Here is a 229,664-nt window from a genome sequence, read left to right as displayed (position 1 = left end):
CAAACGAACCGCCACCATCAACCGCATGGCCACCGCCATCGGCCGGGTAGCGGCACGCCCCAACCTCCAGGTTGAGGCCCTGTCCACCTGCAAGCTCAGCAGCGGCGGCGCCACTGCCACCGCCGCCCCCGAGTCCCCCACTTCCCCTCCGTCCGATGACGGAACCACCGCACCTCCCAGCACCGGCAGCAAGACGATCACCTGCCCGAGCGTCGCGGACAAACTTCCGGAGGTCCCCGCAGCGGCCAAGGCCGAAATCGACCGCAACCTCGCCCTGCTCGACACTCAGATCGCCGAAGCCAACAAACGCCTGGTCACCTCAGCCGGTGAAGGCGGCCCCAACTTCATCCAGAACGCCATCCTCGGCCCCCTGGCCGACAAACGAACCGCCACCATCAACCGCATGGCCACCGCCATCGGCCGGGTAGCGGCACGCCCCAACCTCCAGGTTGAGGCCCTGTCCACCTGCAAGCTGAGCTCCGCCGCCGCCAAGTCTTCGGCCGCCGCCAAGAGCGCCGGTCCGTCGGCCGACGACTTCATCGACATCCAGGCGGTCTCCCCCGTACAGCAGCCGAAGCTGACCGCGTCCAGCGGCACCTTCGTCTCCAGGTGCGGTACGGGCCAGGAGGGCCACACCAACTCCGACAACGTCATCATCGCTCCGGGCGTGTCCAACGGCGCCCAGCACGTGAACAACTACGTGGGTAACGAGTCCACCGACGCCTTCTCCACCAACGAGAGCCTGGCCGCCGCGGACACCACCTGCCGCTTCAGCGCCGACCAGTCGAGCTACTTCTGGCCGGCCCTGCAGGTGCTCACGGGAGGCAAGAGCACATCCGTGCTGCCCACCGCGGTGCAGTTGCAGTTCCGCGGCAATGCCACGTCGCGGGTCACGGCGGCGCCCCGCTTCCTCAGGCTGGTCACCGGCGACGCGATGGCAGTGACCAACAGCGCGGCCGACGCCCCGGCCGACACCTCGACGGACGCCCCCACTGACGTCCCGACCGACGCCCCGAGCGATCTCCCGACGGACGTTCCGAGCGACCTGCCGACCGACGTTCCGACCGACCTCCCGACTGACGTCGCAACCGACGTCCCGGCCGATACCTCGACTGACGCCCCGACCGATGCCCCAGCCGATGCCCCAGCCGATGCCCCGGCCGCCAGCGCGGACAACGCCCGGCCGACGTTCAGCTGCACCGGCTTCACCGACAGGCTGACCGACAAGTATCCGATCTGCCCGGACGGCAGCGCTGTCGTCCGCATCCTCGACATGCCCAGTTGCTGGGACGGCCAGAACCTCGACAGCGCCGACCACCGTACCCACGTCGTCTTCCCCGACGAGAACGGTGCCTGCCCGAGCGGGACCAAGGCCGTACCGCAGCTACGCATGACGCTGGTCTACGGCAACGTGCCCAACACCCAGCCCGAAGGTACGAACGTCCCGTTCGCACTGGACGGGGTCGCCAGCGAGCAGCAGAGCCCGAACACCGACCACGCCGGCGCCATCGAGGTGATGTCCAAGCAGCTCATGAAGACCGTCGTCCGTTGCATCAACACCGGCAGGAGGTGCTGACAGCCGGAAGACAAACAGAAAGGGCCACCCGAGTGATTCGGGTGGCCCTTTCTGTCAGCCGATCAGCGTCCGCTGCTGACCGCGTGATACTGCAGGTCCTGCACCACGGGTGCGGCCACCACGGTCCAGGGCGAGGTGACGGTGACCGTCGTCGTCCCGGACCGGACCACGGAGACCTTGTTGGTGCCGTTGGCCAGCGGGTAGAGCTGGGCCTGCAGGCCCGCCTTGGCCGAGTAGGTCTTGGCCGTGCCGCCGATGGTGGCGTTCACCGTCGCGGCGCCCGTGAGGAACGACAGGATCTCGACATCGTCCCTGGGCGTGCTGGTGCCCGAGCGCGGCGCCATCAGCTTCGTCTGGCCGCCCGTGGGCTTGGCCGCGGCGAGCTGGGTGCGGTGCGTCAGGTAGACCGTGTCCCGGACGATCGCCGGGGCCTTGCCGGTCTTCAGCCACGTCAGGTAGTAGGACGAGATGTCCAGGTAGGCCGAGTCGTTGTGCGGGGACGGGGTGAACTGGGTGCCTTCGGAGAAGTCGTTCCAGGTGGTGAGCTGGACCCAGTCCGCGCTGTTGTTGATCGAGCCTTCCCACGTGGTCCTGAGGTTCTGGGTGTTCAGGGCCTCGTCGTAGATGCTCTGGTTCGGGCGCTCGTCCTGGACGGAGACCGGCTGCATCCAGATCTTGCCGAGGTCGTGCGCCTTCTTGATGTTGCTCGCGATGCCCGTCTGCCCGGCCGGGCTGCGGTTGCCCCAGTTGGAGAAGCCGTAGCTGATGGAGGCGAAGGCCGAGGCGTTGGCGGAGAAGTTCAGGAACGTCGGCACGAGGGCGACCTTGATGCCGTACTTGGTGTTCATGATGTCGATGAGGTCCGCCCACCAGGCCGCGGTCTTGGCCTCGGCCTTGAACGGCGACACGACGACGCGCCCGTCGGGCAGGCGGTAGCTCGACTTCGAGGCGGCCAGCTCGGCGAGGGAGGCGGCGAGCGTCGCAGCGTCGGCCGACAGCGAGGTCATGTCGGGCATCGGGACGATGGTGAAGCCGCTGTCGACCGCCTCGGCCGCCTTCACGAGCAGCTTGAGCCGGGTCCAGTTGGCGCTGCTCAGCGAGAGCATGTCCACGATGAAGCCGTCGATGCCCGCCGCGGCGGCCGTCTTGACCTCGGTCTCCATGTCCTGAAGCTGGTAGTCGCCGGAGAGCGCCGCGCGCGGCTTCGGGCGGTCGCGCAGCAGCCCGCCGTAGGCGGCGTGCTTACCGCTCTCGCCGGCCGGGTTGAGGTAGTTCTTGGCGTAGTAGTCGACGCTGCCCTCCTTGTTGTCCAAGGAGATGGGGTACGGCGTGAAGTAGTGCGCGAACACCTTCTTGGCGGAGGCGCGCAGCGTGCTCTTGGCCGGCAGATCGAACGGCAGGGGGCCGGTCGCCGTGGGAGTCGGGGTGGGGGCCGTCGTGTACGTCACCACCAGCCGGGGGCCCTTGCCCGTGGTCGAGTGGGACGAGTGCAGCACGCCCTGCGCGCCGGCCGTCGACGAGAGCCCGAAGGCGTAGGTGCCGTTACCCGTGTAGGCGGAGGTGACGTCGAGCTTCTTGGTCTCGTCCTTGACCAGGCCCTTCGCGGTGGCGATGGCCGTGCCGAAGACCGGCTTGTTGGCCCAGTTCGCCGTGGCCGCGGCCCAGCTTCCGGTGACCTTGCTCGCGGCGATCGTCGTGTCGGTGGTACGGGTGGCGGTCACCTCCAGCGAGAGTTTGACGTTCTTGGCCCCTGAGGGCACGCCGCTGACGGTGAACGAAGCCAGCGCGCGGCGCTCCGCATCGGCTTTGCCGTCACACGTCGCCGCACAGACCGAGAGCCAGGTGTAGCTCTCGTGCGTACGGGTGGGGGCGTCCTGGCTGAGATAGGTGTCCTTGGCCGTCTCGACGGTGATGGGCGACGCGACGGCGGCCGTCCCGGTCACGGCCCCGGCGGCGGTGGCACCCGACATGGCCAGAAGCAGGACGCCTACCGATAAGGCGACCCCTCTTCCCAGCCTGACCTGCGAAATCATGCTTGTTGCCCTCGATTGTCTCTTGTCCTACGCAATCGGGGATCATCCTGTCAGCCGGAAGTACAGATAAAGCACATGTCCTAACCTCGCAACCTGCATAGTTCGACCGCATAGTGGCAGAAAACGGATATGACCGCTGGACCAGGCGACTACCCCGAGGACTCCCGGTATCTGCCGATCGGAGAGCACGGGTTGATCGGTGACCTGCGCACGGTCGCGCTCGTGGGCACCAACGGCACGATCGACTGGTACTGCTGCCCGAGCTTCGACGCCCCCAGCGTGTTCGCCTCGATCCTGGACGCCGACAAGGGCGGCTCGTTCGAGCTGTTCGCCGACACCCCGGCGAAGACCAAGCAGTTCTACTTCCCGGACACCACTGTCCTGATCACCCGCTTCTTCGCCGTCGACGGGGTGGGTGAGATCCAGGACTTCATGCCGATCGTGGGCGACTCCGGCGAGGCCGATCGGCACCGGCTGATCCGCCGGGTCGCCTGCGTCCGCGGCACTCTGCCGTTCCGCGCCCGGGTGGCCCCCCGTTTCGACTACGCCCGGCAATCTCACACGGTCCGCCAGCAGGGCGGCTCGACGATTTTCGAGTCGGCGTGCCTCTCACTCAACCTGTCCGCCAGCGTGCCCATCGACACCGACGGGCGCGACGCCTGGGCACGGTTCGAGCTCCAGGAGGGCGAGAGCGCGGTGTTCTCCCTCGACCGGATCGGCGACGGGGTCCCGCCACGGGGCTGCCCGATGGCGGAGGCGGAGGCGCAGTTCGCCGAGACGGTACGGTTCTGGCGGAACTGGCTGTCCGCCTCCCGCTACCGGGGCCGGTGGCGGGAGGTCGTCCACCGTTCGGCCCTCACGCTGAAGTTGCTCACCTACGCGCCGACCGGCGGGATCGTCGCCGCGGCCACGACCAGCCTTCCCGAGCGGTTGAAGGGCAGCCGTAATTGGGACTACCGCTACGTGTGGGTCCGCGACGCGGCCTTCTGCGTGTACGCCCTGCTCAGGCTCGGCTTCACCGAGGAGGCCGAGGCCTTCATGGGCTTCCTGTCCACGCACGTCCGCTCCGACGGCGACCGCCGCACCGGCCCGCTGCAGATCATGTACGGCATCGACGGCCGCAGCGACCTGCCGGAGAGCGAGCTGAGTCACCTGGAGGGCTACCGGGCATCGGCCCCGGTACGCGTGGGGAACGCCGCCGTCAGCCAGCTCCAGCTGGACATCTACGGAGCGCTCCTCGACTCCATCTACCTCTACAACAAGTGGGGCACCCCGATCTCCAGCGACCGCTGGGAGCAGGTGTGCACGCTGGTGGAATGGGTCTGCGAGAACTGGGACCAACCCGACGAAGGCATCTGGGAGACCCGCGGCGGGCGCAAGAACTTCGTCTACTCACGGCTGATGTGCTGGGTGGCCATCGAACGCGCCATGCGCATGGCCTCCCATCGGGGGCTGCCCGCCGACATACGGCGCTGGCGGCAGGCCCGCGACGCGATCTACCACGACATCATGAAACGCGGCTGGTCGACCACGCTGCAGGCGTTCGTCCAGCACTTCGACGAGGACGTCCTGGACGCGTCGATCCTGATGATGCCGCTGGCCAAGTTCGTCTCGCCCACCGACCCCAAGTGGCTGTCCACCCTCGACGCCCTCAGCCGCGAGCTGGTCTCCGACTCGCTGGTCTATCGCTACGATCCCGAGGCCAGCCCGGACGGGCTGGAAGGCCAGGAAGGCACGTTCTCGATCTGCTCGTTCTGGTACGTCGAAGCCCTGGCCCGCGCCGGTCGCCTCGACGAGGCCCGCCTGGCCTTCGAGAAAATGCTCACCTACGCCAACCACCTGGGGCTGTACGCCGAGGAGATCGACCACACCGGCGAGCAACTCGGCAACTTCCCGCAGGCCTTCACCCACCTCGCCCTCATCAGCGCCGCCTTCAACCTCGACCACGCGCTCGGCTAGGCCACCTCGTCGTACTCGACCGCGTAGTCGTGCTGTGAGCGATCCTTCAGCGCGAGCGCGGCGACGAGGCTGATCAGCGCGCAGATCGCCATGTAGACGGCGATGGCGAACGAGCTCTTGTAGGTGGTGTACAGCCAGACGGCGATCAGGGGCGCGGGCCCGCCCGCCGTCACCGAGGCCAGCTGGTAGCCGAGCGAGGCGCCGCTGTAGCGCAGCCGGCCGGTGAAGCTCTCGGCGATGAAGGTGGCCTGGGGGCCGTACTGGATGTCGTGGATGGGCGCGGCCAGCACGATGGCCAGGAAGACCAGCGCGGGGACGCGGGTGTCCAGCAGGGGCCAGTAGATGAAGGACCAGACCACCATGGCCGCGGCGCCCACGATGTACAGCCGTCTGCGGTTCACGAGGTCGGAGATGTACCCCCAGAACGGCACGGTGAACAGGGAGACGATCCCCGCCACGATGACGTACAGGTAGACGTCACTCGCCGCGAAGCCCAGCGTCTTGGTGGCGTAGGTCAGGATGAAGACGGTGAAGATGTAGAACGGCGCCTGCTGCCCGGTGCGGAGCAACGCGCTCAGCACGATCTCCCGCCAGTTCCTGACGATGACCTCGCGTACAGGGACGCGCTCGACCTTGTTCTCCGCCAGGAGCTTGGCGAAGACGGGCGTCTCCAGGATGCCGAGCCTGATGTAGAGGCCGACGGCGGCCATCACGATGCTGAGCAGGAACGGAATGCGCCAGCCCCAGTAGGGGTCGAGCGGCTGGAACACCTGCAGGGCCGTGTAGCCGAGCACGAGGCCGACGGGGACGCCGAACTGCGGCCAGCTGCCGAGGAAGCCGCGCCGGCCGCCGCGCGACTTGCCCCACTCGGTGGCGAGCAGGACTGACCCGCCCCATTCGCCGCCGACGCTGATGCCCTGGAGCAGGCGCAGGACGGTCAGCAGGATGCCGCCCCAGATCCCGATCTGGGCGTAGGTGGGCACCAGGCCCACGAGCGCGGTGGAGATGCCCATGGTCAGCAGGGTGATGATCAGGGTGGCCTTACGGCCGATGCGGTCGCCGTAGTGGCCGAAGATCGCCGCACCGATCGGGCGGGCGGCGAAGCCGCCGAAGTAGGTGCCGAGGGCGAGCAGGAGTCCCGTCGTCGGTTCGCTTGTCGGGAAGTACAGCTTCGCGAAGATGGTGCTGGCGGCGAAGCCGTACAGGAAGAAGTCGTACCATTCGATCGAGGTCCCCACAGCGGAGGCGATCACCGCCCGGACCAGTTGCCTTCTGTCGTGCTCGCCTGTCGCGTCGGGTCGCCGCTCCTCAACCATCTACCGCACCTCCGGTAGCGTCGCACGTTTCCCGTGACGCTACATGATCCGTCACCGAAGGTCACCAGGCTGCAGTTTCGGGGCCTTCGATGGGGTAGGTGGGTGCTCGCCGACCTGTCTGTAGTCGAGGAGCACGGTGATGGCGAGCCGCGTGGAAATCGAATGCAAGTACGACGTCGACGGGGACGTCGAGATCGGAGACCTCACCGGCCCGGACGGCGAGATGACGGCGGACGAGCCGGAGACGTGGCGGCTGGTTGCGGAGTACGTCGACACTGCGGCCCTGACCCTCGCCACCCACGGCATCACCCTGCGCCGTCGCCAGGGCGGCGAGGACGCCGGGTGGCATCTCAAGCTGCCGATGGCCAAGGGGGCCAGGCGGGAGGTCCACGCGCCGCTCGGCGCCGACGTCCATCACGTGCCCGTCCAGCTGGCCGAACTCGTCGCGGCCCACGTACGCGGACACGAACTCGTCCCGGTCGTCACCTTGGAGACCACCCGCACGGTGCGGCGGCTGCACGACGACGGCGGCAAGGTCGCGGCCGAGGTGGCCGACGACCAGGTGGTGGGCCGCCGCCTGGACCGGGACCGCCGGCCGGCGTCGTGGCGCGAGATCGAGGTCGAGCTGGTCGAGGGGTCCACCGGCGTACTGGACGCCGTCGAGCGCAGACTGCGTGCGGCCGGGGCGACGCCGTCCCCGTCGGTGTCCAAGCTGGCGCGCGTGCTGGGCGACGACCTGCCTCCGGCCGCGGACCGGGGTTCGGGGCGGAGCGCCGGCGCCGCCCTGGCCGCGTACCTGCGGCGGCAGCGCGAGCGCATGCTCGGCTACGATCCGCTGGTCCGGCTGGCCGATCACGACGACGACTCGGTGCACAAGATGCGCGTGGCGGTACGGCGCATGCGCAGTGTGCTGCGTACCCACTCCCGGCTGTTGGACGGCGACCGGGTCGCCCCGCTGGAGGCGGAGCTGAGATGGCTGGCCGGTGAGCTGGGCACGGTGCGCGATCTCGAAGTGCTCACCGCCCGGTTCGACCAGCGACTGGCCGGGCAGCCCCAGGACGGCGGCCTCGGGAACGCGCGCTGGCCCGGCCTGCTGGCCACGCGAGAACGCAAGGCCCGGCAGACGCTCAGGCAGACGCTGAGTGCGCCGCGTTACTTCACCCTGCTGGCCGCCGTCGACGACTTCATCGCCGACCCGCCCTTCCAGGACCGGGCCGGGCGCAAGGCGAGCCGCCAGACGCCCCGCCTGGTGGCCAGGAGCTGGCGCAAGGTGCTCACCAGGTACACCGAGGCCCAGAGACTGCCCGAGGGCGCCGAGCGCGACAGGGCCCTGCATTCCACCCGCAAGGCCGCCAAACGCGCCCGCTACACCGCCGAGGCCGCGACCCCGGTGCTCGGCAAGCCCGCCAAGAAGCTCGCCAAGCAGGCCGAACGGCTGCAGGAGACCCTCGGCCGCCGCCAGGACGCGCTGGTCGCCCAGCAGGAGCTCACCCAGCTCGCCACCCGTCCGGGCCTGCGGGTGGCCGACGCCTTCACCCTCGGCCTGCTGCTCGCCGACGAACGCCACGCGGCCGACGCGGCACTACGCGACCTCGCGCCGGTCTGGAAGAAGGCCGCCAAGCCCCGGCTCCTGAACGCGCTCAACGCCTGATCCGGGCGGCCGTCGCGGTCAGGCGGGGTCGGTGTTGGCCTTGATCGCGAGGCTGACCAGCGCCACCAGGAGATCGAGGTCGGCGCGCGTGTCGAGCCGGAGGGCGATCCATCCGTCCTGTGCGGCGAGGTGAACGTGCGCGGAGGAGGCGAGCGCCTCGTGCAGGCGTTCGACGACGGGCCGGGTCAAGTGGAGGCGGGCGGTGTCGCGGCCGGTCAGCCGGAGGATCTCGATGTCGCCCACGGTGAAGACGACGGCGTCGGGAGCGTGTGCCATGGCCAGGACGGACCAGGTGGCGAACTCGGTTTTGGCTCGTTCCATGTAGGACGTCGGGCCGCCACCGGGTGCGCTCAAGGGGACCGCCATGCGACCCATACTGAGTGCCCGTTACCCATGTGACGCCTGCCGTTCTTTAACCGTTATGGTGCTCTGACACTCCCGCGACCCTTCTGACCGTTATATGATCAAAGGTCCTTTTATAAGGATATTGGAGCGTACCAGCCACCGCGACGGCGGGAGGGGGCGGGCCGGGCCCGCCCCCTCGTCGTCATCGAGCGTGCAGGCGGAAGGGCAGGCGGACGGTGATGAACTCGTCGTTGTCCGGCTGACCCGCCGTCCGTCCGGACGAGAACGGGAAGTTGTTGTCGTTGAGGATGCCGAGCGTGCGGTCGTCGAGGATCACGACGTCCTCGATGGTCTGGAACGGGAAGCGGAAGGTCTCCCCGAACCCGCCCAGCCCCTTGGGGTTGGCCAGGTCCAGTAGGTCGGCGGCGAGGGTCTTGTCCAGCGCGCCGTCGTGGTCGCGGTCGCGCTTGTCAGCCAGGTAGACGCGCTTGAGCGCGGCGGCGTCGCCCTGGTTGTTGTCCCGCTCGATGATCAGGAACCGGTTCTCGTCCACCGCGATGGCATCGCCGATCGCGTTAGCGGGGCTGTCCAGCTTGTACGTCCAGCGCTTGCCGGTGTACGCCCGCCCGCGGACGTCGAACTCGTTCAGCCGCAGCGTTCCCGCCGGGTCTCCGCTGACCGTGCCCTCCAGCAGCGGGTAGAGCCACCGCCCGTCGGCCGAGCGGGCCATGCCCTCGAAGCCCTTGCTGCCGGCCAGGTTCGGCGTCGCGCCGTTGAGCGTCGGGTTCTCCGGCGCCTTGACGCCGGGCAGCTCGATCGGCGCCTCCAGCAGCGTCCCGGTGGCGGAGAAGTGCAGCAGGAACGGGCCGAACTCATCGCCGATCCAGTACGTGCCGTCCGCCGACCTGACGATCGACTCCACGTCGAAGTCGGCACCGGTGAGCTTCCGGTCCGCCCTGGTCAGCGGCCAGGACACCCGGCCGCGCGGGTCGGACAGGTGGAACCCGCCCAGCACCTGGACGGTGCCCGCCTTGAAGTCCGGCTTGATCCGGTGCACCCGCAGCAGGAAGTCGGCGCTGTTGTTCTTGGCTCCGTACCCGTTGTCGGACAGCACGTCGAAGCTGCCGTCGCGGCGCCGGACGATGCCGCTGAAGCCCTGGACCGGCTGGCCGGCGAAGGGCGGGGTGACGCCGTTGATCGGGGTCGTGCCGAGCTGGGCGCCGGAGGGCTCGCTGCCGGGCACGAAGGTCTGCGCCGGGAGCGCGGCGAATCCGGTCAGCGTGGCGCGGCCCGTACCGTCCTGCGCGGCGGCATAGGACGCGGGACCGGTCGAGGGGGCGAGACTCACGGCCAGCGCGACGGCGCCCACCGCCAGGGAGATGCGTTTCATGCCCGGCACGCTAGGAGTGTCACATGTCGTGTTTCCAAACGCAGCGCGTACGAGTCGTTCATCTTCGGACGATCTTCCCAGGTCGGGTCTGCCGCTTTCTTCATCCAGCGTTCACCATAGGTGCGGAGTGCGGGGTGCCGGCCTTTCCCCTGAGGCAGTTGGGTCGGCTCCTGCAGACGTTCGACGCTGGAGGAGATGTCCCATGTCCGCACCTGTTTCCCGCCGTTCCTTCATCAGCCGCGGCACCGCCGGCGGCCTCGGCATCGCGTTCGCCGGCAGCATTGAGGCGATCGCCGGGCCCCCCGCGTTCGCGGCCACGCGGCCCCCGCTCGGCTACGGCCCGCTGGTCGCCGATCCGGCCGGGATACTGGCCCTGCCCGCCGGGTTCTCGTACCGGATCGTCGCGGAGGCGGGGGTGACGCTGCTGGAGAGCGGCGAGCCCACGCCGAGTGACGCGGACGGGACCGCGAGCTTCTCCCATGGCCGGGGCGCCACGCTGGTCAACAACCATGAGATCGGCGGCAGCGAGCCGTACCGGGTGCCCGCCCTGCCCGGTCTCACCTACGACCCGGGCGCGGGCGGCGGCACCACGAACATCGACGTGGACGCGCACGGCGAGCGGATCCGCGAGTACGTCAGCCTGGCCGGCACGCACAACAACTGCGCGGGCGGCAAGACGCCCTGGAGCACCTGGCTGACCTGCGAGGAGACCGAGCAGCGGGCCGGTGGCGCCTTCCAGAAGGACCACGGGTACGTCTTCGAGGTCGACCCGTTCGACCGCAAGGCCAACCAGGACCCGGTGCCGCTGAAGTTCCTCGGCCGCTACTCGCACGAGGCCGTCGCCGTCGACCCGCGCACGTCGGCGATCTACCTGACCGAGGACGCCGGCGGCCCGAGCGGGCTGTACTACCGCTGGACGCCGCCGAGCGGCTTCCGCGGCGGCAGGGGCGCCCTGCGGAAGCTGGCGCTGTCCGACGGCGGCGACACCGCGGGCAAGCTGGAGGCGATGAGCTGCTCCCACGACGGCACGCACGTCGCCGACCTGTCGGAGGCCACCACTCCCGGCACCCGCTACCGGGTCCGGTGGGTGGAGGTGCCCGACCGTGACGCGCGCACCCAGTCGGTCCGCGTGCAGCTCACCAACGACCAGGTCACCCGCAGCCGCAAACTGGAGGGCGCCTGGTGGGCGGACGGCGGCGCGTACTTCGTCGCCAGCTTCGCCCGCCACACCGACGGCAGCGTCAACGAGCACGACGGCCAGGTGTGGTTCTACGACCCGCGCCACGAGACGGTCACGCTGAAGACCCTGTTCGGCGTCAACTCCGACCCCACCCAGGACACGAACTACGACGGGCCGGACAACATCACCGTCTCCCCGTACGGCGGAGTGATCCTCGCGGAGGACGGAGAGGGCATCCAGCACCTGGTCGGCGTCACCGACAAGGGCAAGGCGTACCCGATGGCGCGCAACGACCACAACGACAGCGAGTTCACCGGCCCCAACTTCAGCGCGGACGGCCGGATCCTGTTCGCCAACACCCAGACCCCCGGGCACGTCTTCGCGATCACCGGCCCCTGGCGCCGCCCCGCCAACACCGACAGCTGATATTCACGGCGCCGTATCGGATAACGGTTGAGGAACACAGGATGGCGGTGCGGTGTGCCGTGGAGCAGCATTAGGGGGTATGGCAGGAATTTCCGTCAGGCGACAGTCGAGCCTTCATCACGGGCCTTTTGTGGCCCGGGCGATGGCCGAATTGCGTTCCTGGCCGGCGCTGGCGCTGAGCGACACACGGCGAGGCGTCGCCTTCACGGTCGGACGGACGAAAATCGTCCGCCTGACCGGCGAGGACGAGGTATGCCTACGCCTGACCGCTCCGGCGATCAGCCGGTTGCAGCCGCATCTGCGTGACTGTGACCAGGTACAGAGCTGCTCCGACCGCGCCTGGGTGGCCGTGCACGTCGACGCCGAGCTCGACCTGGACCTGCTGCTCGCCCTGACCAGCGTGGCCATCAAGGCGCACACACCATAAAGCCACCAAAAATGACCGAGAGGTTAACCGCGGGGAAACGGCGGGCAACCCCTGGTGTCATTTATCCGGTTTCCGCTGGGAGTTCACTGCCGGTTCATTCTGTGCGCCTAACGTGCTGAAAACGTCGAAACGATGAGGACAGCGACATGGAGCACGTGACGTTCCTGGTCGTCGTGATGATCATCGTGGACACAAGCTGGTGACCCCGCCGATGGTGTTCGCCGGGCTGATCGGCGCGATCCTGTGGAACCTGCTCACCTGGCTGTTCGGGCTGCCGTCCAGTTCCTCGCACGCGCTGTTCGGCGGTTTGATCGGCGCGGTCTGGGTCGGGGCCGGGATGCGGGGCGTGCACTTCGACACGGTGCTGCAGAAGATCCTCATCCCGGCGCTGGCCCACGGCACCAACGACGCGCAGAAGACCATGGGCGTCATCACCCTCACGCTGATCTCGACCGGCGCGCTCGCCTCCGGCTCCGGTCCGCCGCTCTGGGTGATCGCCGCCGCCGGGGTGACCATCGGCCTGGGCACGTACCTGGGCGGCTGGCGGATCATCCGCACCATGGGCAAGGGCATCACCGAGATCGAGTCGCCGCAGGGCTTCGCCGCCGAGGCGAGCGCGACCACCGTCATCCTCGCCTCCTCCCATCCGCCGGTCTCAGGCTGTGACAACGGCGAGCGGTGCATACAGGCAGGTCAGGAGTTTGAAGCGGGTGGAGTTGGCCATGTTGAGCGTAGGGGGGCCGGTGAGGGGGACCGATGGCTGTGACGACACTGACGCAGGAGACACTGACCGGTCTTTCCGAGCAGGTGGCGGTCCCCTCCTATGACCGGTCGCTGCTCACGGCGGGCATCGTCCACTTCGGGGTAGGGGGATTCCACCGCGCGCACCAGGCGATGTACCTCGACCGGCTGATGAACGAGGGCAAAGCGTTGGACTGGGCGGTCTGCGGGGTCGGGGTCCTGCCCGGCGACGCGCGGATGCGCGACGTGCTGACCGCGCAGGACGGCCTCTACACGCTCGTGCTGAAGCACCCTGACGGGACCCGCGAGGCCCGTGTCATCGGGTCGATCATCGACTATCTCTTCGCCCCCGACGATCCCGAGGCGGTCATCGAGAAGATGGCCGAGCCCGCCGTACGCATCGTGTCGCTCACCGTCACCGAGGGGGGCTACAACATCCACCCCGTCACCGGTGAGTTCGACGCGGAGACACCGGCCATCCGCGCGGATCTGGCACCCGGAGCGCGCCCGGCCACGGTGTTCGGCCTGGTCACCGAGGCGCTGCGGCGCCGGCGGGATCGGGGGGTGCCGCCGTTCACGGTCATGTCGTGCGACAACATCCAGGGCAACGGCGACGTCGCCCGCCGCACCTTCACGGCCTTCGCCCGGCTCGCCGACCCCGAGCTGGCCGCCTGGATGGAGCGCGAGGTCGCCTTCCCCAACTCCATGGTCGACCGCATCACCCCGGCCACCACCGACGAGGACCGCGAGGCCGTGGCCCGGCGGTTCGGGGTGCGGGACGAGTGGCCGGTCGTCTGTGAGCCGTTCACGCAGTGGGTGCTGGAGGAGCACTTCCCCGGTGGGCGGCCGCCGTTCGAAGAGGTGGGGGTCCAGGTCGTCGCGGATGTCGAGCCGTACGAGCTGATGAAGCTGCGCCTGCTCAACGCCGGGCACCAGGCGCTGGCCTACTTCGGTTTCCTCAGCGGATACCGCTACGTCCACGAGGCGGCCGCCGACCCGGCGATCGCGGCGTTCGTGCTCGCCTACATGGACGCCGAGGCCACTCCCACGCTGCGCCCGGTGCCCGGCGTCGATCTGGACGTCTACAAGCGGACCCTGATCGAGCGCTTCTCCAATCCCGAGGTACGCGACACGGTCGCGCGGTTGTGCGCCGAGTCGTCGGACCGGATCCCGAAGTGGCTGCTTCCGGTCGTACGCGAGCAGCTTGCCCGGGGCGGGGAGGTCGGCCGCTCGGCCGCCGTGGTGGCGAGCTGGGCGCGTTATGCCGAGGGCGTCGACGAATCGGGGGCGCCCATCGCGATCGTCGACCGGCTGAAGGACCGGTTGACGGCCATCGCGGGCACGCAGCGCCGGGAGCCCACGGCGTTCATCGCGAATCGGGAGCTCTTCGGCGATCTGGTCGACGACGAGCGGTTCGTGGAGCCGTACCTGAACGCGCTGGAGTCGCTGCACACCAAGGGCGCCCGCGCCACGGTGCGGGAGCTCGCGGAGCACCGCACTTGACCATTTTACTTAACCCACGAAAAGCCAAAATACTCTATAATCCCGGCGAAAATCTCACATACACCATTTAAAGCAATATCGATTAGGGATAAACATGGTCTTATCGCCCTTTTCTAATGCAGTACCGGGGGTGAAGTGGCCGTGAACTGTCCAGCCCAGCCGAGCCGACGCGACATTCTTCGCGGAGCCTTGGCCGCCGGGGCAGCGGTGACCGTCGGCGGAAGTCTGAGTTCGTGTGGATCTCGCGGTGATGTGACCCGAGCCGCCACCAGCGACCAGTGGCGCCAGTTCCAGGGCGCCACCCTGAACTTCATCTCCGAGAACACCGCCCCGACCGCCGCCATCGCCGCGAACACCAAGCCGTTCACCGATCTGACGGGGATCGACGTCAGGATCGTGACACTCGAGCTGACCGCCCTGGTCCAGCGGGTCGCCCTGGACCTGGCCTCGGGCCGGGCCCAGTACCAGGTGATCTACGCCGACCCCTACCAGGTGCTCGCGCCGTACCAGCGGGGGCTGGTGGACCTGCGCACGTTGGAGGCGGATCCGAACCTGCCCAAGCTGCCCGGCGGGGTCGGGGACTTCATCCCCGTCCAGATGGACGCCGCGGGACGGTTCGTCGATCCCACGGCGTACTACGCCCTGCCGTACGACGCGCCGACGATGATCTGGCAGTACCGGCAGGACCTGTTCGCCAAGTACCACGACCGCATGGCCAACGACCTGGGGTTCGACCCCACTCCCGGCGGCGACCGGACCTGGGAGGAGTACTTCCGGATCGCCCAGTGGTTCAACAAGAACGCGACCTCGGACGTCAAGTACGGCACCGGCCACCAGGCCAGGCAGCACGACTCCCTGATGAACGACTTCAGCAACGTGCTGTGGTCCTACGGCGGCGCCTACTTCGACAACGGCAAGGAAGTGGGCCGTCTGGGCGCGCGGGATCCCGGACCGTGCCGGCTCGACTCCGACGCCGCCATCGCCGGCGCGGAGTTCTACAACCGGCTGCTCTCCATCGCCGACCCCGCCTCCAAGACGTGGGACTGGGACGGCGTCGGCGCCGCCTTCCGCTCGGGCCGGCTGGCGATGTGCCCGAACTGGCATGAGTTCGCGGCCAGCAACGAGCTGGTGATGCCCGGCAAGGCCGGCTACGCGGTGCTGCCCAAGGGCCCGGTCGCCACGGCCAACATGTACGGGGGCACGGGGGTCGGCATCAGCGCGAACACGATGCCCAACGAGCGCGGCGCCGCCTGGCTGTTCCTCGTGTGGGCCACCTCCCCCGAGACGCAACTGGCCAACCTCAAGAGCAAGGCCGGTGGCGGCACCCCCACGCGTACTTCCGTGTACGAGATGCCGGAAGTGCGGGCGGCCGAGAAGCGGCCGTCGCCGATGCCCAACATGCTCACGGCCGCCGCGGTACGGGAGGCCTGGACGCCCGAGCGGATCGGCCTGCGGCCCAAGATCCCGATGTGGAACGAGTGCAACACCGCGATCTTCACCCAGCTGTCCACGATGCTCAGCGGGGCCGAGACACCCGCGAACGCGATGCGTTCGATCAAGTCGCGGGTGGACCAGATCGTGGCGCGAGGGTGGGTGGCCTAGATGACGCACGCGGCGCAGACCTCGGCGGTACGCGGAACGGCCACGCCCAAGAGCAGCCCTCGCAAGGAGCCGCGGATCGGCTTCGAAGGCATGATGATGGCTCCCGGCCTGCTGCTGCTGGCCGCGCTGTCGATCGTGCCGTTCATCGCCCTGATCGCGATGAGCTTCTCCCGCGTCCGGCTGCTGGGCGGAGTACGGCTCGACCTGGTGGGCCTGAGCAACTGGGCGCGCTTCTTCACCGACGCGGACATGTGGATGTCCTGGCTGCGGACGATCATCTTCTTCGTGCTCACCGTCGGGCTGGAGATGGTCCTGGGCATAGGCATCGCGCTGTGCCTGTTCCGGGTGCTGCGCGGCCGCAACATCCTGCTCGCCCTGCTGCTGCTGCCGATGTTCGCCGCACCGTCGATCGTCGGCCTGCTGGGCCGCTACCTCACCGACTCCACCTTCGGGCTCTACGCCTGGGTGCTGCGCGGGTTCGGCTACAGCGGCGACATCCTCGGCGCCCCGCTCAGCGCCTTCGCCGCCGTCGTCCTCATGGACGTGTGGGAGTGGACCCCGCTCATCGCCCTGATCACCCTCGCCGGGCTGTCCAGCGTGCCGCAGTCGGTACGGGAGGCCGCCGCCGTCGACGGCGCCCGGGGATGGATGACGCTGCGCTACATCCTCTTCCCGGCGATCTCCAACGTGCTGCTGGTCGCGCTGCTCATCCGCTCGATGGACGCCATCCGCTACTTCGACATCATCTGGGTCACCACCAACGGCGGCCCGGCGGACGCGACCAAGATCGTACCCATCCGGCTGTACGAGACCGCGTTCCGCTTCTTCGACCTGGGCTACGCCGCCGCCATCGGCCTGGCGATGCTGGCCTTCTCGATCTTCATCGCCCGCACGTTCGTGCGGCTGCTGGATGTGCGGGGGTTGACCCGATGAGCACCTCGATGACGCCTCCGTCGTCCCCACCTCTGCAAACCGTTCCCGGTGGGGCCGCGCCGCGGGAGCCGGTCACCGCCGCCCCGCGCGGAGAGGCGCAGTCGCCGCTGGAGGCGAGCAGCCGTCGTTCGCGGTGGATGGTGACGCTGCTCATCGTGGTGGCGCTGCTCTGGACGCTGGTCCCCCTGGTGTGGATGCTGATGTCGTCGTTCAAGAGCGCCCGGGACGTGACCGCGGCCACGCCGCAGTTCTTCTTCGCGCCGACTCTGGACAACTACCGCAACCTGTTCAGCGGGGCCAACAACCTCGGGCCGTACATCGTGCACAGCGTGCTCGCCGCCGGCATCTCCGCGCTGCTCGCGGTCGGCCTGGGCGCGCTGGCCGGGTACGGGCTGGCGCGCACCCACATGCGCGGGAAGAAGCACCTGGCGTTCTGGATCATCTCCACGCGTATGGCGCCCATCGCGGCGGTCGTGGTGCCGCTGTTCCTCATCTTCCGCGGGCTCGGCCTGATCGACTCGATTCCGGGGCTGATCCTGGCCTACCTGACCTTCAACCTGCCCTTCGCGATCTGGCTGATGAGCGCGTTCTTCGCCGAGGTGCCATCCTCGCTGGAGGAGTCGGCGCTGGTCGCCGGCTGCTCCCGCTGGCAGGCCTTCTGGATGGTGATCCTGCCGCTGACCAAGTCGGGGCTGGTCACCACGTTCATCCTGTGCCTGGTCTTCGCCTGGAACGACTACGCGTTCGCCGTCGTCTTCTCCGGGCCGAACTCCCAGACGCTGCCCATCGCCGCCTCCCAGCTGGTCACCCAGACGGGCATCGACTGGGGCCAGCTCACCGCGATCGGCACGATCGTGGTCGTGCCGATGATGCTCGCCGGGCTCGCCGTGCGCCGCTGGCTGGTCACCGGACTCACCCTCGGCGCCATCACCGGGGAGTAGGTGGGCCATGCGCGCGGCCGTACTGCAGGGTGTCGGCAAGATCCAGCTGGAGGAGCGGCCACGGCCCGAGCCCGGCCCCCGGGAGGTGCTGGTGCGGGTCGCCTCGGTCGGGACGTGCGGCTCGGACGTGCACTACTACGAACACGGCCGCATTGGCGACTTCGTGGTGGACTCGCCGCTGGTGCTGGGCCACGAGCCGTCGGGCACCGTGGTCGTCACCGGGCCCGGGGTCAGCCGTCATCGGGTGGGCCAGCGCGTCTCCGTGGAGCCCGGGGTGCCCGACTTCACCTGCCGGCAGTGCCGGGCCGGCCGCTACAACCTCTGCCCGAGCATGCGCTTCTTCGGCACCCCGCCGATCGACGGCGCCTTCTGCGAGTACGTCGTCACCCACGAGGAGTTCGCCCACCCCGTCCCCGACACGCTGTCCGATGATGCCGCCGCCCTGATCGAGCCGCTCTCGGTGGGCGTGTGGGCCTGCCGGAAGGCCCGGGTCGAGCCGGGCACCCGGGTGCTGGTCACCGGCGCCGGCCCGGTCGGGCTGCTGTGCATGCAGACCGCCCTCGCCTTCGGCGCGACCGACGTGCTGATCACCGACGTGAACTCCGTCCGGCTCGGGGTCGCCCGCGACCTGGGCGCGAGCGAGACCCTCGACGTAGGCGAGACCCGCCTGTCCGAAGCCGGGTTCGAACCCGATGTGCTGCTCGAATGCTCCGGTCATCCGGCCGCGATCGGGGAGGCCATCCGCGCGGTGGGACGGGCCGGGCGCGTCGTCCTCATCGGCATGGGCGGGGACGAGATCCCGCTGCCGCTCTCCCACGTACAGACCCGCGAGCTCGAGGTGACGGGCACGTTCCGCTATGCCGGCACCTGGCCGGCGGCCATCGCCCTGGCCGCCGCCGGCCGCGTCCAGCTGGACGCGCTGGTGACCGGCCACTTCGGCCTGGCCGACGTCGAACAGGCACTCACCGCCGGCACCCGTGATCCCAAGCTGGTCAAGGCCGTCGTCCGGCCGCAGGAGTGAGGGTGCGTCCTAAGGAGAGATCATGTCCAGAGTCCTGTACGAAGAGGCGACCCGCGTCTATCCCGGATCCGACCGGCCCGCGGTCGACGCGCTCGACCTCGACATCCATGACGGTGAGTTCCTGGTCCTCGTCGGCCCGTCGGGCTGCGGGAAGTCCACCTCCCTGCGCATGCTCGCGGGGCTGGAAAGGGTGGACGGCGGGCGCATCGCCATCGGTGAGCGCGACGTCACCCACCTGGCGCCGCGTGATCGGGACATCGCCATGGTGTTCCAGAACTATGCCCTGTATCCGCACATGTCGGTGGCCGACAACATGGGCTTCGCCCTTCGGGTGATGAAGACGCCCAAGAACGAGATCGACCGCCGGGTCCGTGAGGCCGCCCACCTGCTGGACCTGGACGAGTTCCTGGACCGCAAACCGAAGGCGCTCTCCGGCGGGCAGCGGCAACGCGTGGCCATGGGCCGGGCGATCGTCCGCGAGCCGAAGGTGTTCCTCATGGACGAGCCCTTGTCCAACCTGGACGCCAAACTCCGCGTACAGACCCGCACGCAGATCGCCGCCCTGCAGCGCAGGCTCGGCGTGACGACGGTCTACGTGACCCACGACCAGGTCGAGGCCATGACCATGGGCGACCGGGTGGCCGTGCTCAAGGACGGGGTGCTCCAGCAGGTCGACACGCCGCTCCGGCTCTACCAGCACCCGGCCAACGTCTTCGTCGCCGGCTTCATCGGCTCCCCGTCGATGAACCTCTCGGAGTACCCGGTCGAAGGCGGCGAAGCGGTCCTCAACGACACGCGGGTGCCGCTGAGCCGCGAGACGCTCAACGCGCTCAAGGACGAAGGCGCGGACCGCGTCATCCTGGGCTTCCGGCCCGAGAGCGTCGAGGTGGTGGGCGAGGGCACGCAGGGGAGCTTCCCGGTCACCGTCACCGTCGTGGAGGAACTCGGCTCCGACGCCTTCCTCTACGGCCAGTACGCCGACACGACCGATCCGGCCCGCCTCGAACAGACCGTCATCGCCCGCGTCGACCCCAACCGGCCGCCGGCCAAGGGCGAACGAGTCCGGCTGCGCATCCTGCCGGGCAAGGAGCGGCTCTTCTCGGCGGTCACCGGCCAGCGGCTGCCCGCCTGACAAGATCTCATTTCCTTCCGGACCGCTGATCGGGAGCGCCCGGCACCGGGGCGGCCGGGTCCGATCCGAGGGCGACGATCCGATTGCGCCCGTCGACGTGGACGACGGACGGGACGTACGACTTGACCTCGCTCTCGTCCACCTGCCGGTAGGACATGATGATGACCAGGTCATCCGGTGACACGAGGTGCGCGGCCGCGCCGTTGATCCCGATCACGCCCGAACCCGCCGGCCCTTCGATGACATAGGTCGTCAGCCGGGACCCGTTGGTGATGTCGACGACGTCGACCCGCTCGCCCTCGACGAGGTCGGCCGCGTCCATGAGGACTCTGTCGATCGTGATCGAGCCGACGTAGTGCAGGTCGGCCTGGGTCACGGTGGCCCTGTGGATCTTTCCGCCGAGCAGGGTGCGCTGCATGTCCATGCCCTCCAAGGGGTGGGTAAAAGTTAGGTAATGCTATCCTAAGTTCACCCGTCGACTCCCGCCTGTGCGACCCCCCGGCCAGCGGCCACCGAGACGCCGGAGGGCACAGAGACAAGGAACTCAGATGACTCCTCCCGGCACCGTCCGTCCCTCGCGCGTCGCGGCGATCGCCGTGGCCTGCGCCCTCGTGGTGGGTGCGCTGGTCTCGTGTTCGAGCCCCGCGCAGGCCCCGAAGACCACGGCGGCGGCCGATCCGGCCTTCCCCGTCGCCATCGACCACAAGTTCGGGTCCACCACGATCAAGTCGAGGCCCACCCGGGTGGTCACCGTCGGGTGGAACGACCAGGACTTCGCCCTCGCCCTCGGCGTGGTGCCGGTGAGCACGCGGCAGTGGTTCGACGAGTACCTCACCTACCCGTGGGTCAAGACGGCGCTGGGCGGTAAGCCGCTGCCCACGTTCTCGGCGGAGATCAACTTCGAGGCCATCATCAAGCAGCGGCCCGACCTGATCATCGCGATCTACGAGACGATCAACAAGCAGACGTACGACAAGCTCTCGCAGATCGCCCCGACGGTCGTCCAGTCCAGTAAGTACCCGGACGAGCAGACCCCGTGGGACGTCCAGACGCTCACCACGGGCAAGGCGCTGGGCCGGTCCGCGCAGGCGCAGGCGCTCGTCGACAAGGTCAACGGCAAGATCGCCGAGGCGAAGCAGGCGCATCCCGAGTTCGCCGGGAAGGTCCTCGTGGTGGACTACGGCCCCGAGAACGGACAGCACTACCTGATCCCCGGCCGCGACCCGCGCCGCGCGCTGTTCGACGCGCTCGGCTTCGCCGCCCAGAGCCAGAACGGCGACATCAGCGAGGAGCGGCTGGACCTGCTCGACCGGGACGTGCTGTTCGTCAACGGCTCGACCAAGGCGAAGATGGCCTCGTCGCCGGTCTTCTCCCGCCTGAAGGTGGTCAAGACCGACCGAACCATTTACACGGACTTCTCCACCCCGCTCGGTGGCGCGCTGTCGTACAGCGGCCCGGACGCCCTGCTGTACGCGCTCGACGTACTCGTGCCTCAACTGGCGAACGCGGCCGACATGAAGCCGTCGACCCCGGTCACCGACCTGTCCTGATCTTTCTGTTTTCACCGGGCAAGGTGCTGGCCGACAAGCGGGCCGAGGATCTCCAGAGTGCGGGTGTCCAGTAGTTCGGAATGCCCGCACTCGATGGCGAACGTCCGCAGCTCGCCCCCGACGTACCGGCTCCACTGGTCGGAGGCCGTCCCGGTGAACCCCTGCTCGGGCACGGTCGCGTCGACGAAGATCACGTCTCCGGGGAAGACGCCGTACTCGGCCCGCGCCATCATGCGGTCGCTGGCCAGGTAGTTCTCGACTACCTTCGCGATCTGCGCGTCCTCCAGCGCGGCGACGCCGCCGCCCAGCTCGCGGACGAACCCGACCGCGTCGGCGATGGACAACGTGTCGCGCCGCTCCTCCGGCACCTGGCAGCCCATCTCGATCAGCAGATCGGCGATCGCCGCGGGCCGGTCCCACGCTCCGGCGGGCCTCTCGGTGAGATCCCTTCGCGTGTCGAGCATGCCGAGGAACGTGACCTCACGTCCGTCGGCTATCAGCCGAATCGCCACCTGATGCGCCACCGCGCCCCCGAACGACCAGCCGAGCAGTCCGACCGGCCCTTCGGGGGCGGTCCGGCCGATCAGGTCGGCGTACTCGCCGGCCAGCGCGCTGATCGTGACGGGCAGGTCGGTGGTACGGCTCAGCAGGGGCGATTGCAGGCCGTAGAGCGGGACGTCCTGCGGCAGGTAGCGCTTGAGCCCGGCGAACTGCCAGCTCAGGCCGCTGGCCGGCGGCAGACAGAAGAGCGGCGTGCCCTCGCCGCCTGCCCCCAGGACCAGCAAGGGGGCCATCGCATCCTTGGCGGACGCGGCATCGCCGAGCCGGTGGGCGAGGGCGGCGGCCGTGGGGGCTGTGAACAGGTCCGCGATCGGGAGGGCGACGCCGAGGTCCCGGCGCAGGGCCGCGGCGAGCCGTACCAGCAGCAGCGAATGCCCGCCGAGGACGAAGAAGTCGTCGTCCACGCCGACCGAGTCGAGCCCCAGCACCTCCGCGATGACGGCGCAGACGGCCGCCTCGGTACGCGACCGCGGCTCTGTACGGGTGGCCAACCGGGCGAAGTCGACGTCCGGCAGTGCCGAGCGATCCACCTTGCCGTTCGGTGTGAGCGGCAACTCGTCGAGGACCGTCACGACCGCGGGCACCATGTACGCCGGCAGACGCTGGGCAAGGTAGTCCCGGAACTGGAGCGACGACACGACGTCACCGTCCCGCATCGGGGATGCGGTGTTGTCCGGGGTGACGTACGCCAGGATGTGGGTCTCGCCGCGCGAGTCCTGTCGCGCGACCACCGCGACCTGCCGGGCAGCGGGATGCTGGGCCGCGACCGACTCGATCTCGCCCAGCTCGATGCGGAAGCCGCGCACCTTGACCTGGTGGTCCGAGCGGCCGAGGAACTCCAGCGAGCCGTCAGAGGTCCAGCGAGCGAGGTCCCCGGTGCGATAGAGCCGGGCGCCATCGCCGAACGGATCGGCGACGAACCGGGCTGCGGTGAGGCCGTGACGTCCCAGGTAGCCGCGGGTGACCTGCGCCCCGCCGAGATAAAGCTCGCCGATGGCACCGGGAGGAACCGGGCACAGCTCCGCGTCCAGGAGGTGAGCCGTGGTGCCGGGCAGGGGGCGGCCGATCGTGGGACGGTCGCGCCAGCCGTCGTTCACAGGGGCGGCTGTGGCCCAGACCGTCGCCTCCGTGGGACCGTACAGGTTCGTTACGCTCTGAGCCCTTTCCGCCAGCTCCCCCGCGAGCGTGGTCGGCAGCGCTTCGCCACCGACCAACGCCCGCACGCCGCTGAGGTCGGTGTCCGGCGACTGTGCCAGCGCCGACCACAGCGACGGGGTCGCCTGCATGACTGTGACGCGTTCGGCCGCCGCCAGCGCGGCGAGGAGCCTCGGGTCGCGTACCTGCTCCTCCGTGGCCATCACCACGCACCCACCGGCGCGTAGTGGCGCCATCAGTTCGAGTACGGAGATGTCGAAGGAAAGGGTGGTGACGGCGAGCAGCCGGTCGGACTCGCCGATCGGGACGGCTGCGGCCACGGCGGCGAGGAAGGTCTCCAGGTCGCGATGGGTGACCACGACGCCCTTGGGCCTGCCGGTGGATCCCGAGGTGTAGATGACGTACGCCGCGGAGTCCGGGTCACGCGGAGCTCTGCGGAAGGCGTGCGTGGGTGTGCCGCCGACGTCAATCGGGTCCGGAACGCTCGGAGCCCCGTGGCGGGGACGGGCAGGTGTGCCGTCGATGTCCGTGCGGTTCGGATCGCTCGGAGCCGCGTGCCGGAGGTGTCCGAGCGAGCTGTCGAAGTTGATGAGTGTCGTGCCGTGGGGTATCGCGGGGAACAGTTGCCGCGATCGCTCGTCGGCGACCACAACGGCGGGCCGGGCGTCGTCGATCATGAATCGCAGCCGCTCGGCCGGGAACGCGGGATCGAGCGGCAGGTACGCCGCTCCCGCCTTGGCGACGCCCAGTACCGCCACCAGCAGGTCGGCCGAGCGCGGCAGGGCGAGCCCGACCAGGCTCTCCGGACCGGCGCCGAGGTCGGCGAGCCTGGCGGCGAACGCGTTGGAGGCCGCGTCGAGCTCGGCGTAGCTCATCGTCCGGCCGCCGGACACGCAGGCGTCCACGTCGGGTGCCGCCTTCGCCCGCGCGGAGAACCGCACGTCCCAGGGCAGGCCATCGGATGCCACCGGCCCGCCGGACCGCCACCGGGAGAGGTCGTCGAGGTCGCCCGCGGCGAGTACCGGGACCGTGCCGGTCGGCTGTTCCGGCCGGACCGCGAGCTCGCCAAGCAGCACGATGAGGCGGTCGAGCAGGCGCCGCGCGGTGCCGTCGTGGAAGCGTGCGGCGTCGTACTCCAGGATGATGTCGACCGGCTGTCGCGGGCCGGCGTCGACGAAGGTGAAGTTCAGGTCGACTTTCGGGTCGGAGAGGTACGCGGGCGTGTCGCCCGTGGGCAGGCCCAGGGCGGTGTCGTGGCCGGTCTGCCGGTGCAGGAAACCGATCATCACCTGGAACAGCGGGTTGCGTCCGTGTTCGCGTACCGGATTGACCACCTCGACGACCTGCTGGAAGGGCACGTTGGCGTGCTCGAACGCGGCCAGGTCGGTCTCGCGTACCCGGCGCAACAGCTCGGTGAAGGACGGCGAGCCGGAAAGGTCGGCGCGCAGGACGACGGTGTTGACGAAGAAGCCGACCAGGTCGTTCAGCACCGCGTCGGCGCGGCCCGAGGTCGGGCTGCCGATCGGGACGTCAGTGCCAGCGCCGAGGCGGTGCAGCAAGGTGGCGAGTGCGGCGTGCAGCACCATGAACAGGCTCGCCGACTCGGCCCTGCCCAGCTCCCGCAGCGGGTCGATCAGCTCCGGCGAGAGCGGCACGGACACTTGACCGGCCCGGCGGACGTCACGAGTCTGATCGGCTCGACGAGCGTCACGAGTCTGATCGGCTCGACGAGCGTCACGAGTCTGATCGGCTCGACGAGCGTCACGAGCCTGGTCGGCTCGGCGGGCGTCGCGGGCCTGCCGGGGCCGGTCGGCCGGGAGGGGGATCTCGTCCGGTAGGCCGCGCAGGTGCTCCTGCCAGTAGGTCCGTTCGGTGGCGTGCCTGCTGGCCGGGTTGGCGGGGTCGCCGAGCAGTTCGCGCTGCCAGAGGGTGTAGTCCGCATACTGCACCGGCAGCGGCTCCCAGCGTGGGGCGTGACCGGCCTGCCGGGCGGCGTAGGCGGTGTCAAGGTCGCGCAGCAGCGGCCGGTCGGACCACTCGTCCATCGCGATGTGGTGCAGGATCAGGGCCAGCACGCTGTCCCCGGTGTCCTGCTCTTGGATCAGGGTGACCCGCAACGGCGGGTCCGCGGCCAGGTCGAAGGGGCGGGCCACCGCCGCCGACACCGCGTTCCCGGTCTCGGCGGCCGGGCGGTCCACGACCGTGACGGAGATCGGGGACGGGTCGAGTACGTCCTGGACCGGCTGGTCGTCGATGACCGTGACCAGCGTCCGCAGCACCTCGTGCCGCGCCACCACGTCGCCGAGCGCGGCCCGGAGGGCGTCGTGGTCGACGGAGCCGCGGAGGCGGACGAGCAGCGGGTAGTTGTACGCCGTCGAGGTGGGGTCCAGTTGCTGGAGCAGCCAGAGCCGTTCCTGCGCCGCCGACAGGGGCGGGCGCTCGATCCGCGGGCGGGAGACGAGCTCGGGAGGTGTGGTCCCGGCTCGGTCGGCGAGACGGGCGGCCAGGCGCGCGGGCGTGCGCGTGTCGAACAGGTCGCGCAACGACAGCTCGACGCCCAAACCCGCCCGCACCAGCCCGAACAGCTGGATGGCGAGCAGAGAGTGCCCACCCCGATCGAAGAAGTCGTCCTCGGCCCCAAAACCGCCGAGACCACCCGGTTCTCCGACGCCGAGTACCTCGCCGAACAGCTCGCACAGCCGCCGTTCCAGCTCCCCCGCCGGCGCCCTCGAACTCGACGGCAGCGACCGCGGCGCCGGCAGCGCGGCGGTGTCCAGCTTGCCGTTGATGGTCAGCGGCAGCGCCTCCACGACCGCGAAGGCCGACGGCACCATGTATCCGGGCAGCAGCGACTTCAACTCGCGATGGACGGCCACCAGCAGCGAGTCCTCATCACCGGGCTCCTCAGGAACGACATAGGCCACCAACCATTTGCCGCCCGACGGACCAGGAACGGCGAGCACCGCGCTCTGGTGCACGCCCGGCCGGGCCGTCACGACAGCCTCGACCTCCGCCGGCTCCACCCGATAACCGCGGATCTTGACCTGATCGTCAGTGCGGCCCAGGAAGTCGAGGTTCCCGTCGGCACCGGCTCGCACCAGGTCGCCGGTACGGTACATCCGCCCACCGGACACGTACGGATCCGCCACGAACCGCGAGGCGGTCAACCCGAACCGGTCGAGATATCCACGCGCCAGCCCCGCCCCGCTGATGTAGAGCTCGCCGGGCACGCCCGCGGGCACCGGCCGGAGGGCGGCGTCCAGTACGTAGCCGCGGGTGTTCCAGATGGGCCGCCCGACCGTGGTGCCCGCGCTGTCCTCGGTGCCCGCTCCGAGGGTGTTGATCGTGTACTCGGTCGGACCGTACAGGTTGTAGCCATCCACCCCCTCGGCCTCGCGCAGCGCGGTCCACAGCGTCTGCGGCACCGCCTCGCCGCCGAGGAGCACCAGAGCCGGACGGTACGAACCGGGCGGCCCCCCGAACCGCGCGCCGTCGAGCAGCCCCTGGTCGAGCAGGTGCTGGGCGTAGGTCGGTGTCACATTCACGACGTCGACGCGGTGCCGGTCGCAGTAGGCGACGAGCGCGCGGGCGTCACGGCGCAGCTCCTCGTCGCAGATGTGTACGTGATGGCCTTCGACCAACCACAGCAGTTCCTCCCACGACATGTCGAAGGAGAACGAGACCGTGTGGGCGATCGTGAGGATCCGGTTCCTGGCGGCGGCGATCGTGGGGGCGAAGATGGCCTCGCGATGGTTGAGCTGCATGTTGGTCAGCCCCCGGTACGGCGTGACCACGCCCTTGGGCCGTCCCGTGGAGCCGGAGGTGTAGATGACGTACGCCGGGTGGTCGAGCCGTCCCGGCCTGCCGGGGGCGAATTCGCCCAGTTCGCGGTCCTCGATCGGCTCCGACGATCCGGTACGCGCGGCGGCGCCGTCCAGGCAGAGCACCGGCACCGGGTGAGAGGCGAGCCGAGGGGCCACCGCCTCGGTGGTGACCAGCAGGACCGGCCCCGCGTCGGCCAGCATCGCCAGCAGGCGGTCGTCGGGATGGTCCAGTTCGAGGGGGAGGTAGGCGGCTCCGGTACGGAGGACCGCGAACAGCGCGGCCACCATGTCGATGGATCGGGGCACGGCCAGCGCGATGATCCGCTCGGGGCCCGCGCCCCGGTCGAGCAGCAGGCGGGCGAGCTGGTTCACGCGCGCGTCGAGTTCGGCGTAGGTCAGTGTCCGCGTGCCGGAGGTGAGGGCCGCGGCGTCCGGTGTCCGCCGGGCCTGGGCGCCCATCAGCTCCGCGATCGTCTCGGCGCCGATGGGATGGGTGACCGTGTCCCATCCGGCCTCAAGCTCCGCGAGCTCGTACGGGAGCAGGACGGGAACATCGGCGACCGTCGAGGCGGGCTGCTCCGAGAGGTGGAGCAGCACCTGCTCCAGCCGGGACAGCAGCGCCCGCGCCTGTTCCGGCGCGACCACGTCGGCACGGAACTCCAGCCGCACCGCCAGCCGCGCCCCCGGCGTGGCCACCCAGGTGAGCGGGTAGTGCGTCGCGTCCACGCTCTCCACGCCGACGATGCCGTGTTCCTCCTCCAGATCGGTGAAGGTGTCGTCGTCGAGGAAGTTCTGCAGGACGTACAGGCTGTCGAAGAGCTGGTCGCGGCCCGCCGCGCGCTGGATGTCGCCCAGGCCGAGGTACTCGTGCGGCATCATCTCCACGCGGTCGGCCTGCACGCGCCGCATGACCTCCAGCACGGGTTCGGCCGGGGTCAGGCGTACGTGGACGGGAACGGTGTTGAGGAAGACCCCGATCACCGCGTCGATGCCGTCCAGCTCGGTCGGCCGTCCGGCGACGGTCGTACCGAACACGGCCTCCTGCCGTCCCGAGGCATGGCTCAGCACCATCGCCAGCGCCGTGCTGAGCATCGCGTTGAGTGTCACCCCAGCGCGACGCGCCTGCTCGGCGACGCGACCGGTCTGCTCCCGGCTCAGCCGGAACGACAGGCTGGTCGCCAGCACCGGCGCGGTCCCCGCGGCCGCCGGGAACAGGATGGTCGGCTCCTCCAGCCCGGCGAGCGCCCGCCCCCAGGCCCGCGCCGACGCGTCCGCGTCCTGCCGGGCCAGCCAGGCAAGATAGTCGGTGAACGTCGCCGCCTCCGCACCGGGCGACGGCCGTCCCGCCTCGCGACCTGCCGCTGTCTCCGCGTCAGACGAGGACGGTCCGACCGTGCGGCCTGTTGCTGTCTCCGCGTCAGACGAGGACGGTCCGACCGTGCGGCCTGTTGCCGTCTCCGCGTCTGGCCGCTGGGCGGGGTGGCCGTCGCGGGCAAGGGCGTACTCGCCGAACAGCTCGCGCAGGACCAGCTCCCGCGACCACCCGTCCCACAGCAGCAGGTGGTACGTGAGCAGCAGCCGATCGCGCCCGCCGGGCAGGCGGACCACGCTCAGGCGGCACAGCGGCGGCCGGGCCAGCTCGAACGGCCGGCGACGGTCCTCCTCCATCAGCGCCCGGAGCCGATGGTCGTCCTTCTCGTCTGACAGGTCCACCACGTCGACCGAGCTGTCCAGGCCGGTGCCGACCAGGGCTACGGGCCGGGTCGTGCCCTCGGCGGTGAAGCCGAGCCGCATGGCCGCGTGACGATCGAGCACGGCGGCGTACGCGTGGCGGAGGGCTTCGACATCAAGCCGTCCGGCGAAGTCGAACGCGTTCTGCGCCACGTACACGTCGGCGTCGCCCGCGTAGCCCGCCTGGAAGTACAGGCCCTCCTGGAGCGGCGACAAGGGCCAGATGTCCTGTACGGCGACCGGGGCCGCGGCGAGCACCCGGTCGACCTCATCGGGGGTGAGGGTGGGGTGGTTCAGCGCGGTGGAGCCGCTCAGCGCAGTGGGGTCGCTCAGCGCAGTGGGGTCGCTCAGCGAGCCGGGCCGGGCCGAGTGGTCCGCTCCACGTTCGCGGCCATGGCCAGGCGACGCGGCGGCCAGCTCGCGCGCGGCCGCGGCCCAGGCGTCGGCGAGCGCGTCCACGTCGTTCGCGCCGAGGCCGCCGTCCGCATAGGTGAACACGGCGTGCAGCTCGGGCCCCGCCGCCATGTCGTGGCAGGCGACGTTGATCTCCAGCAGGTACGGCGTGCCCAGGTCCGGGTCCGGGTGCACCCGCAGCGCCTCCGCCTCGGGCGCCGTGTCCCAGTCGCCGGATCGCCCGGCGGGGAATCGGCCGAGGTAGTTGAACAGCAGCTGGGGTGTTCCCAGCCGGGCGAGCGCGGGGGCGGTGCGCGCGTTGCAGTAACGCAACTGCCCGTACCCGAGCCCACCGTCCGGAACGGCCCGCAGCACTTGGCACACGTCGCCGAGCACGGCGGTGACCGCACCGGAGACGGCGGGCAGCCGCACGGGGGCGATGGCGGTGAACCACCCCACGGTCCTGGACAGGTCCTCACCGTCCGCGACCTCTTCGCGCCCGTGCCGTTCCAGGTCGATCACCAGCGGCGCCGCAGGGTCACCGCCACGCGCCACCCGCCAGCGCGAGACCGCGACATGCAACGCGGCAACGAGCACATCGGTCACGTCGGCCACTGGAGCGGCTGGCCCAGCCGACGCGGTCGCCGACACAGCCGTCCCAGCCGACGCGGTCATCGGCACGGCTGTGAGCAGCGGGCCGGTCACCTCGGCGGGCAGGCGTACGACGTGGTCGCGGGTTCGGCCTGCGGTCAGGCCGATGGTCGGGGTCACCGGGTCGAGTTCGGCGCCCGGAGCCAGGGTGGTCGTCCAATGGTCGAACTCGGCGAGCCTGGCCGCCTGGGTGGCGTTCTCGGTGATGGACCGGGCGAAGGCGCGCAGGGACGTGCCGACCGGTTCGAGCCGCACCTGTTGCCCGGTGCTCACGGCTTCCCACGCCTGTCGCAGGTCGTCGACCAGGATCCGCCACGAGACCCCGTCGACCACCAGGTGATGCGCGACGAGCAGCAGCCTGCCCTGCTGCTCGGGCCCCCGGTCGAACCACACCGCCTGCAACACATCGCCGTTGTCGGGATCCAGCCGGTCGGCGGCGGCGTCGGACTCGGCGGCGATCAAGGCGCGCAGGGCGTCCTCGTCGAGACCCACCGCATCGACCGAGGTCACGGCGGGATCGGGAACGTCGGCGGCCGGACGGGCCTCCAGGGACCACAGCAACGGAGACGGCCGGTTCAGCCGCAGCCGGAGCGCGTCGTGCCGCCCGACCAGCGCGCGGATCAGCATGACGACCTGCTCGTGGGTGGCGCCCTGCGGGGTGGGCAGCAGCTCGGACTGGTTCAGCCGGGAGATCCGCCCGCCCAGCTCGGCCAACCGGTGCACGATCGGCATCAGCATGACCTCGCCGACCCCATCGGACACGGCCTCATCCGGCTCCCGGTCAGGTCCGGCGGCCGACTCCCGGCCAGTTCCGGTGTCCGCGTCGGAGGGCCCGATCGCGTCGGCGAGCGCGGCCGGCGTGCGGTGGATGAACACGTCCCTCGGGGACAGTCGCAATGACCGGCGCCGGGCCAGGTTGACGAGCTGGATCGCGATGATGCTGTCGCCGCCGAGCACGAAGAAGTCGTCCTCAGGCCCGACGTCGTCCAGACGCAGCACCTCCGCGTACAGCGCCCGCAGAACGACCACAGGCGACGCTCCCCCAGCAGAGACCTCGACCTGGGCGACCGGGAGTCGGCCGGCAACCACCGCCCGCGTGGTCTGCGGAACGGGCAGGGCCTCGCGGTCAAGCTCACCGGTATCCAAGGTCGCCGATACGGGCAGGGTGGGCTCGCCGACAACCACCGCCCGAGCGGTCGCCGGAGCGGGCAAGGCGTCGCAGTCGAGTTTGCCGTTGACCGTCAGTGGCAGCGCGGAGAGTGACACGAACGTCGCCGGAATCATGTAGAAAGGCAGCCTCTCAGCCAGCTGGGCATGAGCCTCGGCGGCACCGACGCGCCCCCCGTCCCGCGCGACCAGGTACGCCACGAGCCGCCGCCGGCCGGGCTCGTCCTCGCGCACGATGACGGCGGCGTTCACGACTCCGTCCAGTGTCAGCAGCGCGGACTCGATCTCGCCGAGTTCGATGCGGTACCCCCGTACCTTCACCTGCTGGTCGGACCGGCCCAGGTAGACCAGGTCGCCGTCGGGAGTCCACCGCGCGAGGTCGCCGGTGCGGTAGAGCCGCCCGCCGGAGGCGTCGGCGACGAACCGTTCGGCGGTCAGGCCGGGGCGGTCGAGGTACCCGCGGGCCAGCTGGTCACCCGCGACGTAGATCTCGCCGGTGACGCCCGGCGGGACCGGCTGGAGACGGCGGTCGAGCACGTGTACGCCGAGGCCGGGCAGCGGCCCGCCGATGACGCTGTCGCCGTTCGCGTCGTCCGAGGTCAGAGCCCGGAACGACACGTGCACGCAGGTCTCGGTGATGCCGTACATGTTCACCAGCAGCGGTGCTTGGCGGTCGTACCACGGGGCCAGGCGGGCGAGGTCCAGCGCCTCGCCGCCGAAGATCACGTACCGGAGGGCGAGCTCGCCCGGCCGCCCGCGTTCGGCCTCGATCAGCGGGTAGAACGCGGACGGGGTCTGGTTCAGCACGGTCACGCGCTCGCGTTCCAGCAGGTCCAGGAAGCGTCGCGGGTCGCGCGCCACATCGTGGGCGACGACCACCAGGCGCCCGCCGTACAGCAGCGCGCCCCACAGCTCCCACACCGAGAAGTCGAACGCGTACGAGTGGAACATGGTCCACACATCGTCCGGACCGAACTCGAAAAGCTCCTCAGCCGCCGCGAACAGCGACAGCACATTGCGATGGGTCACCGTCACGCCCTTGGGCCGCCCCGTCGAACCCGAGGTGTAGATGACATACGCCGCGTTGTCCGCGCTCAGCGGTACCGGCCGCGGCGGGGCGGTGGAGTGGCCCGCGATGACCTCCGGGTCGTCCAGCAGCATGACCGGCACCGTGGCAGGGGGCAGCGAGCCCAGCGTCGCGCTGTCGGTCAGCAGGCGTACGGGGTTCGAGTCGGCGAGGATGTATGCGAGCCGTGCGGCCGGGGCGCCGATGTCCAGCGGTACGTAGCAGCCGCCCGCCTTGACGATCGCGAGCAGCGCCACGACGAGGTCGGCCGAGCGCGGCAACGCGACGGCGACCCGCGACTCCGGCCGTACTCCTCCGGCGATCAGCGCGCGGGCCATCCGGTTGGCGGCCGCGTCCAGTTCGGCGTGCGTGAGCGAAACATCGCCCGAGGTGACGGCGATGGAGTCCGGCCGGACCGGGGCGGCGGCGTACGCGCCCGCGAGCGTCGCACCGTCCTCCACCCGTGCCACAGCCGCCCCGGACGACACCACTGAAGCGACCGGCAGGTCAGGGGCCGTGGCCAGTTGGTCGAGCACGCGCGCCACCTGGTCCAGCAGCCGCCGGGCCGCCCGCTCCCCGACCAGCTCGACGTCGTACTTGATCTCCAGCGTCAGCCGCTCACCGGGAAAGGCCACCAGCGACACCGGATAGTGCGGCGAATCCGTCCCGGTGAAGCCCCGCACGCTCAGCCCATCCCGGCTACCGTCCCGCACAGCGGGGAAGTTCTCCACCACGACCATCGTGTCGAAGAACTCCCGGACACCAGCGACGGCGGCGAGCTCGCCGAGCCCCACCTGCTGCACGTCGAGCAGGTCCGTCTGCTGCTCCTGCAGCTGCGCGAGCACCTCGTGCAGCGAGTCCCCGGGACTCCAGGACATGGGCACCGGAATGGTGTTGATCAACAGACCGACGATCGACTCGACGCCGGGCAGCTCCCCGCCCCGTCCCGACACCGTGGAGCCGAAGACCACCCGCTCCTGCCCGAGCAGGCCGCCGAGCAGCAGACCCCAGGCGCCGTGCACGAACGTACTGAGGGTCACCCCCTGCTCGCGAGCGGCCTCGACCAGGGCGGCCGTGCGCTCGGCGGGCAGCGCGACGTGGACGCTGTCATGCCGGGAGACCTTCTCGACAGCGCTGCCGAACAGGCGGGTGGCCGAGCCGATGCCGGACAGCGCGCGGGCCCACACGCCGCGAGCGTGTGCCCGGTCCAGGCCGGCCACCGCCTCGACGTGGTCGCGGAACGTCACCGCCGGAGCGGGCAGCTCGTACCCGGCTCCGGACCGGCCCCGCTCGTAGGACTCGATCACGTCCCCGAACATCAGCGGGTACGACCACCCGTCGGCGAGGATGTGGTGCATGGTCTCCACCAGCCGGTGGTCGGTCCGGCTGAGCGAGACCAGGGCATACCGCAGCAGGGGCGCGGTTGCCAGGTCGAAGGGCTCGGCCAGCTCGGCGGCCGTGACCTCGGCCAGCCGTTCGCGCGCCGCCTCATCGCCGAGACCGGTCAGGTCCACCTCGTGCCACGGTACGTCCACCCCGTCGGCGATCACCTGGACCACCCGGCCGTCGGCCAGCTCACGGAAGCAGGCGCGCAGGGCGTCGTGACGGTGGACCACCGCCTCCACGGCGCGGCGGAGCGCCGCCGGATCGACCGGGCCGGACAGCTCGGCCACCTGCTGCACCACGTACGTGTCGGTGTGGTCCTCGGCGAAGGACGCGTGGAAGTACATGCCCTGCTGCAACGGCAGCAGCGGGAGCACGTCCCGCACCCCGGACGGCGCGAGCCGGTCCACGTCCCCCTGGGTCAGCTCGACCAGCGGGAAGTCGGAAGGGGTACGCCCGGCGAGCTCGGCACAGCGGGTCAGCGCGGTCAGCGCGGCCATCCACAGCTCGGCCAGCCGACCCACCTCATCGGCCGTCATGACGCCGGACGGCCAGGACAGCGTGGCCGAGAACACCGTGCCCGCCCGCCCGTCCCGGGCCAGCGCGTTGATCTCCAGCCCCATCGCGGGGTTGCTCGGGTGGACGCCTTCGCGCAGCGCGCCCGCCGCCGCCCAGTCCCCGCCCTCGTCGGCGGCGAACCGCCCCAGGTAGTTGAACAGGATCTGCGGCGGCTCGCCCCGCAGGTCCGCCTCGCCGTCGAGGTAGCGCAGGATCCCGTACCCAAGCCCTTGCCGGGGCACGGCGCGGAGCTGCTCCTTGACCCGCTTGGCCGCCGCCGCGAGGGCGGCGCCCGCCTCGGTGACCTCGGCCCAGCGCAGCGGTCCCGGGTCGAGGCATACGGGGTAGATGGCGGTGAACCAGCCGACCGTGCGGGAAAGGTCCACGTTGTCGAGAGCGTCACGGCCGTGGCTCTCCAGGCTGAGGACCACGGCGCTCGCGCCGCGCCGCCACTCGGCGAGTGCGGTGGCGAAGCCGGTCAGCAGGACGTCGTTGACGCCGCCGTGCATCGCGGCGGGCACGGCCGACAACAGGGCCGTGCTCACCTCGGCGGGCAGCGAGACCGTCAGCGATTCCACGGTGGCGGCCGTGTCGATCACCGGGTCGAGCGGGCGCGTGCCCAACCAGGGGTCCTCGGTGGCGAGGACGGCCCGCCAGTGGTCGAGCTCGTCGCGGAACGTACCCCGCTCGGTCGCCTCCTCGACCAGCTTCGACCAGGTACGGAAGGAGGTCGGCACCTCGTCGGGCACCGGCTCGCGGCCCGCCCGTACCTCCGCCCAGGCCCGCGCGAGGTCGTCGGCGAGCACCCGCCAGGAGACGCCGTCGATCACCAGGTGGTGGATGATCAGCAGCAGCCGGCCGGGCCCGGACTCGCCGGCGAACCACACCGCCCGCAGCATGACCCCGCGCTCGGGGTCGAGGCCGTCGGCAGCCCGCCCGGTGACCTCCTCCACGTCGGCCGAGCCGTCCACCCTGGTGAGCGCGTCCGCCGCGCGGAACGCCGCCGGCGGCGGCACCGACAGCGCCCATGCGGCGCCGTCGCGATCGAGCCGGGCCCGCAGCAGATCGTGGCGTTCGCCGACGGCCTGGAGCACCCGCTCCAGTTGCTCGTGGGTCATGCCGGCCGGGGTGCGGAGGATCATCGACTGGTAGAAGCGCTCCAGCGGCGTACCCGCCCGCATCGTCTCGGCCAGCATCGGGGTGAGCGCGACCGTACCCTCGCCGCTGTCCCGCGGTCCGCTCAGGCGGGCCTGGGGCGCGGCGGCGGCCAGCGCCCGCACGGTGCGGCGGCGGAAGACGTCGCGCGGGGTGAGGTGCAGGCCCGCCTTGCGTGCGCGGCCGGTCACGGCGATCGAGGAGATGCTGTCGCCGCCGAGGGCGAAGAAGTCGTCGTCGATGCCGACCCCGGCGAGGCCGAGCACCTCCGCGTAGATGGCGCACAGGGTTCGCTCGCGGTCGTCGCGCGGACCGTCGCCGCCGCTGACGGGTGCCACGGGCTCGGGCAGCGCGGCGACGTCGAGCTTGCCGTTGACCGTCAGCGGCAGCTCGCCGACGATGCCGTACAGCGCGGGGACCATGTAGCCGGGCAGCCGCTCGGCCAGCGCGGCCCTCAGGTCCGCGACGAGGGCGCTCTGGTCGGCCCCCTCCGCCGGCACCACGTACGCGACCAGCTTCTTCAGCCCGGTCACCGCCGAGTCGGTACGGGCGATGACCGCGGCCTGCCGGACCTGCGGCAACGCGGTCAGGGCCGACTCCACCTCGCCGAGCTCGACCCGGTAGCCGCGGATCTTCACCTGGTCGTCGACGCGGCCGAGGAAGTCGAGGTTGCCGTCGCGGCGCTGCCGTACGAGGTCCCCGGTCCGGTACATGCGCCCGCCGGGCACGAACGGGTCCGCCACGAACCGCGACGCGGTCAGGTCCGGCGCGTGCAGATAGCCGTGCGCGAGCCCCGCGCCCGCCACGTAGAGCTCGCCGAGCACTCCCGGATGGACAGGGCGCAGCCAGGCGTCGAGCACGTACGCGCGGGTGTTCCAGATCGGGCGGCCCACGGTCGGCGTGGCGCTGTCGCCGGTGCCCGCGCCCAGCGTGTTGATCGTGTACTCGGTCGGGCCGTACAGGTTGTAACCCTCGGCGCCGCCGGGCTCGCTCAGCCGGTACCAGACGGCTTCGCTGACCGCCTCGCCGCCGAGCAGCACCAGGCGGGGCGGGTGGCCGTCCCGGTCGAGCAGCCCCTCCTCGAACAGGTGGTGGGCGTACGTCGGGGTCACGTTGATCACGTCGATGCGGTTCGCGCGGCAGTAGGCGGCCAGGGCGGCGGCGTCCCGGCGCAGCTCCTCGTCGCAGATGTGCACCTCGTGGCCCTCGACGAGCCACAGCAGCTCCTCCCACGACATGTCGAAGGAGAACGACACCGTGTGCGCGATGCGCAGCCGGTCCCGCCCGGTGCTCCGGGCGCGGGCGACGACCGGATCGAAGATCTCGGCCCGGTGGTTGAGCTGCATGTTGGTCAGGCCGCGGTACGGCGTGACCACGCCCTTGGGGCGGCCGGTGGAGCCGGAGGTGTAGATGACGTACGCCGGATGCTCCAGCCTGCCTGGCACCGTGGCGGCGAACGCCCCCAGCTCCGCGTCACTCAGCGGATGCGCGGGCAGCGTGTCGTCGGGCACCAGGCATTCCCCGCCCAGCCGCCGCTGCGCCTCGGCCAGCGGTGTGGCCGTGTCGGCGCAGACCAGCAGCACCGGCCGCGCGTCGTCGAGCATGTCGGCGAGCCGGTTCACGGGGTGGTCGAGGTCGAGCGGCAGGTAGGCGGCGCCGGTACGCAGGACGGCGAAGAGCGCGACCACCATCTCGACGCCGCGGGGCAGGCCGAGCGCCACGATCCGGCCCGGTCCCGCGCCCTTGGCCAGCAGCAGCCGGGCGCAGCCGTTGATCCGGCCGTCCAGCTCGGCGTAGGTCAGCGACAGCTCCCCGAACACCAGGGCGATCTCGTCCGGACAGCCCTTGGCCCGCTCGGCCAGGAGGTCGGCGATGGTGGCCGAGCCGATCGGATGCTCCGTGGCCGCCCACTGCCCGGCCAGTTCGGCGTGCTCCTCGTCGAGCAGCGGGTCGAGCGCGCCCGCCTGGACCGACAGGCCGCCGGCGAGCGACTCCAGCAGCCGCCTGAAGCGCCGGACCAGCCGCCGCGCGTCCTGCTCCGCCACCACGTCCGGCCGGTATTCGAGCTTGATCCGCAGGTTGGCGCCGGGGGTCAGCACCCAGGTGAACGGGTAGTGGGTGGTGTCGACGTACTCCACTCCGACGATGCCCTGCTCGCGTTCCAGCTCGGTGAAGGTCGTGTCGGACAGGAAGTTCTGCAGGACGTACAGCGTGTCGAAGAGCTGCTCGTGTCCGGCGGCCCGCTGGATGTCGCCGAGTCCCAGGTACTCGTGCGGCGCGAGCCCGATGCGGTCCTCCTGCGCCCGGCGCGCCAGCTCGATCACCGTCATGTCGGGCGAGGCGGCCACCCGGGCCGGGACGGTGTTGAGGAACAGGCCGATCACGTCCTCGATCCCCGGCAACTGGGTGGGCCGGCCCGCGACCGTCGTACCGAACACGACGTCGGTCCGCCCGGTCTCATAGCCGAGGAGCAGGCCGAGCGCGGCGGTCAGCAGCGAGTTGAGCGTGACCCCGTCGCGCCTGGCCTGCTCCCCCAGCCGGGTGGTCACCTCGGCCGGGAGTGCAGCCAGGACGCGTTCCGACGGGATCGGCTCCCGGCCGGCCGCCTCCGGGACCAGGATGGTCGGCTCGGAGACGTCGGCGAGCGCGGCGGCCCAGGCGGCGGTGGAGGCGTCGCGGTCGCGGGCGGCGATCCAGGCGAGGTGGTCGGTGAACGCCGCCCGCGCCAGCGGCAACGCGCCGCGTTCCCCCCGGGAGTCGTAGAGCGCGAACAGCTCGCGCAGCACCAGCTCGCGCGACCAGCCGTCCCAGAGCAGGAAGTGCGCGGTCAGCAGCAGCCGGTCCCGGCCGCCGGGAAGGCGTACGACGGTCAGCCGGGCCAGGGGCGGCCGGGTGAGATCGAACGGCTCCTCCCGGTCGGAGCGCATCAGCTCCGCGAGCGCGTCCCCGGAGCCGGTGGACAGGTCCACGACCGCGACCTCGGCCGGGACCTCGGCGCCGATGTACTGCACGACGCCGGGGACGCCGTCACCGGTGAACCCGGCGCGCAGCGTGGGATGGCGTCGCAGCAGCGCCGCGAACGCCGTGGTCATGGCCTCGGCGTCGAGACGGCGGTCGAAGTCGAACACGTTCTGCGCGATGTAGGTGCCGGCGCCCTCGGAGAAGGCCGCCTGGTAGTAGACGCCCTCCTGGAGGGGGGACACCGCCCAGATGTCGGCCACCGGAACCGGGCTGACCGCCACGACGTGGTCGATCTCCGCCTGGGTCAGCGACACGGTCGTCAGCTCGGCGGGTCGCAGCCGGGGCGCCGGCTCGGCGACTCGCAGCGGTGCCGTCGGCTCGCCGCCTGCCAGGTGGGCCTCGATGGCGGAGGGGGTACGCATGCGGAAGATGTCCTCGGTGGTCAGTTCGATCCCGTCCTTGGCGAGCAGGCTGACGACGCGGATGGCCTGGATGCTGTCGCCTCCGGCCGTGAAGAAGTCGTCGTGGACACCGATGCCGTCGTGACCGTCGCGGCTGTCGCGGCCGAGCACCGTGCCGAAGTGGGCGCAGATCAGCGCCTCCCTTGGGGTGCGCGGGCGTCCGCCCCTGGCGGTCGGCTCGGGGGCGGGAAGCGCCCGGCGGTCTCGTTTGCCGTTGGGGAGCATTGGCAGGTGGTCCAGGATGGTTATCGTGGCGGGGACCAGGTACGGGGGTAGTTCGGCGCGTAGCGTCGCGCGGAGGGCGTTGGGGTCGATCTCCTCGCCGGGGGCGGCCACCACATAGGCGTGCAGAGAACGCGTGCCGCCGGTGTCTCCGCCCGTTGCGCGTACGGCGACCACGGCGTCCCTCACACCCGCGCGGCGCATCAGGGCGGCCTCCAGTTCGCCCGGCTCCACGCGGTGACCGTTGATCTTCACCTGGTCGTCGGCCCGGCCGAGGAACTCGACCCTCCCGTCCGCCGTCCACCGGCCGAGGTCGCCGGTGCGGTAGAGCCGGGCGCCCTCGGTGTACGGGTCGGCCACGAATCGGGTGGCCGTCGCACCGCCCTGGCCCAGGTAGCCGAGGGCGAGCTGGGCGCCACCGACGTAGATCTCCCCGACCGCGCCGGGCGGGACGAGGTCAAGGGCGGCATCCAGCAGATGGATCCGCGCCCCGGGCACCGGCGTCCCCAACGTCACCGGCCCCGCCGTGTCCACCTCACCCTGCAACACGTCACCCGCCACCTCCGACGATCCGTAGGAGTTGACGATCCGGGCACCGGGGGACGCCTGCCGGAGCGCGGTCACGCAGGCCTGGTCCAGCGGTTCCCCGCTGCAGATCCAGCGGCTGAGCGTCGCGAGCCGTTCCGGTTCCGTGTCCGCCAGCGCGCCGGCCAGACTGGGCACGGCGAGCAACTGGGTCGCCCCGGACCGCTCGACGAGCCCGGCCAGCGCGGCGCCGTCGGTGGCCTCCGTGGCGTCGGCGATGACCGTCGTCGCCCCCGCGACCAGACCCCCGAGCAGCTCCGTGGTGCCGTCGACAAAGCTCAGCGAGCTCTTCGCCACCCGAACATCGGCCACCCACTCCCGCGCGGCCCAGCCCAGCCGATTGGCAAGCGCCTCCTGCGTCCCGACGACCGCCTTCGGCCGCCCCGTCGAGCCGGAGGTGTAAACAACGGACACCGCATCCAGGGGGCCTGTTCTCGTTCCGTCGCCGGTGGTGTCCGTGTCGGCCGCCGCCCGTACAGTGAGCGTCGGCAGGTCGTGCGGCGGCAGCGACCTGGCGCTCGCGTCGTCGGTCAGCACGCACACCGGCCGCGCGTCCCCGAGCATGAACTCGATCCGGGCCGCCGGATAGCCGGGATCGACCGGCAGGTAGGCGGCCCCAGCACGCATGACGGCGAGCAGGGCCACGGCCATGTCCGCCGAGCGGCTCGTCGCCACCGCGACGATGTCGCCACGGCGCACACCCGCCCGGGTCAGTGCCATGCCCACCCGTCCGGCGCGATCGTCCAGCTCAGCGTAGGTGAGCGCGAGGTCGCCGCAGACGACGGCCGTACGCGCCGGGTGCCGGGCCACCTGCCCCGCGAACAGGTCCACAACCGTGGCGCCGGGCCGCCGCGCCGGGGCACCGGAACCGGCGGCCATCAGCCACTCGCGCTCCTCCCCGGTCACCAACTCGACCAGGTCGCAGGCCTGTTCGGCGTCCTCGGCGATGGCGGCAAGCACCATCTCGTACTGGCGGGCCAGCCGGGCCGCGACACTCGTACCGACTACCCGCCGATCGTGGGTCAGCGTGACGGCGATCCGCGCGCCCGGCTTGGCCATCAGCGTCACCGGGTAGTGAGGCGCCTCAACCGTGTGCACGGCGGCGATCTGGATCTCCCCTGCCGGGGTGGGCGGCGCCGGGTAGTTCTCGATGACCACGAGCGTGTCGAACAGCTCAGGCACACCCAGCCGCCGCTGCAGCCGGGCCAGCGAGACGTGCTCGTGCTCCACCACCTCGCGCCGGTCGCGGGCGAAGCGCCGTACCACGGTGGCTAGCGACTCGGCGGGACTCCACCGTACCCGCGCGGGAACCGTGTTGATCAGCAGACCGACCATGGAGTCGATACCCGCGACGTCGGCAGCCCCACGCCCGGAGACGGTCGAACCGAACGTCACGTCGGACCGACCTGCCAGCCGTCCGACGAGAATGCCCCAAGCGGCGCCGATGACCGCCCCGACCGTCAGCCCGTGCTCCCGCGCCCACGCGCTCACCCGGTCGCTGACCTCCTCGGACAGCTCCCGATCGACGCGCCCGAACCCACCGACCGCCTGCCCGGCAACCTGCCCGGCGACCTCTTCGGGAATGCCGAGTGCATCAGCGAGCCCGGTCTCGTCCGGAACGCCGAGCGCATCAGCGAGCCTGGTCGGCTCGTGCACGTCCGCCAGGGCGTCCGCCCACGCCTCGGTCGCCACGTCGGGGTCCTGTGCCGCCAGCATCCGCAGGAACTCCCGGTAATGGGGCGGCGCGGGCAGCGCCTCGGCCCGTCCCCCGGCCTCATAGAGCGCCAGCAGGTCGCGTAGGAGCAGCGGCACCGACCAGCCGTCGGCGAGGATGTGGTGCACGGTGTGGATCAGCACATGCCGCCGCTCACCCAGCCTGAGCAGCGCGTACCTCATGGACGGAGGCCGAGCCAGATCGAACGGCAAGGACCGCTCCGCCTCCGCGACGGCGGCCACCCGCGAGGCGGCACCCTCCGCGCCGAACCCGCCGAGATCCTCCACCCGCCACGGCACCGGCGGACGGCCTGCGATCACGGACACGACCTGCCCGTCGCCGACGGTGCGGAACGCCGCGCCCAGGTTGGGGTACCTGTCGATCAGCCGGTCCGCGGCCAGCCGTAACCGGTCGCCGTCCAGCGGGCCGGTGAGCTCGATGATCTGCTGGACGACGTACGGGTCAGTGTCGCGGGCGAAGGTGGCATGGAAGTAGAGGCCGGTCTGCAGCGGTGACAGGGGAAGCACCTCCCGGAGTTCCGGCGCCGCGGCCTCGATGGCGGCCACGTCGCTCGGCTCCAGGGCGACAAGGGGGAAGTCCGACGGGGTGTGTCCGGCGACCGTCTCGCTCGTGGCGATGCCGGTGAGCACCTGGGTCCACAGCTCGGCCAGCGCCCGCACCCGGCCGCCGTCGAGCACACCGCCAGGCCAGCTGAACCTCGTCTCCAGCACCGGTCCGTCGGCCGTGTCCACGGCGACCGAGTTGATCTCCAGCACACGCGGCAGCGGCATGCGCGGGTCACGCCGCTCGACGACGATCTCACCGCTACCGCCGCCACCATCACCGCCGTCGCCATCCGCACCGCCGTCGCCAACGGCCGTCCACTCCTCGGTAGAACCGGCCGCGAACCGCCCGAGGTAGTGGAACAGCACCTGCGGCGCGACGGCCAGGTCAGGACGGGGCTCGCCACCGAGGTAACGCAAGGCACCGTAGCTCAACCCCCGCCGGGGCACCGCCCGGAGTTGCTCCTTGACCGCCTTCACCGCGTCTCCGAGGGCGGCGTCGCCCGGCCCCGGATCGAGTACGGCCGGGAAGAGCGTGGTGAACCAGCCGAAGGTACGGGAGAGGTCGACGTCGCCGACCGCGTCTTCCTCCCGGCCGTGTCCCTCCAGTTCCAGCAGCACCTCGGACCCCGCGTCGGGGCAGTGGCCGGCCCGCCACCGGCCCAGGGCGATCGCCGCCGCCGCGACCAGGACATCGTTCACACCGCCGTGAATGGACGCGGGCACCGCGCCGAGCAGGCGGGCGGCACCGGGCGACGGGAGCGCGACCGTCAGCGACTCCTCGGCCGCCACCACGTCGCGGCCTGGGTCCAGAGGCCGCTCCCCCAACATCGGGTCGGGGGTGGCCGCCGCCCGCAGCCAGTACGCCTCGTCGGCGGCGAACGCGCCCGCGCGGGTACGGTCGCGCAGCAGTGTCGCCCACTGCCTGAACGAAGTGGGTACGCCGGGCAGCGACACCGCCCGCCCGCCACGAACCGCCGCCCATGCCTGTCCGAGATCCTCCAGGAGCACCCGGAGCGACACCCCGTCCACGATCACGTGATGGATCACCACCACGAGCCGGCCCTGCGCGTGCGCCCCGGCGTCCAGCCACACCAGCTCGACCATCCGTCCACCGGCCGGGTCAAGCCGTCGCGCCGCCGCCGTGACCTCCCTGGCGGCGACCGCCTCCACCGCCGCGGCGTCGCTGGTGGTCACGTCTACGCGAGTGATCACCTGGGCCGCTCGTGGCGAGCCCACCGGCTGGATCGACAGGGTCCAGGGAGCCGCGCCGTCGATCCGTGCCCGCAGCAGGTCGTGGGTGGCGAGTACGGCGTCGACGACGTGTTCGAGCTGGTCGGCGGTCATACCGGCAGGCGTGTGGACTGTCATCGACTGGATGAACCCGTCCATCGACGGGCCGGTGGCCTGGAGCCACTCGGTGATCGGGGTCGGGGGCACCTCGCCGACCGCGCCGGTGGCGGGGCCGGCGGTCGTGGTGACCTCGGTTACCGTGGCGGCCAGCGCGGCGGGGGTGGGATGGGCGAACAGGTCGCGCGCCCGCACCACGAGTCCCGCGTGCCGCGCCTGCCGGACCACGCCGATCGCGACGATGCTGTCACCGCCCAAAGCGAAGAAGTCCTCCTCCGCCCCCACCTCCTCGATGCCGAGCACCCGCGCGAAGATCTCGCACAGGGCACGTTCCCGGGCAGTCCGCGCCTCAAGCGCCGGTCCCTGCCCGGCCGATTCCAGCAAGCCGCGGCCGTCCACCGTCCGCGCCGACAGAGCCCGGCCATCCGCCCCCGGCTCCAGCAGGGCACCACCCGGCAGAGCGCGGCCGTCCGTCTTGGACGCCGGCACAGGGCGGCGGTGCGCTTGGGGTTCTGGGAGTGCACGGCGGTCCACCTTGCCGTTGGCCGTGAGCGGGAAGCGGTCCAGGACGACGAAGGCGCTCGGCACCATGTACTCGGGCAGCCGGTCGGCGCACCAGCGCCGTAGTTCCACGGCCGGGAGGTCGTCGTGGGAGGTCACGTAGCCGATGAGGTGTCGCGCGCCCGCCGAGTTCGTGCCCACGGTGACGGTCGCCTGGCGGACCCGCGGGTGCGTGGCGAGCGCCGCTTCCACTTCCTCCGGCTCCAGCCGCATGCCGCGGATCTTCACCTGGTTGTCCGCCCGCCCCACGAACTCCAGCGAGCCGTCGGCGTTCCAGCGCGCGAGGTCGCCGGTGCGGTACATCCGGGACCCGCCGTCACCGAACGGGTTGGCCACGAAACGGGAGCCCGTCAGCGCGGGGGCGTTGATGTATCCGCGCCCGAGCAGGAACCCCGCGGCGTACAGCTCGCCGGCCTCGCCCACAGGCAGCGGCTCCAGCCGGTCGTCGAGGACGTAGAGCTGGGTGTGCGGGTTCGGGCGGCCGATCGACGTCGCGATGCGTTCGGCGGTGTCGCGGTAGATGACGTGTGAGACGCCGATGGTCGCCTCGGCCGGGCCGTACCCGTGGTAGAGGGTCGTGGACAGCCGGCTCCGGAACCGGTCGAACAGCTCGGGGGTGAGCACCTCGCCACCGCACCAGACGTGCTTCAGTCCGGACAGCAGCGAGGTTCCTTGGGCCATCTCCAGAAGCGTGTCGAGCATCGACGACACCAAGTAGACGAACGTCACCCGCTCCCGCGCGATCAGGTCGAGCAGGTACTGGGGATCGCGTTCGCCGCCGGGCTCGGCGACCACCACGTAGCCGCCGGAGACGAGCGGAAGCAGGATCTCGTTGACCGAGATGTCGAACGACAGCGGCGCCTTGAACAGCGACGCGTCACCGGCCCCGAACCCGAGGATCTCCTCGACCTGCCACAGCAGCCGGGTGCTGATCGCCTCGTGCCGGATCATCGCGCCCTTGGGCTTGCCCGTGGAGCCGGAGGTGAACATCACGTACGCGAGCCGTCCCCCGCTGATGGGCGGCAGCGACGGCGGCTCGGCCGGCTCGTGACCGTAGTGCCAGGTGCCGAGGTCCACCTCAACGACGCAGTCACCGGTCTCCGCGCCGGGGGCGGCGATGACCAGGCCCGCGCCCGCCTCGGCCCGTACCTGGGCTCGGCGGTCCGCCGGCCAGGACGGCTCGACCGGCACGAAGGCGCCGCCCGCGACCATGACCGCCAGCACGGCGACGACCAGTTCGGCGGAGCGGGGAGTGGAGACGGCGACGACGTCTTCCGCCCGCAGGCCGCGTCCGCGCAGGTGGCGCGCGAGCTGGAAGACGTGCGTGCCCAGCTCGGCGTACGTCAGGCGGGCGCCGGGTGCCACGACCGCGAGAGCCTGCGGGGTCCGGCGTACCTGCGCGATGAACAGGTCGGCGACCGTGGTGATCGTCTCAGGTGTGGTCGCGTTGTTCCACCTGCGCAATGCCTCAAGTCGCTCCGCGATGCCGTCCTGACGTCCTGGGTTCACGGTATTCGCCACGCAACTTAGGTTAGCCTAGCCTTACTTGATGGGGAAGTGGGGGTACGCGTCTCCCAGGCCCGCCACAGTTCGGCGTACCGGCCGCCGGCGGCGACCAGCTCGTGATGCGGCCCTTCCTCGAGGACCCGGCCGTGTTCGAGGACGATCACCCGGTCGGCCGAGGCCGCCTGGGTGAGCCGGTGGGCGACGATCAGGGTGGTCCGTCCCCGGGTCGCCGCGGCGGCGGATTCCTCGATGTCACGGGCGCCCAGGCTGCCCGCCTCCGCCGTGGCCTCGTCGAGGACGGCGATCGCGGGGTCCACGAGGACCAGCCGGGCGAGCGCGAGCTGCTGGGCCTGGGCCGCGGTGAGCTCGTGACCGCCTTCGCCGACCACCGTGTCGAGGCCGTCCGGGAGGCCCTGGGCCCAGTCGAGGGCGCCGACGGTGGCCAGCGCCCGGGTGGCCTCGTCCGGGGAGGCTCCCGGCCGGGCCAGGCGCAGGTCCTCGATCAGCGGCCCGGCGAAGACGTGTGTCTCCTGGGTGACGATCGCCACCCGCTCGCGCAGGTCGGCCGGAGCGAGCTCCGCCAGCGGCACGCCGCCGACCCGCGCCTCGCCGTGACCGGGGCGCAGGATCCCGGCTGCGATCGCCGCGAGGGTGGACTTGCCCGCCCCCGTCGATCCGACCAGCGCCACCCGCGCGCCCGCCGCGACCCGGACGCTCACACCATCGAGCACATCGACCTGACCGTCATAGCTGAAGCGCACGCCGGACAACTCCAACGAACCGTCCTCCGGCAGACGCGGCTCACCGGACAATTCCGGCGAGCCGTCCGCCGGCACGTGCGGCTCTCCGTCCGGGTCGTCGCCGGTGGCCGGGCGCGGTGTCGGGGTGAGCTCGACCACCCCGACGAGGCGGGCCAGGCTCGCGCCCGCCGCCTGTACCTCGTCGAAGGTGAACAGCAGCATCCCGATCGGGTTGAACAGGCGGTGGAAGAGGACCGCCGCCGCCGCGCTCTCGCCGACCGTGACCGACCCGCCACGCACCAGCAGGAACCCCGCTATCAGGATCGCGGCCAGGCCGAAGAACTCCGCCCGGTTGACCCGCCCGACAAAGCGGGTGAACAGCCTGAAGACCGACACCGAGATGTCCCGAGCCCGCCCGGAGGCGATCCCGATGTCGTGCAGGCGGGCCTGTTCCAAGCGGTAGGCGTGCACCGTACGGACGCCCTGCATATTCTCGACCAAAAGCTGCGAGGAGTCCGCCACCGCCCGCCGCTCCCTGGCGTACTGGGGCGCCGCCTTCGGCAGGTACCACCGCAGAGCCATCGCGTACAACGGCACCGCGACCGCGCCGGCCAGCCCCAGCCGCCAGTCGATCCCGGCCATCGCGGCGACGCTCAGGACGCCCAGCAGGAACGCCGAGATCATCGTGGGGATCACGTCGGAGGCGGCCTTGCCGATCGACGCGGCGTCCGTGCCCACCCGCGAGAGCAGGTCGCCCTTGCCGGTACGTTCGAGCGTCGTGGCCGGCAAGGTCAGTGCCCGGGCCACGGTCGCCTCCCGCAGCACCGCGAGGATCTGCCCGCACAACCGGCCGATCAGGTACGTGGCCAGGCCGGTGGTCACGCCCCCGACCACGGCGGCGACAGTGATCACGATCGTGATGGGCACGATCGCGGAGCCAGGGGCGTGCTCCCGCACCCGGTCCACGAGCGCGCCCAGCGCGTAGGCCGGGACCACGGAGGCGACCGCCCCCACCAGGCCCACCAGCAGCGCGAAGGTGAGGTTCAGCCACCGGCCGCGCAGCTCCCGCCACAGCCACGACCACGTCAGTCGCGCGCCCGCGATCGGCAGCAGCTCACGGTCAGACGCTTCGGCGATCGACGGCGCCTCGCGGTCGAGCGAGCCGGCTGTCGGGAGCGGCCCACGGTCAGGCGCTCCGGTGATCGGCTCGCGGTCGAGTTCCGCGGCCGGGTTGTCGCCGTCTGGTCCGGTCATCTCAGTACCGCCCGGTTGTAGTTCCTGTCTGTCGCGGCCAGTTCGGCGTGGGCTCCTTCGGCGACCACCCGGCCGTCGTCGATGACGACGACCCGGTCCGTGACGGCCAGCATCGCGGGGCTGCTCGTGATCACGACGGTGGTGAACGGCCCTGTCTCGTCCAGTGGGTGCCGCAGCGCCCGTACGCCTTGGGCGATCGCGTGTTCGGTGACGGCGTCGACGGCCGTCGTCGGGTCGTGCAGGACGAGGATCGGTGGCCGGGCCATCAGCGCCCGGGCGAGGGCGACCCGTTGCCGCTGCCCGCCCGACAGGCTGGCACCCCGCTCGGTGACGAGGTGCTCCAGACCGTCGGGATGCGCGGAGAGCACCTGATCGGCCGCCGACGCGGCCAGGACCCCGGCCAGCACTTCCGCCGGACTTCCCGCCTGGCGCTCCGGCGGGTCCTCGGTCAGGTCCATCGGCGGTGCGCCGGCGGTGACGTTGTCTCTGATCGTGCCCGTGAACAGGTCCGTGTGGTGGGGTTCGACCAGCATCGTCCGGCGGAGCTGCGCCAGCCGGACGCGGGCCAGTTGCCGGTCGCCGACCAGGATCTGGCCGTCGTACTCCGCCGGTGCCACCCGCCCCGAGAGGATCTTGACCAGCGCCTCCCCGTCGGCGGCGCGGTGTGCCGCCACGCCCACGAACTCGCCGGGACGCACGATCAGGTCCACCCCGTCGAGCGTGCCGTATTTGAGCGCGCGCACCTCCAGCTCGGGCGCTCCGTCGGGGGCGAGTTCCTCGACGCCCTCGGGCACCAGCGGGTCCGCGTCCAGGACGACGGCCACCCGATCGGCCGACGCCCGCGCCTCGGCGACCCAGCTCGGGACGATGGCCAGCAGCCCTATCGGCTCCATCAGGAACTGGGCGAGTCCGATGACGGTGATGAGCTCCCCGGCGCTGATCCGCCCGTTCAGCGCGAACCAGCCGGCCAGGATCGCGATGCCGCAGGCCAGCAGCGCGCCGCAGACCGTCGAGGCGGCCACGTACACACCCTGGGTGCGGGCCGCCCGGACGATGGCCCGCAGCGAACGCCCGCTGACCTCCCGGTAACGCTGGGCGGCCGCCTCCTCGGCGCCGATGCCGCGCAGCGGGCGCAGGCCGCTGACCAGGTCGGTCGCCAGTGACGTGGCCTCGGCCGCGCGTTCCTGCTGCTCGGCCACCCGCTTGGTGATCAGCGGCGTACCCGCCTGCAGCGCGAGGAGCACCACGGGCGTTCCGACGAGGACGGCCAGCCCGAGCCGGACGTCGATCACGAGCAGCGCGACGGCGCTCACCACGGTGGCCGTCACCGCACCGGCGACGCGTGGTACATAGTCCAGCAGGTACGAGGTGTTGTCCGTGTCGGTGGTCGAGACGGTGAGCAGGTCGCCGGCCCGCTGGTCGGTACGGATGCCACGCGGATGCATGATCTTCGTGGCGACCTCGACCCGGAGCGTGTGGGCCTCCACCGCGATGGCGAGCATGAGCTGCCGGGCACCGAACCGGTACACCGTCGTCAGCACGCCGAACAGCACCCCCAGCGCCGCCACCCAGAGCACCAGGGCGCCGCCGTCGCCGGGGCCGATGGCCCGGTCGACGATGACGCCGATGAAGATCGGCACGAGTGACTCGCACACCTGGTGGAGGCTGATGAGACCGGTTCCCAGGCCCAGCCGCCGCCGGTTGCGGGTCACCGTACGCAGAAGGATGCGCCACCCCGTCCAGGGCCGCGCTGCCGCTGACGCGCTCAGCTGTCGTTCACCTGCACCGAAGCGGGGCCCGAAGCACGGGCCGAAGCATGGGCCATGCTTTCGCGCAGGCTCTTGGGACGCAGGTCCGTCCAGTTCTGGTCGACGTAGTCGAGGCACTCCTGCCGCTTGCCCTGCCCGCCTTCACCGAAGACGATCCGCCAGCCGGCGGGCACCTCCTTGAAGGTCGGCCACAGGGAGTGCTGCTCCTCGTCGTTCACCAGGACGTAGAAGGTGCCGCTCTCGTCGTCGAAGGGGTTGTCGGACACTGTGCCTCCTCGGCATCGGGGATGGGTTGGGATCGCGGGATGACCAGGGGTGTGTGCGTCTCCGGGTCGTCGATGATCCGGCAGGGCAGGCCGAACACGTCCTCGATCAGCTCGGCGGTGATGATCGTCTTGGGGTCGCCCCGCGCCACGATCGAGCCCGCCTTCATGGCGATGATGTGGTCGGCGTACCGGCAGGCCTGGTTGAGGTCGTGCAGGACGGCGACGGTGGTGTTGCGGCGTTCGCGGTTCAGGCGCCGGCACAGTTCGAGCAGCTCGATCTGGTGGCCGATGTCGAGGAATGTGGTGGGCTCGTCGAGCAGCACGATCGGAGTCTGCTGGGCGAGCACCATCGCGACCCAGACCCGCTGGCGCTGCCCGCCGGACAGCGTGTCCACCAGCCGGCCCGACAGGTCGAGCACGCCGGTCGCCGTCATCGCGGCCACCACGGCGGCCTCGTCCTCGGCCGACCACTGCCTGATCAGCTTCTGGTAGGGGTACCGGCCGCGGGCCACCAGGTCGGCCGCGGTGATGCCGTCGGGCGCGATCGACGACTGCGGCAGCAGACCGAGCCGCCGGGCGACCTCCTTGGCCGGATAGGCGTGGATGTCCTTGCCGTCCAGCACCACCTGCCCGGCGTCCGGCTTGAGCAGCCGTGACAGCGCCCTGAGCAGCGTGGACTTGCCGCACGCGTTCGGCCCGACGATCACGGTGAACCGCCCGTCGGGCACGTCCACGCTCAGGTGTTCGCTGATCGGCCGCCGGCCGTACCCCACGGTGATGTCCCGGGCGCTCAAGCGCGCCTCTGTGCTCGGCATAAGCGCCGGTGTGCTCGGCGTGAGCGGTGTGCTCGGCATGACTCGCCTCCTCATCGGCTGCGCGCGTGCCTGGCCAGCAGCCACGCGAAGTAGACGCCACCCAGCGACACCGTGACGATGCCGACCGGGAGCTGGATGGGGGCGAAGGCCCGCTGCGCGAGCCAGTCGCTCGTGGCCAGCAGCAGCGCGCCCGTGACCGCGGACGGCACCAGCGCGATGCCGGCCGTACGCGTCAGCAGGCGGGCGAGCTGCGGGACGGCCAGCGCGACGAACGAGATCGGCCCGGCGGCCGCGGTCGCCACCGCCGTCAGCGCCACCCCGATGACGAGGTACGCCAGGCGGGACCGCTCCGCGCGGACGCCGAGCGCCGCGGCGGCGTCGTCCCCCATCGCCAGCAGGGACAGGCGCGGCCCGAGTGCCATCAGGAGCGCGGTCAGCACCGCGACCGAGACGGCCACGGGCAGGACCTGGTCCCAGCCCAGGGTGTTCAGGCTGCCCTGTCCCCAGATCGCGGCCGCGACGGCGGTCTGCAGGTTCACCTTGATGACGAACCACTGGTTGGCCGCGCCGAGGACCGCGCCGACCGCGATCCCCACGATGATCAGCCGGAACCCCTGCACACCCTTCCGGTACGCCAGCAGGTAGACCACCGCGGCGGCGAGCAGGCCGCCTGCCAGCGCGCCCGCGGCCGTCTGGTAGTAGTCGCGGCCCACGAACATCATCGTGACGAGCACCCCGGTGTACGCCCCGGTGTTGAACCCGATCACGTCGGGGCTGCCCAGCGGATTACGCATCAACGACTGGAACACGGCACCGCTGAGCCCCAGGGCCGTCCCGATGATCAGGGACAGCAGCACCCGTGGCAGCCGCCACTCCACGACCACCAGCCGGGCGGGGCCCTGTTCACCGCCCAGCAGGACGCGGACCACCTCCCCCACGGGCACCTCGAACTCACCGGTGCCAAGTGCCAGCACGCCCACCGCGAGGGCGGCCACGCCCAGCACCGCGCAGATGATCCCGGTACGCACGCCGAGCCGCAGGGACAGCGCCGCGCCGCGCACGACCACGACCCGCCTGCCGAAGTCCAACCCGGTCATGGCCCGCTCACCGTTCTGCGGCGGATCAGCCAGATCAGCACCGGGGCGCCCACGAACGCGGTCACGATCCCCACCTGCAGCTCGGCCGGCCGGATCACCACCCGGCCGACGACGTCGGCGGCGAGCAGCAGAATCGGCGCGCAGACCACCGTGTAGGCGAAGATCCAGCGCTGGTCCGGCCCGACGATCCAGCGAGCGGCATGCGGCACCATCAGTCCCACGAACCCGATCGGCCCGACCGCCGCGGTCGCCGCGCCCGCCAGCAGGGTCACCGAGAGCATGGACAGGGCCCGTGCCCGGCCGATGTTCGTGCCCAGCGACCGGGCGAGATCGTCCCCCAGAGCGATGGCGTTGAGCGAACGCGCGACAACCAGTGCCAGGACCAGCCCCGCCACGACGAACGGCGCCACGGCTCCCGCGATCGACAGCGGCCGGCCCGTCAGGGTGCCGACGTCCCAGAACCGCAGGTAGTCGAACGCCCGCGGCTTCAGCAGCCGGATCCCGGCCGAGACGCCCTCCATGACCGCGCCGAGCGCCACCCCGGCGAGCGTCAGCTGGACCGGCGTCGCGCCCCTGCGCCCCGCCGAGCCCAGGGCGTACACCAGGACCATCGCCACGGCGCTCCCGAGGAAGGCGAACCACACGTACGACCAGATGCCGCTGAGCCCCAGCACCCCGATCGCGAAGACCACGAACAGGCCCGCGCCCGCGTTGATGCCGAGGATCTGGGTGTCGGCCAGCGGGTTCCGGGTCACGGCCTGGAGGACCGCGCCCGAGATGCCCAGCGCCGCGCCGACGAGCAGGCCCAGCGCGGTCCTGGGGACGCGCAGCTCGCGTACGAGTGCCTGGTCGTCGGTGTTGGTGAAGTGGGCGAAGGCGTTCCAGACCGTGGCTGGCGCGATGTTCTTGGTGCCGATCACGATGCTCAGGACGCAGGCGGCGGCCAGCAGCGCCACGCACACCGCCAGCCACGCGCTCCGGCCCGTGTTGGTCGCGGCGACGCCGCCGGTCACCGCCTGCTCCGCCTGTCCCGGACGTAAGCGCAGGGCTACCACTAGCTCGTGGCTCGTGCGCGGCCGGCGAGCAGGGAGTCGCGGATCTCGCCGGCGCGGACGGCCGTCGTGGACAGCAGCGTGGAGGTGATGCCGTGGGTGTGCTCGCTGGCCCCCTGTACGTAGATGCCCGCGGACACGTGCCAGGGCACCTCGACCCGGTAGTCGCGGCCGATCCGTACCTCGTCCTCCTCGTCCCGCAGGCAGAGCTTGGCCGTCTCGCCGAGCACGGTGCCGAGGTCCTGGGGGCGGTAGCCGGTGGCGTGCACCAGGATGTCCGTGGCCAGCACCTCCCGCTCGCCGGTGGGCAGGTACTCCACCGTGACGTCCAGGCGGTCGCCGGCGACGCTGACGTCCCTGATGCGGGAGACCTTGAGGATGCGCAGGCGTTCGTTGCCCTGGACCTTCTCGCGGTACATGGTCGCGTACAGGGACTCGATGAGGTCCATGTCGACCACCGAGTAGTTGGTGCCGCGGTGGTATTCGTAGAGCGCCTGCTTGACCGGGGCCGGGGCCTGGAAGAAGGTGTCGACGGCTTCGGGGTCGAAGATCCGGTTCGCGAAGGGGCTGTCGTCGGCGGGGGTGTAGCCGTACTTGGCGAACACCGCGCACACCTCGGCCCCGGTGAAGGTCCGGTGGAGATAGTCGGCCGTCTCGGCCGCGCTCTGCCCGGCCCCGAGCACCAGGATCCGGCGCACCGGGACACCGGCCTCGGTGAGGGCGGCCACCCGCGGGATCAGCTCGCTGTTGTGCCACACCCGGTCCGACAGGGCGGCGCCCGGCGGCAGGTGCGGTTCGAGGCCGGTGGCGACGCAGATGTTGCGGGTGCGGCGGACGATGACGCGATCCGGGTCGGCGGGGTCGCGGCTGATCACGTCGAACAGGCGGACCTCGCCGTCCTCGGTGACGACCGGCTCGATGGACACGACCTCGGCGGAGTACTCGACCACGTCCCGCATCCGGGCCGCGGCCCACTCGAAGTAGCCGTGGAAGTCGATTCTTAACGGGAACAGCGTCTTGTGGTTGAGAAAGTCCACCAGCCTGCCGCGCTCCTTCAGGTAGCACAGGAAGCTGAAGTCGCTCGCCGGGTCACGCATGGTGACCAGGTCCTTCAGGAACGACACCTGCATGGTGGCGTCGTCGAGCAGCATCCCCCGGTGCCAGCCGAAGGCGGGCTGCTTCTCCAGGAACCCGGCGCGGAGCCGCTCCGCTTCCGGAACCCGTGCGTTGTGCTCGTCGACGGCTATGGCCAGCGCCAGGTTCGACGGCCCGAAACCTACGCCCAGGATGTCGTAGATGCTGTCCGGTCCACTCGGCAGTGTGTCCACCGCGGCATCGCCTCCCTCATCGTGGTCATAGTAGATAAGGTTAGGCTAACCTTTCAATAATCATGAAGGAGAGGGTGCGATCATGCGAGTGGTCATGTTCGGGTACCAGACCTGGGGTCATCGGACGCTGCGTGCCCTGCTCGACTCCGGGCATGACGTGATCCTCGCCGTCACCCATCCCAAGAGTGAGCACGCGTACGAGAAGATCTGGGACGACTCGGTCGCGGAGCTCGCGGCCGAGCATGACGTACCGGTGCTGCTGCGCAACCGGCCCGACGACGCCGGGCTCCTTCAGACGCTCAAGGACGCCGCGCCGGACATCATCGTCGCCAACAACTGGCGGACCTGGCTGCCGCCGGAGATCTTCGACCTGCCGCCGCACGGCACGCTCAACGTCCACGATTCGCTGCTTCCGGCGTACGCGGGCTTCTCCCCGCTGATCTGGGCGTTGATCAACGGAGAGAAGGAGGTCGGCGTCACCGCGCACCGCATGAACGCCGAGCTGGACGCGGGCGACATCCTGCTGCAGCGGGCCGTACCCGTGCAGGACGGCGACACCGCGACCGACCTCTTCCACCGGACGGTGGACCTGATCGAGCCGATCGTGCGGGAGTCGCTGGACCTGATCGCCTCCGGTCAGGCGCGGTGGGTCCCCCAGGACCGCGCCGAAGCCAGCTTCTTCCACAAACGGTCGGTCGAAGACGGCCGGATCGACTGGAACTGGCCGGCCGAGGACCTGGAGCGGCTGATCCGCGCCCAGTCGGACCCGTACCCGCACGCCTTCACCCACCATCGCGGTGAGCGGATCGAGATCCTGTCGGCCGCGGTGTCGCGGGCCCGCTACGGCGGCACCCCTGGACGGATCTTCATCCGGGAGGGGGACGGCGTGGCCATCGTCTCCGGCTCGGACGCCCGCAAGGGACAGCGGCGCGGGCTGCTGGTGAGACGGCTGCGGACGCCGGACGGCGTCGAGCACGCGGCCACCGACTACTTCCGCACCATGGGTGGCTATCTCGGGTAGTCGCTCAGGCGAGAACGACTGGGCCGGGGTCCTCCCAGGGGACCGGGTCGGCCGCCTGGTATCGGGCCCGGGACACGGCCAGGCGGTCCCAGTTGTTCATCACCCCGTCGCGGATGGCCAGGAAGTCCCCGTACAGGTCGTCATACAGAGCGGACCGCCGCGCGTCGGGCTCGAAGACGTCGCGCGGCACCACGTGCCGTTCCACCGCGGCCCGCACGGAGGGCACGGCGCCGGAGGCGACGAGCGCGGTGACGAACGCCCCCTTGGCCCCGATCTCGGAGTCGGCGGACCGCATCGTGGGCACGCCGGTGATGTCGGCGAGCAACTGGCACCAGAAGTCACTGTTCGCCCCGCCACCCGTGATCCGCAGCTCCGTGGCGCGGGTGCCCGAGAACTCCAGGCATTCGCGCACGACATAGCTCATCCCTTCCAGCATGGCGCGGGCGATATGGGACCTGGTGTGCTCGAAGGAGAGCCCGCTCATCGAGCCGCGGGCCCGGGTGTCCCGGAACGGGGCGCGCTCGCCCGCGGGACTGAGGTACGGGTGGAAGAAGATGCCGCCCGCGCCGGGATCGGTGGTCTGCGCGAGGTCGGAGATCCAGTTGGGCTTGTCCAGGCCGATGAGCTTCATCCCCCAGCCGATGGCCTCCACCCCGGCCATGGCGGCGAGGGAGCGCAGGTATCCGCCCGGCGCTCCGGAGGGCAGGGTCATCCCGGCCGGCGTGCCAGAGGTGTCGACCGCGGCGACGGGTGTCCCGGTGGACAGGGTGGTCCCGAGGATCGTGCAGGTCTGTCCCGGTGTGACGGCCCCGATGCCGAGCGCCGTGGCCGGGATGTCGAACGGCGCCATGACCACCGGCAGCCCGGCCGGGAGCCGCAGCTCCGCCGCCGCCTGGGCCTGCAGCTCGCCGATCCGGTCGCCGTCGCCGCGGACGCCGGGCAGGAGGCGTTCGGCCCAAGGCATGCCGAGGAGGTCGAGAACCTCGGGCGAGTAGGTACGCCCGCGGATGTCGAGGAACGGCGAGGCGGCGTCGGACTCCTCGACCGCGTACTCGCCGGTGAGCCGCAGGAACAGCCAGCCGCCGCAGTACAGCGCCTTGTGAGACCCGTCGAGCCGCTGCCGGTCGTTGGCCCGCAACCACTTCAGGATGGCACCGGACGTGCCGGCGAAGCCGTAGTTGCCGTTGATCCGGAAGGCGTCGTCGAGCACCCCGCCGGCCTCCCAGCGGTCGATGATGTCACCGGCCCGCCCGTCGTTCCACAGAATGGCCGGCCCCGTGGGGCGGCCGTCGGGTCCCACCAGCCAGCATCCGTCCCCCTGCCCGGTGAACGCGAGCATCCGCACCGGCTCGCGGCAACCGTGGACGACGGACCGGACGGTGTACACGACCGCGTCCCAGACGCCGTACATGTCCTGCTCGCTGAAGCCCGGGGAAGGTCGCCGGACCTGCGTCGCCTGGCGGGCGACCTGCAGCTCGCGGCCCTCGTCGTCGAACATCACGGCCTTGACCATGGTGGTGCCCGCGTCGACGCACAGGATGGCCATGCTTCTCGCTCCTTCGTGACCGCGCCAATCTCCGGGGAGGGATCCCTAGCTCGCGGTGCGTTCCTCGTAGCGGGTGATGACCACGACCTTCTCATTCGACGGGGAGGAGCTGTCGAACTCGTAGCCGAGCCACTCCTTGACCAGGCGGCGGGCCAGCTCGGGCCCGATCACGCGCTGGCCGAGCGTGAGCACCTGGCAGTCGTTGGACAGGATCGACCGCTCGGCGCTGAAGGAGTCGTGAGCGACCGTGGCGCGCACGCCGGGCACCTTGTTGGCGCTGATGGCCATGCCGATGCCGGTGCCGCAGATCAGCACACCCCTGTCGATCTCCCCCGCCGCGACGAGCTCGGCGAGCCTGATCCCGACCTCGCCGTAGGACTCGCTCTCCGGATCCGACGCGGGGACACCGAGGTCGCGGACCGACTCCACGCGGTCGTCGGCCCGCAGGTCCGCGAGGATCATCTCCTTGTAGGCGAGCCCGGCGACGTCACAACCGATCGCCATCCGCCAGCGCTTGGAAACCATGGACAGTCGTCTCCTTCGTACGTTCCTTCAGTCGGGCCTTCGGGCGGCGTCAGCCGCGGTGCCGGGCGAGTACGTCGCCGACGGCTGTGAGGATGAGGCCCATAGAGGTCGCGCCGGCGTCCGGGGACCCGACACTGCGTTTGGCCAGGGGCCGGGCCCGGCCGATCCTGGGCACGAGCCGCGAGGTGGCGGCGGCCGCCTCGACCGCGGACCGGGCCGCGGCGGCCCAGGCGTCGGCGAGCGCGGCGCCCGCGGCGAGGTTGGCGTCGAGGGCGTCGACGAACGGGAAGAGCGCGTCGAGCATGGTCTTGTCGCCGAGTTCGGCGCCGCCGAAATCCTTCATCGCCGCCGCGCCCCGCCGCACGGCCCGCGCGAGCCGGGCCGGGTCGACGGGCTCGACGTCGCCGAGGGACTCCCCGATCGTGCGCAGGAACAGGCTCCACAGCACCCCGGAGGTGCCACCTGCCCGGTCACCGAAGGCGCTCGCGGCGGCGGCGAGCACGGTCTCGACGCCTCCCCTGGCCGCCTCGGCGGCTGACTGGGCGGCGCGCGACCCGCGAACCATGCCGGAGCCATGGTCGCCGTCGCCGGCGACCGCGTCGATCCGCGCCAGTTCGTCCTCGTGCTCGACCACGACGGCGGTCATCGCGCGGAGCGCGTCCCGGACGACGGCGGCGGCGCACTCCGACTCGGGGCCGGCCTGCTCGGCGGCGCCCGCCACGGCGGCCTGTCCCGGGGGCACGTAGCGTTCGAAGGTCTCGCTGCGTTCCAAGACCTCGGCGCGTTCGAAGGCGTGGACACCGCCCCGGCGGAAGGCGGGTGTCTGTGCCGGGGCCCGCCAGAGCTCGTCCAGCTCGTCGTCCAGCCAGGTGATCGAGAGCGAGCAGCCCGCCATGTCCAGGCTCGTGACCAGCTCGCCGACCTCCGGCATGACCGGCTCGACGCCGGCGTCGGCGAGCAGCGGCCACACGTTGCTCCAGAGCAGGAACAGCTCCTCGTACTTGGTGGCCCCGAGGCCGTTGAGGAGCACGGCGGCGCGACGGGCGCCCGCCGGACGTTCGGCGAGGAGCGGCTCCACCAGCGCGGCGGCGATCTTCGACGCGGGCATCCAGGCATCGGATCGGACGCCGGGCTCGCCGTGGATGCCCAGCCCGAAGTCCATCGTCCGCTCGGCCACGGCGAACAGCGGGCCGGACTGCCCCGGGAACGTACAGCCGGCGAAGGCGACACCGAACGAGAACGTACGGGCGTTGGCCGCGCGCATGATCCGCTCCACCGTGTCGAGATCGTCGCCGCGCTCCGCGGCGGCACCTCCGGCCTTGTAGACGGTGAACGTGCCGGCGATGCCGCGCCGCTTGTCCATCTCGGCGGCGGTGGCGGAGGCGATGTCGTCGGTCACGTACACGATGCGGACGTCGACGCCCTCCGCGCGCAGGCGATCGGCGGCGGCGGCGAAGTTCAGCCGGTCACCGGCGTAGTTGCCGAAGGCCAGAACCAGTCCGGCGCCGCCGTGCGCGGCGCGCGCGACCCGGTAGACCTGCTCGGCCGAGGGCGAGGTGAAGACGTCACCGAGCACGGCTCCGTCGGCGAACCCGACGCCGGTCACCCCCGAGTAGGACGGATAATGACCCGATCCACCGCCGACGATCAGGCTGACCTTGCCCGCGCGCGGGCCGCCGGACCGGATGAAACCGGAGGCTCCGGGCACCTGGCGGACGTAGTCCGGGTAGGCGAGGGCGAACCCGTTGATGACCTCGTTCTTGAAGTCGGCGGGATCGTTGAAGATCTTGGTCACGGGCGTACTCCCTCCGGCAGCTGCGCGAGGATGAACTCACGCGCATCGACGTGATCGGCGGCAAGGTGGTCCGCCAGCGCCGCCGCATCCGGTTTGGGCGGGTAGGTGGCGTTCGGAATCCCGACGACGAGCAGGCCGGCGGCGTACGCGGCCCGGATGCCGTTGCTGGAGTCCTCCACGGCGAGGCCGTTGCCGGGGCTGATCCCGAGCAGGGCGACGGCCTCGAGGTAGACGTCGGGGCTCGGCTTGCCGCGAGGCACCTCCTCACTCGACACGGTGGCGGTGAACAGGCCGGCCAGGTCGTGATGGTGGAGCACCGCGTCGATGGCCCGGCGGGCGGCCGACGAGGCCAGCGCGATGGGGACGCGGGCGCTCACGCTGGTGACCAGCTCTTTCGCGCCGGGGAGAAGTGCGGCCTCACCGCGCCGGATGCGGCTGACCAGCCCGTCCACGCAGTAGTCGCGGGCCACGTCCGCGTCGCCGGGGGCGCCGACGTGGTGGGCGAGGTAGCCGGCCCACTCGATCGAGCTCATGCCCTGGACGGCCAGAGTGTCGGACAGCTCCCACGGGCGCCCTCGAGATTCGGAGAAGTCGCGCCAGACCTCCTCCCAGAGGTGCTCGCTCTCGATGATCACACCATCCAGATCGAAGACGACCCCCTCGATGGTCTGGGCGTGGGTCATGAGGCCACCTCCACGGTCGCTCCGGCCGCCTCAAGGGCTTCGAGCGCCTGCGGGCTCGCCTCGGAGTCGGTGATCACTAGATCGAAGACGGACAGGGGAGCCAGCCCGTGCAGCGCGGTCTTGTCCAGCTTGCTGCTGTCCACCAGCAGGTAGCGCACGGAGGCGGACCCGATCATCGCCCGCTTGAACGCCACGATGCGCTCCTCCTGGTGGTAGGCGTGACCGGCCGCGACGGCCGAGGTGGACATGAACAGCACGTCGGCGTGAATGGCCTTGATGACCTCGATGGCGTGCATGCCCTGGAAGGAGTCGTGCAGTGGGTCATAGTCGCCGCCGATCCCGATGACGCGGATGTCCGGCAGGGCGGTCAGCTCCTTGAGCGCGGCCATGAAGTTCGTGGCGACGTGCAGCGGCGCGTACTCCGCGAGGCCGGGCACCATGTGCAGGACAGTCGTCGAGTCGTCGAGCATCACGGACATGCCGGGTTCGACGTGGCGCAGCGCCGCCTGGGCGATCCGGCGCTTGTGCTCGATGGCGGTCGCGTGCCGGAACGCCACGCGGGCCTCGAACACCCCGCTCGGCAGGGCGGTCGCGACGCCGCGCGCCTTGCGCAGGACGCCCTGCCGCTCGAGCTCGTCGAGGTCACGGTGAATCGTCATGACGCTGACGCCGAACATCTCCGCGAGTTCCTGCGCCGTCATCGACCCCTCCCCCAGGATGAGGTCGGCGATCTGGTTCTGACGAGCCTTGTTCTTTCGCACGGGGGCTCTTTCGGCGTCGGGGACAGTTTCAAGATTCGTCATAGTCGATCACCGTCGGCCACGCGAAGCCGGGGGTCTCTGACGATCTCGCGGGCGGCCACGGCCGACTCGTCGTCGGGGAGCCGCTGGGCGGCCAGTTCCGCCTCGAGCCGGGCGAGGTAGAAGCCGAGCTCCTTCCGCACCCGCTCGGCATCCCAGCCGAGCGCCGTGCCGATCACCGGGGCGACCGCGCGCGCGGCGGCGGCACCCCGATCGTGCGTCTCGATCGCGATGTGGGTACGGCGGGTCAGAACGTCGTCGAGGTGGAGCGCGCCCTCGTGCGTCACGGCGTAGACCGCCTCGGCGAGCAGGTAGTCCGGCGCGCCGTCGATGGGCCGCCCGAGTTCGGGCCGTTCGACGATCATGGCGATCAGGTCCTCGGTCAGCGAGCCGTAGCGACCGAGGAGGTGATCGGTCTGCTCCGGGGTGAGACCCACGGACGCGGCGAGGCCGGCCGCGCGCGCCCTGGTCTCGGCGTAGCCGAGGGCGCCGATCAGGGGGACGCTCTGGGTCCGCGACGAGGGCGTCTCGCGGCCGAGTCCCTTCACCGCCTCGTCGATCGCGTCCTTGGCCATGATCCGGTAAGTGGTGTACTTGCCGCCCGCGATCGTGGTGAACCCCGGGACGGAGGTCTCCACCGCGTGCTCCCGGCTGAGCCTGCTGGTCGTGCCGGCCTCGCCGTGGATGAGGGGGCGGAGCCCGGCGAAGACGCCGTCGACGTCGTCCCGGCCGAGCTCGGTCTCCAGCACGGCGTTCACGTTGCGCAGCAGGTAGTCGATGTCGGTCGAGGTCGCCGCCGGATGGTCGAGCCCGGCCGTCCACGCCGTGTCCGTGGTGCCGATCAGCCAATGGCGGCCCCAGCTCCGTACGAACAGGACGCTGTCCTCGGCGCGGACGAAGAGCGAGACGTCGCTGCGGATCCGCTCCCGCGGCACCATGATGTGGACGCCCTTGGACGCTTTCACGCTGAAGCCGGGCCTGCCTCCCGCGAGCCTGGCCAGCCCGTCCGTCCAGACGCCTGCGGCGTTGACCACGTGCCTGGCGCGGATGGTGAAGGTCTCTCCGGTCTCCAGGTCCTGTGCCTCCGCGCCGTGGACGGCGCCACCGGACCTGGTCAGCCCGACGACCTTGACGGCGGAGGCGACCTCCGCGCCGTGAGCCGCCGCGGTGCGGACGAGTTCCAGGGTGTGGCGCGAGTCGTCGACCTGGGTGTCGTAGAACGTGATCGCGCCGATCAGCCCGCTCTGCTTGACACCGGGCGCGAGGCGCCGCACCGCGCCGCGGGACAGGTGCCGGTGGCGGGGAACGGCGCCCGCGCCGCCCAGGGTGTCGTAGAGCAGGAGGCCCGCGCCCACGTAGGCGCGCTCCCAGAGCCGCCGGCGGAGCGGGTAGAGGAAGCGGATGGGCTTCACGAGGTGCGGCGCGATGTCCTTCAGGAGCAGCCTGCGCTCGCGCAGCGACTCGCGGACGAGGCCGACGTCGAACCGCTCGAGGTAGCGGAGGCCGCCGTGAATGAGCTTGCCCGATCGGCTGGACGTGCCGGCCGCGTAGTCACGCATCTCGACGAGGGCGACGGCCAGCCCGCGGGTGGCCGCGTCCAGGGCGGCCCCGGCTCCGGTGACGCCGCCGCCTATGACGAGGACGTCGTACTCCGTGCGGGCGAGTCGGGCCAGCGCTTCCGCGCGCCCCGCCGGGCTGAGCTGGCCGTTCGGCATGCGCTATCGGGCCCTTTCTGGCAGATGGTAGGGATGCTGGGTTCCAGGCTCGTCATACGCCCGGGGAGCGGGTGCCCGCTCCCCGGCCGGGATTACCCCCGCTCACTTGTCCATGACGAACGGCGCCTGGTACTTGTCGACGTTGTCCTTGGTGATGAGCACGCAGTCGATGCTCTGCTTCTCGTCGGCGACGCCGGTCTTGCCGCTCTTGAGGTACTCGACGGCCTGGGCGACGGCGTTCGTCGTCCCCTGGACGATGGGCTGGAGCACCGTGGCCACCATGGTCCCGGAGCGCACCGCCTCGACCGCGTCGGCGTTCCCGTCGAAGCCGAGCACCTTCACCTTGTTGATCTTCTTGGCGTCGGTGAGGGCCTCGATCGCGCCGAGGGCCATCTCGTCGTTGCCGGCGATGACGCCGGTGATGTCCGGGTGGGCGGCCAGGAGGCCCTCCATCTTGTCCTTGCCCTGGGCGCGGTCCCAGTTCGCGGTCTCCTGGCCGACCTTCTTGAGGTCGGGGTAGGCGGAGATGACGGCCGCGTAACCGTCGGAGCGCACCTTGGCGTTGTTGTCGGTCGGGTTGCCGAACAGCTCGACGTACTTGCCCTTGCCGTCCATCGCCTTCACCCAGGCCTCGGCTCCGATCGTGGCGCCCTGGGCGTTGTTGGAGATGATCTGCGACTTGGCGATCCCCTGCTTGGAGATCTCGGCGTTCACCAGCAGCACCGGGATGCCGGCGTCGGTCGCCTTCTGGACGGCGGCCACGGACTCGTCGGCACCGGCCGGGTCGAGGATGATGGCCTTGACCTTGTTGCTGATGGCGGTGTCGATCAGCTGGTTCTGCTTGTCGGGATCGGCCCCGTGGGCGTTGACCGTGGCCTGGAAGCCGGCCTTCTCGATCTCGGCCTTGGCGGTGTTCGCCTCCGCCTGCCAGTAGGAGTTGGCCAGGTCCACCGTGATGACGGCGATGGTGCCGCCCTGGGCTGCGGCGGCCGAGGCGGGTGCGGCGCTCTTGGCGGAGCTCGAGGCGGAATCGGAGCCTGAGGAGCCGCAGGCGGCGAGGCCGAGTGCCATCACACCCGTCGCTGCCATGGCGGCGATCTTTCGGAACATGTGGAGCCTTTCGCGAACACTGGTAGTGCAGACGGCGCGCAGCGGGCCGTCCGGGGTACGTCGGGTCACACCGGGGCGGTCATGCGCTCCGACGGCTTGGGGGGTGACAGCGCGGCCTTGGCGGACCGGCGCTTCTGGAGGGTCTGCTGGAGCTGGTCCAGCGCGACCGCGATGATGATCACGGCGCCCTTGATGATCTGCTGCCAGAACTGGGAGACCCCGACGAGGACGAGGCCGTCCACGAGGAAGCCGATGACGAAGGCGCCGATGAGGGTCCCGCGGATCGTGCCGCGGCCGCCCGAGAGCGCGGCGCCGCCGATCACCACGGCGGCGATGGCGTTGAGCTCGAAGAACTCGCCTGCCGCCGGGGTGGCCGAGGACAGATCGGCCGTCAGGAGCAGGCCGACGGCCGCCGCGCACAGCCCGGACAGGAGGTAGATGCGGGTCTTCACCTTTTTGACCGGGACGCCGGACAGCTCGGCCGCGCGCTCGTTCCCGCCGGTCGCGTAGAGCCAGCGGCCGAACGGGCTCTTGCTGAGCACCACCGCGAACACCGCGGCGAACAGGATCATCGCCCAGACCGGCATGGGCAGTCCGAGAGGCGAGCTCTTGAGGAAGGTGAGGAAGCCGGTGTTACCCAGGCCCGCCTGCCCGCCGAGCTTGGAGAACGGGGTGCCGTTCGTGATCAGGAGCGCGACGCCGCGGGCGACGTACAGCATGCCGAGCGTCGCGATGAACGGCGCGACCTTGAGCCTGGTCACCACCAGCCCGTTGACCCACCCGGCGAGGGTCCCGACGCCGAGGGAGACGACGATCACGACCCAGACGGCGGGGTAGACGAAGAGGTCGAGGCTGTTGAGCTTGAGTCCTTCGAGCAGCATGCCGGCGATGACGCCGGACAGGCCGACGATCGAGCCGACCGACAGGTCGATGCCGCCGTTGAGGATCACCAGGAGCATCCCGATCGCCAGGATCGCGTTCATCGCGACGTGCCGGGTCATGACGATGAGGTTGTCGGCGCTGAGGAAGTTGGGCGACAGCAGCGAGAAGACGACCACGATGAGGAGCAGCGCGAGCAGCGCCCGCCCCTCGATCATCAGGGCCCTGGTGTTGATCTTGCGGAGGGCGCGCGGCGCCGTCGCGTTCACGGCGGCCTGGCTCAACTCACTCACTGGCGGTTCCCATCGGCTGGATGCCGACCTCGGATTCTCCGGAGGCGGCCATGATCTCTTCACGTGAGGCTGTGCGCGGGTCGAACTCCCGGACGACGCGGCCCTTGGACATCACGACGATGCGATGCGACGCGGTGATCGCCTCGCCGATCTCACTGGTCACGTAGAGGACCGCGAGGCCCTTGCGCGCCTCGCGGAAGAGCAGGGAGAAGATCTCGCCCTTGGCGCCGACGTCGATGCCGCGGGTCGGCTCGTCGAGAAGGAGCACCTTCGGGCCGGTGAGCAGCATCTTGCCGATCACCACCTTCTGCTGGTTCCCACCGCTCAGCGACGTGATCGGCGCGGCGGGACCGGCGGTCTTCACCCGGACCTCGGAGATCCCGTCCCGGATCCGGGCGGCCTCGCGTCCACGGGAGATGAAGCTGGAGACGACGAAGGATCGTGTCATCTCCAGCAGGCTCGACAGGGACAGGTTCTGGCCGACGGACATCGACTGGACCAGCCCGTCACGCTGCCGGTCCTCGGGGACGAGGCCGATACCGAGGTCGATCCGCTCCGCGATGGACGTGCCGGAGAGGTCCCGGCCACCGAGCTCCACCCGGCCGGAGGCGATCCCCCCACGGCCGGCCAGAGCCTCGACCAGCTCGGTCCGGCCGGCGCCCATGAGCCCGTACAGGCAGACGATCTCGCCGTACCTGACGTCCAGCGAGACGTCGTTGACGGCGAGGCGGCCCTCCCCGGTGGCGTCGACGACCTTGAGGTTGCGGATGCTCAGCGCGACGTCACCGCGGTCCCGCTCCGCGTCGCGGAAGTCGTACTCGGCGGCTCGCCCGACCATCTTGCCGACCACCCAGGACAGGTCGATATTGGCCGCGTCCTCGGTGGCCACCAGCTCGCCGTCGCGGAACACGACCGCGTGATCGGAGATCTCGATCGCCTCCTCCAGGTGGTGGGAGATGTAGACGATCGCGACCCCGTTGCCGGTGAGGTCCTTAATGACCTTGAAGAGGACCTCGGCCTCCGGGGCGCTGAGCGCGGAGGTGGGCTCGTCCATGATCAGGATGCGGGCGTCGAGCGCCAGGGCGCGGGCGATCTCGACGATCTGCTGCTGCCCGATGCGGAGGTCGGCGACGAGGGTGTTGGGGTCGATGTCCTCCTCGAGCCGCTCCATGAGCCGCTGCACGACCTTGCGCTCACCGCGGTAGTCCACCGTGCCGAACAGGCCCCTGTGCTCCCGGCCGATGAAGATGTTGTCGCGCACGCTCATGTTCGGGCAGAGGTTGAGCTCCTGATGGATGATCGAGATGCCCTGCTCGACCGCCTGGTTGGGCGAGCTCAGCTCGATCCGCTTCCCATCGAGTTCGAGGTGTCCCGAGGTCGGGGATTCGACGCCGGCGATGATCTTCATCAGCGTCGACTTGCCAGCCCCGTTCTCGCCGAACAGGACGGTGACCTTGCCCCGGTGCACCTCGAAGTTGACCCCCTTGAGGGCCTGCGTCGCGCCGTAGTGCTTGGTGATGTCCACTGCCCGCAGGACGACGTCGGACCGGTCGGGGCTCGCGGCTTCGCGGAACATCAGCCCGCCACCTCGATCTTGACCGGAGTGACGAGGTAACTGCCCTCCGGGCCGGTGTTGGTGACGTAGACGGCGACCACCGACGCCTTCGCGCCCCGCGCCGCGGCGACGTCGACCTTGCCGGCGACGTCCGCGAGCATCCTGGTCTTCAGCTCGTTGGCGACCTGCTGATAGTCGGTCTGGTTCTGGAAGTCCTTGAACTTGAGGGTGCCGGGGACGTCGCGCAGGGCCGTGCCATTGGCGGCCTGGCCCACCGCGATGCGGACCACGCTGCCTTTGGGCAGCCCCGCCACGTCGACGGTGAGAAGACCCGCTTCGGCTTCGGTGATCTTGCCGGTGAAGCGCACCGGGATCGCGTACTTGTCGGTGCCCGCGATGTTGCCGTACTTCTTGCCGGCGGCCTCGGGGTCGGCGGCGACCGCGGTGGCGACCTCCTTGAGGTCCACGGCCTTCGCCTCAACGGCGCTCACGATCTTGGGGTACTGGGCGGCGGCGAAGTCCTTGGCGTTGAACTCCGCGGGGTTGAGCGCGGTGACCTCTTTCCCGGACAGGAACCTGGTGTCCATGGCCATGGCGACCAGGACGGCCACGATCACGACAGGCCAGACGAGGCGCGCGAGCAGGCGAGGCGGGCGGGCGGCGGCTGCGGTGCTCATCGGACTCGGGGACTCCTTTCCGGGAACGCACAGGTGAGAGGCGACACGGGGGGCGAGATGCGGGGTGCCTGTCACGCGTTCATGGGAACGTAACAGAACATAACGTTATCTATCAAGATTTTTTTGTTATGTACGCCAACGGATCTCTAGAAACTGTGACTCAGGTCACATCATGCTAGATTTATCACGCGGCTCGCGATAGTGTCCTCGCGATTTCATGTTAGAAATAACGCCGCGTATCTCATACAGACATGAGATGATCCCTCAGGAATGTGATGAGCAGCTCCCGACACCGCTCCCTCCAGCGCCTTCAGCACGAGTTCGACCTGCTCGTCATCGGTGGCGGTGTGAACGGGCTGGGCATAGCGTGGGACGCGGCCGAGCGCGGCCTGTCGGTGCTGGTGATCGACAAGGGAGACTGGGGAAGCGGCACGTCGTCGTGGTCGTCGCGCATGATCCACGGCGGGCTCAAATACCTGGACAAGCTCGAGGTGGGACTCGTCCGCGAGTCACTGCGGGACCGGGAGTGGCTGCTGCGCCGCGCGCCACACCTCGTCGCGCCGCTCCGGTTCGCGCTTCCGTTCTATCGGAACAACGCGCACCACCGCTTCGCGTTGCGCGCGGGGATGGTGCTCTACGACGCCCTCTCCTTCGACAAGTCGCTGCCGATCCACCGCACCTACGGGCGCAGGAAGACCACGGCCCTGCTGCCCGGCCTGTCACGGGACGGCCTCCAGGGCTCGGCGGTCTACTACGACGCGCAGGTGGAGTACGCCGAGCGGCTCTCCGTCGAGATCATGCTCGCCGCGCGGGCGGCCGGGGCCACCACGCTCAACTACGCCGCGTCCACCCGGTTGCGGGTCGAGCACGGCCGCGTGGTCGGGGCGTCGGTTCGCGACGTGATCACCGGCACGGTGCACGAGGTGGCGGCGCGTTTCACCGTCAACGTGGCGGGGCCGTGGGCCGACTCCGTCCTGTCCGGTTCGCTACCCGCGCCCGAGCGGCTGATCGGCGGCACCAAGGGCACGCATCTTGTCGTGGAGCCGTTCCCCGGCTCGCCCGGCTGCGCGATGTACTACGAGGCGCTCAGCGACGGCCGCCCCCTCATGGTGATCCCCTGGCTCGGCAGATACCTCATCGGGAGCACGGACGAGCGGTTCGAGGGCGACCCCGGCACGGTCGGGGCCGACCAGGGGGAGATCGACTACATCCTCGCCGAGACCAACCGCCTCTTCCCCGCCGCGAACCTGAGCGAGGACAGCATCCTGTACACCTACACAGGAGTCAGGCCCCTTCCCTTCGCGGCGAGCGGCGACCCCGGAGACATCACGCGCAAGCACATCCTGCACGACCACAGGCCGGGGCTCGACGGGCTGCTCTCGATCGTCGGCGGCAAGCTGACCACCTTCCGTACGCTCGCCGAGCACGCCGTGGACGAGGTGAGCGGCCGTCTGAGCAGGAGGACGGCGTCGCGGACCCGCGGGCTCGACCTCCCCGGCAGCCCACCCGAGGGATCAGAAGAGTTCGGGCGCGCGTTCGAGCGGGAGAGTGAGCTCCCGGCCGCCGAGGCACGCCGGCTGGCGCGCGTGTACGGCGCCCGCGCCCGCCGGGTCGCCGCCCTGATCGCCTCGTCCGATGCCCTCTCCCAGACCGTCGTCCCCTCGATCGGGCTGCGGGCCGGCGAGGTCGTCTTCACGATCAGGGAAGAGGAGGCCGTCAGCCTCGCCGACGTGCTCGCCCGCCGAACCATGATCGGCCTGGAGCCCGACCTCGGCCAGGGAGCCATGGACGCGGTGGCCACCGTCTGCGCCGCCGAACTCGGCTGGGACGACGCGGAGACCGCCCGGCAGAAGGCCACCTACCTGGCCTACCTCCGGAGGTTCCGCGAACTCGAGCCGCGGTCCGTGGTCTAGATGGGACCCTGCCTCCTCGGCGTCGACGCCGGATCCACCGTCACCAAGGCCGTGCTCTTCGACGAGACCGGCCGTGAGATCGGCCAGGCCGCGCAGCGGGTGCCGCACAGCTACCCGCGCCCCCACCACGTCGAGCGCGACCAGGACGAACTGTGGGAGGTGACCTGCTCGGTCATCCGGGAGGTCGTCGACACGACCGGCGTCCGGCCCTCGGAGGTCGCGGGCGTCGCGGTCACCTCCCACGGGGACGGGATCTACCTGGTCGACGAGCGAGGCAGGCCGACCCGGCCGGGCATCCTCTCCCTCGACACCCGCGCGGCGGGCCTGGTCGCGGACTGGGAGCGCACCGGCCACTGTGCCGCGGTCCTCCCGCTCAGCGGGCAGAAGCCCTGGCCGGGCTCACCGGTCTCGGTGCTCGCCTGGCTGCTGCGCAACGAACCGGACGTCATGGCCCGGACGGCCTACGCGCTGCCGGGCAAGGACGTCATCAAACAGCGACTCACCGGCGTCTTCTCCACCGACCCGACGGAGTCGAGCCTGTCCTTCACCAACGTGTACTCGCAGGAGTACGACCGCGAGACGCTGCGCGTCTTCGGGGTCGAGGAGCTGTTCCGACTGCTGCCGCAGGTGATCCCCTCCCATGAGGTCGCGGGTGAGGTCACCGGCGCGGCGGCGGAGCGGTGCGGCCTCCTCCCGGGCACGCCGGTCGCCTCGGGGGCGCACGACGTCGACTGCGGGGCCATCGGCATGGGTACGGTGCTCCCCGGCCAGCTCGCGATGATCGCGGGCACTTTCAGCATCAACGAGGTCATCTCCGACGCGGCCCGGGTGGACGAGCGGTGGAACGCCCGCGCGTTCGTCGTACCGGGCCAGTGGATGAACATGTCGCTCTCCCCGTCGAGCGCGGCCAATCTCGAGTGGTTCGCCACCCGGCTCGCCGCCACCGACATGCGGGCGGGAAGCGCCGTCGGCCGGCCGTTCGGCTTCGTGGAGGAGGATCTCCGCGCGATCGAGTCGACCCCCAGCGACCTGGTCTACCTCCCCTTCCTCTACGGCTCCCCCTACCCGGTGGACGCGAGTGCGGCCTTCGTCGGACTGCGCGGGTGGCACGAGCGCGGCCACCTGCTCCGCGCGGTGATGGAAGGGGTGGTCTTCAACCACCGCCACCACGTCGACGCGCTGCGGGACGGGTTCGACGTCACCGACATCCGGCTCACCGGCGGGGCCGCCAACAGCGCGCGGTGGGTGCGGATGTTCGCCGACACCTTGGCCGCGCCGGTGGGCGTGAGCACCGTGCGGGAGGCGGGCGCGCTCGGCTCGGCCATGCTCGCCGGCATCGCGGCCGGCCTCTACGCCGACCTGCCGCAGGCCGCCGCGGCGGTCGGCACGGAGCCCGTGATCTGCGAGCCAACTCCCGGCGGTGTGGCGCGGCAGGAGGAGAACTACCGGCGCCACCAGCGCGTCGTGAAGAAGATGACGGCCGTCTGGGCCGAGCTCGAGGAGAACCGATGACGTGGATCGGCACCAGCTGGAAGATGAACAAGACGCTGGCCGAGGCACGCGCGTTCGTCGACGGTCTCGTCGCCGCCCGGAGCGCGCTCGACGGGGTCCGGGCCTTCGTCATCCCGCCGCACACCGCCATCGCCGCCGTACGCGAGCGCCTGCCGTCCGACGTCCCCCTCCTCATCGGCGCCCAGAACGCGCATTGGGCACCCGCCGGGGCCTACACCGGCGAGGTGTCGATGGGGATGATCGCCGACGCGGGCGCGACGCTCGTCGAGATCGGCCACTCCGAACGCAGGGAGTGCTTCGGCGAGACCGACGAGACCGTGGCGCTCAAGGTCGAGGCCGCCGTCACGGCGGGTCTCACGCCACTGCTGTGCGTCGGCGAACCGGCCGGGGTACGCGCCGCCGGAGGGGAGAACGACTGGGTCGCCGGGCAGGTGAGCCGGGGGCTCTCCCGAATCGCCACGCATGACCGGCACCGGGTCGTCGTCGCCTATGAGCCCGTCTGGGCGATCGGCGACCTCGGCCGGGAGGCACTGCCGCACGAGATCGCCCCCGTCATGGCGATGCTGTCGGCCCGCTTCGGGCCCGATGGGGAGGCGCCCAGCGGGGTCGCGGCCGTTCTCTATGGGGGAAGCGTCAACCGGCTCAACGCGGCGGCGTTGCTCGGCGTACCCGGAACCGACGGCCTGTTCGTCGGCCGCGCCGCGTGGGACGTCGCGGAGTTCGTGGAGTTGGTGCGCATCGGGGCTCGGGCCGGTGCCGCGGGACGGCTGGATACGAGATAGTCGGAGGCGGGATATCCCGATCCGGCAGGAGGTGCGATGAAGGAACTGCCCGCGGAGGGCCGCCTGGATCGGCAGCGAGCGCGCCAGCGCGCGATCGCCGCGGACGTGATGGCGGATGGCTCGGTCCGCATCGAGGCACTCGTGGAGAAGCACGGGATCAGCCTGATGACCGCCCACCGCGACCTCGACGCGCTCGTCGCCCGGGGGATCGTCCGCAAGAGCCGGGGCGTGGTCACCGCCCTGCCGTCCAGCCTCGTCGAGGCCAGCGACCTGTTCCGGCGCGGCCGTCAGCAGGCCGAGAAGGCGGCACTCGCCCGAGCCGCCTGCGCGTGGATCGAGCCGGGACACTCCGTCATCCTCGACGACTCCACCACCACCTTGACCCTCGTCCCGCTGCTCCGCGACAAGGCGCCCCTGACGGTGATCACGAACTTCGTGCCCGTCATCGAGGACCTCACCGGCGAACCGGACCTCACGCTCATCGCGCTCGGCGGCCGCTTCCATCCCTGGGCCAACTCGTTCATGGGGCACATGACCGTCGCGGCGATCCGCCAGGTGCGCGCCGACATCGTCATCATGTCCACCTCTGCCATCACCGACGACATCTGCTTCCACCAGACCGAGGAGACGGTCGACACCAAGCGTGCCATGTTCGACTCGGCGGCCACCCGGCTGCTGATCGTCGACCACACGAAGTTCGACCGCCGGGCCCTGCACGCGCTCGCCCCGCTGACCGACTTCGACCAGGTCATCGTGGACTGGCGGACGCCGGCGGAGCACGTGGAGCGACTGCGGCGCAAGGGCGTGGACGTCACCGTGGCACCCGCGTCACGCGGTCATTGACGTCCTGGTTGTTGGTAAAGACATGCCTGAGTAGGCAGATATCCGTTTTTCAGATGGTCGGCTCTTAGAATGACGTGATCATCTGCCTGGCGGTCGCCAGGTTCTTCCCGGCTGATGGTGTCCGGATCGCACTACACCCATGCCAGTTGGAGGAGCCCTATGCGTACCGGTGTCTACCGTGCCCTCGCCGTGGTCACGGCACTCACCCTCGCCCCGGTCGCCGCCCACGCCGACCCCGCCCCCTCCGAGCGGGAGCTGATCGACTCCGTCTCCGTCCCGATGGTCAAGCAGCACCTGGGGGCGTTGCAGGCCATCGCCGAGGCCAACCACGGCACGCGCGCGGCGGGCACCGGCGGCCACGACGCGTCGCGCGACTACGTGGCCGCCAGGCTCAAGAAGGCCGGCTACAAGGTGACCATCCAGCCGTTCGACTTCCCCTACTACGAGGAGAAGTCCACCGCGCTGATGGAGCAGATCTCCCCCGACCCCGAGCTGTACGCCCCGACCCCGCCCGGCGGCTCCCCCCTCGGCGACTTCGCCACGATGAACTACTCCGGAGCCGGTGAAGTCACCGCGACCCTGCAGAACGTCGACCTGATCCTGCCGCCCGGCCCGACAGCGAACACCTCCACCTCCGGCTGCGAGGCCGCCGACTTCGCCGGGTTCACGCCGGGCAACATCGCGCTGTTGCAGCGCGGCACCTGCACCTTCCTGGTCAAGGCGCAGAACGCCCAGGCGGCCGGCGCCGTGGCCGCGATCATCTTCAACGAGGGTCAACCGGGCCGGACCGCGACTCCGCAGGGCAACCTCAGCACACCCGTCTCCATCCCGGTCGTCGGCGCGAGCTTCGCGGTCGGCGAGGAACTGTCGTCCCCCGCGGGCACGGTGGTCCACCTCAGGACCGACACGATCAGCGAACTCCGCACCACCGACAACGTGCTCGCCGAGTCCACGTGGGGCGAGTCGAAGAAGGTCGTCATGTCCGGAGCGCATCTGGACTCCGTGCCGGCCGGACCGGGCATCAACGACAACGGCTCGGGCAGCGCCGCGCTCCTGGCCGTCGCCGAGGCGCTCGGCAAGGTCCCCACCAGGAACAAGCTCCGCTTCGCCTGGTGGAGCGCCGAAGAGCTGGGCCTGCTCGGCTCGACGTTCTACGTGCGCAGCCTGAGCGCCGCCGCCCGGAACAAGATCAAGCTGTACCTCAACTACGACATGATCGCCTCACCGAACTACGTCTTCAACATCTATGACGGCGACGACTCGGACGCCACGGGCGCTCCGGCCGGCCCGCCCGGGTCGGACGAGATCGAGAAGCTCTTCGAGAAGTACTTCGACACGCTGAGGCAGAGCCACAGCGGCACCGACTTCGACGGCCGCTCCGACTACGGCCCGTTCATCGAGGCGGGCATCCCGTCCGGCGGCCTGTTCACCGGCGGCGAGGGCATCAAGACGGCCGGGGAGGCGGCCCTGTTCGGTGGTACGGCGGGCCAGCCCTATGACGCGTGCTACCACAAGGCCTGCGACACCGTGGCCAACATCAACGACCGGGCCCTCGCGTTGAACACCGGCGCCATCGCCACCGCCACCGTGGTCTACGCCTACAGCCGCGACCTTCCCGGCCCGGCCGCCGCCGCGAAAGCCGCGGTCGCCGCTGATGATGCTGAGCTTGTTGGCAGAGTCGCGCGATAAATCTGGGTCGAACCTCGATAAGGGCGCGGACGTAACCGTCCATAGGGGACGCTTGCCCAACTGAGGGATGCTCCCGACAAAGGAGGACGCGGTGCTGTTACCCGGGCGTCGGGCTCTCTTGTACGGAGGCCTGGCCATCGCGGTCGGCCTCCTGGCGCTGGCCGTCGCCCTGTGGATCGGCGGAGGCGGACCGCCGCCGCCGATCAAGGGGCTGCCGACTCCCGGCCCGTTGACCGTCTGGGGACTGTCGGTGACGCGACTGGCGCTGGACCTTTGCTCCATCGCCACGGTGGGAGCACTGGTCGCCGGAGTTGTCCTCGCCCCCCGCGACGCGCCGGAGGCGAACGCCTGCGTACGCGCGGCCGGCTGGTGGGCGCTGGCCTGGGCGGTCTGCGCGCTGATGACCTACCTGCTGACGCTGTCGAACATCCTCAGCATGCCGGCGAACGAGGTGCTCGGCGACTTCACCCTGTTGAACTTCGGCACCACCCTCCCCCAGACGCAGGCCATGCTCGTCGTGACGTGCACGGCCACGGTCGTGGTGCTCGCCTCCTCCCGGATGAAGGAGGCCGGCCTGCCCCGGTGGACGGGGGTCGCCTTGCTGGTGACCGCCGGGTTCGGCCTGCTTCCTCCGGTCTACGTCGGCCACGCCGCGTCGGCCGGAGATCACGACATCGCGGTCTCCGCGCTCATGACGCATCTGCTCGCGGCGGCCGTCTGGGTCGGCGGGCTGGCGGCCGTGCTGGTCCACTTCCGGAATTCGGACCGGCTCGCGAGCGTCGTGGCCAGGTTCAGCACGCTGGCCCTGTGCTGCTTCGTCGCGGTGACGGTGTCCGGCGTGGCCGGCGCCTGGGTCCGGATGGACTCGGTGCCGCAACTGTGGACGACCCGGTACGGTCTGCTCGTCCTGGGCAAGGTGACGGCGCTGGTCGCCCTGGGCGTGTTCGGGATGATCCACCGCCGCCGCACCATCGCCGCGATCGCCGAACGTACGACACGAGGCACCTTCACCCGGCTGGCCACCGGCGAGTTGATGGTGATGGCCGCGGCCACGGGACTGGCCGCCGGCCTGTCGCGCTCCGCGCCACCCGCCAGCGGCGGCCACAACGACCTGCTGGGCTACGACCTGGCGCCATACTCGATCGGCGCGCTGATCACCGAGATCCGGCTCAACCCGCTGGTCCTGCTCGCCCTGGCGCTTCCGGCCGCCGGTTATCTGGCCGGGGTGCGCAGGCTGGCCCGTACCGGCGACCCGTGGCCGGTGGGCCGTACGCTCGCCTGGTTCGCCGGGCTGGCGGTGCTGGCGGCGGTGCTCGTGGGCGGCGTGAGCGGCTACGCGCGGGCGATGCCGTCGGCGCACGCCCTGCAGTACACGGTGCTCAACGTCATCGGGCCGCTGCTGCTGGCCTTCGGGGCGCCGCTGACCCTGACCGCGCGGGCCATCACCCCCGGATCGCAGTACGGCGACCTCGCCTCGGCGCTCCTGCGCAGCCGCCTGGCCGCGCGGCTCACTCATCCGATCGCCGCCCTGGCCCTTTACGTGCTGCCGGTCGTCGTCCTGTACGGCACCGGCTGGCTGGCCTGGTCGGCCGCCAACCAGGCGGTCCACCTGCTCACCCAGGTGCTGTTCTTCGGCACCGGGCTGCTGTGCTGCTGGCTGCTGGCCGGGGTCGATCCCCTGCCGCGGCCGATCACGCGGCGGGATCGCGCGTGGGTGCTCGCGGCTGTCGTCGCGGTACAGGTGGTGGTCGGCCTGTTCCTGCTGGCCGGGCCGGTGCTGGGCCAGGAGTGGTTCTCGCAGGTGGCTCCGCGCGGCGTGGCGAGTGTGGCGGCCGACCAGGGGCTGGCCGGCCTGGTGTACCTGGTCCTGCCCGTGCCTGCTCTCGCCGCGCTGGCCGTACGGCTGACCCGGTCGCGGAAGACCGCACTCAAGCTTGTCGCCCGCGTGGACGTGCCGGTGTGAGCTCTGTGAGCTGCGCGTTCATGGTGTGCGTGTTGACGCGAACGGGATGAAGGGATACGTTCCGGTAGATTTCACGATTGGCCAAGGGAAATCCGGTGAGAAGCCGGTGCGGACGCGCCACTGTATCCGGGACGTAGATCCCGGGAGCCAGGTCGCTTGGCCACCGTGACCTCGTTTGTTGGGACGCGTCATCCCTGAGGAGGCACTATGAGTGGCCTGACCACTCCCACGTCCGTTCCCTTCCCCCGCCTGCGCCCATGGCTGCTGGCCGTACCCCTGCTCCTGTTGGTGGCCTATCTGGTCCTGATGGACAACGGAGCGATCTCACAGACCGGCAACTACCTCCACGAACTCATGCACGACGGGCGGCACCTGCTCGGCGTGCCGTGCCACTAGGGGTCGGCGTGGTGCGCACCCTGCTGGTCAGGGGGCTGCTTCTGGGCCTGCTGGCCGGGCTGATCGCCGGTGGTTTCGCGTTCGCCTTCGGCGAGCCGAGTGTGGACAGCGCGATCGCCCTGGAGGAAGCCGCCCAGCCGCCCGCGGCCGAGGCGGCCGGTCACGATCATGGAGAGGAGGCGGTGGTCAGCAGACCCGGCCAGAAAGCCGGGCTGTTCCTGGCCACCGGGTTGTACGGGCTGGCCGTGGGCGGAGTGTTCGCCCTGGTGTTCGCGGGGTTGCGGGGGCGGGTCGGCCCTCGCTCCGAGGGCGGGCTCGCGCTGGCCGCCGCGGCCACCGCTTTCGTGGCCATCATTCTCCTTCCATTCCTGAAATATCCCGCCAACCCACCAGCGGTCGGCGATCCGGAGACGATCAACAGCCGCACCCTGCTCTACGTGATCATGATCGGGGTCGGGCTGGCCTCGACCGCGATCGCGGTGGCGAGTGGGCGGCGGACGCAGGGCGGGCCGTGGGCACGCTGGCTCGTCACGGTGGTGACGTTCCTGGTGCCGGTGATCGCCGCCTGGGCGCTGCTGCCCGCGGTCAACGAGGTACCCGCGAACTTCCCCGCGACCTTGCTGTGGGAGTTCAGGCTCGCGTCGCTGGGTACGCAACTGGTCTTCTGGACCGCTTTCGGCGTGCTCTTCGGCTGGGCCTGCGATCGAGCGGCCCGCCGCCCGGCCGCGGTTCCCGTCGCGGTGCCCACACCGAGCTGAGAGAGGTGCTGTTCGTACGGCAGGCCGGCACGCCGGGAACGCGGTCGGCCTGCTTCCCCATGGACGAGAACGCCGACCCGTCGAGCCTGGCCAGAGCCGCCGCCCTGGCCAGGGCCAGATCCTGGACGGGTCTCGCGCTGGTGGCCCCGGCCAGGGCCGCCGATCAGACCGCCACCGCCATGGGACTGCGGCCGTCGGTGGTCCAGGCTCTCGCGGAGGCCGATCACGGCAGTTGGCGCGGCCTGCCGTACGCGAAGGTCGCGGAGGCCGAGCCGGACGCCCTGGCGAGCTGGCTCGCCGACCCGCACGCCACGCCCCACGGCGGGGAGAGCCTGGCCGCGCTGGCGGCCCGCGTCGCGGCCTGGCTCGACGCGGAACGCCGGTCCCCCGCCGTCGTGATCTGCGACGTGGGGGTGATCAGGGCCGCCCTCGGTCACGCGTTAGGGCTGAACCCCCTGGTCACCACCCGCTTCGACCTGGCGCCGCTGTCCACCACCGAACTGTCCAGCACACGCGGCGGCTGGCGCGTCGCGCATGTCAACCGGAAGGCCACCCTTTGATCGTCACCTACCCGTTCAGCGCCGTCGTCGGGCTCGCGGACCTGAAGCTGGCGCTGGTGCTCAACGCCGTCTCGCCGCGCGTGGGCGGCGTGCTCGTACGCGGCGAGAAGGGCACCGCCAAGTCCACCATCGTCCGCGCGCTGGCCGCCCAGCTCCCGCCCGTGGACGTCGTGGCGGGCTGCCGCTTCGCCTGCGATCCCGCCGCACCGGGCGACGAGTGCCCCGACGGGCCGCACGAGCCGGGCGAGCAGTGGCTACGCCGCCCCGCCTCGCTGGTGGAGCTGCCCGTCGGCGCCTCCGAGGACCGCCTGGCCGGCTCGCTCGACGTGGAGCGGGCGCTGACCGAGGGCGTGAAGGCGTTCGAGCCCGGCCTGCTGGCCGCCGCGCACCGCGGCGTGCTCTACGTGGACGAGGTGAACCTGCTCCACGACCATCTGGTGGACCTGCTGCTGGACGCGGCCGCCCTCGGGATCTGCTACGTCGAACGCGAGTCGGTGTCGGTACGGCACGCGGCCCGCTTCCTCCTGGTCGGCACCATGAACCCGGAGGAGGGCGAACTACGGCCGCAACTCCTCGACCGCTTCGGCCTGACGGTGGAGGTGAAGGCGTCCCGCGACCCCGCCGAACGGGCCGAGGTGGTACGGCGGCGCCTGGCCTTCGACGCCGATCCCGGCGCCTTCGCCGCCCGGTGGACGGCGGAGGAGTCTGCCCTGGCCGAACGGATCGCCCAGGCCAGGGCCAGGGTGCCCGGGGTGCGGCTGCCCGATGTCCGGCTCACGCAGATCGCCACGGTGTGCGCCGCGTTCGAGGTGGACGGCCTCCGCGCCGACCTGGTCACGGCCAACGCCGCCATCGCGCACGCCGCCTGGCAGGGCAGAGACGTCGTGACGACCGAGGACGTACGTGCCGCCGCCCGTTTGTCGCTGCCGCACCGGCGGCGGCGTGACCCGTTCGACGCGCCTGGTCTGGACGAGTCGCTGCTGGAGGACCTGCTGGCCCGGACGGGAGGAGACGACCCTCCCGACGGCTCCGACGATCCCGGAGGCGCCGACGGCCCTGGCGATCTTGGGGGTCCCGACGATCCCGGTGGTGCCGGAAGTCCTGGAGGTGCCGGTGGAGCCGACGATCGCGCGGCCTCCGGCGATCCTGCGGCCTCCGGCCCTGGCCGCCCGGACGGCGGGCCCGGAGACGCCGTGCCCGGCGGCCCGGCGGATGCGCACCTCCAGGACCCGGCGGGCTCGGCCGAGGAGCGACCCGGAGGCCCCAGCCGGGGCGCGTCCGGGGGCTCGGGTCAGGACGGGTCCGAGGATCCGGCGTCCTCAGCGGCGACGCCCGGAGGCGGCCAGGTGGCGGTGGTCGCGGAGCCGTACCGGGTGCCGCTGTTGAAGGTGCCGGGACTGGGCGAAGGCGTGGCGGGGCGGCGCTCGCGGGCACGGACGTCGCACGGCCGCGCCACCGGCTCGCGGTCGCCCGCCGGACGGGTCCGCGACCTCCACCTGCCGGCGACCATGCTGGCCGCGGCGCCGTACCAGAAAGAACGCGGACGCACCGGACCCGGCCTGCTGCTCCGCGAGGGCGACCTGCGCGAGGTCGTGCGCGAGGGCAGGGAGGGCAACCTCGTGCTGTTCGTGGTGGACGCGAGCGGCTCGATGGCCGCCCGCAAGCGGATGACCGCGGTCAAGACCGCCGTGCTGAGCCTGCTGCTCGACACCTACCAGCGGCGGGACAAGATCGGCCTGGTCACCTTCAGGGGCGCCACCGCCGAGCTGGCGCTGCCGCCGACCTCGTCGGTCGAGGCGGGCGCCGCCAGGCTCCGCTCACTGCCCACCGGGGGCCGCACCCCGCTGGCGGCCGGGCTGGTACGCGCCGCGGAGGTGCTGCGGGTCGAGCGGTTGCGCGACCCCGCGCGGCGCCCGCTGCTGGTGGTGGTGACCGACGGCCGCGCCACCTCGGGCGGAGACGTGGACAGGGCCGCGGCCCTGCTCGGCGGTACGGCGAGCGTGGTCGTCGACTGCGAGAGCGGCCCGGTCCGGCTCGGCCTGGCCGTCAGGCTGGCGCGCCGACTCCGGGCGCCGGCCATCTCGCTCGACTCGCTGTCCGACCTCGGCTCGGTCGTACGTGACTACAGGAAGGCGGTCTGACATGCCGCAGGGCAGGCCCGAGGTCGTCCCGGACGACGGACTCACCACGCGGCAACGCCGCACCAGGCCGTTGCTCATGGTCCATACCGGCCCCGGCAAGGGGAAGTCGACGGCGGCCTTCGGGATGGCGTTGCGGGCCTGGAACCAGGGCTGGCCGATCGGCGTGTTCCAGTTCGTGAAGTCGGCCAAGTGGCGCATCGGCGAGGAACGGGCTCTCACCGTACTCGGCGCCACCGGCGAGGGCGGTCCGGTGACCTGGCACAAGATGGGCGAGGGCTGGTCGTGGATCCAGCGGCCCGGGACGGAGGAGGACCACGCCGCCGACGCGCGCGAGGGCTGGGCGCAGATCAAGCGCGATCTGGCCGCCGAGACGTACCGCTTCTACGTGCTGGACGAGTTCACTTACCCGCTGAAGTGGGGGTGGCTCGACCTGGACGACGTACTGAAGACGCTCACCACCAGACCGGGCAGCCAGCATGTGGTGATCACCGGCAGGGACGCGCCCGGACGGTTGCTGGAGACGGCCGATCTGGTGACCGAGATGGGCAAGATCCGCCATCCCATGGACGCCGGACAGAAGGGGCAGAAAGGCATCGAGTGGTAGTCCCGCGCCTGGTCATCGCGGCGCCCTCGTCGGGCAGCGGCAAGACGACGGTGGCGACCGGCCTGATGGCCGCGCTGCGGGCTCGTGGACTGGCGGTCTCGCCGCACAAGGTGGGGCCCGACTACATCGACCCCGGCTACCACGCGCTCGCCACCGGCCGTCCGGGGCGCAACCTCGACCCGTTTCTGGTCGGTGAGGAACGCGTGGTGCCGCTGTTCGCGCACGGTGCCGCGGGGTGCGACATCGCGGTGGTCGAGGGTGTGATGGGCCTGTTCGACGGCAAGGGAGAGACGGACTTCGCCTCGACCGCGCACGTCGCCCGCCTCCTGGGCGCACCGGTGGTGCTGGTCGTGGACGCGGCCAGGCAGAGCCGGTCCGTGGCCGCCGTCGTGCATGGTTTCGCCACGTTCGATCCGCGGGTGCGTGTGGGCGGGGTGGTGCTCAACCGCGTCGGGTCCGACAGGCACGAGGAGCTGTGCCGGGCCGCACTGGCCGAGGCGGGAGTACGGGTGCTGGGCGCGATCCGCCGCGACGACGCCGTCGCCACGCCCTCCCGGCACCTCGGCCTGGTGCCCGCGGCGGAACGAACGGCCGAGGCGGTGTCCACGGTGGACCGGCTCGGCACGCTGGTGACCCGCTCGTGCGACCTCGAAGCCCTGGTGCATCTGGCCCGCTCAGCACCTCCACTGACCGACACTCCCTGGGACCCGGCCGCGGCGATCGGGGAGCTGACCAACGAGGTAGCGGGCGGGATGACCCGCGAGGCGACCGGCGGGATGACCGCCGGGGTGACCGGCGAGGTGACCGCCGGGGCGACGGGCGAGGTGACCGCGGGGATGACCGCCGGGGCGACGGGCGGGGTGACCCGGCAGGCGGGCCGTGGTCCGGATCGGGCTGTGGTGGCGGTGGCGGGTGGGGCGGCGTTCACGTTCGGCTATGCCGAGCACGTGGAGCTGTTGCGGGCGGCAGGGGCCGAGGTGGCCGTGTTCGACCCGCTGCGCGATGAGGCCCTGCCCGCCGGGACGGGCGCGGTGGTGATCGGCGGCGGGTTCCCCGAGATGTACGCCGTGGAGCTGTCCGCCAACGAACCGTTGCGCGCGCAGGTGGCGGCCTTCGACGGCCCCATCGCGGCGGAGTGCGCCGGACTGCTGTACCTGTGCCGGGAACTGGACGGGCAGCCGATGTGCGGACGCGTGCCCGGCGTCGCCCGGATGAGCGACCGGCTCACGCTGGGCTACCGGGACGCGGTGGCCGTCCGCCGATCGCTGCTCACCGAGCCGGGCGAGCGGTTCAGCGGACACGAGTTCCACCGGACCGTGGTCGACTGGGCCGTGGCCGAACGGGCCACGGTCGAACGAGCCGCAGTCGAACAGGCCGGCGAGCCGCTCTTCCGCTGGGCGGGCGGCGCCGACGGGTTCGGCGATCCGCTGCTCACCGCGTCCTACCTGCACCTGCACTGGGCCGGCAGCCCGGCGTCGGCTCAGCGGCTGGTGTCGTCCTCCAGGTCACCCTCGGTCTTGAGGTAGACCTCCCGCAGCCCGTCCATGACCTCCGGGTCGGGATGCGCCCACATGCCCCGCTCGGCGGCCTCCAGCAGGCGTTCCGCGATGCCGTGCAGCGCCCACGGGTTCGACTTCGCCATGAACGCCTGGTTCTCCGGATCGAGCACGTAGGTTTCCGTCAGCTTGTCGTACATCCAGTCGGCCAGCACCCCCGTCGTGGCGTCGTAGCCGAACAGGTAGTCCACGGTCGCGGCCAGCTCGAACGCGCCCTTGTAGCCGTGCCGCCGCATCGCGGCCAGCCACTGCGGGTTGACCACCCTGGCGCGGAAGATCCGCGAGGTCTCCTCGGACAGCGTCCGGGTGCGTACGGCGTCGGGGCGGGTGCTGTCGCCGACGTAGGCGGCCGGTGCCTTTCCGGTGAGCGCGCGGACCGTGGCGACCATGCCGCCGTGGTACTGGAAGTAGTCGTCGGAGTCGGCTATGTCGTGCTCGCGGGTGTCGACGTTCTTGGCCGCCACGGCGATCCTGCGATAGGCGCTCTCCATGTCGGGCCGGGCAGCGACGCCGTCGAGGTCACGGCCGTAGGCGAAGCCGCCCCAGACCGCGTACACCTCGGCCAGGTCCGCGTCGTCGCGCCAGTTGCCGCTGTCGATCAGCGGCAGCAGACCGGCCCCGTAGGCGCCGGGTGCGGAGCCGAAGATCCGCATCGTGGCCCTGCGCTCGTCGCCGTGCGCCTCGGTGTCGGCGGCGACGTGGGCGCGCACGTAGTTGTCCTCGGCGGGTTCGTCCAGCCCGGCGGCCAGCCGTACGGCGTCGTCGAGCATGCTCACCACGTGCGGGAAGGCGTCTCGGAAGAAGCCGCTGATGCGGACGGTCACGTCGATCCTGGGACGGCCCAGTTCGGCGAGCGGGATCGGCTCCAGTGTGGTCACCCGGCGGGACGCCTCATCCCATTCGGGGCGGATGCCGAGCAGGGCCAGCACCTCGGCCACGTCGTCGCCGGCCGTACGCATGGCGCTGGTGCCCCAGACGGACAGGCCGACCGAGCGCGGCCAGTCGCCGGTGTCGGCACGGTAGCGCTCCAGCAGCGAATCGGCCATGGCCTGGCCCGTCTCCCAGGCGAGCCTGCTGGGCACCGCGCGCGGATCGACGGAGTAGAAGTTGCGCCCCGTCGGCAGAACGTTGATGAGCCCGCGCAGCGGGGAGCCGCTCGGCCCGGCCGGGACGTATCCGCCGTCCAGCGCGTGCAGGAGGTGGTCGAGCTCATCGGTGGTACGGGCCAGCCGGGGGACCACCTCGGTGGCGGCGAAGGTGAGGATACGCGTCACGAGCTCCAGCCGCCCCATGGGGTGGTCAGCCTCAGCCGTCGTGAGGATCGTGCGGGCGATCTCCGGCGCCGCGTCCGGTGCCCAATCCCGTGCCTCCATCGCCTCCACCAGGGCGCGGGCGGTCGACTCGGCGGTTTCCACGCTGGTCAGGCTCGCCGTGCCGTCCTCGGCCAGGCCGAGCGCCTCCCGCAACCCGGGCAAGGTCTCCCTGCCCGCCCACATCTGCCTGGCCCGCAGCATCGCGAGCACCAGGTCCACCCGGACCTGTCCCTCGGGCGCCTGGCCGAGCACGTGCAGGCCGTCACGGATCTGCGCGTCCTTCACCTCGCACAGCCAGCCGTCCACGTGCAGGATGAAGTCGTCGAACTCGGTGTCGTGCGGCCGATCGGCCAACCCCAGATCGTGGTCCAGCCGGGCGGCCTGGATGAGCGTCCAGATCTGCGCCCTGATCGCGGGCAGCTTGGCCGGGTCCATCGCCGCGATCGAGGCGTGTTCGTCGAGGAGCTGTTCCAGCCGGGCGATGTCGCCGTACGTCTCGGCGCGGGCCATCGGCGGCACCATGTGGTCCACCAGCACCGCGTGCGCCCGCCGCTTGGCCTGCGTACCCTCGCCCGGGTCGTTCACCAGGAACGGGTACACGAGCGGCAGATCACCCAGCGCCGCGTCCGTGCCGCACGAGGCGGACATGCCGGCCGACTTGCCCGGCAGCCACTCCAGGTTGCCGTGCTTGCCCACGTGCACCATCGCGTGCGCGCCGAACTCCTTCGACAGCCAGCGGTACGCGGCCAGGTAGTGGTGGCTGGGCGGCAGGTCGGGGTCGTGGTAGATGGCGATCGGGTTCTCGCCGAATCCGCGCGGCGGTTGCACCATCACCACCACGTTGCCCGCCCGCAGCGCGGCCAGCACGATGTCGCCCTCGTGCACGAACAGCTCGCCCGGTGGCGGGCCCCAATGGCGTTCCATGTCCGCGCGCAGGTCGCCGGGCAGCGTGCGGTACCACTGCCCGTAGGACTCCGCGGAGATGCGCACGGGGTTGCCCGCGAGATGCTCCTCGGTCAGCCAGTCCTGGTCCTGGCCGCCCGCGGCGATCAGCGCGTGGATCAGCGCGTCGCCGTCCTGCTCGGCCACGCCGGGAAAGCCGTCCCCCAGGTCGTAGCCCGCCTCGGCGAGTCTGGCGAGCAGTCGCACCGTGCTGGCGGGGGTGTCCAGGCCGACCGCGTTGCCGACCCTGGAGTGCTTGGTCGGGTACGCCGACAGCATCACGACCAGGCGGCGCCCGGCGGGCGGGGTGTGCCTGAGCAGACCGTGCCGTACGGCGAGACCGGCGACCCGGGCGGCCCGCTCGGCGTCGGCGACGTAGACCGTCAGCCCGTCCTCGTCGATCTCCTTGAACGAGAACGGCACCGTGATGATCCGCCCGTCGAACTCCGGGATCGCCACCTGGGAGGCGGCGTCGAGCGGAGACAGACCGTCGTCGTTCTCCTCCCACGCCTGCCTGCTGGTCGTCAGGCAGAGCCCCTGCAGGATCGGCACGTCCAGCTCGGCCAGCGCGCCCACGTCCCACGCCTCGTCGTCGCCGCCGGCGCCCGCGGTGGCCGGGCGGGAGCCGCCCGCGGCCAGTACGGTCACCACCAGCGCGTCGGCGGTACGCAGGAGGTCGAGCAGACCGGCCTCCGCGGTGCGGAGTGAGGAGCAGAAGATGGGCAGCGCCCGGCCGCCCTTGTCCTCGACCGCCTGGCAGAGGGTCTCGACGAACGCGGTGTTGCCCGCCACGTGATGCGCCCGGTAGTAGAGCACGCCGACCACCGGCCCGCTCTCGCTCCGCGCGGTGCGCTCCAGGCGGCCCCAGGTGGGCGTGGGCTCGGGCCGGGCGAACCCGCGGCCGGTCAGCAGAACGGTGTCGGACAGGAAGGCGTGCAGTTCGGTGAGGTTGGCGGGCCCGCCGTGCGCCAGGTACGCGTGCGCCTCCGCGCAGACGCCACCGCTGACCGTGGACAGCTCCATCAGCTCGGCGTCTGGGGCCTGCTCGCCACCGAGCACCACCACCGGGCGCGGTCCCGCCAGCAGGTGGTCCAGCCCTTCCTCCCAGGCCCGGCGCCCGCCCAGCAGTCGTACCACGACCAGGTCGACACCCTCCAGCAGGGCGGGCAGGTCCTCGGCCGCCAGCCTGGCGGGGTTGCCCAGGCGGTAGGCGGCGCCGCCGGCACGAGCGCTCAGCAGGTCGGTGTCGGAAGTCGAGAGCAGCAGGACGGTATGGCTGTCGCCGAGCACGGCGTAGTCCTCCCTCGGGGTCCTCGCCCCAGTAGCGGGTGTCACGACGGCAGGAGTCTCCTGGCTCCCGGATCAGCGCTCGCCCCGGCCTTCCCATCCGTCGCCGGACAGTGGCCTTCGTGGGGTTCGCTCCCCGGTCACAGTGGCGGGACCGCGCCGGTTTCGCACCGGCTTCCTCCCTTTGCCATCGCCTCCCGATCAGACCACGGCAGGGGCGACCACCGCAAGAAACTGGCGTTACCATCCTCTTCGTGTCCATAGCCGACTTTTCCGGACGTGTGCGCCCCGACGCCTGTCCGGGGGCGCTACAGGTGCACGAGGCCGCCGACGGCCCGCTTGCTCGGGTCCGCCTGCCCGGCGGCGCGGTGTCGGCCGCCCAGCTTCGCGAGCTGGCCGCCTGCGCCACCGACCTGGGCTCCGGGGTGATCGAGCTGACGTCCCGGGCGAACGTCCAGGTGCGCGGCCTGCGCTCGGCCACCGCCTTCGCCGAGCGGATGGCCTTTGTTGGGTTGCTGCCGTCGGCCGCGCACGAGCGGGTACGCAACATCGTCGCCTCGCCCCTGAGCGGACGCGGACCCGCGGGCCTGCTCGACACGCAGCCGCTGGTGGAGGCGCTGGACCAGGCGCTGTGCGCGTGTCTCCGGCTGGCCGGGCTGCCGGGACGGTTCCTGCTCGCGCTGGACGACGGGAGTGGCGACGTGGTGGGGCTCGGCGCGGACGTCACGTTCGTTGGGGGCACCGGCCGGCTGCTTCTGGCGGGGAGGGACTCCGGGCTCTCCTTGCGTGGGGAGGCGGCCGTGTCCTACATGATCGCCGCAGCCGAGGCGTTCCTCGACGAACGGGAGAGCGCCTCCGCGCTTGATACCGAGGTCCGGCAGGAGAGCGCCTCCGTGCGCGATGGTGAAGCCCAGCGTGACCGCACCGCGTGGCGGATCGGGGAGCTGGAAGACGGCGCCGCCAGGATCGCCGCCCGGCTGGGCGGCGTCGCGGTCGACAGCCCGCCGTTCGCTCCGGAGACACGGGGTGCGGGGCTCACCGAGCAGCGGGACGGGCGCGTGGCGCTGGAGGCGGTGGTTCCGCTCGGCCGGTTGACCGCCGCCCAGGCCCGCGCGATCGCCGCCGCCGCCGAATCCGGCGTCGCCGTGCGGCTGACGCCGTGGCGGACCGTGGTGCTCCTCGATCTGCCGCCATCCCACGCCGACCACGTGGCGCGGGCACTCGACGCCGCCGGGCTGGTGACCGATCCGGCGTCGCCCTGGGTGGGCGTGACCGCCTGTACCGGCCGCCCCGGCTGTGCGAAGGCGCTGGCCGACGTACGGGAGGACGCGCGGCGCTGGGTGGCGGACCGCGATGGCCCCACGGCCATGCCCGTGCACTGGGCCGGTTGTGAGCGGCGTTGCGGGCTGCCCCGGGGGCCGGTCATCCAAATGGTCGCCACAGCCGACGGATACGTCGCCGCAACCGACGGGCACGTCACCACAACCGACTGATACGCCGCCACAACCGACGGAGACCAGGAAAGGCAGCAGTGACCGACTACATCCGTGACGGCGCCGAGATCTACCGGCGGTCGTTCGCCACCATCCGTGCCGAGACGGACCTCAGCGGGATCCCGCCCGAGGTGGCCCAGGTGGTGGTGCGGATGATCCACGCCTGCGGCATGACCGACCTGGTGAACGACGTGGACTGGTCACCCTCGGTCGTCACGCGGGCCCGTGCGGCGCTGCGCGGCGGCGCTCCCGTGCTCTGTGACGCCATGATGGTCGCCTCCGGCGTGACCAGGCGCAGGCTGCCCGCGGGCAACGAGGTGCTGTGCACCCTCGGCGCTCCGGGGGTGGCCGAGCTGGCCGAGCGGCTCGGCACCACCCGCAGCGCCGCGGCGCTCGAACTCTGGCGCGACCGGCTCGACGGCGCCGTGGTGGCCATCGGTAACGCGCCGACGGCCCTGTTCCGGCTGCTCGAACTGGTCGCGGAAGGGGCGGGCAGGCCCGCGGCGGTGCTCGGCATCCCCGTGGGGTTCATCGGCGCGGCCGAGTCCAAGCGGGCGCTGGCCGAGAGCGGCCTCGAATACCTGGTGGTGCACGGCCGTCGCGGCGGCAGTGCGATGACGGCGGCGGCGGTCAACGCCATCGCGAGCGAAGCGGAGTGATCACGATGACCGGACGGCTGTACGGGGTGGGCCTCGGTCCCGGCGACCCTGAACTGGTCACGGTGAAGACGGCCAGGCTCATCGGCGAGGCCGAGGTGATCGCCTACCACGCCGCCAGGCACGGCCGCAGCATCGCCCGCTCCATCGCGCTGCCGTACATGAAGGAAGGGCAGATCGAGGAACTGCTGCTCTACCCGCTGACCACGGAGACCACCGACCATCCGGGCGGGTACCAGGGCGCGCTCGACGACTTCTACGCCGACTGCGCCGCCAGGCTGGCCGCGCATCTGGACGCGGGCAGGACCGTGGTCGTGCTGGCCGAGGGCGACCCGCTGTTCTACGGCTCCTACATGCACCTGCACAAGCGGCTCGCGCACCGCTACCCGACGGAGGTGGTGCCCGGCGTCACCTCGGTCAGCGCCGCCTCCGCCGTACTGGGCCGTCCGCTGGTGGAACGCGACGAGGTGCTCACCGTGCTGCCCGGCACGCTGCCCGCCGAGGCGCTGGCGGAGCGGTTGCGCGCCACCGACTCGGCCGCGGTGCTGAAGCTGGGCAGGACGTTCTCCAAGGTACGCGACGCGCTGGCCGAGGCCGGGCGGCTGGACGACGCCTGGTACGTCGAGCGCGCCACCATGGGAGCCGAACGAGTGGCGCCGCTCAAGGACGTGGACCCGGGCGACGTACCGTACTTCTCGCTGGCCCTGCTCACCAGCCCGGCCGAACGGACCTTCGTCCCCTCCCCCGCGCCGGCCGAGGTCACCGGCGAGGTCACCGTGGTGGGGCTCGGCCCCGCCGGACGGCCGTGGTTGACGCCGGAGGCGCAGGAGGCGCTGGCGGCGGCCACCGACCTGGTCGGGTACGGCCCGTACGTGGACCGGGTGGCGCCGAACCCGCGCCAGCGCCGCCACCGTACCGACAACCGGGTCGAGGCCGAGCGGGCCAGGCACGCGCTGGATCTGGCGCGCGAAGGCGCGCGGGTGGCGGTGGTCTCCTCCGGCGATCCCGGTGTGTTCGCGATGGCCAGCGCCGTGCTGGAGGCGGCGGTGGACTTCCCGGACGTGCCCGTGCGCGTGGTGCCCGGGCTGACGGCCGCGCAGGCGGTGGCGAGCCGGGTGGGCGCGCCGCTGGGCCACGACTATTGCGTGCTGTCGCTGTCCGACCTGCTCAAGCCGTGGGAGGTGGTGGCCGACCGGCTGGCCGCCGCGGCCCGGGCCGATCTGGTGCTGGCGCTGTACAACCCGGCCTCGCGCAGCCGTACCTGGCAGCTCGCCGCCGCCCGCGACGTGCTGCTGGAGCACTGTGACGCGGCCACCCCCGTGGTGATCGGCCGCGACGTCGGCGGCGCGCACGAGAGCGTCACCGTCACCACGCTCGGCGAACTGGATCCCGCGCGCGTGGACATGCGCTGCCTGCTGATCGTCGGCTCCTCGACCACCCGCGTGGCGAAGAACGGAACCGTCTACACCCCGCGCCGCTATCCGTGAACCCACTCCACGGCCGCCGCCACGGTGTCCACCAGCCGGACACCCTCGGGCAGCGGCGGCCGGTTCACCATGATCACGGGTAGCCCGAGCCGCCGGGCCGCGGTGAGCTTCGCGGTGGTCAGCTGACCGCCGCTGTCCTTGGTGACCAGCACGTCGAGGCGGTGCTCGCGGATGAGCGCGAGTTCGCCTTCGACGGTGTACGGCCCGCGGTCGAGCAGCACGTGCACGTTGGCGGGGACGGGCGGCTCGGGCGGATCGACCGACCTGGCCAGCAGCCACACCCCGGCGAGCCCGCTGAAGACCGGCAGGCTCCGGCGCCCGGTGGTGAGGAACACCCGCACAGACCCGGTCAAGGCGCCCGTAGCGGACGAGCCGGTGGTCGGCGGGGTGCCCGCGGACGGCAGGCCGGTGGGCCGCGCGACGCTCTCGGTCAGGAGGGCGGCGGCGGCCTCCAGGGAGTCGACCCGCTGCCAGGCGTCGCCCGGCTCCTCCTGCCAGCCCGGTCGCCGCAGCACCAGCAGCGGCACACCCGTGCTCGCCGACGCGACGGCCGCCGAAGCGGTCATCCGCGCCGCGAACGGATGGGTGGCGTCCACCACCGCGTCGACTCCCTCGGCGACCAGCCAGGCGGCCAGCCCCTCAGGGCCGCCGAACCCGCCCTCGCGCACCTCGCCGACCGGCAGCCGCGGGTTGGTGACCCGCCCGGCCAGGGACGACACGACGCGCACACCCGGGTCGGCGGCCAGCTCCGCGGCCAGCGCCCTGGCCTCGGCCGTGCCACCGAGGATCAGGATCCGTCTCACGTCCTCGTCCCGGCCGACGCTGGCGAGGGTCACGTCCTCGTCCCGGCCGGCGCTGGAGGGAGTCATGTCCTCGTCCGGTCGGCGCTGTAGAGGTGGCTGTCGGGGAACTCCGACGCCGACAGCACCCGGCCCACGACGATGACCGCCGTACGCCGGATCCCGGCCGCTTTGACCTGGTCGGCGATGTCGGCCAGCGTCCCGCGCAGGATCACCTCGTCCGCCCTGCTGGCCCGCGCCACCACCGCGACCGGGCAGCCCAGCCCGTAGGACGGCTGCAACTCCGCCACCACCGCGTCGATCCGCTGTACGGCCAGGTGCAGCACCAGCGTCGCGCCACTCGCCCCGAGCGTCGCCAGGTCCTCGCCGTCGGGCATCGGCGTGGCGCGCCCCGAGACGCGCGTCAGGATGACCGTCTGGCCGACCCCGGGCACGGTCAGCTCCCTGCCGAGCGAGGCCGCGGCCGCCGCGAACGCCGGCACTCCCGGGACCACCTCGTACGGCACCCCGAGCGCGTCCAGTCGCCGCATCTGCTCGGCCACGGCGCTGAAGACGGACGGGTCGCCGGAGTGCAGCCGCGCCACGTCCAGCCCGGCCCGGTGCGCGGTCACCAGCTCTGTGACGATCTCGTCGAGCGTCAGGTTCGCGGTGTCGACCAGCCTGGCCGACGGCGGGCAGGACTCCAGGAGCTCGCGGGGCACCAGCGAACCGGCGTACAGGCACACCGGCGCGGACTCCAGCCGCCGCACCCCGCGTAACGTGATCAGGTCGGCGGCTCCGGGGCCGGCCCCGATGAAGTACACGGTCATGGCACGTCCCTCCTGGTCACCGACCAGATGGTCACCGGCATCGCGGGCCGCCATCCGGTGAAGGCCCCGACGGGCGAGGCCCGCTGTACGGCCAGGCGCACCAGATCGCCGCCGAGCCGGCCGTACCACTGCCCGACGACGGCCTCGGACTCCAGGGTGACGGCGTTCACCACGAGCCTGCCGCCGGGGCGCAGCGCCGCCCAGCAGCGCTCCAGCAGTCCCGGCACGGTGGCGCCGCCACCGACGAACACCGCGTCCGGCGCGGGCAGCCTCTCAAGCGCCGCCGGAGCCCGGCCTTCGACGACCCGCAGCGCGGGCACCCCGAGGGCGTCGGCGTTGCGCCGGATCGCGGCGGCCCGGTCGGCCCGGCTCTCGATCGCCACTGCCGCGCATGACGGGTGGCCGCGCAGCCACTCGACGGCGATACTGCCCGCCCCCGCTCCCACGTCCCACAGCAGCTCCCCGGGCAGCGGCGCGAGCCGCGACAGGCTGACCGCGCGGACCTCGCGCTTGGTGAGCTGGCCGTCGTGCTCGTACGCCGTGTCGGGCAGCCCGGGGACCAGCGCGAGCGGTTCGGCGTCCGGCCCCGCCACGCACTCGACGGCGATCACGTGCAGGCCGGACCGGGCGGCGGCCGTCCAGCTCTCGGCCGTTCCCGCCTGCGCGCTCTCCGCCGCCGAGCCCAGGTCCGACAGCACGGTCATCGGGCTCGGGCCGTACCCCCGCTCCACGAGCAGCCCGGCCACCCGCGCCGGGGCGTCGAGACCGGAGCCCAGCACGACGACCCGCTGCCCGGGCAGCACGGCGGCGTTCAGCGTCGCCAGGGAGCGGCCCACCAGGCTGACCACCGTCACCTGCTCGACCGGCCAGCCGAGCCGGGCGCACGCCAGTGACAGCGACGACAGATGCGGGAGCACCCGCACGCGGGCCGTGCCGAGCAGGCGCACCAGCGTGGAGCCGACGCCGTAGAACATGGGGTCGCCGCTGGCCAGCACGCACACCTCCCGGTCCGCGTGGCCGTCCATCAGCGCGGGCAGCGCGGGGAGCATCGGCGACGGCCACGCGACCCGTTCGGCCGCTGAGGCAGGGATGAGGTCGAGCTGTCTGGGACCGCCCATGAGCACCTCGGCCGCCTCCAGCGCCCGCCGCGCATCGGGGGCCAGCCCGGCCCAGCCGTCCGCGCCGACACCCACCACGGTGATCACACGTTGCCCAGCACGCGCACCACCCGGATCTCCACGACGACCCGGGACGGGTTCGGCCGGGGCGGCTTGTAGCGGGCGGCGTAACGGCGCTCGGCGTCCGCGACCTGCTCCGGCTCGGTGCGCAGCACGGCCCGGCCCTCCAGCGTCGACCAATGGCGGCCGTCGACCTGGCAGAGCGCCACCCGCGCGCCGTCCGGCACGCACTCCGCGATGAGCCGGGCCTTGTACGAGGTCCCGGAGGTGATCACCCGGGCGGTGCCGGTGGCAAGGTCCAGCGTCGCGCCGACGGGCACCACGTGCGGCGTGCCGTCGGGACGGACGGTGGCGAGCGTGCACAGGTGCCGCTCCTGCCAGAACTCGGCGAACGGTTCGCCCTGCTCGACCAGGTTCACGAGGCTCCTTGGGTGATATGCGATGGCCAGCCTATATCCGCCGTTCTGGCACACTCTTACGGATCAACTACCTCCGGCTGAAGCCGGTGGTTTGCTCTCACGGTCCCGTCTGGCTGAAGGGAGGCCGGTAGCGTGTGGCTGGTTGATGACAGCCCAGCCCGTAATGCCGCGTGTGGCGATGTTGCGGGCCGCGATGTGGTCGGCGTGCCCAGCGAGGCCACACCGGGTGCAGACGAACCAGCCCCGCGCCGGCCGATTCGCCCTGGCCACCCACCCGCACTCCGGACAGCCCTGCGAGGTATACGCAGGGTCGACCAGCAGGAAGTCGACTCCGGCGCGGGCGGCCTTGTAGCGGGTGAACGCGATCTGCTGGGCGAACGCCCAGCCGTGCAGGGTGCGCCGCTGGAACCGATGAGCCCTGACCCGCCCGCGGATACCCCGAAGATCCTCCAAGGCGACACCACGACCGGTGCGTTCGGCTTCACGCACCACAAACTTGCTGATTTGATGGTTGAGGTCGGTCATCATCCGATGCTCACGCCCCGACAGGCGGCGCAACACCCGCCGCGCCGCAGAAGTGCCCTTCTTCTGCAACCGGCGGCGTTGGCGGTGCCGCCGGTCCCGCAGCGTACGCACGTGGCCATTACCGCCGATCGGGCCGGGGAGGGCCGGGCCGGGCAGCACCACCCGGTCGGAGGTGACCGCCAGGTTCGCCACCCCTTGATCCACCCCAAGAAAGCCGCCGACCGGCTTGCGTACCACCGGTTGGGGCAGGGTGAGGGCGACCTGCAGCAGCCACACCCCGCGCCGGCAGACCAGGTCGGCCTCCCCCCTCGGCAACGTATCCACGGCCTTGAGATCTTCCGGCCGGCCGCTGTAAGGGACGATGACGCGGCTGGTTGGGGTCCACAGCGACACGGTGCGGGCGTCACGGTTGAAGCTGAGCAGCCGGGCGTTGTAGGGGACGGCGCCGTGCGGTCGGAAGATATGAGCCCGTTTCTTGGTGGAGCGCCGGTTGGCGTACGCGCCGGTGACCCGGGCGATCGCCCGCACCGCCGCCTGCGCGCCGAGCCCGGCCACCCGCGCCCGCACCTCGTAATAGGCCAGCCGATGCAACTCCACTACCGCAAAGACGCGATGCTGCCAGGCCAGCCGGGACACGACGGTGGCCGCCTCATTGCACAAAAGCACCGCTGCCGCCAGCGCCTCAGCCTGGACCGGCGTCGGCGTGAGCCGCAGCTGCACGACCGTGGGCAAGCCGTGCCGTTTGGCGGCGGAGCGACTGATCGCCATCACGCACCTCCTGTCACAGCATCCTCACCCACCGCACACATTACCGAACGTGACCGAGTCTTTCCATACTGTTTTCGAAAGGAGAGGTGGTGCTTCCTCCCAGCCCTGAAGGACCGGGTCTCCGCGCCGCCATTCAGATGAAGCGGCTAATCATCATCGGCATCGGGGCCGGCGACCCCGACCACCTCACGCTTCAGGCGGTCAAGGCCATCGCCGCCGCCGACGTCTTCTTCATCGTGGACAAGGGCGAGGTCAAGCACGACCTCGTCCAGCTCCGGCAGGATCTGATCCAGGAGCACGGCCGCGCCCCGTACCGGATCGCCGAGGCCCGCGACCCCGAGCGCGACCGGACTACCCCCGCCTACGCCGCCGCCGTCGAGGACTGGCGCGCGCGCCGCGCGCTGGCGTGCGAGACCCTCATCCGCGACGAGCTGGCCGACGGCGAGACCGGGGCGTTCCTCGTGTGGGGGGATCCCGGTGTGTACGACAGCACGCTGGCCATCGTCGAGCAGATCCTGGAGCGCGGGCACGTCGTCTTCGACTATGAGGTGATCCCCGGCATCAGCAGCGTCGCCGCGCTGACCGCACGCCACCGCACCAGCCTCACCCAGGTCGCGCGGCCCGTGCATCTCACCACCGGCCGCCGCCTGGCCCAGGAGGGCGCCACCGCCGACGACGTGGTCGTCATGCTGGACGCCCACTGCTCCTTCGCCGGCCTCGACGACTTCACCATCTACTGGGGCGCCTACCTGGGCACGCCCGACGAGATCCTGGTGTCCGGGCCGGTGGCCGAGGTCGGCGACCGCATCCGCGCCCTGCGCGCCGAGGCGCGGGAGCGCAAGGGCTGGATCATGGACACTTACCTGCTGCGGCGCACGTGAGCGAAGCCGCTCACTCCCACGGCTGCCGGTACGACGGCTGGTAGGCCCGCAGCCGCAGCCGCAGGGTCAGCGTGACGGTCGTGCCCGCCGGTAGCTCCACCGTGAGGTGCGGTCCGTTCACCGCGAGTTCGGTGCTCGACGGGACCGGCTCGTGGTGGATGTACTCGGTGTCCCGGCCGGTCCAGCCGGGCTCGGCGCCGGTCGCGGTGGCGGTGACGATCTCGTGCTCGCCGAACGCGCCGGCCTGGACGACGATCACGCGGTCGTCGGTGGCCGAGAGGTTGACCAGCGTGAGCACGGTCGCCTCCGGCTCGATGGCGCTGACCAGGGCGGCGACCTGGTCCGGCACGCCGGGACGGCGGCGTGTCGCGTCGAAGTAGCGGACCCTCGCCTGCTGGAGGCCGCCGTTGTAGATGACCTGCGGGCCGCCCCACATGAGCTGGGCCAACGCCTCGGTCACGACCGGGTTGACGTTCTGCCACAGGTGGATCGCCTCCTCCGGCAGGTCCCGGTCGGCGTTGGCGAGCAGCAGGGCGATGCGGCGGCGGGCCTGGGCGTGCGCGGCGGCGAGGATCTGCTGGGGGTAGTCCGGATTGTCGCCGCACAGGTAGGCGTACCAGGGCTCCTCGTGCCCGGCCTCCTCCTTGTCGCGGAACGGCCGTACCGTCGCCCAGTCATAACCGGTCGCGGCGCGCAGCGCGTCCAGGCGGGCTCGGTCCTCGGCCGCGCCGGTGTGGTGCCACAGGGCGAACGGGACCGAGGTCTGGACCGGGTTGTAGTCGAACCAGCCCTTGTCGCTGTGCCGGTACGGCACGAGAAGGGTGGGAGTGTCCACGTCAGAGCCGAGATGGGCGCGCCAGCGGCCCTGGTTGGCCGAGTCGCTCTGGCTGAACGGCAGCTTGACGCCGAGGCCGATGACGGCGTCCAGCAGGGAGCGGACCAGGTCCAGGTAGCCGTCGTCCCGCGTGGCCAGCGCGGCGCTGAGCGCGCCGACGGCGGTCGCCTGGCCGACGCTGTACATGCCGTGCGGCCAGGTCCAGCCGTAGTGCCCGCCGTACCAGCGCCCGTCCAACTGGCTGCCGACCACACCGTCCAGGCCGACGTTGTCCGGGATGACGCCGCCGTTGTCCTGGGCCCGGCGCTGCCAGGCTCCGACGTACTCGCGCAGCCAGGCGGCGTACCGCTCGTCGCCGGAGACCAGGAAGGCGTTGCAGACCAGGCCGGCCACGCTCAGGTTGCCGGCCGCGTCGCCCCGGCCCAGGCGCTCGCGCATCTCCGCGCCCAGTCGCGGATCGTCGGCGAGTGCCGGAACGGGCGCGTCTGCCAGGACCAGCCAGTCCAGCGGATAGCCGTACTGCGCGGCCTCCGCCTCGGTCCAGGGATAGGCGGGGGTGTCGGACACCCCTTCCCGGGCTCCCCCGCTGCCGTTGTGCGGGGCCTTGATGATGCGGTGCGCCGGGTCGTAGTTGGCCGGGCCGAGATAGAGATCGGCGAACCGGGTCGCCCGGTCCGCCCAGGCCGCCGGGTCGGCGGCGGTGAGGAAGTAGGTGAAGAGCAGGCTCTCCCCCTGATGGAACCAGTCGTAGCCGATCTCGAACTCGTCGGCGAACATGCCGAGCTCGGTCATCTGGGCGACCACGCCGTGCCAGTGGTGGGCGCACGCCGGCAGCAGGTCGTCCGCGCCGCCCAGCAGGTAGAGCTGGGGCCAGTTGAAGAACGGTTCGAAGAAGTCGTCCGCGCCGTCACGGGTGGACAGCCGGCCGGTGTAGCGCAGCGAACCGTCAGGCCGGGTGTACCGGTCGGCGAACAGCCGCCACCCACTGTCCAGCAGGTCCAGCAGCGCGCGCTGGGACAGCGCCCACGCCGGCGGGTCGATGACGGGGACGCTCGCCGTGACAACCGGCGGGCGCCGGGCGGAGCTGGTCATACGATGTGTACTCCTCATCCCTTGGTCGCGCCGGCGGTCAACCCGGCGACCAGGAAGCGCTGTGAGAACAGGAACACGAGCAACACCGGGGCGATGGAGACCAGGGTGGCCAGCACCAGTTCGGGCGGCTGCACCTCGGCGTTGGCCCCGACGACGGGATTGAAGGTGGGGGTCGCGGCCAGCATCTGCGTCAGGCCGACCTGCATGGGGTAGTTGCCGCTGTTCGGCAGCATCACGTACGGCAGGAAGAAGTTGTTCCAGTTGTTGACGAAGCTGAAGAAGGCGACCAGCGCGACCACCGGCTTGGCCAGCGGGAGCGCCACCCGGAAGAAGGTCGCGGACTCGCTGCAACCGTCCAGCCGGGCCGCGTCCAGCAGCTCGCCGGGGACGCTGGTGGAGAAGTAGATGTAGGTCAGGTACACGCCGAACGGGAAGAACGACATCGGCAGCACGACCGAGGCCGTCTTGTTGACCAGCCCGAGATAGCTGAGCTCCAGGAAGATCGGCAGCACCAGGGCGGTCGCCGGCATCAGCATCACGACCAGGGTGACGATGAGCAGCAGGCGCCGGCCCGTGAAGCGCATGAGCGCCATCGCGTACCCGGCCGGGATGCCGACCAGCAGGGTCAGCGCCACCGAGAGCGCGGAGTAGACGACGGAGTTCGTCATCCAGGTCAGCACCGCCCCGTCCTGGAAGGACATGAGGTGCTGCCAGTTCGTGACGAGCGAGCCGATCGAGCCCGGGGACAGCGGGTTGCCGTGGATCAGGTCGGCCGGGCTCTTGGTCGAGGCGAGCAGCAGCCACACCATGGGCAGGACGAAGAACAGCGCGAAGGCCAGCAGCAGGACGGTGACGAGTCCCCGGCCCACCACACGGGCGACGCCCGCGGTCGGATCAGTCCGCATCGAACAGACCTCCCTTCGCGACGAACAGGCCGGCGCAGCACAGCGCCACGATGAGCAGGTCCATCGCGATCGCCGCCGAGCCGTTGAAGTCGTTCTGGTCGAAGGCGTACAGGTAGGCGAGCTGGTTGAGCGAGTAGTCGGTGCCGACCACGCCGAAGCTGGCCTGCGAGACGAGCTGCGGCTCGACGAAGAGCTGGGTGCCCGCGGCGAGGGACAGGATCAGCATGTAGACGATCCACTTGCGCAGCATCGGCAACTGCACCCGCCACGCCGTCTTCACCGGCCCGGCGCCGTCCACCTTGGCCGCCTCGATCACCGTGTTCGGGATGCTGTTCAACGCGCCGTACATGACCACGATCCAGCCGCCCGCGCCGGTCCAGAAGGCGATGACGGTGAAGATCCACGGCAGGTGCCCTGGCGCGATCACCTGCACGAGCGTGCTCCCCCACAGCGAGCGGACGAGACCGTCCACCGGGCTCACGGACGGGTCCAGCATGAACAGCCACAGCAGCACGCTCGACGCGCCGGCCAGCGCGCCCGGCACGTAGTAGACGAACCGCAGCGCGGCCCGGGACCAGCGCGAGGTGAGCCGGTGCACCACGAGCGCGAGCACCAGGACCAGCACGGTCAGGGTGACCAGCCATAACACCAGGTAGGTCGCCACATGCCCGACCGCGGACAGGAACCGGTAGTCCTGGGCGGTACGGACGAAGTTGGCGATGCCGGCGAAGCGCCCGTCTCCGTCGGTGAAGGCGAGGTAGAGCGCGTACACCGTGGGCGCGACCCCGAACGCGATCAGGAGCACCACGTACCCGGAGACGAAGACGTGCCCGGCGGCCGGCCGCCAGGGACCGGAGCGGCCCCTGGCGTGGGTGGCGACGACGCTCACTTGGTGACCTGGTATCCGGACACCTGAGCCTGCTGCTCGATCGCCGTCTGCCAGTCCGGGAGCAGGGACTCGATCGTCTTGCCCGCGGTCTGGCCGGGGATGACGGTCTTGGCCCACACCGCCTCCGCGCTGAACTCGGGCGAGCCCCAGCCGGACCAGACCTGACCGGCCGCGGCGGTGATCGGCGCGGCGATGTCACCGGCGTAGTAGCCGCTGTCCTGCTGCTTCTTGATCCACTTCGTCGCCGCGGCGGAGAAGGCGGGGTAGCCCGGCGAGAGGGCGACCTGGTACTCGTCGGCGGTGGCGACCCAGCTGATGAAGTCCTTGGCCGCCTGCAGATGCGCGGTGTGCCGTGACAGCCACCAGGTGCCGCCGCCGACGTTGCCGGTCACCGGCGGGTTCTGGTCCGCCCAGTGCAGCGCGGGGCCGACCGCGAGCTCGCCCTTCGGGGTCTTGAGCGTCCCCTGGAACACCGCCCCGCCGTACCAGGCCGGGCCGGGCAGCATGAGCACCTTGTCGCCCTGGTTCTTGGCGAAGTCGGGGCCGAACAGCGGCAGCATGGACATCGTCTTGTTCGCGACCAGCTTGTCCAGCATCCGCGCGGTCCGTACGCACTTGGCGTCGGTCACCTTGACGGTGATCGCCTTGGCGCCGGTGACCTGATTCGCCGGGCACTCGCCGCCCCACATGTAGATCTCCGGCGCCCACGCGTCACCGGCCGTGCCGACGATGTATCCCGGGTGCTCGGCGGCCACCTTCTCGCCCAGCGCCTGGTAGTCCTCCCAGGTGGCGGGCAGCGTGTAGCCGAACTTGTCGAGCAGCTTCTTGTTGTACCAGAGCACCACCTGGGCCAGGTCGTTGCGCAGGCAGTAGACGGTGCCGTCGACGGAGCACACGTCGAGCGCGCCCTTGGCGAAGCCGCCGAGCGTGGCCTCGTCGAGCAGACCCTTGTTGAGCGGGGCGACGAAGGCGTCGTCCCCCTGCGAGGCCCAGGAGGCGGTGTTGTTGTCGGTGGTGAACACGACATCGGGCCAGCCCTCGCCGGCTCGATTGAACAGTTGCACCTTGGTCTTGAGGGTGTTGGAGCCGTTCGCGTTGCCGTCGTAGGTGACGATGTCCAGCGGTACGCCGGCGTGCGCGGCCTGGTAGGCCTTCGCGGCGTCGAGCCGGGTGGAGTCCACCCAGACCACGAGCTTGCCGTCCTTCTTCTGCTCGGCGGTGGTGAACCCGTACGGGGAGCCGGTGCCGGTCGGCTTCGACGAACCCGCGGGGTTCGGGGGACCGCAGGCCGCGACGGCGAGAAGAACCGCGGCTGCGGTCACCACCGACAGGCTTCGTCGTCTCATTGGGGCCTCCGTTAACGCCATGTTTCGAGATATGACATCATACCTATGACGTCTTCACAATGGTCTATACTCAGAAGCTGTCGCAACCAGCGGAGGGCATGTTGACTCAGCACGCGGAAGGTCCCTGGACGGACGACCCGGTGCGACCACACCCACCCGCGAAACGGCCACGCCGCGTCCGGGCTCCCAAGCTGGGCACCACCGTGGTCGAGCAGCTGGTCGACGACATAGTCCGCGGTGCGCTGAGACCCGGTTCGACGCTGCCGCCCGAGGCCGAGCTGTGCGAGGAGTTCGGCGTCAGCCGCACGGTGATCCGCGAGTCCGTCAAGGTGATCCAGGAGAAGGGCCTCGTCCGGATCGAGCACGGCCGCGGCACCCAGGTCACCGACCCGCGGCAGTGGAACCTCCTCGACGACGTCGTGCTCACCTCAGTGATCGCGCACGACGAGAACGTCACCTTCCTCGACGAACTGGTCACGGTACGCACCGCGCTGGAGGCCGAGATGGCCGCCGCCGCGGCCCTGGCCCACACCCCCGACGACGATCAGCACATCGCCGAGGCGCTGGGCGTCATGCGGTCCAACCTGGCCTCCGCCCCCGATTTCGGCGCCGCGGACGTCCGCTTCCACGACGCGATCATGGCGGCCTCCCGTAACCGGCTCGGGCGGGCCGTCGTCAACAGCATCCATGACAAGGCCCGCACCAGCATGCGCTACCACGGCGAGTACAACGAGGTGGTCATGCGCCAGACGCTGGACGAGCACCAGGCGATCAGCGACGCGATCTCGGCCGGCGATCCGGAGGCCGCGGCGGCGGCGATGCGCACGCACATCCTCGACTCCTGGAACCGCCGGCGTCCCGCACAGTGAAACAGCGATGGCCCCGAAGCGAGTCGCGCTTCGGGGCCATCGCTGTTGGCTGCGGCTACCCGCAGTGTTCGAGTGGGCTGTCGTAGGTGGAGGTACCGGCCTTACCGCCCCACCTGACGCACTTGTCGGCCGCGCTGGCCCGCACCGGGCCCGCGTAGTAGCTGAAGTTGCCGCTGTCGGTGATGCGGGTCTGGCCCTCGACCTCCAGGTAGGCGCTGGTGGCCGTGGCCGTGCCGAGGTTGGTCTGCTTGATCGTGGCCACGCAGTTGACACCGGTGCTCGTGTTGTAGGTCAGGTAGACCGTGCCCGCCGTCCCCAGAGCCGCCGAGTCGATCACCGTGAAGCCGCTGCCGCACACCGACTCGGGAGTGTTGGGGTTGGTGCCCCCGCCGGTGCCTGTGACGTACTGCATGTACTTGGTCCAGTTCCAGTTCGGACCGGGGTCGGTGTGGTCGGCGCCGGGGACCTCGCTGTGGCCGAGGATGTGGGTACGGTCCTTGGGGATGCCGTAACGGTCGGCGATGTTGCGGACCAGCGCGGCCGAGGAGCGGTACATCGTGTCGGTGAACCACGAGGCCTGGTCGACCCATCCCTCGTGCTCGATGCCGACCGATCGCCTGTTGTAGTCGCCCGCGTGGAAGGCCCGGTCCTTCTCCCTGACCGTCTGCGTGATGGCGCCGTCCGACGAACGCACCACGTAGTGCGCCGAGGTGGGTTTCGGCCTGGGCCCGGTCTGGAACCAGTCGATCGTCCCGGCGTACGTGCCCTGGGCCACGTGGATGACGATGCGGTCGATCGCGTCGCTGGTCGGACGGTTGGAGACGGCGTAGTTGGTGCTGTGCGCCGGTGCCCACGCCGCCGACGGGTAGTCCACCGACGCCGCGAGCGTGTTGGTCTTGCCCAGCTCCTGCGCCTTGGCGTAGTCGCCACGGTCGGGCTGGACGGTCCGCGGCGTCGCCGTGAGGGTCTCGCCGGCCGGCGTGGTCGCGCGAATTCCTTGGGACAGCTGGTCGTAGACGGTGTCGGCGTACAACCGGGCGACGTCCGCCGAGGAGGCGTGGCCGTACTTGGCCACCGCCTGGTACCACTTGCCGGCGTCCTTGCGGGCCGCGCCGTCCAGGCCGAGCTCGTCGGCGTAGGCCCGCAGCACGGCGGCGCCGCCCGTGATGTTGGCCGCGTCGTCCGCCTTCAGGGCCGAGACGGGCTGCTTCGTCAGCGTGGCCGCCCGCTCGAGCGTGTGCGTGACGGGGTTGCTGACCAGGTGCATCACCCCGTAACCGCCGCTCGCGCTGGGCTGGCCGCGGTGCCCGTCCAGGTGGGTTTCGGCGTAGGCGAGCGAGACCAGCAGGTCGCGAGGCACGTCGTACGTGCTGGCCGCGCGCGCGAACGCGTCGGTCATGGGATCGGCGGACACGGCTCCGGCCGGTTGCCCGGTGAGCATCGAGAGGGGGATGAGCGCGCCGACGAGCAGCGCGGCTGAGCGGCGGAGTCGGACCAACGGAATCTCCTCGGGGGGCAGCGAAAGGAGTGGAGGCCGCGTGCGGCATCCGCTGTTGATCAAGCGTGCGACTTCGGCGTACAGAATTCGTACAAGGACCGGCCGGTCGCGATCTCAGCTGCTCGGCTTGTGCGTGCTCCAGTACTCGTCGGCGGCGCGCTGGATGTCCTCAAGGACCTTCTGGTAGCCGTCCGGCTTGACGACGAAGGCACTGAAACCGTCCAGCGCGGCGGTGAGCACGGGCGGCGGGGTGGCCTCGAAGTAGCGGTTGACCAGGCGGTACTGTCCGCTGCCCGCCGCCTTGCTGACCTCCGCGATGGCCGCGTCGCTGATGGTGACCTTGGGGTTGGCCGAGACGTCTCCCCTCGTGGTGGCCCACTTCTCCTGCGCGGCCGGGGTCACCCACCACTTGAGGTACTTCGTACTGGCCGCTGGATCGGGCGCCTTGGCCAGCGAGCACAGCGGGCCGCTCTCGAAGATCATCGAGGTCTTGGGCAGCGTGGGGGTGACGTTCGGGATCGTGAAGAAGCCGTAGTCGGTGCCGGCCTTCATCTCACGCTGCGTCATGCTCGTGTTGAACCACGTGCCGAACGACACCATCGCGGTCTTGCCGGTCTTGAGGACGTCACCCGGGTCGGTCTTGTCGCCGGGGTTGTTGAAGTAGCCGGCGTCGATCATCGACTTCCACCGCTTCATCACCTCGACCACGCCCGGATCGGTGTACTTCGCCTGGCCGGTGGAGAGGCGGTCGTACAGGTCGGGGTCGGTGCCGGCGAGGAGCTGCTCGAACCAGACGAAGGAGAACAGCACCGAGGTGTGGTAGAACGCGGGCACGCCGTTCTTCTTCAACGTGTCGGCGATCTTGATCAGCTCGTCCCACGTGGTGGGGGGCTTGAGGCCGTACTTGTCGAAGACCTTCTTGTTGTAGAACATCCCCCAGTAGGCGGCGTTCAGCGGCACGCAGTACTGCTTCCCGCCCACTGTGTAGTACTTCGCCAGGTCCGCCGAGAGGTCGCCGTTCTTGATGGCCTCCTGCCAGAGCGCGGTCGTCTCCGCGAGCTGCTTCTGGGCGACGACCTCGGCCAGGCTGCCGCCCGTCGTCCAGGTGAACAGGTCGGGCTTCACGTTGGTGCGGAAGGACGCCTTGATGAACGCCTGGTACGTCGGCTCGTCGGTATAGCCGACCGGCTTCATCGACAGGCCGATCTGCTGCTTGGACAGGGCGCCCATCTCGTCGAAGTACTTGCTCCAGGCGCCTTTGTCGTTGTACAGCTTCAGCTCGGTCTTGGCGGCCCCCTTCGGCGTGTCGCCGGAGGAGCAGCCCGTGAGGGCGAGAGGGGTGACGGTGGCGCAGATGGCGGCCATACGCAGAAGACGCGACCGGATCATGCCCGGCCTCCTGTTCGATCTTGGGGGGTGACTTACCTGAACGTCTGTGGGGAGCGCATGATCGCGTCCGCTGGGGTGGAGCGAACCGCCGCACTGTGCGTCCTTCGCCCAAGTGAAGTCATCTAATCACTTGATGTGTGGGGTGTCCAGGGTCGCCGCGGGAACCACCGCACGCCGGGTGGCCTCCCGATAGTCGCGGGGCGCCATGCCGTACTTGTCGTGGAAGAGCCGGCCGAAGTACGACTGGCCGGAGAAACCGCAGCGCTGGGCGATCGGGCCGATGCCCTCCGTCGTCGTGGTCAGCAGCAGGGCGGCGTGCTCCAGCCTGCGCCGGGCGACGAAGGCGATCGGGGTGCAGCCGTAGTGCGTACGCATGGAGCGGGCCAGATGCCCCGGACTGACCGCGGCCATCGCCAGCAGCCGGGGCAGCCCCTCGCGCAGGTTCTCCTCGCGGCTCATCGCGACGCAGGCCGCCACCAGCCAGCCCGGCCGCTGGTCCACGGCCGTGCCATCGGCCCGTTCCAGGAGCGGGACCACCGCCGTCCACAGTCCGACCAGGTCGAGCACGCGGGGCACGCCGGAATAGGCGGCCAGCACACGGACGAACTCCGCCGCGATCGGCCCCTCCGGATCCGTGCCCGCCATCAGGGGAAGGTCGCGCCGATCCCAGTCCGCCGTGCCCGCCAGCCCGGCGAGATCGGCGAAGGCGCGCCAGCGCCCACTGGGGAAGGCGATGTTGATGAAGCGCATCCCGTCGGCCGCCTCCCCTGCGAACTCGTGCCGGTCATGCGGCCGGACCAGCACCACATCACCCGCCCGCAGCTTCTGCTCCGTCTCGCCGACGCGCTGCACGCCGGCCCCGGCGGTCACGAAGACGAACTCGTGGAAATCGGCGTGACTGTGCGGCTCGGGCCGGTCGCGACGGCCGCCGCTCACCGGCACCAGCGCCGCGTGGTACGGCAGTCCGTACGCGAAATCCACCCAGCGCAGCACAGTCGCCATGTCAGGAAATTAATAGTTATAGAGCGGCGAGTGCTAGTAAGTCGTGGCACACAGGCCGAAGAATCCAGATCGATGTCCGTTTTGTTGTCACAGGAGCACATCGTGATCAAGGAAGTCGGCCAGACCCTTCAGGACTACGACCGCGACGGCTACACCATCTTCCGGAACGTCCTCGACCCCGGACTGATCGCCGAGGCGAGCGACCACGTCGCCTGGCTCCAGGCCAAGCACCCCGACCTCAACGGCGAGGACCTGGGCACCGAGCTGGTCGCCGGCGACCCGTTCTGGGTGCGGCTGGTCGGCGACGATCGGCTGCTGGACATCGCCGAGCTCTTTCTCGGCCCGGATCTCGCGCTGTTCGCCTCGCACTACATCAGCAAGCCGCCCTTTTCCGGCAAGGCGGTCCTGTGGCACCAGGACGGCGCCTACTGGCCGCTGGAGCCGATGCGGGTGATCACGCTCTGGCTGGCCGTCGACGAGTCCACCCCGGAGAACGGCTGCATGCGGGTGATCCCCGGTTCACACCGGGAAGCCCTGCACGAGTTGCGGCAGCGCGACGACATCGAGAACGTGCTCGGCTCGGAGAGCGCGGTGACCGTGGACGAGTCCAAGGCCGTGGACCTGGTGCTGTCGCCCGGCGATGTGGAGGTGCACCACCCGAACATCCTGCACAGCTCCAACGCCAACACCTCCCCCAAGCGCCGCTGTGGGCTGACCATCCGCTACATCCCGACCTCGACCCGGATCACCAGCGACGAGCAGCCGTTCGTCTCCGCGCTGCTGCTCCGCGGCCGCCCCGGCGCGAACGTCTACCAGCCGTTCCCGCAGTACGTCGAAGACGAGCACATGCCCTTCTCCGGCGCGGGCGTTTCACGCGTGGGCTCATTGGGAGGATAAGGAGCGATATGCAGGCCCCGGTGCGGTTGGCCGGGGCCTGCAAGATACTACTTGACCAGAAGGATTCACCGGTGGCACCGAAGGTGCCGCGCGACTTGGAGGTTCACTGATGGCGCCGATCGTGGCGGTCACCCGACCGACCCTGCCGGGCACCGGCCTCGAACGGCTCGGCCAGTTCGCCGAGGTACGCCGCTGGACCGAGGACGTGAACCCGACGCCTGACCAACTACGCGACCTCCTCACCGGCGCGGACGCGCTGCTGTGCCAGAACTCCGACCGCGTCGACGCGGCGGTGCTCGAAGCGGGCGAGCGGCTGCGCGTACTGGCGCTGCCGAGCGCCGGCTACGACGGCACCGACGTCGCCACCGCGCGGTCCCGCGGCATCATCGTCACCAACACCCCGGGCGTCCTGCACGAGACCACCGCCGACCTCGCCTTCGCCCTCATCCTGATGGCACGGCGGGGCCTGCTCGCCGCGGCGGACAGGCTCAGAACCGGCAGATGGACCGAGAGCCGGCTGGACGCCTACCTCGGTCTCGACGTGACGGGAGCGAGCCTGGGCCTCATCGGTTACGGCGAGATCGGGCAGGCCGTGGCCCGCCGGGCGGTCGGGTTCGGCATGACCGTCCAGCACACCTTGTCCCGCAAACCCGACGACGCGCTCTCCCGGGCGGTGTCCCTGGACAAGCTCCTGAGCACCAGCGATGTGGTGTCGCTACACGTACCGCTCACCGAGCAGACCCGCCACCTGATCGGCGCGGCCGAACTCGCGTCGATGAAACCCACCGCCACCCTCGTCAACACCGCCCGCGGCGGCGTCCTCGACGAATCGGCCCTCCTCGCCGCCCTGCGGGCCGGCCGCCTCCACTCGGCGGGCCTGGACGTGTTCGACCGCGAACCACGCAACGGCGTCGGCGACCCTCTGCTGGAACACGAACGGGTGGTGGCGCTCCCGCACGTAGGCTCGGCCACGGAGGCCACCCGAGCCCGCATGATCGACCTCGCCGTGGACAACATCATCGCCGTCCTGAACGACAAGCCACCCCTCACCCCGGTTCCCTGACCGAGAGCCGCTGGTCGCTCCTGGTTCGCGCTGATCCCCGCTTCGTCGGTACGGCCTGATCGGCAGGCCGGAGGTCGTCGCCATCGGTACGGGCGTAACGACAGATCGGCGCCGGTGTGCTCAGGCACACCGGCGCCGATCTTGACACTCGCGGAGGCGACCAGCCGCCCTGCCGCGCCTTACAGCGGGCTGAGTTCAGCAGGCCTGGTCATCCCGCGCATCGCACTGAAACGGAATCGTCAGCCGGCCACAGGCAGATCCGTGTCGACCGGGACCGGGACGGGCGCCGGTTCGAACCTGCAGTGGTGACGGTGGCCGCAGTGGTGATGATGGTGGTGATGATGGTGACCAGGGTCCAGTTCGATCCTGGTCGCCGACGACGCGGGTGTCAGAGTCACCGTCGGCGTCGGCGTCGGTGTGCGGGTCACCATCGGCGTCGGTGTCGGTGTGCGGGTCACCGTCGACGTCGGCCTCGGTGTGTGGGTCACCGTTGGCCTGACAGTCGGCGCCAGCGCCGGACCCACCACGGGCGGCGACGGGCGAGCCACCTTCGGGGTCACCACCGGCGTCACCTTCGGCGTGACCACCGGCGTCATCTTCGGGATGACCAGGGGCGTCGCCATGGGAGCCGCCTTCGGGGTCGCCTTGGGCGTCGCCATCGGGGTCGCCTTGGGCGTCACCTTCGGGGTCACTTTGGGCGTCGCCATCGGCGTCAGCGTGCGGATCACCGGCGGCGTACCAGCCGGTGCGACCGCCAGCCCCCCATCGGGACACGCCGGCGGGGCCACCGATGGACACGCCTTCGAGGAAGCAGCCGTGGAAGCGGTCGGAGTGACCGTCGGCCCCACCGTCGGCTTGCCCGCCATCACCGCCGTCGAACTCCCAGTCGGCGTCACCATCGGACACCCCGCCGGAACCGCCTCGGGACACGCCGGAGACGACACCACCGGACACCCCGACGAAGCCACCATCGAACACGCCGGAGACGGTGCCATCGGGCATCCCGCCGGAACCGCCTCGGGACACGCCGGAGACGGTGCCATCGGGCATCCCGCCGGAACCGCCTCGGGACACGCCGGAGACGGTGCCATGGGACACCCCGACGAAACCGCCATCGGGCACGCCGGAGACGGCACCACCGGACATCCCGACGAAACCGCCCTCGGACACGCCGACGATGGCGCCATCGGTGTCACCGTGGGTGCGGGAGCGCAGCCGTGTTTGATGATCGCGGTCGGGCTCACCTGCTCGTTACAAGCCAGCACCCGGCCATCGACCGTCGTCCCGCTTGTCACCGAGATCGATGAGAGCGCAAGGACGGTGCCCATGAAGGTGGAGTTCGCGCCCAGCGTCACCGAGCTGCCCACCTGCCAGAACACGTTACAGGCCTGAGCACCGCCGGTAAGGATGACCTCGCTGGCTGAGGCGGTCACGAACGTGGAGGCGATCTGGAAGATGAAGACGGCGTCGGGATCGCCCTCGGCGTCGAGAGTGACCGTGCCGTTCAGTTCGAGCGAGGACGTGGACTTGTAGATGCCCGGGACCAGCGTCCTGTCATCGAGGTCGCCTGAGACGCGCTTTACCGGGGTTCGACGGGCTTTCTTGTAGGCGGCGGCCAGGTCGGCCTGTGCTTTGAGTGCCACGGCGTCGGCCGCGTGCCGCGCCCCGACCAGCCGGCCCGGCGCGAGTCCGGTCACCGCGCTGCCCGGACTCACGCCCAGATCACCGGCGATGATGCTTGAACCGGTGTTCGTGACCGTGGCCCCGGCCAGGACCGCGAATTTCCCGGCGGTTGCGAGACCCGCCTGCGATTCGGCGGCCTTCGCACTGGATTGCAATGCGGCTAGCAAAGCCCCGGCGAGGATGAGTACGAAAGCCCCCGCGAGCAGAGAGACCCGTCGCGAACGACCACAGACTACTTCCATTTAGCGAATCTTTCCTATAGGAGGGCACGCCGGATACAGCCGACTGCCACAAGTGCAGTGGCCAAACCGTCCGAGCCATGGGAACCTCAACCAGCCGAAGATCCCTGCCTCGCAATTCGGCATGCTATCCATAGAGATCAACGATCTCAGAGTCCCGACCGGCAAAAGAAAAGCAAAGCTTCTATCAGTTTTCAGCCAAAGTCACAAGCCACCCGATAAACAGACTTTTTCCAAAGAGACCCCGAAAGCGGAACGACGGCCCGCGCTAAGGAAGGATCGCGTCGACGTAGCCGCCGTCGACGCGAATCGCGCCACCAGTGGTGGCCGAGGCGTACGGCGAGCTGAGGTAGACGACCATGTTGGCGATCTCCTCGGGCTCGATGAGGCGCTGAAGCAGCGACTGCGGACGGTGCCGCCGCATGAACTCGCGCTGCGCCTGCGGCCAGGGCAGATCCCGGTCGACGAGCGAGTACACGAAATCCTCGACCCCACCGGTGTGGGTCGGACCGGCGATGACGGAATTGACCGTGACGCCGCTGCCGGCCGCCTCCTTCGCGAACCCCCGCGCCACCGCCAGCAGGGCCGTCTTCGACATGCCGTAATGCATCATCTCGACCGGCGTGACGATCGCGGAGTCGCTGGCGACGTACTGCACGCGCCCCCACGAACGCGCCTTCATCCCAGGCAGGTAAGCGCGGGTGAGACGGACGGCGGCCAGCACGTTCACCTCGAAGTAGCGCCGCCACTCCGCATCGGTGATCTCCAGCGGGGGCCGGGATTCGTAGATGCCCAGATTGTTGATGAGGATGTCCACATCGGGAATGATTTCGGCCGCGTACGCAGCGCCGTCTTCGGTGGCGACATCGGCGGCCAGCGGGATCACGTCCGCCTCCGGCACCTCGCTCCGGATCCGGTTGGCGGCCTCCTCGACAGTGGCGGACGTACGACCGTTGACAGCGACACGAGCACCTGCCCGGGCCAGACCGCCCGCGATGGCCGCCCCGATGCCCTGCGTGGATCCCGTGACCAGCGCAGTCTTTCCAGTGAGATCGATGATCATACGACTCTCCTTCCCTCCGCCCAAGGGAGCACCCATGCCAGCCAGGCTCACCCGAATGGCAACGCGCCGACGGGGATCATCGCGCGCCGGGTGGCGCTGACTCCTCGCTTCATCTGTACGGCGCCCGGCCGACCAGCCGGAGATCCTCGCTCCCGCTGCGACCATCGAAGCGAGCCCGGCGCGGCGACAGATCATCGCCGACGCGCTCGGCACCCCAGCGGCGACCTCGACGCTCAGGGAGGTGGCCAGCTGCGGCGTACAGCGGGATGCCCTCAGCAGGCAGGGCCATCCCGCGCATCGCCCTGAAACAGAGTCGTCAGCCGGTCAGACGCAGATCCGTGTTCACCGGGACCGGAACAGGAGCCGGTTCAAGCCCACAGTGGTGGCCAGGGTGACCGCAGTGGTGATGGTGATGGTGGTGGTGGTGAGGATGACGGCCGCCGAGATGAGGCCTGGTCGTCACCTTGAATGCCGGGGTCACAGTCGGCGTCACCGTCGGGGTCACCGTCGGGGTCACCGTCGGGGTCACCGTGGGTCTAACGGTCGGCGTGACCGTGGGCGTCACCGTCGGGGTCACCGTGGGTGTACCGGTTGGCGTAACGGTCGGGCACGCCGTAGGAGTCACGGTCGGGGTCACCGTCGGAGCGACAGTTGGCGTAACCGTGGGCGTCACAGTCGGCGTCACAGTCGGCGTCACAGTCGGCGTCACAGTCGGCGTCACAGTCGGCGTCACAGTCGGGGTCACCGTGGGTCTAACGGTCGGCGTGACCGTGGGCGTCACCGTCGGAGCGACAGTCGGCGTCACCGTCGGCGTCACCGTCGGCGTCACCGTCGGCGTCACCGTCGGCGTCACCGTCGGCGTCACCGTGGGTCTAACGGTCGGCGTGACCGTGGGCGTCACCGTCGGCGTCACCGTCGGCGTCACCGTCGGCGTCACCGTCGGAGCGACGGTCGGCGTGACCGTGGGCGTCACCGTCGGAGCGACGGTCGGCGTGACCGTGGGCGTCACCGTCGGCGTCACCGTCGGCGTCACCGTCGGAGCGACGGTCGGCGTGACCGTGGGCGTCACCGTCGGCGTCACCGTCGGAGCGACGGTCGGCGTGACCGTGGGCGTCACCGTCGGCGTCACCGTCGGCGTGACCGTCGGCGTGACCGTCGGGGTCACGGTCGGCGTCGCTGTGGGCGTGGGAGCACAATCGTTGTTACCGATCGTGTTGGTATCCAAGCTCACCTGCCCATTACGAGCCAACACCCGGCCGTCCACCGTCGTACCAGTTGTCACCGAGATCGACGCCAAAGCCAGAATGGTGCCCACGAAGGTGGAGTTCGTGCCCAGCGTGGCCGAGCTACCCACCTGCCAGAAGACGTTACATGCCTGAGCGCCCCCGATAAGGGCGACCCTGCTGGCCGAGCCGGTGATGAGCGTAGAGCCGATCTGGAAGATGAAGACGGCGTCGGGATCGCCCTGGGCGTCGAGGGTGACCGTGCCGGTCAGCCCGAGCGAGGACCTGGACTTGTAGATGCCGGGCGCGAGGGTCCGGCCAACGAGGTCACCCGAGACAATGGTGGCCGGGGTCCGGCCGGCGGCGTCGTTGTAAGCCGTGGTCAAGTCGGACTTCGCCTGAATCGCCACGGCGTCGGCTACGTGCTGCGCCCCGATCACCAGGCCGGGCGGGAACCCTGTCACCGCGCTGCCCGGACTCACGCCCAGATCACCGGTGATCACGCTCGGACCGGTGTTGGTGACCGTAGCCCCGGCCAAGACCGCGAAGTTCCCGGCGGTTCCGAGACCTACCTGCGGTTCAGCGGCCGTCGCGCTGGATTGCAATCCGGCCAGCAGCGCCCCGGCGACGATGAGTACGAAAGCCCCCGCCAGCAGAGAGACCCATCGCGATCTGAAGGAAGAGCGACCACAGATTACTTCCATTTAGCGAATCTTTCCTATAGGAGAGCACGCCGGATAACAGCCGACCATCACAAGTGCAGAAAGGCGAGACCGCCAGGCCCACGGGAGTCACCAACCAGCCGAATATCCGCACCTCGCAATTCGGCATGCTATCCGGAGAGATCGACAATCACTGACAGTCGACCAGGAAAAGGAAAACAAAGCCTCTATCACTTATTAGCTAAGACCCAAGTAGTCAAATAAACAGACTTGTCCTAGTCTGCGGATACCTGACCCCCAGGAAGCTCCAGGAGCGCAATGACTTCATGAACGAAAGTCGCCAGTGCCATACGTAGACTGCTCTTGCGAGCCACGGATCACGGCTCAACCGCAAGACATGTCAAACGGAAAACATTGGTCTCCTATTGGAGGTTTCCTTGCCCGATCGATTTAGCGCCAACAAGCCGATCGCCTGGAGTACGGCCCTGGCCGCCACGATGACCTTGGCCACGGCCTGCGGAACAACCACGCCACTCCCACCGCAAGCACCACCGGCCGCCACGCCTCGCCAACAGGTCCTCCCGGCGCCGGTGTCGGCCGAACAACTGACGCAATTGCCGCATGCCACGACCTACGCGAAATTGCGCGGGGCACCGAAAGATGCCACGCCCTTCAAGCCGGGAAATGGGCGTGTGACGCACCCCGAACAGCCACAGGTGGTTTACGCCCACCCCGGCGGACCGCCGGTGGCGATATTGCCGACCAAGGCGCTGGGCGGCCCGATGTGGGTGCCCGTGGTGGAAAAGCAAGCAGGGTGGGTACGCGTTCTGCTGCCGAGCCGGCCGAACCGGTCGACAGGCTGGATCTATGAAGCAGGCGGCGGATTGCGGAATGCCTACAGCGCCTACGACGTGCGCATCGACTTGTCCGCTCACCGGCTCACGGTGTTCCAGTCCGCTCGCGAGCTGGGACGGTGGAAGGTCGCCGTAGGCGCCCCGTCAACGCCCACGCCATTGGGCCGGACGTTCTTGCTCGCCTCACTGATTCCCAAGCATGCGACGTACAGCCCACGCATGCTGCCACTGGGCACGCACTCGAGAGTTCTCCGCACCTTCAGCGGCGGACCCGGCACGATCGCCGTGCACGGCTGGCCGGACAGATCCGTGTTCGGCCGAGAGATCAGTCACGGCTGCGTGCGCGTCCCAGCCCCCGCCCTGCGCATCCTGTCCCGTATCCCGCTGGGCAGCTCCGTCATCATCAAACGATGAAAAGCTGCAAACATCTGCAATTCATGAATGCCGCATTCCGCTCCGGACCACGGCCAGGGGGCACGGGGAGTGGTGCAGCATGGCCTGGCTGACCGAGCCCATGACCAGCCCGGCGAAGGCGCCGTACCCGTGCGACCCGACCACGAGCAGGTCGGCACCCTCGGCGCCCTGACGCAGCACCTCGACGGGGTGGCCACGCACGGCCTCCTCGATCACGTCGACCTCTGGATGCTCTTCGCGATATGCCGCCAGCACGTCGCGCAGTACGAGCCGCCCGCCCCGCTCAGCCCTGTCCGAGAGCTCCGCGGGCTCCGCGGCCTCGAACCCCCGCCAAGCATGTACGACCCGCAGGCTCGCACCACGCAGCCCCGCCTCGGCGAAGGCGAAGTCCAGCACCCGGCTGCGGGACTCCGGCGAGCCGTCCACCGCCGCCACCAGCTCGCCACGGGACTGGGCCGGCAGTTGCCGTACGACGACCACGTCGCATGGGGCATGCCCGGCCACCCCGTACGCCACGGACCCCACCAACAGCCCGCGCACTCCCCCGAGTCCGTGGCTGCCGATGACCAGCAGCTCGGCCTCGTTCGCCGCCTTGATCAGGGCGACTCGGGGATCGCCGGGCAGGAGCACCGTCGTAATGCTGATCTTCGGCTGTTCGCGGTGGGCCCGCTCCTCGGCCGCGGCCAGCACCATCGCGCCACCGTCGCGCATCCACTTGGCCACCGCCGCGTAACGGCCCGACTGGGCCTCGCAGACCCATCCCGGCATGGCGTGCGCCACGGTCAGTGGCGCTTCTCGCAGCGCGGCCTCCATGGCAGCCCATCCGGCGGCCTCGAGCCCCGCTCGAGAGCCGTCCACCCCGACGATGATCACGCTTCGCCCCCTTCACCGCCCCCTTCCCATGACATCGCCCTCCAATCAGCTGGCCTAGCGCCAAACATCCTCCCAGGTCAGGACCTTGGCCCATTGCGCGGGGCAAGCGCGACGCCCACCCTGCGGGCGAGGGTGGGCGTGGCGCGGCCGGGAGCTACCGCAGGTACGGGTTGCGCTGGATGATCGGCGACCGGCCGAGTCCGAGGGTGGTTCCGGCGTTCGCGAGCGCCAGGCCGATCAGCACGATGGAGTAGATGATGTGCTCGTCCATGAACGGGTTGTTGGCCAGGGGCAGCTCGGCCGCCCACATCAGGACCAGCATGAGAGTGCCGGTGACGGCGGCGATCCGGAGGCCGACGCCCAGGATGAGCGCGGCGCCGATGCCCAGCAGGCCGAGCATGAACAGCCAGTCCACCCACGGCTGCCCGGCCAGGCCGGAGAAGAAGCCGCCGAGCGCGTTCTCGCCGGTGCCCTTGAGGAACCCGGTCGTCGGGCTTCCGCCCGAGAGCCAGGCGTTCTTGGCGGGGGTTGCGAAGCCCCAGCCGAAGGTCTTGTCCAGGAACGCCCACAGGAAGATCCAGCCGATCGAGATCCGGGCGACCGCCCAGACGTAGTCGACCGGGCGGCGCGCCGTCTCGCTGAGTTCGGTGTTCATGACGGGGTTGGCGGCGCTGGTCATGACGGTCCCCTTTCTTTCCCTGGTTTTTCTTATGGCTTGAGCACACTCCTTTCGCGGTCTCGGAGACAGTGCCGTACGGCCCGCCGTACCGGGACCTTCGGCCCTGAAGCGACCACCCGCCCGGGACTTACGGCCCTACCGGACACCCGGCCCCGGAGCTGTGATGAAGGCACCGAAACCCCTCAGACACCCGAGGTGATCGCCATGACCATGACCGTCGCCGACGTGATGACCTCCGCCGCCCACGTCACCACGCCTGACTCCCCCATCGTGCTCGCCGCCCGGCTGATGGACCGTCACGGTGTCAAGCGGCTGCCCGTCGTGGACGCCGACGGCGGACTCGTCGGCATCGTCAGCCGCCGCGACCTGTCGTCAGCAAGCACACCGAGGCCATCGCCGCCGTCCGGATGGCCGAGGGCGTCGACGGCGTGGTGGCCGTACGTGACGAGCTGAGCTGGAAACACGACGACGTCATCGACATCCCGGTCTGGGGCGGCGCCTGACTCGACTTTCCCAGGCTCTTACAGCAGTGGCGGGGTGACGATGAGGTCCTCCGTGTCGTAGGTCAGCTCGGAGACGACGTCCACCACCCCCTCGACCTCGCGGATCCTCGCCACCAGCGCCACGGTCTGCGACTTGCGCCGCACCTTCCCGCCGATCGTCACGACGGCCTTGTCGACCTCGATCGAGAACGCCTCGCGGTCCGGGAGCAGCGCGGCTATGTCGGCGAGCACGTCGGCGGCCGGGCGGACGAAGACCCGCAGCACGTCCCTCTGGTGCAGGGTGCCGCAGATGTGCCCGGTGGCCGGGTCGACCACCGGCACCTGCCTGATGTGCTTGTCGTGCATCAACCGCGCCGCGTCACGGACGGACGTGTCGGGGGTGACGGTGATCGCCGGCGTGGTCATCAGCTCGGCCGCCTTCACGCCGGCCGCCTTCTGATGCTCCTGCCGCCGCGTGCGCGACTCGAACATCGAGACGCTGTGCCGCACCGGGTCCGTCTCCTTGAGCAGCAGGTCGTCCTCGGAGACCACGCCCACGGGCCGCCTCTCGGCGTCGATCACGGTGACCGCCCCGACCGCGTAGCGCTCCATGGCCGCGACGATGTCGAGGAACGACGAGTCTTCGAGGACGGCGATGGCCACGCGGCCCATGACGTCCTTGACCAGGATTGTCATTGTTCGTACCTCGCTTTCCCATCTCACGTTCCTCCGCGGCGGCCGGTCTCGGCAGCGCCGAAAGTCCCTAATTCGCCGGCCAAGGGACTCTAAGCCACCTTTGACCTGCTAAAAGGCCACGATCCGGGAAGGAAGAAGGACACCACAGGACTAGGAGACGATCATGGCAGCCACCGGCGACCTCGGGCGTCGCATCGCCCATCATCGCGAGCGGCTCGGTCTGACCCTCGAACAGGTCGCCGACCGCGCTGACATGTCACCCGGCTACCTCCAGTACCTGGAGGAACACCCCGGCACCCCCACCGCGGAAGCCATGTACCGGCTGGCCGGAGCTTTGGAGACCAGTGTCGAAGATCTCCTCGGCGGCGGCGTCGACCGGCCACCGGGTCGTGGCCGGGCCAGGATGGCTCCGACGCTGAAGAGCCTGGACCGCGAGGAATGCCTCAAGCTGATCGAGCCCGGCGGCATCGGCCGAGTGGCCTTCAACGGCTCCCATGGCCCGACCGTGCTGCCCGTCAACTACCAGGTGCACGAGGGCTCCATCGTCTTCCGCACCGCCTCGGGCGGCCCCATGGACCAGGACCTGCGTACCGGCCTGGAAGGCGTGGAGATCAAGGTCGGCTTCGAGGTGGACCAGATCGACGAGGCCCAGCGCGAGGGCTGGAGCGTGCTCGTCCAGGGCCCCGCCCACCACATACCTCCCGACGAACTGCCGGAGGTCACCGTCACCCCCTGGGCGGGCGGCGAACGCCACCTGTACATCCGCATCAGCCCGCAGCAGGTCACCGGCCGCCGCATCGACAACCTCTGATCCATCGAACCAGAACCCCGGCCGGGCCGTATCTGACGATGTGAGCGCCGATCAGATCGGACCCGCCGGCCGCGTCGTGCGCGCCGCGGTGTTCGCGGTCGTCTGCGTGTACGCCGCGCTCGGCATGCACGTGCTGGCCGGTGGCCCGCGCGCCGGGCTGGGAATCGTCGCCGCCGCCACCGCCATGACAGGCGCGGGGGCGTACGTCCTCGCGCGCCGGCGGCGGAGTATGGGGACGCTGCTGGCCGCCTCCTTCGCCGCGCAGTACGGCATGCACCATCTTTTCGGCTCGGGCGTCCCGTTGACGGGACACCACGAAGGCGGGCTGTCCGCCGGGCTCGGGATGCTGACGGCGCACGTGCTGGTCGCGACGCTGTCGGCCTGGTGGCTGGAGCGCGGCGAGACGGCGCTGGCCACCCTCCTGTTCCTGCTGGCCTGCTCGCTCCGCGACCTGTGGCGGCCGCTCACCGACGTGCTCGCGCCACCCGCGACGACGCGCCGCGTGGCGCCGGTCGTGGCGGTCGCGCCCGCCATCCGCGCGTCCCAGGTGCTGGCCTGGGCGCTGTGCCGCCGGGGGCCGCCTCAGTAGGCAGGCGACGCTGTCGCGCTGCTCCGCTGATCATTACCGGCTCCGTGTGTCGCCGGGTATGACCGCGTGGATCGCCGTCGTACCCGGGAAACCGCACGTCCGGTCCGTCATGACCGTACGGCGCCTTACCGCGAACACGACCGTACGACGACCGCGGCCCTCGCCATGCTCGTCACCGTACGACGACCGCGGTATCCGCCGTGATCGTGAGTCTTCGCCGCGTGAGCGTGCGTCCGGTCATGACCGTCCCCGCTGTTCGCGCGCCTTCGGCGTGCGCGTCTCCGGAACGGAGAAGTTCATGACCTCTGTAGAGGTACGGCCGGAAACCAACCAGCCCACCCCGGTCCTCTCGTCCCAGCGCTACCGCGTCGTCTGGCGCTGGCATTTCTACGCCGGGCTGTTCGTCGCCCCCGTCCTGCTCGTCCTCGCCGTGACCGGATCGATCTACCTGTTCAAGGAGCCGTTCGAGGCGTGGCACTACGCCGACGTCCGTACGCTCGCCGCACCCGTGACCACGGCCCGGCCCCTGTCGGAGCAGGTCGCGGCCGCCCGCCAGGCCCGGCCCGGCGCGGCCGTCATGTCGGTCATTCCGCCCACCGCCCCGGACCGGACCACCCGGGTGATCCTTCAGGGCGCCGACACCGGGCCGTGGGCCCAGGGCATCTCGGTCTACGTCGACCCGTCCACGTCCCGGGTGGTCGGGCAGATCGACGACGCCACCACCTTCATGCGTGTCGTACGCACCATCCACGGCGAGCTGATGTCGGGCACCATCGGCGACCGGGTCGTCGAGATCGCCGCGTGCTGGGCGCTGATCCTCATCGCCACCGGCACGTACCTGTGGTGGAGCGGCCGCCGTACCCACAAGCGGGCCAAGCGGTCGGGCCGCGGCCGGCTGCGCCGCCTGCACACCCTCACCGGAGTCGGCGCCGGGGCGGCGGTCGTCTTCCTCGTCCTCTCCGGCCTGCCCTGGTCGGGCGTGTGGGGTGACGGCCTGCAGCGCATCCAGGACAGCACCGGTTCGACCTATCCCAGCGCGGACGCCTTCCCGCACACCTCGACGCTCTCCGGAGACCTGTCCATCAACCCCGACGCCAAGGTGCCCTGGTCGGCCGAACGGCTCCCCGTACCGCAGTCCGACGGCCACGCCGCGCACGAGAGCGCCGGCGGCGTGCTGCAACGGGGCGCCCTGCCCATCGAGCGGGCCCTGGCCGCCGCCCGCCCGGTCCTGCGCGACTGCCGGCCCGCCGAATGCGACATCAAGATCCTCCTCCCCGCTGACGCGAAGGGCGTCTACACCATCGTGACCGACAACCGCCGCGACCCGGCCGCGGCCCAGACGCTCCACATCGACCAGTACAGCGGCCGGGTGCTGGTCTCCTACGGCTGGGCCGAGTACGGCATCATGGCCAAAGCCGTCGAACAGGGCATCGCCCTGCACGAGGGCCGCCGTTACGGCACCGCCAACCTGCTCGTCATGCTCGCCGCCTGCCTGGCCCTCATCACGCTCGTGGTCACCGGCGCGTGGATGTGGTGGAAGCGCCGCCCGCGCGGGCGCGCCGGGGCGCCGGCCCGCGCCACCAACAGGCGGACCACGTACGGAGTGATCGCCATCATGGCGGCGCTCGGCCTGCTGTTCCCGCTCGCGGGCATCACCATGGCGGTCGTGCTGCTGCTCGACTGGCTGGTGCTCCGGCGGATTCCGGCGGTGGCGCGGGTGATCGGCTGACAACGGTCAGGGTTCTCGATAGTCGGCGGCGACCCCGATCAGCGAAATGAGGCCGGAGGCGAACTCCATCGCCTCCGCGTGCCCCTCGCTGAACGGCGGCTGGAAGCCCACTCCCTCCCACTTGCGGGTGGTGGGGTTCCACAGGTCGCTGCCGACCTCGAAGTCCCACCCGAAGATGCCGTGGTCGTACCAGAGCTCGTCCGCGGAGTTGCCCGCCGCCGAATACAGCACGTCGGTCACCGGCCCGGTCTGCTGGGGCCAGGTGACCGTGCCGCGTTCGGCGGCGATGGCCTGCTCGATGGTGCGGGCCGAGCGCAGGAAGTACGCCTCCTGCCGGGCCGTGGGCCGGGGCAGGGTGACCCGGCCGTCGAGTTTGTAGGCGCCGGGCGGCCACATGAAGTACCCGCCGTAGCTGTGGACGTTCATCGCGAACTTGATGTTGCGGTACGTCCGCGCCAGCCAGACGACGTTGCGGCTCTCAGGCTCGGAATGTTCGGCGGGCCCGGCGAACGTACCGCTCTGGCAGTTGGCCGAGGCGCCGAAGTACCCGTCGGACAGCGATCCCACGGCGTAGTTGCGATTGACGTCCACGCCCCAGGTGTCGCGGAGCGCCGGGTCGGACTGCTGCGCGGGGCAGTGGTTGGTCATGTTCTTACGCTGGGAGTTGAAGTCGTAGAAGCTGTAGTTGGCGCCGTCGGGGTTGACCGTGGGGACGATGAAGATGTCGGTGCGGTTCAGCAGTTCGCGCGTCGCCGCGTCGCGCGGGTAGTTGCGCAGCAGCCGCTCGGCCGCCTCGATGGTGACCAGCGGCCCCACCCATTCCCGGGCGTGTTCCTGGGCGTAGGCGAGCACCCCGGTACGCGAGCCGTCACGATGGACGCCGACGCGCAGCGCCAGCACCCGCCACGGCGCGCGGGAGACGCCGGCCGGCGCCTTGAGGAAGTCGCTCAGCTGGGTGAGCGGCACTGGCGCCATGACGCCCAGCCCCGCGTCCGTGCGGTAGGTCGCGGCCTTGACGGCGCTGCCCGGTGTCGCGTTGATCGCCGCCACCACCTGTGCCGCGGTGCTGGCAGGCGTGCCGGAGCCGTCGGTCGCCAGGCTGACCGTGAGCTGCTTGCCGTTCACCGTCACCTGTAACGGCCGGTCGGCGGCGCCGGGGTTGACGAGCTCGATGGCCAGGTCGTTGCCGCCCTCGGAGCCGTAGGCGTTCGAGGTGACCACGACGGCGGCGCCGGGCACGGTACCGATCAGGGCTTGGGCGTGCCGCCGGTAGCCGTTGGTCGGGTTCGGCAGCGTGATGATGTCGGTGAGCTTGGGGAAGCGCTGGTGCAATGCCTTGACCCGCTCGTTGAGCTGCGTCGGCGGCATGTACTGGCTGACGAAGTCCTTCTGGTAGCCGGGACCCGTGCGATCGGGCCGCTCGCCGTCGGGCCACTCTTTGACCCGCGCCTCCGCCTTGCCACCGGCCGCCGACGTGACGGTGATCCACTGCGGCTGGTTCTCGGCCGGCACCGGAGTGCTGAGCTGGTGACCCAGGTACGCGCCCGCGTCGACGTACGGCACCAGCGCCGCCTGCCCGCTGGAGCCGCGTCTGCCCGTCCAGCTCGCGCTGAGCACGGCCGCCGCCCCGGCGTTGCTGGACGCCTCGACCGACAGGAAGTACCCGTCGCGGGACTTGAACCAGACCGCCCGCTCGATGACCAGTTGGTCCTGCGCGGCGCCGCTCTTCGGCGTCTTCTGGGCCGGTGTGCCGGACGCCAACGTGGCGCCGAGCGAACCGAGCCCTGCCAGCTGGGTCGGTGTGACGACGGCGTCGATCTGGATGCTGCCGTCCGCCTGCGGCCGTACCCGCTCGGTCAGGTCGGCCCCTGAGGCCACCAGCCGCTCCATCGTGGCCTGGTCCGGCACCGAGAGCGTGACCAGCGAGGCCGGCTCCGGATCGGACGGCCCGGCGACCGCGGGGACGGACGTCCCCGAGGTCAGGGATGTCGTAAGAAGAACGATCGCCACAACGACTGCGGACGCCCGTAAGCCACGCATCGGCTCCTCCTGGATCACCGGTATGGAGATCAGTGAAGGCCGACTTGACGAAACAGGCAAGACCCACTCAAAAGAGGTGTAACGGTTGAACTACCGCGGGAGTTGTATCCCGGAGCGGTCTTGCGGATAAAAGGTTGACCTCTATCTCAAACCGGCGGTTGACGCGCAAAACGACGTCGCTTCGTAGCTTGAGGCGCGGTTTCCCCTGAGGGCCCGCTTTGGAGGAGAAGTGATGCGACGTTCCCCACGCTGGTTGGCGCGTGCGCTGGCCGGATTACTGCTGATCGCCGGAGTGGTCGTGGTCCCGGCAGCCGCGGCCCAGGCTGAGACGTGTTCGACGACCCTGCCCCTTGCCGACGGCTACGGCATCGCCTGCGTACGCGTGGACCGGCACCCGCAGGCCGACGGGTCCGAGCTGCGGGACGTCACGATGACCTCCACGGCGATCTTCCAGGCGTCCGGCGGCACTCCGGCGATCAGCCCGCTGGCCCAGCCGATCACCGTACGGATCTACCTGCCCGACGACTACGACCCGGACAGGAGCACCCGCTACCACTCGCTCTATCTGATCAACGGCGGCGGGGACAACTACGACGAGTGGACGACGAAGGCCGATCTGGTGTCCCTCATGGCCTCCGTGCCCGCCTATGACGGCATCGTGGTGATGCCGACCGGCGGGATGACCGGCTGGTACAGCGACTGGGCCGGCCGCACGGACGGATATTTCTCGCCCAAGTGGGAGACGTACCACATCTCGCAGCTCATCCCGTGGATCGACGCCAACTTCAACACCATCGCCGACCGATCCGGGCGCGGGCTGGCCGGGATCTCGATGGGCGGCTTCGGCACGCTCAAGTACGCCGCCGCGCACCCCGACGTGTTCTCGGTCATCGGCGCCATCTCCCCCGGCACCGACCTGCGGGCCCCGGCCGCCCAGCGGACGATCTCCAACTCCATGTGGCTGTCCGGCGCGGCGATCAACCTGTTGGATCGGGGGGTGTACCGCGTCAACAAGTACGAGAACGGCATTCTGGTGCTCGACCAGGACCAGCAGCGGCGCTACCGGCTGGACACCCTGTTCGGGCCGCACACCACCGCCGTCGTGAACGGCACGACGGTCGACGACTGGCCGTCCGCCAACCCGGCCGAACTGGTGACGGAAGGCAAGTACGCACCGTACAGCGGCAAGTTCGGCCTGTACGCGGGCGGCTGCGCGGACCTTCCGGGCCCGCCCAACCGGCCTGAGTACGCCAACGGCCACCAGCCGGCTCCGGCCGAGTGCGCCTACGACACCAACGCCGATGCCGACGCCCCGATGGCCAGTGAGGCCATGCTCGGCGCGTACGCGAGCGTCTTCGACACCACGCTGACCAGCCTGGGGGTCGACCACCGGTACTGCTACGGCACCGGCGGCCACGACTGGAACTCCTGGCCCGCCAACCTGGTGGACTTCCTCCAGTACGCGTACGGCACGGCCCCGGCGTACTGCCCCAACGCGTAACCGAACGGGCACGCGGCGCAGGGTGGGGAGGCGGCTCGCCTCCCCACCCTGCGCCGCGTAAACCTACGGCGTGCCTACGCCGTTCTTCTTGGCGTGTTTCGCGGCCTCGCGCCCGGCCCAGTGGAGCACGTGGTCGGCGACTCTCTCCCACTGGGGAGCACCGAGGACGAAGTGCGGCATGCGCGCGAACTCGTGGTATCCGGTGACCGCACGGGACTTGCGGTAGCGCTGGTAGGTCTGGCGGACCAGTGAGGCGGGCACGGTATGGTCGGCGCCGCCGGCGATCAGGAGCAGCGGGGCACGGGTGTCGTTCTGGACGTTCACCCTGGTGGCTGAGTGGAGCCGCAGGTTGGCGGTGGCGGCCTGGAACAACGGCCGGCCGGGGGCGGGCACGTGGTAGCGCTGGTAAATCACCGCCGACTCGGGTTCGCTCAGCGTGTTGGTGAACGCGTAGTGAAACTGCTTGGCGGTCAGCGCCACCGTCCGGGAGCGGTTGACCGGGTTGGACAGGACGGGAAAGGCCGCGCGCAGGCTGCTGATCGGCAACCGCAGCACGCCCTGGATGGGGGCCGTGTGGATGGCCACGCCGGCGGCGCCCAAGCCACGGTCCAGCAGGATCTGGGTGACCAGGCCGCCGAAGGAGTGGCCGATGATGATGGGTGGCCGGGTCTGCTCGCGGATGATCGCCTCGTAGTGGTCGGCGACCTCCGTGACGCCCAGACCGTTCATGACCTCCGGGGACTTGCGCAGGGCTTCGACCTCGATCTCCATGCCCGGCCAGGCCGGGGCGATCACTTCGTGGCCGAGTCGGGTGTAGTGCTCGATCCACTGCTCCCAGGCGCGCGGTGTCAGCCACAGCCCGTGGATGAGGATGATGGCTGGTTTTGTCGGGGTGTTATGGGGTTCGTTCATGGGGGTTCTCCTGCGTCGGGGTAGCCGACATCCGTGGAAGTTGCAGGGCACGCGCCGCGGCAGCCGGAGGAAACGGGCAGTTCACGCCCAACTCATCTCGCCAGCTGATAACCCGGAGCCGGTTCCCCTCATTGAGGGGCGTTCTTGTGGATCTCCGGTGTCGGGGGCTGGGCAGGCTCGGCGGGCGGCGCCAGCGACCGGCCCGCCACCTCCTGCTGAGCCGCTCGGCGTAGCTGCAGGATCCGGCCGGTGCCGGGGATGGCCACCGCGACGATCCCGCCGATGGCCGCCAGCAGCATAGCCACCCCCAAAGGGAGAACTCCGCTCAAGCCGAGGAAGGAGATCTGGACCTGCTGACCGTTCTGCAGGACGAAGATCAGGAGAAGCAGGAGCACGAGCGTCCCGGCCACCAATGCCACCCACCACCCCGTGACGGTCGCGGGGCGCGGCCCGCGACGTCAGAGTGTGGCCATCCTCGAGTCTCTCGGCTCAGTGGCGCTCAGTTGTCCGTTGCCTCGGCGAGGCCGCCGTGCGTGCCCCCGTCGAGGAGGTGTGCCCCGGCGTCGTGCAGAGTGATGCCAAAGCGCGCGCTGCCGGCGGGCATCCAGTCGCTGTCCGCGTTGATCGCTTTGAAGCGGGTCTCGCGGGTCGGGCCGTCGCCGACGAGGTGGCCGCGGAGGTGGCCGGCGCTGTTGTACACGGCCCAGCGGCCCGCGGCCACCTGCGGCATCGAAGCCGGGTTGTCCTTGAGCCACTGCGCGTTGGCCGCGTGCTCGGCCCGCTCGTCGACCTCGGTGGGCGGGGCGGACTCCATCGTGGCCGGGGCTTCGGTTTTGCGAGGACTACTCATATTGCGTCCCGCTCTCAGGATTGTGGCTGGCGTCCCCCGATACATCGGAGGAACACTCGGTGCCTGGGGACCATGCTATCGGCGTACACCACCTGTCACCGACCTGGAACTTCAGGAGCTTCCGCACCTTGCTCCCGATCACGATCGCGGCGGCGCCCGGCGGCCTGGTCGTCGCGGTAGCCGAGTCGTCCACGCCCACGATGATGGTTTGGGTCATGTTTTCTCCTTGTTGCGCCAATTGTCGCGCGTATAGCAAGGGAGGGAAACAAGCAATAACCGATCCGGTTATCACCGCGATTGATGTGCATTCGCTGGCGTATGGATGGATGTGGCCTCGAGGTAAGGGAAGTCGGATGGTAATGCGTAGTTATGACCGGCTTTTATCGGGCATGCGTCGAACGAGCCGATCAGGGCTGCCCCGGACCTCGGCGGTCATCATCTCTTCTCGCATATTCGCGGACCAACGATGAGGACCGTCATGTCCGGGACGCACCCATCCCCTGCCGACCTCCCGCCTGACGACGTGCATGCCGACGCCCCCGCGGCCGATACGCGTCCGGCCCTTCTCCTCGATCGCCCGCACCTGGTCACCAGCGATCCGCCGGTGCGACACGGTCAACGAGGTATCCGGTGACGTGGTGGGCGACCGGCACCGGTTGATGGCACGGATGTTCACCGGGCACGACATCGCCGACATACGCCACACGCTTGCCCGCCACGCCACAGATCAGGGCCTTTCGGGGATGCGGCACCACGACTTCGTGCTGGCCGTGCACGAAGTCGTCGTCAACGTGATCGGCCATGGCGGCGGGTCCGGCCTGATGCGTCTGTGGCAGGCCGACGGGATGTTGTGCTGCGAGATCAGCGACGACGGGCCGGGCATACCGGCGCGGCGGCTGCATCGATCCCAGGTGCCGAGCCACGACGGCGAGGATGGGCGGGGCCTCTGGCTGATCTGGCAGCTCGGCGACGCGGTCACCTTCTCCAGCGGCACGGGCGGAACCACCGTCCGGATTTCCGTCCGCCTACCGGGCTGACGCCTCGCCGGGTGTCACAGCGGCGGGTCAGCGTCTACGGCCGAGGGGGCGGGAGGGAGGGGCGATAGGCCGGGGTGGGCGGCGCGGGCGACCACCTCCCGTGCGAGTTCGGTCAGCTGCCGGCTGTGGTCGCGAGCGTGCTGGCGCAGCACGGCGAAGGACTGCTCCATCGGCAGCGTGTAACGCTCGCTGAGCATGCCCTTGGCCTGTTCGATCACCACCCGGCTGTTGAGCGCGTGCTGCAACTGTTCGGACAGGATTTGGCCTTCCCGGATGGCCCGCTCCTGCAGCAGCCCGATGGTGGCGATGTCGGCCAGGGCCTGGGCGAGCGCGACGGTGGGGGCCGCCAGTTCGCCTGGCTCGTGGCGGAACAGGTTCATCGCGCCGATCACCTGGTTGCGCAGCCGCATGGGCAGCGCGTCGACTGCGCGAAACCCGTTGACGCGGGCCTGCTCGGCGAAGCGGGGCCAGCGCCGCATGGTCTCCGTCGTGGCCAGGTCGGCGCAGTGCACGGACTGGCCGGTCGCGAAACAGTCCAGACAGGGACCCTGGTCGGTTTGGAGCTGGAACAGCTCCAGCAGCCGGCTCTGCTCACTGGAGGCGCCCACCAACCGCAACTTCTCACCGGGGGCGGCGAACAGCAGCCCGGCGGCGTCGACGTCGAGGAGTCGCACGCACTGCTCGGCCAGGCCGTGCATGAAGTCGATGACGTCGAACCCGGTGACCAGCGTGTCGGCCAAGGTGATGAACGCCTGGGCGACCTGCAACGTCGGGCCGTTGGACGGGGAGAGGTCCACGCCCAGCAGCCTACGCCGCCGACCCGGCGATCCGGTGGGAACTCCTGGCTACCCGATCGCGGGACCGGCCCCCTGGTCGGTGATGTGCCCGCCCTCGTTCTCCCGCTCGTCCGAGACTTCCTGGCCCGCCCGACGGGCACTGCGTGTGGCGGGCAGACGGGCGATGGTGAGGAGGTCGACCGGCCACAGTCCGGTCGTGTCCTGAGCGCCGAGCTTGAGCGCGGCCTCAGCGGGCCCGCTCGCGGTGTCCGGTGGGATGACCAGCAGGACGATCGGCTCGGCACCCGCGAGGATCAACGTGATCACGTGAGGGTCGGTGTTGCGGAACCAGCCGACCTTGATCTGGCGCCCCGGTGCCGGGATACGACGCGGGATGTGGTCCCACGTGTCCTTGCGCACGCCGACCCGCAACGTGGTCTGGTCGAGCCGCTGATCGACGGCGGCAATGAGCCCGGGCAGCTCTGCGGCCGCGTCGCGGGAGTGGGGCCACCACGCCCCGTCCACCACGGATCGCCGGCTCAGGACGGGATTCAGACTGAGCCGCATTTCGGAGTCGATGGCGGGAACCGCGGAAGCGACAGCGCTCAGCGGCTTGAGATGAGTAAGAACGGACGCCTTCATGGTCGCCTGACCTGTCTGGCCCACTACGAGGAGGCCGACAATCGCGGATCGCCGCGGGCGACGCCGACCTGAGTGCCAACGCACGAAATGTCCTCGGTACTCGAACTCTACCTCACCAGGGAAGAGCGTCCCGGACGACAGGAGGTTGATCCGATCAGGAGGGCGGGAGTAGGGTCGGGTGATGTTAATCGTTTAACGTTGACGCGAGGGAGCCCGGGATGACCATCCACGCGCCGATCATCATGCCACGTCAAGACGCTCGAAAAACCGATTTCCCCTATAGGGAATACCATGTTATTCGACTAACATGAGACCCACGGCACGACAGGTCGCCGAGCTGGCGCAGGTGTCGGTGGCGACCGTGTCCTATGTGCTCAGCGGCCGGGACCGTCCCGTCGCCGCCGAGACGAGGCAGCGGGTACTCGACGCGGCCAGGCAGCTCGGCTACACGCCCAACCAGGCGGCCAGGAGCCTGCGCAAGCGCCGGACCCAGCGGGTCTGCCTGGTTCAGGCCTCGCTCGGCGGAAATCCCAGCGACGAGCGACTGGCCAGGGACCTGCACGAGATGGCCGACGTACACGGCTACTCCGTGATCACGCTTGCCGTCTACTCCGAGGGCCGCGCGCGAGCTGCGGCCGACGTGCTGCGGAGCGGGATCGCCGACGGCGCGCTGGTCAATCAGACCGGTGACCACCTCACCCACGACCTGCTGGCCGAGATCGTCGCCACCGGGCTGCCGATGGTGGTGGTCCGCAACGAGAGCGTGCCGGACGGCTGCGACGTCGTACGGACACCGGAGACCCAGGTCAGCACAGAGGCGGTCGAGCACCTGCTGGCCGAGGGCCGGACTCGCATCGCCTTCATGGCCCACCGCGAGGAGCTCTACCGAGACCGTCCCACCGGCAGGCTGCTGGGCTACACGACGGCCCTCGACCGGCACGGCGTGGACCGGCGGATCATCGTCTCCGGCGCGGACGACCGCGTGGCGGCCTATCAGTCCGCCACCGAGCTCCTGCGTGCTCCCGACCGGCCGGACGCCATCTTCGCGGCGTCCGACCGGGCGGCGATCAGCGTGATCAATGCCGCCAGAGACGCCGGGCTGGGCGTGCCCGGCGACGTCGCGGTGATAGGCGTCGGCAACATCGACGAGGGCCTCATCAGCAACCCGCAGCTCAGCACCGTCGGCCCGCTCAGACACGACTACACCGACGTCGTGCGCCTGCTCTTCGACCGCCTCCAGGCCGAGGAGCCCCTGCCCGCCCGGGAGATCGTCCGCCCTTGGACGTTCCTGCGGCGGGGCTCTTCCTGAAGGCGTTTGACAGAAGGGAAACCCGAGATGTCCCCCGATCTCTCCCGCCGCGACCTGCTCCGCCTGGCTGGGGCGGCCGCCGCCGTACCGGTCCTGTCGTCCTGCGCCGGAGCCCCGACCGCGCGGACCGCCGCCCCCGGAACGTTCACCGTCTACTGGAACGCCGGGCACGACTACCAGGCCTATCGCAAGGTGGTCACCGAGTTCGAGCAGGCCAACAAGGTCAAGGTCAACCTCCAGAAGTATCAGTGGCCCGACCTGCGCACCCGGCTGCTCGCCGACTTCGCCTCCGGAACCGCCCCCGACGTGGTGGAGGAACCCGGCGGGTGGGTGCAGGAGTTCGCCATCTCCGGCAACGCCCGCTCTCTCCAGGACTACGTCGACCGCGACGGCGCCGCGATGGGTTTCCCCGCCGACTGGCGCCCGGCCACCGTCGAACGCAACTCCTACCAGGGCAAGGTGTACGGGGTCCAGCTCCACCTGACCTGCAACACGCTCTTCTACAACAAGGCCATGCTCCGGGACGCCGGGCTGGAACCACCCACCACCTGGCCGGAATTCCTGGCCGCCGCCCAGAAGTTGACCAAGGAGGGCGTGTACGGCGTGGCGCTCAACCAGGACTATGCCTACGGCTGGCCCTGGCTGCTCCAGGCTGGAGTCAGCGCGTACGACCCCAAGACCGGAAAAGTCATGACTCCGGTGGCGGATGCGGTGACCGCCATGCAGTTCCAGGCGGACCTGATCCACAAGCACAAGGTCGCCCCCGTACCGGTGTCGAGCACCGACTACTCGGGCCCGCAGAAGCTGTTCTCGGCCGGACGCGCCGCGATGATCCTCACCGGCCCGTGGGACCTCGGCCCGATCAGGACGGCGAGCCCCGACCTGGAGCTGGGCGTGGCCCCACCGCTGAAGGGCGAGCGGCAGGCCACCCTCGCGGCGGGGGTCAGCATGTTCGTCCCGGCCAAGGCGGCCAGGCCCGACCTGTCGTGGGACTTCATCAAGCGCGTCACCACCCTCCAGACCGAGCAGGCCGCCACCAAGGAGGTCGGCATGCTGATGCCCCGCACCTCCTGGGCCGGCCTGCCCGAGGTGCGGGCGGACCCGGTCATCAAGGTCTTCGCCGACGCGCTCGGTTCCGCCGTCGACGCCTCGCAGGAGGTACGCCTCACCGGTCAGTTCGGCAAGTTCGAGGAGCAACTCAAGGTCATGTACCAGGAGGTGCTCATCCAGAACCAACCGGCCGAGTCGGCGCTGAAGAAGTTCAGCGAAGCGGCCGAGGGCTTCCTGCGATGATCCGCCGCAAGACCCTGGCGGGCCGGTACGCCCGGACCGCCTACCTGTTCCTGACCCCGGCGATCCTGTTCTTCGCGGCCTTCTTCTACCTGCCGATCGGCAACGTGGTCGCCACCAGCCTGCGTACCGGGCCACAGGCCGACCAGTTCGCCGGCCTGGCCAACTACGGTCAGGCACTGGCCGACCCGGCCGTGCGCCACTCGTTCCTGGTCACGATCGTCTTCGCGGTGGCCGTGGTGGTCGGCTCGATCGTCCTCGGGCTGATCCTGGCCATGGCGCTCGACCAGCCGCTCAAAGGGCGGGTGGCGTTCCGCGTGCTGCTGCTCGTGCCGTACCTCACCTCGGTGGCGATCGTCGGCCTGCTCTGGCGCAACATCCTGGATCCGGAGCTCGGCGTGCTGAACCGGCTGCTGGCCGCCGCGGGCCTGCCGGAGCAGCAGTGGCTCAACAGCGCTCCGCTGCTCACGATCGCCGCCGTCACGCTCTGGCAGAGCGTCGGCTACACGATGGTGCTGTTCCTGGCCGGGCTGCAGGGCATACCCGAGACCTTCCACGAGGCGGCGAAGATCGACGGCGCCGACGCCTGGCGCCGGTTCTGGCGGATCACGCTGCCGCTGCTCGCCCCCACCACGCTGTTCGTCTCGGTGATGGCGGTCATCTCCGGGCTGCAGGCGTTCGGCCAGGCGTACATCATCACCAACGGCGGGCCGGGCGACGCCACCGACCTGTCGGTCTTCCACATCTTCAACGTCGCCTTCCGCACCAGGGACTTCGGCTACTCCTCGGCGCAGTCGGTGCTGCTCCTGGTCGTGATCGTGGCGTTCACACTGATCCAGCTCCGGGCCGGGCGGCGCGGGGAGGTCCAGTACTGATGCGCCGCGCCCTGCTTCACACCCTGCTCGGGCTCGCCTCACTGGTGACAGTCCTGCCACTGCTCTACATGCTGTCGCTGTCGCTGCAGACCGAGGCGGAGACGCTGTCGGCGCACGCGGTGCTCTGGCCGGACTCGCCCCAGTGGGGCAACTACGCCGAACTGTTCGCCCGCGCGCCCTTCGGCGACTTCATCGTCAACAGCCTCGTCGTGGCGGGCGTCATCACGCTGGCGCACCTGCTGTTCGACCCGCTCGTCGGCTACGTGTTCGCCAAGTTCCGCTTCCCGCTGCGCAACACGTTGTTCGTGGCGCTGCTGGCCACGCTGATGGTGCCGTTCTTCGTGCGCATGATCCCGCTGTACGTGCTGATGGCCAACCTCGGCTGGCTCAGCACCTATCAAGGGCTGGTCACGCCGTTCCTCATGGACGCGTTCGGCATCTTCCTCATGCGGCAGTTCATCCAGCCCATCCCGGACGACCTGATCAGCGCGGCCCGCATCGACGGCGCGTCCGAGCTGGGCATCTACCGGCGCATCATCCTGCCGCAGACCAGGCCGGCGCTGGCCGTGCTCGGGCTGTTCACCTTCGTCTTCCAGTGGAACGAGTTCCTGTGGCCGCTGGTCGCCACCACGACGCCCGAGATGCGCACCATCCCGGTGGGGCTCACCCTGTTCAACCAGGAGTACTTCACCCTGTGGCACCTCACGGCCGCGGGCTCGGTGATCCTGTTCGTCCCCACCGCCGTCCTGTTCATCCTCACCCAGCGCTACTTCGTGCGCGGCATCACCCTGACCGGCCTTCGATAGGAGTACCTTCTTGCGTCCGAACGTGATCGTCGTCTTCACCGACCAGCAGCGCTGGGACACCGTGGGCCCCTTCACCCCGAACCTCGACCGGATGGCCAGGCACGGCACGCAGGCCACGGTCGCGCTGACCCCGCAGCCGGTGTGCGCGCCCGCCCGCGCGGCCCTGCAGACGGGCCGCTATCCGACCACCACCGGGGTGTACCGCAACGGCCGCGTCCTGCCCGCCGAGGAGCGCACGCTGGCGCATCACTTCGACGCGGCCGGATACGCCACCGGCTACATCGGCAAGTGGCACCTGGCCGCCACCGAGCCGGTGCCCGAGGAGCTGCGCGGCGGCTACCGCTCGTGGCTGGGGGCCAACGCGCTCGAGCACACCTCCGACGCCTACCGCACGATCGTGTACGACGAGGCGAACGACCCCGTCTTCCTGCCCGGTTACCGCTCCGACGCGCTGGTCGACGCGGCCGTCCGGTTCGTCGCCGACCACCACGACGAGCCGTTCTTCCTCTTCCTGTCCTTCATCGAACCGCACCACCAGAACGAGGTGGACAACTACCCGGCCCCCGACGGCTACGAGGAGCGCTACCAGGGCCGCTGGACGCCGCCGGACCTGGCCGCGCTCGGCGGCACGGCCGCCCGGCACCTGGGCGGATATCTGGGCCAGGTCAAGCGGCTGGACGAAGGGCTGGGGCGGCTGCTCGACGCGCTGAAGAGCATGGAGCTGCTCGACGACACGATCGTCGCCTACACCTCCGACCACGGCAACCACTTCAAGACCCGCAACGGCGAGTACAAGCGGTCCTGCCACGACGCTTCGCTGCGGGTACCGCTGGCCGTGCGCGGACCCGGGTTCGACGGTGGCGGCGCGATCGCCCGGCCGGTCAGCGTCATCGACCTGCCGCCCACGCTGCTGGAGGCCGCCGGACTGCCCGTACCGGAGAACATGCAGGGCCGGTCGTTCCTGCCGCTGCTGGGCGATGCCCGCGCGCCCTGGCCGGACGAGGTGTTCTTCCAGGTGAGCGAGTCGGAGGTGGGGCGGGGCATCCGTACCTCGCGATGGAAGTACTACGCCGTCGCCGAGGACGCCGACCCGCTGACCGCGCCCGCCTCCGCCCGCTACCGCGAGCAGGCCCTGTACGACCTGGACAACGACCCGCACGAACTGGTCAATCTGGCCGGGCACCGGTCCCACCTGGAGGTGGCGGCCGAGCTGCGGGTGCGGCTGCTGGGCAGGATCGTGGCGGCGGGCGAGGCCGAGCCGGTCATCGAACCGGCCGCCGAGGTTGACGGCCGCGAGCAGGCGCTACCCGACCCTGCCGTCCGGCTGCGCGGCCCGAAACCGACCAGGTTCGGCCACCAGCCACGCGCCTCATAGCGACACGGTCCGGAATCCGGCGTTGGCCATCGACGAGTCCGGTGTGTTCGAGGAGCGTGCCGAGTTGCGGTAGCGGTTGCAGTAGGAGTCGTGGCACAGGAACGAGCCGCCGCGCAGCACCCGGACCGTGCCGCGGGCCGGACCGCGCGGATCGGCGGCCGGGGAGTAGGCGTAGTAGTCAGGGGCGTACCAGTCCGAACACCACTCCCACACGTTGCCGACCGTCTGCCAGAGCCCGTACGCGTTGGGCGCGAACGTACGCACCGGGGCCGTGGTCAGGTAGCCGTCGGCCAGCGTGTTCTCGGTGGGGAACACGCCCTGCCAGATGTTCACCGGCCACGCGTCCTCAGGCAGGTCATCACCCCACGGGTAGCGCGCGCCGACGAGGCCGCCCCGGGAGGCGTACTCCCATTCGGCCTCGGTCGGGAGGCGCCGCCCGGCCCACGAGCAGTAGGCGACCGCGTCGTTCCAGCTCACGTGGACCACCGGGTGGTCGGCCTCCGCCGCGGACAGGGCGCCGCCCGGGTGCCGCCAGTCGGCGCCGCGGACACCGACCCACCAGGGGGTGCCCGCGGCGGGGCCCATCACGTCCTCCGGGCCGGCCGCCAAAGCCAGGTGGAAGACGGCGGAGAAGCCGTACTCCTCGGCCTCGGTCCGGTAGCCGGTCGCGTCGGCGAAGGCGGCGAAGGCGGCCGTCGTCACGCTGGTCGCGTCGATGGAGAACGGCGACAGGACGACCGGGTGGACGGGCCCCTCACCGTCGCCCCAGTTACCATCCCCGGTGGCGTCTCCCATCTGGAACTCGCCGCCGGACAGGTCCACCTGCTCGATCGGGTGCGTCCCCCGCGCGGCGAACCGTACGGGCTCCATCGGGGACGCCGGCGTCGCAGGCGTGCAGCAGCTGTCCGACATCATGGTCACGATACTGGGGTGCCCTGACCAGCCGACGCGCGCCTCATCGGTAGGTCGCCTCGTCGAGCCCGCTCATCGTCGGGTCGTAGGAGACGTCGCCGACGTCGTACATCGACGTCATCCAGTGGTAGAAGTTGTCACCCCGATCCCGCAGCACCTGGTACAGCCGCCGCATCAGCCGTCCGCGCACCGCCTCCATCTCGGGATGCGGGTAGACGTTGAGCAGTTCGTCCGGGTCGGTGAACAGGTCGTACAGCTCGTTCGTCGAGTCCGGGTTGACGACCAGCTTGTAGCGGTCGGTCCGGATCATCCGCTGCGGGTACGGGAAGTGGTGGCCGTGGAACTCGCAGACGATGTCCTGCTCCCACGCCACGTCGTCAGTGGACGCGAGCGGCACGAGGCTGCGCGAGTCGACGGCGGGAGCAGGGTCGAGGCCGGCCAGTTCGAGGATGGTCGCCGTGCAGTCCAGCAGGCTGACGAACTCCGACCGGACGACCCCGGGCCGCTGCCCCGGGACGCGGAGCAGGCCGGGCGTGCGGTAGATGTCCTCGTACATCGCCGGGCCCTTGTCGTGCAGCCGGTGCGCGCCGGTGAACTCGCCGTGGTCGCAGGTGAAGAAGACGGCCGTGTCGTCGACCAGCCCGAGGCGCCGCATGGCGTCCATGACCCGGCCGATCTGGGCGTCGATGAGCGCGACGTACCCCCAGTAGACGGCGATGAGCTTGCGCGTCACCTCCAGCGGCATGGTGTCGAACGTCCAGTGCGCGCTGTAGTTGGCCTGCACCTGCGGCTTGCCGGCGAAGGTCTCCGCGATCGACTTGGGCAGCTCGACCAGCTCGGGGTCGAACAGGTCGAAGAACTCGTCCGGCACGATGTACGGCAGGTGCGGCCCGAAGAAGTTGAGCTGAAGGAAGAACGGCCGCTGCTCGGCCGCGTACCGTTCCAGCAGCTCGATCGTCCGGGTCGCCAGGTAATGCTCGAACGTCGCCTCGACCGGCTGGCTCAGCCGCGCGGCCAGCAGGTTGCCGGGCCCGCCGTTGGGCAGCGTCCCGCGGATGTGGTCGTGGATCTCGTACGGCGGCAGGTCGTTGGCGGCCAGGTAGTCCAGATAGTCGGGATGATCCACGGGGTTGTGCCACCCAGGCAGGTCCGGCCCGTCGAACCCGAAGTCGGCCGCCCGCCGGTGGTGCCCGACGTGCCACTTGCCGATGAGCCCGCAGTTGTACCCGGCCTCCCGCAGCGCCTGGGAGAAGGCGAACTGCCCGTCGGGCAGGTCCTCGATGTAGCCGACGTTCCGCTCGTGGTTGGCGAGCAGCTTGTGCCGGAACGGGGCCTGCCCGGTGAGCAGGCTGGCCCGCGCCGGCGTGCAGATGGCGGTCGGGGTGTACCAGCGGTCGAACCGGGTCCCGGTCCTGGCCAGCTCGTCGAGGACCGGGGTGGCTGCCAACTGGTTCCCGTACGCGCCGAGGGTGTCGACGCGGTGCTGGTCGGTCATCAGGAACAGGATGTTCACTTGGCGGCGCCCACGAACAGGTCGGCCGTGTAATAGGTCTTGGGTGCGACGGGGCCGGTGAGCTTGCCCGCGCCGACGAAGTAGTCGTTCATGCCGGTCAGCCACTTGTCGATCGTGCCGTCCTTGGTGTAGCCGTCCAGGTCGGACAGCGACAGCACCTTGGAGTTGGCCGCGTCGGCCTTCACCTGGTCGGCCGGCTGGTTGAGCATCTTGGCGGTCGAGGCGACGGTCTCGTCGAGGTGGTCGCTGCGGTACTGGATCGCGTCACGGAGCACGGCGATGACCTTCTGGGCCTTGCCCTGGTCCTTGGCGACGACGTCGTTGCCGGCCACGAACGCGGTCGGGAACGACACCGTGTCGGCGAAGTCCTCGTTCTTGGCCAGCTCGACCAGGTCCGGAACGGCCTTCTTGATCGTGGCGATCGCCGGATACCAGAACCCGGCCGCGTCGATCTGCTTGGACGTGAACGCCGACACGATCGTCGCCGCGTCCATCGGGACGATCTTGACGTCGTTCTTCGTCAGACCGGCCTTCTTCAGGGCGAGCGTGAGGATCATGTCGCCGGAGGTGCCCTCGGGCACGCCGATCGTCTTGCCCTTCAGGTCGGCCATCGTGGCCGTGCCGGCCTGCGCGATGACGCGGTCGGCGTTGCCGAGCGTGTTCATCGCGACGACCTTGGCCTTGCCGGTGGCGGGCAGCCACATGGCGCCCGGGCCGATGTAGCCGAAGTCGAGGTCACCGGTGCCCAGCGCCTGGATCTGCAGCGGGCCGTTGGTGAAGACGCTGGTCTTCACATCGATGCCGTGCTTCTTCCACAGGCCCTGCTCGTTGGCGACGGCGAGCAGGCTGGCGCCGTTGAAGTCGCCGATGTAGCCGAAGTTGACGTGGGTGGCGGCGTCGCCCGACGAGCAGGCGGCCGTGCCGAGCGCCAGGAGGATGGCGGCAGCGGCTAGGGGTGTCTTCCTCATTGTGCGGGCTCCTTGACTTGCCGCTGGTGGTAAACCGAATGCCAGACGCGGTTGCGCAGGTTCCCGAACTCGGGACTCAGCCGCATGTCCTCGTCGCGTGGATAGGGCAGGCCGACATCGATGACGTCGGCGATGCGGCCGGGCCGCGCGGCCATGACGATGACCCGGTTGGCGAGGAACACCGCCTCGTCCACGTCGTGGGTGATGAACATGACCGTCCGCCGCTCCTGGCTCCACGTCTCCAGGAGCTGCTCCTGGAGACGCACCCGGGTCAGCGCGTCCAGCGCGCCGAAGGGCTCGTCCATGAGCAGGATCGACGGGTTCACCGCGTACGCGCGGGCGATGGCGCAGCGCTGCTTCATGCCGCCCGAGAGGGTCTTGGGCAGCGCGTCCGCGAACCGTTCCAGGCCCACCAGCCGGATGAAGTGCCCGGCCCGCTCCCGCCGCTCGTCCTTGGGGACCTTGGCGGTACGCAGGCCGAACTCGACGTTCTCGCGGACGGTCAGCCACGGGAACAGCGCGTACTGCTGGAAGATCACCCCGCGTTCCGGGCCGGGGCCGGAGACCGGCTTCCCGTCGACGAGCGCGATGCCTCCCGTCGGCTCTTCCAGCCCGGCGAGGATGTTGAGCAGCGTGCTCTTCCCGCAGCCGGAGGGCCCGACGACGGTCACGAACTCGTTGTCGGCGATGTCGAGCGAGACGCCGCCGAGGGCGACGAAGTCCTCCTTCCCGACCGGGAAGACCTTCTCGATGTCGCGTACGGAGATCTTGGGGGTGGTCATCGGCTCTCCTGCCAGGCCGTCAGCTTGTTGCCGGCCAGCATGAGCAGCCGGTCCATGATCAGGCCGAGGATGCCGATCGTGATGATGCCGACGAAGATCGTCGGCAGGTCGTAGTAGAGCTGCGCGCTCTGCATCCGGTGCCCGAGCCCGGCCTGCGCGGCCAGCAGCTCGGCGGCCACGAGTGTCCCCCAGGCCGAGCCGAGCCCGACCCGCATCCCGACGAGGATGAACGGCGTCGAGGCGGGGACCACGACCCGCGCGAAGATCGTGCCATCGTCCGCGCCGAGGACCCGCGCGGCGTTGATGAGGGTCCTGTCCACGTTCACCACGCCCTGGTACGTCGAGATGACACAGGCCAGGAACGCCGCCAGGAAGATGACGAAGATCTTCGGACTCTCGCCGATGCCCATCAGGACCAGCACCAGCGGCAGCATCGCCAGCGGCGGGATGGTCCTGAAGAACTGGATCCACGGCTCGAACAGGCCGCGCGCGATCGTGTACCACCCCATGAGGAAGCCGGCCAGGACCGCCGCGACCGAGCCGAGGGCGAACCCGGCCAGCACCCGCCCGAGCGAGGCGCCGATGTCGGTGACGAGCGTGCCGTCCAGGCTCATCGACCAGGCGGCCGACACCACCTCGACCGGGGTCGGGAACTGGAGCCCGGCCAGCGACAGCCCCCACCAGATCGTCAGCCCGGCCACGACCGAGACGACGTTGAGGATCAACAGGGTCCGGCTCTTGCGGGGCCGGACTCTCGTGGCTCCTGCGACTTCCGTACTGACTATGGCCACCTTCGGCCTCCGTCCGCTGTGATGTCCGCTTCATATCCGGCAAGCAGCGGAGATTCGTGGAACAGGGCCGCGATGGCCCCGAGCGCTCCGCCGTCGTCCGACAGCAGGGCCGGGCGGATCACCGGCGCCGCGTCGGTCAGCCACGACAGTTCGTACGTGACCGTGGCCGCTACTTGCTGCACCAGCGCGGGTGCGATCTTGACGATGTCGCCGGCGAGCACGATCTCGCTGGGGTTGAGCGTCATCGCGGCGGCGCCGAGCACCCGGCCGATGGCCGCGCCGGCCGCGCGCAGCACCTGATCGGCGACCGGGTGCGCGATCTCCACGGCCGCTTTGAGATCGTCGAGCGTGTCTGTCCGCAAGCCGAGCTCGCGGCACCGCCCGAGGATCGCCGGGACGGACGCGACGGTCTCCACACAGCCGCGCTTGCCACACCGGCACTGCGCGCCGCCTGGGACGACGGTCACGTGGCCGAGCTCTCCGGCGTACCCCTTGAAGCCTCGTACGAGCTGTCCGCCCACCACGAGACCACCACCGACGCCGTCGGAAAGGCGCAGGTAGATGAGGTCGCGCACGGAGTCGGACTGGGCGTGCAGCGCCTCGGCCAGCCCCGCGAACCTTACGTGGTTGTCGACGATCACGGCGGCGTGGAAACGCTCCGCGAACAACTCCGCCACCCCGTCGGCCCGCGACCGATCACCCCAGCCCGGCACACCGATCCCGATCGCCTGGAGCGCGCCGTAGTGGACACCGGTATCGGCACTCAACCTGTCGATCAGCACCATCCCGGCCTGAACACGCTCAGGCCATTCGGCCGACTCGTCATAGCGGGATGTACCGGACGCGATGATGTCGTGCGCCGCATCGGCCACCAGGACGTTCACCCGCCGGTGACCGAAGTCGACCCCCATGTACTGCCCGGACCCCGGATCCAGCGCGAGCCGCTCAGCCGGCCGGCCGCTACCGACGCGCTCGACGGCGTCGGTGTCGACAACCCGGATCGCGCCCCGCCCGAGCAGGTCGCTGGTGATCTCGGAAACCGTGGTACGCGACAGGCCGACCCGCGTCGCGATCTCGTTTCGGCTCTGCGCGCCATGCCGGCGCAGCAAGCGCAGCACTCGCTCCTCGTGGGACCGGCGGACGAGCGCATGCGCTCCATTGGGCGTTGACACGCTGGAAACCTATGGTTTGTCCATTTTTTCCGTCAACCTTCCGGCAAAAAGAATCCGGAAATCTGCCACGGGCCCGACGAAAACCTCTGACCAGCGGGGAGATCCGGGGTGCCGCCGGCCATCCCAAGGTTTGGGCTGATCCGGGTGATGTCTTGTCAGCCAAGCGGCACGCCGCCACCGCACCGGGCCGACGCGGGGACTACAAGATCACTATCCGCAACTTTGTCCATGAGCGAGGAACGTATGAAAAGACTTGTCCCGGCTATCCTGCGACGCGCCACGGGTTCGGCCTTGGCACCGGCGCCGGCCACCAGGGTGGCCGGCCCCGCGAAGATCGGCTTGCCCGGCTCTTCTCGACTGGCGGCCGGTTTCGCGTTCATTCCCGTCATGACCATGCTCCTCACCGCGCAGTCCAGCGCGTGCACCCCGGAAGAGCCGGTGGGGCTCGGCAGGGCCGCGAGCTTCGCGGTTCTGGGTGCCAGCACCGTCACTAACACCGGCGAGACCGTCATCACCGGCGACCTCGGACTGAGCCCGGGCACGTCGGTCACCGGTTTCCCGCCCGGCACCGTGGTCGGCGGCTCCATCCATGTGGCCGACACCGCCGCCGCCCACGCCCAGGTCGATCTGACCGCCGCCTACAACGACGCCGCCTCTCGTACTCCCGCCACCACCATCGGGACAGAACTCGGCGGGACCACCGTGAAACCAGGTGTCTACAACTCCGCCGCGGGCACCTTCGGGATCACCGGAAACCTGACCCTCGACGCGCAGGGAGACCCGGACGCGGTCTTCATCTTCCAGGCGGCCTCCACCCTCATCACCGCGTCCTCCAGCGCGGTGATCCTCACCGGCGGCGCCAGGGCCGCCAACGTCATCTGGCAGGTCGGCAGCTCGGCCACGCTGGGTACCGACTCCAGCCTGGCCGGAAACGTCCTCGCGCTGACCTCGATCACCGTGACCACCGGCGTGAACGTGAACGGTCGCGTCCTGGCCCGCAACGGCGCCGTCACCCTGGACACCAACGCCATCAGCCGGTCCACCGGCGCCCTGTCCATCAACGTGCCCGGCAGGGCGGACCTGGGTTCCGCCGCAGCCGGTGCCGCCAACGTGTCGGACCGGCTCGGTGAGATCACCGTGAGCGACACCCGCGGGTGACCCGAACGCCGTCTGGACCGCGACCGTCAACTCCACGGACTTCACCACTGGCGGCGCCACCGCCCCCGAGACCATCGCGAAGAGGTTCGTCGACTACTCCCCGGGCCCGGCCACGAACACGACCGGTAGCGCGACGTTCACTCCCGGAACGGCTGGCGACCTCGGCTCCGCGCGTATTGCCTTCTCCGCCGCCGACGGCGCGGGGAACAACTCCGTCACCTGGAACGACGATCACCGTGGCCTTGCCGGCCGATGTCGTCGCTGGGACCTACACCGGCGCCATCACCCACTCGGCCGCTTAGTGCCTTCGTCACAGCTTGATGGGGCGAACGGCGAGCCGTACGCCCCAGGTGATCGCCTTCCCCTATGTATCACCTCCCCCGCCCACGGACCCGTCAAGATCGGCCCTCGTCTCAGCGGGTGCGGCGGCGCCGTTCGACTACGTACGGACGGATCAGCCGAGGAACCCGGCGGGAGGCGGCGTTCAGGCGGGCCGTAAATCGTAGGTGCGCGTGACCGCGATCAGGTCGCCGTCCTCGCGGGTGGACGCCACCAGGCCTGGCGGCCTGGGCGTGAAGCCGGGCACCGCGGATAGGCCGTCGGTCTCAGCGATCGCCGTGAGGCGCACGGGGTCCGTACCCGGCACGCGCAGGGTGATGTCGACGCCCCTGGCGGGGATGCCACGGAAGCGGATCTCGCCGGGCCAGGTGTTGGCCCGGATGCCGCTGACGGGCACGGTCACCGGGGTGAGCCCGGTGGCGCCCGCCGTGACCTGGGTGATCGGCCGCTCGACGCGCAGTGTCACCGAGCGTGCGCCCTTCCCCGCCCGCACCCGCAACCTGATCGTGTCCCCGGCGCGGGAGAGTATGGCCACGCGGGGCCCTTCGGTCTCGATCACCGGCGCGTCGCCGGTCCACAGCGTGCGCCGTGCGTAGCCCGCCGGCAGCGATCCGGTGTCCCGGCTGGAGATGTATCGCCTGGTCCAGGCAGTGGGATCGGCGTCGCCGCTGACCCAGTGGGCCACCCGGGTGTCGGCGTTGAGGACGTACGCGAGGTGCGAGCGCTGAGGGTTTGCCGCATCGAAGGCGTCCGTCGCCAGCCCGACGCCGGTCAGCGCCACCGCGAGCACGGCGACGACCACGACACCAAGGACGCTGCCACGGTGAGTGCCACTTCCACGGCCACCGCCACCTTCGCGGCCGGGAACGGGGCTGCGGCGAGGCTCGGGGAGTGCCAGTTCTGCGAGTGGCAGCAGTGTCAGCCCGAACAGGGTGAGGACCAGGGCGCTCACACCGCCGAGCGCGAGCCCCATCCCGTCGAACGCCGTCCCCGCCAGCGCGGGCAGCAGCATCGCGGCCATGGACGCGCCAAGCGTGAGCGCGACGACTCGCCACACCGCTCCTGGCAGCAGCAGCGCGGCCAGGCCACCCAGCGCGCACAGCAGGGCGGGAAGGGTCAGGACGAAGGCCGCCCCGGGCGCGAACCACGCGGCCAGCACACCCAGCCCGGCAGGCCATACCAGCGCGCCGATGGCCAGCGCGGCGGGCCCGAGGCGGCCTCGCAAGGGCAGGTACCAGGTCAGCAGCGCCAGCGCGGCCAGCAGCATGACCGCCGCCTGGTAGGCCGACGGGCGATGCAGCAGGCCACCCATCCCGTCGTACGCGGGCCGCAGGGCGACCAGCACCTCCCACAGCCCTTGCGCGAGGATTACCGCCAGGACCAGGGGCACTGCGGCGGACGCCGCCGCGACGATGATCCGGGGGATGCTCGCCAGCCGCGCCCTGCGCGCCAACAGCGCCAGCCCCGCGACCGCGAGTACGGCCAGCACCGCGAGCGGCCAGACCAGCCAGCCGGGGTACGTCACCATGACACCAAGAATCCGGAAGTACGTGACGTCATGGTCCGCCGCCAGCGCGGGCAGGTCCGCGTCCCCCAAGGTGCGGGCCAGAGCCAGCATGGTGGAGCCATGGTGTTGCAGGCTGCCGTGGTCGAGGTTGGCGATGGAGTCGTCGGCGGTGTGATAGCGCGAGGAGCGCTCGATATAGGCGAAGTTCATGCCGGTGAAGCCCGCTTTGGCCAGCGGAGTGAAGTCGGTGTTGTTCGGTAGCAGCCGGTACAGCTCGGTCATCACGGAGTCGCCTCGTGGATGCGGCGCGGCGGCGGCGAACGTACTCACCAGTCCCGCGTTGTTCCTTGAGGTCTCGAACATCAGGGACGGCCCGCTGACTCCGCGCGCCTCCCAGTTGAGCAGCACTCCGCCCTTGCGTCCCAGGGGGTGTTCGCGGACGAACGCCTCCGCGCCGAGCACGCCGTCCTCCTCGCCGTCCGTCATCAGCAGCACCAGGTCGTTGCGGAGGGGGGCGGTGCCCAGCGCTCGTACGGTCTCCAGCATGGCGGCCACCGCCGCTCCGTCATCGGAGGCGCCGGGCCCGACCGCCGCGGAGTCGTAGTGGGCGGCGATCAGTAACGTGCCCGTCGCGTCGCTGCCTCGCCTGGTGGCCACCACATTGTCCACCTGCCCGAACGACGCCAGCCCCGACGAGGAGTTCGCACCGATCGCCCGCTGGACCTCCACGTCGAGCCCCGCCGCCCGCAGTTGTCCGACCAGATAGGTTCTGGCCCGGTCGCCCGCCGGGCTGCCGAGCGGCCGCGGCTCAGCGGCGAACCGTTCGAGGTGGCGCAGGGCGCGTTCGGCACTGAACTCCCGGCCCGGCGCCGAGGCGGGGAGGGGCTGCATCGTGCTTTGCCCCATCGCCGTCAGCATGATCGCTCCGGCCAGGGTGAGCAGTGCCAGCAGTCCCGCCAGCGTGCGGCGCGGGACGTCGATCAACTTTCCCATCATGACGAGAAACGCTAGGTCCGGGGGTCCGAGCGCCGGAATGAAGCGCGTACCCGGATCTGGCTGCGGTTTTCCACAGCTCACTCTGCCAGCATGTAGTCGCGCGGTGGATTCACAGTCGTGGCCGGCTGCTGGCACGGCCCGGGTGATGTGGCCATGTCGACTCGAGATAGACCGAAAGGCAGATGTAGCCCTGCCCGGACCCCTGCCAGCCTGTGATCATGCACAAGCTCGGGAAGGTCGCCACCGCTCTGATGACGGTCCTGGCGGCGGTTCACATACCCGCGGCGGCGAGCGCCGACTCGGCCTTGACCTGGCAGGACTGCGGCAACGGGCTGCGCTGCGGCCAGGTGGACGTACCCGCTGACTGGGCTCGCCCAGGCCGTGGCGAGCGGATCACGCTCGGCCTGGCCATGCTGCCCGCCGTGGACCAGGCGCACAAGAAGGGAACCCTCCTGGTCAACCTCGGCGGTCCCGCCCCGCAGCTCGAGCCCTTCCCCGCCGCCCCCTCCGATTTCTCCCGTATCGCGCTATGCGCTGACTTCCCCTATCCCAGTCACAGCTTGGTGGGGCGGGCGGCGAGGCGTACGCCCAGGTGGGCGTGTGTGCCGAGGAGCCACGCAGCGCTGACGTACACCGACGCGGTGGAGCCGGCGAAGGCCTGAGCCACCATGGCCACCGGGAACCACATCCCCGTGAGCAGCGGCAGCCAGCGGAACGCGCCCTGGTAGCGGCCCTTGACCGCGATGGTGATGCCCAGGGCCAGCATGCCGAGCTGGCTGAGCGGCCAGCAGGCGTCCAGGATCATCAGCGGCAGCGGGAAGTCGTCGTAGCCGACGTAGCCGAAGGACAGCGCGTTGAGCAGGAACGCGCCAGGCAGCAGCACGAGCAATCCCGCCGGGATCACCCGGGTCCACCCGTCACCGGCACCGCGCGTGGACAGCACCGTCCAGACATAGGCGAAGACCCCCGCGACGAACAGCATTCCGGTGATGGTGTCGAGCGTCTGGGGGCCCTCCTGGATCTTGTCTCCCACGATGAGGGTGCCGGCCGCCCAGGCCGTGGCCCCGACGGCCAGGAACAGCCCGGAGAGCTGGATGCGAGCCGGGTTCACGGTGCGCCGGTCGGCCACGGGCTCGTTGGGGTTGACGTTGCTGGGCACCACGTGACTGGACATCGTTCGTTCCTCCGTTGTGTGTCGGTGGGCCTACGATCGCGGCCGTGTGTCCCGGGCGCCCAGGGAGCAGGGCCACGCGGGACAGTCCCGGCTTCGCCCTCCGTGACCGGGCCAAATGTCCCGATCGGGAAGGGACAGCGCCCCCGTGAAGGCGGGACGCGCGGTGTGGCACGCTGGCGGCGTGTCCGATCCCTCTCCCACCGACCCCGCCCCACCCGCGCGGGAGCGCGCCTCCGCCGCGGACGACGACACCACGCGCAACGCTGCGGACGGCGCCACGCCCAACACCGCGAACAGCACCGCAGACGACGCCGCGCCCAACACCGCGGACCGGCGGATCGCGGCGGCGACGACGGCGCTGGCCGCGCTGTGTGTTGTGGCCTGTGGTGCCGCCACCTGGGTCGATGTGGTGACGGGGACGGTGAGCCGGCCGGGGCCGCTGGACTGGGCCGTGTGGTCCTCGATCGTGCCCGGCGCGGCCCTCGCGATCGCCGGAGCCGTGCTCGGGGTACGGCTGCCGCGCCACCTCATGACCTGGCTGCTGCTCGGCGGCGGGGCCGTGGCCGCCCTCAACGGCCTGGCCAGCGCGTACGCGGTGCTGTCGCTGACCCGCCACGACGGCACGCTGCCCCTCACCGCGGGCGCGTTCTACGCCGGGGCGCGGCTGGGCCCGCTGCTGAACCTGCTCCCCCTGCTCATCCTGCTGTTCTTCCCCGACGGGCGGCTGCCGTCGCCGCGCTGGCGGTGGGCCGCGTGGCTCTCGCTCGGGGCCACGGGGCTGGCCGTCCTGACGTTCTTGGCCGTCCCATGGCGGATCGAGTTGGGGGACGGCGAGTGGCCGGGGCTCGATCTGCCGCTGCCGCCGATTCCGGATGAGTTCTGGCGCTCCGCGCTGGCCTTGGCGCCGGTTCTGCTGGTGGTGAGCCTCCTGGTGCCGGTGGCGGCCTTCGCCTGGCGGTTCAGGGGCTCCACCGGCGTGCGGCGGGCGCAGCTTCGCTGGATGCTGCTGGCAGCGGTGCTGAACATGATCCTGATCCTGGTCCCCGCCGTCGTGGACGGAGTGCCGCAGGACCTGTCCTTCGTCGTTTCGCTGCTGTCGCTCGCCGCGGCCGTCCTGATCGCGGTGAGCCGGTACCGGCTCTACGACATCGATCCGGTGCTCGGCTGGACCATGCTGTACGGCGGGCTCGCGGTGGCCGTCGTCGCGATCGACGTACCCGTCTTCGTGGGCATGGGGGCGCTCATCGACGAGCCGATCGCCGCGGTCCTGGCGGCGGTCGTGGTGGGGGTGGTCTACGCGCCGCTGCGGGAGCGGGTCCGGCAGTGGGTGAACCGGGTACTGGCAGGGCGGGCGGAGCCGTACGACGTGGTCTCGGTCCTGGCCCGGCGGCTTGAGGAATCCGTGCGGCCCGAGGAGTTGCTGCTGGAGGCCGCCACAGCCGTGGCGGCGGCGTTCCGCTCGCCGTACGTGCGAGTCGAGCTGGACCGCGCGGACGGCCGGACCGTCGTGGTGGAGCACGGCACGCCCAGGGAGGACGTCGTCGTGCTGCCGTTCTCCTACCGCGAGGCGCTGATCGGGCGGTTCGCCCTGGTGCCGCGCGCGGGCGCGCGGCCGACCGAGTCCGACCAGCGGTTGCTGGCCGACGTGGTACGCCAGGCGGCCGCCGCCGTACGGGCGACCGCTCTGACCGAGGAGCTCCAGCACAGCCGCGAACGCCTGGTCACCGGCGTGGCCGAAGAACGCCGCAGGTTGCGCAGGGACCTGCACGACGGGCTGGGACCCACGCTGGCCGCCGCCGCGCTGAAGGTGGAGGCGGCGCACAATCTGGCGGTCCGCGACACCGACGCCGCCCGGGAGGCGCTGGACCAGGTCAGGACGGACCTGGCCACGATGCTCGGCGACGTACGGCGGCTGGTGCACGACCTGCATCCGCCGGCCCTGGACCAGTTCGGCCTGGCCGGCGCGCTGCGGCAGGCGGCCGACCGGTTCCGGGACGGCGGGCTCGCGGTGCGGGTGGACGCGGAGGGGAACTTCGCGGGCCTGCCGGCCGCGACCGAGGTGGCGGCGTACCGGATCGTCTGCGAGGCTCTGACGAACGTCGCCCGGCACTCCGGCGCGGCCAACTGCCACGTGCGCGTCGCCGTGGCCGGCAGCACGCTGGAGGTCGAGGTGACGGACGACGGGCGCGGCGTCCGCCAGGGCGCCCTCGTCGGGGTGGGCCTGGTCGGCATGCGCGAGCGCGCGGAGGAACTGGGCGGCCGGTGCGCGGTCGGGGCCCGGCGCGGCGGCGGGACCCGGGTCCACGCGGTTCTGCCCGCCGGGGCGGCGACCGCTTCATGACGCCACGCGTACTGCTCGCCGACGACCATCCGGTGTATCGGAACGGCCTGCGCATGATGCTCGACTCCACGGGCCAGGCCGAAGTGGTGGATACCGCCGCAGACGGGGAGGAGGCGGTCGCGAAGGCCATCGAGCTCCGCCCGCAGGTCGTCGTGATGGACCTGCGGATGCCCCGGCTGGACGGCGTGCGGGCCACCGAACGGATCGTCGCCGCCTGCCCGCAGACGCACGTGCTGGTGCTGACGATGCACGAGGACGACGAGAGCGTGTTCGCCGCCATGCTCGCGGGTGCCCGGGGCTACCTGCTCAAGGGCGCCGACCAGGCCGAGATCCTGCGGGCGATCACGGCCGTGGCCAGCGGGGAAGTGATCTTCGGGCCGGCGCTCGCGGGCCGGGTGACGCGCTACTTCGCCAGGCTGGCCGCGGCCCGGCCGGTACGCGAGGAGCCGTTTCCTCAGCTCACGGCGCGGGAGCGGGAGATACTCGAGCTCATCGCGGCCGGCCTGTCCAACCGGGTGATCGCTGAGCGCCTGTCGCTGTCGCCGAAGACGGTGCGCAACAACGTGTCCAATGTCTTCACCAAGTTGCAGGTCGCCGACCGCGCCCAAGCCATCATCCGGGCCCGCGAGGCCGGCCTCGGCCAGTGACCGGCATCCCTCATGTGAGGGACGGCGGGTCCCCCGAGTCAGCGATGGTGAAGATGGCTCGTCGGCGTGACGACCTGTGGCGTACCGCTGCCTAGTGTGCCGTGCATGGAAGCAACGATCGAGGTCGTCGGGTTGCGTAAGCGGTTCGGTCAGACCATGGCATTGGACGGGATGTCCTTCACCGTGGAGCCGGGGCAGGTGACCGGTTTCGTCGGCCCGAACGGGGCGGGGAAGTCCACCACGATGCGGGTGATCCTCGGCCTGGACGCGGCCGACGAGGGCAGCGCGCTGGTGGGCGGGCGGCCGTACACCGGCCTGCGCAACCCGTTGCATCACGTCGGCGCGCTGCTGGACGCCGCCGCTCTCCAGCCGAGCCGTACCGCCCGCAACCATCTGCTGTGGCTGGCCCACTCCCAGGGGTTGGGTGCCAGGCGGGTCGATGAGGTGATCGAGCAGGTCGGGCTGGGCTCGGCAGCCCGGCGGCGGGCGGGTGGCTTCTCTTTGGGGATGCGGCAGCGGCTCGGCATCGCCGCGGCGCTGCTCGGTGACCCGCCGGTGCTGATGTTGGACGAACCGGTCAACGGCCTGGATCCCGAGGGCATCGTGTGGATGCGCGGGCTGCTTCGGTCGCTGGCCGCCGAGGGGCGCGCCGTGCTGGTCTCCAGCCATCTGATGAGCGAGCTCGAGGACACCGCCGGCCATCTCGTGGTGGTGGGCCGCGGCCGGGTGATCGCCGACACCAGCGTGGCCGAGTTGATCGCCACCGCCTCCACCGGCCGGGTCAGCCTGCGTACCACCGCCCGCTCGGAGGCGATGAGCGCGCTGGCCCACGCCGGCGCCACCGTGGCCGCGACCGACCGCGACACCCTGACCGTGACCGGCCTGGCGGCCGAACACATCGTGGCCCTGCTCACCCGGGACGCGGTGCCCTTCTCCGAGGTCGCCGCGCACCGCGCCACGCTGGAGGAGGCGTACATGGATCTGACCCGGGACACGGTCGACTTCCGCGCCGCAGAGCAGGAGGTCACGCGATGACCAGCACCATCACCCCGTACCGGTCCGATCTGCGGGCCGGCCGGGACGGGTTCGCGCAACTTCTGCGCGCCGAATGGACCAAGTTCCGGACGGTCCGCGGCTGGGTGCTCACCATGACGGCCGCGGCACTGGCCACCGTACTGCTCGGCCTGGGATTCTCGGCGGCCAGCCATTCCTCGTGCAGCGAGGGTCCGATCGAGGTCGCCTGCCCCATCCCGCCGCTGGGACCTGGCGGCGAAGCGGTGCGGGACCGGCTCTATTTCGTCAATCGGCCACTGACCGGCGACGGCAGCATCACCGCCCGCCTGACCTCCATGTCCGGCATCATCACCTATCCTCCGCCCAACCACGACCAGATCGTCCCCGGGCTCGTGCCGTGGGCGAAGGCCGGACTGATCATCAAGCAGAGCACCAAGCAGGGGTCGGTGTACGCCGCCGTGATGGTCACCGGCAGCCATGGGGTGCGGATGCAGCACAACTTCACGCACGACACGGGTGGGGGCCCGACGACGTTCCCGCGCTGGCTGCGATTGACCCGCTCCGGCGACATCCTCACCGGCTACGAGTCGGCCGACGGCAAGCAGTGGACCAAGGTCGGCACCGCTGACCTGACCGGGCTGCCGGACACCGTACGCATCGGGCTCTTCGCCAACTCGCCGGGCGACCTGACGGTGGAGCAGGGCTCGCTCGGCGGGAGCAACACCCAACTGCGCTTCACCCAGACCACCGCCGTCTTCGACCAGGTCAGCGTGCAGGGCGACGTACCCCGTGGCGCGTGGAGCCGCGACGATGTGGGAGTCGACGGAAAGACCGACTGGGAGCGTTACCGTCAGGCGAACGGGCTCGTCGAGTCCGGCGGCACGCTCACCGTGAGCGGGACCGGCGACATCGCGCCCATCAGCGACGGCCAGTCCATCGAGCGCACCCTCATCGGCGCGCTGGTCGGGCTGATCGCGGTGATGGTGGTGGCGGTGCTGTTCATCACCGCCGAATACCGGCGGGGCCTGATCCGCACCAGCCTGCTCGCCAGCCCGCGGCGCGGCCGGGTGCTGGCGGCCAAGGCCACCGTGATCGGCCTGGTCACCTTCACCGCCGGCCTGGTCAGCGCCGCCGTGACGGTGCCGATCTGCACGCGGATCCTGCGCGCCAACGGCACCTACCCCCTGCCGGTGAGTCCGCTCACCGAACTGCGGGTGATCGTCGGCACCGCGGCGCTGCTCGCCGCCGCCGCCGTGTTCGCCTTGGGGCTGGGCGCGTTGTTCCGGCGCAGCGCCGTGGCGATCACCGTCGCCGTCGCGACCGTCCTGCTGCCGTACCTCCTGGCCACCGTCTCCAGTCTGCCTCTGGGCGTGTCGCAGTGGCTGCTGCGGCTCACTCCGGCGGCCGGGTTCGCCATCCAGCAGAGCATGCAGGAGTATCCGCAGGTGCTCGCGTACTACGCGCCGCAGATGGGCTACTTCCCGCTGGCGCCGTGGGCCGGACTCGCCGTGCTGGGCGGGTACGCGGCGCTCGCCCTGGGCCTGGCCATATTCCGGGTACGCCAGAAAGACGCTTGACCTGCTCCGGCGGGGCGGGTGGCCTGGGTTCCGCCATTACCTCAGCCGCTTATGGAGGTCCCCGTTCGGCGCGGAATCGATCCTTCCGGAATCCGTTCGCGAAGTGCCCGGCCTACCTCACAGGTCGCCGAGCACTTCGCCCGGAAACCTTCGCTGGGCTGGGGGCACGCTGCTCGGCTTCACCAGTCGAGAGTGACGAGCCGCTCGTGCCGGACTCCTTGGAGCAGATCTCTCAGCAGTACGGCCAGCCCGGGCGGAAAGACCCGCTCCATGGTCGAGTCGAGCTCGGCCGCGGTCCACCATCGATGCCCGAATCCGTCATCTCCAGATCCGGAAACTTCCCCCGATGGGATCCGGGCGAAGAAGTACGTATGCACGGTGTAGTAGCGGCTCCCCCGGATGGACCACTCTCCCGCGTTGGCTGCCACCGGTTCGCCCAGGTCGTGGGGCGTGAGAATGAAGCCGGTCTCTTCGTGAACCTCTCGACACGCCGCTTCCACCGCTGATTCGCCGGGTTCGATCCCGCCGCCGGGAAGGTGCCATCCGAGCTCGCGGGGCCAGGGGTCGGGCGGGACGAAGCGGAACATCAGCGCGCGGTCGGCGGGATCGACGAGGATGACGCGCGCCGTGGGGCGGTTCGTGATCATTTGTCTGAGGGTACTCGCAGCGGCATCATGTGCTTCTTCACGTCTTCGCCGATTTATCACATCACGGGAGGTCGAACTCCCCGTTCTTGGCTCCTCTGATGAACGCCTGCCATTCACCGGGGTTGAAGCCCACTAAAGTTCTTACCGTCCCCGACGGGGATATGATCGCCAACAAGGGAAATCACCACACACTGTCCATTGGTCTGTATATCGAGACACTTCGGCTTTCCGTTCCGCAAAGAGATCTCCCGCTGCGGACATCTCCGCGTCGTCGGATCGGGAAAGCGATGTCACTCAGTTTCGGCGCCACTGCCGCCCTGCTCGGTGGCGAGCTGCCGGACCGTCGACCCCTCCAGTCCCACACCTGTTCCTCAGCCCAGGTTTGCGGGGATTCGCAGGTAGTCGTCGGGCAAACCGGTGATCGCCCGGCCGCTGGTCATGCGCAGGCCCGCGGCGGCGCAGCAGTACGCCACGGCCTGGTGGTGATAGAGGTAGGTGGTGAGGATGTCCTCGGCGGAGGCGTCAGGGGAGACGATGCCGCTGCCAGGGTGGGTGTCCCATTGCTCGACGACGCCGTCGCGGGCAATGCTCCCCTGGTCGCCGCTGCTCGGGTTGGCGTAGAGCGCGTAGCAGACGGTGCCGGCCGACAGGCGCTCGAGGACGCGGTGGCTGCACGGGAGGGCGCCCCATTGCTGGCTGACGACGCATCCGCCGGGCACTTCGGTGATGCCGACGGTGGTGCGAAAGTCCATGCTGGACGACAGGTACTCGTCGTCATCCTCATAGGCCTGTTCGGCCTCCAGCCGTCGTACGGCTTCGGCCATGCCGATCCCGGCGACGCAGACCAGGCCCAGCCCCTCGTACTCGAGTTCGCCCAGCGCGTCGATCAGGCGTCTGGCCTCCGCGACGGCCGCGGTCTCGGCGGCGGACAAGCTGGGCCGTCCTGGCGGGAGGGGGAACAGGTCGGGTGTGGGACTGGCCAGGCTGAGCCTTCCGGGCGTCCAGCCGGACATCATCGGCCGCCACGGGTCGGCACCGGCGGCGAGCAGGGCGAGGGCGTTGTCGGGGCGGTTGGCGAAGACGGCTCGCCAGAGTGCGGTGTGGCCCTGGTGCTCGGCGTCGACGTCGTCAACGCGAGCGGCCAACTCCGCTATCACCTCGGGTGAGCCGAGCTCGGCTGCGGCATGTAACGGCCGCCCGTGGTAGTGCACACCCGCGTTGGGATCCGCGCCGGCGTCGAGGCGCGCGCGAATCAGGTGGGCATCCGCCCAGTCGTCCCAGCTGGTGCCGGACCAGTCTGCGCCGCCGGTGGCCATCATGCTCACTCCTTGGGTTCGTACGGAATGGACGTCCGCCATGATGGCGTGCGCGACAGACAAATCCCCTTAGAGCCCGCGCAGCAGGGTCCAGAAGCAGCGCGGGCACGGAGCCTCAAGATCACGTGGGTGCCTGCTCCCTGTGATCGAAAACGAGGATGTCCGTGCCCGCTGCCACCTTGACTTCAAACTGAAGGACCTGGGGTGTCAGAATCCGATGGCTTCGCGGAGCAGCAGAACGGTGCCGCGTCCGGGGTGGGGCTCCGCGTTGAGGACGAGAAGGCGGTTGAGGGCACTGGGCACCCCGTACGCCTTCATGGCGCGCTCGTTCTCCAGCGGGAGGCAGTGGTCTTCGATGCGGCGCAGCGCGGCGCTCAGGTCAGGGACCACCTTCTGCGCTCCGACGATCCAGATCACGCGGCCCGCGGCGCCCGAGTAGCCGGCCAGCTGGCTTCCGCTGGCCGAGGCGGCCACAAGGGAGCCGGTCTCGGTGACCGCGGCGACGCTGCCCACAATGACGTCGGGGCAGGCGATCATCCGCCAGATCTCGGCCATTTGGGTGGCGCGGTCCATGGTCACGCTGCGTGCCTTGACGGACTTGTATCGCCCGCTTTGGTTGATGTCCTCATCGATGCCGGACAGGCGGAGGGTCTCGCTGGCCCCGGTGAACACGCTGGCGCCCTCGGGAATCAGGTCTTTGACGCGGGTACGCGCGGCCGCGGCGTCATCGAGGATTTCGACGGCGAAATTGTTCGCCCTCAACGCGGCGGCCACCCTCTCCAGGGCCTGCGCGGGCGCCGAGTCAGTGAACGAAGTCGTCATGGTGTCTCCTGGCTGGTGTGTTCGTCTCTTCGGGTACGACAAGACCGCCCGCCGGAATGTGAGGCGTGCGCCGACCTCACATTCCGGCGGGGTGTCTTGTCGAAGTGGTGAGAGCAGATGAGACCGAGAAGGGCCGGCAACACCCATGACCAACGAATCCAGGCCAGGACCAGGCCGGTCCGATCCAGCTCTGAGCATGATCATCAGCGAGCAGCGGCAGCTGATCAATCTTGCCTACCGGCTGCTCGGCTCGCTGGCCGAGGCCGAGGATGTCGTCCAGGAGACCTACACTCGCTGGTACGCCATGTCCGGCCAGCAGCGGGACGCCATCGCGTCCCCCGGCGCGTGGCTGACGACGGTCGCCAGCCGCATCTGCCTCAACTTGCTCAACTCAGCACGGGCCCGGCGAGAGACCTACGTGGGCGAATGGATCCCCGAGCCGCTGCCCGAGCATACGGAGTGGGCCACCGAGCGGCCGGGCGGCACGACCGTCGACCCGGCCGACCGGGTCACCCTGGATGAGTCGGTCAACCTGGCCTTCCTGGTCGTGCTCGAATCGATGACCCCGGCCGAGCGCGTCGCGTTCATCCTGCACGACGTCTTCCGCTACTCCTTCGCCGAAGTGGCCGAAATCGTCGGCCGTACCCCGGCGGCATGCCGACAGCTGGCCTCCTCGGCCCGCCGCCGCATCCAGGCCTCACAGGCACCCGCGACTCCCGTGGCCCAGCAGGCCGGCGTCGTCCGGGCCTTCAAAGCGGCGTGGGAGGCCAAGGACATCGATGCCCTGATCGGCCTGCTCGACCCCGACGCCACGGCGATCGCCGATGGCGGCGGCCTCGCCATCACCTTCCCGCACCCCATCGAAGGCGGCGAGCAGATCGCGCACGCCTGGCTCGAAATCGCCCGCCGGAGGCCCGGCGACATGACGTTCCTGGAACGAACGGTCAACGGCCAGCCCGGCCTGGTGGCCCAGCAAGACGGCGTCATCGTGACGGTGTTCGCGTTCGAGGTCGCGGGCGACCGGATCAAGCACATCTGGGTAGTACGCAACCCCGCGAAACTCCGTCGCTGGACGACGGGCTGAGGCGCGTGTCCTCGGCGATGCCCCCGGTGCGACGCGCGCTTCGCTCAGCCTGGCCGGAGACCCGGACTCTTCGATCATCGCCCGCGTCAAGCGATCAAGCGATCGCTCGCCGGACGCGTTTCGACGGCCGGCACGAGCCAAGCTGGTGTTCGGAATGGATCACTGACCGCGAACGCCCAGGCGAGAAGGGCATCCGTCGTGTCGGGCTCCGTCAGAGCGATGTGCTTGCGTCGATGCTCTCGGTTCCCAGCATATTCAGCAGCGCCAGAGCGTCCGCGTCATGGGATCCCTGTGGCGCGGTGTACAGCACGAGGTGCTGGTCGCGGTCGGTGAGTTTGAGGGAGTCGCAGTCGAGGGTGATCTCCCCGACGGCCGGGTGACGGAAGGTTTTCGTGAGCATCGGCGCCGCCTGCACGTCATGCCGTTCCCAGAGCCGGGTGAACTCGGGGCTGCCGTCGCGCAGTTCCTCGAGGAGGCCGGTCACCGCGGGATCCGAGGGGTACCGGGCGAGGGTGGCACGAAGCCCCATGACGACCTGGTGCCGGAACTCGGCGGCGTCGGAGATCCCATACAGCGGCGCGTCGGGCCGCGTCGGCCCGAGGAACGCCTTACGTGCGAGGTTGCGGTCTTCGGGGGCGAGCGCGGCGAAGTCTTCCATCAGGGCTGCCGCGAGATCGTTCCACGCGAGCACCTCAAACGCCGCGGACATCACGAACGCAGCCGTCTGCGGGAGCCGCTCAAGGAGCGCGAGAATGCTCGGGCGCACGTCGCGGCGGTGCAGTCCGGTACGGCTCGGCGCAGTGCCCGCGAGGACGTGGAGGTGATCGAACTCGGCGTCCGTGAGCCGCAGCGCGCCTGCGATCCCGGCGAGGACCTCGCCCGACGGTCGCGGTGCCCTGCCCTGCTCGAGACGGACGTAGTACTCGGTGGAGATGTGCGCGAGGACCGCCACCTCCTCGCGGCGCAGACCCGGCGTCCGGCGTCGCGCGCCCGAGGGGAGGCCGACGTCCTCCGGGCAAAGCCGCTCGCGACGGCTGCGGAGAAACGCCCCCAGCTCGTGCTTATCCATATCTCGAGTGTGCACGCCGCGCGGCTATTTATCGTAGTACCGCCTGTGCCTGTATCCGGACCCCCGGGGCCGCGCACGCTGTTGGTATGACGAACAACATCGACACCACGCCCGTCGGCCTGCTCACCGGCAAGGTCGTATTCATCACCGGTGCCAGCCGCGGCATCGGCGCAGCCGCAGCCCGGCTCTTCGCACGGGAGGGCGCCGCCGTCGTGCTCGCCGCCCGCGACACCGAAGCCCTCAACCGCATCGTCGCCGAGGTCCGCGCCGGCGGAGGCGTCGCCGACGCCGTCACCATGGACCTCGCCGACCGCGCGAGCATCCGCGCCGCCGTCGACCGTGTCGAGAAGCTGCACGGACGGCTCGACGGCGCTTTCAACAACGGCGCGGTCGCCCAGCAGCAGCCCGGCCCGCTCGAGACCACGAGCGACGAGGACATCGACGAGCAGTTCGCCGTGAACTTCCGCGCACACTGGACCGCCATGACCGCCGAGGCCGCGCTCATGCGTCAGAACGGGGGCGGGGCGATCGTCAACACCTCGAGCATCGGCAGCCGCCGTGCGGCACCCCCGCTGCCCGCATACGGCGCCATGAAGCGCGCGCTCAACAGCATCACCGAGACCGCCGCGGTGACCTGGGCCCCTGAGGGCATCCGGGTGAACGGCATCACCCCCGGCGGCACCGCCACGGAGATGATGGAGGAGTGGGAGGCAGCGACTCCCGGCATCATCGAGGCCAACAACGCGGCGACACCACTCGGCCGGATGGCCGAGCCCCGCGAGGTCGCCGAGGTGGCCGCGTGGCTGCTCAGCGACCGAGCCTCCATGGTGACCGGCGCGATCGTGCCGGTCGACGGCGGCGCCGGCGCCTGAATGGAGGGTCTCACCATGAACACGACAGGCAACGCGATTTCGACCGCCGGCGGCGCTTCCGGTCGAGAAGGCGCACCAGGAGGTGTTGCGTTCCGAGACCGTCGACGTGATGCGTAGCACTCTCTGGGTGCCTCGGGTCGGGCATGCGCAATCATGACCGGAATGGACACTCGTTTCCTTGGTATCGCTGATCTGGTCGAAGCCCCGTCCGTGGCGGTCGTGGTCGACGTCATGCGTGCATTCACCGTGGCCGCCTGGGCCTTTGCCCAGGGGGCGGAGAAGATCGTTCTTGCTGAGTCACTGGACGAAGCCCTGGCGCTCAAGGCTCGCCACCCGGATTGGGTGGCGCTCAAAGACGGTCCACCCGCGCCCGGGTTCGACACCGTCAACTCGCCGGGCCTGCTGCGGTCCATTGACCTTGGCGGACGGACCGTTGTGCAGAAGACCACGGCAGGGACAGTCGGCGCCCTTGCGGTCAAGGAGGCGCCGCTGGTGCTGTGCGCCAGTTTCGTGGTGGCCGAGGCAACGGCTCGGATCTTGCGGACGCGCAAGAGTGACAGTGTCACGTTCGTGGTCACTGGCGAGGATGGGCAGGCCGATGAAGATCTGGCATGTGCTCAATACATCGCTCGGAGGGTCACCGAGGCCGGGACGGATGCCGCTGAGTTCCTCCGCCGCGCTGCCGAGTCGCGCGCCGCCGCCGAACTGGCGGAGGGGGTGCGTCAAGGAGTCCATCCTGATGACGTCGCGCTCTGTCTTGAGGTCGACCGGTTTCCCTTTGCCATGGTGGCGACCTTGGAAGGCTCGCTCATGGTCCTGCGTCCACACGCGACGCCTTCGCTGACTGACGAGGCCCCGGTCTGATCGCACTCTTGCAGGCCTCGGTCATTCTGCGGGTGAGTCGCGGATCTGGTTCTGAGGTTCCCCCGTTGCACGGACACCTGAGCTGAGGTCACTCAGGTGTCCGTGCAACGGGGGGAACCTCACTTTCCGCTTCGCCCCAGACCAACTTGCCGCGCTGCCTGGACGAGATCCCGACGCCATCGACATCGCCGCCGTCCACCAGGCATTTCTCCAGGGCAGCTATCCGAGTGCCAAGCAGATCGCTACAGTGTGCGGAACCACGAGCGAGCACGTTCGCTACATCCTCGATGAACACCCCGTCGAGAGGCCGATCCTGACCATCGGTCCCCGCATCTGAGGAAACCGCCATGTCGGTGAGACAGACCTTGCGCCAAGAGCATGAGACGGTTCGAGAAACCGCAGGCCACACAAGATCAAGATGTTACGGAGACTTGATCATCGTTTGCGTGTGATGGCATCGCCTGACGCCATCGCGGCGAGCGACACCGTGTCCAACGAGTGAGCTACGCGGCCGTGGTCACGTCTCGGAGCGTTGCCGGTATCTGGGGTGGACCCCGGCGGTGAGGTTCTGCTGCCGGGCGATGCGCGTGAGTAGCTCGCGCATCGTGACGCGTTCTGCTGAGGTCAGTGCGGCGAACAGGTCGTCCTCGTGCGCCTTGCCGAGGGCGCCCAAGCGCTGTAGCGCTTGTTGACCGCCGTCGGTCAGGTGCAAAGCGTAGGAGCGGCGGTCGGGTTCGCCACGGCGGCGTTCGATCAAGCCTCGGTCCTGCATGGTGTCGACGAGAGTGACGAAACGGCTGGGCGGGGTGCCCAGCCGTGCGGCGTACGCCTGCTGGCTCAGCCCGGGCGTGACCGCGATCATGCGCAGGAGTCCGGCCTGCGCAGGCGTCAGGTCTAGGGGCCCGATGCGGGCGGCGAAGGCCGCAGCGGCATGCGCGCCTAGTTGCGCAAGCAGGAAAGCGGCACCGCCCCAGGACCGATCTGGTCCGTCGCTGGGTTTTGACACGGAGAGAATCGTATCACTTGGAAAACGATATACACTCGTATACGGTGTTCGGATGTACATCAATTAGGGAGTCGACATGTCTCGACCGCAGTCCGGCCCGCCGCTGATCGTCCCCGGCGTGGCCTTCACCGTGCTGACCATCGCCGGCATCGTGACCGCCGCAGGCGTTCCTCGCCCGCAGGCGCCCGGTTCCGAAGTGCTCGCTTACATACAGGACCACGCTTCGCCTATGCGGCTGTCGGCATTCCTGGCCGTTGGTGCCGCTGTCCCACTTGCCATCTGGAGCGCCGCGGCGTACCGGCGGCTGCGGGCGTTGGGCATCACCGCGCCAGGCTCGGCCATCGCCTTTGCCGGCGGCATGCTCGCCAGCGGCTTCGCGGCGCTGTCCGGCCTGATCGGCTGGGCCGCCTCCCGGACCGCAGACAGCGCGCCGCTGGCCTCGGCGCTGCGGGATCTCGCCTTCATCACCGGCGGACCAGGGTTCGTGGCGTTCTTCGGGCTCCTTTTAGCCGGGGTCAGCGTCCCGATGTTGCTGCTGCGCATGTCCCGGCCCGTTGCGATCGCCGGTCTGGTCCTGGCGCTGGCCGCCGAGCTGTCGACACTGACCCTGTTGACGCTCGATGCCGCGCCCACCCTGCCGATTGCCCGCTTCGGCGGCATAGCTTGGCTGATCACCGTCAGTCTGCTGCTGCCCACCAGCCGCCACCGCACCTCCGACACGACCGTGTCAGGCAAATCATGATCGCGTTGGTGACCGGCGGCACCGCCGGAATCGGCCTGCAGATCGCCGGCAAGCTGCGCGCCGCCGGAATGACCGTCCTGATCACCGGCCGCGATCAGCCCCGCGGCGCAGCCGCGGCGGCGGACCTCGACGCGACCTTCCTGCCCGCCGACCATCTGACGATCGCTGGCAATCTCGACCTGGCCCGGCGCGTACGTGAGCACGTACCGCGCTTGGATGTCCTGGTCAACAATGTTGGTGGCGGGGCGTTCACCGAACGGACCGTCACCGCAGAGGGCCACGAGGCCACCCTCGCGCTGAACTACCTCGGCCCGGTCGCCTTGACCCAGGCTCTGCTGCCGACACTCGTCGAAGACGCCCGCATCGTCCAGGTCGTGTCGAGCGCCTTCACCATGCACACCGACGACCCGTTCACCGAGCTGCCCACTTACACCGCGATCGCCGCCTACGCCCGCGCCAAACAACTGAACCTGCTGGCCACAATGAGCCTCGCCCGGCAACAGGTCGGCCACACCGCCGTCAACGCGGTCAATCCGGGCATGGCCTGGACCCCAGGCGTCCAGGCGCTCACCCCACAGGCCGTCCCCGCCTGGAGATACATCTGGCCGCTGGTCCGCATGATCCAGCGCCGCGCATCCCCGGAGAAGGCCGCCCGCGTCCCGGCGCTCCTCGCCCAGCGCCCCACCGGCACCGGCCAGCTCTACGAAAGCAATGGCAAGGTCAAGGCACCTCCGGCGCGACTGCACGACCCGGCGCTGCAAGACCGAGCCCGGCAAACCGTCGCCGACCTCACCGCATCGCGCCACATCGCCGACGGGCCTGCCGATGCCTGCGGCCCCACCCCCAAGGAGTAACCCATGCCACCCCAGTCCACGTCGTCCCGCCGCGAGCGTCCAAGCCCCGACCTCGGCCAACAACGTGACATCACCACACGGATTCTTCTCGCCGCCGGTGTCGTGGGTCCTGTCCTGTTCGTCGTCACCTTCACGGTCGCCGGTTGGCTCCGTCCCGGATACTCGGCAATGGCCAGTGCGGTCAGCGACCTGGGCGTCGGCGACAATGCATCGATCCAGAACGCCAACTTCCTGCTGTTCGGCATTCTGCTCATCGCCTTCGCCACTGGATTCCGGCGCGCCACAACAAAGATCATCGGACGTCGGGCGACATGGGGAGCCATCCTGATCGCGACGACAGGAATCGGCATGCTGGGCGCCGTCCTGTTTCCAGCCGCGCCTCCGACCGAGATACTCCACTTCCTCTTCGGGTTCCTCGTCGTTATCGTCTCGGCCATAGCGGTCGTCTTCTACCTCGGCCGCCAGTTTCGTCGCCTGCCCGGATGGCGTAACCTGTCCCGCTATTCCACATGGACCGGCCTGGCCGCAGTCGCGCTGGTACTTCTCACCTTTGTCGCGCTCAACCCTGCCTCGCCATGGGAGAAAGCCGGAATCGGCGGTCTCATCAACCGGCTACTCGCGGTGGAGATCTTCGCCTGGTACACCGTAACCGGATGGTGGCTGTCGCAATACGCCAGCCGCGGACGCGTCGTCGATCAGACCACAGCCACACGATGATCCTCTTCGAGCGGCTGGGGTTTAACGGACATCGGCCGCAGGCTGGGATGATTTAAGTCGGAACGAGTTGGCGACCTTCTGCCGCTAGATTCACTGCGCTTGCGGGTCCCAGGGGATGCACCAGCGTCCGTTGGCCCTGCGGGCGGGTACCTGTCCGTGGTTGAGCCAGTTGTAGATGGCGTCGGCGGGAATGCCGAGCGCGGTGGCGGCGTTGGGGGTGCCGGTGCGGGCGGCCAAGGTCGAGGGCATGCGGTCGAGGTTGAAGCGGCTGGAGGAACGGGGCTAGCTGACCGAAGGCTCCCCGGGGCTGTTTTCGGTGACTGAGCAGGTGGCCGCTCAGATCGCACGGTAGGTGGCCGGTGGCCGCCGGGGTGACATCACCGCCTCGTCACCGGCGGGGTGATTGCCGGGGGTCTTCCGCCGTCAGGTTCGAGGGTGCGAACCCACCCGAACCTCGCCGGAAGAAGAGCCCGTGGTGGAACCGTACGACACAGGCACGCCGGCCGGGGCGGCGCAGGTGGTCATCGGGCAGTCGTGGGCCTCCACACGCAGGAAGTCGTCGTCGCTCACTGCGGGATCGTTTCCGGGGTGTGTTTCACCCGTCACCCGTTCGCACCGACCTATGAAACGGCGCGCCCCGTGGGCAACGGCAGGTACCGCGGCACCCGTATTCGTCGGTTTGTCGTTTCACCTCGAGCCCGCCGCCTCAGCTGCATGCCGCGTGTGTATCCGGGTTTCGGTCCCCCCGCTGACGTGGGCGGCTTTCGCCGGATCCTGACCCGGTGTTCGGTCTGCGCCCACACTTGTGGGTACCGTGCCGTCCATGACTGAGAGCTCAGCTACTGGTGTCGAGGCGTTGCTCGGCGAGGAGATCCTCTCTCTCGCCGCCAGCACGTTCGTGGTGACGTTCACGGCTGTCGGACTGGGGCGCGAGCAAGCCCGGAACCGGGTGGACAAAGAGATCTACCGCCGGTTCGGGAAACCCCGCAGAGGCGACGACTATTACGCCTACCAGGCGGTCATTCTCCAGATCGTCCTGATCTGGGAGCAAGCTCGGATCGCGGCACGGGTCTACTCTGGCGGTCTGATCCTGCTCCCCGATGGCACCCGGCTGCTCGACGCCACGGACGCAGTCGACGAACTGCGCACCCTGCTCCGAGCCTGACGTCCAAGTCCCGGTACAAGAAGCCCGAGAACGTGCGGAAGTACTGCCGTCCCTCCCCAAAGGCGATCACAGAGGTCACCAGTCTGCTCCCGCCCAGCCAGATCGCCGCCGACGACTACCGCAGCCGCACCGCCTACAGCACCTTCCGCATGCGCCTGCTGCCCTCCGAGACCAAGCTGCTTCAGGAGGCCGGCGCTGACTTGCTCCACTTCAACGGCATCGACGAGCCACTGACCTGGCAGCCCACCTTCCGATTCTCCCCGGACCAGCTGGCCGCGCTGCCCGGACGAGATCCCAACAATATCGACATCGCCACCGTCCACCAGGCGTTCCTCCAGGAGAAGCTTCCTAGCCCCAAGAAGATCGCCACAGCCTGCGGACCCACGAGCGAGCACGTCCGCTACATCCTCGACGAGCACCCCGTCGACAGACCAATCCTGACCATCGGTCCCCGCAGCCGAGGAAACCGCCATGTCGGTGAGACAGATCTTGCGCCAGGCGCATGGACCTGGCGGGACAGGCCGATGTTCTGACCGGTGTTGGTCGCGTTCGGCTCCAGCAGAATCGCCTCGTCGGGCACGCCGAGTTCCAGCGCGTGCTCGCGGAGTGGACGGCCTCGCCGCGAGGGAAGCGGGCCGCCGTAGTGGGGCTGGTGGCACCGGAGAAGACAAGCAGCGGGAACCACCCTGCGCGGTACAGCTCGACCGCCGCACACGCGACGCCCAGATCGTGGCTGCCCAGGCCGATTGCCACATCGCACCGGCGCAGGTCGTGGTGCATCTGGTGGTAGTCCCTGGTGTGCAAGCCCGTGCCGCGCGGCTTCGCGTGCGGCACGGTCGAGGATCATCAGCCCATCATCCATGGTGGCCCGGTCGGAAAGCAGGATGTGCCCGTAAGCGGTCTCGAGCCGGACCCGCTGCATGGGCGCATCGGTGACGGCGGTGGCGCGGGCGAGGTCGATCAGGCGTAGCGCCTCCGAGAGGTACCCGGCTCCACGGTGGGCCAAGGCGAGTTTCTGGTGCGCGACAGACCAGTCCTCGGGCTCGCCAAGGCTCTTGAACTCGTGGATGGCGGTCGTCATCAGGCGGGCGGCGTAGTCGTTGTTGTCGTTCTTGCTCAGGGCTGTCCCGACCCACAGGCGGGCTCGCGTCCGGTCGCGTGGTGAGAGCCGGTCATCCACCGCCAGCGCTTCATACTCCTTGGCGGCCTCGTCCAGTTGGCCCGACATCTCGGCGACCACCGCCAGCGAAAGGTCGAGCTGGGCAATGCGGCGGGGGATGTCGATCTGGCGGTAGATCGAGCGAGCGTTGAGGTAGGAACGGCGGGCGGACAGGGGGCCGGCGACTGCGCCTTGATCGCGTTGGAGGTCGCCGAGCAGTGTCGTGGATCGTGCGAACAGGTACAGGCCCTTGTCGTCCAGAACGTGTGGGTTGTAGCGGGTGAGCCATCGGTTCAGCAGGTCGCCGGCGTAGCTGAAACTTTGGCGGCTGAGGGCGACCACGGCCCGGTCAAGGTCGACGGTCCATGTCTCGTAGTCCCAGGCCCGTGGCCCCACGCGTGTGACTCGCAGCCCTTGGTCCGTGTCCTGGCCGAGTTCCAGGAGCAGGGTCTCGAACCGCAGGTGGGTCGCCGAGTCCCCGCGAGCGAGCGCGGTGTCCAGGATGGCCTGGGTGTCGGGGCGTGGCCGAGTGGCGGGGCCGAGCTGGTCCCACTTCGCCACGGTGCGGGGAGCCACGCCGAGGTGCTGGGCGAACACCCGCACACTCATCCGCAAGGCAAGACGAAGTGCATGCGCAAGCCTCGGCCGCATACTCCAAGTGCGACTTACAGTACTTGGGGGCCGGTCGGGCCAGGAAACGTCGGTGAGAATCAGCAGCACCCAGAGGAGCAGACCGGTTCGGCGCCCGGAGCGTGGTCAATGTGGCCGTTCTTGGCGGGCTGCTTGCCCGGTAACGCGTCCAGGAGTTGTTCGTATCAGGTGGGCGGCCAGTGCCGTAGGGCCATGTCGGCCACCATGTGGAGGTCGTCGCGGGTGGCGCCACCGGCGGCCTGAACGGCGATGCCGTTGGCCACGGTCATGAGGTATCGGGCGAGCAGGCCGGGATCGGTCCCCGGCGGCAGGTCGCCCTCGTCGACGGCCCGCTGGAACCGCTCCCGTAGGAGCGAGATGCCGTTGTCGCGCCAGGCTGCCAACGTATCCCGGGCGCTGAGCCCGGCCTCGCCCGCCGCCAGGGAACCTTGGACGCCGAGGCATCCGGCAGGACAGCCGGGACTGGTGGTGGCTCGGACGGAACCGTTGAGGAACGCCGTGGCCACGTGCCACGCCGTCGGCTCCTCCAGGGCCCGGGGGACGTACGCGGCGGGGCCGTCGGTGTAACGCTGCAGGGCCTGGTGAAACAGGTCTTCTTTGCTGCCGAAGGCGGCGTACATGCTGGTCCGGCTGATGCCCATGGCGTTGGTCAGGTCGGTGAGGCTGGCGCCTTCGTAGCCCTGCTCCCAGAAGACCCGCATGGCCTGGTCGAGCGCCTTCTCGGCGTCGAAACCGCGTGGCCGGCCGATCGGCGCCTTCCTCTGGGTGTTCACGTGATCGATCATACCCCTTTTGTACCGAACGGTGCGGAACTGCTATCGTCCACTTCAGTACCGATCGGTGCAGATTTCTATCGAGGTGAGAGCATGGGACAGCTGGAAGGTAAGACCGCCGTCGTCACCGGCGGCGGAACGGGGATCGGCCTGGCCACCGCCATACGGCTGGCGGCCGAGGGCGCGCACGTCTTCATCACCGGCCGCCGAAAGACGGTCCTTGACGCGGCGGTGGAGCGCATAGGCCCAGCGGCGGTGACGGCCGTACCGGGCGACATCTCGGACCTGGCCGACCTGGACCGGCTCTATGCCGCGGTCCGGGCTCGAGGCCGGGGCCTGGACGTGCTGTTCGCCAACGCCGCCGCCGCGTCGTTCGCGACGCTGGAGCAGGTCACCGAGGAGCACTTCGACGAGACCTTCGGCGTCAACGTCCGGGGCACCTTGTTCACGGTGCAGAAGGCACTGCCACTGCTCAACGACGGCGCATCGGTGATCCTGAACAGCTCGGTGCGCGCCGGTGACGGTGTCGCCGCGTTCGGCGCGTACGCGGCCTCCAAGGCAGCGATCCGGTCCTTCGCCCGGACCTGGGCCAACGAGCTCAAGGGCCGGAACATCCGGGTCAACGCGATCTCCCCTGGCACCATCGACACTCCTGGACTCGACGGCGTGGTCGCGACGGAGAACACGCCCGTCACCAAGTCGGATTTCGCCGCGGCGATCCCACTCGGCCGGATCGGGCGCCCGGACGAGGTCGCCAATGTGGTGGCTTTCCTCGCTTCCGACCAGGGCAGCTTCTTCCTCGGCGCCAACTTGGTCGTTGACGGGGGCGAAGTGCACATCTAACGGGCGTTGTCCTGTCTGATCCCGGCCAATTGTTCGTCCTCGGCTTCGCCCCGGTGGATGTGGAAGGTCGGCGGCCTGCCGGTCTTGTGCCACTGGACGATGTAGTAGAACCGGTTACCGCTGATGTGGAAGTGGGCCACCGCCCGCGCAGTCCTCCGGGTCAGGCTTGCTGGACGAGCTTCTTGTGAGCCTCGGACATCCCCTCAGGTAGAGCGTCCCGCGATGGCAGCGACCGCAGCCGCCGCTCGGTCGTCCCGGTCTCCTCCAGTACGGCATCGACCAGCTCGAACGGCACCACCTGCGTCAACTCGCCCAGATGCCCCGGCGCGAAAACACCGCCGGCGACCTGGACCCTCCGCACAACCCCGACAACTACCGACCTGGCAGACTCGGGCAGCAACGAGACCTCGGCTCCGGGACGGATCTTTGGACGGACCACCCCGGCATAGCAGAGGTCTCGTCCCATGCCCGGCCCCGGCGCGCTGTGCCGACGATCACACCCTCAGCCCCTTGAAGAACCCCGAAGATCCTTAACTTCGCGGCATTGCTTGATCTACCGCCATAGACCTGTCAGCTCTATCGCGTGTTGAGGGTTATCGGCGTGATGGATACCTGGAATCGGTCGCCCATGGCGATCTTGAATGCGCCACCCTCCGAGCTGGACGACGGGGCTTCGTCCTCTCCTCATGGCAAGGGCCAGTTCGGAAAGCGTCCCCCACGAGCCGCCGACCACAATCACGGCGTCACCCGAGTTGACGATCACGTTGTTTCGAGCTTCGCCGATCCCTGTAGGAATGACGATGGTCAGGTCAGGGTTGATGTTCTCTCGGTCAGCGCGGGAGAGGATGCCCACAACCGTTCCGCCTGCGGCGTTCGCGCCTGCGGCGACTGCCGCCATGACACCTGTGTATCCGCCGCAGATCACTACCGCTCCATGTTCGGCCAGCATGCGGCCCAACTCGCGGGCATTGCGACGGTCATCGTCGGTGCAGTCACGTGGCCCGCATACCGATACCTGGATAGCCATCAAAGGTCTCCTACTCCGTGACTTCACTCAGGGAGCGCTGGTTGGCTCGGAGAAACGGCACGATGGGCGGTGAATAGATCAATGCGCTCTCTTAGCTCCAGAGCGAGCCTGCCGTGTGCATGTGGGGCAAGTTCGCCACTGATGCGCCGGATTCGTTGTACGACCGGGACTGTACGATGCTCCGGCGCAATGCTGAGCACCGGATCCAGCGCATCAGCGAACCCGTCAACTTCCCCTGACGCGAGATGAGCCGCCGCCAGGTCTATGCGCGCGGCGGCAAGCAGCTCTGCCCCCGATTCAGATGGGTCGGCTGTCAGGAACTGGATCGCCTGTTGTGCTTGCCGCGTCGCCTCGCGAAGGTCGTCGGCCTCCCCCATGGCGCAATACGCCTCGCTCGCATAATAGGCGGCTTTGCCGCGACTGAACTGGAACACCCCAGGTTCGTCAGCAGTCGACAGTTGATCGCGCGCATCGCGGGCAGCAGCGATGGCGTTGGGGAACTCGTGGAGGTCTCGAACCGCTGCCAGAGCCCTGGCCTCTTGGCTCGTCAGCCTGAGCATCGCCGTGCCGGATGTGGCGTGAGCACGACCGGTGTTGGCTATCTCAGCAGCACGCCGGTAGTCCCCACTCCAGTAGGCGACGTTTGATTGCACCCACCGGACGTAGGCGCGTAGTGGGTTGTCGTCTGTGAGTTCCGCGCACACCAGCGCCGTCCGGGCGTGCGTTTCGGCCTCATGCGGGTGGCCGAGGTCCGCACTGGCGTGCGCCAGAAGACCACATAGCTGACCGGCGGCACGGTACAGCCGCCGCTCCTGATCAAGAGGATGACGCTCGTCAAGGATCGAAAAGACTTCCGTCCGCAGGTCCGCGATGCGGCGGAACGCGAAGTACGGCGGACGGATGAGGTACTCGATCGCCAGCTGACGGACATCATCGTCAAGCTGATCAAGGACGCGTTCGTCAACCTGTCGAAAACGGCGAGCGAAACGGGCAGAATCATCGGCCACTTCTGTTATCTCCTCGTAAATACGCATCCCACCAGATTCCGAAGCCATCTGGCCGCGTGTCCGGGATTTCCCATTTGAGTAGCTATGGGGAGACCAAGGGTTCACTGACGCCACGATTGGCGGAGGGGCGAACAGCTCCGCTACCGGATAGCCGAACATCGTTTCTAGTACTCGACGACATAGGGGGCGCGGCTCACGCTTGACCTGTCCTGCGCACCAACGTTCCCATTGACGCTGGCTCGGGACGTAGTTGCTGCCGAAGCGCTCGGCGGTTGCGAGGAATTCGGCTAGAGCGTCGTCCGCTGCCCAATGGCGCTGAGCGACCAAATGGGCGAGCAGTGTCGCATGAGCCATCCCGCGCCTCCCGCTGACGATTGTTCCTCAGCCACTAGTAATGCCCATCACAAGCAGAAGCGCCAGGCCGAGGCCGGGTTACGTCGTCAAACGTCGGAAAGTGACGGTGTCGCGACGTGAATGGGTCGCGCAACCGACCGTCACAGTGAGTGACGCGCCCACTCGACTGGAAAGGCAGCCATGAACACGTACGGCTCGGCCCTAGAGGTAAGCACCATTTTCGGCGCGTGCGGCACAGCAAGGGAGACCTTCCTCGCCGAACTGGTCCTGCTCGGGGTCGAGTCTTCGGCGCCTCTTACCCGGAGATATATCGAACTCGCCTTGAATGTGGCAGAAAACCGGCATCTGGACGAAATACGCCTCGTTCTGACGGAGTTGGCGGCCAACGTCGTCCTGCACACCCGATGTGGGGCACCGGATGGACTGATCATCGTGGATGCGGCTACGCGAGTCTGGGAGGTGGCGCGGTGAGCGAGCGGTTTCTTGGTGAAGTCGTGTTGCGGGGGGTGGCGTATTCGGTGGCGGTGGCTCGTCACTGCGTCGGGGAGATGTTGGCGGCGGCAGGGCATCAGGTCGTGGAGGATGCGCGGCTGATCGTCAGCGAGTTGATCACCAATGCGCTGATCCACACCGCTTCGGGGCTGAATGGTGGGGTGGTGACGGTGGAGGTAGTCGCTGTTGATGTCGAGATCGTTCGCGTTGAGGTGACCGATGACGGGGCGGTCACGGTTCCTCGATCGCGGCTGTCCGGCGGTGACGAGTGTCACGGGCGGGGTTTGTGGCTGGTCGAGCGGGTCTCGCTCAGGTGGGGTGTGCGCTTGTTGGGGGCGGGGCAGCGCGCGGTCTGGGCGGAGACGTTCACGGGTCAGGCCGTGCCTGCCTGCGCTGGGAAAGATGTGACGATCGGGGCCGCGCACAGCGGGCGTCAGGTGGGGGGATGCGTTGGGTGATCAGTCAATGGTGGTTTCCCCCTCATTGCACGACACCGCATGTATCGGCCGTGCAGTCGCACTGCGACCAGTTGGCATGGAACCCTCCACGCGGGGGCGAGCTGGACGGCCGGGTTATGCAGTGGACCTGCGAGTGCGATGAGGTTTTTTACGAACTGATCGCGCTCGGCGGGTTGCGGTTCGTTCGCCGGGCGGCGCTCCGGAACGGGAAGGCCGTCATTCATGAGAGTGATCGCTCGTCCTTCCATGTGGCAAATGCCACATGGAGCGCTCTGCTTATGGGGTGCGCGAGATGACTGGAAGGCCATCGGGCGGGGCGACACCGGAGTGTCCTTCCTCCCGCCGCCAGCTCCCCATGAAACCTCGACAACAGAGTTAAGCACCCGCGTCGTCGTACCTGCCATGCGGAAGCGGTCGGAAGGAGGCCGGCAGTCTTGCCCGCGGTGCATAATTGGGCAATATTGGGTGAGCCGCGTAAAGTTGTTCATCGATAGCAAATAGACAGAAACATCTATGCCTGCTATGTCCCTATTAAAATGGGCGCGCCATGTCGCAGAGGATAAAGTGGTGCGCCCAAAATATTATCCTCAAGAGATGTCGCCTAATAGGAAGAAGAGAATGCACGACGGCCTCGCCGTTGGACGCTAGGATTTGTTGACGGCGCTGCAATGCCCCGTCAAGGCGCAACGGAAGGAGTCGCTGCACCAATGGCTGCTGGAGCATTCGCCAGATGGTGAATCGCGCGGGCAGATCAACCGAGCAACGCCTGCCGTTAGACCAGATCGCGCAAAGAAGGGATGCCTGCACTCATGACTCCAATGACGGCTACACCATGGGCCCTACAACTCGTCACTGACCGGCTTCCGGTAGGTCTTCCGCAGTACGCGACGGTAGCTCTGGACTCCTCGACCCAGATCGCGCGCTACTTCGACGCCGAGGGCCGGGTGGTGGAGTTGGCCAAGCACGGCACCAACAAGACGGTAGGCACCCCCTCGATGTCGGGTGGCGGCGACGGTAAGGACCCGCAACCGCAAACGCAGGACGACACCAACACCGACTACAAGTCAGACTGACCAGCATGTCCTCTACCGTTCTGGTCATCACCGCATTGGAGGACGTCACCGCAGACTGGGTCATCTCTGCGCTGAACGAGCGCGGGGTGAAGGTCGTGCGAGTGGACCCCGCCGACATCGGACCCGGCTTGACCTTCGACGCACGAATCAGTGCAGACGCACACGCGTGGAGTGGTCGGCTACGCACTGCGAGCCGCGAGGTTGAGTTGACGGAGATATCGGCGGTCTACTACCGGCGCCCCAGCCCCTGGCGATTCGATCACCTGCCTCAGCAGGAGTGCGACTTCGCCATGGCTGAGGCCCGACACGGACTCGGCGGCCTCCTGGCCAACCTGGCCAACGCTGCTTACGTCAATCACCCGTCGGCGATCACCCGCGCTGATTTCAAGCCCGCGCAACTCCACGTGGCCGCCCAACTAGGTCTGAACATCCCGCCCACTCTGGTCACCAACGACATCGATGCTGCTCGCAGGTTCGCCACTAAGCACGAGCCGATCATCTACAAGACCTTTCGTGGTCTGCCTTCATCAAAGGACGGTCGGGCCGGAGCGATCTGGACGCAGCGCGTGAATCCCGACGCCTTCGACGAAACGCTTTCGGTGACAGCGCACCTGTTTCAGGCTGAAGTCCCCAAGGTCGCGGACGCGCGAGTGACCGTCGTCGGTAGCCGTCTGTTCGCAAGCAGAATCGAAACCTCGGACGGCGTTCTCGACTGGCGGCGAGGCGACTGGGAGAAGCTGACGCATACTCCGATCGAGATCCCCGACCCGATCGCGGCAGCCTTGGGCAGCTATCTCGCTTCATTTGAACTGGTATTCGGCTGCTTCGATTTCGCCCTTACCGGCAACGGGGACGTACCCGAGCACTGGATTTGGGTCGAATGCAACCCGAACGGCCAGTGGGGGTGGCTGCCCGATGCGCCCGAGATCACCGACGCATTCGCCGACATCCTGCAGAAGGGAAGCGCGCTGTGACGGCGTCCAAAAGGCTTGAAGCCGACGCCACACGCCTGCGCGCACATCTGGCGCAGCTCCTCGCCGAGGAAGGCCAGCTCGCGGATCCGGCGTGGCGGAAAGCAGTGGAGACCGTGCCCCGGCACCGGTTCGTGCCGGGCTTCTATCTGGATGCCGATGAGCGTACCCAGGAGGGGCTGACCATCTGGCAGCCGGTCACCGCCGAGCGCGACTATGACAGGTGGTTGGCCGCCGCCTACTCCGACATCACTCTCATCACCCAATTCGACGGAGAAGAACCCGACTGGCAACACCCCGCCGAGCGATACGGCGGCGCTCCAACCTCCTCCTCCACCCTGCCGTCCCTCGTCGTGCGCATGTGGGAGGACGCCGACCTTGCGCAGGGACACAGAGTGCTGGAAATCGGCACCGGTACTGGATACTCCACCGCCCTGGCGTGCGAACGTCTCGGCTCGGACGCGGTGACCTCCATCGAGGTGGACTCTCACCGGCTCAACCAGGCCGCCGCAACGCTGTACAGCCTGGGCCACGTCCCCGATCTGGCCGTCGCGGACGGCCTGTACGGCTATTGGCCTTGCGCTCCCTACGATCGCATCGTGGCCGCCTGCTCCTTCCGCAGCGTCCCACCCGCCCTGATCGCGCAGACACGCCTTGGCGGCAAGATCCTGCTCACGCTGAGCGGGTGGCTCTACGGCTACGCCCGCGCTCTGCTGACTGTGTCGGACGCTGGGAGCGCAGAAGGGGTGCTCCTTCCAGGGACTGTCTCCTTCATGTCCGCCCGCGCGCACGCCGCCCCCGCCTTCGGCAATCCCGCACACTGGGGAAACGCCCTCACTGAACGGGGGCGGACGGCTCGACATAGCCCTCAACTGATCAACGCTGCGAGCGAAGAGGCGTTCCATCTACGGTTTCTCGCGCAGTGCGCCATTCCCAACGCCCAGATGATCACCATCGATGACACCACGCACCTCATCGACGTCGTCTCTGGCTCGGCCGCATCGCTCACTCCCAACGACGATGGCTGGCAGGTACGCCAGCACGGCCCGCTACTGCTCTGGGATGCCGTTGAGGATGCGATCGACACCTGGCAAAACGCCGGACGCCCGGACCAAACCGGGTTCGGGCTCACCGTCACCGGAGACGGCCAACGGGTCTGGCTCGGAGATCCTCGTGGGCCGAACTGGAGCTTGCCCGCTTAGGAACCACTCCGGAACTGGGGGGTACGTTTGTGCCTCCTGCATGACTCAGCCTCTCCTCGGTTTCGGGGAGAGGTCGTTTCCGTTTGGACCGACGAAGTTAGGTTCGGATCAGTTGCCGCCGAGGGCGGTCTGCTCCAACCAGCCGACCGGGCGGAGCGTTCTTGGAAGGCGGTCCGAGCGCAGCGAGGTCCTTCAGGGGGGCGGGCGTCAGCCCGCCTGGAAGAACGTCCGGAGCGAAGCGGAGGGCCGTTGTGGGCGGGTGGGCATCAGACGGCCGGCCACCGAATCGGGTAAGGGGTGGGAGAAAGAACGCCCGGAGCGAAGCGGAGGCCCTTTGAGGGCGGCAGCGCCGCAGTTAGCGCCCACGCGGCACCATCGACCCCTAATATCGCTCCTGTCCGTATAAGCCCCGATATCGGAGGAAGCAGTGGGCGACCCCGGGACCGAGAACACGTCAGGACGTGGCGGTCCGGTGACGCTGCTCGCGGATCGCTACCGGCTGCTGTCTCCACTCGGCCAGGGTGGCATGGGCATCGTCTGGCGGGCGGTGGACGAGCTGCTGCGGCAAGAGGTGGCCATCAAGGAGGTCCGGCTGCCACCGGATCTCGACGAGGCGTCCCGGACCGCCCTGGCCGAACGCACGCTGCGCGAGGCCCGGGCCGCGGCGCGGCTGCGTTCCCACCCGTCGATCGTCACCGTGCACGACGTCGTCCTCGACGGCGGCCGGCCGTGGATCGTCATGGAGCTGGTCCAGGGCCGTTCCCTCGACCGGGTCGTGCGCGACGACGGCCCGCTGCCCCCGCGCCAGGTGGCCTGGATCGGTCTCCAGATGCTCGACGCGCTCGGTGCCGCGCACGCGTCGGGCATCCTGCACCGGGACGTCAAACCGGCCAACGTCATGCTCACCGATGACGGGCGGGTGCTGCTGACCGACTTCGGGATCGCGACCGTCGCCGGAGACGTCGCGCTCACCCAGACCGGCCTGCTCACCGGCTCGCCCGGCTACATCGCCCCCGAGCGCCTGCGCGGCGAGCCGGACGGCCCCCTCTCCGACCTGTGGTCGCTCGGCGCCACGCTGTTCACGGCGGTGGAGGGCGGCCCGCCGTTCGCCCGCCCCAACCCGGCCGCCGTGATGGCGGCCGTCCTGATGCAGGAGCCCGCCCCCGCCCGGCTGGCCGGCCCGCTCGGCCCCGTGCTCGCCGCGATCCTGGAGAAGGATCCGGTACGGCGCTGCGCCCCCAACCAGGCGGCCGACTGGCTGAACGGCATCGCCCAGGGCGCCCCCAGCACCGACCCGGCCCTGCACCGCGAGCGGACCCAGGCCACCCCTGTGCCCAGGCGCAGCCGTCTGCCCCTCATCCTCCTGGGCGCCGGGCTGGCGGTCGTGCTGGCCCTGGCCGCAGGGGTGGTGGTCTTGGTGCGGGTCCTGCCGAACCTCAACACCACGTTCACGTTCAGCGAGTCGCTCGGCGACACCTCCACCCCGGCCCCGACGTCCGGCTCGACGGGGTCCGCCCGGGCGCTGTTCGCGCGTGACTTCGAGGCATGCGGCCTGCTGACCAACGCCCAGGCGCGCTCGCTGCTCGGCGGTACGGTGAAGCGCCAGTTTCAGACCGCTTCCGCCTGCATGTGGACCAGGCCCGACAACGGCGCGTTCGTGAGCGTCACGGCGAACCGCCTGGCGGATGTCTCGGCCGCGCGCATCTCCCAGCAGTACACGGTCAAGACCATGAAGGAGGAACCGAAGCGCAACCCGGGGACCAAGGTCCGCAAGGGCCCGGCCGTCGGCGACGAGGCGTTCAGCTACACCCGGGGCGAATCCATCGTGGGGACGATCTACCGGACCCAGATCTCGTTCCGCGTGTCGAACGTCTGGGTGATCATCTACCACACGGGCCGGCAACCGGGATTCGCCACCGCCGATCGGACGGCCAAGCTCGTCGTCAAATCCATCAACCGGCATCGCTAGTCTCAAACCCATGGCGATCAGGAACTCGCACTGCTCCTTCTGCGGCACGGCGTACCCCCCGGACCAGTCCTGGCCGCGCACCTGCGCCGGCTGCGGCAACACCGCCTACCTCAACCCGCTGCCGGTCGCGGTGCTGCTGCTGCCGGTGGACGACGGCCTGCTGGTGGTCCGCCGTGGCATCGAGCCGCACCGGGGCGAGCTCGCCCTGCCCGGCGGGTTCATCGACGTGGGCGAGAGCTGGCAGCAGGCCGCCGCCAGGGAGCTGTACGAGGAGACGGGCGTCGGCGTCGAGGCGGACCGGGTCCGGCTGTTCGACGTGCACAGCGCTCCTGACGGCACCCTGCTGGTCTTCGGCCTGGCGCCACGGACCATCTCGGCCGCCCTGCCGCCGGTCGTGCCGACGGCAGAGACCATGGAGTGGCTGGTCATAGACGGGCCGCGGGAACTGGCGTTCCCGCTGCACACCGGGGTCGTCTCCGCGTACTGGGAGCGGCGCTCAGCCTTTCACTGATCCGGCGAAACTGAAGGAACCGGCGAGGTACTTGTTCACGGCGACGTAGAGGACCACGGCCGGGGCCGTGTAGATGATCGAGAAGGCGGCCAGCTCACCGTAGGCGACCTGCCCGTACTGCGAGAAGAAGGTGTAGATGGTCACCGCCGCCGGCTGTTTCTCCGGCGTGTCGAGCAGGACGAACGGGGCGAAGAAGTTCCCCCACTGGCCGACGAAGACGAAGATGGCGACGACGGCCACCCCGGGCGCCATCAACGGCCCGACGATCCTCAGCAGCGACTGCACCCAGCCGGCCCCGTCGACCCAGGCGGACTCCTCCAGGCTCACCGGCACGCCGTCCATGAAGTTCTTCATCATCCAGATGGAGAACGGCAGCGAACTGGCGGCCAGGAACAGCACCATGGCCGGCACCGACCCGTACAGGTTGAACCGGAAGAACATCGAGTAGACCGGCACCATGATCGCCGTGACCGGCAGGCCCGTGGTGAACAACAGCGTCAGCATGAAATGCCGTTTGAAACGCAGGGTGTAACGGGAGAGCGGGTAGGCCGCGAGCCCGGCGACGATCACGGTGAGGATCGCGGTGCTGCCGGAGATGAGGATCGAGTTGATGATCGGGTGGTAGACGGTCTCCCAGGTGAGCACCGCGCTGAAGTTCTTGAGCGAGAACTGGAAGGTCGGCTGCGCGGCGAGGTTGGCGTCGGGTTGCAGCGAGGCGAGGATCACCCACAGGAACGGGCCGAGGAAGGCCAGCGCGATCACCGCGAGCGAGACGAGTGCCGCGCCACGGGCGGCCAGGCGCGTCATCAGGTGTCCACCTTGATCAATCGCAGGTACACGAGGGAGAACGCCGCGCCGATGGCGAGCATCACCAGGGCCATCGCGCTGCCGTAGCCGATCTCGAAGTAGCGGAACGCCTGCTCGTACATGTAGAGCGGGGTGGTCTGGCTGGCCGTGCCCGGGCCGCCGCCGGTGAGGGCGTAGATCAGGCCGAAGCTGGCCAGGGTCTGCAGCGTGATCAGCATGAGGTTCGACAGGATCGAGCGGCGGATCAGCGGCAGGGTGATGTGCACCAGCCGCCGCCAGGTGCTCGCCCCGTCCACCGCCGCCGCCTCCAGCAGCTCTCCCGGTACGTCCGAGAGCGCGGCCGAGTAGACGAGCATGGAGAACGCGGTGCCGCGCCACACGTTGGCCAGGATGATCGCGATCATCGGCGCGGTGAACAGCCAGTCCTGGGAAAGGCCGAGGGCGCCGAGCGCCTCGTTGAGCGTGCCCTCCTCGGCCAGGAACGAGTACCAGCACGCCGCCGCGACCACCTCGGGCACCACCCAGGCCGCGATGACGACACCGTTGACCACGCTCCTGACCACCCTTCCCCGTCCCCGCTGGAGCAGCGCGATGATCAGGCCGAGGGTGTTCTGCCCGATGACGGCCGAGCCGATCACGAAGACGAAGGTCAGCAGGAGCGAGTTGCGGAAGTCCTCGTCGCCGAACATCTTGACGAAGTTGTCCACCCCGATGAACCGCGAGTTCACCGACGCGGCGCCGGTCAGCGTCTCGTTGGTGAAGGCGATGTAGACGCTCCACAGGATGGGCCCGACCATGAAGATCACGAACAGTATCAGGGCCGGCCCGAGCGGCAGCAGCCAGCGCAGCGTGCGCCGGGCCCGCCGGCGCGGCTCCCCCTTCCCGGGGGAGCCGGCCAGCCGTGGCGGTGTCACGGACGTGACGGTCATGAGCCGGAGATCACCTTGTCGGGGCCGCCGACGACGCCGGGCAGCGCGTCGGCGTAGTCCTTGGCCGCCGCGTCCGGCGCCTTGGAGCCGGTCGTCATCGCCTCCATGACCTTCTGCACCTCGGCCGAGACCTTCGGGTAGACCTCGTACGCCGGGCGGTAGTGGGTGACCGAGGCCAGGTCGGACCAGAACTTCACGCTCGGGTTGTCAGCGGAGTACTTCGGGTCGGCGGCCACGTCCTTGCGGGGGGCGAGGTCGCCCGTGCCGACGGAGTACAGCAGCGTGTTCTCCTTGTTGGTCGCCGTGGAGATGAAGTCCCACGCGTCCTTCTTGTCCTTGGCGTACGAGCTCATCGCCATGACCCAGCCGCCCGACATGCTGACCGCGCCGGGTGCCTCGCCGTTCTGGGTCGGCATGGGGGTCCAGCCCATCTTCTCGGTCCACTGCGGCCACGGTTTGGTGCTGGTCGGCTTCCAGGCGGCCGCCATCCAGGCTCCGTCGAGGTCGATGCCGAGCTTGCCGTTGGGGAACCAGTCCTGCCCGATCTTCTCCCCCAGCTTGGGGTTGAACGCGTCGGCCTGCTTGGGGCCGAGGTTCTCGCGGTAGATCGTGTTGATGAAGCCGAGCGAGTCGGTGAAGCCCTTGCCGGCGGCCACCCACTTCTTCTGGGTGTCGTCGTAGAGGGTGCCGCCGGGGGTGCCGTAGAGCAGCATCTCGAAGCCCTGCATGGTGGCGGCCTCGCCGTGCGGCTTGGTGGAGTACATGCTGAAGGGGACGACTCCGGGGACCTTCTGCTTGATGGCGCGGGCCGCGGTCAGCACGTCCGCCCAGGTCTTGGGCTCCCACGGCGTCTGGATGCCGGCCTTGGCGAAGATGTCCTTGCTGTACCAGAGCCCTCGGGTGTCGGTGCTGATCGGGACGCCGTAGATCTTGTCGTCGGGGCCCTTGGCGGCCTGCTTGACCGAGTCGGGGTACTGGGCGGCCCAGTCGGGCCAGGTCTTCAGATAGTCGTCGAGCGGGGCGAGCTTGCCGGCGGCGACGTCGGCGTTGACCTGGAACGTGTCGTGGAGATACACGTCCGGAGCCGATTCGGCCGAGCGGTTCAGCAGGGCGAGTTTGGTGTAGTACACCTCGTTGGTGCCCTGGACCGCGGTCAGCTTGATCGTCACGCCCTTGTGCGCGGCCTCGAACTGCGTCTTGGCCTGTTTGAGCATCTTCTCCAGGTGCGGCCAGGAGGGTTCCACCCGGTAGAGGACCTCGATCTCCTTGGCCCCGCTGCTGCTCTTGTCCTGCGTGTCCGCACCACACGCTGTAGTTGCTACCGCGACTGTCAGGATCGAGGCCACCATCGCTCGTCTCATCGGACTCCTATCTCGCCGATCCCCGAACGCGTTAACTGGGTTGACGAGACGGTAAATCTTTTTGATTTATTAAGTCAACGATGGAAGCCCCGAAGACACCGGGAGCCATACATGCAAATGGGGACAAATCTCCCTAAAGTGGGACACTTTAATCGTGCGGTCGTGCTGGAGGCGATCCAGGTTTCGGACGGCATCAGCCGTGTCCAGATCGCCGGGCGGGCCGGGCTCACCGCGCAGACCGTCTCCGTCATCGTGCGCCGGCTCCTCGAGGAAGGTCTCGTCATCGAGGACGGCTCGCTCCCGTCCCGGGGCGGCAAGCCGCGCACGATCCTGCGGGTGGATCCCACCGCCGGATACGCCGTCGGCATCCACTTCGATCCGGGCGAGATCTCGTACGTGCTGGCCGACCTCGCGGGACAGCCGGTCGCCAAGCTCCACGCCGCCGTACGCCCCGGTCCGGCGCCCGACGCGGTCATCCGCCAGATGGCCCGCACGGCCCGCAGGATGCTGCGCGAGGCGGACGTGCCCGACCACAAGGTGCTGGGCATCGGCCTGGCCTGCCCCGGCCCGCTCGACGCCGACGGCATCATCAACGTCCCGCCCCGCCTGACCGGATGGGATCACGTGCCCATCAAAGGCCTGCTGGAGGAGTACGCCGGCTTCCCGGTGACCGCCGACAACGACGCCACGGCGGCGGCGATCGGCGAGCGCTGGGCCGGTGTGGCCCGTGCCACGCCGAGCTTCGCCTACCTGTATCTGGGGACCGGCATCGGTGGCGGGCTGTTCCTGGACAACCAGATCTACCGCGGCCGTTCCCTCAACGCCGGCGAGTTCGGCCACATCACGGTGGCTCCCGAGGGTCCTGACTGCTACTGCGGCAACCGCGGCTGCGTCGAGGCGGTCTGCTGCCCGAGCGCGATCGAGGAGACCGTACGGGCGCGCCTGGCCGGGGGCGCCGAGAGCACGCTGACCGCCGAAGGGCTCGACCACGCGGCGATCTGCGCGGCGGCCGCGGCCGGCGATCCCCTGGCCGGTGCGGTCATCGGCCAGGTCGCGGCCCGGCTCGCCGACGCCGCCGTGAGCATCGTCAACATGCTCGACATCGACCTGGTGGTGCTGGGCGGGCCCGCCATGCGCGAGGTCGCTCGCGTCTACCACCAGGTGGTGGCCGCGGCCGTGGCCACCCGGCCGCTGGCCCGCCGCCTGCACACGGTCCAGGTCGAGCTCTCCCCCATCGCCGTCGACGCCGCCGCGATCGGGGCCGCCTCCCTGGTCTTCCACGCCACCTACGCGCCTCGGCTCAGCACGTTGCTGAACCGGTGATCTCGTACGGTGCGTGCGCGGACGACGTGGCCGGCGCGGATCTCCACGTCGAGCAGCGCCACGTCGTCGAGCGGGCAGCTCAGGGCGAACGCCGTGTCGTCGAACCGTCCCGCCTGGCGCTCCCATTCGAGCCTGACCACGGCGTCGGCGGCGGATTCGGGCGACGGTACGAGCTGGGGGTCCACGGGGCGGCCCCACGGCGCGTTCACGCCCTCGATCCGTGCCAGGTAGAGCCGTCGGACCCACAGCGGCGTGGCGAGTTCGGCGAGCACGGCCAGCGCCGCCGCCTCGTCCGCCACCACCACCTCGGCCCCCTCACCGAGGGCGGCCTGCGCGGGCGCGAGGGGGTCGACGCACAGGACGATTTCTGCACGGCCATCGGGCGCCGGGACCGGCAGCCGCCCTGAGGGGCGCGCCGGGTCGAGCGGGGCGATCGCGCCGGACGACGCGGAGCATACTGCCCCGACCAGCTCGCCGAGCGTGGCACAGACCACGGTGCCCCCGGTGGGCCGGGCGACGAGCCAGCCGCCGGTGGAGGGTGAGACCCGCAGCCCGGGCGACGGTCGCACCCGGGTCACCGCGCGGGCCACCGCCGCGCGGGCGGCCGGCCCGGCGACCCAGGGACGCGCCCAGTCGACGTCGCCGCGCTCACCGCACGCGCCGCACATCAGCCGTTCCCCCTCGGCCCGCTCGCGCCGCACATCAGCCGTCCCTTCTCCTCGTTCAGCCCGCGAGGCCCCGGGCCGCAATCCACAGGGCCGCAATCCGCCGGTCCTCCATTACGGCATGACGTCGCCCGAGTTGGGGCCGAGGGTCTGGCCGACGTAGAGGTTGCCGCCGGGGTCGCTGGCGAGCAGGACCGCCGTGGGTGCGATCTCCTCCGGGCGGCCGAAGCGGCCCAAAGGCAGCTCCGCGCGCTTGGCGGCCTTCCACTCGTCGGTGATCCCGGCGACCATCGGGGTCTCGACCGGGCCGGGCGCGATCGCGTTCACCAGTACGTTGTGCTCGGCGACCTCGAGCGCGAGCGACTTGGTGAGCCCGATCACCCCGGCCTTGGCCGCCGCGTAGTGGCTGAGCGAGCGGCCGCCCTTGATGCCGAGCTGGGAGGCGATGTTGACCACCCGCCCCCAACGCCGCGAGACCATGTGCGGCACGACGTACCGGCAGCAGAGGAAGACCCCGGTGAGGTCGACCGCGATCGTCTCCGACCACACCCGCGGGTCCATCTCCACCAGCGGCGCCTCGGTGAGGATGCCGGCGGAGTTGACCAGGACGTCGATCCGGCCGAAGCGGTCCATCACGGTGGAGACGGCCGCGGCGACGGAGCCGGGATCGCTGACGTCCACGGTGACATGCCCGGCCGCGCCCATGACGGTGGCCGCGCGCTCGGGGGACAGGTCGGCGAGTACGACCTCGGCGCCCTCGCGGAGGTACGCCTCGGCGATCGCGCGGCCGATGCCGCTCGCGCCACCGGTGACCAGGGCGGTCCGGTGTTCCAGGGCAGGCATGGGTTCCTCCTCAGGCGGGCATGCGGACGGTGAGCCCGCCGTCGACGACGATGTTCTGGCCGGTGATGTAGCCGGCGTCGGCCGAGGTGAGGAACCGGATGACGGAGGCGATCTCCTCGGGCCGTCCCACCCGGCCCCACGGGATGTCCCGCCCGGCGCGGGCCAGGCCGTCGGGGCCGAGCGAGTTCACCGGGTCGGACGACTGCGGGGTGACGATGAGGCCGGGGATGACGGAGTTGACGCGGATCTGCCGGGGGGCGAGTTCCACCGCGAGGCTCCGGCACAGCCCGAGCACCCCGGCCTTGGCGGCGGCGTAGTGGGCGTGCTCGCCCCAGCCGTACACGCCGCCCGCGATGGAGGAGACCGCGACCATCGCGCCGGCGCCGCTCATCCGGGCCGACGCGGAGCGCAGGGTGCGCAGCACGCCGGTCAGGTCGACCTGCAGCATGTCGTCCCAGGCCGCGTCGGTGAGCTCCGCCAGCGGGGCTCGGCGCAGCACTCCGGCGTTGGCCACCGCGATGTCGAGGCGGCCCCACTCGTCGACCGCGCGCTGGGCGAAGGCCTCGACCTGCGCGGCGTCCCGTACGTCGACCTCGTGCACCACGCCCGCGCCGCCGGCCTGTTCGACCTGCTTGAGGGTCTCGGCGGGGTCGTGCGGGTCGCCGGGGTAGGTGCCGATGACCGTACGAACGCCGTGGGCGGCGTACGACACGGCCAGCGCGCGGCCGATGCCGCTGGCGGCGCCGGTGATGACGGCGACCCGCCCGCCGGTGTCGAGGGGAGTCACAGCGCGGGCACCTTCCGCGCACCGAACATCACGAATCCCGACAGGAACGTGCCCAGCGCGCCGACCAGCAGGGCGCCCTGGTTCCAGTCCGAGCCCGCGACGAGCATCGCCGTGATGATCGCGCCGGCCGCGATGGCGCCCGGCTGGCTGATCGCGTTGATGAACGAGGTGCCCGTGGCGCGGCAGCGGGTGTCGTAACACTCACCCATGTAGAACAGCATCGCCGAGTACGGCCCCACCAGGAAGAACATGCCCAGCGAGTAGAGCGCGACCACGGCGACCGTGCCGCTGGCGACGAGGAGCATGAGCGCGAAGATGACGCCGGACGCCATCCAGCCGAACGCGATCACGTTGCGCCGGCCGAACCGGTCCCCGGCCCAGCCGTGGAAGACGTAGCCGAGGTAGCCGATCGCGTTGATCACGATGAACATCAGCAGCGAGTTGGTGAAGCCGACGTGCTTGCCCTGGGTGAGCACCGTCGTGCCGAGCACGCTGAACACCTGGATGCCGAACCAGTTGACGAACCAGGCGAACCCGAGGACGAGCGTGTTGCGCAGCGCGGACCCACGGAAGATCTCCTTGAACGGAGCCGACTGGCTCTCGGACACGCCGTACTCGCGGGCCAGACCGGCCGCCTCCTCCGCACGGCCCTCCTTGCGCATCCGGTCGATCTTCTGCTGCAGCTCGAACTGGGGCGTCTCGCGCAGGCCGCGCCGCAGGAGCGCGATCACGATGGCGGGGAACGTCGCCAGCAGGAAGCAGCCCCGCCAGCCGACCAGCGGGAGGAAGACGGCGATGAAGGCCGCGGCCAGCAGCACGCCGAGCGGCCAGCCGCCCTGGACCAGGCTGTAGATCAGCCCCCGGCGCTTCTTGATCTTCTCGTCCTCGGTGACGGCGTAGATCTCGTTGAGGTACGTCGCGTTGACCGACTGCTCGGCGAGTCCGAGCCCGCCGATGGACCGGACGCCGACCAGGTAGGCGGCGTTCATCGTGGCGGCCGACACCGCGGAGGCCAGTGCCGTGCCCGACACGGTGAGGATCATGCCTTTGCGGCGGCCCAGCCGGTCGACCAGCGGCCCCACCCCGAGCACGACGACCGCGGTCCCCACCGAGATCAGCGTGGAGATCAGGGACGCCTCCGCCTGGGTCCACTTGAACTGGCCGGAGATCTCCGGCAGGAGCGTGCCGAACATGATGTAGTCGTAGACCGCGAAGATCCAGGCGAACAGCGCGATCACCGTGGCCTTGCGCGTCTGCCGTACCCCGACGCGAGGGAAGGGCCGGGTGCCGGTTTCCGGGACGCCCGAAGAGGTCGTTGTCATGGAGATGCCCTTTCGGAGAAAGAGATTGGGGGGCGTTCGCGCGTGCGTCATCGCCGGACCGGCATGAAGGGCGCGGGGCCGTTATCGGGGTGAGCGGGCCTTGAAGTCGTCGGCGATCTCGTCGAAGGTGGCCCAGCGCACACCCTCGTGGCCGTTGATGTACTCGATGAGCCGCTCGTGCATGAGCAGGCTCTGCGGCCGGCCCGAGACGTCGGGGTGGATGGTCATGGTGAAGACCGCGTAGTCCGATTCGCGGTACACCCAGTCGAACTGATCCCGCCACATCTCTTCGAGGTGGCGCGGGTTGACGAAGCCGTGGCTGTTCGGGCTGGCCTTGACGAACATCATCGGCGGGAGGTCGTCGAGATACCAGTTGGCGGGGATCTCCACCAGGTCGGTCTCCTGGCCGCGCTCCAGCGGCTTCATCCACTCGGCCGCCGGGCGGGAGTAGTCGATCTTCGTCCAGGAGTCCCCGACCCGGACGTAGTACGGGGTGAAGTCGTTGTGCATGAGCGAGTGGTCGTACTTGATGCCCCGCTCCAGCAGGAGCTCGTTGGTGACGGGCGAGAACTCCCACCACGGGGCGACATAGCCGGTCGGCCTGCTGCCGGAGTACTTCTCGACCAGGTCGATGCAGTGGTCGAGGATCGCGCTCTCCTGGTCGCGGCTCATCGCGATCGGGTTCTCGTGCGAGTAGCCGTGCACGCCGACCTCGTGACCGCCGGCCACGACCATGCGGGTCTGGTCGGGGAAGGTCTCGATGGAGTGACCGGGGATGAACCAGGTGGTCCGCAGGTCGTACTTCTCGAACAGGCGGAGCAGCCGCGGGACGCCGACCTCGCCGGCGAACAGCCCGCGCGAGATGTCGCACGGCGAGTCCTCCCCGCCGTACGAACCCAGCCAGCCCGCGACGGCGTCGACGTCCACGCCGTACGCGACGAGAATCTCCTTGGGCATGGTCACTTCGTCCTTTCGATCGGAGTGGGGTTCCAGGTCCGCGAGCGCAGCTCCGCGCGTACGCGGACCGGATCCCGGTGGCAGCCGAGCAGCGCGCTGAGCAGGACGCGGGCCTGCGGTGAGCGCAGGGTTCCGGTGGGGATGGCACCGGCCTCGACGAGATCCGCGCCGCCGCCGTTGCCGTACAGGGCGGCGACGGGCCCGGCGTCGACCCGGGTGGACAGGGCGACGACGACGCCGGCCTCGGTGATCCGGGCCACCTCGTCCCTGATCCGGGGGTTGGCGTTGCCGGCCCCCAGCGCCTGGAGGACGACCCCGGTGGCGCCCGCCTCGACCACCGCGCGCAGCGCGGCCTCGTCGCAGCCCGGGTACAGGGCCACGATGTCGGTACGGACTCCGTCGAGGTCGAACGCGTCCAGGTCGAGCGGCTTCGCCCGGGCGGGCGTCATGAGGATGTTCACCTGGCCGTCGCGTACGCGCCCCAGCGGCCCGCTGTCCGGCGCGGAGAACGCCGACGAGGCCAGCGTGTGGGTCTTGCGGGTGCCGGAGGCGGCGAAGATCTGGCCGTCGAAGCCGATCAGCACGCCCAGCCCGCAGGCCCGGCCGCCCGCCGCCACCGCGATCGCGTCGGCGAGGTTACGCGGGCCGTCGCCGTCCGCCGCGTCGGCCGGCAGTTGCGCGCCCGTGAACACGACCGGCCGGGGATCGTCGTGGAACAGATCGGCGAGGTAGGCGGTCTCCTCCATGCCGTCGGTCCCGTGGGTGACGACCACGCCGAGCACGTCAGGATCGGTGAGCGCCTCGCGGGTCCGCGCCGCGACCTCGCGCATGTCCGCGAGCGTGAACAGGTAGCTGCCCGCGCACAGCACGTCCATCCCGTCCAGTTCCACCCCGGGATCGACCGGGAGGCGCCCGAGAAGCTCGCGCACCCGGTCCTGGGCGAGACCCACTCCTTGCCCGTCGCGACGGGTGGCGATGGTCCCTCCCGTGGACAGGACGATGACCTTGGACACTCGCTGGCCTCCTCATTACCCAAACGTTTGCGCCAAACGTTTGGTAGCATCTGACCTGCGCCTACGAGATGTCAAGAACTTCACGTTAAAATCAAGAAAACCCAGCCAGCGGAAGCCGAGGGACATTGGCTGCGAAGAGGGCGCGACCGGTGACGCTGCAGATGATCGCCGACCAGCTCGGCCTGCACGTCTCCACGGTGTCGCGAGTGCTGCACGCGAAGCCCGGCGAAGGGCTGAGAGCCGCGTCGAGCCCCACCGTCGAGCGCGTGCGCAAGCTCGCCGACGAGCTCGGCTACCAGCGCAATCCCCACGCGATGAGCCTGCGCACCCAGCGGAGCAACCTGATCGGCGTGCTGGTCCCCCGGCTGTCCGACGTGGTGCTGGCGACCATCTACGAGGGCATCGAGGAGGCCGCAGCCGAGCTGGGCCTGTCGACGTTCGTCATCAACACGCGCGATCAGCCCGACGTCCAGCGCGCCCGGACGGAGATGGTCCTCGGCCGGCGCGTCGACGGCATGATCTTCGGCGACGCGCACGCGGATTCCGGCTTCCTGGACGAGGTCGCCGCGCGCGGCGTCCCGTTCACCCTGGTCAACCGGCGGGCGGGGCAGCATCCGGCGGTCGTCTGCGACGACTATCTCGGCGGCCGGATGGCGGCGGAGCACCTGCTGGAGCTCGGGCACGAGGAGGTGGCGATCGTCGCCGGCGAGCCGTACGCGAGCACCGGCATCGACCGCACCGGCGGCTTCGTCGAGAGATTCCGCGAGGCCGGGCTGCGGATCCCCGGCCACCGGATCGTGCATTCACGCTTCGACGCGCGAGGCGGTCGCGAGGGGACCGAACGTCTCCTCGCGACGGGCCCGCTTCCGTCAGCGCTCTTCGTGGTGAACGACTTCGGCGCCATCGGCACGATCGGCGCGCTGCGCGACCACGGGCTACGGGTCGGCGCGGACATCGCGGTCGTGGGCTTCAACGACACGCCGCTCGCCGCCGAGCTGCCGGTCCCGCTCACCTCGGTCCGCTCGCCCATGCACGAGATGGGCCGCCGCGGGCTTCACCAGCTCGTACGGGTCCTCGAAGGCGAGCCAGGCGAGACCGAGCTGCTGCGTCCGGAGCTCATCGTCCGCGCGTCGAGCGACCCGGAGCTGTACGCCGGCCTCATGCGGAAGATGGCCACGACCTGAGAGCTAGAGGACCTTGCTGAGGAAGGCTCGGGTCCGGGGGTTCTGCGGGTTGTCGAGCACCTCCGCGGGCGGCCCGGTCTCCACGATGACGCCGCCGTCCATGAACACCACCCGGTCGGCCACCTCGCGGGCGAATCCGACCTCATGGGTGACGACGATCATGGTGAGGCCGTCGTTGGCCAGGCCCTTCATGGTGGCGAGCACTTCGCCCACGAGCTCGGGATCCAGCGCGCTGGTCGGCTCGTCGAAGAGCATCAGCTTGGGCTCCATGGCCAGCGCGCGGGCGATGGCGACGCGCTGCTGCTGCCCGCCGGAGAGCTGACGGGGGTAGCTGTTCGTCTTGTCCGCCAGGCCCACCCGCTCCAGCAGAGCGAGCGCGCGGGCACGGGCCTTCGCGCGTGATTCGCGGCGCACGCCGACGGGCGCCTCCATGATGTTCTGCACCACGGTGAAGTGCGGGAACAGGTTGAACTGCTGGAAGACCATGCCGATCTCCCGGCGCTGGCGGGTGATGTCCCGATCGCCCAGGTGGTGCACCCGGCCGCCGGAGTCACGGAAGCCGATCAGCTCGCCGTCGACGTGGATGGCGCCGCCCTCGATGGTCTCCAGGTGGTTGACGCACCGCAGGAACGTCGACTTGCCCGACCCGGAGGGGCCGAGGATGACGACGACCTCGCCCCGCTCGACGGTCAGGTCGATGCCTTTGAGCACCTCCAGATGGCCGAAGCTCTTGCGGACGGCCCGGGCGTGCACCATGGGCATGCTCATGATGGCGTCTCCTCGCGGGTCGGGGCCGGCGCGGCCTGCCGCCGCCGGAACATCAGGAAGCTCCAGAAGCTCTGGGGCGCGTTCCGCGTGGCGCCGCGCGCGTAGTGGCGTTCGATGAAGGACTGGCCCACGTACAGGATCGACGTGATCACCAGATACCAGACGCAGGCCACGATCAGCAGCGGGATGGTCTGGAAGGTGCGGTTGTAGATCGCCTGCACGGTGTACAGCAGGTCGGCGAGGGCGATGACGCTGACCAGCGAGGTGGCCTTCAGCATGCTGATGACCTGGCTGCCGGTCGGCGGCACGATGAACCGCATCGCCTGCGGCAGGATGATCCGCCGGAACGTGCGCCCGCGGCTCATGCCGAGCGCCGACGCGGCCTCGGTCTGGCCGGGGTCGACGGACATCAGGCCGCCACGGATGATCTCCGCCATGTACGCGGCCTCGTTGAGCCCAAGACCGAGGATGGCGGCGAGCAGCGGCGTGATCAGCTTGTTGGTGTCGGCCGTGAGGAACTCCGGGCCGAACGGGATGCCGAACGAGATCTGCGGCATCAGGGCGGACAGGTTGTACCAGAGCACGAGCTGCACCAGCACCGGCGTACCACGGAAGAACCAGACGTAGAGCCCGGAGACGATCCGCGCGATCGGGTTCTGGGAGAGCCGCCCCATCGCGACCAGCACCCCGCCGATCACGCCGACGGCCATGGCGATCACGGTCAGGTAGAGCGTGGTGATGATGCCCGCCCCGATGACCTGGGCGTTGAAGTAGCGGGCGACCACGTCCCACTTGAAGTTGGGGTTGGTGACCAGCAGGTTCACCAGCTGGGCGGCCAGGATCAGCAGGATGATCGAGGCCACCCAGCGCAGCGGGTGCCGCGTCCGCGCCGCCCCCGCGACGTCCACCTCGGGGGGCGAGTGCCGCTCGGTGGCGGTCGTCACTGCTTCGCCAGGTTCACGCCGGCCTGCTTCAGCATGTTTCCGTTGGTTCCCCATTTCGTCATGACCTTCTCGTACGTCCCGTCGTCGATCAGCTTCTGGATGCCGTCCTTGAGCACGTCACGCAGCGGCGAGTCCTTGGCCACGACGGCCCCCTGGTACAGGGTGTCGAATCCGTTGGCCTGGCCGGTACCCGCCAGCTCCAGCTCGCCACCCGACTGCTTCACGAAGTACGTCAGAGGGGCCTGCGAGGAGAAGAAGCCGTCGGCCCGGTTGGAGCGGACCGCGAGGATCGAGGTGGGCTGGTCCTTGTAGGACTGGACCTCGACCTTCTTCTTGCCGTCCTTGACGCAGGTGTCGGACTGCGCCTTGATCACCTTCTCGGCCGACCCGCCGGCCATCACGGAGATCCGCAGCCCGCAGGTGTCGGCGATCGACTGGATCTTCTTCGGGTTGCCCTTCGGCACGGCGAAGACGACGAACTCCTGCACCCAGTCGACGAAGTCATTGGAGACCTGGCGGTCGGGGAAGTCGCCCACCGGCCCGAGGGCCAGGTCGTAGCGGCCGGCCGCGATGCCGGTGAGCTGGCTGGGCAGCCCGTCCACGGTCACGTGCTCGATCTTGACGCCGAGCAGGCCGCCCAGCTCTTCGGCCAGTTCGGCCGCGGCACCGGTCATGGTCTTGCCGTCGGTGCCGGCGATCTCGTACGGGGGGAACGAGCCGTTGTTCACCGAGACCAGCTTGCCCGCGGTCTTCACCTTGTCGGGCAGGCGGTCGAACAGGGCCTGGTCCTTGGCGTGGGTGGCGGCGGCGGGGGCGGAGGAGCTGTTGTCGCCGACGGCGCCCTGGCTCTCCGTGGGGTTGGCGCCGCATCCGGCCAGCAGCAGGGCCCCGGCCATGGCGGCTCCTACGGCATGGGTCTTACGCATTACGCGCTCCTTGGGCTATCGAGAGCCGGTCGTGGGACCGGTCGAGGGGGTGATGGGGCGGGGGTCGACTCTGAAACGCCGGTTGGCGAGGACGGGCAGGGCCTGGCGGGCCTGGTCGAGGTCCTCGGCCGAGGCTTCGGACCAGAGCAGACCCGGGGTGTCGCCGCCGAGCCGACCACGGGTGATGCCGAGCGGATCGACGAACATGCTGGCGCCGATGTTGCGGCGGCCGCACTCGCCGGAGGCGGCGACGTAGTAGGTGTTCTCCAGGGCGCGGGCGGTGACCATGACCTCCCAGTGCCACTCCTTGGCGGGTCCACGTACCCAGGCCGCGGGCAGGGCGACCACCTGCGCGCCCTGGTCGGCGAGGAGCCTGGCCATCTCGGGGAAGCGGACGTCGTAGCAGGTCATCATGCCGACCTTCCAGCCGGCGCACTCGATGACGACGGGGTTGTCCGAGCTGGCCAGCACGTTGTCCGACTCGCGCCGGCCGAAGGCGTCGTACAGGTGGAGCTTGCGGTAGATGTCGATGATCTGGCCGTCGCGCAGCGCGACCAGCGTGTTGATCACCCGGCCGTCCTCGGCGGGCTGGTGCATGCCGACGATCACCGTGGTGGACGTGCCGCGGGTGCGCTCGGCCAGCCCGGTGACGAACGGCCCGTCGAGCGGCTGGGCCGCCTTGCGGATCCGCACCGGATCGTCCACGAACAGGGCCATCGCGCCTTCCGGGAGCACCAGCAGGTCCGCGTTCCCGGCGACGGCCTCGTCGAAGAGGTCGGCGCAGGACTTCAGGTTGTCCTCCCAGTCCTCGGCTGAGGCGAACTGGCCGATCGCAACGCGAAGATTGTTCATGAGGCGAAGACCTCCTGGGGGTCGATGGAAGCGGGGGCGATCCCCTGGGCGTGCAGTTCCGCGCAGAAGGCCGCGGTCATCGCGGCGTTGGCGGCCGTGCCGTACGGCATCCAGTCCTCGCCGAACACCTCCTGGGTCCTGCTCAGGTCGGCGAGCAGCCACGGGGTGGTGTCTGTCAGGAGGCGCCGCCGCGCCAGCCAGTGCCGCTTGGACCGCTCGAAGAGCTCCTGTACGGCCCCCGGCAGCTCGGGGTGACGCTCGACGAGCTCGCGCTTGAGCGTCACCAGGTGGATGCCGGGGATGAAGCCGTTGCGGCGGAAGTAGTCGAGTTCGGCCGCGGGGTGGTCGGCCAGGAGGTGACGGAACCGGCTCTCCGGCGTGAAGAAGCCCGCGGGCATGAACGGCGTCATGATCGCGTCGAGCCGTCCGGCGGCGAGCTCCTCCGCCAGTGAGCCGTCGGTCACGCTGACGTTGTCCGGCAGCTTCGCCCCGCCGACGCGGTCCTTGCCCGGCTCGGGCGCGTCCACGGCGCCGACCGTCCACTCGATGCCGGTCAGGTCGACTCCGGCCGCCCGCAGGAGTGCCCGCGTCCAGGTGTTGCCCGAGTCCGGCCAGCCGGTGAGGCCCACGCGGGCCCCCTTCAGCTCGGCGAACTCGCGCAGCTCGCTGTCGCGGCGCACCAGCACGCACCGGTGCCGGAAGCCGCGCATCACGAAGACGGGCAGCCCCACCAGCCGGTCGTCACCCTGGGCCCGGCCGAGGACGTACCTGCTGAAGGAGGTCTCCCCACCGTCCAGCTCCGGCTCGCTCAGCACGTCCGGCGTCATCGCCCGGGAATCGAGATCCAGGTCGAACGCCTCGGACGTCAGCGTCCCCGTCGCGACGGGAACCAGGTGATCCCAGTCGCGGAGACCTAGCCGAATGCGAGGTTTCGTCACAAAAACTCCCCTTAGTCAGGTATTGGGCTGTACCTTATGTTCAGCGAAATCCGCTACACAAGCTGTGCTTTGTTGCTGAACAAAGCTTTGTCTGATGGGAGGTCTCGTGGAGGTGGATCCCGCCTGGCTCGGGCAGCAGGTCCGCGACCCCAGCGCGCGCGGCGTCGCCACCGGTCTGATCGACCTGATCAGGCAGGGCACGCTGCGGCCCGGCGCGCGGCTGCCCACCGTGCGGCGATTGGCCCGCGAGCTGGGCGTCAGCCCGAGCACCATCGCCGAAGCCTGGTCGGAGCTGCGGAAACACCGGATGATCGGCACGGAGGGCCGGCGCGGAACGGTCGTGCTCGGGCCTCCGGGGGTGCCGCACCCCGCACGCTACGAGCGGATCGGCCACTTCGGCAACCGGCTGGCGATCGACCTCGCCATGGCGGCGCCGGACCGGGCGCTGCTCCCGCCCCTCGGCGCCGCGCTCGCCGCGGCCTCCTCGAGCGAAAGGCTCAACGACTACACCCGCGAGACGATCACCCCACGCCTGCGGGCCGCTGTCGAGCCTACCTGGCCTTTTCCCGCACAAAGCTGGCTGGCGCTCGGCGGCGGGTACGAAGGGGTCCAACTTCTCTGCCAGACGACCGCCCTGCCCGGCGACCGCATCGCCATCGAGGAGCCCACGGCGGCCAGGCTGCTGGACATCCTGGAGATGATCGGCGTCGAGTTGGTCCCGGTCGCCTGCGACGAGGACGGGCCCATCCCGGCCGCGCTCGCCGAAAGCCTGCGCTCCAGCCCGGTGGCGTTCGTCTACCAGCCGCGCGGTCACTCACCGTGCGGCCATGCCGTGCCCGAGGCCCGCTCCGCCGAGCTGGCCCGGCTGCTCGCGCCCACGAACACCCTCATCGTCGAGGACGACGGGATCGGCGACCTGTCCGCCGCGCCCCTGAACAGCCTCGGGACGACGCTGCCCGAGCGGACGGTGCTCGTGCGCTCCTACTCCAAGTCGCACGGACCCGACCTCCGGCTCGCGATCATCGGCGGGGCCGCGGACGCCGTGGAACGGGTACGCGTGCTGCGGAGCTTCGGCACCGGCTGGACCAGCCGGATCCTCCAGGACACCCTGGCCCACCTGCTCACCGACCCCGCCACGCAGGCGATCGTGGCAGGGGCCCGCACGGCGTACGCCCGGCGCCGCGCGAGCCTGGCCGCCCTGCTGTCCACCCGTGGTGTGCACACCGGCGGCCGGGACAGCCTCGTGCTGTGGGTGCCCGTCCACGACGAGTCGGAGGCCCTGGTCACGCTGGCCGCGCACGGCATCTCGGCGGCGCCCGGCAGCCGCTATTGGGTACGCCAGGGACGGCCGCACCTCCGGCTGGCCATCGCCGGCCTCACCGAGGAACCGGCCGAACTCGACGAGCTGGCCGACGTGATCGCCCTGGCCGCCAAACGACCGGGCGCCGACCGGCACTAGCGCGGTAACCGTGTGACGCTTGGGCTCAGGTCGCGAAGCCGTCCAGAGCCGCCTTGACCTCCTCGCTCATGGTCTTGCTGCCGGTGTGCCCCGAGTCGTCCACCACGACGAGCCGGGCGTCGGGCCAGCGTTGAGCCAGGTCCCAGGCGGTCTCCAGCGGCGAGCCCAGGTCGAAGCGGCCGTGGAGGAGCACGCCGGGGATCCCGGCAAGTTTGTCCGCCTCGCGCAGCAGGATGCCCTCCTCCAGCCAGGCGGCGTTGGAGAAGTAGTGGGCGCAGATCCGTACGAAGGCCAGGAGGGCGAGGGGCGGCCGGTCGCTGTAGGCGTTCGGCGTGCCGTTGACCTCCATGGAGATCACCGTGTCCTCCCACGCCGTCCAGTCGTGGGCGGCCTTGGCGCGGACGGCGGGGTCGGGGTCGGCCATGCGCAGCGCGTAGGCGGCCAGCACGTCGGCGTCGCTCTCGGCCTCGGGGACGCCCTCCCGGAAGCGCTGCCGCTGCTCGGGGAAGTAGCGGCCGACGCCGAAGTAGAGCCAGTCGATCTCGGAGCGGCGGGTCATGGTGACGCCGTTGATCACCATCTCCGAGACTCGTGTGGGGTGCGTCTCGGCGTAGGCGAGCATGAGGGTGGACCCCCATGAGCCGCCGTAGAGCAGCCACCGGTCGACGCCGAGGTGCTCCCGCAGCCGTTCCATGTCGGCGATCAGGTGGTGGGTGGTGTTGGTGGTCAGATCGGTGGCCGGGTCACTGGCGTGCGGCAGGCTCCGGCCGCAGTTGCGCTGGTCGAACAGGATGATCCGGTAAAGCTCTGGATCGAAGCGACGCCGCTGCCCCGGCCCGCAGCCCGAACCGGGACCGCCGTGGACGACGAGCGCGGGCTTACCCTGGGGGTTTCCGCAGACTTCCCAGTAGACGAGATGGCCGTCGCCGACGTCGAGATGCCCATGATCATAGGGCTCGATGGGAGGGTACACCGGTCAGAATTTAGTACGGCTCGCGCCCGGTGTGAGCGCGAGCCGTACTACGGGGATCAGAACGAGAACGCCTGGAATTCGGCGGCTCGGGCCTGGTCGCGGGTGGGGCTGGCCGTGGCGCAGTCCGTCGAGGAGTTGGGGTCGGCGTCCTGCTCACCGGCGTACAGCGGGTTGCCGGTGCACTGGGTGGTGAGCGTGCGGAGCATCAGGTGGGTGGCGGTGGTCGTGGGGACGTTGAACGACTTGATGAGCAGGTTCGCACCTCGGGGACGGGGGCGCGCGGTCTTGAACGCGTCCGCGGGGCTGGTGTAGATCTTCCTGAAGTTCGCCGGGTCGGCGCAGTCCTTGGCGCAGGCGAGCACCTCGAAGGAGCGCAGGGCGGTGAACCGGTTCTGCGCGCCGGGGTCGGCCGGGTCGTTGATGTTGGGCCGGAGCATGGCGCTGACCTGGACTCTGCGGATCTTGACCGGGGTGTCGCCCGCCAGGTCCACCGTGACCGACTTGCCGGCCGGCGCCCCGGTGAGTGAGGCCCAGTTCGTGGCCTCGGTCTCGTCGATCAGCTTGGCCTGGTTGACGCCGTCGCCCGAGGCCGTCGCGCCGGCCGTGGCCGAGGCGAGGTTGCGGGACAGCGGCAGGGGAAATGGCAGCTTCGCGCCGCCCACCACCGGGAACTTCAGGCGTGTGTGCCCGAACCCGTTGCCCGCCACCACGAAGTCGTAGAGGCCGGGCGTCATCTCGACGGTGTCGCCGAGCGGTGTCGCCGGGTCGGTGTCGGCGACCGGGACCACCCGTCCCTCGTAGTCGCCCACGTACAGGCGCAGCGCCGCGCCCTTCGCCTCGCCCAGCGGCTTGAGCTGCAGCGAGCCGTTCTTGCCCGCCGGGTTGACGAAGCTGGGCGTCGGGTCGGGGTCGTTCGGGCCGACGCTGGCCGCGTTCGCGCCCAGGCCGTGCTCGGCGAACACGCGCCACATGATGTCCTGGTCCGCGCCGTCGAAGCGCACCGCGTCGGCCGCGAGCAGCGCGTCGCGGTAGTCGACGTAGCTGACCGCGCCCGAGGCCATCAGCAGCAGGGCGTCGAGCGAGAGCTGGGCCCAGCGCCGGTTGCCCGGGCACTTGCCGATCGGCGTCCTGCCGTCCGCGCAGGCCCGTTGCTGCTTCGCGGTGCCCTTGCCGTACCGCTTGACGAAGGCGTCCCGCACGTCGAACTGGGTGGCCGACCAGATCTCGCCGTCCGCGTGGACCTGCTGGCCCACCAGGTCGTAGGCGATGTCGCTGTAGTTGAGCGGCGACTTGGACATGTCGTAGTTCCGGATGCCCCGCTCGCGGTCTCCGGTGACGTAGCCGCCCGTGACGTACGGGGTCAGACCCGAGGGGCGGAAGCCGTACTCGAACAGGTACTCCATCGCCATCAGGTCGGAGGTGCTCTCGTTCATCGCGCCGGCCTGGGCGCCGCTCCAGCCGGCGGTCGGGCCGCCGATCATGCGGCCGGAGATGGCATGGGTGTTCTCATGGCCGATGACCGACATGTCGTAGTCGCCGTCCACGCACGGGGAGTAGAACGAGCCCGCGATCGGCTGCCACAGGTACATGTTCGTGATCGGCGCGACCCCGTCAGGGCCGGTGATCTGGTTGGCGTTGTCGCGGACGGTCAGGTCGCGGGCGCCCGCCTGGGCGTTGCCCTGCTCGGGGTCGTTGCCGAGGCCGCCGCGGTCGCCGTTGTTCACCTGCATGTTCCACGCGGTCTCGGTGAAGCCGAGGCGATAGGACCAGTCGTGCATCCTGTTGTGCATGGCGTTCAGGTTGGCGATCGCGGCCTCGAGGTCGTTCTCACCGCTCTGGTCGAAGACCGCGGGGTTGCACTTCGCCGTGTACCAGGTGTTCTGCCACGGGTAGGTGTAGTTCCGGCTCGGCGTGAGCACGTTGCTGCGGGTGCCGACCGTGAACGGGTCGGCGCTCGTCCGGTTCTCGACGGTCTTCGCGGCGTTGCCGATGCTGGTATTGGTCGAGGTGTTCGTGGCGTGGTCGACGTCCCACGCCTTGCCGGTCGTGGGGTCGCCGCCGGTCACGTAGTCACAGCCGGGAGCCGCCGCGAAGCACCAGGTCTGGCGGGTGTCGGTGGTGGAGTAGTCGTCCGGCGGGTTCGACGGGAACGCCGACCAGTGCGGGTTGTCCGGGTCGAAGTGCTCGACCAGGTTCTCCCGGACCAGGATCGCGCCGCTGACCGCGTCCACGTGTGTGGTGTAGCCGGCCGCCTCGCCTTGACCGCCGATCAGGACGACCTGGTACGCGTTGTGCACCCCGTCGGGTGCCGGTACCGCCACCGCGTTGACCTGCTTGGTGACGGCCGTGGCCAGATCGATGCCGCCGTCCCCGGCCGCGATCTCCAGGGCCCGCTGCGCGGTGATCGTGGCGGCCGGCGGCGCCCCCGTGTCGCGCGACAGCGAGGAGGTGACGTGCCTGACCTTGCCGTCGGCCACGCCGATCGCGACGAGGCCGTCCACACCGGCCGGCAGGTCGCCGAAGCGCTGACGCAGCAGTACGGCATGGCCCGCGCCGATCGGGTTGACCGCGACCTTCTCCAGGGCGTCGACCGACGCGCCGGACAGGCCGAAGACCCGCTCGTTGTTCTTGAGATAGGCGCGTGCGGCCTGCTCGGGGTCGGCGCCCAGCCCTTCGGCCAGTGGCGCGGCGCTGGTGATGGCGGCCGGGGTGCCCAGCGCGTTCCAGCGGATCTCGGCCGCCGCGCCCGCGCTCCGTGCGTTGACCCCGACCGGCGGCGGGACTCTGCCTTGCCGCTTGTCCAGGTCGGGCTTGCCGGGCTCGCCGTCCTGGACGTCTTGGACTTGGGGAGCCGTGCCGCCCGGTGCACTCCGGGCGGCTCCGGTGAGGGGTAGAGAGGACGCCGCGATGGCGAGGACGACGACAGTGCTGCGTAACCAGGGTCTGGTTGACACCTTTCCTCCTGCACGCCAGGGACTTGCGCGATCAGGTCCCGCGCCTCCGCAAGAGTTAACACTGGTTTTATGAGCTGACAAGATCTTGTAAAGCCCGCTATATCGGCGTATGGGGGATATAAATGGCGGCCTGCGTCAGTGCTCCCCCAGCCGGTACGCCCGGCGTGCCGTACCGCCGAAGACGTCCGCCCGCTCCCCCGCCGACAGGCCCGCGCACAGCTCGTCCGCCGCCGACACGACCCGCTCGTAATCGGCCGCCAGCAGGCAGACCGGCCAGTCCGACCCGAACATCACCCGCTCCGGCCCGAACGCCGCCAGCACGGTCTCCGCGTACGGCCGCAGGTCGGCCACCCGCCAGGACGCCCAGTCGGCCTCGGTGACCATCCCGGACAGCTTGCAGTACACGTTGGGGTGTCCGGCCAGCTCCCGGATCCTGCTCACCCACGGTTCGAGCTCCCCCGAGGCGATCGGCGGCTTGGACAGGTGATCGAGGACGAACGTCAGCTCGGGCATGGCGGCCACCGTGTCGATGGCGGCGGGCAGCTGACGCGGCAGCGTGAGCAGGTCGTAGGCCAGACCCGCCGCGGCGACGGCGGCCAGCCCGCGGCGGACGTCCGGGCGGGTGAGCCAGCCGGGGTCGGGTTCGGCCTGCACGCCGTGCCGGACGCCCACCAGTCCGCCGGGCAGTCCGGCCAGCGTCTCGGCGGCGGCGGGCGAGGTGAGGTCGATCCAGCCCACGACGCCCGCCACCAGGTCGGACTCCGCGGCCAGCGCCAGGAACTCCGCGGTCTCCGCCAGGTCGGGCAGCACCTGTACCAGCACGGTCCCACTCACCCCGGCCGCGGCCGCGTGCCCGGCGAGCCGGTCGAGGGTGAACGTGCGACGGATGGGTGCCAGCTTCTCGGCATCGAGCCAGGCGTGGGGTCGGACGGCGAGGTCCCAGACGTGGTGGTGCGCGTCCAAGCGGGTCATGTCGACTCGGCGGCGAGGACGAGGCGGAACCAGCTCTCGGTCGTGCTGATGTGCATCAGCGCCGCGGCCTGGGCCAGCGGGGCGTCCCGCGCGGCGAGCGCGTCGTAGATCGCCTCGTGCTCGGCCAGCGTACGGCCGGCGCTGCCCGCCACCACGGTCCCGCGCCACACGCGCATCCGCATCGTCCGGCCGGAGATGCCGTCGAGCAGCGTGCACAGCGTCTCATTCCCGGTCGCGGCCACCACCGCGCGGTGGAAGGCGGCGTCGAAGTGGTTGAGCTTCTCCACGTCGTCACTGACCTCCCGCATGGCCGCCAACTGCTCGCCGATGACCGCGAGCTGAGCGTCGGACACCCGGGTGGCGGCCAGCGCCGTCGCGACCGGCTCGAACAGCCGCCGGGTCTCGATGACCTCCATGAGCGTGTCGTCGCGCAGCAGCTCAATGGCGATCCCGAGCCCTTCGAGCAGCAGCCCCGGCTCCAGGCTGGTGACGTACGTGCCGTCGCCCCTGCGCACGTCGAGGACGCGCGCCACGACCAGCGCCTTGACCGCCTCGCGCAGCGGGTTGCGTGAGACGCCGAGCTGGGCGGCGAGCTGCGGTTCCGGCGGCAGCCGGGATCCCGGGGGGAGCTCTCCGGACCGGATGAGCTGCCGGATCCGGGCGATGGCCTCGTCGGTCAGGGACATCTGATCCTCTCCGCCGGAGATCGTTCGCAGGCTGGAATCTAACAAACATCCCATGTTCTGGCCAGCCCACTGCGCCAGACGTGGGGGACTGGACAAAAGATCCCAATCGAGCGTACTAATACATCCCACGTCCGCCTTAACCTCCGCGCAACAAGAGGAGTAATGGTGACCCACGGCTACACACGCAGGGGCGTGCTCACGACCGGGCTGGGAGCCGCGGCCGGTTCCCTGCTCACGAGCGGCCTCGCCGCGGATCCGGCGCTGGCCGCCCGGTCCGCGCCGGACGACAATCCCCTCACTCTCTGGTACGGCAAGCCGGCCGCGGCCTGGCTGGAGGCGTTACCCGTCGGCTGCGGGCGGCTCGGCGCCATGGTCTTCGGCGGCGTGGCCACAGAACGCCTGCAGCTCAACGAGGACAGCATCTGGGCCGGCGGCCCGCACGTCTACGACAGCCCCGAGGCGCTGGCCGCGCTCCCGCAGATCAGGCAGCTGGTCTGGGAGGACAAGTGGCAGGCGGCGCAGAACCTGGCCGACCAGAAGTTCCTCGGCCGGCCCAGCGAACAGGCCCCCTACCAGGTGCTCGGCGACCTGGCGCTGACGTTCCCCGGTTCCGCCGAGTTCACCGAATACCGCCGCGAGCTCGACCTGACCCGCGCCGTCACCACGGTGACCTACGTCCGCGACGGCGTCCGCCATACTCGCGAGGTCTTCGCCAGCAACCCCGACCAGGTGATCGTGGTCCGCCACGCGGCCGACAAACCGGGCGCGGTGACGTTCCAGGCGGCCTTCTCCAGCGCGCAGAGCTCGACCACGGCCGCGGCCGGCAGGGCCACGATCGCGCTCGACGGGGTCAGCGGCGACACCCAGGGCATGAAGGGCGAGGTCCGTTTCCAGGCCCTGGCCAGGGCCGAGGCGAAGGGCGGCACGGTCCGCACCGACGGTGGCACGCTGATCGTGGAGGGCGCCGACGAGGTCACGCTGCTGATCTCGATGGGTTCGAGCTACCGGAGCTTCAAGGACGTCGGCGGCGACCCCGCCCAGGTGGCGGAGCGGCATCTGGGGCGGGCGAGCGGGCGGCCGTACGAGGTGCTGCTGCGCAAGCACGTACGGGACTACCAGCGGCTTTTCGGCCGGGTGGCGATCGATCTGGGCAGCTCGGAGGCGGTCGCGCTGCCGACCGACGAGCGCATCGCCCGCAAGCAGCTCGACACCGACCCGCAGCTCGCCGCCCTGTACTTCCAGTTCGGCCGCTACTTGCTGATCTCCAGCTCCCGCTCGCCCGGCTACGCCGCCAACCTTCAGGGCGTCTGGAACGACTCGCTCACCCCCGCGTGGGAGTCGAAGTACACCATCAACATCAACTGCGAGATGAACTACTGGCCGGCCGCGCCGGCCAACCTCACCGAGTGCATGGAGCCGCTGTTCGACCTGATCAAGGACCTGGCCGAGTCGGGGGCCAGGACCGCCAGGACGCAGTACGGCGCGGGCGGCTGGGTGGCCCACCACAACACCGACGGCTGGCGCGGGACCGCGCCCGTCGACTTCGCCTTCTACGGCGTGTGGCCGAGCGGCGGCGCGTGGCTCTGCCTGACGCTGTGGGAGCACTACCTCTACACGGGTGACGAACGGCGGCTGCGCGAGCACTTCCCGCTGATCAAGGGCTCGGTGGAGTTCTTCCTGGACACGCTGCAGACCGACCCCAGGACCGGCTACCTGGTGACCAACCCCTCGCACTCCCCCGAGGTGGGCCACCACGAGGACGGCGGCGAGAACGTCAGCATCTGCGCGGGCCCGACCATGGACATGCAGATCCTGCGGGACCTGTTCGGCGCGTTCGAGGAGGCATCGACGATCCTGCGGCTGGCGGAGGACATGCGGGAGCGGGCCAAGCAGGCCCGGGCCCGGCTGGTGCCCACTCAGGTGGGTCACCTCGGCCAGATCCAGGAGTGGCAGGAGGACTACCGGGGCGACGCGGCGTTGTCGCGCAGCCGGCACATCTCGCACCTGTGGGGCCTGTTCCCGAGCCACCAGATCGACCCGCGCCTGACTCCCGACCTGGCCACGGCGGCCCGCCGGACGCTGGAGCTGCGGGGCGAGGCGGGGGCTGGTTGGTCGCTCGCCTGGAAGATCAATTTCTGGGCCCGGCTGCTGGACGCGCCGGAGGCGTACAAGCGGCTGAGCAACCTGCTGCTGCCCGCCCGTACGGCGCCCAACATGTTCGACCTGCATCCGCCGTTCCAGATCGACGGCAATTTCGGCGGGACCTCGGGGATCACCGAGATGCTGCTGCAGAGCCACGGCGACCAGGTGCATCTGCTGCCGGCGCTCCCCGCTGCCTGGCCGGCGGGGTCGTTCAGCGGGCTGCGGGCTCGGGGCGGCTTCGAGATCGACCTGGAGTGGAGCGGCGGGGTCGTACTGCGCGGGAGGATCTGCTCGGACCTGGGGCGTAAGCTCACGCTCCGCACCGCGAAGGACGTCACGGTCACCGAGCACGGCAGGCCGGTCAAGGGCGAGCGACCGGAACCGGGGGTGATCGTCTTCGACACCCGGCGCGGCGGGGTCTACGACCTGGCCGCGTCCGCCTGAGCGTCCGCCGGGCCGACGTCCTACGCGTCCGCCGGGACGTCGGCCTGGGCATCCGCCGGGACGTCGGCCTGGGCGTCCGCCCGAGGCGGCCGGTTTCGGGGCGGGGTCCGAGAGGATTCGCCACGGGCGTGGGCGGCGAACAGGCGGGCCGCCTCGTCCGGGTCGCCGGCGGCCAGCGTCGCCGCCAGGTCGTCGTGGTAGTCCGCCATCGCGCCCCAGTCGCCACCGTAGAGCGGGTTGCCGACCACGTGCAGGCTCCACAGGTTGGACTCGATGGTCCGCCACAGCCGCAGCAGGAAGGAGTTGCCGCAGGCGGCGCAGACGCGCCGGTGGAAGGCCAGGTCGGCGTCCCTGAAGGCGCCGATGTCGCCGTCGCCCGCCGCCTGCCGCATCGCCCGCACGTCGCCCGCGAGCTCCCGCAGTGTCTCGGGCCGGACGCGGGTGGCGGCGCCGCGCGCGGCGTACTCCTCCAGCAGCACCCGGATGTCGCGGACCTCGCGGGCCTGTTCGTCGGAGATCTCCGCGACGTAGCTGCCCCGGTTGGGATAGGAGATGACCAGGCCCTCGTGCGCCAGCCGCTTGATCGCCTCCCTGGCCGGGGCCTGGCTGGTGCCGACCCGGCGGGCGATCTCCGACTCCACCAGCCGCTGCCCGGCCACCAGCTCGCCGGCCACGATCCAGCCGCGCAGCAGCGCGTAGACCCGGTCGGACAGCAGCTCCCTGGGCATCAGCCGGGCCGTGGGCGGCGTGACCTGCTGCTCCTGCCAGATGCGGGCGACCGTGGACTGTGAGAGGCCGAGCTGCTTGGCCATCGTGCGGGTGGACGGCACGGCGGACCCGGTGACCGCGGCCGCGATCACCCGCTCGGCCTCCTGCCGCTCCGCGGTGCGCGGGCGGCCAGGGCGGGGCGCGTCCGCCAGGCCGTCGAGGCCGCGTTCGACGAACCGGTCACGCCACTTGGTCACGGTCGCGGGGCTCACCGCCAGCCGGGTCGCGATCTCGTTGCGGGGCAGGCCGTCGGCGCAGGCGAGCACGATGCGGCTGCGCAGGCGCAGGCTTTCGCCGCCGCCCTCCGCCCATGTCCGCAGGGCGGCGAGCTCCTCCGCGCCCAGCACCAGCCGCTTGCCGTCCTCGCGTCCCGCCATCCGCCCATCCTAACGTATTTATGACTCAGGCAACCCGCTGGAAACCTATTTACGTGGCCCTTGACGAGCCTACGTGACCTACGTATTAAATAATCGTTAATCGAGTGACGACCCATTAAAAGGCGTCTCCCCTGGAGGTGCGATGCGCTCCCCACGTCCATTCCTCGCCCTGGCCACCATCGGATGCCTGTCCCTGCTCGCCGGCTGCGGCGGGGGCGGCTTCGCCGGTGACAGCCAGGAGCGGCCGAGCGGGGGCGGCCAGGCCACGGTCCGGATGCTGGTCAACATCACCCCGAACCTCACCCAGGCGTACTGGGACGGGCTGGTCAAGCCGTTCGAGCAGGCCAACCCCGGCATCGACGTCAAGATCGAGGCGCCGACCGGCAAGGGCGTGGCCGACACGCTGCCGCAGCAACTCGCCGCCGGCAACGCCCCCGACGTGGTCGAGACGCTGACGGCCGACGAGACACTCGCCAAGCAGATGCTCGACCTGACCGATCAGCCGTGGGCCAAGGACACGCCGCTGGCCGAGCAGGCCAGGCTGGGCGGCAAGATCTACACGGTCGGCGTCGGAGTCCAGGCGCAGTCGCTGGTCTTCTACAACAAGAAAGCCTTCGAGAAGGCCGGGATCGACCGGCCGCCGGCCACGCTCGACGACTTCGACGCGGTCATGGGGAAGCTCAAGACGGCCGGGTGGCTGCCGCTGCAGACCGGCGGGGAGTTCCTGACCGGGCTCCAGGTGCTGCAGCTGTCCAACCCGTCGCGCGCCCAGACGCTGCCCACCTGGCAGCAGGACGTCAAGGCGGGCAAGGTCAAGGCGGGCGAGTCGCTGCTGCCGTACCTGGAGCGCTACCGCACCTGGATCGACAAGGGGTACGTGGACAAGAACGCGCTCGGCATGAAGTACGCCGATGCCGAGACCGCCTTCCTGTCCGGCAAGTCGGCGATGTACGTCATGGGGAGCTGGTTCACCGCCTCCGAGGCCAAGTCCAAGAAGGACTTCGAGGTAGGCGTCTTCCCCGCCCCGGTCGACAAGGGCCAGCGGTACCCGGGCCCGCAGGGCGCCACGATGGCGGCCCCGTACATGATCCTCAAGTCCACCCCGCAGAAGGACGCGGCGATCAAGCTGGTCCAGTGGCTGGTCACCGACCCGGCGGCGGTCAAGAGCCAGCTCAAGCAGGACGGCAACTTCCGTGCCGGGGTGGAGCGCGAGTTCACCCCGCTGGAGAAGCAGGTGCAGCAGATCCTCGACGGCGCCCCCTCCGGGGTCCCGCAGGGTGAGGGGTACGGCGACGCGACCCTGCCCAAGGGCTTCAACGCCGCCTGGAACACCGAGGTCCAGGGCCTGTACGTGGGCAAGTCGCCCAAGGAAGTGGCCGAGGGTGTGGACCGCTGGCTGGCCGGCCGGTCATGACGCTCACCCGGGTAGCACCCCTTGTCACCACCACGGTAGTGCGGCGGAAGCCCAGGAGACGCGACGGATGGGCCACCGCGATCATGGTCGGCCCGGCCACCGTCCTCTACACCGTGATGCTGATCGTCCCGGTCGGCCTGGCCCTCTACCTGAGCCTGACGGACTGGGACGGCTTCAGCGCCGACCCGGCCTTCGTCGGCGCCGCCAACTACCTCGACCTTCTGGACGACCCCGACCTGCGCCGCGCCGCCTTCGTCACCCTGCTGGTCGCGGCGGCGGGCACGGCCGGGCTCAACCTCCTGGGCCTCGGCTTCGCCCTCCTGGTCAACGGCGTCTCCAGGGCGAACACGTTCTTCCGGATCGTGCTGTTCTACCCGCACGTGCTCAGCGCCCTCGTGGTCGGCTTCCTCTGGTCGGCGATCCTCGGCACCACCGGCGCGGTCAACAACCTGGTCACCTCCTGGGGCGGCGAGGTGCTGCCGTTCCTGTCCGATCCGACGTGGGCCACGGTCACCATGATCGCGGTGCTGGTGTGGGCGGGGTTCGGCGTCAACGTGGTGCTGTACCTGGCCGGGCTGCAGGCCGTGCCGCACTCCCTGATCGAGGCGGCGCGGATCGACGGCGCGACCCGATGGCAGGTGTTCAGGAACGTGACGCTGCCCGCCCTGGGCCCGTCCGTGACGGTCAACATCGTGCTGTCGCTGGTGACGCTGCTCAAGACGTACGACCTGGTGGTGTCGCTGACCGCGGGCGGCCCGGCCGGGCAGACGCAGACCGTCGCCTACCTCATCCTGTGGAACTCCTTCCACGACGCCCGCCTCGGCTTCGGCTCGGCGCAGTCGGTGCTGCTCATGCTGGTGACGGGCGCGCTGGCGTTCGTGGTGACCAGGCTGCGCAGGCGGGGCGAGCTGGCGGTGCACCAGTGAGAAGGACCTTCCTCTGGGCGACCGTCGCCTTCATGCTCATCCCCCTGTACGTGCTGACCGTCAACGCGTTCAAGGGCCAGCAGGACATCCTGGCCAACCCGTTCGGCCTGGGGAGCCTCACACTGGAGCCCCTGGGCAGGGCGCTGACGAACCCGCAGTTCAACGTCGTCAAGGGGTACGCGGTCACGCTGCTGTTCGTGGTGGCGGTCAACGTGCTCTCCGTGGTGCTGGCCGCACCCGCGGCCTACGTGATCGCGCGCAGCCCGAAGCGCCGCTTCCGGGTGCTGATGCTGTTCTTCCTGGCCGGGACGTTCATCCCGGGTCAGGTGCTGGTCATCCCGGTGGTCTACGTGCTCAAGACGCTCGGGCTGATGGGCACGATCCGTGGATTCGTGCTGTTCGAGACCGTGCTCACGCTGCCGTTCTCGATCTTCCTGTACGCGGGTTACATCGCGACCGTCCCGGCCGTGCTCGACCAGGCGGCGGCCGTGGACGGGGCCGGGCGGCTGCGGACGTTCTGGCAGATCGTCTTCCCGTTGATGCGGCCCGCGGTCGCCACGATGGTCATCCTCAACACCTTCTCGGTGTGGAACGACTTCGTGAACCCGCAGATCATCCTGGGCCCCGGCAGCGGCCTGTACACGGTGACCACCGGCGTCTACGCGGCGGTCAGCCAGTACGCCACCGACTACACGGTGGTCTTCCCGACGCTGCTGCTGGCCATCGCCCCGCTGCTGGTCTTCTTCGTCTTCATGCAACGGCACATCATCAGCGGCCTCACCGCCGGGGCCACGAAGGGATGACTTTGCGGGAAATCAAGGCGACCGTCCCCCTCGGCGCGCCGCCGGTCTGGGCGGTGCTCGAACGCCGGCTGTTCGACGCGCTGGACGAGGCGTGGCGGGCCTTCGCCGCCCGCTACTGCGGGCCGGACGGCCGGCTCATCTACCACGGCCAGGGCGAGGAACGGGACGGCGCCGACGACTTCTATGAGGCGTTCTTCAACTGGCCGGCGCTCTACCAGCTCGGCGGCGCCGACGACCTGCTCGACGCGACCAAGCACCACTGGGAGGGCGTGACCGCGCAGCTCACCGAGCTCGGCTACCTGGTGGACGAGTTCGAGCGCGGCTACGACTGGTTCCATCAGGGCGAGTCGCTGCTGCTGTTCTATGGCATCTGCGCCGCCGACCCGCGCGACGAGCGCTTCCGCGACCTGGCCCGCCGCTTCGCCGGGCTCTACCTGCCCGGCTCGGCCAACTACGACGCCGAACTCGACCTCATTCGCGCCCCGCACAACGGCGCGGGCGGCCCCCGGTACGGCCTCCAGCGGGAATGGGCCTCCTACCACGCGGACCTGGAGAGCATGCGGCCGTACGGGCTGCCGCTGCGCGACCTGCCGGGCATCACGGCCTGGGCGGACCTGGCCGACCCCGGCAACGCCGGCCGCATGGGCGCCGCGATGAGCGAGCGGCTCGGCCGCGGCGACGTGGCGATCAACCTGGCCGCCACCAGCCTGGCCGTCAACGCCTGGCTGTACGACGGCGACGACCGCTACCGGGACTGGGCGCTGCGCTACATCGGCGCCTGGCAGGAGCGGGCCGCCGCCAACCACGGCGTGCTCCCCGACAACGTCGGCCCGTCGGGCAAGGTCGGCGAGCTGCACGGCGGCCGGTGGTACGGCGGCATCTACGGCTGGCAGTGGCCGCACGGCCTCTACAGCGTCGGCGCCGCCGCCGCGATCGCCGCGGTCAACGCCCACCTGCTGACCGGCGACCAGGCCGCGCTCGCCATCGGCCGCGACCCCCTGGACACCGTGTACGGCCACGCCAGGCAGGCCCCCGTGACCGGCACGGAGATGAGCACCAGCGACCGATGGCTGGCCGAACTGGGCGAAGAGGCCGGGCGGCCCACCATGCTGGTGCCCAACCGGCACGACGACCGAGGCTGGTTCGACTTCCAGCCGCCGCAGCTCGGCCTGCCGGTCTGGCTGTGGCACACGGGTCTGGCCGAACAGGACGCGGACCGGATCGACCGGCTGCGGGCCGCCTCGGGCTACGACTGGACCACGGTACGGGCGTTCCGCAACAAGGAGGAGGCCGGGCACGAGGCGCCCTGGCTGGAGTTCCTGCGCGGTGCCAACCCCGGCTTCCCCGAGGCCATGCTGGCCACCGCGCTCGGCCAGGTGCAGCGGCGGATGGCGCTCATCGACGCCGACCACGCGGACCTGTCCACCATCCACGTGCACCACTGGCAGCGGCTCAACCCGGTGCTCACCGAGGCGCTGCTGCAACTGGTCACGGGCACGCCGCAGGTCCTCTACAACGGCGGGCTGCTGCCGGCCCGGCTGGCCTACTTCGACGCCGACCGCCACCGCCCCGGCCTGCCCGCCGACGTGGCGGCGCTGGTCGACTCGGTACGGCCGGACGGCGTCCGCGTCGAGCTGGTGAACCTCGGGCTGAGCCGCACCCGCAGGGTCGTGGTGCAGGCGGGCGCGTTCGGCGAGCACGACATCGACCGGGCGGTGGTGACCGGGGCCGAGCCCGGCTATCCCGGCGACCCGCGCTCCTACACCGCTCCCCCGATCACCGAGGCCGAGCGGGAGGTGGTGGTGGGCGGCCCTCGGCTGCTCGTGGAGCTGCCGCCCGGCCGCCGCATCCGGCTCGACCTGCACACGACCGCCCGCGTCCGCACCCCGTCGCACCAGCACTACTGAGCCGCACCGGCCCCGCTGTCCCACCGGCACTACTGAGCCGCACCAGCACCGCTGACCCGCACCGGCTGACCCGCACCGGCACTATTGAGGAGTTTCATGGACGACCCCATCTGGGACCTACCTGTTCGCGGGCCAAAACCCGCCGAACCCGATCCCGCCCTCGTGGCCGGGCTGTCCCGGATCAGCTCGGCCACCGCCTGCGCCAAACTGCACGGCCAGGGCATCCGGCGGACCTTCGTCGAAGGGCCGCGTCCCATCGCGCCAGGCCAGCAGGTCGTCGGCCGGATCCGCACGCTGCAGTTCATGCCGCAGCGCGAGGACATCGCCTCCGGGCTCGGCCAGGAGTACGTCGAGCGGCACACCGCCCTGTGGGCCGTGCTGGAGGAGATCGAGCCCGGCGACGTGCTGGTCGTGCAGGCGTACGGCAGCGCCTACACCGGCTGCTTCGGCGACATGCTGGTCCGCTACTTCAAGCGCAAGGGCGGCGCGGCGATCGTCGTGGACGGCAGGATCAGGGACCTGCCCCGGGTCGCCGAGCTGGACGTGCCGATCTGGTGCACGGGCGCCACCCCGCAGTACGCCTCGCAGGCGGAGCTGTTCCCGTGGGCGTACGACGTGCCCGTGGCCGTGGGCGGGGCGCTCGCGCTGCCCGGCGACCTGTGCGTGGCCGACGACGACGGCGCCGTGGTGGTGCCGCGCCGGCGGGCCGCGTCCGTCCTTGAGGCCGCCGCCGACCACGAGCAGTGGGAGCGCTACAGCCGCGCCCGCATCGAGGAGGGCGGCGCGCTTTCCGACTATTACCCACTCACCCCCGAGACCCGCGCCGAGTACGAGCGGTGGCGGGACATGAAGGAGAGCCAGTGATCCTCAGGTCTCTGAGCGCGATCGTCTTATTGATCGGCGGATTGACGACCCCGACCCCGGCCGCCAAACCCACCTGCGACTACTACGTCACCACCTCAGGAAGCGACCAGGGCGACGGCAGTTCCCGGCGCCCGTGGAAGTCGGTGGAGCAGGCCCGCGACCGGCTCCGGGCCAAGAAGGGCCACCAGAACTGCGACATCGTCGTCAACGTCAAGTCCGGTGACTACGTCGTCGACAAGACGATCACCTTCACCGAGGCCGACTCCGGCGCGAACGGCCACAAGATCACCTATCGCAGCGCCGACGGTCCGGGCAAGGCCAGGCTGCTCGGGGCCAAGCCGCTGACCGGCTGGCAGAAGTACAACGACACCATCTACAAGACCAAGGTCGACCGGAGCTTCTACACGCTCTTCGAGGACGGCAAGCGTGCCACCACCGCCCGCTACCCGAACAGGACCAGCGACGACCTGTGGTCGCCGTATCTGTTCTCGGTGACGCCCGAGGCGGAATACCAGGCCGTGCACAACTGGCTCTTCTTCGACGCCAAGGACATCCCGAAGGAGTGGGACGCCGACTTCGACAAGAACGCCCAGATGGTCGTCTGGTCCGGCGGGTCGTGGAGCTGGTTCACCGACACCGTGCCGCTCGGCGGAGCCGACTTCCGCAAGAACTTCTTCACACTCAACAACGACGCCCGCTTCACCCTCGTCAACAGCCGCAGCGGCTCACGCTACTTCCTGCAGAACACGCTGCGCTTCCTGGACCAGCCGGGCGAGTACTACTTCGACTTCGCCAACAGCGAGGTCTACTACTGGCCCAAGAGCTCGATCGACAAGGTCATGGCGCCCACCGTCAAGACGATCATCTCGCTGGCCGGCTCCTCCCCCGAGCACCGGGTGCAGAACCTCGCCTTCGACGGGCTGACGCTGCAGTACTCGGACTTCGTCGACTGGTACCGGTACGGGTGGAACGGCCCCGGCGACTCGGGCTACGAGCACAAGTACCCGATCTACGACCGGCAGATCGAGATGCCGCGCAACAGGTTCGGCATGATCACCGTGACGAACTCCCGCGACATCGACCTGACCCGGCTGCACCTGTCCGACAGCGGATACACCGGCGTCTTCCTGCTCTTCGCCAACGAGCGGGTCAAGGTGTCGGACAGCCTGCTGGACAACCTCGGCGGCGACGGGATCAAGGTCGAGGGCGGCTACCCCGGCGAGGGCGACATTTCCGGACATCACACGATCACGAATAACTACATCTACCACGTCGGCGAGCTGGTCCCCGGCGACGCGGCCGGCATCGAGCTGATGAGCACGGGCAACAACACCGTCAGCAACATCGTCGTCAAGCACAGCGCCCGCTACGGCATCAGCCTGGAGGTCCGCCCCGAGATCAAGAACGAGGACAACTACGCCAGGAACAACCGGTTCTCCTACATCCGCCTGGAGGAGACCGGCCTCGACAGCGGCGACATGGGCGCCTTCTACACCTATGGCGTGCACAACGTCGAACCGCATCCGATCGACAACTACGTCTCGCAGATGGTGATCGGCGACGTCATCAACGACCCCGCCGGGCAGATGCCGGACTCCGGCACACGCGGGGTGCACATGGACGCCGGCGGCTGCGGCTTCGCCATCTCCAACGTCGAGGTCGGCAAGGTCAGCGACGACAAGTACCAGGCGTACAAGTGCAACGAGGTCACCAACGCCAACTGGGCGGACGGCTTCGACACCTCGAAGATGGAGTACGACAAGATCGGCGTGACCGGCGCGTTCCCGTACCCGATCCCGAGCTAGACGGCGACCGGTCAAGCCAGCCCCGCGGCGACCGTCGCGGGGTCCCGGCCCACAGCGCCGCGATATACGCGGATGGTATGAGTCATACCGTGACGGCACCGTTCCTAAAGACTGAGCGGGAGTGGGTCCTGTTGCCAGGGCTCATGCTCGGCCGCGCGCCCCGAACGGTGGTGGGCGTGCTGGTTGCCCGCGTTCTGGCCGCGTCCGGGCAGCGCGGATCGTGTCCGTGGTCCGGGAATGCGGAGGCGGGGTCCCTCACGCCCAAGAACCTCCGGCCCGGCCTGGACGCTCCGATGCCCGCGACGATCGCTCTGGTCGTCGCGGGGCGGTGTCGTCCGTCGCCGGATCGCATGCCCTTGGGCGCGCCTGCCGATCGCGATGCTCGCCGCATCGTGCCGGCTGGTCTTACGATTGGTCGAGGTGAGGGGCTGTTGCCAGTGCTGTGCCCCCCACTTGGAGGTGTAGGCGGGGTCCACGGCGATGACGCTGATGCCGGCCGTCTGGGCCATGCTGGACAGGCGGGCGCGGAGGCGGCCGGTGGGCATGCCGGAGATGAGCTGCCGGAACCGCTTGTTGCGGCCGTGTTTCTCGCGGGTCTTGGCGGTGGTGAAGTCGAGGTCTTCGACGGCGATCGCGCGCAACTGGCACGTCCGGGCCCAGTGCAGCAGGCGGGTCAGGGCGTGCCGGACCTGGGCGTCACGGTGCTCGGCGGTGCCGGTCAGGTCGTAGCCGAAACGGCGCGGATCGCCGATCGGGTTACCGTGCACATCCAGCCGCCAGGCAGCCAGATGATCGGCATTGGTGTCCACCCCGACCACGCCCCCGGCCAGCGCGGCGGCGATCGGGGTGGCCGGGGCGACCGGATGGGACCAGGAAGCGGTCAGATACCAGCGGCTACGCTCCATGTCCAGGTGGATGCGGTAGGCGACGGCCTGGTTGGCTTGCACCCGGTCGGCCCACTGCTGCCCGCGATGCGCAAAGCACACCTTCGCCGCCAGCACGTACCGGCCGTGCCCGGCGTTGGCGTACGCGGCGAGCGGGGCCGGCAGCTTGATACTCACTTCACCGTCGGGAGTGACGCGGATCGTCTCATTGCCATACCGCTTGCCCGACTCGCCATCGGCCTGCAGGAACCACCGCTCGACCTGCCACCGCTGCCGCCATTCGGCCTCGGTGAGCTGGGCGGCTTGGAGGTGGTGACGGGTGTTGAGCAGGCGCCTGCCGCCCCGCACCACCCGCACCCGCCCGTCCTCCCAGTCGGCCCGCTCCCGTTCCAGCCGGTCGCGCAACATGGCCAGGCGGCGGGCCTTGGCATGCCACTCCTGCCTGCTGCGGTAACCGCCCGGCGCCTTCTTCGAGCCCTTCGCGCCGATCGGCTGAGCCAGACGGTGCGCGATCGTCGCGATACCGGCCTCAAGCGACTGGAGGTGCGCCCACTGGCAGCGGCGAGCCAGCGCCCACTGATCATGCGACGCCTTCGTGATCGCCCCCGCCCACCGCGACGACGACAGCGGCGTCAACTCCCGCTTGCGGGACGCCCACCCCTGGCTGGAATGCTCCAACCCAGCACGACAACGCACCGCCAGATCCCGCGAAGCCAAAGTACCGAGATGTGCGCCCACCAACCGCAACACCCGCTCATCGCGCGCCGTCAAGCCCTTGAGCCGATCCCGGATAGCCACCCCCGACGGCCCCGGAGCGACGAACGGCGCAGCGATCAGCCGCAGCGACTCAGCCATGCGCGTCAGCCACCATCGCCAGGCAGGCACACTCACCTACCGAACGGCGACCACACTGGTGAGCGCACCACGACGTCACCGCATCCACAGGGGAAGCCAACCGGCACGCCCGCATGACCCGCACCTCCAACTTTCACGGATAGCGACCGTTAGATTACCAATGGTTGGCTGAGCTGGATAGAACATATGAACGACACGCCGACAGCACCCGGCACTCACAACCAATCCACGTCACCGCAACCGGCACCCCGGGGCCGGACAGATGCACCAGCCAAACCGCCGGCACCTACCGGTGGGTGGTCAGCGTCAGCGACACCTACGTCGTGCCGACCACCCCGATCGGCGAGTACTACTTCCTGGGCACCACCAGCCCCGCCTAGGTCAGGCGATCGCGGGCCCGCCGGGAGCTCAGCCGGCGGGCCCCAGCACCACGGGCAGCTCGACCGGCCCTTCGGTGATCATCGACGGGGTGTAGGCGATCTGGTCCTGATCGACCGCCAGCCGCAGCTCGGGGAACCTGCCGAACAGCGAGGACAGCGCGATGCGGGCCTCCAGCCTGGCCAGCGGCGCCCCCAGGCAGAAGTGCGGCCCGCGGCCGAACCCCAGATGCGTCTCCTGGCCGCGCGCGATGTCGAAGCGCCCCGCGTCCCCGCCGAACCTGGCCGGATCCGTCCCGGTGCCGGCGACCGCGATCATGATCGGCTCCCCGGCCGGGATCGTCACGTCGCCGAGCCGCACGTCCTCCAGCGGGTAGCGGAACAGGACGTTGATCACCGAGTTCCGGCTGCGTAACGACTCCTCGACCACCTGCCCCCAGGCGTCCTTCGTACGTGCCAGGTCGAGCTGGTCGCGGTCCGCGCACAAGGCGATGACCGCGTTGGCGAGCAGGTGCACGGTGGTCTCGTGACCGGCGATCAGCACCAGCCACAGAATCCACACCATCTCGCTGTCGGACAGCCGGTCCCCGTCGTCCTCCTGCGCCCGGATGAGCCCGGTGGTGAGGTCGTCACCCGGATCGCCGCGCTTGCTGTCGATGAACCGGCCCAGGTACCCGAGTAGGGCGGCCCCGGTCGCGCCGGCTTCGTCCGGGGTGGCGGTGTGCGACAGGAGGACGCCGCTCCAGAGGCGGATCTGGTTCCGGTCTTCTGCGGGCACACCGAACAGCTCGCAGATCACGTTGACGGGCAGCGGCTCGGTGAAATGCCGGACGAGGTCCACCACCTCCCCCTCGTCCGCCAGCCGGTCGAGGAGCTCGTCCGTCATCTCCTGGATGCGCGCGGCGAGGCCCTGCACGCGTGCCGGGGTGAAGGCCCGGTTGACCAGGCCGCGCAGCCTGCGGTGATCCGCTCCATCCTTGACCAGCAGGTGCTCGCCCTCGATGAGCTGCCGCAGCGGCCAGTCCGGGGAGATGGTGCCGTCGTGCAGCGCGGTGAAGTTCTCGGGGTTCTTGCTGAAGCGGATGTCGTCGTTGGAGAGGACCGCGTTCACCGTGTCGTACGAGGTCACGGCCCACGCATTCACCTTGCCCGGAAGCTCGATGCGGAACACCGGCCCGTTCTCGTCCCGATAGCGGTGAATCGTGCTGGACGCCAGCTCACCAGGGACCGGTATTTGCAGAGGAGGGGTCGTCATTCAGGGGTCTCCAAATGTCGGAATGTCCCCCAACTTTCCGCTATCGAAGAGCCCTCAAACATCTACCGGCCGCGCTACAGTCGCCGACGTTCAGAGCGTCTTAGTCATGAATGCGCTATATGGGTCGGACCGATAATCCGCGAACGGCTCGCAGTATTCGAAGCCGAATTTCTCGTACAGCTTCCTGGCGGGCAGGAAGAACTCGTCCGAGCCGGTCTCGAGGCTCAGCCGGGTGAGCCCCATGCGCCTGGCCTCGGTGATGATGTGCGCCAGGAGCAGGGACGCGACCCCGCTCCGCTTGCGCACCGGCCGGGTGCGCATCGACTTCACCTCGGCGTGCTCCGCGTCCAGCCTCTTGAGCGCGCCACAGCCCACGAGGGTGTCCCCGTCGATGACCGTCCAGAACGTGACCTCGGGCTTGCGGAGCGCGTCGAGGTCGAGGGCGTGCTTGCTCTCCAGAGGCGTGATGGATCGCATCTCCTGGAGGTGCTCGTCCAGGAACGCGGCGATCTCCGCGCCCGACAGGTCGTCGACAATGATCTTCATGCCCATATGCGTCAGGGTATCGCCCAGGTTACCGGGACGCGGGCTTGACCAGGCCGCAGTCATAGGACAGGACGACCACCTGGGCGCGGCTGGTCAGGCCCAGCTTGGCCATCAGGCGGTTGAGGTGGGTCTTGACGGTGCCCTCGCTCACCGACAGCCGCTCGGCGATCTCCCTGTTGGACAGGGCGTGGCCGACCAGGCCGAGCACCTCGGTCTCGCGGCTGGTGAGGCGGTCCAGGGCCGGGGGCGGGGACACGGCGGCCTCCTGCGGCGGGGCGGCGAACGCCTCGATCAGCCGCTTGGTGGCGATCGGGGCCAGCAGGATGTCACCGGAGGCGACCGTGTGGATGGCGGCGATCAGCCGCTCGGGCGGCGTGTCCTTGAGCAGGAAGCCGCTGGCGCCCAGTCGCAACGCGTTGAAGACGTACTCGTCCAGGTCGAACGTGGTGAGGATGAGCACCTTGGGCGGCGTGCTCTCGGCGGCGGCCAGGATCCGCTCGGTGGCGGTGATGCCGCTGATGCCCGGCATCCGGATGTCCATCAGGATCACCTCGGGCTTGACGGCGGCGGCCAGGCGGACGGCCTCCTCCCCGTCGGCCGCCTCGCCCACCACCTCCAGGCCCGCCGCGCGCAGCAGCGCGGCCAGACCGGCACGGATGAGCACCTGATCGTCGACCACGAGCACTCTGATCATGAGCTCGCTTCTTGAGTCTGATCGTCGGGCGGGGGCAGCGGGAAGATCGCCAGCACCTCGAATCCGCCCAGCGGCAGCGGCCCTGCGGTGATCGTTCCCTGATAAAGCCTGACACGTTCGGTCATGCCGATCAATCCGTGACCGCCAGAACGGGGGCTCCCGGTGAACGCCGCGCCGTCGTCGGTGACGCGTAACGTCAGCCTGGCGGGGGCGTACGTCACCCGGATCTCCACCCTGGCCGGGCCGGCGTGCTTCAGCACGTTGGTCAGGGCCTCCTGGACGATGCGGTAGGCGCACAGGTCCAGGCCGGGCGGCAGCGGCCTGGCCGCTCCCTCGACGACCACCTCGAGCGGCAGCCCGGCGGCGCGGATCCGCTCCGCCAGGAGTTCGAGGCCCTGGAGCCCGGGGGTCGTCGTGTACAGCCCTTCGTCCTGGTCGTCGGCCTCGATCCGCAGGATCGACAGCAGCCGCCGCATCTCGGCCAGCGCTTCGTGGGTGGTGTCGGCGATGACCCCCAGCGAGGCGTGCGCGGTGGCCGGGTCGGACAGGGCGACGTAACGGCCGAGGCCCGCCTGAACGGAGATCACCGACATGTGGTGGGCGACGACGTCGTGCAGTTCGCGGGCGATCCGGAGCCGTTCGTGGGTGACGGCACGGCGGGCGGCGGCGTCCTGCTCCCTGCGGAGCTGGTCGGCCAGCTCCGCGAGTTGCCCGGTGCGCTCGACCAGCAGCCGCGTGCTCGTGCCCGCGCCCACGGCGCCGGCCGCCACCAGGAGCGACTGGCCGAGGGCCGACCACAGCGCGATGCCGGGCTGGTGGAGCCCGGCGTGCACCCACTCCGTCACGAGCAGCGCCGCCCCGGCCAGACAGACCGCCGGGGACCGGTGGGCGGCGACGGTGTAGAGGGCCACCAGCGGGCCCATGTTGTTGAGGACGAAGTGGTAGCCCAGCAGGTGGTAGACCAGCGCCGCCACGGTGGAGACCACCAGGACGGCGACCGGCGCCCGCCTGCGCAGGGCCAGCGGCCCGTTCACCAGCAGGCTCAGCGTCAGGGACAAGGCGTCGGCGGGCCGGCCCTTGCCCGGCTCGTAGATCTCCCACAGCCACGTCCCGACGACCAGCGTCAGGGCCAGAGCGCCGTCGAGAAGCAGGGGGTGGACCGCGGACACCCGCCGTACGAGCGATGCGGCGCTGATGTGCATCCGCCACGCTAACTCCGTCACCGCCCGTAGCGCATCAAACCGGAGGTATACCTCGACTGCTGCAGAAGTTGCAGCCCAGCTCGGTGCGTGCGCGCGAACCACATCCAGCGGTCGGTGTCCCGCTCATCCCGTAGCAGAATGTCATGGGGGGCAGTTTTCGCAGGTGACGGGGAGTGAGGCGACATGCTGAACAACGATGGGCCCCGGTCGCATGTGATGAACGTCCTGCGGGTCCTCGCCGTCGCAGGCGCCTATTTCGCGGCCGCCAAGGTGGGGTTGCGGCAGGAGCTGGTCGGCGGGCAGGTCACGCCGCTCTGGCCACCGACGGGCATCGCGCTGGCCTGTCTCCTCCTCATGGGCATCCGGTTCTGGCCCGGGATCACTCTCGGTGCGTTCCTGGTCAACCTGTCGATCGGGCCGACGTTGCCCGCGGTCGTGGCGATCTCCGTGGGCAACACCCTCGCTCCGGTGTGCGCTTATCTCATGCTCGTCCGGGCGCGTTTCAGCATCGAGCTGGATCGGTTGCGGGACGCGCTGGCGCTGGTGTTCCTCGGCGCCTTGATGGGGATGGTGATCAGCGCGACGGTGGGCAGTGGCGCGCTCCTGCTCGCCGGTGGACTCCAGAGCAGTGACTTCTGGCCGACGTGGTCGGTGTGGTGGGCGGGCGACGCGATGGGCGTTCTCGTGATCACCCCCATTCTGCTGGTGCTGCGCACGTCCCGGACACCGTGGGACGCTCACCTGTCCCGTTGGATCGAGGCGATCGCCCTGGCCGTGGGCACGCTCCTCGTCACGCTGGTGGCGACGATGAGCTCCATCAATCTGCTCTTCCTCGTCTTCCCGTTCCTGATCTGGGCCGCCCTGCGGTTCCAGTTGGCGGGCGCCACGGCATGCGCGCTGATCGTGGTGACGGTCGCGATCGTCGCGGCCGCGCAGGGTTCCGGCCCGTTCGCCAAGCACGACCTGTTCCTCAACATGGTCACCCTTCAAGCGTTCAACGGGGCCGCGTCACTGACCGCCCTGCTGCTGGCGGCGATCATCGCGGAGCGCAATCAAGCCCATGACAAGCTCGAACAGATATGCACCCGCCTTATGGAGGTCGCTGACCGGGTCGACCGGCACCGGCCCGCGGACCAACAGGTGCCGCTCCAGCAAGCAATAGTGCCTGGTACGGTCCGCCATGAGCGTCATACCGGCTGAGCGGAGACCTTCTGACATTCCACCTTGCGCACAATCACCGCTCTCAACAAGCCCATCATCACCAAACTCGGCATAAGCTGATTTTTGCCACATTAGCGCGAACATCCACCGCTGACCCAAGAGACATGCTTCACCACAATCGCCGGCCAAGCGATTAGTACGTTGTCCTGAGTGTGGGTTTGTAGAGCCCTGCTGGAGGGAGCCGCGCGATGGCCCACCACGAGTCAGCCCCGAGAGGCCGGCGCTCCGTGTTATCGGTGCCGCAGTGTGAGGTGATCGAGCGGATCTGTGCGCCGTTGTCGCCCGATCAGGCACGCTTCCAGGCCGTACCACTGCCGCTGGGCGGGGTGCGCGTCTGGGCGGACCTGACCGGAGCCGAGGGAAAGGCGTCCTGGGTGGTGCACCAGCGCATGGCCCGGCAGGTGGCCCGGGTCGGCTGGCACGCCGAGGCCACCGCCGAGCGGGTGCTGGTGCAGGGTTGGAGCGCGGGCTGTCTGAAGCATCGCGTACGGCTGTTGCAAGGCGCACTCAGCGGACGGCTGGCCGACTACCGGAAGAGCGCCGAACAGGCCGTCGCCACCGCGGTGCGGCTGCACGCCGAGCAGGAGGACGGCCAGGCCGGCCGGACGGCGATCGTCGCCGCGACGTGCGCGGAACTGACCGAGCTGCTGCTCTGGCCGCAGCGCCTGGCCGAGCTGGACGGCCTGGAGCGCACCTCCCGGTCGCGCCGGCTGCAGCTGCTGCTGGCGCAGGTGGCCGGGCTGGAGGCCAAGGTACGCCAGGCCTGTGCCGAGCATGAGCTGCTGGCCCGGGCCGTGGCGGGATGGGCCGACGACCACCTCGCCAGCGTCGGTGCCGAGCAGGCTCAGCAGCAGGCGTTGGACCAGGCCCGCCCCTGGCTACGCGCACTGGACAGGCTCGCGGGCGGGCCGCCGCCGACCGGCTTCACCCGGCGGGCCTCCGGCCTGGCCGAACGCGTCGCCGCGACCGTCACCAACGGCGACTGGGCCGAGGCCGCCTCCTGAGACTCTCTCAGCGCACGTAGATGTTCGGCTGGGCCGGGGTGGACATGCCGTTCCCGAGGAAGAAGCCCGGGTGCGGCGGCTGGTTGTAGGCGCTGTTCTGCCAGGCGATCGCCACCCGATACTGCGGGTCGTGCATGAGGGTCCACAGCCGCTGCGTCGTGGCGGTGGGGGTGCTGTAGATCCGTAGCGCCGTCTCCGACGTCGTCGGCCAGACGACCTCCTCGCGCCAGTCGCCGAACAGGTCGGCGGACAGCGACGGGGTCGACTTGGTGCTGTTGTTGGCGTGCACGCCCGAACCGGTGAGCAGGCGGGTGTCGGCGCCGGTGCCGTACTTGTCGATGTGCGTGCCGTCGAGCAGTTCGCGGACCGGGTCGGCGTCCCACCACACCACGAAGTTGGTCGAGCCGGGCTTGCGGCCGATGTTCGCGCCGGAGGTGTTGTACAGCCCGGAGACGGCCGCCGACCACGACTCGGCGCCCGCGCTGCCCGCGTACACGTCGTCGGACACGCCGCGCCCGTTGTCGCAGCCGCAGGAGGGGTTCGTCCAGATGACGGCGCCGGTCCGGGCGTCGACCATGGAGGTGGCGGGCTGGTTGGTGTTCTCGTGCGGCTTGAACACCTCAAGGCCGGAGCGGGCCGGGATCAGGTCGCCGACGTGCAGGGCGTCACCGTGGAACAGCCGCGTGTTCCACAACGGGCTCCCGTTGTCGTCGATCGCCTCCGAGCCGTAGACGATCTCGTCCCGGCCGTCGGCGTCGACGTCCGCGATCGCCAGCTGGTGGTTGCCCTGCCCCTCGTACTGGGAGCCGGACACGTTGGAGTCGAACGTCCACCGCTGGGTCAGCGCCCCGGCGCGGAAGTCCCAGGCGGCGATCACCGTACGCGTGTAGTAGCCCCGCGCCATGATCAGGCTGGGCCGCTGCCCGTCCAGGTACGCCGTACCGGCCAGGAACCGGTCGACCCGGTTGCCGTAGGAGTCGCCCCAGCTGGACACGGTCCCACGAGGCGGGTTGTAGGAGACCGTGGACATGGCCGCCCCGCTCTGGCCGTTGAACATGGTCAGATATTCGGGCCCGGACAGGATGTAGCCGGAGGAGTTGCGATAGTCCGCGGACGCGGAGCCGATGACCTTGCCGGTGCCGTCCACGCTCCCGTCGGCGGTCTTCATCGCGACCTCGGACCTGCCGTCGCCGTCGTAGTCGTACACCTGGAACTGGGTGTAGTGCGCCCCGGCCCGGATGTTGCGGCCCAGGTCGACACGCCACAGGCGGGTGCCGTTCAGCCTGTACGCGTCCACGAACACGTTCCCGGTGTAGCCCGACTGGGAGTTGTCCTTGGCGTTGGACGGATCCCACTTGAGCACGAACTCGTAGCGGCCGTCGCCGTCCAGGTCACCCACGCTCGCGTCGTTCGCGCTGTAGGTGTAGGCGACCCCGTCGGGGGTGGTGCCGCCGGCGGGCCGCTGGATCGGGACGTCCAGGTAACCACTGGCGAACTGCGTCGCCGCCGCTGAGGGCGCCTGCTCGACGCCGCCGACCACCGCGCGGACGGTGTACGCGGAAGTCGCCGCGGCGCCGGAGTCGAGGTAGTTCGTCGAGCTCGTGATGGGCGACGAGTTCAGGAGGGTGCCGCCTCGGTAGAGGTTGAACCCGGTGCTCATGCTCTCGGTGCCGAGCAGGCGCCAGGACACCAGATTGCCGCCGCTGGAATGGACGCTGATCAGGCCGCGATCCAGGTTCTCCACCTGCTTGGCCACGGCGGCGGAGGCGACGTTGACGTCCATGGTCCAGGTCAGGGCGAGGACCATGACGAGCACGAGAGAGAGGGAGCACCTTCTCGCGGGAAGCATGCCTGGCTCCAGGGGTGAGGGTTCAGTAGACGTAGGGCCAGCCGGCGCTGTCGTAGGCGATGAGGTTGATGCCGAGCAGCGAGGCGCCGTTGTCGGCGTAGTAGTGGTAGAAGAGCACGTCGGCGTCGCTGTCCGTGATCACCGCCTGATGGCCCGGCCCATGGATGCCGCCGTGCCCGGCGAGGACCTGCGTGCCGCCGCCGGAGGTCATGGCGGTGCCGTTGCGATCCACGTACGGGCCGGTCACACTGGTCGACCGCCCGACCATGATCCGGTACGTGCTGGACGCGCCCTGGCAGCACAGGTCGAACGAGACCCACAGGTAGTAGTACGACCCGTGCCGGAAGATGAACGGCGCCTCCACGGCCGTGCTGCCGCCGGTGCGCTGCGCGATCGAGTAGAGCGCGGTCCCGGAGCGCAGTCCGGTCGAGGAGTTGACCGGGATCAGCTTGATACCGGTCCAGAACGATCCGAACGACAGCCACCAGTTGCCGGCGGCGTCCGTGACCAGGTTGGGGTCGATCGCGTTGTAGCTGCTGGACGAGGTGGTGGAGATGACCAGCCCCTGGTTGGCCCACGTACCCGAGGCGCCGGTGGCACTGGTGGCCATGAAGATCGCCGAGTTGCGGGAGCCGAACGTGGAGGCGGCGTAGTACATGTAGTACTTGCCGTTGTGGCGGGAGATGTCCGGCGCCCACAGGCTGGCGCCGCCGCCGGTGTACGGCAGCGTCCATGACGCGCCGCCGGGGAAGGCCACACCCGCGTCCCGCCAGGCCGTGCGGTCAGTGGACGTCTTGAGGGCGATGTTGTTACCGGTATTCGCCAGGAGGTAGCCGCTCGACGTCTTCACGACCGAGGGATCGTGCACGCCGATGCTGCCGGTCACGTACCCGGGATTGGGATAGGCCGCTGCCACCGCACCGGCCGGGCGGACGGCGATCACCGCCGCCGCCATGACCAGGACGGTCATCAGGGAGACGATGGATCGCGCCATGTGCCACCTCGCTGTTATCGCTAACACTTGAGGGGATCGCCGGTGAGTCTTCTCGGCCGTACGGGGAGCGTCAAGGCGCGGATTCGGGGCCTCCGGGTCTTCCCGGGTCACCTCGGGTGCGGCCGGTGAAACGTTCACAATGTGATCGCGACGAGACGTACGACTGGGAAGATCATTGGATGCCATCACGAGGAGCAAAGGCGATCGCGGCCCTCACCCTGGCCGCATCGGTGTTGACCGGCGCACCCGCCGCCGGCGCCGACGCCGCGCCGGACCCGGTCGCCGCGATGCAACGCCAGCTCGTCAAGGGCCACGGCGTGCGAATCAACGATCGCTTCACCATCAACGACGGCGGCCAGGGTGGTTGGGATCGCGGCCAACCCGAGAAGGGCATCGTCGGGTTCGGCAACGGCAAGATTGTGGCAACCGATCTGCGGTATTACCACACGGCGAAAAGCAGCACCCGCACGATCTGCATCGGCAAGCGCGCCTGGGAGTACCGGCCGAAGGGACTTCCCAAGGGCAAGACGTGGCTCGCCTACGAATCCGTTCAGCGGCTGGCTGTGGGCTCAGGCCATATCCGCCTCGACGACCCGGCCACTTTCCGGGCCGTGCTCGCCACCACCACGAGCAGACGGGCCGCGAGCACCTACGACGGCACTCGCACCACCCTCTATGAGGGCACGATCACTTTCGGCCAGTTGCTCGACGCCAACCCTGCCAAGGACTTCTACTTCCTCAAGCAGGGGTCCGAATCCGAATACACTGCCTGGACTATCTCCTGGCGCCTGTGGATCGGCCGAGACCAGCTCGTACACCGAGCGTGGAGCAAGTGGCGCGAACCAGAAACCAAGCCTTTCAACGGGATGACCGAAGGGCAGGGATGGTTCGGCTACATCAACGACGTCCGCTTCTCCGACTGGGGTATGAGAGCCGACATCCAGCCTCCGCCCCCCGGCCGGTCGATAACGAGCAAGAAGCTGATGCGATAATGATCAGTCTGGATGAGATCGGCCAGACGTCCGTAATATGACCAGCGCTCCCCCGTACGCCACGCCGTACCACGTGGGCAGCCACACGCCTCCGATCACGGCGGCGGCGAGGCTGATCGCCGAGACCGCGGCGAGCAGCAGGACGGCGGCGGTCCTCTCCCGCGCCGCCAGCGCCGCCAAGGCGGCCCCGCCCAGCACGCCCGAGGCGGCCAGGAGATCCAGCACCAACCACCCGTCCAGCAGGCCGGCCCGCGTCAGCACGTGGAGCAGTGGGAGTGGCAGCGACGGTGTCCAGATCCAGGTGAGCCCGCCGGCCAGGTTGACCGCCGACGGGAGCACCAGCAGCAGCGAGGCTGTCGGCACCGCCCATCGGCGCAGGCGGGCCGCACCACCGTTCAGGGCCGTACTCCGGGCTTGTCGGTGATGCCGATGGCGAGGCGGACGGCGAGGGTCATGATCGTCCCCTTCTTGATCGTGTGGGAGTCCCCCAACGTAACGATCTTCTGATCCCCGTTCGTGGTGGTGCCCTTCTCAGGGGAGGTGTAGTCGGCGATGGCGACGGCACGCTCGCCCAGGTACGTGTACGTGGTCCGGTCGAGCAGGATCTCGTGACCCACCCAGCCGTCTTCGATGGCGCCGACGGCCAGCGCCGGACGTCCGGCGACGTCTACCGCGTCCGGGTTCACCGTCACCCCGGGGATCTTGGCCATCGCCTGGTAGACGGCCGCCTCCTGGGCCGGGGGGACGAGGTTGTTGTTGAGCAGGGAGCCGAGCAGTCTGTAGGCGATGACATCCCGCTTCTCGCCGTGATCGCCCATGTTTCCGTACAGCCAGGCCAGGAGCGCATCGGGATCCGTCGGCAGCGCCGCCACCTTGGCGAAGCTGGTGGGGGGCATGCCCCCTCCGGTGGGCGAGCGGACCATCTTGCCGCCTTCGAAGGTGACCAACACCTTGCCGTCGGCCCGCGTCCAGGCCCGATCCACGGTGGTTTTCAGCGGCGTCTCCGGCGTCTGCACCTCGCCTGGGGCGGCATTGTCGACCCCCTGGAGGCGTGTCTCCATGTAGATCCATTGGTCCGGGCGGGGCGCGGTGAAGGGCCGGTCCCGGGCGACGGCGGCCGCCTTGTGGAGCAGTACCTGCGCGTTGGCGGCCGGCATCGCCAGGCCGGGGACGATCGGGCGCGGCACGTCGACTCCCCCGGGGTTCCCGACGACCACTGCGACCATCGTGATCGCGACGGCCAGCGCTCCCACCGCGAGGACGCGCCCGCCCGAGCGGGGCAGGCGGAAGCGGCGCGCACGCCGGGGAACCGCCGCGGTGACCTCCTGGAGGAGCGCGGCCCTGGCGGCGGAATAGGTGTCATGGGACGGCGGGGCGGGCTCAGGCCAGGTCCGGCGCAGGGCGTCCAGATCGGCGTCCGGGTGTTCGTTCATGATCAACTGCCCTTCCTGGTGAGTGCCGGGTCCAGCGCGGCGCGGATCTTCGTACGGGCCCGGTGGAGCCGGGACCGGACCGTGCCGGCCGCGACGCCGAGCGCCTTGCCCGCGTCTTCGGAGGTCAGGTCGGCCCAGGCGACCAGCAGCAGCACGTCGCGCTCGGCGGCGGGCAGCCTGGCCAGCGCCGCCGCCAGCCGGGGGCGGTCCGCCAGCTCACCGGCGATCCGGTCGGCGTGGTCCTCGCTGCTCTCCTCGACACCGGTCCTGGCCAGCGCGCGGTACTGCCGGACCTCGGCCCGGTGGTGGCGGGAGATCAGGTTCGAGGCGATCCCGTACAGCCAGGGCCGGGCGTCCGGGCGGGACAGGTCGTAGGTGTGGCGCCGGCCGAACGCGATCAGGAACGTCTCGGCGGCGATGTCGTCGGCCAGGGGCCGGGTGAGCCGCCGCTCGGCGTAGCCGTGGATCGGCGCGTGGTAGCGGTCGAACAGTTCGGCGAAGCACTCCGGCTCCCGTAAGGACCGCTCGATGATCGCGGCGTCCTCCTCCCGCTCCGTCATCTGGGCCATGTCGTAGCTCTTCGAGTCATCGCCTGTCTTCCGTAGCGGGGATCGGTCCCCCCTCCTTCACCGATCACCCCAAAAGTGTTCGCTCCAATGATCAGTAATAGTTTGGGAACCATGAGACTTCTGTCGGTGAACGTCGGCCGCCCCATGCCCGTGGACTACACCGATGCCCCGGGAGGGATGACGGGCATCGACAAGCGCCCGGTGACGGGGCCGGTCCAGGTGTCGCCCGTCGGCCCCAAGGGCACGGTGGGCGGCGGCGTGGCCGGGGACGCCGTCTGCGACCGCCGCCACCATGGGGGCAGTGACCGGGCGGTGTACGCGTTCGCCCGCGAGGACCTGGACGCCTGGGAGCTGGCCCTCGGCCGTACGCTCGCCAATGGCGCCTTCGGTGAGAACCTCACCACATCCGGGCTGGACGTGACCGAGGCGCTGATCGGCGAACGCTGGCAGGTGGGCTCCGACCTGGTGGTCGAGGTGACCGCCGGCCGGATTCCCTGCCGCACGTTCGCGGGGTGGGTCGGAGAGAAGGGCTGGATGAAGCGGTTCATCGAGGTCGGCCGTACCGGCGCGCTGCTCCGGGTGATCGCGCCGGGAGAGATCCGCGCGGACGACCCGATCACCGTCGTCCGCCGCCCCGACCACGACATCACCGCGGCTCTGCTGCTCCGCGCCGCCACCACGGAGCGCCACCTGCTCCCGCGTACGCTGGCCGCCGCCGAGTGGATGGAGTCCGAGCTACTGCGCACTGCCCGTACGTATGCGGAAAAGTACGGATGAGCTGTGCCGCTTGCGCGGCGGGATCACCCCAGGCCGCCCTTTCGGATGCGGGCCGCGTACCAGAGGGCTGAGTCCTTCGGGGTGCGCCGCTGCGTGTCGAAGTCCACGTGCACGATGCCGAACCGCTGCCCGTACCCGTGGGCCCACTCGAAGTTGTCCAGCAGGGACCAGGCGAAGTAGCCCTTGAGCGGCACTCCCCGGCGAGCCGCCTCGGCGCAGGCGTTGATGTGGCGTTCCAGATAGTCGATGCGGTCCGGGTCGTGCACAGCCCCGTCCGCGCTCAGCTCGTCGGCGAAGGCCGCGCCGTTCTCGGTGATGTAGAGGTCGATGGCGGGGTAGTCCTTGTGCACGCGCTGGAGGAGCTCCAGCAGGCCGTTCTCGTCGATCTCCCAGTCCATCGTGGTGCGCTTGCGGCCGCCGTCCACCCAGCGGACGTGTTCGGCGCCGATCCACGGTGTGCCGGTGGACGGCGCGGGCTCGCCGGCCGCGACCAGGGCGGGGGAATAGTAGTTGATCCCCAGCATGTCGATCTTCCGGGAGATGGTCTTCAGGTCCCCGTCCAGGACGTGGGAGAAGTCGCTGTGGGGCGCCAGGTCGCCGACGACGTCCTCGGGGTACGAGCCGAGCAGCACCGGATCGATGAACAGCCGGTTCTGGAGGCCGTCTATCCGGCGAGCGGCGTCCACGTCCGCCTCTGACGCCGTGGCGGGCGTCACATGCGACATGTTCAACGTAATGCCGATATTTCCAGACAGGAGGGGGATGGCGAGGCCGTGGCCCAGCAGCAGGTGGTGCACCGCCTTGACGGCCTCGGACGGCTCATGACGCCCCGGCGCGTGCTCGCCACCGGCATATCCGAGCAGCCCGGAACACCACGGCTCGTTCAGCGTCGTCCAGCTCGCCACCCGATCCCGCAACGCCGTATGCACAATGTCGGCATATTCCGCGAATCGATAGGCCGTGTCCCGGTTAGGCCACCCGCCCGCGTCCTCCAGGTACTGCGGCAGGTCCCAGTGATAGAGCGTCGGCCACGGCGTGATGCCGCGCTCCAGCAGCGTGTCCACCAGGCGACGATAGAAATCGAGCCCGCGCTGGTTCACCACCCCGCGCTCCGGCACGATCCGCGGCCACGAGACGGAGAAGCGGTACGCCTGTAACCCCAGCCCCGCCATCAACTCCACATCGTCGGCGTAACGGTGGTAGTGGTCGCAGGCCACGTCGCCGTTCTCGGCATCGCGCACCTTGCCGGGGGTGCGGCTGAAGGTGTCCCAGATGGACGTCCCCCTGCCGTCCTCCGCGAACGCGCCCTCGATCTGATAGCTGGACGTCGCCGCGCCCCAGAGAAAACTCATGCCTTGACGGACCCTTCCCATGATGCCGCCGATGATCTGACGACCGGCCGGATCATGACCATATAGAGCGGGCTGATCCCCATCCGCACGGGGATCATGACCTGGCGGTACCTCTCTCGGAATAACGCACCTGGCCTGCGTCGATGCTGTCGACATACAGACTGGGAGCGCTCCCATAGACGGTAGACCATGACCTGACCCATAGAGAAGAGGCCCCGCTTTACGGACCTTTCCCCATACGCAATCCCTTGACCGTATCTAGGGTGGTCAGTAATGATCAGCGCCGACGCTGCGGCACCGCGCCGAGAGAGGTCCGCCATGTCTTTTCGAGTGCGGTCGGCGTGCGCGCTCAGCACCTGCGCCGACGACGCTCTTCGAGCGAACCCCACTGAAAGGTGATTTAGTGCGATTTATCGCAGCAAAAGCCGCCGCAGCCTTAACCGCGGTCGTGGCCGCCGTCCTGGTCGTACCCCCGCCTGCCTCCGCCGCCGCCCAGCTGATCGGCAACGGCGTCTTCACCAGCTCGACCGCACCCTGGCAGGCGATCGGCCAGACGGCGGTCACGGCCGAGTCCGGCCGCATGCGGGTGAACGTGACTTCTGTCGTCGCCAATCCGTGGGACGCCATGGTGACCAGCCCCACCACGGCCGCCCTGACCGCGGGCAAGAACTACACGCTCTCGTTCGACGCGTACTCCACGACGGCCTTCAAGGCCACCACTACCGTGCAGTACGTGGCGACGCCCAGCTCCAACCAGTCGCTGGCCGCGCCCGTCCAGCTCACGACGGGAAGCAAGCGCTACAGCATCCCGTTCGTGGCCGCGGCCGCCACCAGCACGGCCGCTGAGGTGACCTTCCAGCTCGGCGGGTCCGGCGGCACCCCGACGGTCCGCTTCGACAACGTCTCGCTGATGGAGACGCAGACGACCCGGCCGACGGCGCTGTACGTCTCGGACAAGTCGAACCCCGCCCAGTACGTCTCCACCCACCAGGGCACGAGCGAAGCCACCGCCATCGGCTCGAACATCGCCAACAAGCCGATCTTCGAGTGGTTCGGCGGCTGGTTCACCGACCTCACGCTGGCCGTGGACACCTACGTCGGCGCCGCCCAGGCCCAGGACAAGCTGCCGATGCTGGTGGCGTACAACATCCCGAACCGCGACGCGTGCGCTAACCAGTCGGGCGGCGGCGCGGGCGACGCGGCCGGGTATCACACCTGGATCACCGAGTTCGCCAAGGCGATCGGCACCCGGCACGCGATCGTCGTGCTGGAGCCCGACGGCACAGCCGCCGCCAGTTGCGCCGACGATCCGGAAGGCCAGTACGCGATGCTGCTGGACGCCACCCAGGTCCTGCGTGCTCAGGCGCCGAACGCCTGGGTCTACCTCGACGCGGGCAACGCCACCTGGGTCGCGGCCGACGACATGGCCACGCGGCTGGTCAAGTCGGGCATCGCCAACACGCGCGGCTTCTCCGTGAACGTGTCCAACTACATCACCACGGCCAACTCCGAGACCTACTCCGTCGCGGTCAACGGCTACCTGTCCGGGACCGTCGGCGCCAAGAAGTACGTGATCGACACCAGCCGTAACGGCAACGGCCCCTGGAGCGGCCAGGACAGCTGGTGCAACCCGCCCGGACGCAAGCTGGGCAGCGCGCCGGTCAAGCAGACGACCGGCGCCGAGTACCTCTTCTGGGTCAAGGTCCCGGGCGACTCCGACGGCAGCTGCAACCTGGGCCAGGGCATCCCGGCCGGGACGTTCAGCCCCGACCTGGCCATGGCCCTGATCAACGGATCCTCCTAACCCGAAGGGCGGCGAACCCCGGCCTGCCTGCCTCGGCGGGCCGGGTCCGCTTCTAGATGCGTGAGCGGAAGGGAAACAGAACGCCGAGCCGACCACCTCGGCTCCTTCGTCGCTATCGCCGCCGCTCTCACCTGCTACCGCCAACTCGCCAAATAAGGCGACGTCCTACAATGTTTGGCGGGGGGCGCCTGGTTCTCGGTGACGGGGTGATCGAGGTGTCGGTTTCACTGCTGGCTGTTGTCGTTGATTGTCGCGACCCGCTTCGCCAGGCCGAATTCTGGGCGCAGGCCCTGGCTTACAAGGTCAGCCGGCGCAACCCCGACGAGTTTCAGGTCAGCGATCCCGCCGGTGTCGGCGGATCACTGTATTTCATGAAGGTGCCCGAGCCCAAGGTGGGCAAGAACCGGCTACACGTGGACCTGGTGACCTCAGGCTCCATGGAGGCCGAGGTCACGCGGCTGGTCAAGGCCGGAGCTCAGCTGGTCGAGGTGCGGCAGGATCCGGTTTCCCACGACAACCCGGACACGTGGACGGTGATGCTCGACCCAGAGGGAAACGAGTTCTGTGTGACGAGTACCTCCACCATGACCGGCTGGGAGTGACCGAGTGATCTGCACGAGCGTCGGCATTGCCGACGGCTCGATTTCGGGGATGCTCAAGTACCCCGGGTCGCCAGGATTGCGCCGTGACGGCCGAGCCGGGTCTGCGCTACTTACGGACTATGGACCAGGTCCCGCTTCGGGCTGGTCAACCCCAAGCTCTACGGTGAACGCGAGGCCGTCGTGCTGATGCTCGCCGAGGCGAAGAACCGACCCGCGCCCTGCACCATCGACGTGTGCGACAAGGGCTTCGCCGGCGCGGACTTCGAATGCACCCTGCTCACCGAGTTCGGCATCACCGTGGTCCGAGGGCAACTCGGCCTCGACCAGCACGGCGCCCGGATCCTGTCCGGGCTGTGGACCCGAGTGATCCAGCGCCTGTTGGCCCTGAACGTCGCGATCTGGTTCAACTGGAAGATCGGCACGCCGCGTAAACGATCCTTGATCGCCTACGACCACTGACCTAATCGACCTGCACCAATTCCCCGATCAACCATCTAGCACATGGTGAAGCTGAGGGACTTGGCGCGGGAGACCGGCGAGGTGATCCGATAGGTGATCGTATGCGTGCCGTCCTGCGGCTCGACGAGGTCTTTCGAGTGCACGTAGTCGCTGCGGCTGCCGGCTGGCAGCCGCGCTGAGCCGCTCTCGATGACCTTCCCGTTGTAGATCCATTGGTAGGAGTACGGCGCCGCCGGTTTCGTGGCGTCGACCCCGGCGGCGAAGTTCATCGAGCCGGTGAAGCAGGTGACGCCCTCGGTGTTGATCTTGGATGACCCCTGGACGCGGACGTAGGCGAGGGTGAACGAGGCGCTCGACGCGGGTTTGCTCGTGGTGGGGGTGGAGCTCGTCCGCGTCCGGGTGGGCGTGGGGGTTGTCTTCGTACTGGTCGGTGTGGGGTCCTTCGTACGAGTGGGCAGTGGCCGGGTGGTCGTGCGATCCGCCGAGGGTGTCTTCGACTTCTTCGGCTTGTGCGTGCCGCGCTTGGCCGGGGGTGTCGAGGGGGTCACCGGTTTGCTCGACTTGGCGACGAGCAGCGGCCCGCCTCCGTATTGGGTCGAGGCGGCGTTCCGGATGACGACGGCTCCCACGGACACGGCCGCCAGGGAGACGGCGACCGCCCCTGCAACAGCGGCGACCAGCGGGAACCGACCCACGGTGCGCTTCGGCTTTTGGGACATCGACCCTTGGGACACCAGCCCTTGGGACATCGACGCAGGAGCTACCGGCACGTTAGCTACCAGGGCATGGGCTACCGGCGCTTGAGCTACCGGCGATGGACGTTCCTGGCCGCCGAGGAGACGCAGAAGCACGTCCCGCATGGCCGGGCGGTCGCGCGGGTCCTTGGCCAGGCACGCGTGGACGACCGGGCGCAGGGGCGCCGGCAGGTCGCCCAGCTGGGGTTCCTGGTGCAGGATCCGGTTGATGACGGCCGGCAGCGTGTCCTCACCGAACGGCGGCGTACCGGTGCCGGCGAACACGATGACAGACGCCCACGCGAACACATCCGCCGCGGGCCCGACCTGCGTCCCCGCCAACTGTTCCGGAGCCATGTAGGCGGGTGTGCCGACGATGCTGCCGGTGGCGGTGCCGGTGGCCGCGGCGTCGGTGGCGCGGGCGACGCCGAAGTCGATGACCCGCGGCCCGTCCCGCCCGAGCAGCACGTTGGCGGGCTTGAAGTCCCGGTGCACGACCCCGGCGGCGTGAATGGCGGCCAGCGCCGTGGCAGTGCTCACGGCCAGTCGCTGCAGGTCGCCGCCCGCATGGCGGCCCGCCTGCTGCAGGGAGGGCCCGTCGATGTACTCGCTGACGATGTACGGCCGACCGCCCATCGACGCGTCCAGCACCTGAGCGATGCAGAACGGCTCCACCCGGCGCGCCGCCGCGATCTCCCTGGCGAGCCGGTCATCACCGGCGGCGACCTCCCGCAGCACCTTGACGGCCACCGGGCTCCCGTCGGCCGCCTGCCCCAGATACACCACACCCTGACCGCCCGCCCCGAGCCGCCCCGTGATCCGGTAGGCCCCGACCACCGCGGGATCGCCTTCACGCAGCGGCTCGACGTACGGCATGAGGAAGTGACTCCTGACGGGGTTGTGAGATCAACCCCAAGGACCCTAGCGGGACAAGCCCGGACTTGTGGCCCCTTAACCAGATCACCCAATCACCACCAGACCACCCCAACGCCCCCACCGGACCAGGCGGCCCAAGCGGGTCGGTCGGGGCGGTCGGGGCGGTCGAGCTCAGCCGTTCGGGGTCGTTAGGGCGGGTCGGTCGGTCGGGCCGGTCGGTCGGGCCGGTCGCGACGCTCGGGCGGTTGACCCGGGCGAGCCTGGCGAGTCGGGCGGGCCAGGCGACTCGGGCGGGTCGGGAGCGTGGGTCGGGTCGGTTGCGTCCCAGTAGGGCGGTCAGGACGGGCGGGTGTGGGACAGGTCTGCTTCCATGCGGGCCGCCGCCTCAGTGAGGGCGGGCAAGACGTCGCGGAGCAGTTCGGCGGGGGTGGCGCGGCTGGCGTGGGTGGCGACGTTGACGGCCGCGACGACCCGGCCGCTCCGGTCGCGGATGGGTACCGCGATGGACCGCACGCCTTCCTCCAGTTCCTGGTCGACGAGGGCGTAGCCGTCCACTGCCGCCTGCCGTACGGCTGCCGCCAGGTCGGCGGGCGAGGTGAGCGTGTGGGGGGTCAGCGGGCGTGAGGGCATCCCGGCCAGCCGTTCCTCGGGCAGGTCGGCCAGAAGGACCCGGCCCATCGAGGTGGCGTACGCGGGGAAGCGGGTGCCGACGGTGATGTCGACGCTCATGATGGCGACGGTCGGCACGCGCGCCACGTAGACGACGTCGTCGCCGGACAGCGTCGCGACCGAGGCCGACTCGTGAACCCGCGCCACCAGGTCCACGAGGTGCGGCTGGACGATCTCGCCGAAGGTCCGGCCCGACAGATGGGCGTACCCGAGCTCCAGCACCTTGGGCTGCAGGACGAACCGGCTGCCGTCGGCCGCGACGTACCCCAGCCGTTCCAGGGTCTGCACCGCGCGCCGGACAGTGGCCCGAGGCAGGCCGGTGACCTTGGCAGCGGCGGCCAGTGTGAGCCCGCCACGCGCCGAACCGAGCGACACCAGCACGGCCAGACCGCGAGCCAACGACTGAAGGTAACCGGCCCCCAGCTCCTCCTTCGTCGCCCGCGACGCGTCCACTCCCGCGCCGATCGGAAGAGGAGAGCCCGGCGCAGCCGACGCGACCGGGTCGGCCAGGGCCGTCTCCATCTCCCCCGCCGTCTTCAGCAGGCTGGGCAGTGCGTGATCACGCAGACCAGCGGCCGTGTGTCTGCTGGTGTGGCTGGCCACGGTCAGCGCGCAGATCGTCGTACCGCTCCCGTCCCGAACAGGCACCGCGACCGCCACCAGGCCGGGCTCGACGAGCTGGTCGTCCTCGGCCCACCGTGCGGCGGGGTCGAGCAGGATCAGGCCGGCCGCGCAGCGGTCGGCGGGCAGCAGGTCGCCCACCCGGAAGGCCACCGACATGGTGCGTCGCCGGGCGAAGCGGCCGACGAAGCGGACCCCGTCCCCGTCCCGCACGGCCAGCGACACCGACTCGTCCAGTTCGTCGGCGAGCCGCTGGGCGTACTCGTCGAGGGCCGCGCCCAGACCGCCGCACGCCAGGTACGCCTCGCCCAGCTCCATCAGGCGCGGCGCGAGCAGCACGTCGCGTTCCTCGGCCCGTACATAACCGAGCCGGACGAGCGTGGCCACGATCCGGTCGACCGTCGATCTGGCCAGGCCGGTGGCCCGCACCAGGTCGGTCGCGCGCATCGGCCGTCTGGGACCGGCGGCCAGCACGCGCAGGACGGCCAGCCCGCGTTCCAGAGTGCTCGCCGGTTCCATCCGCTCTCCTCCTTCGAGCTCTCAAGTCCTCAAGGACTTTGACAGAGCACGATTCGGCTCTCCATACTCGACGATAATAATGAATTAAAGTTCACTTAGCGAACACATACGAAGCGGAGTGCCGTGCGGAGAGACAAAGTGGTGGCCACCGCCCATGAGGCGCTGGCCGATGTTCGGGACGGCGCGTCGTTCGCGGTCGGCGGGTTCGGTCTCTGCGGCATTCCGGACGTGCTGATCCAGGCGCTGCACGATTCCGGCGTACGCGGCATCAGCGTCGTGTCGAACAACTGCGGAGTCGACGGCGGCGGTCTGGGCACCCTGCTGGCCGATCGGCGGATCGCCCGCGTGACCGCCTCCTACATCGGTGACAACAAGGAGTTCGCCCGGCAATACCTGGGCGGCGAGCTGGAGGTGGAGCTGACCCCGCAGGGCAGCCTGGCCGAGCGGCTGCGCGCCGGCGGCAGCGGCATCCCCGCCTTCTACACCCCGGCCGGGGTCGGCACGCCGGTCGCCGACGGCGGGCTGCCGCTGCGGCACGCTCCCGACGGGTCGGTCGCGCTCGCCTCACCGCCCAAGGAGGTCCGCGAGTTCGCGGGCAGGCAGTACGTGCTGGAACACGCCATCACCACCGACTACGCGCTGATCCGGGCGGCGAAGGGGGACCGCCACGGCAACCTGGTCTTCAACAAGGCCGCCAGGAACTTCAACCCGCTTGCCGCAATGGCCGCGCGCATCGCGATCGCCGAGGTCGAGGAGCTGACCGAACTCGATCCCGACGAGGTACACCTGCCCGGTGTCTTCGTCGACCGCATCGTGGCGCTCACCCCCGAACAGGCCGCCGTCAAGCCCGTCGAACGGCGTACCGTCTCCACTCCCCCGGAAGGGAGCGCGTCATGAGCTGGACCCGCGACGAGATGGTCGCCCGTGCGGCGGCCGAGCTGCGCGACGGCGACTACGTCAACCTCGGCATCGGGCTGCCCACCCGGATCCCGTCCTTCCTGCCGCCCGACGTGGACGTGACCCTGCACTCGGAGAACGGCATCCTCGGCGTCGGCCCCTACCCGACGCCGGAGGAGATCGATCCGGACCTGATCAACGCGGGCAAGGAGACGGTGACGGTACGGCCGGGGGCCTCGTTCTTCGACTCGTCGCTGTCGTTCGGCATGATCCGGGGCGGTCACATCGACGTCGCGGTGCTGGGCGCGATGCAGGTCTCGGCGCGCGGCGATCTGGCCAACTGGATGGTTCCCGGGAAGCTCGTCAAGGGTATGGGCGGGGCCATGGACCTGGTCCACGGTGCCCGCAAGGTGCTCGTGATCATGGACCACACCGCCAAGGACGGGTCTCCCAAGATCGTCGAGGAGTGCTCGCTGCCGCTCACCGGCAAGGCGTGCGTGCATAGGATCATCACCGACCTCGGCGTCCTCGACATCACCGACCAGGGCCTGGCGCTGGTGGAGACCGCGCCCGGCGTGAGCGTCGCGCAACTGCGCGACCGTACGGATGCGGAGGTAACCGCGTGAGAACCGGATGCGGAGGTAACCGCGTGAGAACCGGATGCGGAGGTCCTGTCGTGAGGATCGGTACGGAGGTCCTGTCGTGAAGACCGTCTATGTCCTGGACGCCGTGCGCACCCCCTTCGGGCGCTACGGCGGGGCGTTGTCCGGCGTCCGCCCCGACGACCTGGCCGCGCACGTCATCAAGGCGCTGGTGGACCGCAACGGCGAGGTCGCCGCCGACGAGGTGATCCTCGGCAACGCCAACGGCGCCGGCGAGGAGAACCGCAACGTGGCCCGGATGGCCGCGCTGCTCGCCGGACTGCCGCTGACCACGCCGGGCGCGACCGTGAACCGGCTGTGCGGCTCCGGCATGGAGGCCGTCATCCAGGCGTACCGGGCGATCGCCGTCGGCGACGCCACCACGGTGATCGCGGGCGGCGTGGAGTCGATGACCCGCGCGCCGTGGGTGCTGCCCAAGCCGGATCGGGCCTTCCCCGCCAAGGGCCAGGAACTGGTCTCCACCACGCTCGGCTGGCGGCTGG

186 protein-coding genes, 1 pseudogene and 2 riboswitches (1 of these 189 running past the window's edge) are annotated in these 229,664 nt (G+C 70.0%); of the genes and pseudogenes, 87 read left to right on the top strand and 100 right to left on the bottom strand.

Annotated elements, in window-relative coordinates; translation table 11 throughout:
• On the top strand, nt 1-1,576 hold a 1,576-nt coding region (locus tag AB0B91_RS10605; RefSeq protein WP_358318030.1), incomplete at its 5' end, for a DUF1996 domain-containing protein.
• Nucleotides 1,577-1,638: 62 nt separating this feature from the next.
• Here the strand turns inward: AB0B91_RS10605 and AB0B91_RS10600 are convergent.
• Nucleotides 1,639-3,546, bottom strand: coding sequence for a glycoside hydrolase family 71 protein (locus AB0B91_RS10600; RefSeq protein ID WP_358318029.1), 1,908 nt, complete (start codon nt 3,544-3,546; stop codon nt 1,639-1,641).
• A gap of 192 nt (nt 3,547-3,738) precedes the next feature.
• Here AB0B91_RS10600 and AB0B91_RS10595 point away from each other — a divergent pair, with 192 nt between their 5' ends.
• Nucleotides 3,739-5,568 carry a glycoside hydrolase family 15 protein gene (locus AB0B91_RS10595; RefSeq protein WP_358318028.1) on the top strand — a complete coding sequence of 610 codons (1,830 nt, stop codon included), beginning with the start codon at nt 3,739-3,741 and terminating at the stop codon, nt 5,566-5,568.
• On the opposite strand, the gene AB0B91_RS10590 is transcribed toward AB0B91_RS10595, so the two are convergent.
• Nucleotides 5,565-6,884 carry an MFS transporter gene (locus AB0B91_RS10590; protein WP_358318027.1) on the bottom strand — a complete coding sequence of 440 codons (1,320 nt, stop codon included), beginning with the start codon at nt 6,882-6,884 and terminating at the stop codon, nt 5,565-5,567. The two genes, AB0B91_RS10595 and AB0B91_RS10590, sit on opposite strands and share 4 nt — an antisense overlap.
• Before the next feature lie 139 nt (nt 6,885-7,023).
• Between AB0B91_RS10590 and AB0B91_RS10585 the strand changes: the two genes are divergently transcribed.
• Entirely contained in the window at nt 7,024-8,535 is a 1,512-nt protein-coding gene (locus AB0B91_RS10585; RefSeq protein WP_358318026.1) for a CYTH and CHAD domain-containing protein, read from the top strand.
• A gap of 18 nt (nt 8,536-8,553) precedes the next feature.
• Here AB0B91_RS10585 and AB0B91_RS10580 read toward each other — a convergent pair whose 3' ends face one another.
• Together AB0B91_RS10580 and AB0B91_RS10575 are read right to left on the bottom strand one after the other, a co-directional pair.
• Entirely contained in the window at nt 8,554-8,901 is a 348-nt protein-coding gene (locus AB0B91_RS10580; RefSeq protein WP_358318025.1) for a luciferase family protein, read from the bottom strand.
• Between the two features lie 181 nt (nt 8,902-9,082).
• Nucleotides 9,083-10,270: an esterase-like activity of phytase family protein gene (locus tag AB0B91_RS10575; RefSeq protein ID WP_358318024.1), complete on the bottom strand. Its 1,188-nt coding sequence runs from the start codon at nt 10,268-10,270 to the stop codon at nt 9,083-9,085.
• A gap of 202 nt (nt 10,271-10,472) precedes the next feature.
• Here AB0B91_RS10575 and AB0B91_RS10570 point away from each other — a divergent pair, with 202 nt between their 5' ends.
• The 9 genes from AB0B91_RS10570 (at nt 10,473) to ugpC (ending at nt 20,176) form a co-directional block, all read left to right on the top strand.
• Nucleotides 10,473-11,876, top strand: a complete 1,404-nt coding sequence (locus AB0B91_RS10570; protein ID WP_358318023.1) for an alkaline phosphatase PhoX — start codon at nt 10,473-10,475, stop codon at nt 11,874-11,876.
• A gap of 142 nt (nt 11,877-12,018) precedes the next feature.
• A complete protein-coding gene (locus AB0B91_RS10565) occupies nt 12,019-12,303 on the top strand; it encodes a luciferase family protein (protein WP_358318022.1) in 285 nt (94 codons plus the stop codon).
• A gap of 199 nt (nt 12,304-12,502) precedes the next feature.
• Complete coding sequence (locus AB0B91_RS10560; RefSeq protein ID WP_358318021.1) at nt 12,503-13,069, top strand: inorganic phosphate transporter; 567 nt, start codon at nt 12,503-12,505, stop codon at nt 13,067-13,069.
• Nucleotides 13,060-14,547: a mannitol dehydrogenase family protein gene (locus tag AB0B91_RS10555; RefSeq protein ID WP_358318020.1), complete on the top strand. Its 1,488-nt coding sequence runs from the start codon at nt 13,060-13,062 to the stop codon at nt 14,545-14,547. The genes AB0B91_RS10560 and AB0B91_RS10555 overlap by 10 nt, the downstream gene beginning before the upstream one ends.
• A 252-nt stretch (nt 14,548-14,799) precedes the next feature.
• A complete protein-coding gene (locus tag AB0B91_RS10550; protein ID WP_358318019.1) occupies nt 14,800-16,149 on the top strand; it encodes an extracellular solute-binding protein in 1,350 nt (449 codons plus the stop codon).
• On the top strand, nt 16,150-17,082 hold the full coding sequence (locus AB0B91_RS10545; RefSeq protein ID WP_358318018.1) for a sugar ABC transporter permease: 933 nt from the start codon (nt 16,150-16,152) through the stop codon (nt 17,080-17,082). It abuts the gene before it with no gap.
• Nucleotides 17,079-18,023, top strand: a complete 945-nt coding sequence (locus AB0B91_RS10540) for a carbohydrate ABC transporter permease (protein ID WP_358318017.1) — start codon at nt 17,079-17,081, stop codon at nt 18,021-18,023. The genes AB0B91_RS10545 and AB0B91_RS10540 overlap by 4 nt, the downstream gene beginning before the upstream one ends.
• 7 nt (nt 18,024-18,030) lie before the next feature.
• Nucleotides 18,031-19,044, top strand: a complete 1,014-nt coding sequence (locus AB0B91_RS10535) for an NAD(P)-dependent alcohol dehydrogenase (RefSeq protein ID WP_358318016.1) — start codon at nt 18,031-18,033, stop codon at nt 19,042-19,044.
• Between the two features lie 22 nt (nt 19,045-19,066).
• Nucleotides 19,067-20,176: a sn-glycerol-3-phosphate ABC transporter ATP-binding protein UgpC gene (ugpC, locus tag AB0B91_RS10530; RefSeq protein ID WP_358318015.1), complete on the top strand. Its 1,110-nt coding sequence runs from the start codon at nt 19,067-19,069 to the stop codon at nt 20,174-20,176.
• Between the two features lie 7 nt (nt 20,177-20,183).
• Here the strand turns inward: ugpC and panD are convergent, their stop codons facing one another.
• The gene (gene panD / locus AB0B91_RS10525; protein ID WP_358318336.1) at nt 20,184-20,594 is read right to left on the bottom strand and encodes an aspartate 1-decarboxylase; all 411 of its coding nucleotides are present in this window, start codon (nt 20,592-20,594) and stop codon (nt 20,184-20,186) included.
• A 130-nt stretch (nt 20,595-20,724) separates the two neighbouring features.
• Between panD and AB0B91_RS10520 the strand changes: the two genes are divergently transcribed.
• The gene (locus tag AB0B91_RS10520; protein ID WP_358318014.1) at nt 20,725-21,726 is read left to right on the top strand and encodes an ABC transporter substrate-binding protein; all 1,002 of its coding nucleotides are present in this window, start codon (nt 20,725-20,727) and stop codon (nt 21,724-21,726) included.
• Nucleotides 21,727-21,737: 11 nt separating this feature from the next.
• On the opposite strand, the gene AB0B91_RS10515 is transcribed toward AB0B91_RS10520, so the two are convergent.
• Genes AB0B91_RS10515 through AB0B91_RS10480 form a run of 8 tightly spaced genes read right to left on the bottom strand, consistent with a single transcriptional unit; the run spans nt 21,738 to nt 53,614 of the window.
• Complete coding sequence (locus AB0B91_RS10515; RefSeq protein ID WP_358318013.1) at nt 21,738-45,308, bottom strand: non-ribosomal peptide synthase/polyketide synthase; 23,571 nt, start codon at nt 45,306-45,308, stop codon at nt 21,738-21,740.
• A gap of 5 nt (nt 45,309-45,313) precedes the next feature.
• Nucleotides 45,314-47,287 carry an ABC transporter ATP-binding protein gene (locus AB0B91_RS10510; protein WP_358318012.1) on the bottom strand — a complete coding sequence of 658 codons (1,974 nt, stop codon included), beginning with the start codon at nt 47,285-47,287 and terminating at the stop codon, nt 45,314-45,316.
• The gene (locus AB0B91_RS10505) at nt 47,284-48,999 is read right to left on the bottom strand and encodes an ABC transporter ATP-binding protein (RefSeq protein ID WP_358318011.1); all 1,716 of its coding nucleotides are present in this window, start codon (nt 48,997-48,999) and stop codon (nt 47,284-47,286) included. Before AB0B91_RS10505 ends, AB0B91_RS10510 begins: the two co-directional genes overlap by 4 nt.
• A gap of 53 nt (nt 49,000-49,052) precedes the next feature.
• Nucleotides 49,053-49,322 (bottom strand): MbtH family protein, encoded by a 270-nt coding sequence (locus AB0B91_RS10500; protein WP_358318010.1) that lies wholly within the window; start codon nt 49,320-49,322, stop codon nt 49,053-49,055.
• Nucleotides 49,271-50,176 (bottom strand): ABC transporter ATP-binding protein, encoded by a 906-nt coding sequence (locus AB0B91_RS10495; protein ID WP_358318009.1) that lies wholly within the window; start codon nt 50,174-50,176, stop codon nt 49,271-49,273. Before AB0B91_RS10495 ends, AB0B91_RS10500 begins: the two co-directional genes overlap by 52 nt.
• 11 nt (nt 50,177-50,187) lie before the next feature.
• Entirely contained in the window at nt 50,188-51,234 is a 1,047-nt protein-coding gene (locus AB0B91_RS10490) for an iron chelate uptake ABC transporter family permease subunit (RefSeq protein WP_358318008.1), read from the bottom strand.
• The gene (locus AB0B91_RS10485; RefSeq protein ID WP_358318007.1) at nt 51,231-52,247 is read right to left on the bottom strand and encodes an iron chelate uptake ABC transporter family permease subunit; all 1,017 of its coding nucleotides are present in this window, start codon (nt 52,245-52,247) and stop codon (nt 51,231-51,233) included. Before AB0B91_RS10485 ends, AB0B91_RS10490 begins: the two co-directional genes overlap by 4 nt.
• 41 nt (nt 52,248-52,288) lie before the next feature.
• On the bottom strand, nt 52,289-53,614 hold the full coding sequence (locus tag AB0B91_RS10480) for a SidA/IucD/PvdA family monooxygenase (RefSeq protein WP_358318006.1): 1,326 nt from the start codon (nt 53,612-53,614) through the stop codon (nt 52,289-52,291).
• Between the two features lie 82 nt (nt 53,615-53,696).
• Between AB0B91_RS10480 and AB0B91_RS10475 the strand changes: the two genes are divergently transcribed.
• On the top strand, nt 53,697-54,635 hold the full coding sequence (locus tag AB0B91_RS10475; RefSeq protein ID WP_358318005.1) for a methionyl-tRNA formyltransferase: 939 nt from the start codon (nt 53,697-53,699) through the stop codon (nt 54,633-54,635).
• Between the two features lie 4 nt (nt 54,636-54,639).
• Here AB0B91_RS10475 and AB0B91_RS10470 read toward each other — a convergent pair whose 3' ends face one another.
• From AB0B91_RS10470 to AB0B91_RS10425, 10 genes are all read right to left on the bottom strand, one after another.
• Complete coding sequence (locus tag AB0B91_RS10470) at nt 54,640-56,181, bottom strand: FGGY-family carbohydrate kinase (protein WP_358318004.1); 1,542 nt, start codon at nt 56,179-56,181, stop codon at nt 54,640-54,642.
• Between the two features lie 45 nt (nt 56,182-56,226).
• Complete coding sequence (locus tag AB0B91_RS10465; protein WP_358016500.1) at nt 56,227-56,706, bottom strand: RpiB/LacA/LacB family sugar-phosphate isomerase; 480 nt, start codon at nt 56,704-56,706, stop codon at nt 56,227-56,229.
• Between the two features lie 49 nt (nt 56,707-56,755).
• Nucleotides 56,756-58,501 (bottom strand): dihydroxyacetone kinase family protein, encoded by a 1,746-nt coding sequence (locus tag AB0B91_RS10460; protein ID WP_358318003.1) that lies wholly within the window; start codon nt 58,499-58,501, stop codon nt 56,756-56,758.
• The gene (locus AB0B91_RS10455) at nt 58,498-59,184 is read right to left on the bottom strand and encodes an HAD family phosphatase (RefSeq protein WP_358318002.1); all 687 of its coding nucleotides are present in this window, start codon (nt 59,182-59,184) and stop codon (nt 58,498-58,500) included. Before AB0B91_RS10455 ends, AB0B91_RS10460 begins: the two co-directional genes overlap by 4 nt.
• Nucleotides 59,181-59,945: a DeoR/GlpR family DNA-binding transcription regulator gene (locus tag AB0B91_RS10450; RefSeq protein ID WP_358016491.1), complete on the bottom strand. Its 765-nt coding sequence runs from the start codon at nt 59,943-59,945 to the stop codon at nt 59,181-59,183. Before AB0B91_RS10450 ends, AB0B91_RS10455 begins: the two co-directional genes overlap by 4 nt.
• Nucleotides 59,946-59,983: 38 nt before the next feature.
• Nucleotides 59,984-61,699: a glycerol-3-phosphate dehydrogenase/oxidase gene (locus tag AB0B91_RS10445; RefSeq protein WP_358318001.1), complete on the bottom strand. Its 1,716-nt coding sequence runs from the start codon at nt 61,697-61,699 to the stop codon at nt 59,984-59,986.
• A 102-nt stretch (nt 61,700-61,801) separates the two neighbouring features.
• Nucleotides 61,802-62,809 carry a D-ribose ABC transporter substrate-binding protein gene (locus AB0B91_RS10440; RefSeq protein WP_358318000.1) on the bottom strand — a complete coding sequence of 336 codons (1,008 nt, stop codon included), beginning with the start codon at nt 62,807-62,809 and terminating at the stop codon, nt 61,802-61,804.
• Between the two features lie 65 nt (nt 62,810-62,874).
• Nucleotides 62,875-63,981, bottom strand: a complete 1,107-nt coding sequence (locus AB0B91_RS10435; protein WP_358317999.1) for an ABC transporter permease — start codon at nt 63,979-63,981, stop codon at nt 62,875-62,877.
• Entirely contained in the window at nt 63,974-65,557 is a 1,584-nt protein-coding gene (locus tag AB0B91_RS10430; protein WP_358317998.1) for a sugar ABC transporter ATP-binding protein, read from the bottom strand. The genes AB0B91_RS10435 and AB0B91_RS10430 overlap by 8 nt, the downstream gene beginning before the upstream one ends.
• Nucleotides 65,557-66,213 carry a DUF2291 family protein gene (locus AB0B91_RS10425; protein ID WP_358317997.1) on the bottom strand — a complete coding sequence of 219 codons (657 nt, stop codon included), beginning with the start codon at nt 66,211-66,213 and terminating at the stop codon, nt 65,557-65,559. The genes AB0B91_RS10430 and AB0B91_RS10425 overlap by 1 nt, the downstream gene beginning before the upstream one ends.
• 275 nt (nt 66,214-66,488) lie before the next feature.
• Between AB0B91_RS10425 and AB0B91_RS10420 the strand changes: the two genes are divergently transcribed.
• The 12 genes from AB0B91_RS10420 to AB0B91_RS10365 all read left to right on the top strand — a co-directional run bounded on the left by AB0B91_RS10420 (nt 66,489) and on the right by AB0B91_RS10365 (nt 80,900).
• The gene (locus AB0B91_RS10420; RefSeq protein ID WP_358317996.1) at nt 66,489-68,126 is read left to right on the top strand and encodes a glycerol-3-phosphate dehydrogenase/oxidase; all 1,638 of its coding nucleotides are present in this window, start codon (nt 66,489-66,491) and stop codon (nt 68,124-68,126) included.
• Nucleotides 68,127-69,638: an FGGY-family carbohydrate kinase gene (locus AB0B91_RS10415; protein WP_358317995.1), complete on the top strand. Its 1,512-nt coding sequence runs from the start codon at nt 68,127-68,129 to the stop codon at nt 69,636-69,638. It abuts the gene before it with no gap.
• Nucleotides 69,635-70,420 carry a triose-phosphate isomerase gene (locus AB0B91_RS10410; RefSeq protein WP_358317994.1) on the top strand — a complete coding sequence of 262 codons (786 nt, stop codon included), beginning with the start codon at nt 69,635-69,637 and terminating at the stop codon, nt 70,418-70,420. The genes AB0B91_RS10415 and AB0B91_RS10410 overlap by 4 nt, the downstream gene beginning before the upstream one ends.
• Nucleotides 70,421-70,456: 36 nt before the next feature.
• On the top strand, nt 70,457-71,263 hold the full coding sequence (locus tag AB0B91_RS10405; protein ID WP_358317993.1) for a DeoR/GlpR family DNA-binding transcription regulator: 807 nt from the start codon (nt 70,457-70,459) through the stop codon (nt 71,261-71,263).
• A gap of 159 nt (nt 71,264-71,422) precedes the next feature.
• Nucleotides 71,423-72,952, top strand: a complete 1,530-nt coding sequence (locus AB0B91_RS10400; RefSeq protein WP_358317992.1) for a M28 family peptidase — start codon at nt 71,423-71,425, stop codon at nt 72,950-72,952.
• 91 nt (nt 72,953-73,043) lie between these two features.
• Entirely contained in the window at nt 73,044-74,915 is a 1,872-nt protein-coding gene (locus tag AB0B91_RS10395) for a cytochrome c oxidase assembly protein (protein WP_358317991.1), read from the top strand.
• Between the two features lie 58 nt (nt 74,916-74,973).
• Nucleotides 74,974-75,122, top strand: a riboswitch (adenosylcobalamin (AdoCbl) riboswitch).
• Nucleotides 75,123-75,311: a CbtB domain-containing protein gene (locus AB0B91_RS10390; protein ID WP_214640246.1), complete on the top strand. Its 189-nt coding sequence runs from the start codon at nt 75,123-75,125 to the stop codon at nt 75,309-75,311.
• An 8-nt stretch (nt 75,312-75,319) separates the two neighbouring features.
• A complete protein-coding gene (locus AB0B91_RS10385; protein ID WP_358317990.1) occupies nt 75,320-76,069 on the top strand; it encodes a CbtA family protein in 750 nt (249 codons plus the stop codon).
• 5 nt (nt 76,070-76,074) lie between these two features.
• Nucleotides 76,075-76,629: a histidine phosphatase family protein gene (locus AB0B91_RS10380; RefSeq protein WP_358317989.1), complete on the top strand. Its 555-nt coding sequence runs from the start codon at nt 76,075-76,077 to the stop codon at nt 76,627-76,629.
• Entirely contained in the window at nt 76,626-78,770 is a 2,145-nt protein-coding gene (locus AB0B91_RS10375; protein ID WP_358317988.1) for a magnesium chelatase subunit D family protein, read from the top strand. Before AB0B91_RS10380 ends, AB0B91_RS10375 begins: the two co-directional genes overlap by 4 nt.
• 1 nt (nt 78,771) lies before the next feature.
• Nucleotides 78,772-79,374 carry a cob(I)yrinic acid a,c-diamide adenosyltransferase gene (gene cobO / locus AB0B91_RS10370; RefSeq protein ID WP_358317987.1) on the top strand — a complete coding sequence of 201 codons (603 nt, stop codon included), beginning with the start codon at nt 78,772-78,774 and terminating at the stop codon, nt 79,372-79,374.
• Entirely contained in the window at nt 79,368-80,900 is a 1,533-nt protein-coding gene (locus tag AB0B91_RS10365; RefSeq protein WP_358317986.1) for a cobyrinate a,c-diamide synthase, read from the top strand. Before cobO ends, AB0B91_RS10365 begins: the two co-directional genes overlap by 7 nt.
• On the opposite strand, the gene cobN is transcribed toward AB0B91_RS10365, so the two are convergent.
• Nucleotides 80,855-84,475, bottom strand: a complete 3,621-nt coding sequence (gene cobN, locus AB0B91_RS10360) for a cobaltochelatase subunit CobN (protein ID WP_358318335.1) — start codon at nt 84,473-84,475, stop codon at nt 80,855-80,857. The two genes, AB0B91_RS10365 and cobN, sit on opposite strands and share 46 nt — an antisense overlap.
• A gap of 30 nt (nt 84,476-84,505) precedes the next feature.
• Nucleotides 84,506-84,713, bottom strand: a riboswitch (cobalamin riboswitch).
• 13 nt (nt 84,714-84,726) lie between these two features.
• Here cobN and cobG point away from each other — a divergent pair.
• From cobG to AB0B91_RS10345, 3 genes are read left to right on the top strand one after another with little or no spacing between them, the layout of a single operon-like run.
• Nucleotides 84,727-85,965: a precorrin-3B synthase gene (cobG, locus tag AB0B91_RS10355; RefSeq protein WP_358317985.1), complete on the top strand. Its 1,239-nt coding sequence runs from the start codon at nt 84,727-84,729 to the stop codon at nt 85,963-85,965.
• 38 nt (nt 85,966-86,003) lie between these two features.
• Nucleotides 86,004-86,624 carry a precorrin-8X methylmutase gene (locus AB0B91_RS10350; protein ID WP_358317984.1) on the top strand — a complete coding sequence of 207 codons (621 nt, stop codon included), beginning with the start codon at nt 86,004-86,006 and terminating at the stop codon, nt 86,622-86,624.
• A gap of 5 nt (nt 86,625-86,629) precedes the next feature.
• Nucleotides 86,630-88,108, top strand: a complete 1,479-nt coding sequence (locus tag AB0B91_RS10345; protein WP_358317983.1) for a precorrin-2 C(20)-methyltransferase — start codon at nt 86,630-86,632, stop codon at nt 88,106-88,108.
• Here AB0B91_RS10345 and AB0B91_RS10340 read toward each other — a convergent pair.
• The 5 genes from AB0B91_RS10340 to AB0B91_RS10320 all read right to left on the bottom strand — a co-directional run bounded on the left by AB0B91_RS10340 (nt 88,099) and on the right by AB0B91_RS10320 (nt 92,607).
• Nucleotides 88,099-88,911: a cobalt-precorrin-6A reductase gene (locus AB0B91_RS10340; RefSeq protein WP_358318334.1), complete on the bottom strand. Its 813-nt coding sequence runs from the start codon at nt 88,909-88,911 to the stop codon at nt 88,099-88,101. The genes AB0B91_RS10345 and AB0B91_RS10340 overlap by 10 nt on opposite strands.
• A gap of 62 nt (nt 88,912-88,973) precedes the next feature.
• Nucleotides 88,974-89,717, bottom strand: coding sequence for a precorrin-4 C(11)-methyltransferase (gene cobM / locus AB0B91_RS10335; RefSeq protein WP_358317982.1), 744 nt, complete (start codon nt 89,715-89,717; stop codon nt 88,974-88,976).
• The gene (gene cbiE / locus AB0B91_RS10330) at nt 89,714-90,922 is read right to left on the bottom strand and encodes a precorrin-6y C5,15-methyltransferase (decarboxylating) subunit CbiE (protein ID WP_358317981.1); all 1,209 of its coding nucleotides are present in this window, start codon (nt 90,920-90,922) and stop codon (nt 89,714-89,716) included. Before cbiE ends, cobM begins: the two co-directional genes overlap by 4 nt.
• Complete coding sequence (locus AB0B91_RS10325; protein ID WP_358317980.1) at nt 90,919-91,314, bottom strand: pyridoxamine 5'-phosphate oxidase family protein; 396 nt, start codon at nt 91,312-91,314, stop codon at nt 90,919-90,921. The genes cbiE and AB0B91_RS10325 overlap by 4 nt, the downstream gene beginning before the upstream one ends.
• A 63-nt stretch (nt 91,315-91,377) precedes the next feature.
• Nucleotides 91,378-92,607, bottom strand: coding sequence for a transposase (locus tag AB0B91_RS10320; RefSeq protein WP_358317979.1), 1,230 nt, complete (start codon nt 92,605-92,607; stop codon nt 91,378-91,380).
• 137 nt (nt 92,608-92,744) lie between these two features.
• Between AB0B91_RS10320 and cobF the strand changes: the two genes are divergently transcribed.
• Nucleotides 92,745-93,488 carry a precorrin-6A synthase (deacetylating) gene (gene cobF, locus AB0B91_RS10315; protein WP_358317978.1) on the top strand — a complete coding sequence of 248 codons (744 nt, stop codon included), beginning with the start codon at nt 92,745-92,747 and terminating at the stop codon, nt 93,486-93,488.
• A 10-nt stretch (nt 93,489-93,498) separates the two neighbouring features.
• Here the strand turns inward: cobF and AB0B91_RS10310 are convergent, their stop codons facing one another.
• From AB0B91_RS10310 to AB0B91_RS10295, 4 genes are read right to left on the bottom strand one after another with little or no spacing between them, the layout of a single operon-like run.
• Complete coding sequence (locus tag AB0B91_RS10310; protein WP_358317977.1) at nt 93,499-95,415, bottom strand: hypothetical protein; 1,917 nt, start codon at nt 95,413-95,415, stop codon at nt 93,499-93,501.
• A gap of 14 nt (nt 95,416-95,429) precedes the next feature.
• Nucleotides 95,430-96,320, bottom strand: coding sequence for a carbohydrate ABC transporter permease (locus AB0B91_RS10305; protein ID WP_358317976.1), 891 nt, complete (start codon nt 96,318-96,320; stop codon nt 95,430-95,432).
• Complete coding sequence (locus AB0B91_RS10300) at nt 96,310-97,209, bottom strand: sugar ABC transporter permease (protein ID WP_358317975.1); 900 nt, start codon at nt 97,207-97,209, stop codon at nt 96,310-96,312. Before AB0B91_RS10300 ends, AB0B91_RS10305 begins: the two co-directional genes overlap by 11 nt.
• Nucleotides 97,206-98,555, bottom strand: a complete 1,350-nt coding sequence (locus AB0B91_RS10295) for an extracellular solute-binding protein (protein ID WP_358317974.1) — start codon at nt 98,553-98,555, stop codon at nt 97,206-97,208. The genes AB0B91_RS10300 and AB0B91_RS10295 overlap by 4 nt, the downstream gene beginning before the upstream one ends.
• Before the next feature lie 140 nt (nt 98,556-98,695).
• Here AB0B91_RS10295 and AB0B91_RS10290 point away from each other — a divergent pair, with 140 nt between their 5' ends.
• Entirely contained in the window at nt 98,696-99,424 is a 729-nt protein-coding gene (locus AB0B91_RS10290) for a FadR/GntR family transcriptional regulator (RefSeq protein ID WP_358317973.1), read from the top strand.
• Between the two features lie 55 nt (nt 99,425-99,479).
• Here AB0B91_RS10290 and AB0B91_RS10285 read toward each other — a convergent pair whose 3' ends face one another.
• The 3 genes from AB0B91_RS10285 to AB0B91_RS10275 all read right to left on the bottom strand — a co-directional run bounded on the left by AB0B91_RS10285 (nt 99,480) and on the right by AB0B91_RS10275 (nt 103,313).
• A complete protein-coding gene (locus tag AB0B91_RS10285; protein WP_358317972.1) occupies nt 99,480-100,922 on the bottom strand; it encodes a peptidoglycan recognition family protein in 1,443 nt (480 codons plus the stop codon).
• 114 nt (nt 100,923-101,036) lie between these two features.
• Entirely contained in the window at nt 101,037-102,311 is a 1,275-nt protein-coding gene (locus tag AB0B91_RS10280) for an ABC transporter substrate-binding protein (protein WP_358317971.1), read from the bottom strand.
• Nucleotides 102,312-102,437: 126 nt separating this feature from the next.
• Complete coding sequence (locus AB0B91_RS10275) at nt 102,438-103,313, bottom strand: AraC family transcriptional regulator (protein WP_358317970.1); 876 nt, start codon at nt 103,311-103,313, stop codon at nt 102,438-102,440.
• A gap of 102 nt (nt 103,314-103,415) precedes the next feature.
• Here AB0B91_RS10275 and AB0B91_RS10270 point away from each other — a divergent pair, with 102 nt between their 5' ends.
• Both AB0B91_RS10270 and AB0B91_RS10265 read left to right on the top strand, forming a co-directional pair.
• Nucleotides 103,416-104,210, top strand: a complete 795-nt coding sequence (locus AB0B91_RS10270) for a phytanoyl-CoA dioxygenase family protein (RefSeq protein ID WP_358317969.1) — start codon at nt 103,416-103,418, stop codon at nt 104,208-104,210.
• 109 nt (nt 104,211-104,319) lie between these two features.
• The gene (locus AB0B91_RS10265; protein ID WP_358317968.1) at nt 104,320-105,273 is read left to right on the top strand and encodes a D-glycerate dehydrogenase; all 954 of its coding nucleotides are present in this window, start codon (nt 104,320-104,322) and stop codon (nt 105,271-105,273) included.
• Between the two features lie 239 nt (nt 105,274-105,512).
• On the opposite strand, the gene AB0B91_RS10260 is transcribed toward AB0B91_RS10265, so the two are convergent.
• The 3 genes from AB0B91_RS10260 to AB0B91_RS10250 all read right to left on the bottom strand — a co-directional run bounded on the left by AB0B91_RS10260 (nt 105,513) and on the right by AB0B91_RS10250 (nt 110,185).
• On the bottom strand, nt 105,513-107,198 hold the full coding sequence (locus AB0B91_RS10260) for an ice-binding family protein (RefSeq protein WP_358317967.1): 1,686 nt from the start codon (nt 107,196-107,198) through the stop codon (nt 105,513-105,515).
• Nucleotides 107,199-107,463: 265 nt separating this feature from the next.
• Nucleotides 107,464-108,258, bottom strand: a complete 795-nt coding sequence (locus AB0B91_RS10255; RefSeq protein WP_358317966.1) for an SDR family oxidoreductase — start codon at nt 108,256-108,258, stop codon at nt 107,464-107,466.
• Nucleotides 108,259-108,574: 316 nt separating this feature from the next.
• Nucleotides 108,575-110,185 carry an ice-binding family protein gene (locus AB0B91_RS10250; protein WP_358317965.1) on the bottom strand — a complete coding sequence of 537 codons (1,611 nt, stop codon included), beginning with the start codon at nt 110,183-110,185 and terminating at the stop codon, nt 108,575-108,577.
• A 395-nt stretch (nt 110,186-110,580) separates the two neighbouring features.
• Here AB0B91_RS10250 and AB0B91_RS10245 point away from each other — a divergent pair, with 395 nt between their 5' ends.
• Complete coding sequence (locus AB0B91_RS10245) at nt 110,581-111,411, top strand: L,D-transpeptidase (protein WP_358317964.1); 831 nt, start codon at nt 110,581-110,583, stop codon at nt 111,409-111,411.
• A 21-nt stretch (nt 111,412-111,432) separates the two neighbouring features.
• Here the strand turns inward: AB0B91_RS10245 and AB0B91_RS10240 are convergent, their stop codons facing one another.
• Nucleotides 111,433-112,284 carry a universal stress protein gene (locus AB0B91_RS10240; protein WP_358317963.1) on the bottom strand — a complete coding sequence of 284 codons (852 nt, stop codon included), beginning with the start codon at nt 112,282-112,284 and terminating at the stop codon, nt 111,433-111,435.
• Nucleotides 112,285-112,438: 154 nt separating this feature from the next.
• A complete protein-coding gene (locus tag AB0B91_RS10235) occupies nt 112,439-112,963 on the bottom strand; it encodes a hypothetical protein (protein ID WP_358317962.1) in 525 nt (174 codons plus the stop codon).
• Nucleotides 112,964-113,167: 204 nt separating this feature from the next.
• On the opposite strand from AB0B91_RS10235, the gene AB0B91_RS10230 reads away from it, so the two are divergent.
• Nucleotides 113,168-113,416, top strand: coding sequence for a CBS domain-containing protein (locus AB0B91_RS10230; RefSeq protein WP_358317961.1), 249 nt, complete (start codon nt 113,168-113,170; stop codon nt 113,414-113,416).
• 68 nt (nt 113,417-113,484) lie between these two features.
• On the opposite strand, the gene AB0B91_RS10225 is transcribed toward AB0B91_RS10230, so the two are convergent.
• A complete protein-coding gene (locus AB0B91_RS10225; protein ID WP_358317960.1) occupies nt 113,485-114,141 on the bottom strand; it encodes a CBS domain-containing protein in 657 nt (218 codons plus the stop codon).
• 163 nt (nt 114,142-114,304) lie between these two features.
• Between AB0B91_RS10225 and AB0B91_RS10220 the strand changes: the two genes are divergently transcribed.
• The 3 genes from AB0B91_RS10220 to AB0B91_RS10210 all read left to right on the top strand — a co-directional run bounded on the left by AB0B91_RS10220 (nt 114,305) and on the right by AB0B91_RS10210 (nt 117,270).
• Entirely contained in the window at nt 114,305-114,952 is a 648-nt protein-coding gene (locus AB0B91_RS10220) for a pyridoxamine 5'-phosphate oxidase family protein (RefSeq protein WP_358317959.1), read from the top strand.
• A gap of 40 nt (nt 114,953-114,992) precedes the next feature.
• Nucleotides 114,993-115,541, top strand: coding sequence for an MFS transporter (locus AB0B91_RS10215; protein WP_358317958.1), 549 nt, complete (start codon nt 114,993-114,995; stop codon nt 115,539-115,541).
• Between the two features lie 298 nt (nt 115,542-115,839).
• The gene (locus AB0B91_RS10210; RefSeq protein ID WP_358317957.1) at nt 115,840-117,270 is read left to right on the top strand and encodes a PepSY domain-containing protein; all 1,431 of its coding nucleotides are present in this window, start codon (nt 115,840-115,842) and stop codon (nt 117,268-117,270) included.
• 6 nt (nt 117,271-117,276) lie between these two features.
• Here AB0B91_RS10210 and AB0B91_RS10205 read toward each other — a convergent pair whose 3' ends face one another.
• A complete protein-coding gene (locus tag AB0B91_RS10205) occupies nt 117,277-119,310 on the bottom strand; it encodes a M14 family zinc carboxypeptidase (protein WP_358317956.1) in 2,034 nt (677 codons plus the stop codon).
• 232 nt (nt 119,311-119,542) lie between these two features.
• Here AB0B91_RS10205 and AB0B91_RS10200 point away from each other — a divergent pair, with 232 nt between their 5' ends.
• Nucleotides 119,543-120,811: an alpha/beta hydrolase-fold protein gene (locus AB0B91_RS10200; RefSeq protein WP_358317955.1), complete on the top strand. Its 1,269-nt coding sequence runs from the start codon at nt 119,543-119,545 to the stop codon at nt 120,809-120,811.
• A gap of 63 nt (nt 120,812-120,874) precedes the next feature.
• Here AB0B91_RS10200 and AB0B91_RS10195 read toward each other — a convergent pair whose 3' ends face one another.
• The 3 genes from AB0B91_RS10195 to AB0B91_RS10185 all read right to left on the bottom strand — a co-directional run bounded on the left by AB0B91_RS10195 (nt 120,875) and on the right by AB0B91_RS10185 (nt 122,573).
• Complete coding sequence (locus tag AB0B91_RS10195) at nt 120,875-121,723, bottom strand: alpha/beta hydrolase (RefSeq protein WP_358317954.1); 849 nt, start codon at nt 121,721-121,723, stop codon at nt 120,875-120,877.
• Nucleotides 121,724-121,851: 128 nt separating this feature from the next.
• Nucleotides 121,852-122,142: a LapA family protein gene (locus tag AB0B91_RS10190; protein WP_358317953.1), complete on the bottom strand. Its 291-nt coding sequence runs from the start codon at nt 122,140-122,142 to the stop codon at nt 121,852-121,854.
• Nucleotides 122,143-122,222: 80 nt separating this feature from the next.
• Entirely contained in the window at nt 122,223-122,573 is a 351-nt protein-coding gene (locus AB0B91_RS10185) for a hypothetical protein (RefSeq protein ID WP_358317952.1), read from the bottom strand.
• A 527-nt stretch (nt 122,574-123,100) separates the two neighbouring features.
• On the opposite strand from AB0B91_RS10185, the gene AB0B91_RS10180 reads away from it, so the two are divergent.
• On the top strand, nt 123,101-123,610 hold the full coding sequence (locus AB0B91_RS10180; RefSeq protein ID WP_358317951.1) for an ATP-binding protein: 510 nt from the start codon (nt 123,101-123,103) through the stop codon (nt 123,608-123,610).
• Nucleotides 123,611-123,624: 14 nt separating this feature from the next.
• Here AB0B91_RS10180 and AB0B91_RS10175 read toward each other — a convergent pair whose 3' ends face one another.
• Nucleotides 123,625-124,407, bottom strand: coding sequence for a GAF and ANTAR domain-containing protein (locus AB0B91_RS10175; RefSeq protein WP_358317950.1), 783 nt, complete (start codon nt 124,405-124,407; stop codon nt 123,625-123,627).
• A 48-nt stretch (nt 124,408-124,455) separates the two neighbouring features.
• Complete coding sequence (locus tag AB0B91_RS10170) at nt 124,456-124,953, bottom strand: DUF5994 family protein (protein ID WP_358317949.1); 498 nt, start codon at nt 124,951-124,953, stop codon at nt 124,456-124,458.
• A 382-nt stretch (nt 124,954-125,335) separates the two neighbouring features.
• On the opposite strand from AB0B91_RS10170, the gene AB0B91_RS10165 reads away from it, so the two are divergent.
• Genes AB0B91_RS10165 through AB0B91_RS10145 form a run of 5 tightly spaced genes read left to right on the top strand, consistent with a single transcriptional unit; the run spans nt 125,336 to nt 130,683 of the window.
• Entirely contained in the window at nt 125,336-126,337 is a 1,002-nt protein-coding gene (locus AB0B91_RS10165; RefSeq protein WP_358317948.1) for a LacI family DNA-binding transcriptional regulator, read from the top strand.
• Nucleotides 126,338-126,364: 27 nt separating this feature from the next.
• Nucleotides 126,365-127,630 (top strand): sugar ABC transporter substrate-binding protein, encoded by a 1,266-nt coding sequence (locus AB0B91_RS10160; RefSeq protein ID WP_358317947.1) that lies wholly within the window; start codon nt 126,365-126,367, stop codon nt 127,628-127,630.
• Complete coding sequence (locus AB0B91_RS10155) at nt 127,627-128,502, top strand: sugar ABC transporter permease (RefSeq protein WP_358317946.1); 876 nt, start codon at nt 127,627-127,629, stop codon at nt 128,500-128,502. Before AB0B91_RS10160 ends, AB0B91_RS10155 begins: the two co-directional genes overlap by 4 nt.
• Nucleotides 128,502-129,308: a carbohydrate ABC transporter permease gene (locus tag AB0B91_RS10150; protein WP_358317945.1), complete on the top strand. Its 807-nt coding sequence runs from the start codon at nt 128,502-128,504 to the stop codon at nt 129,306-129,308. The genes AB0B91_RS10155 and AB0B91_RS10150 overlap by 1 nt, the downstream gene beginning before the upstream one ends.
• Nucleotides 129,309-129,318: 10 nt before the next feature.
• A complete protein-coding gene (locus AB0B91_RS10145) occupies nt 129,319-130,683 on the top strand; it encodes a sulfatase-like hydrolase/transferase (protein WP_358317944.1) in 1,365 nt (454 codons plus the stop codon).
• On the opposite strand, the gene AB0B91_RS10140 is transcribed toward AB0B91_RS10145, so the two are convergent.
• From AB0B91_RS10140 to AB0B91_RS10115, 6 genes are read right to left on the bottom strand one after another with little or no spacing between them, the layout of a single operon-like run.
• Nucleotides 130,678-131,598 (bottom strand): formylglycine-generating enzyme family protein, encoded by a 921-nt coding sequence (locus AB0B91_RS10140; RefSeq protein ID WP_358317943.1) that lies wholly within the window; start codon nt 131,596-131,598, stop codon nt 130,678-130,680. The genes AB0B91_RS10145 and AB0B91_RS10140 overlap by 6 nt on opposite strands.
• Nucleotides 131,599-131,638: 40 nt before the next feature.
• A complete protein-coding gene (locus AB0B91_RS10135; protein ID WP_358317942.1) occupies nt 131,639-133,108 on the bottom strand; it encodes a sulfatase-like hydrolase/transferase in 1,470 nt (489 codons plus the stop codon).
• Nucleotides 133,105-134,076, bottom strand: coding sequence for an aliphatic sulfonate ABC transporter substrate-binding protein (locus tag AB0B91_RS10130; protein WP_358317941.1), 972 nt, complete (start codon nt 134,074-134,076; stop codon nt 133,105-133,107). Before AB0B91_RS10130 ends, AB0B91_RS10135 begins: the two co-directional genes overlap by 4 nt.
• Complete coding sequence (locus tag AB0B91_RS10125; protein ID WP_358317940.1) at nt 134,073-134,858, bottom strand: ABC transporter ATP-binding protein; 786 nt, start codon at nt 134,856-134,858, stop codon at nt 134,073-134,075. The genes AB0B91_RS10130 and AB0B91_RS10125 overlap by 4 nt, the downstream gene beginning before the upstream one ends.
• On the bottom strand, nt 134,855-135,649 hold the full coding sequence (locus AB0B91_RS10120; protein ID WP_358317939.1) for an ABC transporter permease: 795 nt from the start codon (nt 135,647-135,649) through the stop codon (nt 134,855-134,857). The genes AB0B91_RS10125 and AB0B91_RS10120 overlap by 4 nt, the downstream gene beginning before the upstream one ends.
• Nucleotides 135,640-136,821 carry an ROK family transcriptional regulator gene (locus AB0B91_RS10115; RefSeq protein ID WP_358317938.1) on the bottom strand — a complete coding sequence of 394 codons (1,182 nt, stop codon included), beginning with the start codon at nt 136,819-136,821 and terminating at the stop codon, nt 135,640-135,642. The genes AB0B91_RS10120 and AB0B91_RS10115 overlap by 10 nt, the downstream gene beginning before the upstream one ends.
• 387 nt (nt 136,822-137,208) lie before the next feature.
• On the opposite strand from AB0B91_RS10115, the gene AB0B91_RS10110 reads away from it, so the two are divergent.
• Nucleotides 137,209-137,979, top strand: coding sequence for an ice-binding family protein (locus tag AB0B91_RS10110; RefSeq protein WP_358317937.1), 771 nt, complete (start codon nt 137,209-137,211; stop codon nt 137,977-137,979).
• Between the two features lie 484 nt (nt 137,980-138,463).
• Here the strand turns inward: AB0B91_RS10110 and AB0B91_RS10105 are convergent, their stop codons facing one another.
• Complete coding sequence (locus AB0B91_RS10105) at nt 138,464-140,821, bottom strand: M28 family peptidase (RefSeq protein ID WP_358317936.1); 2,358 nt, start codon at nt 140,819-140,821, stop codon at nt 138,464-138,466.
• 218 nt (nt 140,822-141,039) lie between these two features.
• On the opposite strand from AB0B91_RS10105, the gene AB0B91_RS10100 reads away from it, so the two are divergent.
• Entirely contained in the window at nt 141,040-141,483 is a 444-nt protein-coding gene (locus tag AB0B91_RS10100) for a hypothetical protein (RefSeq protein WP_358317935.1), read from the top strand.
• Here AB0B91_RS10100 and AB0B91_RS10095 read toward each other — a convergent pair.
• Nucleotides 141,375-141,995, bottom strand: coding sequence for a hypothetical protein (locus tag AB0B91_RS10095; protein WP_358317934.1), 621 nt, complete (start codon nt 141,993-141,995; stop codon nt 141,375-141,377). The two genes, AB0B91_RS10100 and AB0B91_RS10095, sit on opposite strands and share 109 nt — an antisense overlap.
• A gap of 181 nt (nt 141,996-142,176) precedes the next feature.
• Here AB0B91_RS10095 and AB0B91_RS10090 point away from each other — a divergent pair, with 181 nt between their 5' ends.
• The 4 genes from AB0B91_RS10090 to AB0B91_RS10075 all read left to right on the top strand — a co-directional run bounded on the left by AB0B91_RS10090 (nt 142,177) and on the right by AB0B91_RS10075 (nt 147,574).
• A complete protein-coding gene (locus AB0B91_RS10090; protein WP_358317933.1) occupies nt 142,177-144,336 on the top strand; it encodes a histidine kinase in 2,160 nt (719 codons plus the stop codon).
• Nucleotides 144,333-144,983, top strand: coding sequence for a response regulator transcription factor (locus AB0B91_RS10085; RefSeq protein ID WP_358317932.1), 651 nt, complete (start codon nt 144,333-144,335; stop codon nt 144,981-144,983). Before AB0B91_RS10090 ends, AB0B91_RS10085 begins: the two co-directional genes overlap by 4 nt.
• Before the next feature lie 105 nt (nt 144,984-145,088).
• The gene (locus tag AB0B91_RS10080; RefSeq protein WP_358317931.1) at nt 145,089-146,018 is read left to right on the top strand and encodes an ATP-binding cassette domain-containing protein; all 930 of its coding nucleotides are present in this window, start codon (nt 145,089-145,091) and stop codon (nt 146,016-146,018) included.
• Nucleotides 146,015-147,574 carry an ABC transporter permease subunit gene (locus AB0B91_RS10075; RefSeq protein ID WP_358317930.1) on the top strand — a complete coding sequence of 520 codons (1,560 nt, stop codon included), beginning with the start codon at nt 146,015-146,017 and terminating at the stop codon, nt 147,572-147,574. The genes AB0B91_RS10080 and AB0B91_RS10075 overlap by 4 nt, the downstream gene beginning before the upstream one ends.
• A 179-nt stretch (nt 147,575-147,753) precedes the next feature.
• Here AB0B91_RS10075 and AB0B91_RS10070 read toward each other — a convergent pair whose 3' ends face one another.
• From AB0B91_RS10070 to AB0B91_RS10060, 3 genes are all read right to left on the bottom strand, one after another.
• A complete protein-coding gene (locus AB0B91_RS10070; protein ID WP_358317929.1) occupies nt 147,754-148,221 on the bottom strand; it encodes an NUDIX domain-containing protein in 468 nt (155 codons plus the stop codon).
• A 371-nt stretch (nt 148,222-148,592) separates the two neighbouring features.
• A complete protein-coding gene (locus AB0B91_RS10065) occupies nt 148,593-149,540 on the bottom strand; it encodes an ankyrin repeat domain-containing protein (RefSeq protein WP_358317928.1) in 948 nt (315 codons plus the stop codon).
• 204 nt (nt 149,541-149,744) lie between these two features.
• Complete coding sequence (locus tag AB0B91_RS10060; RefSeq protein WP_358317927.1) at nt 149,745-150,359, bottom strand: LUD domain-containing protein; 615 nt, start codon at nt 150,357-150,359, stop codon at nt 149,745-149,747.
• Nucleotides 150,360-150,555: 196 nt separating this feature from the next.
• On the opposite strand from AB0B91_RS10060, the gene sigJ reads away from it, so the two are divergent.
• Complete coding sequence (sigJ, locus tag AB0B91_RS10055) at nt 150,556-151,443, top strand: RNA polymerase sigma factor SigJ (RefSeq protein ID WP_358317926.1); 888 nt, start codon at nt 150,556-150,558, stop codon at nt 151,441-151,443.
• Nucleotides 151,444-151,654: 211 nt separating this feature from the next.
• Here sigJ and AB0B91_RS10050 read toward each other — a convergent pair whose 3' ends face one another.
• Nucleotides 151,655-152,512, bottom strand: a complete 858-nt coding sequence (locus AB0B91_RS10050; RefSeq protein ID WP_358317925.1) for a helix-turn-helix transcriptional regulator — start codon at nt 152,510-152,512, stop codon at nt 151,655-151,657.
• Between the two features lie 86 nt (nt 152,513-152,598).
• Here AB0B91_RS10050 and AB0B91_RS10045 point away from each other — a divergent pair, with 86 nt between their 5' ends.
• Both AB0B91_RS10045 and AB0B91_RS10040 read left to right on the top strand, forming a co-directional pair.
• Nucleotides 152,599-153,384, top strand: coding sequence for an SDR family oxidoreductase (locus AB0B91_RS10045; protein WP_358317924.1), 786 nt, complete (start codon nt 152,599-152,601; stop codon nt 153,382-153,384).
• 162 nt (nt 153,385-153,546) lie between these two features.
• Nucleotides 153,547-154,248, top strand: coding sequence for a 2-phosphosulfolactate phosphatase (locus AB0B91_RS10040; RefSeq protein WP_358317923.1), 702 nt, complete (start codon nt 153,547-153,549; stop codon nt 154,246-154,248).
• Between the two features lie 517 nt (nt 154,249-154,765).
• Here the strand turns inward: AB0B91_RS10040 and AB0B91_RS10035 are convergent.
• A complete protein-coding gene (locus tag AB0B91_RS10035) occupies nt 154,766-155,254 on the bottom strand; it encodes a MarR family transcriptional regulator (RefSeq protein WP_358317922.1) in 489 nt (162 codons plus the stop codon).
• 118 nt (nt 155,255-155,372) lie between these two features.
• Here AB0B91_RS10035 and AB0B91_RS10030 point away from each other — a divergent pair, with 118 nt between their 5' ends.
• From AB0B91_RS10030 to AB0B91_RS10020, 3 genes are read left to right on the top strand one after another with little or no spacing between them, the layout of a single operon-like run.
• Entirely contained in the window at nt 155,373-155,996 is a 624-nt protein-coding gene (locus AB0B91_RS10030) for a DUF4386 domain-containing protein (RefSeq protein WP_358317921.1), read from the top strand.
• Complete coding sequence (locus AB0B91_RS10025) at nt 155,993-156,850, top strand: SDR family NAD(P)-dependent oxidoreductase (protein WP_358317920.1); 858 nt, start codon at nt 155,993-155,995, stop codon at nt 156,848-156,850. The genes AB0B91_RS10030 and AB0B91_RS10025 overlap by 4 nt, the downstream gene beginning before the upstream one ends.
• A gap of 3 nt (nt 156,851-156,853) precedes the next feature.
• Nucleotides 156,854-157,567 (top strand): DUF998 domain-containing protein, encoded by a 714-nt coding sequence (locus tag AB0B91_RS10020; RefSeq protein ID WP_358317919.1) that lies wholly within the window; start codon nt 156,854-156,856, stop codon nt 157,565-157,567.
• A 90-nt stretch (nt 157,568-157,657) separates the two neighbouring features.
• Here the strand turns inward: AB0B91_RS10020 and AB0B91_RS10015 are convergent, their stop codons facing one another.
• The gene (locus tag AB0B91_RS10015; RefSeq protein WP_358317918.1) at nt 157,658-157,816 is read right to left on the bottom strand and encodes a hypothetical protein; all 159 of its coding nucleotides are present in this window, start codon (nt 157,814-157,816) and stop codon (nt 157,658-157,660) included.
• A 574-nt stretch (nt 157,817-158,390) separates the two neighbouring features.
• Here AB0B91_RS10015 and AB0B91_RS10010 point away from each other — a divergent pair.
• Entirely contained in the window at nt 158,391-158,732 is a 342-nt protein-coding gene (locus AB0B91_RS10010; RefSeq protein WP_358317917.1) for a hypothetical protein, read from the top strand.
• A gap of 400 nt (nt 158,733-159,132) precedes the next feature.
• Here the strand turns inward: AB0B91_RS10010 and AB0B91_RS10005 are convergent, their stop codons facing one another.
• Together AB0B91_RS10005 and AB0B91_RS10000 are read right to left on the bottom strand one after the other, a co-directional pair.
• Nucleotides 159,133-160,611, bottom strand: coding sequence for a hypothetical protein (locus tag AB0B91_RS10005; protein WP_358317916.1), 1,479 nt, complete (start codon nt 160,609-160,611; stop codon nt 159,133-159,135).
• Between the two features lie 95 nt (nt 160,612-160,706).
• A complete protein-coding gene (locus AB0B91_RS10000; protein ID WP_358317915.1) occupies nt 160,707-161,315 on the bottom strand; it encodes a TetR/AcrR family transcriptional regulator in 609 nt (202 codons plus the stop codon).
• 93 nt (nt 161,316-161,408) lie between these two features.
• Here AB0B91_RS10000 and AB0B91_RS09995 point away from each other — a divergent pair, with 93 nt between their 5' ends.
• The gene (locus AB0B91_RS09995; protein ID WP_358317914.1) at nt 161,409-162,158 is read left to right on the top strand and encodes an SDR family oxidoreductase; all 750 of its coding nucleotides are present in this window, start codon (nt 161,409-161,411) and stop codon (nt 162,156-162,158) included.
• Here the strand turns inward: AB0B91_RS09995 and AB0B91_RS09990 are convergent.
• From AB0B91_RS09990 to AB0B91_RS09975, 4 genes and pseudogenes are all read right to left on the bottom strand, one after another.
• Nucleotides 162,155-162,298, bottom strand: coding sequence for a hypothetical protein (locus AB0B91_RS09990; RefSeq protein WP_358317913.1), 144 nt, complete (start codon nt 162,296-162,298; stop codon nt 162,155-162,157). The genes AB0B91_RS09995 and AB0B91_RS09990 overlap by 4 nt on opposite strands.
• Before the next feature lie 77 nt (nt 162,299-162,375).
• Nucleotides 162,376-162,519, bottom strand: a pseudogene (locus AB0B91_RS09985) (transposase domain-containing protein); the annotation flags it as partial.
• A 192-nt stretch (nt 162,520-162,711) separates the two neighbouring features.
• Nucleotides 162,712-163,185, bottom strand: coding sequence for a TIGR00725 family protein (locus AB0B91_RS09980; RefSeq protein WP_358317912.1), 474 nt, complete (start codon nt 163,183-163,185; stop codon nt 162,712-162,714).
• A gap of 23 nt (nt 163,186-163,208) precedes the next feature.
• Nucleotides 163,209-164,219 (bottom strand): hypothetical protein, encoded by a 1,011-nt coding sequence (locus tag AB0B91_RS09975; RefSeq protein WP_358317911.1) that lies wholly within the window; start codon nt 164,217-164,219, stop codon nt 163,209-163,211.
• A gap of 507 nt (nt 164,220-164,726) precedes the next feature.
• Here AB0B91_RS09975 and AB0B91_RS09970 point away from each other — a divergent pair.
• From AB0B91_RS09970 to AB0B91_RS09940, 7 genes are all read left to right on the top strand, one after another.
• Nucleotides 164,727-165,017 carry a hypothetical protein gene (locus AB0B91_RS09970; protein WP_358317910.1) on the top strand — a complete coding sequence of 97 codons (291 nt, stop codon included), beginning with the start codon at nt 164,727-164,729 and terminating at the stop codon, nt 165,015-165,017.
• On the top strand, nt 165,014-165,496 hold the full coding sequence (locus tag AB0B91_RS09965) for an ATP-binding protein (RefSeq protein WP_358317909.1): 483 nt from the start codon (nt 165,014-165,016) through the stop codon (nt 165,494-165,496). Before AB0B91_RS09970 ends, AB0B91_RS09965 begins: the two co-directional genes overlap by 4 nt.
• A gap of 818 nt (nt 165,497-166,314) precedes the next feature.
• Entirely contained in the window at nt 166,315-166,569 is a 255-nt protein-coding gene (locus tag AB0B91_RS09960; RefSeq protein ID WP_358317908.1) for a putative ATP-grasp-modified RiPP, read from the top strand.
• 5 nt (nt 166,570-166,574) lie between these two features.
• Complete coding sequence (gene tgmB, locus AB0B91_RS09955) at nt 166,575-167,543, top strand: ATP-grasp ribosomal peptide maturase (RefSeq protein ID WP_358317907.1); 969 nt, start codon at nt 166,575-166,577, stop codon at nt 167,541-167,543.
• Nucleotides 167,540-168,742, top strand: a complete 1,203-nt coding sequence (gene tgmC / locus AB0B91_RS09950) for an ATP-grasp peptide maturase system methyltransferase (protein ID WP_358317906.1) — start codon at nt 167,540-167,542, stop codon at nt 168,740-168,742. The genes tgmB and tgmC overlap by 4 nt, the downstream gene beginning before the upstream one ends.
• Nucleotides 168,743-169,169: 427 nt before the next feature.
• Nucleotides 169,170-170,711, top strand: coding sequence for a serine/threonine-protein kinase (locus tag AB0B91_RS09945; protein WP_358317905.1), 1,542 nt, complete (start codon nt 169,170-169,172; stop codon nt 170,709-170,711).
• 10 nt (nt 170,712-170,721) lie between these two features.
• Nucleotides 170,722-171,222 (top strand): NUDIX domain-containing protein, encoded by a 501-nt coding sequence (locus AB0B91_RS09940; RefSeq protein WP_358317904.1) that lies wholly within the window; start codon nt 170,722-170,724, stop codon nt 171,220-171,222.
• On the opposite strand, the gene AB0B91_RS09935 is transcribed toward AB0B91_RS09940, so the two are convergent.
• Genes AB0B91_RS09935 through AB0B91_RS09925 form a run of 3 tightly spaced genes read right to left on the bottom strand, consistent with a single transcriptional unit; the run spans nt 171,208 to nt 174,319 of the window.
• Nucleotides 171,208-172,029, bottom strand: coding sequence for a carbohydrate ABC transporter permease (locus AB0B91_RS09935; RefSeq protein WP_358016250.1), 822 nt, complete (start codon nt 172,027-172,029; stop codon nt 171,208-171,210). The genes AB0B91_RS09940 and AB0B91_RS09935 overlap by 15 nt on opposite strands.
• On the bottom strand, nt 172,029-172,958 hold the full coding sequence (locus AB0B91_RS09930; RefSeq protein WP_358317903.1) for a sugar ABC transporter permease: 930 nt from the start codon (nt 172,956-172,958) through the stop codon (nt 172,029-172,031). Before AB0B91_RS09930 ends, AB0B91_RS09935 begins: the two co-directional genes overlap by 1 nt.
• Nucleotides 172,955-174,319, bottom strand: coding sequence for an extracellular solute-binding protein (locus AB0B91_RS09925; protein WP_358317902.1), 1,365 nt, complete (start codon nt 174,317-174,319; stop codon nt 172,955-172,957). Before AB0B91_RS09925 ends, AB0B91_RS09930 begins: the two co-directional genes overlap by 4 nt.
• Nucleotides 174,320-174,481: 162 nt before the next feature.
• On the opposite strand from AB0B91_RS09925, the gene AB0B91_RS09920 reads away from it, so the two are divergent.
• Nucleotides 174,482-175,642 (top strand): ROK family transcriptional regulator, encoded by a 1,161-nt coding sequence (locus tag AB0B91_RS09920; RefSeq protein ID WP_358317901.1) that lies wholly within the window; start codon nt 174,482-174,484, stop codon nt 175,640-175,642.
• On the opposite strand, the gene AB0B91_RS09915 is transcribed toward AB0B91_RS09920, so the two are convergent.
• The 6 genes from AB0B91_RS09915 to AB0B91_RS09890 form a co-directional block, all read right to left on the bottom strand.
• Complete coding sequence (locus tag AB0B91_RS09915) at nt 175,606-176,343, bottom strand: hypothetical protein (RefSeq protein WP_358317900.1); 738 nt, start codon at nt 176,341-176,343, stop codon at nt 175,606-175,608. The two genes, AB0B91_RS09920 and AB0B91_RS09915, sit on opposite strands and share 37 nt — an antisense overlap.
• A gap of 78 nt (nt 176,344-176,421) precedes the next feature.
• Nucleotides 176,422-177,150 carry an SDR family NAD(P)-dependent oxidoreductase gene (locus tag AB0B91_RS09910; RefSeq protein ID WP_358317899.1) on the bottom strand — a complete coding sequence of 243 codons (729 nt, stop codon included), beginning with the start codon at nt 177,148-177,150 and terminating at the stop codon, nt 176,422-176,424.
• 10 nt (nt 177,151-177,160) lie between these two features.
• Entirely contained in the window at nt 177,161-177,937 is a 777-nt protein-coding gene (locus tag AB0B91_RS09905) for an SDR family NAD(P)-dependent oxidoreductase (RefSeq protein ID WP_358317898.1), read from the bottom strand.
• Nucleotides 177,934-179,259, bottom strand: coding sequence for an MFS transporter (locus AB0B91_RS09900; protein ID WP_358317897.1), 1,326 nt, complete (start codon nt 179,257-179,259; stop codon nt 177,934-177,936). The genes AB0B91_RS09905 and AB0B91_RS09900 overlap by 4 nt, the downstream gene beginning before the upstream one ends.
• 81 nt (nt 179,260-179,340) lie before the next feature.
• Nucleotides 179,341-180,216, bottom strand: a complete 876-nt coding sequence (locus AB0B91_RS09895; RefSeq protein WP_219527291.1) for a polysaccharide deacetylase — start codon at nt 180,214-180,216, stop codon at nt 179,341-179,343.
• 2 nt (nt 180,217-180,218) lie between these two features.
• Complete coding sequence (locus tag AB0B91_RS09890) at nt 180,219-181,229, bottom strand: asparaginase (protein ID WP_358317896.1); 1,011 nt, start codon at nt 181,227-181,229, stop codon at nt 180,219-180,221.
• A gap of 149 nt (nt 181,230-181,378) precedes the next feature.
• Here AB0B91_RS09890 and AB0B91_RS09885 point away from each other — a divergent pair, with 149 nt between their 5' ends.
• Nucleotides 181,379-182,413, top strand: coding sequence for a substrate-binding domain-containing protein (locus AB0B91_RS09885; RefSeq protein ID WP_358317895.1), 1,035 nt, complete (start codon nt 181,379-181,381; stop codon nt 182,411-182,413).
• A 3-nt stretch (nt 182,414-182,416) separates the two neighbouring features.
• On the opposite strand, the gene AB0B91_RS09880 is transcribed toward AB0B91_RS09885, so the two are convergent.
• Genes AB0B91_RS09880 through AB0B91_RS09860 form a run of 5 tightly spaced genes read right to left on the bottom strand, consistent with a single transcriptional unit; the run spans nt 182,417 to nt 186,841 of the window.
• Nucleotides 182,417-183,181 carry an amino acid ABC transporter ATP-binding protein gene (locus AB0B91_RS09880; RefSeq protein ID WP_358317894.1) on the bottom strand — a complete coding sequence of 255 codons (765 nt, stop codon included), beginning with the start codon at nt 183,179-183,181 and terminating at the stop codon, nt 182,417-182,419.
• On the bottom strand, nt 183,178-184,125 hold the full coding sequence (locus AB0B91_RS09875; protein ID WP_358317893.1) for an amino acid ABC transporter permease: 948 nt from the start codon (nt 184,123-184,125) through the stop codon (nt 183,178-183,180). The genes AB0B91_RS09880 and AB0B91_RS09875 overlap by 4 nt, the downstream gene beginning before the upstream one ends.
• Nucleotides 184,122-185,051 (bottom strand): ABC transporter substrate-binding protein, encoded by a 930-nt coding sequence (locus AB0B91_RS09870; RefSeq protein ID WP_358317892.1) that lies wholly within the window; start codon nt 185,049-185,051, stop codon nt 184,122-184,124. Before AB0B91_RS09870 ends, AB0B91_RS09875 begins: the two co-directional genes overlap by 4 nt.
• Before the next feature lie 15 nt (nt 185,052-185,066).
• Nucleotides 185,067-185,903 carry a nitrilase-related carbon-nitrogen hydrolase gene (locus tag AB0B91_RS09865; RefSeq protein WP_358317891.1) on the bottom strand — a complete coding sequence of 279 codons (837 nt, stop codon included), beginning with the start codon at nt 185,901-185,903 and terminating at the stop codon, nt 185,067-185,069.
• Nucleotides 185,900-186,841 carry a hypothetical protein gene (locus tag AB0B91_RS09860; RefSeq protein WP_358317890.1) on the bottom strand — a complete coding sequence of 314 codons (942 nt, stop codon included), beginning with the start codon at nt 186,839-186,841 and terminating at the stop codon, nt 185,900-185,902. Before AB0B91_RS09860 ends, AB0B91_RS09865 begins: the two co-directional genes overlap by 4 nt.
• 94 nt (nt 186,842-186,935) lie before the next feature.
• On the opposite strand from AB0B91_RS09860, the gene AB0B91_RS09855 reads away from it, so the two are divergent.
• Nucleotides 186,936-188,300, top strand: coding sequence for an aminotransferase class I/II-fold pyridoxal phosphate-dependent enzyme (locus tag AB0B91_RS09855; protein ID WP_358317889.1), 1,365 nt, complete (start codon nt 186,936-186,938; stop codon nt 188,298-188,300).
• 25 nt (nt 188,301-188,325) lie between these two features.
• On the opposite strand, the gene pip is transcribed toward AB0B91_RS09855, so the two are convergent.
• The 4 genes from pip to AB0B91_RS09835 form a co-directional block, all read right to left on the bottom strand.
• Complete coding sequence (gene pip / locus AB0B91_RS09850; RefSeq protein WP_358317888.1) at nt 188,326-189,273, bottom strand: prolyl aminopeptidase; 948 nt, start codon at nt 189,271-189,273, stop codon at nt 188,326-188,328.
• Between the two features lie 56 nt (nt 189,274-189,329).
• On the bottom strand, nt 189,330-192,227 hold the full coding sequence (locus tag AB0B91_RS09845; RefSeq protein WP_358317887.1) for a M36 family metallopeptidase: 2,898 nt from the start codon (nt 192,225-192,227) through the stop codon (nt 189,330-189,332).
• A 135-nt stretch (nt 192,228-192,362) separates the two neighbouring features.
• Complete coding sequence (locus tag AB0B91_RS09840) at nt 192,363-193,199, bottom strand: amidohydrolase family protein (RefSeq protein ID WP_358317886.1); 837 nt, start codon at nt 193,197-193,199, stop codon at nt 192,363-192,365.
• Nucleotides 193,196-193,885: a FadR/GntR family transcriptional regulator gene (locus AB0B91_RS09835; RefSeq protein ID WP_358317885.1), complete on the bottom strand. Its 690-nt coding sequence runs from the start codon at nt 193,883-193,885 to the stop codon at nt 193,196-193,198. Before AB0B91_RS09835 ends, AB0B91_RS09840 begins: the two co-directional genes overlap by 4 nt.
• A 165-nt stretch (nt 193,886-194,050) precedes the next feature.
• On the opposite strand from AB0B91_RS09835, the gene AB0B91_RS09830 reads away from it, so the two are divergent.
• Nucleotides 194,051-196,471: a glycoside hydrolase family 95 protein gene (locus AB0B91_RS09830; protein ID WP_358317884.1), complete on the top strand. Its 2,421-nt coding sequence runs from the start codon at nt 194,051-194,053 to the stop codon at nt 196,469-196,471.
• A gap of 20 nt (nt 196,472-196,491) precedes the next feature.
• On the opposite strand, the gene AB0B91_RS09825 is transcribed toward AB0B91_RS09830, so the two are convergent.
• Entirely contained in the window at nt 196,492-197,616 is a 1,125-nt protein-coding gene (locus AB0B91_RS09825; RefSeq protein WP_358317883.1) for an FCD domain-containing protein, read from the bottom strand.
• A 142-nt stretch (nt 197,617-197,758) separates the two neighbouring features.
• Between AB0B91_RS09825 and AB0B91_RS09820 the strand changes: the two genes are divergently transcribed.
• The 6 genes from AB0B91_RS09820 to AB0B91_RS09795 all read left to right on the top strand — a co-directional run bounded on the left by AB0B91_RS09820 (nt 197,759) and on the right by AB0B91_RS09795 (nt 205,335).
• A complete protein-coding gene (locus tag AB0B91_RS09820) occupies nt 197,759-199,030 on the top strand; it encodes an extracellular solute-binding protein (protein WP_358317882.1) in 1,272 nt (423 codons plus the stop codon).
• Complete coding sequence (locus tag AB0B91_RS09815; protein ID WP_358317881.1) at nt 199,027-199,956, top strand: sugar ABC transporter permease; 930 nt, start codon at nt 199,027-199,029, stop codon at nt 199,954-199,956. Before AB0B91_RS09820 ends, AB0B91_RS09815 begins: the two co-directional genes overlap by 4 nt.
• Nucleotides 199,953-200,759 carry a carbohydrate ABC transporter permease gene (locus AB0B91_RS09810; protein WP_358317880.1) on the top strand — a complete coding sequence of 269 codons (807 nt, stop codon included), beginning with the start codon at nt 199,953-199,955 and terminating at the stop codon, nt 200,757-200,759. Before AB0B91_RS09815 ends, AB0B91_RS09810 begins: the two co-directional genes overlap by 4 nt.
• Nucleotides 200,756-202,666 (top strand): hypothetical protein, encoded by a 1,911-nt coding sequence (locus AB0B91_RS09805; RefSeq protein WP_358317879.1) that lies wholly within the window; start codon nt 200,756-200,758, stop codon nt 202,664-202,666. The genes AB0B91_RS09810 and AB0B91_RS09805 overlap by 4 nt, the downstream gene beginning before the upstream one ends.
• 96 nt (nt 202,667-202,762) lie before the next feature.
• Nucleotides 202,763-203,530 carry a hypothetical protein gene (locus AB0B91_RS09800; protein WP_358317878.1) on the top strand — a complete coding sequence of 256 codons (768 nt, stop codon included), beginning with the start codon at nt 202,763-202,765 and terminating at the stop codon, nt 203,528-203,530.
• Nucleotides 203,527-205,335, top strand: a complete 1,809-nt coding sequence (locus tag AB0B91_RS09795; RefSeq protein WP_358317877.1) for a right-handed parallel beta-helix repeat-containing protein — start codon at nt 203,527-203,529, stop codon at nt 205,333-205,335. The genes AB0B91_RS09800 and AB0B91_RS09795 overlap by 4 nt, the downstream gene beginning before the upstream one ends.
• 104 nt (nt 205,336-205,439) lie before the next feature.
• On the opposite strand, the gene AB0B91_RS09790 is transcribed toward AB0B91_RS09795, so the two are convergent.
• Nucleotides 205,440-207,074 (bottom strand): IS200/IS605 family accessory protein TnpB-related protein, encoded by a 1,635-nt coding sequence (locus AB0B91_RS09790; RefSeq protein ID WP_358317876.1) that lies wholly within the window; start codon nt 207,072-207,074, stop codon nt 205,440-205,442.
• A 164-nt stretch (nt 207,075-207,238) separates the two neighbouring features.
• Here AB0B91_RS09790 and AB0B91_RS09785 point away from each other — a divergent pair, with 164 nt between their 5' ends.
• Nucleotides 207,239-207,454, top strand: a complete 216-nt coding sequence (locus AB0B91_RS09785; protein ID WP_358317875.1) for a hypothetical protein — start codon at nt 207,239-207,241, stop codon at nt 207,452-207,454.
• 28 nt (nt 207,455-207,482) lie between these two features.
• Here AB0B91_RS09785 and AB0B91_RS09780 read toward each other — a convergent pair whose 3' ends face one another.
• The 4 genes from AB0B91_RS09780 to AB0B91_RS09765 form a co-directional block, all read right to left on the bottom strand.
• Nucleotides 207,483-208,706: a cytochrome P450 gene (locus tag AB0B91_RS09780; RefSeq protein ID WP_358317874.1), complete on the bottom strand. Its 1,224-nt coding sequence runs from the start codon at nt 208,704-208,706 to the stop codon at nt 207,483-207,485.
• A gap of 90 nt (nt 208,707-208,796) precedes the next feature.
• Nucleotides 208,797-209,252, bottom strand: a complete 456-nt coding sequence (locus AB0B91_RS09775; RefSeq protein ID WP_358317873.1) for a GNAT family N-acetyltransferase — start codon at nt 209,250-209,252, stop codon at nt 208,797-208,799.
• Nucleotides 209,253-209,280: 28 nt separating this feature from the next.
• Complete coding sequence (locus tag AB0B91_RS09770; protein WP_358317872.1) at nt 209,281-209,946, bottom strand: response regulator transcription factor; 666 nt, start codon at nt 209,944-209,946, stop codon at nt 209,281-209,283.
• Complete coding sequence (locus tag AB0B91_RS09765) at nt 209,943-211,169, bottom strand: sensor histidine kinase (protein ID WP_358317871.1); 1,227 nt, start codon at nt 211,167-211,169, stop codon at nt 209,943-209,945. The genes AB0B91_RS09770 and AB0B91_RS09765 overlap by 4 nt, the downstream gene beginning before the upstream one ends.
• 162 nt (nt 211,170-211,331) lie before the next feature.
• On the opposite strand from AB0B91_RS09765, the gene AB0B91_RS09760 reads away from it, so the two are divergent.
• Nucleotides 211,332-212,348 (top strand): MASE1 domain-containing protein, encoded by a 1,017-nt coding sequence (locus AB0B91_RS09760; protein ID WP_358317870.1) that lies wholly within the window; start codon nt 211,332-211,334, stop codon nt 212,346-212,348.
• Nucleotides 212,349-212,605: 257 nt separating this feature from the next.
• Nucleotides 212,606-213,373, top strand: coding sequence for a hypothetical protein (locus AB0B91_RS09755; protein ID WP_358317869.1), 768 nt, complete (start codon nt 212,606-212,608; stop codon nt 213,371-213,373).
• 7 nt (nt 213,374-213,380) lie between these two features.
• Here the strand turns inward: AB0B91_RS09755 and AB0B91_RS09750 are convergent, their stop codons facing one another.
• A complete protein-coding gene (locus AB0B91_RS09750) occupies nt 213,381-215,180 on the bottom strand; it encodes a rhamnogalacturonan lyase (RefSeq protein ID WP_358318333.1) in 1,800 nt (599 codons plus the stop codon).
• Nucleotides 215,181-215,244: 64 nt separating this feature from the next.
• Complete coding sequence (locus AB0B91_RS09745) at nt 215,245-216,216, bottom strand: arabinan endo-1,5-alpha-L-arabinosidase (protein WP_358317868.1); 972 nt, start codon at nt 216,214-216,216, stop codon at nt 215,245-215,247.
• A 125-nt stretch (nt 216,217-216,341) separates the two neighbouring features.
• Here AB0B91_RS09745 and AB0B91_RS09740 point away from each other — a divergent pair, with 125 nt between their 5' ends.
• Nucleotides 216,342-217,208 carry a hypothetical protein gene (locus AB0B91_RS09740; RefSeq protein WP_358317867.1) on the top strand — a complete coding sequence of 289 codons (867 nt, stop codon included), beginning with the start codon at nt 216,342-216,344 and terminating at the stop codon, nt 217,206-217,208.
• Between the two features lie 3 nt (nt 217,209-217,211).
• Here AB0B91_RS09740 and AB0B91_RS09735 read toward each other — a convergent pair whose 3' ends face one another.
• Genes AB0B91_RS09735 through AB0B91_RS09725 form a run of 3 tightly spaced genes read right to left on the bottom strand, consistent with a single transcriptional unit; the run spans nt 217,212 to nt 219,210 of the window.
• On the bottom strand, nt 217,212-217,571 hold the full coding sequence (locus AB0B91_RS09735) for a hypothetical protein (protein ID WP_358317866.1): 360 nt from the start codon (nt 217,569-217,571) through the stop codon (nt 217,212-217,214).
• A 32-nt stretch (nt 217,572-217,603) separates the two neighbouring features.
• Nucleotides 217,604-218,641 carry a CU044_5270 family protein gene (locus tag AB0B91_RS09730; RefSeq protein ID WP_358317865.1) on the bottom strand — a complete coding sequence of 346 codons (1,038 nt, stop codon included), beginning with the start codon at nt 218,639-218,641 and terminating at the stop codon, nt 217,604-217,606.
• Between the two features lie 2 nt (nt 218,642-218,643).
• On the bottom strand, nt 218,644-219,210 hold the full coding sequence (locus tag AB0B91_RS09725) for an RNA polymerase sigma factor (RefSeq protein WP_358317864.1): 567 nt from the start codon (nt 219,208-219,210) through the stop codon (nt 218,644-218,646).
• A 111-nt stretch (nt 219,211-219,321) separates the two neighbouring features.
• On the opposite strand from AB0B91_RS09725, the gene AB0B91_RS09720 reads away from it, so the two are divergent.
• Nucleotides 219,322-219,987, top strand: a complete 666-nt coding sequence (locus tag AB0B91_RS09720) for an MOSC domain-containing protein (protein ID WP_358317863.1) — start codon at nt 219,322-219,324, stop codon at nt 219,985-219,987.
• Nucleotides 219,988-220,010: 23 nt separating this feature from the next.
• Here the strand turns inward: AB0B91_RS09720 and AB0B91_RS09715 are convergent, their stop codons facing one another.
• Complete coding sequence (locus tag AB0B91_RS09715; protein ID WP_358317862.1) at nt 220,011-221,339, bottom strand: GH1 family beta-glucosidase; 1,329 nt, start codon at nt 221,337-221,339, stop codon at nt 220,011-220,013.
• A 403-nt stretch (nt 221,340-221,742) separates the two neighbouring features.
• Here AB0B91_RS09715 and AB0B91_RS09710 point away from each other — a divergent pair, with 403 nt between their 5' ends.
• From AB0B91_RS09710 to AB0B91_RS09700, 3 genes are all read left to right on the top strand, one after another.
• Nucleotides 221,743-223,143 (top strand): glycoside hydrolase family 6 protein, encoded by a 1,401-nt coding sequence (locus AB0B91_RS09710; protein WP_358317861.1) that lies wholly within the window; start codon nt 221,743-221,745, stop codon nt 223,141-223,143.
• 206 nt (nt 223,144-223,349) lie between these two features.
• The gene (locus AB0B91_RS09705; RefSeq protein WP_358317860.1) at nt 223,350-223,745 is read left to right on the top strand and encodes a VOC family protein; all 396 of its coding nucleotides are present in this window, start codon (nt 223,350-223,352) and stop codon (nt 223,743-223,745) included.
• A 180-nt stretch (nt 223,746-223,925) separates the two neighbouring features.
• The gene (locus AB0B91_RS09700) at nt 223,926-224,204 is read left to right on the top strand and encodes a hypothetical protein (RefSeq protein WP_358317859.1); all 279 of its coding nucleotides are present in this window, start codon (nt 223,926-223,928) and stop codon (nt 224,202-224,204) included.
• A gap of 35 nt (nt 224,205-224,239) precedes the next feature.
• Here AB0B91_RS09700 and AB0B91_RS09695 read toward each other — a convergent pair whose 3' ends face one another.
• Together AB0B91_RS09695 and AB0B91_RS09690 are read right to left on the bottom strand one after the other, a co-directional pair.
• Nucleotides 224,240-225,814, bottom strand: a complete 1,575-nt coding sequence (locus AB0B91_RS09695; RefSeq protein ID WP_358317858.1) for a serine/threonine-protein kinase — start codon at nt 225,812-225,814, stop codon at nt 224,240-224,242.
• A gap of 336 nt (nt 225,815-226,150) precedes the next feature.
• The gene (locus AB0B91_RS09690) at nt 226,151-227,623 is read right to left on the bottom strand and encodes an IclR family transcriptional regulator C-terminal domain-containing protein (protein ID WP_358317857.1); all 1,473 of its coding nucleotides are present in this window, start codon (nt 227,621-227,623) and stop codon (nt 226,151-226,153) included.
• Between the two features lie 123 nt (nt 227,624-227,746).
• Between AB0B91_RS09690 and AB0B91_RS09685 the strand changes: the two genes are divergently transcribed.
• From AB0B91_RS09685 to AB0B91_RS09675, 3 genes are all read left to right on the top strand, one after another.
• Nucleotides 227,747-228,520 (top strand): CoA transferase subunit A, encoded by a 774-nt coding sequence (locus tag AB0B91_RS09685; RefSeq protein ID WP_358317856.1) that lies wholly within the window; start codon nt 227,747-227,749, stop codon nt 228,518-228,520.
• Entirely contained in the window at nt 228,517-229,146 is a 630-nt protein-coding gene (locus AB0B91_RS09680) for a CoA transferase subunit B (protein WP_358317855.1), read from the top strand. The genes AB0B91_RS09685 and AB0B91_RS09680 overlap by 4 nt, the downstream gene beginning before the upstream one ends.
• A gap of 76 nt (nt 229,147-229,222) precedes the next feature.
• Nucleotides 229,223-229,664: the beginning of a thiolase family protein gene (locus AB0B91_RS09675; protein ID WP_358317854.1), read on the top strand. It continues 704 nt past the right edge of the window; only the first 442 of its 1,146 coding nucleotides appear in the window; its start codon is at nt 229,223-229,225; its stop codon lies off the right edge, out of view.

Origin of the sequence: Nonomuraea sp. NPDC049141, assembly GCF_040648415.1 — a bacterium.
GTDB lineage: Bacteria > Actinomycetota > Actinomycetes > Streptosporangiales > Streptosporangiaceae > Nonomuraea.
This window is presented reverse-complemented; position numbering and strand designations above follow the sequence as displayed.

Excerpts from the sequence above, each read along its gene's own strand:
- AB0B91_RS10310 (WP_358317977.1), bottom strand. The coding sequence starts at position 95,415 with ATGACCAGCTCCGCCCGGCGCCCGCCGGTTGTCACGGCGAGCGTCCCC.
- AB0B91_RS10140 (WP_358317943.1), bottom strand. The coding sequence starts at position 131,598 with ATGATGTCGGACAGCTGCTGCACGCCTGCGACGCCGGCGTCCCCGATG.
- AB0B91_RS09725 (WP_358317864.1), bottom strand. The coding sequence starts at position 219,210 with ATGGCCCAGATGACGGAGCGGGAGGAGGACGCCGCGATCATCGAGCGG.
- AB0B91_RS09995 (WP_358317914.1), top strand. The coding sequence starts at position 161,409 with ATGGGACAGCTGGAAGGTAAGACCGCCGTCGTCACCGGCGGCGGAACG.
- AB0B91_RS10085 (WP_358317932.1), top strand. The coding sequence starts at position 144,333 with ATGACGCCACGCGTACTGCTCGCCGACGACCATCCGGTGTATCGGAAC.
- AB0B91_RS09815 (WP_358317881.1), top strand. The coding sequence starts at position 199,027 with ATGACGCTCACCCGGGTAGCACCCCTTGTCACCACCACGGTAGTGCGG.
- cobM (WP_358317982.1), bottom strand. The coding sequence starts at position 89,717 with ATGACCGTGTACTTCATCGGGGCCGGCCCCGGAGCCGCCGACCTGATC.
- AB0B91_RS10170 (WP_358317949.1), bottom strand. The coding sequence starts at position 124,953 with ATGCGGCTCAGTCTGAATCCCGTCCTGAGCCGGCGATCCGTGGTGGAC.
- AB0B91_RS09930 (WP_358317903.1), bottom strand. The coding sequence starts at position 172,958 with ATGACCGTCACGTCCGTGACACCGCCACGGCTGGCCGGCTCCCCCGGG.
- AB0B91_RS09835 (WP_358317885.1), bottom strand. The coding sequence starts at position 193,885 with ATGTCCCTGACCGACGAGGCCATCGCCCGGATCCGGCAGCTCATCCGG.
- AB0B91_RS10105 (WP_358317936.1), bottom strand. The coding sequence starts at position 140,821 with ATGATGGGAAAGTTGATCGACGTCCCGCGCCGCACGCTGGCGGGACTG.
- AB0B91_RS09715 (WP_358317862.1), bottom strand. The coding sequence starts at position 221,339 with ATGAGTTTTCTCTGGGGCGCGGCGACGTCCAGCTATCAGATCGAGGGC.
- AB0B91_RS10445 (WP_358318001.1), bottom strand. The coding sequence starts at position 61,699 with ATGCCGAACGGCCAGCTCAGCCCGGCGGGGCGCGCGGAAGCGCTGGCC.
- AB0B91_RS10535 (WP_358318016.1), top strand. The coding sequence starts at position 18,031 with ATGCGCGCGGCCGTACTGCAGGGTGTCGGCAAGATCCAGCTGGAGGAG.
- AB0B91_RS09775 (WP_358317873.1), bottom strand. The coding sequence starts at position 209,252 with ATGAAGATCATTGTCGACGACCTGTCGGGCGCGGAGATCGCCGCGTTC.
- AB0B91_RS10015 (WP_358317918.1), bottom strand. The coding sequence starts at position 157,816 with ATGCCCTCGACCTTGGCCGCCCGCACCGGCACCCCCAACGCCGCCACC.
- AB0B91_RS10320 (WP_358317979.1), bottom strand. The coding sequence starts at position 92,607 with ATGGCGATCAGTCGCTCCGCCGCCAAACGGCACGGCTTGCCCACGGTC.
- AB0B91_RS09865 (WP_358317891.1), bottom strand. The coding sequence starts at position 185,903 with ATGAACAATCTTCGCGTTGCGATCGGCCAGTTCGCCTCAGCCGAGGAC.
- AB0B91_RS09935 (WP_358016250.1), bottom strand. The coding sequence starts at position 172,029 with ATGACGCGCCTGGCCGCCCGTGGCGCGGCACTCGTCTCGCTCGCGGTG.
- AB0B91_RS10060 (WP_358317927.1), bottom strand. The coding sequence starts at position 150,359 with ATGACGACTTCGTTCACTGACTCGGCGCCCGCGCAGGCCCTGGAGAGG.
- AB0B91_RS10180 (WP_358317951.1), top strand. The coding sequence starts at position 123,101 with ATGCCGACGCCCCCGCGGCCGATACGCGTCCGGCCCTTCTCCTCGATC.
- AB0B91_RS10250 (WP_358317965.1), bottom strand. The coding sequence starts at position 110,185 with ATGGAAGTAATCTGTGGTCGCTCTTCCTTCAGATCGCGATGGGTCTCT.
- AB0B91_RS10440 (WP_358318000.1), bottom strand. The coding sequence starts at position 62,809 with ATGTTCCGAAAGATCGCCGCCATGGCAGCGACGGGTGTGATGGCACTC.
- tgmB (WP_358317907.1), top strand. The coding sequence starts at position 166,575 with ATGTCCTCTACCGTTCTGGTCATCACCGCATTGGAGGACGTCACCGCA.
- AB0B91_RS09780 (WP_358317874.1), bottom strand. The coding sequence starts at position 208,706 with ATGACGACCCCTCCTCTGCAAATACCGGTCCCTGGTGAGCTGGCGTCC.
- AB0B91_RS10130 (WP_358317941.1), bottom strand. The coding sequence starts at position 134,076 with ATGAGGAAGACACCCCTAGCCGCTGCCGCCATCCTCCTGGCGCTCGGC.
- AB0B91_RS09960 (WP_358317908.1), top strand. The coding sequence starts at position 166,315 with ATGACGGCTACACCATGGGCCCTACAACTCGTCACTGACCGGCTTCCG.
- AB0B91_RS09745 (WP_358317868.1), bottom strand. The coding sequence starts at position 216,216 with ATGGCGCGATCCATCGTCTCCCTGATGACCGTCCTGGTCATGGCGGCG.
- AB0B91_RS09925 (WP_358317902.1), bottom strand. The coding sequence starts at position 174,319 with ATGAGACGAGCGATGGTGGCCTCGATCCTGACAGTCGCGGTAGCAACT.
- AB0B91_RS10020 (WP_358317919.1), top strand. The coding sequence starts at position 156,854 with ATGCCACCCCAGTCCACGTCGTCCCGCCGCGAGCGTCCAAGCCCCGAC.
- AB0B91_RS10455 (WP_358318002.1), bottom strand. The coding sequence starts at position 59,184 with ATGACCCACGCCCAGACCATCGAGGGGGTCGTCTTCGATCTGGATGGT.
- cobF (WP_358317978.1), top strand. The coding sequence starts at position 92,745 with ATGAAGCGGCTAATCATCATCGGCATCGGGGCCGGCGACCCCGACCAC.
- AB0B91_RS10225 (WP_358317960.1), bottom strand. The coding sequence starts at position 114,141 with ATGACAATCCTGGTCAAGGACGTCATGGGCCGCGTGGCCATCGCCGTC.
- AB0B91_RS10575 (WP_358318024.1), bottom strand. The coding sequence starts at position 10,270 with ATGAAACGCATCTCCCTGGCGGTGGGCGCCGTCGCGCTGGCCGTGAGT.
- AB0B91_RS09895 (WP_219527291.1), bottom strand. The coding sequence starts at position 180,216 with ATGCCCAAGGAGATTCTCGTCGCGTACGGCGTGGACGTCGACGCCGTC.
- AB0B91_RS09680 (WP_358317855.1), top strand. The coding sequence starts at position 228,517 with ATGAGCTGGACCCGCGACGAGATGGTCGCCCGTGCGGCGGCCGAGCTG.
- AB0B91_RS10235 (WP_358317962.1), bottom strand. The coding sequence starts at position 112,963 with ATGACCAGCGCCGCCAACCCCGTCATGAACACCGAACTCAGCGAGACG.
- AB0B91_RS10590 (WP_358318027.1), bottom strand. The coding sequence starts at position 6,884 with ATGGTTGAGGAGCGGCGACCCGACGCGACAGGCGAGCACGACAGAAGG.
- AB0B91_RS10040 (WP_358317923.1), top strand. The coding sequence starts at position 153,547 with ATGGACACTCGTTTCCTTGGTATCGCTGATCTGGTCGAAGCCCCGTCC.
- AB0B91_RS09805 (WP_358317879.1), top strand. The coding sequence starts at position 200,756 with ATGACTTTGCGGGAAATCAAGGCGACCGTCCCCCTCGGCGCGCCGCCG.
- AB0B91_RS10390 (WP_214640246.1), top strand. The coding sequence starts at position 75,123 with ATGAGTGGCCTGACCACTCCCACGTCCGTTCCCTTCCCCCGCCTGCGC.
- AB0B91_RS09760 (WP_358317870.1), top strand. The coding sequence starts at position 211,332 with ATGCTGAACAACGATGGGCCCCGGTCGCATGTGATGAACGTCCTGCGG.
- AB0B91_RS10430 (WP_358317998.1), bottom strand. The coding sequence starts at position 65,557 with ATGTTCCGCGAAGCCGCGAGCCCCGACCGGTCCGACGTCGTCCTGCGG.
- AB0B91_RS09880 (WP_358317894.1), bottom strand. The coding sequence starts at position 183,181 with ATGAGCATGCCCATGGTGCACGCCCGGGCCGTCCGCAAGAGCTTCGGC.
- AB0B91_RS10095 (WP_358317934.1), bottom strand. The coding sequence starts at position 141,995 with ATGTCCAGTCACGTGGTGCCCAGCAACGTCAACCCCAACGAGCCCGTG.
- panD (WP_358318336.1), bottom strand. The coding sequence starts at position 20,594 with ATGCAGCGCACCCTGCTCGGCGGAAAGATCCACAGGGCCACCGTGACC.
- AB0B91_RS10545 (WP_358318018.1), top strand. The coding sequence starts at position 16,150 with ATGACGCACGCGGCGCAGACCTCGGCGGTACGCGGAACGGCCACGCCC.
- AB0B91_RS10080 (WP_358317931.1), top strand. The coding sequence starts at position 145,089 with ATGGAAGCAACGATCGAGGTCGTCGGGTTGCGTAAGCGGTTCGGTCAG.
- AB0B91_RS09800 (WP_358317878.1), top strand. The coding sequence starts at position 202,763 with ATGGACGACCCCATCTGGGACCTACCTGTTCGCGGGCCAAAACCCGCC.
- AB0B91_RS10265 (WP_358317968.1), top strand. The coding sequence starts at position 104,320 with ATGGCGCCGATCGTGGCGGTCACCCGACCGACCCTGCCGGGCACCGGC.
- AB0B91_RS09840 (WP_358317886.1), bottom strand. The coding sequence starts at position 193,199 with ATGACCCGCTTGGACGCGCACCACCACGTCTGGGACCTCGCCGTCCGA.
- AB0B91_RS10510 (WP_358318012.1), bottom strand. The coding sequence starts at position 47,287 with ATGACCGGACCAGACGGCGACAACCCGGCCGCGGAACTCGACCGCGAG.
- AB0B91_RS09720 (WP_358317863.1), top strand. The coding sequence starts at position 219,322 with ATGAGACTTCTGTCGGTGAACGTCGGCCGCCCCATGCCCGTGGACTAC.
- AB0B91_RS10490 (WP_358318008.1), bottom strand. The coding sequence starts at position 51,234 with ATGACCGGGTTGGACTTCGGCAGGCGGGTCGTGGTCGTGCGCGGCGCG.
- AB0B91_RS10465 (WP_358016500.1), bottom strand. The coding sequence starts at position 56,706 with ATGGTTTCCAAGCGCTGGCGGATGGCGATCGGTTGTGACGTCGCCGGG.
- AB0B91_RS09825 (WP_358317883.1), bottom strand. The coding sequence starts at position 197,616 with ATGGCGGGACGCGAGGACGGCAAGCGGCTGGTGCTGGGCGCGGAGGAG.
- AB0B91_RS10210 (WP_358317957.1), top strand. The coding sequence starts at position 115,840 with ATGACCTCTGTAGAGGTACGGCCGGAAACCAACCAGCCCACCCCGGTC.
- AB0B91_RS10570 (WP_358318023.1), top strand. The coding sequence starts at position 10,473 with ATGTCCGCACCTGTTTCCCGCCGTTCCTTCATCAGCCGCGGCACCGCC.
- AB0B91_RS10410 (WP_358317994.1), top strand. The coding sequence starts at position 69,635 with ATGACGTGGATCGGCACCAGCTGGAAGATGAACAAGACGCTGGCCGAG.
- AB0B91_RS10125 (WP_358317940.1), bottom strand. The coding sequence starts at position 134,858 with ATGACCACCCCCAAGATCTCCGTACGCGACATCGAGAAGGTCTTCCCG.
- AB0B91_RS10045 (WP_358317924.1), top strand. The coding sequence starts at position 152,599 with ATGACGAACAACATCGACACCACGCCCGTCGGCCTGCTCACCGGCAAG.
- AB0B91_RS09870 (WP_358317892.1), bottom strand. The coding sequence starts at position 185,051 with ATGCGTAAGACCCATGCCGTAGGAGCCGCCATGGCCGGGGCCCTGCTG.
- AB0B91_RS10260 (WP_358317967.1), bottom strand. The coding sequence starts at position 107,198 with ATGGAAGTAGTCTGTGGTCGTTCGCGACGGGTCTCTCTGCTCGCGGGG.
- AB0B91_RS10420 (WP_358317996.1), top strand. The coding sequence starts at position 66,489 with ATGAGCAGCTCCCGACACCGCTCCCTCCAGCGCCTTCAGCACGAGTTC.
- AB0B91_RS10050 (WP_358317925.1), bottom strand. The coding sequence starts at position 152,512 with ATGGATAAGCACGAGCTGGGGGCGTTTCTCCGCAGCCGTCGCGAGCGG.
- AB0B91_RS10230 (WP_358317961.1), top strand. The coding sequence starts at position 113,168 with ATGACCATGACCGTCGCCGACGTGATGACCTCCGCCGCCCACGTCACC.
- AB0B91_RS10540 (WP_358318017.1), top strand. The coding sequence starts at position 17,079 with ATGAGCACCTCGATGACGCCTCCGTCGTCCCCACCTCTGCAAACCGTT.
- AB0B91_RS10255 (WP_358317966.1), bottom strand. The coding sequence starts at position 108,258 with ATGATCATCGATCTCACTGGAAAGACTGCGCTGGTCACGGGATCCACG.
- cobO (WP_358317987.1), top strand. The coding sequence starts at position 78,772 with ATGCCGCAGGGCAGGCCCGAGGTCGTCCCGGACGACGGACTCACCACG.
- AB0B91_RS10520 (WP_358318014.1), top strand. The coding sequence starts at position 20,725 with ATGACTCCTCCCGGCACCGTCCGTCCCTCGCGCGTCGCGGCGATCGCC.
- sigJ (WP_358317926.1), top strand. The coding sequence starts at position 150,556 with ATGATCATCAGCGAGCAGCGGCAGCTGATCAATCTTGCCTACCGGCTG.
- AB0B91_RS10415 (WP_358317995.1), top strand. The coding sequence starts at position 68,127 with ATGGGACCCTGCCTCCTCGGCGTCGACGCCGGATCCACCGTCACCAAG.
- AB0B91_RS10195 (WP_358317954.1), bottom strand. The coding sequence starts at position 121,723 with ATGAACGAACCCCATAACACCCCGACAAAACCAGCCATCATCCTCATC.
- AB0B91_RS10280 (WP_358317971.1), bottom strand. The coding sequence starts at position 102,311 with ATGATCCGGTCGCGTCTTCTGCGTATGGCCGCCATCTGCGCCACCGTC.
- AB0B91_RS10205 (WP_358317956.1), bottom strand. The coding sequence starts at position 119,310 with ATGCGTGGCTTACGGGCGTCCGCAGTCGTTGTGGCGATCGTTCTTCTT.
- AB0B91_RS10070 (WP_358317929.1), bottom strand. The coding sequence starts at position 148,221 with ATGATCACGAACCGCCCCACGGCGCGCGTCATCCTCGTCGATCCCGCC.
- AB0B91_RS10400 (WP_358317992.1), top strand. The coding sequence starts at position 71,423 with ATGCGTACCGGTGTCTACCGTGCCCTCGCCGTGGTCACGGCACTCACC.
- AB0B91_RS10475 (WP_358318005.1), top strand. The coding sequence starts at position 53,697 with ATGCGAGTGGTCATGTTCGGGTACCAGACCTGGGGTCATCGGACGCTG.
- AB0B91_RS10100 (WP_358317935.1), top strand. The coding sequence starts at position 141,040 with ATGCACAAGCTCGGGAAGGTCGCCACCGCTCTGATGACGGTCCTGGCG.
- AB0B91_RS10160 (WP_358317947.1), top strand. The coding sequence starts at position 126,365 with ATGTCCCCCGATCTCTCCCGCCGCGACCTGCTCCGCCTGGCTGGGGCG.
- AB0B91_RS09980 (WP_358317912.1), bottom strand. The coding sequence starts at position 163,185 with ATGGCTATCCAGGTATCGGTATGCGGGCCACGTGACTGCACCGACGAT.
- AB0B91_RS10585 (WP_358318026.1), top strand. The coding sequence starts at position 7,024 with ATGGCGAGCCGCGTGGAAATCGAATGCAAGTACGACGTCGACGGGGAC.
- AB0B91_RS09730 (WP_358317865.1), bottom strand. The coding sequence starts at position 218,641 with ATGAACGAACACCCGGACGCCGATCTGGACGCCCTGCGCCGGACCTGG.
- AB0B91_RS10565 (WP_358318022.1), top strand. The coding sequence starts at position 12,019 with ATGGCCGAATTGCGTTCCTGGCCGGCGCTGGCGCTGAGCGACACACGG.
- AB0B91_RS10600 (WP_358318029.1), bottom strand. The coding sequence starts at position 3,546 with ATGTCGGGTGCCACCGCCGCCGGGGCCGTGACCGGGACGGCCGCCGTC.
- AB0B91_RS09770 (WP_358317872.1), bottom strand. The coding sequence starts at position 209,946 with ATGATCAGAGTGCTCGTGGTCGACGATCAGGTGCTCATCCGTGCCGGT.
- AB0B91_RS09855 (WP_358317889.1), top strand. The coding sequence starts at position 186,936 with ATGGGAGGTCTCGTGGAGGTGGATCCCGCCTGGCTCGGGCAGCAGGTC.
- AB0B91_RS10295 (WP_358317974.1), bottom strand. The coding sequence starts at position 98,555 with ATGAGACGACGAAGCCTGTCGGTGGTGACCGCAGCCGCGGTTCTTCTC.
- AB0B91_RS10275 (WP_358317970.1), bottom strand. The coding sequence starts at position 103,313 with ATGGCGACTGTGCTGCGCTGGGTGGATTTCGCGTACGGACTGCCGTAC.
- AB0B91_RS10495 (WP_358318009.1), bottom strand. The coding sequence starts at position 50,176 with ATGCCGAGCACACCGCTCACGCCGAGCACACCGGCGCTTATGCCGAGC.
- AB0B91_RS10025 (WP_358317920.1), top strand. The coding sequence starts at position 155,993 with ATGATCGCGTTGGTGACCGGCGGCACCGCCGGAATCGGCCTGCAGATC.
- AB0B91_RS10305 (WP_358317976.1), bottom strand. The coding sequence starts at position 96,320 with ATGCGGACTGATCCGACCGCGGGCGTCGCCCGTGTGGTGGGCCGGGGA.
- AB0B91_RS10595 (WP_358318028.1), top strand. The coding sequence starts at position 3,739 with ATGACCGCTGGACCAGGCGACTACCCCGAGGACTCCCGGTATCTGCCG.
- AB0B91_RS09690 (WP_358317857.1), bottom strand. The coding sequence starts at position 227,623 with ATGGAACCGGCGAGCACTCTGGAACGCGGGCTGGCCGTCCTGCGCGTG.
- AB0B91_RS09820 (WP_358317882.1), top strand. The coding sequence starts at position 197,759 with ATGCGCTCCCCACGTCCATTCCTCGCCCTGGCCACCATCGGATGCCTG.
- AB0B91_RS09940 (WP_358317904.1), top strand. The coding sequence starts at position 170,722 with ATGGCGATCAGGAACTCGCACTGCTCCTTCTGCGGCACGGCGTACCCC.
- AB0B91_RS10405 (WP_358317993.1), top strand. The coding sequence starts at position 70,457 with ATGAAGGAACTGCCCGCGGAGGGCCGCCTGGATCGGCAGCGAGCGCGC.
- AB0B91_RS09975 (WP_358317911.1), bottom strand. The coding sequence starts at position 164,219 with ATGCGTATTTACGAGGAGATAACAGAAGTGGCCGATGATTCTGCCCGT.
- AB0B91_RS10425 (WP_358317997.1), bottom strand. The coding sequence starts at position 66,213 with ATGAGCACCGCAGCCGCCGCCCGCCCGCCTCGCCTGCTCGCGCGCCTC.
- AB0B91_RS09910 (WP_358317899.1), bottom strand. The coding sequence starts at position 177,150 with ATGCCTGCCCTGGAACACCGGACCGCCCTGGTCACCGGTGGCGCGAGC.
- AB0B91_RS09750 (WP_358318333.1), bottom strand. The coding sequence starts at position 215,180 with ATGGTCCTCGCCCTGACCTGGACCATGGACGTCAACGTCGCCTCCGCC.
- AB0B91_RS10200 (WP_358317955.1), top strand. The coding sequence starts at position 119,543 with ATGCGACGTTCCCCACGCTGGTTGGCGCGTGCGCTGGCCGGATTACTG.
- AB0B91_RS09900 (WP_358317897.1), bottom strand. The coding sequence starts at position 179,259 with ATGACAACGACCTCTTCGGGCGTCCCGGAAACCGGCACCCGGCCCTTC.
- AB0B91_RS10555 (WP_358318020.1), top strand. The coding sequence starts at position 13,060 with ATGGCTGTGACGACACTGACGCAGGAGACACTGACCGGTCTTTCCGAG.
- AB0B91_RS10150 (WP_358317945.1), top strand. The coding sequence starts at position 128,502 with ATGCGCCGCGCCCTGCTTCACACCCTGCTCGGGCTCGCCTCACTGGTG.
- ugpC (WP_358318015.1), top strand. The coding sequence starts at position 19,067 with ATGTCCAGAGTCCTGTACGAAGAGGCGACCCGCGTCTATCCCGGATCC.
- AB0B91_RS10110 (WP_358317937.1), top strand. The coding sequence starts at position 137,209 with ATGACCATGCTCCTCACCGCGCAGTCCAGCGCGTGCACCCCGGAAGAG.
- AB0B91_RS10075 (WP_358317930.1), top strand. The coding sequence starts at position 146,015 with ATGACCAGCACCATCACCCCGTACCGGTCCGATCTGCGGGCCGGCCGG.
- AB0B91_RS10220 (WP_358317959.1), top strand. The coding sequence starts at position 114,305 with ATGGCAGCCACCGGCGACCTCGGGCGTCGCATCGCCCATCATCGCGAG.
- AB0B91_RS10185 (WP_358317952.1), bottom strand. The coding sequence starts at position 122,573 with ATGAGTAGTCCTCGCAAAACCGAAGCCCCGGCCACGATGGAGTCCGCC.
- AB0B91_RS10470 (WP_358318004.1), bottom strand. The coding sequence starts at position 56,181 with ATGGCCATCCTGTGCGTCGACGCGGGCACCACCATGGTCAAGGCCGTG.
- AB0B91_RS10165 (WP_358317948.1), top strand. The coding sequence starts at position 125,336 with ATGAGACCCACGGCACGACAGGTCGCCGAGCTGGCGCAGGTGTCGGTG.
- AB0B91_RS10010 (WP_358317917.1), top strand. The coding sequence starts at position 158,391 with ATGACTGAGAGCTCAGCTACTGGTGTCGAGGCGTTGCTCGGCGAGGAG.
- AB0B91_RS10580 (WP_358318025.1), bottom strand. The coding sequence starts at position 8,901 with ATGGCGGTCCCCTTGAGCGCACCCGGTGGCGGCCCGACGTCCTACATG.
- AB0B91_RS09695 (WP_358317858.1), bottom strand. The coding sequence starts at position 225,814 with ATGCCGTACGTCGAGCCGCTGCGTGAAGGCGATCCCGCGGTGGTCGGG.
- AB0B91_RS10345 (WP_358317983.1), top strand. The coding sequence starts at position 86,630 with ATGACCGGACGGCTGTACGGGGTGGGCCTCGGTCCCGGCGACCCTGAA.
- AB0B91_RS10065 (WP_358317928.1), bottom strand. The coding sequence starts at position 149,540 with ATGATGGCCACCGGCGGCGCAGACTGGTCCGGCACCAGCTGGGACGAC.
- AB0B91_RS10155 (WP_358317946.1), top strand. The coding sequence starts at position 127,627 with ATGATCCGCCGCAAGACCCTGGCGGGCCGGTACGCCCGGACCGCCTAC.
- AB0B91_RS09790 (WP_358317876.1), bottom strand. The coding sequence starts at position 207,074 with ATGGCTGAGTCGCTGCGGCTGATCGCTGCGCCGTTCGTCGCTCCGGGG.
- AB0B91_RS09970 (WP_358317910.1), top strand. The coding sequence starts at position 164,727 with ATGAACACGTACGGCTCGGCCCTAGAGGTAAGCACCATTTTCGGCGCG.